The sequence below is a fragment of the Anoxybacillus sp. PDR2 genome (genome assembly GCF_009834045.1).
GTDB lineage: Bacteria > Bacillota > Bacilli > Bacillales > Anoxybacillaceae > Anoxybacteroides > Anoxybacteroides rupiense.
In genome coordinates this window covers 1,982,887-2,213,572 of the sequence record NZ_CP047158.1, presented here as the reverse complement: position 1 = coordinate 2,213,572, position 230,686 = coordinate 1,982,887, and the positions used below count along the sequence as shown (strand labels likewise).

Genomic DNA, 230,686 nt, shown 5'->3' with positions numbered 1-230,686 from the left:
GTGGGCACAATCGGTTCAAGAAGAAGTGGGCCGGGAAGTCGAGCAAGCAATAACAGAAATGGAAAACTACCCAGAAGCCAAATCGGACGATATGTTTGATTACGTATTCGCTCAGCCAACGTGGACGATTGAACAACAAAAGAATGAATATAATGCATGGAAACGGGGGAGTATCCGATGACAATGGCGGTTAAAACAAATACGTTGACGCTTGTTCAGGCAGTGACAGATGCGATGCGGACCATGTTGCGTGAACGGGATGATGTCCTTGTGCTTGGAGAAGATGTCGGCAAAAACGGCGGAGTATTCCGCGCCACTGACGGGCTGCAAGCGGAATTTGGAGAAGATCGGGTGATCGACACGCCATTAAGTGAAGCGGGATTTACGGGCGCGGCCATCGGCATGGCGGTTAACGGATTCCGACCGATTGTTGAAATTCAATTTTTAGGATTTATTTATCCAGCCTATGAACAAATTATGACACATGCATCTCGAATCCGTTCGCGGACAATGGGACATTTTACGGTGCCAATAGTCATTCGTGCGCCGTATGGGGCGGGAGTGCGCGCACCCGAAATCCACTGTGATAGCACCGAAGCCCTATTTACCCATATGCCGGGAATCAAAGTCGTTTGCCCATCGACTCCGTATGATGCAAAAGGGTTGCTGATCGCGGCTATCGAGGATCCGGATCCCGTTTTATTTTTAGAACCGATGAGATGCTATCGTTCATCTCGCGAGGAAGTGCCGGAAGGAAAATATACGATTGAGATTGGCAAAGGAAAAAAGTTGCGTGAAGGGGACGATGTGACGGTTATCGCTTGGGGAGCGATGGTGCCGGTAGCCATGAAAGCAGCGGAGGAAGCGGCGAAAAAAGGTATTCAAGCCGATGTCATTGATTTACGCACCCTTTATCCGCTTGATCGGGATCTCATCGCCGAATCAGTACAAAAAACAGGGCGCACGGTCATCGTTCAGGAAGCGCACGCGACAGGCGGAGTGGCCAACGATATCGTCTCAATTATCAACGATACATCATTCTTATATCAAAAAGCGCCCGTTGAGCGAGTGACGGGTTTTGATGTCCCTGTGCCGTTTTTTGCGCTTGAGGATTACTATTTGCCGACACCAGAACGGGTATTGCACGCAATTGAGAAAGCAGTGAAGTTTTAGTTGGAGGGGGTATAGGAAATGTTGGAAGTCAAGCTTCACGATATTGGTGAAGGAATGACCGAAGCGGTTGTCATCCATTATTTTGTCAAAAAAGGCGATGATGTAAAAGCCGATCAGCCGCTTGTCGAGGTGCAAACGGATAAAATGGTGGCCGAAATTCCTTCGCCAGCGGCGGGGACCGTCCTTGACATTTTCGTTCCAGAAGGTCAAACAATCGCGGTCGGAACGACATTGTTGTCTTTGCAGACGGAAGCGGTTGGACATGAGCAAGCGAAGGAGCAGGCCGCTGTGACGGTCGAAGCGGAAGTCGAAATTGAAAGCGAACCAGTCATAGGCGAGCCTGCCAGAACAAATGAAAGCAAAACAAAACCACAACGAATTCTTGCTTCGCCATACACAAGAAAAATCGCGCGTGAGCATGGCATAGATTTATCTCTTATTCAAGGAACAGGACCAGCAGGACGCATTACTGATGAAGATGTGTATCGCTATCTTCAAGGGCAACAAGCACCAACACAACAAGAACAAGCAACACAGCTAGTTGCTCCAGCGGCCGAACGCGAGCCTGCGTCCGTTACGGTGACAAAAGAAGAAACGAAAGAGGAAATGATCATTCCGTTCCGTGGCCGCCGCAAGCAAATCGCGAAAAAAATGACGCAATCGCTCTTTACCATTCCGCATTGCACGCATTTTGAAGAAATCGATGTAACGGAGCTTATTGCGTTGCGCGAGGAATTAAAGGAACATAATGTGAACATTTCGGCAACAGCGTTTTTCATTAAAGCGCTCTCGTTGGCGCTGAAACAGTTCCCGATTTTCAATGCAAAGCTTGATGAGGAAAACGAATGCATCCGCCTTGAGAAAGAACATCACTTTGGCATTGCGGTTGACACAGAAGAAGGATTGATTGTTCCGGTCATTAAAAATATCGAAAAGAAATCGTTGCGCCAAATTCATGAAGAAGCGAAAGCGTTGACAAAGAAGGCGATGGAAAATCAATTGTCATTAGCTGAAATGACAGGCGGAACGTTTACGATCAGCAATGTCGGCCCGCTTGGAGGAAGCATTGGGGCAACGCCAATCATTAACTATCCGGAAGTGGCGCTTGTCGCGTTCCATAAAACGAAAAAACGCCCTGTCGTACTGGAAAATGATGAAATTGCTGTGCGCTCGATGATGAATCTTTCGATGTCGTTCGACCATCGCGTTGCCGACGGAGCGACAGCGGTCGCATTTACGAATTATTTTGCCAAACGAATCGAAAATCCGAAATTGATGTTGATGGAGTTGATCTAAATGGTCGTAGGAGAGCTTGCTCACGAACGTGATGTCGTTATCATCGGCGCGGGTCCCGGGGGATATCATGCGGCGATTCGCGCCGCACAGCTTGGACTCACCGTCACATTAGTCGAAAAAGAGGAGCTTGGTGGCGTTTGTCTAAATAAAGGATGTATTCCATCGAAAGTGTTTGCTCACGCGGCGCAAAGCATGACCAGCGTTCAGCACATGAATGACATGGGGATCGAATGGGCTCATGTGGCTTTCCATCCTGGAAAGCTTCAACAATATAAAACAAAAGTGATGAGTCAGTTGCGTCAAGGTGTGGAGGCGCTCTGCAAAGCAAACAAAATTGAAGTCATGAAAGGAACGGCTTTCTTTTTAGCGGAGAATCGGATCGGGGTGGAAAAGGGGGATGCGTTTGATGTGTACCGATTCCGATATGCGATGATCGCCACTGGCGCTTCGCTCGTTTCGCCAGCTTCGATCCATGTGGACCACAAGCGTGTGTTGAACGCCTACTCTATTTATGGATTAGAAGAGCTTCCAGAGCATCTTGTCGTCTATGGCAGTGATTATATAGCGCTTGAAGTGGCAACAAGCTTTCGTGCCTTTGGTGTCAATGTGTCGCTTATTTTAGAAGCCGATGATTTCGCTTTCGATTCTTCGATTAACCGCGAATTGCAGCGTTTGCTTAAAAAAATGAAAGTAAAAGTCTATAAGAATAGCCGATTGATCAAAGCAGCGAACGATGGCGAACAAGTGACGGTTTCCTTGTCTGTGAAGGAGCAGGAAACAGTGACGATTGAGGGGTCTCATCTGTTTGTTTCGTGCCGTTTGCAAGCGAATATCGAAGAATTGGGCATTGAACGTCTTGATCTAGAGCGGACAGAAGAGGGATTTATTCGCGTGGATGCCCAGTCTCGAACAACGTTGCCGCATATTTTTGCCGTGGGGGATGTGACAGGCGGACCAGCGCTTGCTGTCAAAGCGATTAAGCAAGGGAAAGTAGCGGCGGAAACGATGGCAGGAAAACAATCAGAAGCAGATACGACGTTTTTGCCGACGATCGTTCATTCGATTCCGCCGATTGCCAGCGTCGGGCTGACGGAAGAAGAAGCCAAAGAGCAATATAAAGACGTTCGCATTGGACAGTTTCCGCTCACTGGAAACGGCTATGCAAGCATCATCGGACAAAAAGATGGCTTTATTAAAGTGATCAGCGATGCCGACAGTGAAATGGTACTCGGTGTCCATATGATGGGGGCTGGGACGATTGAACTCATTTCAAGCGGAGTGATCGGACTTGAAATGGTAGGCCGCGAGGAAGATTGGAAGTTTCCACTTTATCCGCATCCAAGTATCAATGAAGGTTTATTGGAAGCAGTTGAAGCGCTAGGTGCTGAAGCGATTCACCTTCCACCGCTGAAACAAAAAGGAGCGGTCTCAAGCTGAGACGGCTCCTTCAAAAATATCACGATGATGTTTTAAAAGAGTTTGTTGCACTTTAGCGAGAGAAGGTGCTCCGTTTTCAAATGTATATGAACCAAGACGAACCAAAGAGTATTCATTGCCAGGATCGAAAACAACTTCGACAACCTCTTCACTTCCGTCCTTCATTTCTTGAATAAAACCGATATCCGATACCTTTATATCTACTTTTTTATATTTTTGCAATAATACATGATACCCTTTTTTTAGCTCTTCCGTAAAAATAGCTTCCGTGCTGATCAATTCATGAACAACCATTGTTCAATTCCCCCGATTTTCTAAAAATGATCCATAGAGAATATACGACTAATCTATGAAAACATGAATCCTGTTTCGCTAACGTTCACAAAATCGTCATATCTATTTGAACGTTATGTGACAGACTGTTTTTGTCTTTATATTCAAGCGATGTGGAACTGGATAGATTCAGATTGAAAAAATGGACGTCAATAAAAAAGCGAAAATATTTCAAGGGATGGAAAGCATGACGGAAAAGTGACCAGATGATCAGCTGATTTTGCCGATCGTTTTCGTTATACGGATCCGTGATGACAACGACTTTCGAAAACGGCCTAAAGTTTTATCATACAAGAACATGTTAATCTACATTAACAGGCGAGTGATGAAGCAAAAAATTAAATGTATTTACAAATAAGGAAAATTTTTATATGATCACAAAAAGATAGAGAATGATCGTTTTGGCTAGAAGGAGAGAATGCAATCGTAAGAAAGAATGTGAGAAGGAAAGGAGAAGCTCATAGATGTAGCGGGCAACGCTCATGTATTGGAGCGGGACGCGGGGGAGGTTCATTGGCTGAAAAATGGGCTCCTGCATCGATGATTTCTCATGTTTGATTGAATACGGGCAAGAAAACGTTCAGAGAGGAGGAGAAGAATGGAGATTACGCTCATTCGTCACGGAAAATCTGTGTGGCAGGAAAAGAAGCGATGGATAAATTCCGCGCAGTTTTCTCAATGGATTGCCGCGTATGACGCCGCAGGCATATGTCAAGATCATCTGCCTCCCAGCGAGACACTGAAGAAAGCTCGGAAGGCCAGCGTTTTCATTACAAGCGCATTGCCGCGTGCTGTTCAATCAGCTGAACATCTTTCTCCTTTGTGTGCGGTGGAAAAAAACGAACTATTTCGCGAGGCAGAATTGCCTGTTCCATTTTCTTCTATCAGTTTTTTGCGGCTTCCTGTATCTTTATGGTTGGTGCTGGCGAGAATTTGTTGGTTTTGCGGGTATTCTCCCGGGGTGGAATCCTATTCACAAGCAGTGGTTCGTGCTGAGAGGGCTTCCCAGCTTCTCGTGGAGTATGCGAAACTTCACGAAACGGTAGTCGTTGTTGGACATAGCTGGTTTCACAAGCTAGTAGGAAGACAGTTGATAAAAAAGGGATGGAAATGTTGTACAAGCAAGAGCACTTCTTATTGGCATGCTTGTACATATATTGCAGAATAAATGCTTTGATCCTTTATCTTTCATTCACATATTTTCCCTAATTCTGTCATAAAAATGAATCAGAAATGCAGAACGGGAGAGGGGAAAGTGCGTGAGGGAGAACGAAAGCCATCATGAAGAGACAAGCGGACAAGAACAAGTGAGTCAAGAAGAAGTAGTGCCATCGCGCCAAAGGATGCGAAAGCAGATTGTGTGGCACAAACGCTATCGAGCGTTTTTATGGGCTGCGATTTTGGGGGTTGTTTTTTGTTTTTTTATTGGTGTGATGATGAAAGGGTATGCTGCACTAAAAAATGAAATGAGCAAGGAAGCGGCCGTTCATCAATTTGAACAAGCGCTTAAAAAGAAAGATGTGCGCACATTGAAAAACTATATTCGGAGCGAGGAAATCACGGTGAACGAAAAAACGTTGGCCCCCTTGTTCACATATGTCGATCAGCATCCAAAGGCATATGAGATGCTTGAACGTGATTGGGAGCGGCAATGGAACGAAAAGCATGTCTATATAAAAGGGCTGACATCCATACCGCCCATTTTTACGATGAAGGTGTATGAAAAACAATTTTTTTTGTTTCACCAATACGTGTTTGAGCCGACTCTTTATTCGTTTGTTATTCGTCAAGAAGAGGAGGCTACGGTGCTTGTGGATGGTAAAGCCGTTCAAGGCCAACCGACAAAAGAACCGTTTATGAAGAAGTACGGTCCTTATTTTCCTGGCCTGTACACAGTAACGATAACGACTAAAAAGGAAACGAAAACAAAAAAAGTGGTTTTATTTGGCGGCAAGCGAGTACATGAGATCCAATTTTGAGAGAGGGAGATCCATCAAAAGGGATCTCCCTCAATACGTAAAAACAGCATGAACAATAGCGGTAATCGTCACATCCTGTGTTTGAATCGGCGGGGCGGCAGACGCGGCGAGAACAGTCGTTCGCGGCTGTGGGGAAGGATGAATCGAAGAGATGGTTTGCTCTTTTAATTCGATGGGGGTGTCGTGTAAAGGAAGGCTGAGCGTGCGGGCAAGAACGATCGCTTTTTCTTGAGCATTTTTGACAGCGAGAGCGAGAGCTTGCTGATAATAGGGCTGTTCATGCGCGAGTTTAAATTGCAGTTCGCGGGCGATATTGGCTCCGTTCGTTACAGCCGCTTCGTAAATCATGCCGACCGTTTTTACATCTTTCACTGTAATTTCAAAAAGATGTTCGACCTCATATCCTGCTAACACCGCGATATTGTTTGTATACGTATATTTTGGATAAATTGAAAACGAGATCGTATCGATTTCTTCCTTATGAATGCCGATCGCTTCGAGCGCTTGAATCATGGCGTTTACCCGCTTCGAGTTGCTGGACAGCGCTTCAAGTGCGTTTGTATGTTCTGTGCGAATACCAAGTGTGATCGTTACAGTATCCGGCTTCACATAAAGAATGCCTTGACCAGTGACGGTGATCGTTCGCGAGCGTGGGGCGGCTCCCGGTACGGAAGGTGTGGCGTAATACGAATACGGGTGAGCATCATGCATAAGAACACCTTCTTTCCTCTATGCTGCGTTGCGATGGTCGTCATCTTCAAGCGCATACCAATAATAGATGCGCGGCAATCTAAAATAACACCAATATTCTTGTAACAACGTCAAGCCAACAAATGCACACATTTGCCAATCAATATATTTCATTTTCAATTCTTCATCTCCTTCATTGGCAATCCTTGCTATAGTCAGCATATTCAGGCTTGAAGTTGTCTTATGACTTTCGAAAATGAAACAAAAATCGCAGTTGCTTCGTATCAAAGGAGAGGACATGGTATAATATCAATAATCCATTTATTTAAGGAAGGGATAAAAATGAAACGATTGTTGATGACCCTTTGGCGGTGGTTTGTTTCGTGGAACGTCGGTTTTATAACAGCCACGATCGTTTTCTTTCTTCTTGATTATCAATTTTTTCTTTCATTTATATCAGGAACAGCTGCTATGGTGCTTACCTCTTTCTGTATGAAATGGAGATCGCAGCGAATTCATGCCGGCGATCTCTTAAAAGAAGAAAAAGACTATATACGCACACAACTTGCAGAAGCGCGAAAAAAATGGCGAAGAATGCGGCGGGCGCGTTTAAAGATTCGATCAATGGTAATGTGGCAGCGGATATCACACATTAGTGCTACCGTGGATAAAATGATTCAAGCGGTTGAACGGCAGCCGCAAAAGTTTCGCGTCGCTCAGTCATTTTTCATCCAAGAGCTGGATTCGGCAGTGACGATGATTGAAAAGTATGCCTATCTTATTCACCAACCTGTTCGCAGTGAAGAAATGAAGGAAGCGCTGCGCAAGACGGAAAAGCTTTTAGAAGAACTGGAGAGCTCAGCTGAACAGCAGCTTTTGGCGATCCTTTCGGATGATGTGTTCGATTTAAAAATTGAAACCAGGCTGCTAGAGCAATCGCTTCTTGAAGAACAAAACAAACCAAAAAACACAGAGTGGAGAGAGGAGAAAAAGTATGAAACCGTCCGATAACGAAGCAAAGAACGAACTTCGCGAGCAAGATTGGACAAGCTCGCTTGATTCGCTCCTCGAAAATCCTTTCTCTTTGCCTGCGGAACAAAAGGCAGGATCTGTTGAAGAAGAGCGACCAAACAAGCTGATTGATTCACTTAAGCAGGAACATCGTGAAAAAGCGCTTCAGCTTGCCAAGCAAATTGATCCTAGCAATCAGCAGGCGATCGTTCAGTACGGAGTAGCTGCGCAAGCAGAGCTGTCAAAGTTTTCGCATACCATTTTAAATCATGTTCAGGCAAAAGATGCAGGACCTGTTGGAGAAGTGATCAGCTCGCTGATGACCAAAATTAAAGAAGTTCGCCCAGATGATTTGTTACCGGAGAAAAAAGGCTTCTTGTCGCGGATTTTTGGCTCTGTATCTAAATCGCTTCAAGGGATGGTAGCGAAATATCAAAAAATCGGTGTGGAGATTGATAAAATTGCGGATCAGCTGGAAAGGCATCGTCAGTTGCTATTTCGCGACATTATGATGCTGGAAACGTTATATGAGAAGAACAAAGAATATTTTGATGCGCTCAACATTTATATTGCGGCAGCCGAATGGAGGCTTGAGGAATTGCGAACCGTGCTCATTCCAGAAAAAAAGGCGAAAGCTCAACAATCAGGAAATCAAATGGAAATGCAGGAAGTCAATGATTTATTGCAGTTTGCTGACCGTTTAGAAAAGCGGATTCATGATTTAAAGTTAAGCAGACAAGTCACCATTCAAACGGCGCCACAAATCCGGATGATTCAGCATATGAACCAAACGTTGGTCGAACGAATCCAATCTTCCATTCTCACCGCCATCCCATTATGGAAAAATCAAGTCGTGATCGCATTGACGCTCTTTCGCCAGCAAAAAGCTGTACAAGCGCAAAAGCAAGTAGCGGAAACGACCAACCATCTATTGCTCCGGAATTCAGAAATGCTGAAAACGAACAGCATTGAAGTGGCGAAAGAAAATGAACGCGGCTTGATTGATATTGAAACGCTAAAGAAGACACAGGAAAACCTCATTACCACATTGGAGGAGACGCTCAAAATTCAACAGGAAGGGCGAGTGAAGCGCCAGCAAGTAGAGCGCGAGCTTGTGAATATGGAGGAACAGCTCAAGCAAACATTGTTATCATTAAAACGAGAGGAATAATCAAAAAAGCTGACCGCATTTATAACGATGGTCAGCTTTTTGGGTTTTTATGATTTGGGTCCAATTCTTCTGCCGTTTCCATTTGTACAGAAGGAATCAAAGGCTTAGCCGGACGTTTTTCGGCGGCTTTGCCATCGCGCAATACGATTTGCTGCATATAGGCGTGAAAAGGCGCTTCACCAAGAGCAACAAGCAACGCTGTGAAAAATGAGGCATTCAATACCGCGGCAGAGGCGGTATAAAAGCTGCCAACTCCTATCCATAGTCCAAAAAAGACAAGGCCAAAATCGGCAATTGTTGCTGACAGATTCCCAAAACGCGTTAAAATCCATAAATCGCCAATTGCATAGGCAAAGCATGTCATCACAAGGCTCAGCCATAAAAGCTCCGCCGTGGATACTCTCAGAAATAAAGGAATAATCGAAAAAAATATGGTTGTAAGTAAAATGTACTTAATCACAAGAGAAAGAATATGCTTCATTGATAAACGCCATCCTTTTATATGAATTATTCCGCAGGACGATTCGGTCCGTTCAGCTTCTTATCCCCGTACCCTGTCTTTTTCGGTTGGGAATGGGATGGATTTGGTTGTTTGCAACTTTTATTGTGTGAAGAGTGTGTCATGTGCTCGCCACCTTTTTAACCATATTTCATGTCATCGTTAGTTTGGCCTATTTTCTCCAGTTTATTACAACCATAACGTTTCTTTTTTATTTTCTTTTACGTTTACATTTAAGAATGAATCGCGAGGAATGGCTCAAAATAGAAGGTGAGTAACGGTTGAGTACACTGTCCATCACGATGATGAAGGAGGAAGTTAGTATGGCTGAAAAGCAACAAGGTGATTTGAAAAGAACGGAAGAGATTCAGAATAAGGAAGTTAACGACCGAAGATCTTTAGGATTTTCAGAAACTCATGAACAAGTGAATGATGTATATATGGAAGGAACAATCGATGTGGTGTCAGAAGAAGAGTAAAGTGTTATCGTTAGGATAAGTTATGTCACATTTTATAACATTATTTGTTTTTTTATAAGGGAGACATAATGGATCATGAGTTGACACGTAATGAATATAAACACAACTGAAAGGTTGAATAGACGATAACTGTAAAAATACACGCCTTAGAAAATTCTCGTGACTTACTACACATCTCTACGGAGAAGGGGGGACAATGGGCCGTTATTCACGTTTCTGTGAGCGGCATTGTTCATGTAGGCCGACGCTCCAAGCCTGTTAGGTTTCCTCATCGATTATCATGTCAAAAGAACGCCTTGTTGGAGGCGTTCTTTTTTATGTAATAATAATTTACAAAAAATTTAAAGATGTAATCGTTTTCTTAAAAAATAATGGTTGCTACCGTGAAATATATGTAATATATTATAACATATATATGTTATGTATAATAACAAAGGAGAAGGGGAGATGAAGATGAGTCCAAAAGAAATATCGTTAGCGCTTGACTCATTATGGGTCATGATGGGGGCTGTATTAGTGATTGGAATGCAAGCGGGATTTGCCCTATTAGAAGCAGGATCGACGAGAATGAAAAATTCGGGCCATGTTGCCGGAAAACAAATTTTAAGCTTTTCTATTGCTTCTTTGGCGTTTTGGGCGTTTGGTTTTGCGATTACATTTGGAACTGGTAACAGCTTTATTGGAACGGAAGGATGGTTTTTAAAAGAAGGAGATGGAACATTTGATGCGTTATCGTGGGCAAATGTACCTCTGGCATTGAAGTTTTTATTCCAGCTTGGATTTGCAGGAGTATCGCTGGCGATTGCTTGGGGAGGTTTTGCGGAACGGGCGAAACTGGCAGTGTACTTTACATTCGGAACGATTTTTACCGTATTGATTTATCCGGTGATTGGCCACTGGGTATGGGGAGGCGGCTGGCTTGGAGAAATGGGAATGCAGGATTTTGCAGGTTCGACTGTCGTTCATTTGCAGGGAGCCGTTGCTGCGCTGATTGCCACCATTTTGCTTGGGCCTCGTATCGGAAAATTTAATAAGGATAAAACACCAAATGTGATTCCAGGACATAATCAAGTATATACCGTCATTGGCGGCTTTATCTTATGGGTGGGTTGGTTTGGATTTAATGCTGGAAGCACGATGGCTGTAGGAGACGGATTTTTCGGCTATGTTGCTTTGACAACCAATCTAGCAGCTGCAGCTGGAGCCGTAGCGGCGATTGTTACTTCGAAAATTATGATCGGAAAAGCGGATATTCCAGCGATGGTCAATGGTGTTTTAGCGGCTCTTGTTGCGATTACAGCAGCGTGTGCCTTCGTTGAACCATGGGCTGCGGTCGTCATTGGAGCCGTAGCAGGGGCGGTTACATTTTGGACATCTGTATATTTTGAACGAAAAGGAATTGATGATCCGATTTATGCGTTTTCCGTTCATGGCATCGCCGGAGCGATTGGAACGATTTCGACCGGATTTTTTGCTTCACCGCGCTTGGTAGAAATTACTGGAGTGGGGGAAGCGGGACTTGTTTATGGAGGAGGATTCCATCAATTAATCGTTCAGGTTGTCGGCGTGCTGGGGGCAGCTGTTTATGTCGCAGCGGTGTCATTTATTGTCCTGTTTCTTCTTAAGAAAACGATTGGGTTGCGTGTTACGGCAGAGCAAGAAATTTCTGGACTTGATATTAGCGAGCATGGATCATATGGTTATCCAGAGCAATTAGATCCTGTGTTTATCAACCCTTCCACAAAATCAGTGGTTCAACAGTAAAGATGAGGTTGCTAAAGGATCTTATTAAACAAATCAACCAAGCTAAAACGGTGGAGGAGTTAGGCCGTTTTCATCAGGAGCTAGCCTATCAGCTACGCGGTGTGACGGAAAGAGAGAGAATTCCCTCTCTTTCCTATGTTTTAAGTGATGTCCATGATGCCATCATGAAACAAGCGATCGCGCTTGCCGAGAAAGCGGCTAGGCGCGCGTCTGTAGGCAGACCGCCGGCTAGATGGTGCTGGTATGCAATGGGCAGTATTGGGAGGGGAGAGCCGACGGTATGGACAGATCAAGATCATGGCATTCTGTTTGAATGCGCTGCTGAAGCCGAGGAAGAGTGCTATATATTCATTCGTTATTTAGCTGAGATTGGCACAAAGTATTTATATGAGATGGGTTATCCGTATTGTACAGGAAATGTCATGGCGACAAACCGCAGATGGAGTCAATCGCTCCGTCATTGGCAGGAACAAATCGCTACTTATATCGACCACCATTTTCCAGATGATATCCGTTTTCTTCTGATTGCGATGGATATGCGTCCCATCTATGGGGCGAGTGAATTAGTGGTCGAAGGCAAGCGGTTTTTGATTGACCGGATTCATCACCATTCTCTTTTATTAAAACGAATAGGGGAGCATGTGATTTTTCCGCGGGTTCCGCTTGGGTGGTTCGGCAATTTTCAACTGGAGCGTTGGGGGCCATATAGCGGTTGCTTGCATTTGAAGTACAGCGGCTATGTCCAATTAGTGAATGCGCTGAAGTTTTTGGCTTGTCAAGGAAATATTGCGGCGATGCGGACGAGAGAAAGATTAGAGGAAATAAGTGCCCAATTGCTTTTGCCAGTTGAACTGGCGGAAGCGACGCGCGAAGCATTTTTCACATACGCATATTTTCGGTTGAAGTATTCGCTTGCGATAGACAACAATGAATATGTTTCCGTTCACATTCTTAATCGGCATGAACGAACGCAATTAAAACAAGCCATGAAGATTTCCCGGCGATTACAGCGTTTAGTGATGAGGCGGGCTGGTGATTGATCCGATGAATGAACAGCAACGTTTTTGGCAGCGAGCGCTTCGCCTGCTGTCCCTTGGAATTCCGCGCGAAAAAATATCGGCTGCATCAGAAACTGAAGGGCGAACATTTCAGCAAGAAGCATGGGATCGAGCGATGCTAAATGAACTGAAGAAAAAGCAGATCAGCATAAATACGCGTCTTGAGCAGATTCCTTTTATTATTGTTGACACAGAAACAACAGGATTTTATCCAAAGAATGGTGATGAAATTTTTGCGCTGGCCGCTGCCAAAACCATTAATGGAACCATGAAGGATTTTTATTTTACGCTTGTTTGTCCGGAAAAAGAGATTCCGGAGCATATTTCGCAATTAACAGGAATTACAATGGAAGATGTCCGGCATGCACCGCGTCTAAAGGAGGAAATGAATCATTTTTTAGCATTGATGGGAGAAGGCATTTCAATGGGCTATCATATTGCGCACGACCTTGCTTTTATTAACCATTTCCTTTGGACTAACTACAGAACAAAATGGACGATGCGCTTTCTAGAGCTGCAGCAGGTGATGGAAGCTGTTCACCGCAAGCCATTTTCTACGCTTGATTCGGCCTTGGAGCATTATCGCATTATCTGTGAAAAAAGGCATACGGCTGATGGCGATGTCCAAGCGATGGTGCTGCTTTGGACGAATTTATTGCAAGAGTTGAAACAAAAGCAAATTGAAACATTGCATGATCTATATACGCTACTAAGCATCTATTCATAAAAAAAGCTACCGTCCTCGGTAGCTTTTTTACGGTTTTATGAATGGGTTGGCGTTGGTTCAGCATAACCTTCTTTATATTTCGCATCAATCATGCTGCGAATTTCTGAGATAGATTTGCCTTGCTCGTATGCTGTAATGGACTCGGCCGCAATCTCTAAGCAAACTCCGCATTTCGTGGCGTGGTCATCCCATACAACGGTGCCGTCTTTTTTATTTTCGTAAACAAAGCAGTCATAGTTATTTTTATGGCCGGCAGATTGTCCGCACCCGCAGTAGCAGGGAATGCTTTCTAGCAGTTCGCGATGTTGCGCAGCTTGTTGATAAAGAACGGCCATATTTTCATCATAGGAGTTTAAAAAGCTAGGTAAATGATCAACGGATTTTGTTGTTTCTCGTATATCTCCGGAGCTGGTTGTATAGGTTTTGGCGTGCTGTTGATGGTCTTGATCTTTTGCTTTTTCTGTAGAACAAGCGCTGACAAGTAGGCTTAAGGAGAGGAAGCACGCTGCCAAAGATGTACGTTTCATTGCTTTTCATCCTTTCATTCATCATTACGTACTTTGAATCTAGCATAAGTTATGTGAAACAGCAACTTTTTGGCGACGATGATTTTTCGGCGCCGTCCGTCCTCCTATTCGATATCTGTTGCTTTAAGTCGAATGTGATGCGAAAAAAAGCTGCCCTGATATAAAACAGGCAGCTTTCTTAAAACCTCCTTATTTTTCTAAAAAGTATTTTTCGATGTCGTCTAGCATGAGGTTAGCAGCAAGCACACCGCCAGCTGTATTCCAAATTGTATCGCTGACCTTGTATACCTTTCCTTGTTTAGCAACATTTAAGTTTTTAAAGAGCGGATCGTTAATCCATTCTTTTTCTAGCTCGTTCGCTTTGCCATCCCCTGTTTCATAGGTGAAATAGAACAAAATGTCACCATCCATTGCTGGGATTCGCTCTTGTGTGACGCCAGTTTCAGCAAAATCATTTACGCTTTGTGATTCAGGGCGGGCAAAGCCGAGCTGATCTAAAATGATACCGGAAAAGGAATCTTTATGATAGATTCGGACATCGCCTGCCATAAAACGAACAATGGATACCTTCATATGTAGTTTATCGCCAAGTTTCGCTTTTAAGTCGGCAATACGTGAGTCGTATTGTGCAATGATTTCTTTTCCTTTTTCTTCTTTATTTACCGCTTTAGCGTACAACGTAAAATTTTCTTTCCAGCTGCCGCGAAGGGTTTCAGAAAATACAGTTGGCGCGATTGCTTTCAATTGTTCGTAAATTTTTTCTTGCCGTAATTTGTTGCCGATAATTAAGTCAGGCTTTAATGCTGCAATAGCTTCAACGTTTGGTTCACTTTCAGTGCCGACCTCTGTTACATCCTTCATTTGTGTTTGGATATGGTCGTACCAAGGATCTCCAGTCCATGATTTGACAGCCCCAACTGGCGTGATTCCTAAGGCCAAAAGCGCTTCGGTTCCTTCATTTGTCAAGATGACGATTCGTTTTGGTGTTCCCTTTATTTCCGTTTTGCCCATTGCGTGCTCTACTGTATAGCTTTGGGCTTTTTCCTTTTCATTTGTTTGTGCTGGCTGTGCTTCCTTTTTTCCTCCGCACGCAGTCAGGCTGAGAAGCAAAGCGAAAGCAGCGGCAATAATGGTAGTGAGTTTGAAATGTTTTAGCACAGTGAAAATTCCCCCTTTTCTCTTAAAAAATGATAATCATTTTCATTAACAGATTCAATAATAAAAGTATTGATAATGGTTGTCAATAAGAATATGATAAAACAAATAGGAATTGTATCAATTAATGATAAGGTAATTTTAAAAAATATTATTGACTATGAGATTCATTATCAAATAGACTTATTAATGGTGAGAAACTTTAGTATATTAAGGGAGCAAGTAGAATGTTAAAGACGAATTATGCAAAAGGCTTAGGACTCATGCTGGCGTGTTTGCTGCTTGGGGCGAGCATGTGGATGAGTATTATTTTAGGATACACTAACACGAGCTGGAAAATGGCCATAGACGCATTTTTACATAATGACGGTTCAAACGAACATATTGTCATTACAACTGTTCGTTTGCCGCGCGCATTAATTGGCGCTTCAGTTGGAGCGAGTTTAGCAATGGCGGGGGCGCTGATGCAGGCATTGACAAAAAATCCGCTCGCTTCCCCAAGTATTTTCGGAATTAATGCAGGTGCTGGATTTTTTATTGTGCTTGTTATTACTTTTTTTCATGTAAGCTCTTTTCAGGCTTTTACATGGTTCGCTTTTTTGGGGGCGGCAATAGCGGCTGTTAGCGTATTTGTTATAAGCGCTTCCGGAAAAGAAGGAATGACACCCATCAAACTCACATTAGCGGGGACTGCTGTCGCAGCGCTATTTTCTTCATTGACCCAAGGAATGCTGTCAGCTAATGAAAAAGCGTTAGAGGAAGTGCTGTTTTGGCTTGCTGGATCTGTTTCTGGAAGAAAGCTAGATATGCTGGCCGCTGTTTTTCCTTACTTGTCCATGGCGTGGATTGGCACTTTTTTGTTAGCTCCAAAGGTGAATGTATTAATGCTTGGGGATGATGTGGCGGCGGGACTTGGCCAGCGCATAAATATGGTGAAATTGGCAGCAGCCATTCTTGTCGTTTTGTTGGCGGGCGGTTCAGTGGCGGTTGCAGGTCCGATTGGATTCATTGGAATGATGGTGCCGCATATAGCAAGAGGGGTCGTCGGCACGGATCATCGTTGGTTGTTGCCATATTGTGCGCTTATGGGAGGAATTCTCTTAGTTTTGGCTGATATTAGCGCGCGCTATGTGTTAATGCCTCAGGAGGTGCCTGTCGGAATTATGACGGCGCTGATTGGTGTTCCATTCTTTATTTATATTGCCCGTAGGGGGATTTTGAAAAAATGAAGAAGAAATACCTATCGCTTCGCATGACTAATTATCTTTCTTTTCTTATCGACAAAAAAGCAGTCATTATCAGTCTAGTATTATTGATGTTTGGATTAATCGTGTTTTTAGTGAGCTTAGGAATGGGCAGTGCGTATATTTCTCCGTTGAATGTAGCAAAAACGCTTTTTGGAAGCGGAACAGATATGGAGAAAATCGTGATCCATACCTTTCGTTTGCCGCGCGTCATTGTAGCTTTGTTTGTTGGGATGTCGTTAGCAGTAGCAGGGGCCATTTTACAGGGAATGATTCGCAATCCGCTTGCTTCCCCGGATGTACTCGGTATGACTAGTGGTGCAGCAGCGGCTGTTGTTGCGTTTTTAGCGCTATTTAGTGATCAAAATCATTCATTGACCATTAGCATTCACTGGCTGCCCCTTGGGGCTTTTGTTGGTGCTACGGTATCGGTGTTTTTGGTTTATATGCTAGCTTGGAAAAATGGGATTTCCCCTTTTCGTCTTGTGTTGATCGGCATAGGCATTTCTGCGCTGATGCAGGCTGGAACCACTTTCTTAATGATAACAGGTCCGATTTATCGTGTGAGTCAGGCAAATGTATGGATTACGGGAAGTATATATGGAGCTTCTTGGAAGGATGTCGCTTTTCTTGTTCCATGGGCGCTGATTTTATTGATGATCAGCATTATATCAGCACGTAAGTTAAATATTCAGGAACTAGGAGATGAAATTGCGCTGGGAGTTGGCGTTTCTTTGCAAAGGCAAAGACTTTTTCTTCTGTTGTTAAGCACGGCATTAACAGGAGGGGCTGTAGCGTTTGCTGGAGGAATTGGATTTGTCGGGTTAATGGCACCGCATATAGCGCGAAGACTTGTTGGTTCATCGTTTGGGGCCTTACTTCCTGCGGCTGCGTTGCTTGGCGCGATTTTGGTCATGCTGGCTGATTTAGTGGGACGTACGATGTTTGCCCCTCTCGAAGTTCCTGCTGGTGTGTTTACGGCAGCACTTGGAGCCCCTTATTTTATTTATCTACTATATAAAAGCCGACAATAGTAGAGAGGGAGGAGTATCATGAATTCGTTGCAAACAAAAGAATTAACATTGGCATATGGGGATAGCGTGATTATTAAGGAGCTAGATTTGAGCATTCCAAAAGGCAACATTACGGTGCTGATTGGAAGCAACGGATGTGGCAAATCCACTCTCTTGCGTTCCATGGCCCGCCTTCTTAGGCCGGTTAGTGGCGCTGTGCTGCTTGAAGGAGAGGAGATTGCCAAGCTTCCCACAAAGGAGGTGGCTAAAAAATTAGCTATTTTGCCACAATCCCCCTCAGCTCCAGAAGGTCTAACGGTTCTTCAGCTTGTCAAACAAGGACGTTATCCGTATCAATCTTGGCTACAACAATGGACAAAAGAGGATGAAGCTGCGGTTAATAGAGCGCTTGAAGTAACAGGGATGGAGGCATTAGCTGAACGTTTAGTTGATTCTCTCTCCGGGGGACAGCGGCAAAGAGCATGGATTGCCATGACTTTGGCCCAAGAGGCGGACATTATTTTATTGGATGAACCAACTACATATTTAGATATGACCCATCAAATTGAGATTCTTGATTTATTATATGAATTAAATGTGCAGGAAAAGCGAACCATTGTGATGGTGCTCCATGATTTAAACTTAGCTTGTCGTTATGCTCAACATATAGTGGCCCTTCGTGATCAATCTGTATATAGACAGGGAAAACCAGAAGAAGTGATTTCACCAGAATTAGTAAAAGAAGTATTTCAAATGGATTGTATAGTGATCCGTGATCCATTGTTTGGGACACCGCTATGTATTCCGCACGGAAAAGGACGCCGCATTTCCCCACAAAAGAAGGAGGAGTGTAATGGAGCTTTCAGACTATGAGAGAAGTCAATTAGAACCATTTCGTTTTTCCATGAAGCAGACAGATTCACCTTTGTCTATTTGTGTTGCTCAGTTATTCGATGAAAAGGATTTACGTTACTATTTCGAAAAGCTACGGAAAAAAATAGGAGCACCGAATATGGCAGTGGCCGCTTCGATATTTATCAAGCGCTACAGTTTTGTTGCTGTGATTGCTTTGTATGCCATGTCAGTGTGGAATAAACGGCTGTTTCTTCCGTTTGAACGTATTTATTTAGAAACTGACGATACTGCGGAAATATGGCTGCCTACGTTTCGGATTGAACCTCTTCAATATACACAATCAGCACAAAAGCGAATTCAATGGAGCAAAGAAACAATAGAAGAATTGTTTGCAAATCATCTTTCTCCTTTAATTGGGCAAATCCATCCTATTGCCAAGATTCCTTCTCTTATTCTATGGGAAAATATAGCCATTTATCTTTTTTGGCTATATGAAACCGTATTGATGAAGGATGAAGCATTTTCTGACATTGCCGTCCAACTTAACGAAGATTTGCAAACGGTCATTCAAACGATGAACCTTGCACGTTTTTGGGAAAAAAGAAAGGAGGTTGGGCGTCGAGTAACCTGCTGTCTCTCTTATCAAACAACAATGGCGCATTCATATTGTAAAATATGTCCATTAAAAAAGGATCATTTCTAAACCTCTCCCGCTTGTGAAAACGGGAGAGTATTTTGTTTATGAATAAAAGGCCAGCTTATTTATCGTTTTGATTCATGTGTTCTTCGGTTCTCTGACGGTTGAAATCGGGTTATCACTTGCTTGCCCTAGAACGAATGTTTTGTATCCTAATATATGAAATACAACAAAAAAATGAAAGGAATGGCATCTGTAAAAAAAAACTGTAGTTGGAAGAGTGTTGTAACAAGTTTTTTCTTTGCTCAAAACGATCGTTTATCGTGTTATAAAACAGGTTTATAGAGAAAATAGCGGTCTATGATTGTATCTTTACAAGAGAAATACGTTTAGCCAGATTGGTGATAGGCGCTTTCATCCTGCGCCAATGGACCCGTTTGGCTTCGTTGTCCTTGTCTGCTAGGCGTTTTCAAGCTGAAGACATGACCGTGAATCGATAATATGCAGACAACGTCATCATGAACTTTATCTACAGCCTGAAGCTTAGGAAATTTTTCTTCGTTTTTCGAAAAAAATGGGTTCATTTTGTTGATTTTTGTTGTTATATTAGTAAAAATGAAAGTGTAAGAATCATAAAAAAATGATAAGCAAGAGGGCGACTTTCTGTTGGAAGAGCAAAAAATATACTGGAGAGGTCATTATTCATATGGAAGATAAATTTTCCACTTTTTTTCAACATTTTGTAGAGTCTATTGCCCTCATTGATCCAAATGGGCGTATTATACATATGAATCCGGCTTTTCAATCTCTAATAGGGAAAGAAGCAGGAAATATTCAAGCACTAGGCTTTTCGTTAGAAGATATGGAAAAAGTTCGTTGTGGCGAGGCTGTTCACTATGAAAAACGGGATGTTCAAAAAGCGGACGGAGGATGTGTCACAGTCAGCGCATCGTTTCTTCCGATCCAAAGTGAAACCGATTGCGCCATCTTGTGCGTGTTGCGCGATCGCATGGAGCTCTTGCGAATGGAAGCGGCATTGCAGGAAAGTAAACAGCAACTACGGATGATTGCGGAACATTCGTTTGATGATCTTTTGATTCTTTCCCTTGAAGGAAAAATATTATATTGTTCATGGTTTCATATATTTGAAGCTTCTGCGGAGTACATGGATATGGAAGCTGTTTTCTCCCGTCATGTACATCCAGAAGATGTAGCAGCGCTGCGTCAAAAATGGGAAAGATTATATGAAACGAAGGAAGAACAATCGGTAGAGTTTCGCAAGAGAAACAGGCATGGTGAATGGGTTTGGATGCAAGGTTATGGACGGTTTGTTGCGAATGAAAATCAACCTTTTCATTGGTTTATTATCTCTACCAAAAATATTAATGAGCGAAAACAATACGAGGATAAACTTTATCAGCTTACCTATTTCGATCCGCTGACAGGCATTGCCAATCGAAGATATTTTGAAAAATATATTTGGCAGTTGATCGAACAGCAGAAAACGTTCGCCTTATGCTATCTTGATTTTGACAAGTTAAAATGGATTAACGATCATTTTTCTCATCAAGCAGGAGATTACTTTTTAAAAGAAGCGGTTAAAAGAGTAAGAAACGCATTGCGCACCGCTGACTTTTTTGCTCGAATTGGCGGCGATGAGTTTGTCTTGCTATTACCTGACATGACGAAAGAAGCAGTGTCTCAATTCGTGGATCAGCTGATTTGCGCTTTCCATCAGCCGTTTCATTATGAAAAACAAATGATTCAGTCGACGCTTTCTGTCGGTATTTCTTTTTTTCCAACGGACGCGGTGGATGCCAACGAATTAATGAAATATGCCGATCAAGCCCTTAGCTACGTGAAAAAGCGTGGCAAGAACGGTTATTATTTTTACCAGCCTGTCCAAAATCGAGCGACTATCATTGAGCGGGATCTCCCGTTTGCCATTTTGCGGGAGCAGTTTTATTTATGCTATCAGCCGAAAATTGAGCTTGGGAGCGGGACGGCGATGGGGGTGGAAACGCTGCTCAGATGGCGGCATCCATCCTTGGGTGAAATCCCGCCGTTGGAGTTCATTCCGCTGGCAGAACAAAGTGGATTTATTTTCGAAATTACATTATGGGTTCTAGAGCAAGCATGCCGTCAAGTGAAGCAATGGCAGCAGCATTTTCATCATTTGAAGCTGGCTGTAAATTTATCTCCTTTTTTATTGAACCGTAAGGAACTGATCGGACATGTTACCTATATTTTAAAGGCAACAGATTTTGCGCCGGAGCATTTAATTTTAGAAGTGACAGAAAGCGGATTGATGGAAAATATTGAAACAGGAAAGCATATTTTGACTGAGTTAAAAAATATTGGCGTGCAAGTGGCGATCGATGATTTTGGAACAGGCTTTTCCTCACTTGCCTACATCCGTAACTTGCCAGTGTCGCTTTTAAAAATTGATCGCAGCTTTATCCAAGGGATCGCGGACAATTCTAAAGATGCCACCATTGTTGATACGATTATTCATTTGGCGAAAAGCCTTGATATTCAGGTGCTCGCAGAAGGTGTGGAAACAAATAACCAGCTTTTGCTTTTGCAACAAATGGATTGTGACTTTGCACAAGGGTTTTATTTCAGTAAATCATTGGAGGCGGAAAAACTGCAAAAATGGCTCGCGGACTATAACAAAACGGCCTTTCAAACCAATCGCCCCCTCTAAGCGAAGAGAGGGGTTTTTTGTTGTAACCTATCCAAGGGGAAGCCGCTCGCTTGGAAATGACATGTAGGCGGGAATGGCCACCAATACTCTACTCATGTATTTATGAAGGTGAATCGATCGATTCGAGCAAGGAGAATGTTCATCCTTCCGGTGGTGATCAACTTCATTCAGCCAAGGGCGCCTGTAAAGAAAAAGGAATATTTACGTGGATCAAGAAGTAAAAAAGATAGCGCTAGAGAACGGATACCCGAGCCGTGGTTGGCTAGGGGATTTTCGAGAGACGGAGGAGAAGGAGCATGTTGACATTATACATCACAAGACATGGAGAAACGGAATGGAACATGGAAAAACGATTGCAAGGCTGGAATGATTCGCCATTGACGAAGAAAGGGAGAGAGGATGCGCTTCGTCTTGGAAAAAGAATGGAGAAGATTGATTTAACAGCGATTTATACAAGTACAAGCGGACGGGCTCTTGAAACAGCCAAACTCATTCGCGGCGAACGTTTGATTCCTATGTATGAAGATGAAAGATGGCGAGAAATCCATCTAGGTGATTGGGAAGGAAAGACACATGAAGAGATTCAGCAATTTGATGCTGTGCGGTTTCACCATTTTTGGAATGAGCCTCATGTATATCAGCCGGCGCGCGGTGAGGAGTTTAGCGATGTGCAGCAACGCGCCTTTGCGGCGTTAGAAAGCATTATTGAACGCCACGCGTCAGGCGATATTTTAATTGTCACCCATGCGGTGGTTTTAAAAGCGTTGACGACTCTTTTAAAAAATGCGCCGCTTGAGCGGCTTTGGGATCCACCGTACATTTATGGTACGAGTGTAACAACGATTCAAGTGGAGAATGGAGCGATGATATTGCTTAGTGAAGGTGATGCGTCGCATATCGAGGAAGTCAAGCATGTATAATGAAATGTCCCGCCTATTATCGAAAGAAGGCGGGACATTTTTTCTTATAGAAGATCAAACCATTGCACGATGTGAGTGGTTAAAAAGGTAACGGCAATCGCGATACTCGTTGGAATCAAAAAGGCGAGCAGCGTCCATTTTTTGCTTTTTGTTTCTTTATAAATATTAATCAATGTTGTGCCGCATGGATAGTGAAGTAAAGAAAATAACATCATATTTAATGCGGTCAGCCATGTCCAGCCGTGATCAAGGAAAATTTGCTTTAACGAATGAAGATCATCGACTTCTGTTAATGCCCCTGTTGATAAATATCCCATGAGCAAAATAGGCATCACAATTTCGTTAGCTGGAAGACCCAAAATGAAAGCCATTAAAATATAGCCATCAAGCCCAAGTTCACGTGCAAATGGATCAAGCCAATCCGTAATGTAAGTCAGAATGGTCGTGTCACCAATGTGAATGTTCGCCAATATCCATGTTAACACACCGGCTGGAGCAGCGACAGCAACCGCACGTTTTAGCACATACACGGACTTATCTAATGTAGCACGAATAATGGTATCCCATATTTTAGGCCGACGATAAGGCGGAAGCTCAAGTGTATAATGAGTCGGCACGCCGCGCAATGCGGTTTTAGATAAAATCCATGAGACGGTGAGCGTGACAATAATTCCAAACAGAACCATGGCGACGACGACTCCTGCGGTAACAAATGTTTTCCATCCGCCTGTATAGCCTGCCGCCATAAATAGAGAAGCGAGTAAAATGAGCGTTGGCCATCGTCCGTTACAAGGGACAAAATTGTTGGTTAAGATAGCCAGCATACGTTCACGCGGCGATTCAATAATGCGTGTCGACATAATGGCAGCGGCGTTGCAGCCAAAGCCCATCGCCATAGTGAGAGATTGTTTTCCGTGCGCTCCTGATTTTTTAAAGAGACGATCCATATTAAAGGCTACTCGCGGAAGGTACCCATAGTTTTCTAACAAAGCAAAAATCGGAAAGAATATCGCCATTGGCGGCAGCATAACACTCACCACCCAAGCGGTTCCGCGGTATAGACCTAATACGAGAATTCCATAAAGCCAGTCTGGAGCGTGCAGCTGTTTAAAAACAAGACCAATATAGCCTTCAAGCCAATTAAAAAAGTTTGCCAGCATACTTGAAGGAACATTGGCGCCGGCTACCGTAATATAAATGACGATCGCAAGCATGGCCAGCATGATGGGAAATCCCCATATTTTCGAGGTGAGCACACGATCTAGTTTCTCGGTCTCATCATGCTTCTTTTGTTTAGTATAGTGAACGGATTCTCGGCAGATCGCCTGTGACGTTTGAAAAAGGGCGGAAACGATCTGCTCACGCGTATCGCTATCTGTCAAGCTTTGTGCCCGGCTCATTAACTCCTCAAATGGATTTAGTGGAGCAGTTGCACGCATAGTGGGGCACCTCCTTTAGAAATTGCCGTGGTTCCTTTTGTAGCGATTGAAGGAGAGACATATCCCCATCTAACAGGCGAAGCGCGATCCAACGGGCAGGATAGTGGTCACCGATCACCTGTTTGACAAAAGGGACCAGCTTTTCAATTTTTTCTTCAATTGCGCGATTGTACGAAATTTGTAGCGGATTGGTTTGAATATCCCCACGAACCATTTGATCGATGGTATCTAGGAGTTGATCAATTCCTTCTTCATTGCGTGCAGAAATAGGAACAACAGGAACGCCTAGCTTTTGTGAAAGCTTGTGGATGTCTATTTGTATTCCTTTCTTTTTGGCTTCATCCATTAAATTCACGCAAACGATCACTTGACTTGTCATCTCTAATACTTGAAGCGCGAGATTCAGATTTCGCTCCAGAGCTGTGGCATCTAAAACAACGAGTGTAACATCGGGTTTAGCGAAAATGATAAAGTCCCGCGCTACTTCCTCATCAGCCGAATTGGAATATAATGAGTACGTTCCGGGAAGATCCGTAATCTGGTAGCTTTGACCTTTATAATCGAAAAAGCCTTCCGCATGTGCAACGGTTTTTCCTGTCCAATTGCCTGTATGCTGCCGCAATCCAGTTAATAAATTAAATAATGTGCTTTTTCCGGTGTTCGGATTTCCTGCCAAGGCGATTGTATATTGATTATGATTGTTGCTCATTGCGCATCCTCTCCCCATAAATGTTTGAGCTTTCTTCATTTCGTAACGCGATGGTTGTATGGCTGACCCGATAAGCGGTTGGATCGCCAAGTGGACTTTTCTGCAGTACGAGCACTTCGTTTCCTGGTACGAATCCTAAGTCAAGCAATCTTCGCTTCATCGTTCCCTCTATTGCGATTTTTATAATTCGAAACCGTTCTCCTGGCTTGGCATCAGATAATCGTTCAAGTTTTGCTTGGGTCACAACAGTTGCCCCCTCATTAATAATTTGTACTAGTATTATAATTTTTCCCTAGACCAACTTTTATTTTTATATTATTCAGCGATGGTCATTTTGTCAATGATTTTGTTTGTTATTCTTTTATAAAGGTGAGGCAGAAAGCGATACAGCGTTTGTTTTTTCTTTGGATGAAACGAATAACGCTTAGGTCTTTATAGGGTGTTATGGATATCTAAAAATGGAAGGAAAAAGAAAAAACGGTTTGTTGGTTTCTGAACATGGTCTTTTCAGGGATGCTTCGTTTTATTTGAAGTTGCTTTTGTTGTTCGGCAGCTAAGAGCCTGTGATGATGGGCAGTTCTTGTTTGTCGAAAAAGACAGAAAATCGTTGGGTGAATCGGGGAAAAGTCGAATCTTCGAGTTACACTTCTATTAGAAAAAATGTTATTATAAAAATAATCTGAATTTTAAATAAAGAGATGCTTGGGAAACAAAGGGGAAAGGTGGTGAATTCTGCGCAAAACAGCACGTTTTGACGCGGACGAAAATGAAAACGGTTACGGATGGGACCATACTATGGACGCCAACAGAAGAACAGATTCAACAGTCGAGTATCTATCGCTATATGAATTGGCTGCAAGAAAAAAAGGGAATGAAACTGCAAACGCATCAACAGTTATGGACATGGTCGGTGGAGCATTTAGAAAAGTTTTGGGAGACAGTATGGGAGTATTGTGGGGTGCAATCCTCGCATCCGTATCAATGCGTGTTGGAAAAGCGGGCTATGCCGGGAGCACAGTGGTTTCCAGGAGCGCGCCTCAATTATGTTGAGCACGTTTTTCGTCATGCACAAGACGAAAAAACGGCGCTGATTTTCCGCTCAGAGAACATCGCACAACGCGAGATCACATGGAAAGAGTTAAAGGAGCAAACAGCGGCAGTTGCCAGCGCTCTCAAAAAATTAGGCGTCAAACGCGGCGATCGTGTGGCTGCTTATATGCCGAATATTCCGGAAACCGTGATCGCCTTTTTGGCGTGTGCCAGCATTGGCGCCATTTGGTCAAGCTGCTCCACTGATTTTGGCGCCGGCAGCGTTATCGACCGTTTCCAGCAAATTGATCCCGTCGTGTTCATCACGGTGGATGGGTGCCAATATAATGGGAAATCATTTGACAAACGCGATGTGATGAACGAACTTCGCCAAAAGCTCCCATCGCTCAAGAAGACGATTCTTGTATCATATTTAAATGAACAAACAAAAGCGCCAGATGATTCTGTTTGGCTATGGAGCGATTTGATTCAGGAACAGAGCCAGCTTTCATACGAGCATGTTCCGTTCGATCATCCGCTATGGATTTTATATTCGTCAGGGACGACAGGACTGCCAAAGCCGATCGTTCAAGGCCATGGAGGAATTTTGCTGGAGCATTTGAAAATATTGATGATTGAACAAAACATGACGGCTGACAGCACCTTTTTCTGGTTTACCACAACAGGATGGATGATGTGGAATTTTTTAATTGGCGGTTTACTGGTAGGAGCCAAGGTTGTGCTTTATGACGGAAGCCCTACGTTCCGTGATGGCCACATTTTATGGGAGCTGGCCGAACAAGCTCAGATCACTCATTTTGGAACAAGTGCCGCATTTATTAATATTTGTATGAAGCTAGGAATCAGCCCAAAAGAGCAGTACGATCTTTCTTATTTACAAGCGGTTCTCTCGACGGGATCCCCGTTGACGACCGAAGGATTTGCTTGGGTGTATGAGCATGTTAAAAAAGATGTTTGGTTAGTGTCGTGCAGCGGCGGAACCGATGTGTGCACCGCGTTTGTCGGCGGCTCCCCGATTTTGCCTGTGCGGGCAGGGATGCTGCAATGCCGAGCGCTCGGTGCCAGCGTTCAGTCGTTTGATGAAAATGGTCAGCCGCTTATCAATGAGGTGGGTGAGCTGGTCATTACCGCTCCAATGCCTTCCATGCCGCTGTTTTTCTGGAATGATGAAAATTACAAGCGTTATAAGGAAAGCTATTTTGACACATATCCGGGAGTTTGGAAGCATGGGGACTGGATTAAAATTGATGAACAGGGAAGCTGCGTCATTTACGGACGTTCCGATTCCACGATCAACCGCGCTGGCGTCCGCATGGGAACAAGTGAAATTTATCGGGCGGTTGAAACGGTTGACGGAGTGATCGAAAGCTTAGTGATTGACTTGGAGATCATGGGGAGACAATCCTTTATGCCGCTATTCGTTGTGCTTCAGCCTGGAAGAAAATTAGATGAGGAATTGAAGCATAAAGTGAAGGAGGCTATTAAAACAAAAGTGTCACCGCGATTTATTCCAGATGAAATTTATCAAGTGGAACAAATTCCGAAAACGCTGAACGGAAAGAAAATGGAAATTCCGATCCGCAAGGTGCTATTAGGCTTTCCGCTTGAAAAGGCGGTGAACGTCGGTTCGATGGCGAATCCGGAGTCGCTTGCGTTCTTTGTCGAGCTGGCGAAAAAGTTGGAGAGCCCGATGTTGAACGGATAACGGGGATTATTCGCTATGAAGCAAACGAGGCCGTTGCTTTGCGGCAGCGGCCTCGTTTTTTATTTCATTTCTGTTAAAAGCTCATGTTGATAATGTCAAAATGCTGAAGGAAACCTATTATTGTAGTTTTTCGATTGTTCTTGCACTAACCCGTCAATTGTTGAATAAATGACCATTACTATTTATGGCAATTTATCATTGGAATGAATCATATTATTAATTACCATTCCAATGATAAATTAGTTGCACAACGCCAGAGGAGAACGTTCTTGTATTAACTAGTTTTAAATTCAATCTTTGCTTTATATCAATAAATAAGGGTTTTCCTTCTCCCAAAATAACAGGGTGGACAGATAATCTAAATTCATTAATAAGCCCTAAATTGATAAAAGTAGTAATAAGATTTGCTCCGCCATATAGCCAGATGTCTTTACCAGGTTCATTCTTTAGTTTTAATACTTCTTCCAAAATATTATCATTTATGAATATCGCTTTGTCATCAGCCTCTTTTTGCGTTCTGGAAAACACATATTTTTTTTTGCTATGAATTAATTCCCAAATTTCTTTTTCAGCATCATCAGTAGTTTCTGGGGTAAATTGTCCCCATAAATCGTAGCTTTTTCTTCCATATAAAATAGTATCAATTTGGTTTAAGAAATTAATAAACTCCATCTCAGAGTCCATGATGCACCAATCAACTTCTCCATTTTTCCCTTCAACAAAACCATCTAAAGTAACTGCTAAATCTAAAATGATTCTTCTCTGTCTTACGTTATTTGACATAACTCATCCTCCTTTTTATCATTTGGGTACTGTTTCTTCTTCCTTAATAATTCCATATTTCATTATTGACAGCATTTATTGCTGAAAAAGTGACTGAAGTTACTAAAAAGTCTCTCTCGTTTCATTAGTTAGACGCCCATCAACAGAACATAAAGGTTTGACATGTTTAATTTATTGATATACTTGCTCTTTCTTTGTATGTGATAATTAGTCGATGTGTTTTAAGAAGTTGCTAAGCGCTTTGCTCAACTTAAGTTCTTTATACGAATATTTGTCGCTATCGGATTATATCAAAAGTTCAGAGAAGGTTCAAATATCAACAGTTACCTTTAACAGAGTCTTTATTATCTTTAAATTCCATTTTTTGTTTACATATTTTTTAGCATCTCCTATAATGAACCGTGAAATGGAAGTGGATGGTGCGAAGAAACGGCAATGTGTCCTTGTCATTTTGGCGCGCTCGAGGGAGGGAACAAAGACTTTATGTTGAAACATTGTAACGATTCAAATGTTGCTGTAGTCTTAATCCATGAAATCTACGGAATCAATGATCATATGAAATATGCAACGCAAATGATTACTGCTCAAGGGTATGACGTCTATTGCCCTAATTTGCTCAATAGGGAAGCTTTCCATTACAATGGTGAGAAAGAAACTTATCAATATTGTCGAAATGAAATTGGATTTGAACAGGCGAAACAATTTAGCGCAACCCTTAAAAAGAAGTACGAAACTGTCGTGTTTTGGGGATACAGCGTCGGCGCCACTGTGGCATGGTTATGTTCTGAATATGATGGGATAGGGGCTGCAGCAATCGGCTACTACGGTTCCCGAATTCGAGACTATACCGATTTGCGTCCAAAAATGTCTGTACGTTTATTGTTTGCCGAACAAGAGGCGTCGGTTGATGTCCATCAGCTGACAGAACGATTATCGTGCACATCAGGCGTGAACATCGAGAGGGGGGAAGGCGCACACAGGTTTGCCAATCCTTTCTCGCGTTTTTATCACCCTGAATCGGAAAAAAGAGCGCTTGATTGGTCGTTCAAATTCATTGAAACGATTTGGACAGGCGAAAAATAAACAGAAGGATTTTTAACGATTTACCGTTTCAGTGGAGTACATGATTAAAATAAGAAGGGGGATTCAAAGCATGTACCAAGGAAAAGTCGTCGTCATTACCGGAGCGTCAGGTGGCATTGGACGAGCGCTTTTGCAAGCATACGCGGAGCAAGGTGCAACGGTTGTTGCTGTCGATAAAGCGAAAGAAGTGGAAGTGGTCACAAGCAGACTGCAAGCGCAAAAGTATGATGTTCATCCATACGTGTGCAATTTAAGTGTTCCGGATGAGATTGTGAAGATGTTTGAGCAAATCAGGGAATCGTTTGGCCGAATGGATGTGCTCATCAATAATGCCGGATTTGGCATTTTCGTTTCGCCGTATGATTTAACCGTCGAACAGTGGGATGATGTTATCCACACGAATTTGCGCGGCACGTTCCTTTGTTCGCGTGAAGCAGCAAAAATGATGCGAACGCATGGCGGCGGGGCGATCGTGAACATTTCTTCGACGCGGGCGCTCATGTCGGAAGCGAACTCGGAGGCGTACGCGGCTTCCAAAGGCGGTATTTTATCATTGACGCACGCTTTGGCCGTTTCGCTTGGACCGGATCGTATCACGGTTAATGCGATTTGTCCTGGATGGATCGAAACGGGTGATTATGAACAGCTGCGCGATGAAGACCACGCCCAGCATCCATCCGGCCGAGTCGGGAAACCGGACGATATCGCCCGCGCTTGCTTATATTTGACAAATCCAGACAACCATTTTGTCACGGGGATTCAATTGGTCGTCGATGGCGGGATGACGCGGAAAATGATATATGTGGAGTAGCAGAATGTTGTCGGCATGGTTACAATCCTTTTATTTGTAGGAAATAATAAAAAGGGCATTACATTTTCTCTGTAATGTCCTTTTCTTACTAAGCGTTAAAATTTCCATTTAGAAAATAGCCGTTTTGAATATCGATTATGGGCAAAGCGGTATTCATATACAATTCCCCCAATCTTTTTGAGTGGCAAAGCATCGAACCCATTTTGTCATCGTTTATGTAAAAATCAGGTTCAAATTGAAAAGAGGAGAAAGTTGCCCGATTTTTTGTAGGCAAAACATAGCATGAGATATTTTTAGTAGGCGGCAAGTCCTTGCCCATTTGAAACAATGGATCCATGAAATCGATGCCGCAAAACTTATTTGCGAAGATATGCCCCCTTCTCTTGTTCAACGATGATGCCATTGTGCGTCATTTAGATCGTCTGTATGAAGTCGACGATATTCATGAAACAGCGTTTCTCCTTCAAACATGCGAACGTGAAAACATTCCACTCAAGGTGTTGTTTCATGGAGGCACTACGAGTATGTCGCTATATGGCGCTTGTACGGAATCAAGTGAAGTATTCGATAGCCGTGACCGAATCGGAGCGAAGCAAATTCAATTCCGTTTAATCGGTAACGGGGACTACCTTCTGATTTATGAAGCTATCCATGATGGAAACCAATCTGATCGTGAGTGGAATCCAGACGTATTGGCACAGCTTCATGAGTCGTTCCAACGGACCAAACTCGAGTAAGAGAGATTCTATGTCACAGATTCGGCATCGATGACGTAGGACACACTTATCCTAATAGAATATTATGCGATAGTAACGTTTTATGAATGTCTCTCACCAACACGCTGTTTAGAGGTGGATAGGTGAAAAAGGGACAGCACCGCCAGCTCTTTTTCACGTTATTTTTAGCAGCGGCGAGGTGTTAGAACTGATACTGTCCTTATTCAGTTCGTATTGCATAAAAATGTCGCTCGCCATCGTTTTCATTGAAGAATAAAATTACGGGAATAATAATTTGCCTCTTTGCTGTATATCAAGGTCCTTAACATTTTGCCGAATATACGAAATCCATTCCTTTTCAAGTTCTTCTAAACTTTTGTTATAAATTTGATTGACTTTGCTTATAAAATCAGGGGTGTTATAAACTTGGAGAAATTTATTTTTGCCGTATCGCTCAATCAAATATTTCACAAAGGAGCCCGAATGAATATAGCTTTTCCACAGAAGTTGATCAGCGTTTCCTTGATTCGGAGAGTTAAAATATTTATAACAAGTGCTATTTGAAGCAAGTTCTTTTAAAGGGATATTTTGTTTTTCGGCAATGATATATTTCATAATACTGTGAATTTCTAAACCATTAGTAGGAAAAACGATTTTTTCTGGACTGAATTTTTCCTGCAAATATACGGCCAAGCCTTCCTGCGTGAGATATCCATATTGTGCATTGAACTCGTTTTGCTTGAAGTCGCCAAATCCTAATAAAGTATGGGTTAGTTCGTGGGGTAAAAGATAATGATCACCTAAAGTGTTATATAAAACCATCTCGTTTTTCTTTGCAAAACTAATATCATTTTCACTTCTTAATACTATTTTGATCGTTTTTTCCCAATCGTAATGAGGGTTTTTATAATGGTGAGTAATTTCATAATAAAACGTTTGAATTTCATGGTCGATCTGATCTAAGCGGTGATCATTCAATTGAGCTTTATTGTCAATAATAAACTTTGTTTTTCCGTCATTCGTGTAAAATTCTCTAGTTATAATAGTATTTTCATGATTTCTTTTATCCAAAGGTTTTGTTATGGTGGGCTTTTCATTTGAACAAGCTGTGGCAAAGAGAATGATGAAAAATAAGAAGAATCGATAAATTAACCTCATATTATTTCACCTCATGTAATATATTAATCAATTTTAATTATAGAAAATTTGTTGGATTTTTTCTTCATAATTGTAAAAAATCTAATTATTTCTAAAAAGTCGGCCTCTCAGTCGTTGCAATGGTGAAAAGACTTTTCTGAAAGAGAAAATGGCATTCAAGTCATTGCCAATCATGATCCAAACATCATGCTCGAAATGATGGAATAGACGATACAACAAGCCCACCCAAAAACCTTTCACCTTAAAACGATGTGAAGACGGGAGAAATGCATTGGATGGGCTATTTATTACGTTCGCATTGGCTGTGTAAAAACCACGCTAAAGCTAATGTATCATTACTAATCTCAGCAAAAGTATCGCTGATCTATGAAGCACCTCTTCCTAACAAGAGTATAGGACCATATGCGCTTGAACATGTATTCTACCAAAAGTGAATTGACTTTTACGTTAACGTAAATTAAAATAAAATTCAGAAAAATAAAAAATATAGGTGAACTCGATGAATTTCTATACCATCTCCCAGCTGTCGCAGGAATTTGACATCAGCACGCGGACGATTCGTTATTATGAAGAGCGCGGGCTCATTGTACCGATCCGCACCGAGTCGGGCCAGCGCTTGTACACGAAAAAGGATCGGGCTGTGTTAAAGCTTATTTTGCGCGGCAAGCGGTTTGGCTTCTCGCTTGAGGAAATTCATGAAATGATTTCGCTTTTTGACAAAGATCGCACCGGACGGAAGCAGCTTGAAAAAACGATTGAATATGGTGAGCAGAAGCTGAAGGAGGTGAAAGAGCGGATCGATGATTGGCTGCAGCTGAAACATGAAATGGAAACGATTTTAGAAGACTTTAAAACAAGATTAGAAGAATTGGAGGGAAGTGAATGAACATTTCTGAACTCTTGGCGCGAAATGCGCGCAAATTTCCGGAAAAAATCGCGATCATTGATGGAGACGCGGTTCTTTCATACAGGCAAGTGGATGAGACGGTCAATCGCCTCGCTTCGTCGCTGCAAAGGCTCGGGCTGAAGCGGGGGGATAAAGTCGTTTTGTATATGCCAAACACGAAAGAATTTGTGTATGCCTACTTTGCGGTTTTGCGCCTCGGCGCGATTGCCGTTCCGGTCAACGCCCGGCTGACGGCTGAAGAAGTGCGCTATATTGTCGAGCATAGCGAAGCGAAAGCGGTCATCGCTCATGATTGGATTTATGAAGCGCTGGCGCCGCTTGCTGGCGATTTCGATCTTCTATGGATCAAAACCGGCGAGGCGAAAGACGGCTGGCGGTCGCTCGCGCAGCTCATTCATGATGGCAGCGCGAATTCGATTGCCTGCCCGCTTCAAGAAGACGATGAAGCGACGATTTTATATACATCCGGCACGACAGGGAGGCCCAAAGGCGTCTTATTTACGTACCGCAATATTTTATCTGTCGCTGTCATGATGGCGCTGGAAACGAAAATGGATAAAGACAGCCGCTTGTTGCATATGATGCCGCTCAGTCACTCCGCTCCGCTTCATTTATTTTTTATTGGCGGCATGTATGTTGGGGCCACCCATATATTATCACCTTCGTTTTCCCCAGAAGCATTGTTTCAGCTTGTCGAACAGCACCGCATTACCCACTTTTTCGGAGCCCCTGTCGCTTATCTGCTTGCGGCTAAGCACCCGCTCCTTCATCAGCATGATCTCTCTTCCGTTCAATATTGGACATATGGCGGAGCGCCGCTGTCAGCTGAAGAAGTGCGATTGGTCGCCAAACAGTTTCGCACCGACCGCCTCATGTGCTTATACGGCTTAACAGAAGCCGGTCCGAACGGCACGTACTTGTCGCCGGAGGAACATGCTCACAAAGCGGGCAGCGTCGGTAAATTCGCTGCGCTCAACTGCGAAGTGAAAATTGTCGATGAGCAGGGACGTGAAGTGCCAGCGGGTGAAATTGGAGAAATTGTGCTCGCCGGCGAAGGAACGATGAAAAGATACTATAAAGACGAAGAAAAAACAGGAGAAACATTAAAAAACGGCTGGCTTTATACGGGAGATTTGGCTCGTCGTGATGAGGACGGTTATATTTGGATTGTGGACCGTAAAAAAGATATGATTATTTCCGGCGGTGTCAACGTCTATCCGAAGGAAGTGGAAGACGTGTTGCGAACCCATCCCGACATTATAGATGTCGCTGTTGTTGGAGTGCCGCATCCGGAATGGGGGGAAACGGTAAAGGCTTTTATTGTTGGGGCAAAACCGATCGATTCACTCGCAGATCGTTGTAAGCGTTTTCTATCAGGGAAGCTTGCTGATTATAAAATTCCGCGCTTATATGAACAGATTGATGAACTGCCGCGCAATGCGACGGGAAAAATATTAAAGCAAGTCTTAAGGGGGATGGGCGATGAAGCAGCTGCACGAAGCTGATCCAAATTTACTGGCGAATTTAAAAAAATATTTAGATCCAGAATTATATGGCTATGCAGAGAAAGAGCTGGAGAAGTTTTGGCAGCTTTGTATGACGGAATTTGATAAAAGGGCCGTCCATACCGATCGTGAAGGGCAGCCGAGGTTGATCAAATATGATCGCTTTGGAAATGATGTATCGGAGGTGTGGGTCAACGAAGGCTACCGTCAGACGGTAAAGCAAACATATGAATCTGGAATCGTCGGCTATGTTCATAAAACTATTCCAGAGCTTGGCCGAAAAGGCAACTATATTTACTCTTACGCGCAAGGTTATTTGTTATCACAGGTAGAACCGGGTTTTTATTGCCCGGTCACGTTGACAATGGCAACGGCCTATTTATTGGAGCATTTTGCGGATCAAGAGCTGAAAAATAAATATTTGCCACATGTCATTTCAACAGGAGAAGTCGAACGATATGAGGGAGCCACCTTTTTGACAGAGCGGCAAGGAGGATCGGATGTTGGAGCGAATGAGGTGAAGGCGGTTCCTTGCGGCGATCATTATAAAATTTATGGTGAAAAATACTTTGCGAGCAATGCTGGCATGTGCGGCGTAGCCATGGTATTAGCGCGCATCGAGGGCAGCGGACCGGGAACAAAAGGACTTAGCTTGTTTCTTGTGCCGTGGCGCACGGACGATGGAGCGCTCAACGGCATTCAAATTCGCCGATTGAAAGATAAGCTTGGAGTGCGGGCCGTTCCATCAGCGGAAGTGGTGTTTGACGGTGCGAAAGCTTATGTTGTGGGCGATCCGACAAAAGGCTTTTATTATATGATGGAAGCGCTCAATTTATCGCGTGTCTGCAATGCGGTTGCTTCCATCGGCATTATGAAGCGGGCGCTTGATGAAGCGGTACAGTATGCAGAGGAACGATCGGCTTTTGGGCAAACATTGACCTCGTACCCGATGGTGAGAGAAACGTTGGCTCACTTGACGGCGCGCCAAGAAGTACAGACAAGTGCTTGTTTTGAGCTGATTGCATTATTTGATCGCATTATGCAAGCGCCAGAGCAGGCAACGGAAGCAGAAAAAGCGTGGAATCGGCTATTGATTGCCATTTTGAAAATGCGCACCGCTGAAGAGGCGATCGCTTTTGCGCACGAAGCGATTGAGATGCACGGCGGCAATGGTTATATCGAAGATTTTGTCACTCCAAGGCTTCTTCGTGACGCACAAGTGCTGACGGTTTGGGAAGGCACCGCTAATATTTTGAGCTTGGAAGTATTGCGGCTCATCCGAAAGCATCGCATTGAGGAACGCTTTAACGACAAGATGCGCGAGCAGTTGGCGGCGCTTCCCGGACATCTTCGCCCGTTGGCGAAGCCGGTGGAAAGCGGATTGGATGAGCTGATGGAGTCATTGCCAAGGCTGCAAGAGATGCCGGAACATGCGCAAACATACCACGCGAAAAAAATAGCCAATCGTTTGTGCGATCTTTATTTAAGCGTGACGGCATTGAAAAACGCTTCGGAAAGCGAACGAAGCGAAATGATTGCCCGCCTCTTTTTGCAGCACATTTGGCCTCAGCATTTACTGGATTATGAGATGATTGCGGTCCATTGTTTCGATTTGCTGGTAAATAGAAATAAGAAGATGAGAGTATAAGAGGATCAAAAGAAGCTGGCGTATGCCAGCTTTTATTTTTTTATGGAAAGATTGAAGAGAGCGCTTTTTTGCTAATTTTATCGACATCGATCGATGGAGACAGGGGGCATATGATTCGGAGATTGACCAAAAGAGATCATTCCGCTGTTTTTCTTTTTAGCGCAAGAAGCTTCTATCAATCTTTTTATCATTGATGATATCGTGGCTTTTGGTTATTAGCAGGATTTCCAAGAATTATAGGGAGACTTTGACGAACAAGGTGCGCTTCGGGCCGTTTTATGGCGTTTTTATGATATTCTGTATGCTCCAGCCGCGTTTGATGCAGATGGATTGGCTGAGATCATTCGCCGAGATCCTGCTTCGATCCGACTTTCCGGAAAATCAGAGATTATGGAGCAATTTGAAAAGCATGAATAGGAATGGACTGCGGTGGGATTCTTTCAATAGCTTGCAGTTACATAGAATCTATTATATAGTAGAAGTGAGACACAAAAAAAGCCCCTTACTCCAAAAGGGGGACAAGCAACAAATCAATCTAGAATCAACCTCTAAGTTTTGCCATGCTATTCCAAAAAGGAGGTGATCAGACATGGCCAAAGACGTGCTCTGTGAAGTGAACACTTGCCGCCATTGGGGTGACGGCAATCAATGCCAAGCTGACAAAATCTACATCATTTCTCATAGTTCCCATGAAAAAGCACAAAGCTCTGCAGAAACAGATTGCAAAACATTCGAAGCTAAGTAATGGAGACAGGGAGGTAAGGAAGTCTGTCATTCCTTCCTCCCGCATTTATTCTAACATGAATGATAATCATTATCAAGCGTTTCTTTTATCATTTATTGGAGATTTTTACTCGCTATCTGTGCTTTCAAGGAAGTGGGATTTTTTGTACTCGGCATATGTTTTGCTGCTACATATTCATTGATAAAAAACTTTGATCCGCTGATGAATAACAGAAAATGATGGATAGAGTCGGACACAATAATATAGCTCAACAGGGGAAATCATAAATGACCGAATTCCGATTTGTTGAATTTTTTTATTGAAGCGAAGAAATAGACGTATGCCGCTGAAGGAAATGCGACAGCCGTGCCTTCGCTATTGAATGGAGCAAAGCAGCTCGAATATCGCAAAGGCAGCTTTCTATACCGCGGATCTTTATTTCAGTTTTGCTTAGCTTGCCGGACAAGAAGTCGTAGGACAGGATGAGCAGTTGCTTTGATCAATGGTGCGGTTGGGAGGAGTGCTTATTTCTGATATGCCGTGCGAGCTAAAATTGCTTTGATTTATGCTTTTTTGCGTCAAACGCTCTGATTTGTCGAGAGCAATGACCCATATCGGCCAATATATTGAAATTGGCCGATATGTTTACCTAAACGAGTGGGTGGGAACCATTTACTCGGAAAGAGAATATTTTTCACAACGGCGAAAAAGTGCACGAGCTTTGCTATAGTGGAGGATTCATTTGATAAGGGAATTTAGCGGCGATGGTTTGGGGAATATTTATGCTGGTTAAATCGTCATGGCTAATGAATGTGGTCGTTAGGGAGATGAGCTTAACCTGCTATTTTTTCTCTTAAACATTGGGGACGTGTTAGAAAAATGATAAGGCAGTTACAATGGCATTTATCCCGACGTAATTGGTCATCTTTGTCCAATGGGCAAGACGGGATTGTAGAAAAGAAAATAAGAAATTAGGATGGGATTGGGGTAAATGAAAAAAGAACAGGAGCTATTGAGCCGATTGCTTCATTGGGGAGAGGCTAACAGCGAGGTTCGAGCGATGATATTAACAAGCTCGAGGTCCAATCCTTATGTTAAAAAAGATATCTTTAGTGATTATGATGTTGAATTATATGTTAAAAATTTAACTCCTTTTCTAGATAGTGACCAATGGTTAAAAAGTTTTGGTGACATGATTACTTGCGTTCCGTTAAAACCGTCGGTAAATCAAAACAGGATCACCCGCCTTGTTCTCTACGAGGATGGGACAAAAATTGATTTTCAACTATTTACTGTGAAATCGCTAATAGCGCTTGTTCAGAAACCGCAGCTTCCTCCGGAATATGATAACGGTTATCAAATTTTACTTGATAAAGATCAGTTGACTCAGAAGCTAAAAACTCCAACTTATTCAGCATTTTTGACACAAAAGCCGACAGAAGAAGAGTATCTGGAGCTTATCAATGATTTTTGGTGGGATACGACTTATGTTGCTAAAGGACTATGGCGCGATGAATTATACTTTGCTAAGTTTATGCTTGATTTTGTGATCCGATTTCATTATTTGCAGAAAATGGTGGAATGGTATATAGGTGTTCAGTATGATTGGAAGGTGAATCCGAACAAGCATGGCCGATGGTTTAAAAGATATCTAGATGAAGAAACGTGGATCGAGCTTGAGTCGACCTTTGTCGGAAGCAACATAGAGGATAACTGGACGGCTCTTTTTGGCATGGCCGATTTGTTTACAAAGTTAAGCGCGAAAGTTGGCCAGTCATTAGGCTATACATATCCTAGCAAAGTGGAAGAAAAGATCAGAGAGTATTTGTTACAAGTAAGGCGGTTAGATAGATGTTAACCTGTTGGACTGTTTTTCCACGGTCGGGGGCCAGGTCTAAAGACTGACCTTCTGGCCGTGGTTTTTACTGGACATTCCATTTCTGAGCCTATTCCCCTGCTCTGTTAAGAGGCGGAAGCTGTTATGAACGTCTTTTCATGTGTATAAGCTTATATTTGTCCATAGCATTCGTTGCTTTTTAGTAAAATAATGGACCACGAACACTGGTCACCAGACATTCTTTTGGAATATTGGCTGAATGGAGGCAACGGTTGTGTTTTTATAAAAAAAGAGCGGCTTGAAAATTTTCTTTATGGAAACAGGAGATTTCGATATAATGGGAAAAAGAGGATAAGGCAAGAAGAGCGGGTCATGACGATGCGAGCCGCTTGCATTAAGCAGCCAAGTGTTCTTGACTGCGAATATGGACAATTCATAGTGCAGAGCACGTTTCTTATTGTCTGTCAATAAGTCTGAATATTCAGTTTATTATTGAACGAATAGGAGCTTCCGTGCAAATATCAAAGGTTTCATCAACCGGTTTCGCGATAAAAGAGACAGATGCTGCTTTGCTTCCCTCTCTTTCGTTTCGAAATATAGATAAAGAGGTGACAACGATGAATTTGCCAATGCAGCTTGAGAGAAAGGCAAGGACAAAAAAGAGAATTGCGATCTCGCTCGCTAGTGTATTGCTTGTTGCGATCGTCGCATGTGTGGCGATTTCCGTCTATGTTGGATGGAATTTAACGCATAAAGAACGAAAACCGATTTTAGAAACACCAAAAGATTATGGACTTGCCTATCAAGATGCTACCTTTATCAGCAAAGACGACGGGCTTAAGTTGAAAGGATGGATTATAGAACCGACCAAACAGGCTCGGATGACGATTATTTTTTCGCATGGCTACGGCGGCAACCGCTACGAGCCCAATGTTCCTTTTTTGCCGTTGGCTCAATCGCTAGCGGCGGAAGGATACCGCGTTATGATGTTTGATTTTCGAGCAAGCGGTGAATCAGAAGGCGATATGACTACGATTGGCGCAAAGGAAAAATACGACTTGCTTGGTGTGATTGATTATGCAAAACATCATTATTCTGAGCCGGTCGCGCTTTATGGTGTGTCGATGGGAGCTGCCACCTCCATTTTAGCTGCGGGAATGGATAAAGATGTAAAAGCGGTGATTGCTGACAGTCCATTTAGTGATTTAGAAGGCTATTTGCGCACTTATATGCCTGTATGGACCCATTTGCCCAACGTCCCATTTACTTACTTAATTATAACGCTTATTCCTATGTTGACAGATTTAAATCCGGCGGAATCAATCCCTATAAAAGCAGTGGATCAGATAGCACCGCGTCCCGTCTTATTTATCCACAGTAAAGATGATCCGTCGATTCCATACAAGGAAAGTGTAAGCATGTATAATAAACATCGCGATGTTTTTGAAATTTGGCTCACTGAAAAGGCCAAGCATGTGAAAAGCTTTGCGATGTACAAAGACGATTATATTCAAAAGGTGCTTCAGTTCTTAGAAAAAGTACAAAAGGCAGAATGATGACGTTGAACGAAGGATTTATGGAACGGGATTCTAGTTGCAAAGCGATCTCAAGCATTTTTCGATGTCCTGGCATGTCGACAGCCCTCCATTGTAAATATTCGAAAACTGGTCGTTTTTATTTGGCAAAAATTCTTGGATCAGTATCTTTTTTAAAGGAATAATTTACCTTTATGTAGTATTAACATCTACGTAGCCATTTGTATGAGGAGGGGATGTTTGTGAGCAATCGAAGAAAATGGTTTACTAGTCAGGATGTTGAAGGAATGATCGAGGAATTGGAAGAGTTTGCGACAGAGATAGGAAATCAGGCCGGCAACAGCAAAGATATAGAGAATCGAAGATTTTATGAAGGAATGGCTGTTGCTTGCAAGCTGATGGCGATGAAGCTAAAGAGGGGATTGGAGTATATTGATGAAACATTTTTAAACTGCGTGTATGAAAATATAAAAGCGCTAAGCGAAGAAAAAAGCCAGCATGTATTTGCGCGAGAAATAAAACAACGATGCTCCTTCTGCCTTCAGCACAAAGAGCCGCTCGTACAGGGGCCCTTTGCGTTGATTTGTCGGGATTGTCTGCGATTTGGCATAAAGGTCATGAGGAGCCGAAATGTCTAAAAGAAAAAAGGTGATGATGGATGGCGCGAAAAGTCGAAGTCGTTCCATTTTCCGAACAATGGGCGGAGCAGTTTCGTTGTGAAGCAGACAAAATGAAAGACGTCTTTCAAAACGGGTGCGTTGAAATCTACCATATCGGAAGCACCTCGGTCCCTGGAATGCGCGCCAAGCCCATCATTGATATCATGGTCGAGGTCCACAATCTTGACGAAGTCGATCGTTTTAATAAGCAAATGGCTGAGCTTGGTTATGAAGCATTGGGGGAACACGGGATTGCGAAGCGGAGATTTTTTCGCAAAGGAGGAGAAGAGCGGACGCATCACGTTCATGTGTTTCAAAAGGGGAGCGAACATATCGAGCGGCATTTGGCGTTTAAAGAATATATGGTCGCTCACTCCGATCAAGCTAAGGAATATAGCAAGCTGAAACAAATGCTAGCGCAACAATTCCCTTTGGATATTGGATCGTACATAGAAGGAAAGGATCCGTTTATCAAAAAAGCGGAACAAGAAGCGCTAGCATGGTATCGCAAGCGAAGAAAGGGGAAATCGAGTGCTGCTGAAATGGATTAAATGCGGTGTCTTTCCGGAGCAAAAGCGGAGGTTTTCGTTCGCACAAGAGCAATGGCAGGAATTAAAGGCGATTTCCGGCTTTCTCCAGCAAATAGGTGGTTGGAATGTAAACGATGCGAACGAGGCCTATATTTTTTCGTTCTGGGAAAATCATTCCGCCTACGAGGCATTTATGAAGCGGGATCACGATGAAATCATGGCGAAAAACAACCAGCGTGGCACCTATCATCGTCTTGCGGTTGACTTATATATGAAAGCATCACCCAATGACGATACTTTCTCTATTATGGAAATGCTGCGTAAAAGCAATGTGCTGCATGTATGGGAGCGCTGCGAACCATTGTCCGGTTCGTGTAGTGCAGAAGAATTTATTTGGTTTCAACATCTGCATGATCATCGTCGCTTGCTTATCGTCCCTGCTATGCCGCTGACGGATAGTGATGGGACGACCGTGGCAATTGAAGAGTCATGGACTACGTTTCGTTTTATGGAGGGGGAAGAAACATGAAGTGAAGAAGAGGGCTTTTGGTTTTTGGGTTGTGCCTGCTGCTTTTTCCGGCGCGCATTTGTGCTTCTCCTGCACCTAGTGAAATAACGAAAGCGAAGGAAAAAGCTCCGGTACACCTGATCGGCGTCGTCATCTCGGATCGGTTATATCAAGATCAAACAAACGAGGCCGATCATCCGTCACAAATTCGCCGCATGGCACTGTCAGTCAAGCAGCTGATCAAAGCTCCCCAAGAGCAATCCTTTTCCGAAGTGATCGTATATTATGTTTATAGGCCCTCGTGGATACAGGATGAACTGGGGAGCGTTCCATTAAGTGTCGCGGTTGGTGATGTGGTTGAAGTATGGCTGAAGCAAGGGAAAAGAGGATGGGAGCCTGCTTTAGGGGGATGGACGGTTCAGCATTTATCATATGCGGAAAAGCGCAGCGAACCGATTCCTGAACCGTTCTTGCATATGGCGGAACGCTATATAAAAACCTCTTGGCGTTACCATTCCGGTAGGATGGTATGGGGCGGAGTCATTTTTTTTCTTTTTGTCTTTGTTTTGTTTGTTAAATTGTTTAATCTGGATCGTGCCTCAACAGAAGATCGATGAAAATGCTGCCTTTTAGGGGAATCTATATGCTGGTGCATCAAGCATTGGAGAGGGGATGAAATGAAAATCATTCTGTTTGATGGCGCTTGCAGCTTTTGCCATGCAAGCGTTCGATTGATTATTGAAAGAGACCCGCACGCTTATTTTCGGTTTGACTCATTGCAGAGCGAAGCGGGACAAGCGCTATTGGAAGACGATCGAGTGCCTAGCCAGATTGATAGCTTGATATTGATTGACGGAAACACTTATTATACGAAGTCAAGCGCGGCGTTAAAGATATGCAAGCATTTGCGCGGATGGTGGAAGTGTCTATATGTATTCGTTCTTATTCCACGTCCGCTTCGCGATCTTCTCTATGATTGGATCGCCAAAAACCGTTATCAATGGTTTGGGACGACCGATCAGTGTTTGATTCCAACAGAGGACGTGCGAAGGCGATTTTTGCCATAAGGATACATGGATAAGGAGGAATCAATGAAATTTTATATTGCCTCAAGCTTCGCTAATAAAGAAGTGGTTCGCCTCTGCGCCCGGAGATTGATCGTAAACGGTTTTACACAGACATATGACAAAAAACGAGCGTCCGACAGCCATTGAACAGCTTTAACAAATAGGGCAAAAAGAGGTGCGAGAGGTGATGGCGGCCGATTTTTTTATTATGTCGCTTCCGGCCAGGAAGGGGAGCCATGTTGAATTAGGCATTGCGCTTGCATCAGGCAAGCGCGTTTATATGTATTCAACTGATGAAGACATCTATCATTCGGAAACAACAGCAACATTTTATCATCTTCCCGAAGTCAAAAAATTGGTTGGTGCATTTGATTGTTTTTGGGAGCGGCTCATTTTTCATGAAGAAACGAATGAAGGTGGAGCATTCTGACGGCTAGCATTTCATGAAAAATTGGAGCGTGATTCACGAGCGAATGACGGCCGGCGCTTCCCGAAGTTTCGTTTTATTATAGAAACGATCACGATCGAAATCGCCAGTCCATCCATTACTTTTCTCGAACGGAGGGTCGACATTTTTCTGTTTGTTTTGCATCAAGTGTTCCAGCGATCGCCGTATGAAAATAGAGTTTTCGGCGATATTCCGGCAAAGGAGATAGGCGATTGATAGAATTAGGGAGAATCAAAGACAAAAGGCTTGTAATGGAATCGTAATAGATTTGTAACTGCTTTTTATTCTTTTTGTCATTGATTCGCCATTTTCTTTTAATATAATGATCCATGTTCGTAGAAACGGAGACTATCAATACATCGGGAGGAGCAACATGAAAAAAACGGCGATTTTTACAGGGACACTGATCATGTCTTTATTAGCAGGACAAACAGCTTTTGCTAGCAGTTACACAGTTCAAAAAGGCGATACGCTTTGGAACATATCGAACCAGTATCATACGACGGTTGAAACATTAATGCAAATGAACGGTTTAACTTCTGATCTTATTTTTCCTGGCCAAACATTAAAAGTGAGTGAGAAAGAAGATACATATGTAGTGAAAAAAGGCGATACATTGAGCGAGATTGCTAATCAATTTCATATAACGGTAGATTCATTATTGCAAATGAATCCAGGAATTTCTGATCCGAATTTTATTAAGGAGGGTCAAATTGTTTATTTAGTAAAACAGGTATCATCATCTACCCAATCTACTGTGCCGTCCTCTGCGAATGGCTATTATATTGTAAAGGAAGGAGACACACTTTCTGGCATTGCGGCAAAGTTTCAAACTACCATTCGCTCGTTGCTTGCGTTAAATCCGCAGATTGCTAATCCTAATCTGATTCGAGCTGGCCAGTCCATTAAGGTGGCAGGACAGCCAGTCAGTGTTGCCGAACAAAACCAAGCAGTGTCTTCCAGCACAGCGAAAAATGAACAGCCGCAAAAGGTCTCTTATTCAGACGAAAAAGTTTCTGCTGATCCGGTGCAAAACAACACAAAACCAACGACTCTCTCTTTAGCTGATAAAATTATTCAAATCGGCGAAAAGTATTTAGGAGCCAAATATTTATATGGTGCTAGTCCATCCCGCACCGATGCGTTTGATTGCTCTTCTTTTACCATGAGAGTATTTAGTGAAGCAGGAATTGCTCTGCCACGCAGTTCATCGGCGCAGGCGCAAGTAGGGACTCCGATCTCGATCAGCCAGCTTCAAAAAGGAGATCTGTTGTTCTTTGATACAGACTTCAATGGAACGATCAACCATGTCGGCATTTATGCAGGCGGCGGGCAAATGCTCAATGCCACCACTTCAAAAGGTGTCACGTATGTATCAATCAATATGGCCTATTGGCAAGAGCGTTTTGTAAAGGCTGTACGCGTTCTCAACTAATCTATTTAAACATTTATTAGTTGAAACGGCTTTGTTTCATCTTCAAGTTTCCTCCTAATTAATGAATGGAAAAGTGATAAAAGAGAAAAGTCAAACGCTTTGAAATGCATTTACTAGTATCAGAATCTCAGCTCAGAACCTCATATAAAAAGAAGAAGCTTCAAGGGTTGGCCCTTGAAGCTTTTTTAATTTCAAACCGAAAAACCCGTCTGCTTTACAAAAGGGTTTTTCGGTTAAACGGAGAATCATTTAACATGTTTATTGAGGAGATTTTCACAACGTATGGGGAAGAGGAATTTCATAGTGAATCGTTGGAGAAGGAGGACGAACGATCATGCGTGTGGTAACAGCAGCTGAAATGTATGCCATTGACCGCTATACGATCGAGCATATAGGAATCAGTGAAGAAGCATTGATGGAAAATGCCGGACAAGCCGCTGCTAGAGTACTGCTTGAGCGCATTTCTCCGTTTCAGCGTATTGCTGTGTTAGCAGGTGCGGGCAATAACGGAGGGGATGGCTTTATTATGGCAAGAGTGTTGAAAAGCTGGGGCTATACCGTTGATTTATGGCTTATTCCCCCAAAAGAAAGAATAAAAGGAGCAGCCAAAAAAGCGCTTGAAATCTATGAAAATTGCGGTTATGAGGTGAAAAGCTTTATCGGAAATGAGCCGTTATTTTTTCAGCAAATGCTGAGCTATCACGTTTTGATTGATGCGCTGCTCGGAATCGGTGTGAAAGGGCCAGTCCAATCGCCTTATAAAGAAATCATCGATGCGATGAACCATCATCATGACGCAGTTGTATATGCTATTGATGTTCCAAGCGGTGTTCCGGCTGACGGTGGAGAGATAGGAGCGGCTGTTTATGCAGATATGACGATTACGATACAATATCCAAAACTGAGCGCTTATACATTTCCAATCGCTGATTATTACGGTGAATTAGTAGTGGTTGATATCGGGATCCCTCCGCGTTCATCGGAGCACCATGCGGCTTTCCGTAAAGTATGGATGAAAGAGGACGTCATCCGCACGCTCCCAGAAAGAAAGCGCGCCTCACATAAAGGAGTGCATGGTAAGGGATTGATTATTGGAGGCTCTCAAAGGATGACCGGCGCCGTTATGATGGCAGCAAAGGCGGCTTTACGGAGCGGGGCGGGACTTTTGACGCTGGCCATTCCTGAAACGATTTATCCTGTGGTGGCTAGCGGCGTGCTTGAAGCGATGTATCATCCTTGTTCAGCGAAAAATGGCGGCTTTGCTGGAGAGATCGATTTGATCCATTTGGATATGGATGCCATCGCTATAGGGCCGGGGATGGGAAGGCTGGAAGGAACGAAACCGATCGTTCAAGCGGCTCTTGCCCAAGAAGTGCCGGTTGTTCTTGATGCCGATGCCTTATTTTTTTGGAGCGACTACGCTCGTTTTTTGAAAAAACGAACAAGCCCCACGATCGTGACCCCACATCCAGGAGAAATGGCGCGCATGCTTGGCCTATCGATTCGCGAGGTGGAAAATGACCGCTTTCAAGTAAGCAGACAAATGGCCATTGACTATGGGATCTACGTCGTCTTAAAAGGGCCTTATACGATTGTCGCTACCCCTGATGGAAAGCAGTATATCAATACGACGGGGAATCCGGCTCTGGCCAAAGGGGGAAGCGGCGATGCGCTTACAGGAATGATTCTTGCGTTTTTGATGCAGCATCGTTCGCTTGAAGCGGCGATCAGCAATGCGGTTTGGGTGCATGGAAAAGCAGCTGATTTTTTAGTGAAAACGAAGCATTCGCCATTCGATGTGCTGGCGACCGATGTAATCAGCGCCATTCCAAACGTCCTATCTTCGTTATGTAAAGGGAAAAAATGATGAGATATACGATGTTTCCATTAAGCGAGAATGCATTGACGATTCGCTTTTCGAATGAGATCAGCGACGAAGCACATGAGCGCGTTCAAAAACTAACTCGTTTGCTCCGTTGTGAAGCGATGGAAGGGATCATAGATATCGTCCCTGCCTTTTCATCGGTTACGGTCTATTACAACCCGCTTGTGCTTGGGACATATGAACAAGCAAGCCGAGACATCAGCGAGAAAGTGGAAGGAATGGAGAGAGCGGCTTCAGCTTTAGCAGGACGCACGGTGGTAATCCCGGTTTGTTATGGGGGAGAGTTCGGACCTGATTTGCCAGAAGTAGCGCAGTATCATGGCATAACGGAGGAAGAGGTGATTCGTCTTCATTCGGCAGGAACATATAAAGTATATATGATTGGGTTTGCTCCAGGATTTGCGTATTTGGGAGGGCTGCCATCGCAGCTTGCCACCCCGCGCCGCGCTGTTCCACGCTTGCTTGTCCCAGAGGGATCTGTCGGTATTGCCGACCGCCAGACGGGAGTATATCCGCTTGCTACACCGGGGGGATGGCAAATTATCGGGAAAACTCCACTGTCTTTATTCTGTGCAGAGCGGCAGCCTCCTAGCTTGTTGCAAGCTGGAGATGTTGTGCAGTTTCATCCGATGACGGAGAAAGAATATAGGATGTGGAAAAATAATGGGGATTTTTGTTCTTGATGGAGGCTTTTTCACAACTGTACAAGATTTGGGGAGATGGGGGGTTCAAAAAGACGGTGTGCCGGTCAGCGGCGTTATGGATGATTTTGCGAGCCGCCTTGCTAATTTTTTAGTCGGAAACGAAGCAAATGAAGCCGTGTTAGAAATAACCATGCTGGGTCCGACCCTGCGTTTTGAAATAGGAACGGTTGTCGCTATTTGCGGCGGCGAATTTTCTGGCAAACTGAACGATCAGTCCGTACCGCTGTGGCAGCCGTTTATGGTACAACCGGGCGATATACTTGCCATTGGCGCCTGTCGGATAGGCTATCGGGGATATGTCGCTGTTTCTGGAGGATTGCATGTTCCGCCGCTGATGAATAGCCGTTCAACCTACACGAAAGCCGCTATTGGCGGCTTTTATGGCCGCCCTTTGCAAAAAGATGATGAGCTTTCGCTGCGGCCAGCTCCTTGTTTGCCAGAATGGCCGCCTTCATGGGGAATCGCTTTTTCTATACGTCAATATATCAACAGTCAAGAAAAAGTGATTCGTGCCGTAGAAGGACCAGACTTCCACACGTTTACAAAAGAAAGCATTGAACATTTTTTTACCGAAGTATATGAAGTCACGACACAGTCTGATCGGATGGGCTACCGGCTGCGAGGTCAAAAGTTGCAGAGAAGTGTGGACCAAGAGATCGTTTCAGAAGCGGTGACGTTTGGAACCGTACAAGTGCCCACGTCCGGCGATCCAATTGTGTTAATGGCGGATCGGCAAACAACCGGCGGCTACCCGCGTATCGCTCAAGTATTAGCTGTCGATTTGCCAATTTTAGCACAAGCGCGCCCTGGCGATCGCATTCGCTTTCAACCATCATCTTGGCAGGAAGCGCAGCGATTATACATCCAGCGCGAGCGTGAGATGATGTACTCAAGAGCGATCATCCGCCAAAAATGGAGGGAGATAAATGGCGCAAATCGATTTAAATTGTGATTTTGGTGAAGGCTTTGGTATATATGAGCTTGGCGAAAACGAAATATTGCACTATGTCACATCCGTTAATATAGCATGCGGATTTCATGCCGGCGATCCGGTTGTCATGAGGAAAACCGTGCAGATGGCGCTTGAAAAGGGAGTGGCGATCGGTGCACATCCTGGTTTTCCTGATTTGCTTGGCTTTGGACGCCGCCATATGCATGTCACTTTTGAGGAGGCGTATGCCTACGTTGTTTATCAAATTGGAGCGCTGTCGGCATTTGTCAAGGCGGAAGGAGGCCGGCTTTCTCATGTCAAGCCGCACGGCGCCTTGTATAATATGGCGGCGAAAGATGCAGAATTGGCGGAAGCGATCGCTCAAGCGGTGCGGGATGTGGATTCGTCGCTCGTTTTATATGGGCTTAGCGGAAGCGAACTGATTCGTGCCGGCAAACGGTTTGGTTTGAGAACGGCAAATGAAGTGTTTGCCGACCGGACCTATCAAGAAGATGGCTCACTCACTCCAAGAAGTCATCCACGGGCCTTGATTACGAACGAAGAGGATGCGGTGCGTCAAGTGGTGAAAATGGTGCGCGAACGCTGTGTTCGTTCGCTTGCAGGTACTGATGTGGAAATTGTGGCAGAAACGGTGTGTGTTCACGGTGACGGGAGTCAAGCCGTTTCGTTTGCGAAGCGGTTAGTTCAAGCGTTGCATGGTGCAATGATTGAAATCCAAGCGATTGGATAACGAAAACGTGATATATTCCGGCGTCATTCACGGTAAATGTATTTTTCTGTCTGTCCGTTCGTCCGGATTCTCGCGGCAAAGGAAGCGCAAAAGCGATGTGGCAAGGCCGCTAGCGAATGGCGGAGGATATAGAAACCATTCCTTTACTTATAAGCTTTGAGCAACGTTTGGATTCAGAAAGAGGTGGGACAATGCATCATAGAACATGATGGAAGTCACCTTTCATCAATCGTAGTTTCATCATTTCGTTACACCATTTTTTCACACCGTTCTTATGGCTGCTAGTATTTGGCTTTCATTTGTTTGTTACAAAGAAAAAGCTCGGTCGTAACAGCCGAACTTTTTCTTTAGATTCGTTTCAAACGAACAGAAGCCGGTTGTTATACAATAATCCGTTCCGGATGGGTGTATATATTGAGGGTTGTTCCGCGAATAAAGCCGACAACGGTCATGTGCAAGTCATCGGCAAGCTGTAACGCTAAATCGGTCGGGGCCGATTTTGAAAGTACGATTCCTGCCCCCATTTTCGATGCCTTCAGCAATATTTCCGAAGATACGCGGCCGCTGAAAGCGACGAGCTTGTCACGCATCGGAATCGCATGGCGCAAACAATAGCCATAAATTTTATCAAGAGCATTGTGACGACCGATATCAGAGCGGGCGATGATCATCCCTTCTTCATTGCATAAGGCTGCATTATGCACTCCTCCTGTATGGCGAAAAACCGTGCTTTCATTTTGCAATGTATTCATAAGAGCGAAGCATTGCTCAACGCGGATGCGTGTGGAGGTTGTAATCGTTTTTGCTGTTTTTACATCATTTAATAAATAAAACTGTCGGCTTTTTCCACAGCATGAGCCGATGAACCGTTTGGAAAAAGAAGAAGCTGGGGCTAGAGGTACGGACAGATCAACATAGGCAAACCCTCGCTCTTCGTCAATGGATAGTTGGTGAATATCATCGTGGAAACGAATCACTCCTTCAGAAGCAAGGAAGCCGAGAACAAGCTCATCAAGGTGCTCTGGCGAACAAACGAGCGTGGCAAACTCCTCTCCATTCACGATAATGGTCAATGGCTGTTCAAGAACAATGGCGTCCTCTTGCTCGTGAAGTTCTCCCTCCATATATTTATAGATTTGCTTGGCAGTCGTTATATTCGATTTCACCCTTTTCACCTTCTTTTCATATATAACCCCGAAGCTATTAGGCGTATATAAAGCCGGGTGAATCTTTCACCCTTTTCCTTTTAGAGATGTCCTCTTGTGTGGTGATAGAACTCCAATGGAATGTGCCCATCTTTCTTCCTTCCGTGGGCAGGCATGAGAAACAAGTCAAGAACTTGCCTGCGACTGTCGAAACCATCGAATTCTCCTTTGATTTACTCTATTCAATGAAGTGATGTTTTTCTTGTTTGACTGGTCGGATCAGGATCGCTGATTTATACCATTCATCCTCTCCTTTTTATTGATCATGCTCAAAGGATCAGCTGCATATTGATTGAGGAAATAAGAAGGGATGATATAATATAATAATACCATAAAAATGTAGGAATGTTTCGAAAATAGGATGACCAATAAAAAGGAGGAGCGAAGATGGGCAAAACGAAACACACCGGCCCAATCAAACTGAATCAGCGTCCCCAACCCTCGCTTTGGGCGAGCCTTTTGCCGATGGGAGTTGGAAAGATAAAGCCTCATCATCTCCGTGATACTTTAAAAGTGATGCTGGAAAACAAAGACCAGCTTGCTTATGCCTACCGCATTTTAACGCAGGGAGTATGCGATGGTTGTGCGCTCGGTGTATCCGGACTTCATGATCAAACATTGACAGGTCCGCATCTTTGTACGACTCGTTTAAACGTACTTCGTCTAAATACGATGCCAGCAATGGACCCAAAATGGCTGGAAGATGTGGAGGAGCTGCGCAAAATGGACAGTACAGAGCTGCGCAAGCTTGGCCGCATTCCCTATCCACTGTCACGAAAACCAGGAGAAAAAAAGTTTACAAGAATTAGTTGGAATGAAGCGCTTGAACGGATTGCCCGAAAAATCCGCTCACTTGATCCGAAACAGATCGCTTTTTATTTGACAGCGCGCGGCATTACGAATGAAGTGTATTACACTGCCGCCAAGGTAGCGCGCTTTTTAGGAACAAACAACATCGATAATGCTTCACGCATTTGTCATTCACCAAGCAAAACAGCGTTAAAGCGTTCACTTGGAATCGGTGCATCAAGCTGCAGCTATAAAGATTGGATCGGCACAGATGTTCTTGTCTTTTGGGGATCTGTGGCTGCCAACAACCAGCCGGTATCGACGAAATATATGTACGCTGCGAAAAAAGCAGGCACGAAAATCATCGTTGTGAATCCGTACCGTGAGCCGGCTATGGAAAACTACTGGATTCCGTCCATTTGGGAAAGCGCTTTATTCGGAACAAAAATCGCAGATGATTTTTATCAAGTCCATATTGGCGGAGATATCGCCTTTATAAATGGAGTTATCAAGCATTGGTTTGAGATGGAGGATGCAATTAATTGGGAGTTTGTCTCCAAACACACGAACGGTGTTGACGAGCTGCGTTCGCATGTCGCGAAATATGATTGGCAGACGCTTGAGCAGTCATCGGGGCTTTCAAAGGAACGAATGTATGAGTTTGCTAGATTACTGGCTAATGCCAAGTCAGCTGTATTTGTTTGGAGCATGGGATTGACTCAGCACCGGTTCGGTACGGATAATGTGTCACAAGTCGTTAACCTTGCCTTGCTTCGCGGGTTTATCGGACGTGAGCATTGCGGCGTCATGCCGATTCGCGGCCATAGCGGTGTGCAAGGTTCGGGGGAAATGGGGGCTGACCCATTTGTTCTTCCGGGCGGCGAATTTGATGAGGAAAATATTACCCGTCTTGAACAAATATGGGGATTTCCGATTCCTCGCTGGCAAGGGGACACAATCGGACAAACGATTGAAAACATCTTGCTTCCAGATGGTCATGAACGAAAAATGAAGCTGATGTATACGAGCGGCGGCAATTTTCTTGAGACGATGCCGAATCCTGATTTCGTTCGCCAGGCGCTTGAACAGTTGGAGCTGCGCGTGCATCAAGATATTATTTTCAATACTTCAACACTCTTAGATGCGAAGGAAGAGGTGATTATTTTACCGGCGATGACGCGATACGAGCAGCCGGGTGGCGGTACCTCGACCAGCACAGAGCGGATGGTCTATTTCAGCCCGGAAATTGACGGCCCACGCATTGAGGAAGCGCGCGCGGAATGGGAAATTTATGTTGATCTCGCCTCTAGAGTCAAGCCGGAACAAAAGCATCTCATCGAGTTTCAAAACGCCCAGCAAATTCGCGACGAAATTGCGGTGGCCAACCGAAACTACGACGGCATTCAACATTTGCGGAAAAAAGGCGATGTGTTTCAATGGGGCGGCGCGTGGCTTTGTGAAGGCGGCATATGCCCGACCCCAGACGGCCGCGGAAACCTTATTCCGATCGAATTGCCAGAGCTGCGCAAGACGGAAGGCAGCTTTTTTGTCACAACAAGGCGGGGCAAGCAGTTCAACTCGATGGTCTATAGCGAGAAAGACCCGTTTAATAACGCCGACCGTTATGATATTTTGCTGAACGAAGAAGACGCCAAATCGCTCCATATTCGCGACGGTGAACCGATCGTTGTGTACAACCGGCATGGCATGATGCAGGGGAGCGCCAAATACGCGGACGTCAAACGCGGCAACATCGCCGTCTATTGGCCGGAGGGAAATGTGCTCATTCCAAAAGGAGTGTATGAAACGTACGCGCACATTCCGGAATACAATACGGTGGCCATCGTTGAAAAAGCGGAGCATTATCATGCGCAAAAGGATCAAAACTATGCAGAAAAACGGATTGAAGAGCTCGAATTAAATGTAGAATAACGTTTGCGAAAGCGCCATTCCAAATAAGAGGGAATGGCGCTGTTTTTTTATGGGGGCATCAAGCGCCGAAATGTTAGGGGTTCAGCAAAAGAGAGGCAGGACGCAACGATGAAAGGGGTTGTATCGACTTAGACCACACTTGATATGCATGGTGCTTCTTGAGAACAAAGGCGGCTCATAGAGTTGTGTCCATAGTATAGAGACGATCGAGCCGCACGTTTTTGCTATACATGCAATTTTTTTCTGTATAATTTCCTCTTTTTGTTAAAAGATAAAAATAACATGATCAGACAAGAGGAGGAGAAGAAATGACGATAACAGAAAAGCGACTTTTGCTCTTCTCATTCCTTGTGATCGCTTTGTTTGTATCGCCTTATTTTATTTTAGGCGAGAATGCGCATATGCGAGTACATGATAATTTAGATTCCAACATCGCTTGGTACAAGGTGCTCGCCAACAGCGGTCAGCTGTTTGGGCCGGTGGGGGCGGTCATTCCGCAAATCATTAACGGTCTGCCGCGAAATGCCTTTGGAACAGAATTTAGTGGAATCGTATGGCTCCATGCGTTATTTCCATCGATTTATGCTTATGGACTCAGCCAGCTGATTACAAGGGTATTTGCTTTTATCGGAATGTACTTATTGCTGAAAACGCATGTTATGAGGGAGAAAGAATGGGCATGGATTCGCATTGGTGTAGCACTTGCTTTTGCATTAACACCATTTTGGCCGTCCGGAATGTTAAGCACTCTTGGTATGCCGCTGGCACTTTGGGCGTTTTTAAATATTCGCGCTGGCAGGCGGTCGTGGGTGGATTATCTCGTGCTTACACTATTGCCGCTATACTCTGGTCTTGTACTTGGTTTCTTCTTTTTCCTCAGTGCTCTGGGCATTTGGTGGCTTGTGGATGCATTGAGGTATAAAAGATGGAATCTGCGCTTTTTGGCCGCCATCATCTATATGACTGTGTTATATTTAGCCGTTGATTATCGGCTTGTTCATTCACTTCTATTTTCCGAAGAGCCAACAAGCCGCGATGAATATTTTCATGCTGATCTTTCTTTTTGGCGTGCGGTTCGTTTGACATTTAAAAATTATATTCTTGGTCATACGCATGTCATGACCGTGCACGGACTCGTGATTTTACCAATCACGCTTTTCGCCTTGTATTTTGTGGGAAAAAGGAAGAAATGGCGGCAAGAAAAGCTGTTTTTATTTCTCCATGTGCTTAACTTTGCCCTTTCCCTGTGGTATGCGTTTTGGTTTTATCGAGGGTGGCTGCCACTTACAGAACGGTTTGATCTTCTTAATAAGTTTAATTTTGCCCGCTATCACTTCTTGCGACCTATGGTGATTTACGTATTGTTTGCTCTTTCATTGCGAATCATATGGCAGCATGCTAAAGCATGGAAAAATGTTGTGTGGCTGGCGCTTGCGCTGCAGCTTTTTATTTTAGCTATATTTAACGAAGAAATTATGTATCAAAATAAGCCGTCGTTTCGCCAGTTCTACGCTGAAAAACAATTCGCGGAAATTAAACGTTATATCGCGCGGCCCGTTGATACATACCGCGTTGCCAGCATCGGCATTCATCCGGCCATTGCTCAATATAACGGCTTTTATACGCTGGATACGTACAACAATTTTTATCCGCTTGAATATAAACATCAATTTCGGCAAATCATTGCTCCTGAGCTAGCAAAAAACCAGACGCTGCGCAAGTATTTCGATAAGTGGGGCGGCCGTTGCTATTTATTTGTCGATGAGCTTGGCAAGCACTACATGTTTAAAAAGAATTCAAAGAAGAAAATTCAACATTTAGAGCTGAATACCGATGTATTCCGCAAGATGGGCGGCCGTTATATTTTTTCGGCGCTTCCGATCGAAAACGCAGCCCAAAATCAGCTACGGCTTGAGAAAGTGTTTCATTCCAAGGAATCCGCATGGACGATTTATTTATACAAACTAGCATCATAGGGAGGAGAGCATCATGAGCGAACCTGTATTAACGATTGTTGTACCTTGCTACAACGAAGAAGAAGTGCTTCCGGAAACGATTCGGCAGCTGCGCGAACTGCGCGAGCAGCTTGTCAGGGAGCGGCTTATTTCCGAATATAGTGCTTTACTATTTGTCGATGATGGAAGCCGAGATGCAACATGGACGATCATTTACAAAGCGAGTTTGCATTATCCGGAGGTCAAAGGGGTCAAGCTTGCCCATAATGCCGGCCATCAAAATGCGTTATTAGCTGGTTTGTTTTCCGCAAAAACTCGCTCAGATTGTATCATTTCCATTGACGCCGATCTACAGGATGATGTGTCGGTCATCCGCCAGTTTGTACAAAAATTTCATGAAGGGTATGAGATTGTATACGGGGTTCGCAACCGCCGCGATACAGATACGTTTTTCAAGCGTCATACAGCACAGGGATTTTATAGAATGATGAAGGCGATGGGCGTTCACCTTATATATAATCATGCCGATTACCGCTTGATGAGCAGGCGGGCGGTTGAAGAGCTGGAACGATTTGAAGAAGCCAATTTATTTTTGCGAGGAATTGTTCCATTGCTTGGATTTCGTTCAACTGTTGTTTATTATGATCGAAAGGAACGACTTGCCGGTGAAACAAAATATCCGCTAAAAAAAATGATTTCCTTTGCTCTTGACGGTATTACGTCATTTAGTGTGACACCTATTCGTTTTATTTCCATGATCGGGTTGGTTTCTTTTTTTGTCAGCCTGTTATTTGGTGCTTACTTCCTGTTTTTAAAATGGACCGGTCACACACAAACGGGATGGACATCGTTGATTACATCGATTTGGCTGCTTGGAGGATTGCAGCTGATTGCTTTTGGGCTAATCGGTGAATACATCGGAAAGATTTATAAAGAAACGAAACGGCGCCCTCGTTATATTGTGGATTTAGATTTATTTAATTTGCCATTGCCGCGATCTTCCTCGTTTCATGAAGAGCCAAGAAGAACGGAATCATTGCCGGGAGGGAGCACATAATTTTTTGCTTGCATTCTCGGGCGAGAAGGGGTAGACTGTGCTTGTAAACAGTGAAAAGGATACGGGAGTCTGTGGAATCAGGCTGAGAGTACGGCTATCATCCGCCGTTGACCGTTTGAACCTGTTGGGTAATGCCAGCGTAGGGAAAGTGATAGAGGCGATATAGATGCACTTTGCTTACGCGCAAAGTGCATTTTTATTTGCAAATCCAGCTGGACAAACGAATAAGGGAGAGGATGGAAAAGATGAATTTGCAACATGTGGCAGAAGTACTCGATCAAGTGCGCAAGGCTAATCCACTTGTGCATAACATCACAAATGTAGTTGTGACCAATTTTACAGCAAATGGTCTGCTTGCGCTTGGCGCTTCACCAGTGATGGCCTATGCCAAGCAAGAAGTAGCGGATATGGCGCGAATTGCCGGAGCGCTTGTTTTAAATATCGGCACGCTAAATGAACAGGAAATTGAAGCGATGCTGATTGCCGGCAAGGCAGCAAATGAACAGAGAGTTCCTGTGATTTTCGATCCGGTTGGAGCGGGAGCGACGCCATATCGCACGGAAACCGCCCGAAAAATAGTCCGTCAATTAAATATTGCCGTCATCCGCGGCAATGCAGCAGAAATCGCGAATGTTATCGGCGAGCGGTGGGAGATTAAAGGAGTGGATGCCGCCGAAGGAAGCGGCGATGTGGTGGCACTAGCGAAAAAAGCAGCACAGCAGTTAAAAATGACAGTCGCTATTACCGGAAAGGACGATGTTGTCACAGACGGAGCGACGGTTTATGTGGTTCATAACGGTCATTCGCTGTTAACAAAAGTCACTGGGACAGGCTGCCTTGTCACATCTGTAATCGGAGCGTTTGCGGCTGTTGAAAAGGACTATGCAGCAGCGGCAACAGCGGCGCTTGTCAGCTATGGCGTGGCGGCGCAACTAGCTGCTGATGAAGCGGCAGAGTATGGGCCTGGAAGCTTTCAAATCGCCTTTTTAAATCAGTTGGCCAAAGTTGGCGCGGAGGCCATTAGTCAATATGGCTCCTTTACCAAAGTTGAATGAAGGGGAGAGACATGGTGAATCAAGTTTATAAAGCATTAACGATTGCTGGGTCAGACAGTGGAGGTGGAGCCGGCATTCAGGCGGATTTAAAAACATTTCAAGAGTTACGCGTCTTTGGAATGTCTGCATTAACGGCGGTAACGGCGCAAAATACGCTTGGCGTGCAGGGAGTGTATCCGCTTTCTGTAGAAGCCGTTGAGCAGCAGATTGAATCCATTGGTACGGACTTAGGAGCAGACGCCGTCAAAACGGGCATGTTGTTTAATGCAGATATCATCCAAGCCGTAGCGAAAAAGGTGAAGCAATTTGGCTGGCGTCGGCTTGTCGTTGACCCGGTTATGATCGCTAAAGGCGGGGCACCACTTTTACAGGAAGCAGCGGTGTCAGCGTTAAAAACACATTTGTTGCCGCTGGCGATGGTAGCCACTCCTAACATTCCAGAGGCAGAAGTATTGACGGGGATGAAGATCCGCACATTAGAGGAACGCCAAGAAGCGGCAAAACAGCTTCACAAAATCGGAGTCACGTACGTGGTCATTAAAGGAGGCCACGATGATGTTGAAAATGCAGCGGTTGATTTGCTATATGATGGCCGTGAATTTTCCTATTTCAAGGGCGCCCGAATTGAAACGAGACATACGCATGGAACAGGCTGCACGTTTGCCGCTGCAGTAACAGCGGAGCTTGCTAAGGGGCGCAGCGTCCATGAAGCGATCGAAACAGCGAAAGCATTTATTCAAGCCGCGATTGAAAACGAACTGGGGATCGGCAATGGGCATGGCCCAACCAACCATTGGGCGTATCGGCAAAAATGGATGTCGTAGGTGATGAAAATGGCGCAAACTTCAATGGATAGTCTGAAAGAGCAATTACGTGTTTATTTTATTATGGGAAGCAACAATTGTGAACGAAGTCCGTTAGAGGTGCTGACAGAAGCGATTGAAGGCGGAATTACGATGTTTCAATTTCGCGAAAAGGGCAAAGGGGCTCTTTCGAAAAAGGAGCAGTATGCATTAGCCAAAGAGTTGCAAGCGCTTTGCCGGAAGCACCATATTCCGTTTATTGTGAATGATGATGTGGAGCTAGCATTAGAGCTTGATGCTGATGGGGTCCATATTGGACAAGACGATGAACGGGCAGATGTCGTACGAAAAAAAATAGGAAATAAAATTCTCGGCGTTTCAGCTCATAATTTGGCAGAAGCGAAACGCGCCATTGAGCAAGGCGCTGACTATCTTGGAGTCGGTCCTATTTTTCCAACCAGCACAAAAGAAGATGCAAAAGAGGCACAAGGAACGGCCGTTCTTCGTCTTATGCGTGAGCATGGTCTGTCGATACCGATCGTGGGCATTGGCGGAATTACCGCGAACAACGCAAAGAAGGTTATTGCCGCTGGAGCAGACGGGGTGTCTGTCATTAGCGCGATCAGTTTAGCTCCTTCTCCTAAAAAAAGTGCGGAATGGCTGGCAAGAGCGGTTTCTGAAGCACTGAACGAATAAGGATGTCGATCATTGGACTACTCCATATCCCGACAGAAGACTATCGCCTCAAGGAACATGACGGGCATCGCTTCATGAGTTAGAGAGAGAAATGTCGGTTGGCATTGGCCAAAGTAGTGGAATCACAAGAATCTATGTGCTATTCTATACTTGTAAGTGGTTCTTGGAAAAACTGAAGATAGAGGATTGTGACAAGGAACACCGTCCGTTACGTAAAAGCTTCAACGTTCCCTTGTCTGTGCACGGTTCGAAGCAACGAAAACCGAGCCCAGTCGAACGTGTGAAGCGGACGAATGTACAAGCTTTCTTGTCGTTTCCCGTTGGAACAACGGGGAAGGTCTGCTAGCTGAAAAATCGAAGGATGTTTCCATGTTCGCAGGAATCTCCCACTTTGAAGCGAAAGTGGTAGTAATTCAAAGATGATATGATATAATGGAAAAGGAAAAGACGAAAATGAAGCGCATGGAGTGAATGATATGAACATAGGATTTGGCGAGATTGCCTTGATCGTATTTTTTGCCCTGTTACTTTTCGGCCCGAAAAAGCTGCCAGAGCTTGGACAAGCAGCTGGAAAAACGCTCCGCGAATTTAAAAATGCTACAAAAGGCATCATGGATGACGAAGAACAGAAAACGAAAAAGCACGACTGAAAAAACCGCTTGGCATAGCCGAGCGGTTTTTTAGTCTAATTCACATTCTTTGAGGGGAACGACCTTTGTCTTTTTCACGATTTTATAGCCAAGCCAAACCGCTAAAAACAATGGCAGTCCAATGTAGGAAACGAGAATGCCGTACCAATCGATTGACTTCCCCATAAAGGCCCCATAGTTCTGTCCCAAAATGACAATCGTGCAAAGCACTAGAGCGAACAATGGTCCAAATGGAAACCATTTGGCTTTATAAGGAAGATCATTGAGATCGCGCCCTTGCGCGGCATATGCTTTGCGGAAACGGTAGTGACTGACCGCGATGCCTAGCCACGCAATGAATCCCGACATACCCGAGGCATTTAATAACCATACATAAACGGTGCCATCGCCAAAGAACGAAGCCAAAAAAGCAAGCGTTCCTAGTGAAGCTGTGACTAGTAATGCATTAACAGGAACACCGCGGTGATTTAGCTTGGCCAGAAATTTTGGCGCTTTTCCTTCTTTTGCTAGATCCCAAAGCATTCGAGTAGACGCATACATACCGGAATTTCCGGCTGATAAAACCGCTGTTAAAATGACGGCGTTCATAACGGATGCAGCCAACGCAATGCCAGCTTTATCAAAGACGAGAGTAAATGGGCTGACCGTAACGTCGCTATTCGCTAGATTTTCATTTGTATACGGAATAAGCAGCCCGATTGCTAAAATAGCCAGTATATAAAATAGCAAAATACGCCAAAATACTTGACGAATGGCGCGAGGAATGTTTCGTTTCGGATCCTCGCTTTCACCGGCTGCAACCCCAAGCAGCTCTGTTCCTTGGAAAGAAAATCCTGCGGCCATAAAAATGCCGAGAGTCGCCATGAACCCACCATGGAACGGAGCGTCGTCGATGGTGAAGTTTCTAAATCCAACCGCTTCACCACCCATAATACCTATAATCATGAAAAAGCTGACAATAAGAAAAATAATAACCGTTACTACTTTAATAAGGGAAAACCAATATTCGGCTTCACCAAATCCTTTTACAGATAAATAGTTAAGTAAAAACATAATCACTAAGCATAATGCGCTCCATAAAAGTGAAGGGCTATTCGGAAACCAAAATTTCATGATCATAGTCACAGCCGAGAGTTCTGCGGCAATTGTAATGGCCCAGTTATACCAGTAGTTCCATCCTAAAGCAAATCCGAGAGCAGGATCGACAAATTTCGTTGCATACGTACTAAACGTTCCGGTAACGGGCATATAAGCGGCCATTTCCGCAAGGCTGGTCATCAAAAAATATACCATCACTCCAATCGCGATATACGCTATGAGCGCTCCACCCGGTCCAGCGGTATGAATCGCTCCGCCGCTTGCTAAAAACAACCCAGTACCAATCGTTCCCCCAAGAGAAATCATTGTTAGATGCCTTGTTTTTAGCTTTCGTTGCAGCTGGTTAGGCGAAGCCGGTGTGGCGGCTTCCTGTTTTTGCATGACGCTTTCCATGTTTTCATCGCTCCTTTTTTTCATGTTGTCATGGAAAGGAGCCGGGCAATAAAAAAAGCCGCCGAAGGAGATTCGGCGGCAATGCAATCATTACCCGTATCAACCCTTCCGTGAAGATAGCGCCCCACGGTTGCTTTACGCAAACCGTGACAGTGCTGCACCTATTCGGTGACAGCCCCAGTTCGCACATCCAGAGAAATGTGCCAACTTCGGCGGCTTTTCCCTTCGAGCGAAGTCTTCAATGTTCTCTGCATCTCGTTCGCTGTACTCATAAAAGCCGCAACCTCTACCTCATCGGGTGAATGAGGATGCTATTCATTTTGTTCCATGATGATTATAAAACAATTTTTGTACAAAAACAATATTTATTTATGCTTCAATCGCAAAAAAGCCAAACCCTTCTATGTTTACTATATACGTGGAATAGAGCGAGAGGCATGGAACGATAGAAATCCTGTTTCGTGAACTACTCACCACTTAGCTAAAGCTTGAAGTGGGAGCTTCTCAGTTCCACGACGAAAGCCGCCTTTCGTCTCCCTGAGCGTGACTTCGGGTCGTTCCAACCCTAGATGTCCGACAATTCGGAGTTCTTTTGTACCTTGGATATTTTACGCATGGAAGGATCCGCTTGGTTTTCGCATTTTATTTTCTCCATGCAACCTCCTATATCCAGTTATGAAAGAACGACATAGGTTTATTTTACCACAGGGTCAGACAATTGAACAGGCAAAAGCCTGTCCTTGTCCGAAGTCGATTCATCTCCCACTTTCATCAAGCTTCGCAAGATTTAGAAGTGGGAGACTTCTCGACTGAAGAATGTTAAAACGACCAATGGTAAATAAGCAAAGAAAAAAGGATTCACGATATAAGTGAATCCTTTTTTCTTTATTATTCTGACATTTCTACAAGTTTTTTCGATAATAATAACAGAACAAAGCCAAGAACAATGGTAATGCCGCCAATTAAGCTGAAAATTTCTAGATAGCCTAATGACTCCGTAAAAGCTGCTAATTGACCTGCTAAAATATTCGCGATACCAGTTGCTGATAACCAAACTCCCATTAGCAGGGAAGCGAGACGAATCGGTGCGATGCGGCTTGTAAGTGATAGCCCAACCGGTGATAGGCAAAGCTCACCAAGCGTATGCAAAAAGTATGTTAAAACAATAAATAATGCATTTGCTTTTACCGTAATGTGTTGCTCGTCGCTTCCGGTTTGCAGCAGAGCAGGAACCAAAACAGCAAATCCGAGACCAAGCAAAATCATACCTAATCCCATCTTTGTCGGAGCTGATAAATCACCGCGTTTAGAGTTAGCCAATTTTACCCATAATGCAGATAAAACGGGTGTTAATAGAACGATAAATAATGGATTTAATGATTGAAACCAAGAGGTTGGCATGGTCCAGCTGCCGATGGATTTATCGACGAACTTATCGGTATACAATGTAAGCGAGCTTCCTGCTTGTTCGAAGCCAGCCCAGAAAAAGACAACAAAGCACATTAAAATTAAGATCACACGAATGCGCTGTTTTTCTTTTTTTGTTAACGGCTCTTTTGGCGCAGTTGAAGCTGTTTTCTGTTTGCCAATCGGCTTTTTGCCGATTTCTCCTAGATAACGATTTCCTAATAGATTAAAAAATACTTGACCAATTATCATACCGATGGATGCGGCAAGGAAACCATATTTAAATCCATACTGCACGACGCCATTGACAGTCGTTTTAAAATAATCTTCAGCTAAAAATCCACAGATCAGCGGAGCAAAAAAGGCGCCGATGTTAATTCCCATATAGAAAATGGTAAAGGCTGCATCGCGGCGCTTGTCATTTGGTCCGTACAATTCACCGACAAGCGTCGAAATATTAGGTTTAAAGAAACCGTTTCCGATAATTAATAGTAAAAGCCCCGTATATAACCCTATTTTTGTATTGACCGCAAACAGTATAAGATTGCCGACGGCCATAATAATTCCGCCGATGGTAATAGCTAAGCGACGACCTAAAAAGCGGTCAGAAAGGTATCCACCGATAATAGGGGTAAAATAAACAATCCCTGTAAAGAACCCATAAATACTTACGGCGATTCTTTGATCAAATCCTAAACCGCCACTAATGGTTGCTGTCGTTAAATAAAGAACTAGGATCGCCCGCATTCCATAGTAGCTAAAACGCTCCCAAATCTCGGTGAAGAATAAAAGATAAAGCCCGGGAGGATGTTTTTTGCTTTGTTCCTGTTGCATCGGTTGAACCTCAGGTAATGCTCCCATTTTTCTTCCTCCTAAATTGATGATCGTGCAAAGAACATTTTATTTTATAAAATATCTATAAGTCAATAAAATTATATAGAAATAGAAAAATATAAACTTTTAAACTTATCTTTATCGATTTAATAGTGTTATTAATCTAAATATTATATTATTTGTATAATGAATCTTTCCATCATACTCTATATACTAGCTATTTCGTTCAATGGAAACAGGGCATTCATGGTGCTTGTTCAATTCATACTCGTTTGAGGAAGAAATGTTGACCCATTCCATTGGATGGCATCGCTTAAATGAAAAGATCGAAAGGTTCGTTCCATTTTCTCTATAGTTTCTCCATATAAACGGAATAATAGTTCTATTTTTAGGCGATCCATGCGCCTTGGAAAATGTTTTGTATGGTCTTGAAAGCTTAGGATTATGGATAAAAAAGTGAACAAATAGTGGTCAAGTTTTCTGAGATGCGCTACGATAAGATACGGAAGGAGGAGAAAGATTGAAGAAATACCTCATCGTGCTTTTGACTGCTTTTGCGGTTCTCGTGTTAACGGGATGCCAATCATCTTCAGAAAAAATTCCAGCTATTGTTCAACGGGTCATTGATGGGGATACGTTAAAAGTTGCAGTCGGAAGCAAAGAAGAAACCGTCCGTTTGTTGTTGGTTGACACACCTGAATCTGTACATCCGACCAAGCCCGTGCAGCCGTTTGGCGTGGAGTCAAGTCAATATGTGAAGCAATTACTGCCATCAGGGACAAAGGTGGAGCTGGAATTGGATGTGAGAGAGCGAGACAAATACGGCCGGCTGCTAGCCTATGTATGGATCGGAAACAAAATGCTTAATGAGCTGCTGCTGGAGCAGGGCTATGCTCGGGTGGCTTACGTATTTGAGCCTAATACGAAATATGTCGATGAATTCCGGCAAATTCAGGAGAAAGCCAGGGAGAAGCAACTGGGGACTTGGTCAATAGAAAATTATGCAACAGATCAAGGATTTAACGATCAAGCTTCTTCTTCATCATCGTGCTCTAAGCCAATGATTAAAGGCAATATTTCAAAAAGCGGAGAAAAAATTTATCATGTTCCTGGAAGTCCGCAATATAAGGTAACAAAGGCAGAAAGAATGTTTTGTACTGAGAAAGAGGCACAAGATGCAGGATTTCGCAAACCGCTACGCTAAATCCCTCTCTCCATATTAAGGGGAGAGGGATTTAGTTTGAACTGGGAAGGGAAATCATAAAGGAAGTAACATGCTGATTGGAAGAGCAGGTGATTTGGCCGCCATGATCTTCAATAATTTTTTTACATACATACAGGCCGATTCCTGTGCCAAGCTTTTTCGTTGTGAAAAATGGCTCAAAGATGGCGTGAATGGCTTCCGAAGGAATCATTGGACCGTTATTAGAAATCATGATGGCAATCTTTCCGTCCATCAATGACACATCGATATTGATCCGCCGCGGCTTTTCCTTTTCTTTGACCGCCTCGATGGAATTGAGAAGAATATTCATGATGACCTGTTTGAGCTGATTCCTATAGACAAATACAGTCAATGTTGAATCGATATTGGTAGACACATCGACATCTTCATCCACAAAGCTTGGGTACAGAAAGGATAGGATCTCTTCGAAAAACTCGGAAAGAGATACAGTCTCCTTTTTCTCTTCAACCGCTTCTTTTCTTGAAGCATGAAGAAATTGAGAAATGCGAAATTTCAATTGTTGGAGCTCATGTTCAATAATATCCAAATATTTTAAGGTTGGATGTTCAAATTTTAGCAGCTGAATAAACCCGATAATAGCCGTCAATGGATTGCGAAATTCATGAACGAAACTCGAAGACATTTGGCCAAGCAATGTGAGCCGATCTTTATGAGACTGAGAAATAAACAAGTTTCTTTTTTGAATTTCCGCATCTTTTAGTTCGGTGTATTTTGTAACCGCATAAAACGAAAAACGATCAAATAAAGCGTTAATATCGTCAATTAATGGTTGAAGCTCGTCAATTGGAAGACCAGACTGCAACGCATACCGGATTAATAGACTTCGGCCGAGGTTTGTATTATAGACAAATTCACCGATATTCACATTTGCTTCTGCTCTTTCTTTTGCGATTTTTTCCGCCAGTGCTTGAATGTGTTCTGACGGAAGGGGATGGCTGAGCATTTCTTTCACAAGTTGAAAGAAAGATAGCCCGTTATGCTCTACTTGATCAATATATTTATCATTATCGGCGATACGCACATGGTTTCGCCAATGCGTTAGAAAATCAGATACATGCTCTTCTAGAAACGCAATTAGTTTTTCTTTTGAAGACTCCAAATCCACTCACCTCATTTATCCGCTCGCCATCGCATGTTATTATTATAAAAGGAAATAGCTAAAATGATAAAGAGAAATATTGCTAAATTTGCAGTTTTTACAATGCTCTATTGCTGAATGATATCATACAAAATTTTTTCGTCATTTTTCACAAGTTTCTCACAATATTTGTTTATAATATGTCAAGTGTTTCGCCTGAAAAGGAGGAGAACAATGAGACTTGCCCTTGTGCTTGCCTTTATGTTTGTCAGCTTGTTAATGGGGTGCGAACGACAGGAAGAGTTTACGCCGATTCCTAAACGGATGAAAGTGTTGATTAGTATAAATATTAAGGATGGAAGTGTCACATTTTTCGATTTAAAACGTGAAAAAAAATACGCCCAATGGGAGCTTGGTCAGCCTATTCAAGGAGGAGTGCTGCTGAATAACGGGAGCACGCTGCTGTTATACGGACATGAGCTGGACCGGGCATATGAGTATAATTTGGCAACTGGGAAAATGGAGAAGGAATGGAAAACAGGCAAGGGGATTATTAGTGCACTTGTTTCCAATGATCAACAGCATCTATTATTAGCTGACCAAAATCAAAAGGCGATCCGCATTTTTCACATGAACGGCAAAGAAAATGGATCCATCAAAATAGGAAGCCAGCCCCTTACTCTACTGCAAAACAGCACAGGGACACGTGTGTATGCGATTGATTTCCAAGATGAAAAAGCCGCTGTGATCGATATGGAGAAACATCAAGTGACCCATACGTTTTCGGTTCCGAAATTTGCGCTCGGCGGTTTGCTTCGCGAGCGGGAGCAAGAGCTTTGGGTTGGCGGCCATGGAAGCGGAAGTTCGGTAGAAACCGTGATTCATATCTATTCATTACCTAGTGGAACACTCATGAAGACGATTCCTGCTCCAGAGATGCCTGTTAGTTTTGCCGAGACAAATGAAGGAATTTTTGCATTAAGTCACGGCTCAAATACTGTGCGCAAATGGGATCATGCAGGAGAGGAAAAAGCGTCGATTACAGTAGGGGCGAATCCGTTTGTGATGATTGGCGAAAGCCATTACTTATATGTCGCAAGCTATGACAGCAATGAAGTGACGGTCATTGATGGCCGTACACTCCAAGTGGTTCAACGATTGACAACGGGAAAAGGTCCGTTTCAACTAATGATAAGAGAGGAAGGGTGAGAATGGAGACGAAGCAAACGATTCTGGTTGTTGATGATGAGGAGGATATGCGTTTTTTAGTATGTATGTATCTTGAAAACTCCGGATTTACCTGTTTGCAAGCACAAGATGGACGAGAGGCGCTGGCGCTTATCCAGAAACAAACCATCGACTTGATTTTGCTTGATATCATGATGCCGAATATGGACGGGTTTTCATTATGTGAGCATATTCGCGGCTATTCGAATGTGCCGATTATCTTTTTGACAGCAAAAGGAGATGAATGGGATAAAGTTCGTGGATTTAAGCTTGGCGGTGACGATTACATCGTAAAGCCATTTAGCCCCGGAGAGTTAATTGCGCGCATTGAGGCGATCATGAGACGCACATATCAAGCCAAAAAGCAAGATGACCTTTCTTTTGGCGGGCTTTTGATTGATGAAAAAGGACGGAAAGTGACGGTAAAAGGAGAAAATGTTATTTTAACATTAAAAGAATTTGACTTGCTTCTTTTTCTTGCTAAGCATCACGGACAAGTATTTAGCAGGGAAGATTTGCTTATTCGGATATGGGGATATGATTATGCAGGAAACGCTCGAACGGTGGATACACACATTAAAACATTAAGGTTAAAGCTAAAGGAAAGTGGAGCATTCATTAAAACGGTGTGGGGGATTGGCTATAAATTTGAGGTGTGACAGATGCGGCGAAAATCCATGACTTTAGTACAAAAGATTTGGCTGGCTATGAGCCTTGTTGTGATTATTACTGTACTTTTTTCTTATTTTCTTTTAAATTATTTTTACCAAAATTTATATGTAAATAAAGTAGAACAAACATTGATTGAAGAAGGCAGAAATTTAGCAAGCGATTATCAAGGAGGACCAATAACTGAAGAATATCGGAAGAGGGTAGAATGGTATAACGAAAAGACGACATCGGAAGTGCTGCTCGTCAGCAACCCGCGGGAATTAAGCGCTTGTTTGCCGTTTCAAATCGATTACGATTCGTTGATTAGCGAAGCAGATCGGCAAAAGCTGCTTGAAGGAAAAGTAGTGACGAAAACAGGCTATGAAAAGCGATTTGGGCGCAAAATCATGGGTGTGATCGTGCCGCTATTGGACGAGCATCGCTTACAAGGAGTGTTTTATCTTTATATTCCGCTTGCGACCATTCAGGAAATGACCAAGGAGGCTGCGTCCATTTGGATTCCGCTTGCTATTTTATTTGTGGCGGCTTTGCTGCTGTTCGGAAAAAAAATGGCGGACCGCTTGGCTGGACCGCTCAAGGAGATGGAAAGAGTTGCTTACAGCATGTCGCAGGGGGATTATGAAGCAAGGATTCCGACTCAAGCGAATGACGAAATAGGAAGGCTCGCTCGGGCGTTTAATGTAATGGCAAAAGCCATTCACGAGGAGGATATGCGCAAGAGGGAATTCCTCGCCAATGTGTCGCACGAATTGCGAACGCCGCTCAGTTATGTCAAAGGATACAGTGAAGCCATTTTAGCAGGAATGGTGAAAACAAAAGAAGAAGAAACAAAATACATGAAGCTCATTCATCGAGAAGCAGGAAGAATGGAACGGCTTGTCCGCGACTTACTTGATTTAGCGCAATTGGAAGGAAAAAGCGTCCCACTGCAAAAGGTGCCGCTCGTATTTTCACAAGTTATTGAAGATACGTTAGCCAAATATGAGCCATTTTTGCATGAAAAGGAAATACAAGTTGTCGCGGATTTAAGTCCAGAAGTGATTGTTGAAGGGGATGGCGATCGCATGGAGCAAGTCATCCATAATTTGCTCGACAATGCGATCCGCTATACGCCAAAAGGAGGCACGATCACACTGCAGCTTTTTGAAGCGGAGACTCATTCTTGCTGCTTTGTCATCCGAGATTCCGGAAAAGGCATTCCAAAGGAGAAGCTCCCGCTGTTGGGACAGCGTTTTTTCCGTGTCGATCAAGCGCGCACAAGAGCAGAAGGCGGCACGGGGCTTGGATTAGCGATTGTCAAACAGATCGTCCATCTTCATGGTGGTACGATAGCGTTTGCCAGCGAAGAGGGAAAAGGAACAGAGGTGTTCATTTGTTTGCCAATGTGGGATGACCAGCAACATGAGGTCGAGTGAACGGAATACAGAATCATGAAAAACTCCAGCCACTCTCGGTGCGACAGATCCAATCCATTCACTCGGTTCTTGCGCTCTGTGATCTTATGAATGAGCAGTATCAGTAAAACTTACAAACCGGGATTCTAGAATAAAAGCTTGTTTGATCTTTCAGCTTCCCTCTTCCTCACATAAATGGCCAAGCGTTGAAAGAGGAAAGGTGAAGCAATATAATCGTTAAAGAAAAATGATAAACAAAGGTTGGCGATATTGATGAAGCGGTATCAGTCTATTTTAGATGTGATCGGCAATACACCAGTAGTCAAACTAAACCGAATTCCCGATCCGAAGGGAGCAGAGGTATATATCAAGCTTGAATCATTTAATCCGGGTGGAAGCGTGAAAGATCGGGCTGCATTTCAAATGATTCAGCGCGCGGAGGAAGAAGGGAAAATCGTGCCAGGAAAAAGTACGATTATTGAGCCGACCTCTGGAAATACAGGGATCGGACTAGCCATGGTATGCGCTGCGAAAGGTTATCGCTGCATGATTACCATGCCGGATAATGCCACAATGGAGCGTGTCAAGCTTTTAAAGGCGTACGGCGCTGAGGTGCATCTAACTCCTTCTTCGCTTCGCATGCAGGGGGCGATTGATGAAGCGCATCGTCTTGCGGCTGTTATTGAAGATAGTTTTATTCCAATGCAATTTGAAAATCCCGCTAATCCAGATGCCCATAGACAGAGCACGGCTTTAGAAATTTTAGCGGCCTTTGAAGGAAGGCTTGATGCTTTTGTGCTAACCGCTGGAACAGGAGGAACCGTGACGGGTACGGGCGAGGAGCTAAAAAAGCATCTTCCTCGTTTGCGGATTTATGTCGTAGAACCGTACGGCTCGCCTGTACTGTCTGGAGGAGAACCGGGGCCGCATAAAATCCCGGGAACTGGGCCTGGATTTGTTCCAAAGATATTAAATCGCGACATTTTTGATGAAATTTTATTAATTAAAGATGAAGATGCCCAAACGATGGCGCGCCGTTTAGCAGCAGAAGAAGGGATTTTGGTGGGGGCTTCAGCTGGCGCGGCTGCACATTATGCGATAGAAATAGCAAAGCGATTGCCGTCTGATGCCCGTGTTCTTTGCATGGCGCCCGATTCTGGAGAACGGTATTTATCATGGGATTTGTTCAATTTTTAGAAAGGCTCGCTGACTGGCGCGCCTTTTATAGCTATTTATTGTGACGTAACTTGGCAGCTCAACATTGGCATTGATATGGAAGCGACGCATCATCAAAATAGATACATTCCATTTTCTAATTTCTATATGCACAACAAACTCTCGTTTGGTTATGGATGAGATCGGTGAATGGCAGGAGAGATAAAGAGGAAGCCGCTCTTCCTTCCTTTGGATTGTTTGGTATTTTGCTCGCTACAAAACTGTTTCAAAGCAAACCGTTTGCATGGATGAAAGTGAATAAAATAGCTGCTAAAATAAACGCACGACATTTTCGTGCTTTTTTTATTGAAAACGAACCTCTATTCTCTAAAATAGAAATAGGTAGGTGAGAAACATGCTGAACCAGCGCAAAACGTTGCAACAAGTCATTGAAGACTGGAAAGAGAATGAATGCGTTGCCTATTGGCATACCATTCCGGAAAAAGAAGCACAAAGCACACCGTTTCCTGAATCGCTTCATCCTGCTTTGCGGCATGCTTTAGAGAAACGAGGCATTTCATCGTTATATATCCATCAAAAAAAAGCATATGAAGCGGTAGAAGCCGGACGAAATATCGTGGCTGTTACACCGACGGCGTCAGGAAAAACATTGTGTTATAACTTGCCTGTGCTGCAGAAGATATTGCAGCAAAAGGAAGCAAGAGCGCTTTATTTATTCCCGACGAAGGCGCTGGCTCAAGATCAAAAAAGCGCCTTAAATGAGCTTATTGGGGAAATGGAAACAACGATTTATTGTGATACGTATGATGGAGATACATCGCCAACCATTCGGCAAAGGGTGAGAAAAGCGGGCCATATTGTCATAACAAATCCCGATATGTTGCATTCAGGAATTTTGCCGCATCATACGAAATGGGTGTCATTGTTTGAGAATTTGCAATTTGTTGTGATTGACGAGCTTCACACATATCGGGGAGTATTTGGCAGCCATGTTGCCAACGTCATCCGTCGTTTAAAACGAATTTGTGAATTTTATGGAAGTCATCCGCGTTTTATTTGCACATCGGCCACGATTGCGAACCCAAAAGAGCATGCAGAAGTGCTAACAGGGGAAGCGATGGAGCTCATTGATCAAAATGGAGCGCCGTCGGGAAGAAAGCATTTTGTCTTTTATAATCCTCCGGTTGTCAACCGAGCATTAAACATTCGCAGAAGTGCTACATTGGAAGCGAAAGCGATCGCGAGCGAACTGTTAAAGCATCGCATTCAAACCATCGTATTTGCAAAAAGTCGTGTTCGTGTCGAAATTTTGCTTACTTATTTGCAACAGCTCATCAAGCACGAATTGGGGAGCAAAGCTATTCGTGCTTATCGGGGAGGCTATTTGCCGAACGAGCGCAGAGAGATTGAACGAGGGTTGCGAAACGGAGAAATTTATGGAGTAGTCAGTACGAATGCGCTTGAGTTAGGAGTGGACATCGGCCAGCTGCAGGCATGCGTGCTAACAGGATATCCTGGTACGATTGCAAGCACTTGGCAGCAGGCGGGGCGGGCTGGTCGACGTCAAGAGGAAGCAATGGTAGTCATGGTGGCCAGCTCCAGCCCGCTCGATCAGTATATTATTCAACATCCTGCATATGTATTGGAGAGGAGTCCGGAAAGCGCACGCTTAAATCCGAACAATCTTGTGATTCTCGTCGATCACGTGAAATGTGCGGCTTTTGAATTGCCTTTTCGCCAAGGGGAAACATTTGCTGGTGTCGAGATCGAGGAAATTCTTGAATATTTGGCAGACGAGCGAGTGCTTTATCAACGAGGAAATAAATGGCATTGGATGAGTGACTCGTTTCCAGCTCATGGCATCAGTTTGCGTTCCGCCTCTCAGGAAAATGTGGTCATTATCGATGTGTCAAATAGAGGAGACCATCGGGTAATCGGAGAAATGGACCGCTTTAGTGCGATGACATTGCTTCATGAGGAAGCGATCTATTTGCATCAAGGGGTTCAGTATCAGGTGGAGAAGCTGGATTGGGAAGAGAAAAAAGCGTATGTTCGCGAAGTGGATGTCGACTATTTTACTGATGCGAATGTAGCAGTCGAATTGAAAGTGCTCGAGGAGGATCGGAAGAGGGAAGCGGACTTATCAATTATCGGATTTGGCGATGTGATGGTGCTCGCGAAAGCGACAATTTTTAAAAAAATCAAACTAGAAACACACGAGAATATCGGCTCAGGACCGATTTATTTGCCGGAGGCGGAGCTGCACACGAACGCCGCATGGATCAGCATCAAACGAGAAGCGTTGCCGCATTGGAACGATGAACGCATGGAGCAAGGGTTGCTTGGAATCACCCATGTCCTCCAGTATGTGGCTTCTTTGTTTTTGATGTGCGACCGCACTGACTTGCATGTCGTACCGCAAGTAAAATCGCTCCATAATGAACAACCGACCATTTTCGTTTATGATCGGTATCCGGGAGGAATTGGACTGAGTGATGCGTTGTATCATGAGATGGAGCAGGTGCTTAGGGAAGCCAAACAAATGATTGAGCGCTGTCCATGTGAATCTGGTTGCCCGTCCTGCATTGGGACTCATATATCATCCGAACGAGCGAAACGCGATGCGCTTAAGCTTTTGGCCATCCTTAACGAAGAAAAGGAGGAGGAGCATGTCGATTAAAGAAAAGCTGGCAAAATTAAAAGGAACGAGTATCGCCGCGGCTTCGCCAGCTTGCAGAGATGATGAAACAGAGACGGACGTGCCTTATTTGGCACAATGGCGTACCATGAATGCTGAGCCGTTTTTTTTCGATGGAGAGTATTGCTTGATTCGCGAAGTCACTTATTCACTCGATCAACAGCATGGAATCTATCGGCTTGGCGAATTGCATGAGATCCATGAAAAATGGCAGCAGGCTTTATTCTCTCATCCGCTTTCTAGCAAAGGCCATGATATAAGCGATTTATTTTTTTTTGATACGGAAACGACAGGACTTGGAAGCGGAACAGGAAATACAATTTTTTTGCTTGGACATGCACGTGTATATGCTGATCGCATTGTGGTGCGTCAGCATTTTTTGCCGCATCCGGGGGCGGAAGTAGCCCTTTATCAAAGCTTTTTATCAGAGGTAGACTATACAACGCTTGTGACCTATAACGGAAAAGCCTTTGATTGGCCGGTGTTAAAGACGCGTCATACCCTCCTCCGTGACACCGTACCGAAATTGCCGGCATTTGGGCATTTCGATTTATACCATGCTTCACGAAGAATATGGAAGCATCGGTTGGAATCTGTCAAGCTAGCCCATGTAGAGAAAGAAATTCTTGGGGTGGAGCGAACAGAGGATATTCCCGGGTTTTTAGCACCTATGATGTATTTTGAATTTCTCTCATCAAAGCAACCAGACGGAATGACCGGGGTGCTGAAGCATAACGAAATGGATGTGCTGTCTCTTATTGTTCTATACATTCATTTATCGAAGCAAATTTTGCAAGCGTACGATATCGAACATGTGACAGAAAAGTTAGAGATGGGCCGATGGTTTGATTCTGTTGGCGAAGCTGGGGAAGCGAGAAAAATATATGAGCAAGTAGCCGAAAAGGAAGGGAAGGAATCCGCAAGAGCGAAATGGCAGCTTTCGCTTATTTATAAAAAAGAAAAGCAGTATGAAAAGGCCGTCAAACTTTGGAGAGAGCTGTTGCAGGCTGATTTTGATCCGCGGAGCATCAAAGCTGCAGTGGAGCTGGCCAAACTATATGAACATGTTTATAAAAAGCCAGAAGAGGCTTATGAATATGCGCAAACAGCTTATCACATGTGGAAAAAGATCGCTCGTACCCATCGCTTCAGCGAGCCCTCCGACGAGTTGCTCAAGCGATTGAAGAGGCTTGAACGGAAAATCAGGAAATGATGATTTCCCCGGAAAGCGCAAAAAACGACAGAACATACAGAAAATTTATTTTTTATTGCGAATATTGTAGAAAAATCGCAAAGGGTGTACAATTATGTGTTGTGAATAGTGCGAAAAAACAAGTAGTAATGGGGAGACGAGCCTTGAAAAGGATGTATAAAAAAATTTTGTATTTATTTTTTGTCGTGGTTGGCTTAACGGTCGTTGTATTTACCAATTTAACATGATATAACGGAGAAAATGGGTATCTATACTAGTACGTGTCCGCTCCTTTCATCATAGGCTAGTATTGTAAAACAGCTTATGATAAATCAAAAGGAGAGATGTATTTATGCATTGCAGACCAAATGTAACGGCGCCAATTGTTCATCCGCCAAAATGTTGTGTACAGCATCACTTCCAAGCAACCATCGTACCACATATTCACCCGTCTCATACGACGCATGTCAATCATCATCTTTACCAGCATCAACACTATTTCCCGCACACGGAGTCGGCGGTAAATGAGACGGCAAATCAACAATTCTTTTGCGGTGGAGGCCCTGCGCCAATGCCACTTGGACCAGGACCAGTAGGACCAGGCCCAGCAGGACCGATGCCTTGGGGTTTCTAAGCCGCAAAGAAACAGGAACTGAAAAATTCAGTTCCTGTTTTATTTCTCCGAAAAGGAGGGAGAAAAAAGTGCTCAAGGTCCTTGCATTAAGCGGATACAAGCCGCATGAGCTTCATATTTTTTCCCATCATCACCCAGCTGTTGCTTATATCAAAAAAGCGATTAAAAAGCGTCTAACGGAGCTGGCGGATGAAGGTCTGGAATGGGTCATGATTAGCGGACAGCTTGGCGTCGAATTATGGGCAGCAGAAGCGGTATATGAATTGCAGGAATCCTATCCGCATCTGCGTTTAGCCGTCATTGCTCCATTTTTAAATCAAGAAGAACGATGGAAGGGAGAAAACCGCGAGTATTACGAATCGATTGTCTCACAAGCGGACTTTTTTGACTGTGTAACTAAACGCCCTTACGAAAGTCCTATGCAATTTCGCTTAAAAAACGAATTTATTGTTGCTAAAAGTGAGGGGCTGCTGCTTGTTTATGACGAAGAGCAAGAAGGAACGCCAAAGTTTTTACTAAACGTCGCCAAAAGAAGAAAAAACTATCCTATTTTTTTTATTTCATTTTCTGATTTACAGGCTATCATAGAAGAAGAACAAATGAATCAATGGTAAATTGACAATCGATCGACTTTCTGAAAAAATAAAGAAAAGAAAAGCGGAATGTGGAATTAAGGGGGCGAATTTTTATGTTAGCAGGTCGCGTGAAACTGACAGCGAAGGATATTCTAGAAAAAGAATTTAAAGTAAGCATGCGGGGCTATAATCAAGATGAGGTAGATCAGTTTTTAGATGCGATTATTAAGGATTATGAAGCGTTTCATCAAGAAATTGAGGAGCTTCAGCAAGAAAACCTACGTTTAAAGCATCAAATAGAGCAACTGCAAAAACGGCCAGCTACTCCTGTTGGCACGACCAATTTTGATATTTTACAGCGGTTGTCAAATTTAGAAAAGCACGTATTTGGCAACAAATTATATGAGTAGGCTACATAAAACACAAAATTTCCATTGAAGTGAAGGAAAAAATGGACTATACTACATTATGCAGATATTGCGCCATTGATAATGTTCGGGTAATCGCTGCGGCAGTTTTGCCGTAGAGGAAAGTCCATGCTCGCACGGTGCTGAGATGCCCGTAGTGTTCGTGCCTAGCGAATCCATAAGCTAGGGCAGTCTGGCTTCGGCTGGGCTGACGGCGGGGAAAGAGCCTAAGTCAAGTTCTGATATGGCTCAATTACCCTGAAAGTGCCACAGTGACGTAGCTCTAAGGGAAACCTTAGAGGTGGAACGCGGTAAACCCCTCGAGCGAGAAACCCAAATGATGGTAGGGGCATCTTCCCGAAGGAAATGAACGGAGGGAAGGACAGATGGCATGTTCCATCTGTAGATAGATGATTACCGCCGGAGTACGAGGCGAAAAGCCGCTTGCAGTACGAAGGAACAAAACATGGCTTACAGAGCATTATTAATGGCTAAACATGGTGGCAAAAGCTCTCCTGCATATAGGAGGGCTTTTCTTGCTTCTGTCGAACGGTGCTGTGTATCGTTAAAGATCCTTTTTTCTCTCGAATGCTTTTGATGCTCCTAGGGTGGGAAGGCTGCCAAAAAGCTTTGGGATTTTAGAGCCGATCATTGCTTTGTTTTTTACGGTGCATACATAAAATATCTCTTCGGCTAAATCGAGCCATCTTTTCCATGTATTTATACAGTATAAGGACAACAGGTTCTCATGGCACAAGTACATAAAATATTTATCATTTTTGAACGTTCAAACACATATTCCATCATTCTAAAATGATACAATGAAATTAAAGCGGTTGAAGCTAGAGAAAATCATATGCAGTCGGTCTTTTTCTTTTGTTTCGTTCACGCATATGAGAGTACAGAGAGATCACCCTTTTCTACCTGCAATCATTCATATCGTGGCGATGTATGTTTTTTCATGCCAATCTGCGCATAAGTCAAAGGCAAGTCATCGACTTGCCTTTGTTACGCACCCGTTCTCCTAGAAGCGCTCCTGAGCTTATGTGGTAAGTGAAGCGAAGAGTGTTGTGAATGACCAGACAAGACGTTCTTTTACTGACTATAAAGGGGGATGTTGGTCATGCTAAAACAAAATATACTCTCTAAAATTGCCCAAAACGTCATTAACCATATTCATGAGGGGCTTATTATCACCGATGAAAAAGGAAAGATTGTATTTGTCAATCCGGCTTTTGAAATGGTCACAGGATACGTCGCAGAAGAAGTGATTGGAGAAAACCCAAACATTTTGCAATCAGGGGTACACAACAAAGAATTTTATGAAAGCATGTGGAATGAGATTATTCATCGCGGTTTTTGGGAAGGGGAAATTTGGAATAAACGAAAGAACGGAGAGCTATTTGTTGAGTGGCTGAAAATCCATTCCATTAAAGACAGCGAAGGAGCGATTACAAATTATGTTGCGATTTTCTCCGATATTACGGAGCGGAAAAAAAATATTGAGCAGCTAAAAAAGATGGCACATTATGATATTTTGACAGGTGTGCCCAATCGTTATTTATTAACGAAACGGATCGAAAGCTTAATTCAAACGTCTAGGAAATATAATCAGCAATTTGCTGTTTTGTTTTTAGACTTGGACCGATTTAAGTACGTCAATGATACGCTGGGCCATCTGGCGGGAGATTTGCTGCTGAAAAAGGTGGCCCAGAGATTGAAAGGGATTTTGCAAAGAAAGGATACGATCGCCAGAATCGGCGGAGACGAGTTTATTATAGTTCTCCCTAACTTGAGGCATATTAGAGAAGCGATTCAAATAGCAGAAGCCATCCATGAAGCCTTGAAGGCTGCTTTTCGCTTAAATGGCCATGAAGCTTATATTTCAGTGAGCATCGGAATCAGCTTTTACCCGCACGACGGGGAGGACATCGAAACATTGATTCGCAATGCAGACCGGGCGATGTATCAGGCAAAAGTAAGCGGCCGAAATCATTTTGAAGTGTATCATAGTGAATCACATGATCAGGACCAGCAAGGCTTTTTTCTTGAAAATCTGCTCCGAAAAGCAGTCATACACAAAGAATTTGAATTGCATTATCAGCCGCAAATTCACATTGAAACAAAACAAATTTATGGTGTGGAGGCCTTGCTCAGATGGAAGCGTCCGGATATCGGCTTTGTATCTCCAGGCCAGTTTATTCCGATTGCCGAAGAATCGGGGATGATCATCCCCATTAGCGAGTGGGTGCTTTTGCAAGCCTGTGAAGATTTAAAAAGGCTAAGTTTAACCTATCCGCATTTAAAAATGTCCGTTAATATTTCAGCTATTCATTTTCAGCAAGCCGATTTTGTGAAAAAGCTTGAACAAATGATCGAACAGTCGAACGTAAATCCAAGGTTTTTAGAATTAGAGCTGACAGAAAGTACGATTATGCCTCGTGCGGAAAAATCCATTGAACAGCTAGTGAAGCTGAAGCAGCTCGGTCTGAAAATTGCGGTCGATGATTTTGGCACCGGTTTTTCTTCTCTAAGCTATTTGCGCCGTTTTCCTATCGATATTTTAAAAATTGATCAAAGCTTTATTAAAAGCTTGTCGTCTTCCTATGATGACGCATCCATTGTTACAGCGATTATTAAAATGGGGCAAAATTTACGGCTTTCGATTATTGCCGAGGGAGTAGAAACGGAAAAGCAGTTTAAGTTTTTGCGGCAGCAAGGATGTGATTACGCACAAGGGTATTATATATCGAAGCCTCTGCCGTTCGCGGAACTGCAAGAATTTTTAAAGGAATGGACAGCGATTATAGGAGGGAATACAGATGGATAAACTGACGATTATTGCGACTGCAGCCATGGGACTTGAATCAATTGTAGCAGAAGAAGTGCGGCGCCTTGGCTATGAATGCACGGTTGAGAACGGCAAAATTACATTTGCTGCCGATGAATTGGCTATTTGCCGCTCCAATTTATGGCTGCGAACAGCGGATCGAATCAAATTAAAAATGGGTGAATTTCGAGCAACAACCTTTGAAGAATTGTTTGAGCAAACGAAAGCGCTCCCGTGGGCAGATTATATCCCTGTTCATGCGGAGTTCCCGGTCATCGGAAAATCAGTGAAGTCCCAATTGTTCAGCGTTTCTGATTGTCAAGCTATTGTAAAAAAAGCCGTTGTTGAAAGTTTAAAGCAGCATTATCGGGTATCGTGGTTTGAAGAGACGGGACCGCTCTATCGCATTGAAGTGGCGCTGCATAAAGATATCGCTACCTTAACGATTGATACAAGCGGAGCCGGTCTTCACAAACGCGGCTATCGCGTTGCTCAAGGGGAAGCGCCATTAAAGGAAACATTGGCGGCCGCGCTCATTCAATTAACAAATTGGACACCAGATCGTCCATTCGTCGATCCTTTTTGCGGATCGGGAACCATTCCCATTGAAGCGGCACTGATCGGGCAAAACATTGCTCCTGGGTTTAATCGCGACTTTGTGTCGGAACAATGGGACTGGATTGGCGAGCGCCATTGGGAGCGGGCGCGTGAAGAGGCAGAGGATTTGGCGAAATATGATCAGCCGCTTGATATTTCCGGATTCGATATTGATCACCGCATGGTTCAAGTAGCCAAAGATAACGCGCTAGAAGCGGGATTAGGCGATATCATTGCATTTAAGCAGATGCAAGTAAAGGATTTTACAACTAACAAACTATACGGAGTGATCCTCGGCAATCCGCCATACGGCGAGCGGCTTGGCGAGCGGAAGCAGGTAGAGGAAATGTATAAAGAAATGGGACAAACCTTCGCTAAGCTTGATACATGGTCCATCTATATGTTAACTGCGCACAAACAATTTGAAACATATTATGGGAAACCGGCAACCAAGCGCCGCAAGCTTTTCAATGGCTTTATTGAAACACAATATTATCAATATTGGGGGCCACGTCCTCCAAAAGAGCGATGAGTGAAGGAGCAAGTGAAAAGTTTTTACCTCGCAGACGAACAACCAATATTCCATTTTTATTGTTGCACCGCATCTCTTTTATTTTAAACGAGGTGCGGTTGTTTTTTGTCGATTATTGATGTTTTATGTGATGAAGGGTTTTTCGAGAAATCAGATATTTACTGAATCGATTCGCTGCAAAGTAAAAATTTATATATAAGATTAGGCGTATGGACGATCCAATGAGCAGCCCTGAATCCCTCATTTTTTTGCTGAAGTCAGCAAACAGAAAAGCGGACGTTAAGCCATATTACTCTGTTTTTATTAATGAATCATCAACACTAGTGATATAACGATAAAAACAAATACTTCCTTTCTCCTTTTTGTTGAAACATCATGACGAATAGGTAAAGAAATATAGCATGATTTGTTTCTTTTGGGCATATAAATAATATCGGCACCTATTGTGCACAAAAATGCATCATTCTTCCATTCGCAAGGAAATGGCTGGTTCAACGGCTTGCATATTTCTGGATATTTTGGAGATAAAGGAAGACAAGACTCTTGATTGCGCGTTTATTCGCTTGAAATAAACGTTTATATCTGCTTTGATGCGAGTCTTGCAGAAATAACAAAATGGATGAAGGAGAGAATGAAATGGCTTTATTATGTAAGGATTTGTTAAAAATTTCTCAAGCGCTCGACAAAACCTATGCTCTGTTAGAGAAGCATCAGGAGGAAACAACAGGGCTTGAAAGCATTGAAATAGCCAAACACGAATGGAAACAAGCATTTACATATGCAATGTCTGATGTGTTTCGTGCGTAATGGCGGCCAGTGTTCCGACTCTTACATTGACATCCTCCGACAGATAAGGGATAATAATTGATTGTTACTCTTATTATGTTGGAGGGGGTCGAAGGATGAGCCGCGAGCGCTATCCTTTTTCGTTAGAAAAAAACGAGAACTTTTTTGATAAATTAAATGAATGGATCGGCGATGTATTTTATGATATTTTGCCGGACGCTGGCTTTGAATTGCGCGATGAGCAAGTTTATATGGCGTTTCAGCTGGAAAGAGCGTTTAAAGAAAAGAAAGTGATGTTTGCTGAAGCAGGGGTGGGAACAGGAAAAACGATCGTTTATTTGCTTTATGCGATCTGTTATGCGCGTTATACCGGGAAACCAGCGATCATTGCTTGTGCCGATGAAACGCTCATTGAGCAGTTAGTGAAAAAAGAGGGGGATATCGCCAAAATTTCCCATGTGCTCGACTTGCATATTGATGTGCGTCTTGCTAAATCACAAGATCAGTATTTATGTTTAAATAAGCTTGATCGAGTGTTAATGACGGAAGATGATGTCGAGCTTTACGAGCAAATTTTTGATGATCTTCCTGATTTTGTACATGATTACAAAGCGCTGCAGTCGTTCTATCATTACGGAGACCGCAAAGAATATGCACATTTAAGCGACGAGCAATGGCGAAAAATTGCCTGGGATTCATTTCAAGATTGCTTTGCCTGTGATAAGCGGCATCGCTGTGGACAAACATTGTCGCGTGAGCATTATCGGAAAGCAGCTGATTTAATTGTTTGTTCACACGATTTTTATATGGAGCACGTATGGACATATGAGGCACGCAAACGGGAGGGACAGCTTCCGCTTTTGCCTGAGGCGTGCTGTGTGGTCTTTGACGAAGGGCATTTATTGGAATTTGCCGCTCAAAAGGCCTTAACATATCGAATGAAGGAAACAACATTAGAAACACTATTGACTCGCTTATTAGAAAACGACATTCGTGAGGAGCTCGCTTATCTTATTGAAGAAGCACTGCAACTGAATGCTCGCTTTTTTGCTGAGCTGACGGCTTGCGCGGTAGAAATTGCAGGTTCGAATCGCCAAGAAATTTCTTTCTCTGACCAGTTGATGAAACGAGGCAAACAACTGCTTGCAGCGATTGAGAAGATCGGCAATGAACTTGTTTTTGAAAGTGAAACATTTACCATCGATCACTATCAATTAAATATTGTTGATGAATATTTAGATCAGATTAGCCATTCACTTCACTTATTGATCCATAATCGTGATGCGATTACGTGGCTGGAAGTACTGAACGAAGGAAAAACACTAGTCATCATGCCGCGGACGGTGCAGGAAGTATTGCAGGAGAAAGTGTTTAGCAAAAATATTCCTTTTATCTTCTCATCTGCTACGCTGTCGAATCACCAATCGTTTGAGTATATCGCTATGAGCTTAGGAATTAAGGATTATTTATCTTTTAGCGTGGAATCACCGTTTAATTACGATGAGCAGATGACGATTTATATGCCGTTTTTTGCAAATGATGAAACGTTATTTGAACAAAAATATCGCTATGCGCTGCAAAAAATTCGCGAAACAAATGGACGGGCTTTACTTTTGTTCCCTTCACGGCAAGAGCTGCAAAGATTTAAGAAAAAGGCCGTACATGAGGACGGGCTTTCCTTTTTATTTGAAGGAGACCAAGAAATAAGTGAGCTTGTAGCGACTTTCCAAAGACAAGAAGAAACGATTTTATGCTCTGAACATTTATGGGAAGGATTAGATATTCCGGGACCGTCGTTGGCAAACGTCATCATCTGGTCGCTTCCATATCCGCCAAACGACCCTGTGTTTCAAGCGAAACGGAAGGCATACGAAAATCCATTTTGGGAAGTCGATGTTCCGTATATGTTATTGCGGTTGCGCCAAGGAATAGGGCGACTGATCCGCACACATGAGGATCAAGGAATCGTGTCCATTTTTGTAACGAATGAGGAAAGCGAGAAAGTAATTGAAGCAGTTAAAAGAGTGCTGCCGACGAATGTAAGGGAAGAATAATTTCTTCCCTTTTTTTTCGTGGCATGGTTATTTTCATAAAGAAAGAGGAAAAGGAAGATGAAGAGGGAATTATAATAATTTGGGCGAACCAAGAAAGGGGGATAAAGATGCTGAAGGAAATGGAGCAGCAATTTTTGCGCTATATAAAAAAAATGATGAGCTACAATGAAGCGATCCAACTAATGTATTGGGACATGCGGACTGGCGCTCCGAAAAAAGGCTTAGAGCAGCGTGCAGAAGTAGTCGGCATTCTATCTCAAGAAATGTTTAAAATGTCGATATCAGAGGAAATGGCCGCTTATATCGCCAAGCTTTCACCAAGCCATGTGCAAACGGAGCTATCTGCAGTGGTGCAATGTGCCTTAGCGGAATGCAGAAAAGAATATGAACGAAATAAAAAAATTCCGGTTGAGGAATATAAGGAATATGTTGTGTTGCAGTCGAAAGCGGAAAGCGTTTGGGAAGAAGCGAAAGAAAAATCCGATTTTGCGATGTTTCGTCCTTATTTAGAAAGATTAGTGGAGTTTAATCAAAAATTTATCGAATATTGGGGCTATCAAGGACATCCGTACAATACGTTGCTTGATTTGTATGAACCGGGCATAACGGTTGAACTGCTCGACCAAGTATTTGCCAAACTGCGAGAGCGTATGGTTCCGCTTGTTCAAGCAGTGGCCGCTGCCGAGCATAAACCCGATACCTCATTTTTATTTCAGAAATTTCCGAAGGAGAAACAGCGCGCTTTTAGCCTCGAATTGTTGCGCGAGCTTGGCTACGATTTTTCCGCCGGCCGTTTAGACGAGACGGTTCATCCGTTTGCGATTGGGTTAAATCCAGGAGATGTCCGGATTACCACTCGATACGATGAGCACGATTTTCGCACGGCTCTATTTGGTACGATTCATGAGTGCGGCCATGCGATATATGAGCAAAATATTGCTAAAGAGCTGGTCGGTACGCCCCTATGTACAGGAACGTCAATGGGAATTCATGAGTCGCAGTCGCTGTTTTACGAAAATTTCATCGGCCGTCATTATTCATATTGGAAGCGCCATTATCCGCTTCTCCAGAAATACGCGCCAGAGCAATTTGCCAGCATCACATTAGATGAGTTTTATCGGGCGGTGAATGAAGCGAAGCCATCTCTTATTCGCATTGAAGCGGATGAGCTCACCTATTCTTTACATATTATGATTCGCTATGAAATCGAGAAAGAACTGTTCAATGGAAGCGTTGCTGTGGACGACTTGCCAGAGCTTTGGAACGATAAATACGAGGAATATCTAGGCATTCGACCGGATTCCGATGCGTCTGGCATATTGCAGGATGTGCATTGGTCAGGAGGCAGCTTTGGCTACTTTCCTTCTTATGCGCTTGGCTATATGTATGCCGCCCAATTCAAGCATGCGATGCTGAAGGATCTGCCTCATTTTGACGATTTGCTGGAAAAGGGAGACATGCTCCCGATCCGCAGCTGGCTGACAGAAAAAGTCCATTGCTTCGGAAAAACGAAAAAGCCGCTTGACATTTTGCAAGAAGCGACAGGTGAAGAGCTAAATGTGGATTATTTAATTCAATACCTAGAAGATAAATATCGAGCGATTTATCAGCTATAAACCTATTGGAACCACCTTTTGCCCGCTTGGATAGGCGGAGAAAAGGTGGCTTTTTATACCATCACCGCAGGCTGAAGCCGTTGATTTATTCAGAATGAGAGAGACGAAGTAAAGCACAAGAGGAGGCAGAGCAAAGAACGTGGTTGTTTCTGTGTCGGACAGCAGTAGCATTCAAGTATTTAATAGCCAAACAGCTAAATGAGGATATCAAAATGAGCCGTGCTTCCATCGGGAATTGCTGGGACTAACAGGCTGCATGGGAAAAGAGATTGCAATTTATGGTTAGAATTAGACACAGTTATTGAAAGAAATAAAAAATATAGTTCAGTGATGACAATAAGGTATATAAGGGAATTAGCTGTGGATCCGTCTCCTGTCTATCGCCATTCAGGAGGAAGCTATCCGAATAGTAAGAACTATTGGTTCCGTGTCAGCGCGATCTTCCCTCAAGGGGAAAGCGCGGTATCAGAGGCCTATATGCCCGCCATTCCGAATTTAGCGAAGCCATCCGCTCCGACAGGAAAAAGCTATACCAATGGAGATGGAACCGGCTATATAGATGTTCAATGGAACCCGGTGAGTGGCGCGACGGGATATAAAATTTGGATTTTTAATGGAGCCTCCTATGAATCGCTCAACGTCGGAAATGTGACGTCGTGGACCACCAAAGGGAAAAAATATTGGCCGACTCCGGCAGAGGTGGACGCTGGTCGCTATCAGCTGCATTTAAATGATAGCCGCGGGGCCGAACTGCCTGTGGATCCTTCTTGGACCTACGCCAACGCAGGAACGCGATATGAGAATTCAACGAACTACTGGATTCGGGTCAGTGCCTATAATTCACAAGGGGAAACGGTCTTTTCGGAGGCGTATATGCCGAGAATATCACCTTTGCCTAAACCTGCTGCACCATTAGGTGTCGCTTTTGGATATGACGATAAAAAAGGGACAGTTGAGTTATCTTGGGGGAGATTGGAAGGTGCAACAGGTTATAAGGTTTGGATATTCAATGGAAAAGAATATGAGAGCATTGATGTTGGAAATGTAAATACTTGGACTACTGCTGAAAAAGGAATTTGGCCTAGGGATGAAGACATAGCTAATGGTAGGTACAAATTATGTTTAGATGGATCGGGTACGGAATTAGATATTAATCCTTCTACGCTTTATACTAATGCCGATGTCAAATATGCGAATAGCAATAATTATTATTTTAGGATTAGTGCATATGATCAATATGGGGAAACAGTTGTTTCTGAGGCCTTTGTTTCATCAATTAGTCCGGTTACTGAAAAGGAAGCTATGATTGATAATACACCTGTAGACGAGGAAGGATGGATCGAGGAAGAGTATGAAGATATTGACATAACTACAGATAGTGAGAAGGTATTAAAGGACTTAAAAGAAAACATCTCAGAGACTAGTGATCAAATTAAAGAATTGAGGGATTTCCCTGAAACTACTGAAATATATAATGAGCTTTCAAACGTCGATATTGAAGAAGAGGTAGTGAAAGGGGAAATTAACAATTTAACCTATCAAATTGAAAATGAAAAAATTATATACAGTGAATCTAGTATAACAGAATCAGTTCAATCGAATAGTGTTGCAACAAATAATTTATCTTTCACTAGTAGTGAACCAGATGATACAAGTGAAGAAATCGAGGAAGTCTTTTATGATTATCCGGAGGATATGTTTCTACCGGAAACAATTGTGAATGTTGATACTAATTTAGTACTTGTTGATAGCAATACTGGCGAGACTTACTCTACTGAAGAATATATTTCGCAGTCAGTAGCAAAAGAACAGAGGGATACTGTCCATACTGCTTCTTATCTACCACAACTTGGTTATTTTCTCACTAAAGAAGTTACTTATGTAAAGAATGCAGGGACTACTAATGCTACAATTGTGCATTGTAGTACAGTGGTACAAGCAGGGGGTAATTTAAGGCCGAATTATTTTACAGTTAAAGCTTCGTTTTTAAGCTCAAATGATGTGAACGGCCCATTTGATGTAGCTGCGTCAACTACAAAGTATAATGTAAAATTACTCCAAGACGTTTGTGTTGAGAAAAGAATAACATCGACTAAATTCTGGATTGGCAAAACTCACATTACTGCTCATTACAAAGGAGGATATACTTCTCAAAAAGTAAAAATGAGTGAAAAGTTTCTACTGAATAAAAAGGGAGTAATATATCCTTATTATCGTGACCCAAGAATGAGAAAAGTAATGAAAAAACCATCGTCAACAACATGGGATAGGGTACCTAAAGAGCAGCGAGTAAAATGGAGTACTAGTCAAAGAGACAAATATTTAGATTGGTATATAGAAAACTATGGATTTATAATTAAGAGTTTTTACGAAGTTCACCATATTAGACCGAGAGAATATGGTGGTAACAATGATTATTCGAACTTAATTCCCCTTCTAAGCTCCTTTCATCGAAAGGTGGTAAATCCTTGGTGGACGAACTACAAGTAATATTTATGATATGTTGGGAGGTATCATAATGAGTTCTTTACTTACGCTTACACTTACATCATTAAAAAAACGGCTCACAGATCAACCATCTATCCAAATTCAGCAGGATTTAGGGTATGTTACAGAAGTCCGTTTTTTATTTAATGCCCCAGCGTCAGAAAGTGAACTATTGAAATTTGAAGAAACCAACCAATTATTCTTGCCAAAAGACTATAAGGAATTTTTATTAATGCATAATGGGGCAAGATTATTTATAGATGAAAAAAGCGGTGCTTCCTTTGATGTACTAAGTATAAGTGAGGTACAAGAGAACCACCAATCTTTAGATTATCCAGAAGGTTGGTATCCTATAGCGTATGGTTTAGAGAGTAGTATCCTAGTGATGAATCTTAACGAAATCACCCCTCATAAAAGAAGTAATGAGTATTTGTTTTGGCTAGAACCTGGAGAAAGTATTGAGCATGCCACTCCTCTTTATATGAATTTTGAGATCTTTTTAGAGAGGCTCATTATCTCACAAGGAGTGGAGTATTGGAATTGGCCCATTTATAAAGCAAGACATTTCTATAAAGCGAATGATTTAGAAGATTAGAAATTTCTTTAATAGGGTGAACCTGCGATAACTTATATCAGCGCAGAGATTCATCCTTTTTATAATATGGTCCGTTTTTAAACAGCAGCTTCGAAGGAAACGTTGCGAATTGGAGCGGAACGGGCGGAAGCGTAGACAATATGGAATCATTCGATGGGTCTTACTCCCTCAAAGTATCGAGAACGAGCACCACGCAGTCCGCGAGTGAATATAAGCAGACCGTGATCGTAGGGCAAACTTCGAGTGATACGCCGCTTCGTCTGACACTCACCGGTCTTTCCAAAGCGCAGGATGTCAAAGCCAACGGAACCGTGAGCCCAAGCGATTATTCGATTACCGCGAAAGCGTATTTTGTCGACGGAACGACCCAAACGTATACGGCAGATTTTCCGATCGGCACGCAAGAGTGGAACCGTGCCGCCGTTTCGATTCAGCCTTCCAAGCCAATGGATAAAATCGACCTATCCGCTGTCTTCCGCGGCAATTACACCGGAACGGTCTGGTTTGACGCCATTCGCTTAGTGGAAGGAAACGTTGTCACGAAAAACAAGTATGACGCCAAAGGCAACTATGTGGAGGAAGAAACAGATGAAGCCGGGTATGTCACGAAAAAGAGCTATGATGCCGTAGGAAATCTGTTAAGTGAATATGATGAGAAGGGACATCAAAAACAGTACAAGTATGACCCATCCAATCGTTTAAAACAACTCCTATTGGCGAACGGAACGTCCGTCCACTATGATTATGACTTGAACGGCAATATGACTTCGAAAGTCATTCAAACGAGCAGCGGTCCGTCACAAGGATTTACCTATTCGTATGATAAGACGGGAAAACTCCTGAAAACGGTTGGTCCATTAAATGACGTAACAACCAATGAATATGATGCCAACGGCAATAAAATCAAAACCGTCTTGCCGAAAGGCAACACGATTCAATGGACGTATGACGGAACGGAACGAGTCAAAACCATTTCCTACAACAACGTCCCGTATTACGAATTTAGTTATGATAAAAATGGGAATGAACTTTCGGTTCAATACTTAAAAGACAGCACGACGAAGACCAGAAAGTTTGATGAGAAGAACCGTGTGACGGAGCAATCCGACCGCGGCGGAGTCCAAAAATGGACGTATCCGACCACCTCGGATAAATTGCAACAGTTCCTGTTCTCGCACGGATCATTCAGCCAAACCGTCACTTACCAATACAACGCGTTGGATCAAAATACGGTTGTTCAAGATGGAACGTATACGTACCGTTTGGATTATGACGAAAGAGGCCATGTCCGCACGTTTACCACCGGAAATGAAGCGGGTGCCACCTTTACGTATGACGACCGCGGCTTGGTGAAAAGTCTGTCAGTGGGGACGGCAGATGGAACCGAGTTATTGGCGGAAATGTACCGTTACGACGAAAACGGCAATCGGACGAAAATCGAGTCCTCAACAGGAGAAGCGATCGTTTACCGTTATGATGCGCTCGATCAACTAGTGGAAGAGCAATGGCCGGATGGAACGACGATCGAGTACACGTACGATGGATTCGGGAACCGGACGAAAGTCGTGAAAACGAAAGACGGATCATCGACGACGACGACGGCCGATTATAATGCGGCGAATCAATTGGTTCGTTTCGGCGATGAAACGATCACGTATGACGCGAACGGCAACCGGGTCGAAGACAGCCAGTATCGATATGAATGGAACGAAGCCGATCAATTGGTTTCCGTTACAAGAAAAGGCGAAAGCACGCCGTTTGTGACCTACCAATATGATGAAGACGGCCGTCGCATTCAAAAGAACGTCAATGGCGTGATAACGAACTACCACTACCAAGGCGACAGCCTCAACGTCTTATATGAAACCGACGCGAGCGGAACTGTGGTACAATCGTATGTATACGGAGAAAACGGTCAGCTGTTGGCGATGAAAAAAGGCGGGGCGACGTACTTCTACCACTACAACGCCCATGGTGATGTCATCGCGTTAACCGATGCGCAAGGAAACGTGGTGGCTCGTTACGAGTACGACACATGGGGCCAAATTCGTTCTCAAACGGGTGCCCTAGCAACCGAAAACCCGTATCGCTATGCGGGATACCAATATGATGAAGAGACGGGATTGTACTACCTCATGGCCCGTTACTACCACCCAACCCATGGTGTGTTCTTGTCCATGGACCCTGATCCGGGAGATTCGGATGATATCTTGACGCAGAACGGCTACACATATGCGAACAACAACCCGGTGATGTTGGTCGATCCGGATGGGCATTGGGTGTGGATGGCAGTAGGAGCGTTAATCGGAGGAGTATCGTCGTATAAGTCTGCAAAAAGTAGAGGTCTCACAGGTTGGAAGTTGTGGGGTTCTGTTGCAATAGGAGCTGGTTTAGGTGCTATCGGTGGAATAGGCTCAGGTGCTTACCGTGCAGTTAAGGTTGCAAGAAATATTTACAATATTACTAAAGGTCCTGCATATGTTAGAGGGAGAGCCGCGCACCAAGCATGGACCAAAGTGATGAAAAGAGTTGTTCCTGGAGGCAAATATGATAAACCATTAAGAGGTACTAAAAAACGTCCAGACCTTCAATTTTTTAGAGGAAGGGTTGTCGTTGAATTAAAACCAAAAGGTTCTTGGAAAAGAAGCTATGTAAAAAGGCAACTCAAGAATTATAAGAAAGCCGGCGCATGGATTATAATTAAGGCAAGTTATTAAAGATATTTTGGGACACACACTGAGTGTGTCCCTCTTTGATAGTTTTAGGGGTGAAAAATATGAATCAATATGAGGAGACGGTTAGAAATTTAGTTAATAATTTTAATGAGCATAATATAGATATAGTTGCTCAAGATTTAGCTAAGATGGGAAGGGACATAATTACTATCTTACAAAAATACTTTTATCAAGTAGATCCTAATGGTAAGATTGGGATATTAGAAACATTGAAATTATTAAATGACAGTAGTGTAATCCCTTTTCTGAAAGCTATTCTTGAAGATGAGACAGAGATATTTTTTGTTAAAGCTTATGCAGAAAGTGTATTGGATTTTTTAGAGGGTAAAGAAACTCAATTAAAAAGAAAAATTCACAATTTATCTAAAAAAAGTGGCACGGATTTAATCGCAGATATAGCCATGATCGGAACAATGGGTGATGACAATGCTATAAGAAAATTAGACCAAATCAAGACGAATAACAAAGAGGTACTGGAACAAATTAAGGTAGCAAAATTACAAATCATATGTGGACTAGAAGAAATAATTAAGGAATACAGAAAACCAGATTCTCGTTATTCTCATAAAGCATTAGCAGAGGCTATTTATCATTCGTTTGGTCATCCAGAAGCATCAAAAGTTATAATAGAAGATCTCTTTAGTGAGGAATTTGGGCGTGTTTTTAGTGCCGTTACTCTACTTGCTTTCGCGGAAAAATTTCCTAAGGACAAAGTTACTAGAGATGTAGTAAATAAGTTCTTTGAAATTTTGACGGGTGATTTTAATACAACACTAAAGAATCATGCCATACTTGCAATAGGGAGATATGGAAATACTGATGATGCATCAAGGCTTGAAAGAATTGTTGAGGAAAAAAAGTATTTAACAAAAAGTAAATTTTGGAAATGGCTAAGTGAAAGCGCACTGTTAGACGATATCAACATCACAATAAAGAAATTGAAACGAAAGAAATAGACGATTCACACTCTAAATGAGCAACAAGAAAACATCGAGGCCCGTTACCAATACGATGAGTGGGGAAATATTCTTTCTCAATCCAGCGCCTTGGTGGACAAAAACCCATACCGCTATGCGGGATACCAATATGACGAAGAGACGGGATTGTACTACCTCATGGCCCGTTACTACCACCCAACCCATGGCGTGTTCTTGTCCATGGACCCTGATCCGGGAGATTCGGATGATATCTTGACGCAGAACGGCTATACGTATGCGAACAACAACCCGGTGATGTTGGTCGATCCGGATGGGCATTTCTTCTGGTTTGTAGTTAACGCTGGATTTGCGGCGTATGATGGGTATAAGGCCTTTAAAAAAGGCGGTTGGAAAGCGGCGGCGATTGCCGTTGGCGTGGGACTGGTTGGCGGTGCGGCGTTTAAAGGTGCCAAAATTGCGTATAGGGTGTATAAAGTTAGACGGGCTCTAAATTTTGCTAAAGTTACTAGAAAGGCTGTAGCTGGAAAAATAACAGGATATACTAAACATGGTTTAGCACAGGCTATGCAAAGAGATGGTGGTAGAGGAGTGGCTCCTAAAGCTATTCTAGATGCAACTAGAACCCCAAAGAAAGTAGTTCAACAGTCAGGAGGAAGAACGAAATATGTGGGTAAGAATGCGGTTGTAGTTCTAAATAAAAACGGAAAAATAATTACTACTTACGCAAAGGGGTCAAAAGGTATAAGGAGGAAGTAAATGTTAAAGCTAAGCGCAGATATGTTACTTTTATTAAGAGAATGCTTGGAATCCCGTAGACCCGACCTTCTGTGGGTTTTAAATAATGAAATTAATATAAATGAAACCTTAGGTAACGAATTGAGAGATATTGTAAATGAAGAGTTTTTGGAAAAAGGATTAAATAATGATGATGAACCAAATGAGCTGGGGATAAAATTAGAGAGATTAATAGACGAAATTGGAAGGTGTTTTATGTAAGTATGTCTGCTTAAAAGGTGAGATTTCCCAGATTTACGATTTATAATCGTGAATTAATCCTTGGAAGACAAATTCTCTTGAAGTTTTTCGATTAGAGTAATAGGTATGTGTCGAAAGAGAATGTGGCATGGGACTTTGAATCATAATGGTAGAATTATACAGATTAGACCTGATACTAAATTTACTGGTGGTGCCAAGGTTCACTATCGTTTTGATAGGAATGGGAACTATATTGGAAAGTGGTGAAAAAATGAGACAACCAACAAAAGAGGAAGTGGTTGATAAACTAAAAATGATTTTACAAGGAAAGCTAACAAGAGAAGAAGCAGCAGATTGGGCTTCAGAATATGTCATGCAGGATGAGCCAAATATATCAGATGAAACTGTTTGGGAACTTTTACAAATTGTTTCCGGAGTTGATTTAAAAGATGGTCCGGATGAATACCTACATGTAGAACAAGACGTTATGGATTGGATAACCAAGTATAGCGATTAAAAATATTAAAAAAACCTTGATTGGTTATGTGCCTTTCAAGGTTTTTCAATTTCAAGCCTAACAGATCTATCAAAGAGAAGAAGGTGTTTATAATCGAGGAACTGATGAGGGGAACTACATTTTATTAGAAATTTAAGAAAGAATGGTTGGAGTTTTGAGAGAAAGGGAAGTATATTTAGGTTAACTAAAAATGGTGCTGTATACATTGTGCGTGCCAAGGACAAAAACTGGCATGGATGGACGGCAGAGTATTTTCCAAAAGGACATAAAGGCGCCGCACCTTTAAAAATTCGGTTAGGTGATAAAGAATGAACTTGAAAGAGCTATTTATTAAAGACGAAAAAGAGTATTTAGAGATAAAAGAAATTTTAAGTACAACATTTCAGCTTCAACGTGAATTGCCAGACCAAGTATTCCAAAGGGGGGATGGTAGTTTTCTTTTTGGAGAATATAACCATCTATTTAAAGAAGAGTTTTGGAATAGCATTCAAGAGTTATCTAAAGTATCAGGCGATTCATATGTCTTATTAGCAGAACTGGAAAATTACTATAACGAAAAAATGGGATGGTATGAATGTGTTAAAATTCCGATTGAACTCACTTATGAAAATTATTTGGACATTTTCAACATGGAAGAAAGCGATAACGGAAAATTTGGTTTGGTTCATTATGGTTTTTATTTCGTTTTTACTTCGCCGTCTTTGCAATGGGGAATTTGGGCGGAAAGAGATATTGAAACTTATGTGTTTTCGTGCAAAGAAAATTTTAAATCTAAACTTGCTGAAATTCGATTGCCAGGCGCTTTTCAGTTAAAAGAGGTTACCAATCATATTAATTCAGTCTATTATGACGAGGAGGAGGCTAAAAAGTTTTGCGAGAAGTTATTAAGGAACTACAAAAATTAGGAATTTGTAGATAATACCATTTCAAAAATTAAAGGGTGAAGACAATTTTTGAAAAGCAGGAGAAATTCTATTCTCTTGCTTTTCTATTTTAATTATGGTGCCAGGCATGTGTCGGGAAAAGGAGAAAGCACGCCGTTTGTGACCTACCAATACGATGAAGACGGCCGCCGCATTCAAAAGAATGTCAATGGCGTCGTGACGAACTACCATTACCAAGGCGACAGCCTCAACGTCTTGTATGAAACCGACGCAAACGGAAATGTGGTACAATCGTATATATACGGAGAAAATGGCCAGCTGTTGGCGATGAAAAAAGGCGGGGCGACGTACTTCTACCACTACAACGCGCATGGCGATGTCATCGCGTTGACCGATGCGCAAGGAAACGTGGTCGCTCGTTACGAGTACGACACATGGGGCCAAATTCGTTCTCAAACGGGTGCCCTAGCAACCGAAAACCCGTATCGCTATGCGGGATACCAATATGATGAAGAGACGGGACTCTACTACTTGATCGCCCGTTATTACCACCCAACCCATGGCGTGTTCTTGTCCATGGACCCTGATCCGGGAGATTCGGACGATATCCTCACACAAAACGGCTATACGTACGCGAACAACAATCCGGTGATGATGGTCGATCCGGATGGGCATTTTGTGTGGATGGCGATTAATGCGGGATTTGCGGCGTATGATGGGTATAAAGCCTTTAAAAAAGGCGGTTGGAAAGCAGCGGCGATTGCCGTTGGCGTGGGACTGGTTGGTGGTGCGGCGTTTAAAGGAGCCAAAATTGCGTATAGAGCATATAAAGCAGGTAAATTTTCAAAAACTTATAGGCTAGCGAAAAAAGTATCAAAAACATTTGGCGGAACTTTAGGAAGAACTAAAGGCGATGGATGGAAGGTAACTATTCCGGATGGTAGAAAACCTCTAGTTGTAAGAGTTATGAATAAAGGTGGAGTACGTAATAAACCGTACTTTAGAATAAGTAAAGATGGTCGAGGTTCTTTGACGTTAAATGGTGAGTGGTCTAGTCGTAGGGAACTCACACATATTACCGTATCGAGAAGATCCTATAAACAAATTGTGAGAGCGATTAATAAATACAGAGGATAGATGGGGTGAGTAATTAGTATGAGCTCGGAAAAATTAGTTACTTTACTAAATGAAATGTGGGCTAGCATAGTCGAAAGTTTTCATATTGATATTTTATACCATACGATTAGTCTAAAAGTTAAAGTAAGTGATACTAAGGGACATTATCAGATTATATTTAAGGGTGTTTCTTCTTTTTATTTCATAGAAAACTCTGGAGAATTCCGCCTAAATCCTATCGATCCAGAAGATGGGGATTACACTGAACTAACTTCAATTGATTATTATCAAAATGGAATAGGTAAAATTCATATTAGTTCAGCAAAAGAAATTTGGGTTGGTGAATATTTTTCTTCAGCTAATTTTGTACTTGAGTTTTGGGAGGCGTTATTATTTATCGAAGCAAAAAGTATAGTGATTAACGAGGAGGAGTTTCTAGTAGATTATCCACTTAAAGAGCAAAGTTAAAAACTTCTAAATTAATATTACAGAAATGGCTGTCCCATGTAGTATGAGGCAGCCATTTATTAATTAATATACGACAGACGGATCCCTATTACTTGATCGCCCGTTACTACCACCCAACCCATGGCGTGTTCTTATCCATGGACCCTGATCCAGGAGATTCGGATGATATCTTGACGCAGAACGGCTATACGTACGCGAACAACAATCCGGTGATGCTGGTCGATCCGGATGGGCATTTTGTGTGGATGGCGATTAATGCGGGATTTGCGGCGTATGATGGGTATAAAGCCTTTAAAAAAGGCGGTTGGAAAGCAGCAGCGATTGCGGTAGGTGTAGGGCTTGTTGGTGGCGCGGCGTTTAAAGGTGCCAAAATTGCGTATAGGGTGTATAAAGCTAGGCGGGCTCAAAGGTTTTTAAAAGGATTAGGTAACCCATTTAAAGGGAAAACTTTCAAAGAGATAGAAGACATGTTTATGAAAAAAGGTTTTGAAAAACGAGGTTCAGACCCATTAAATGGTAAGGGCGGATATGTAAATCCTAAAACAGGACGTTCCTACTATCTAGATAAAGGGGGACACTATAAAAAAGGTTATGAGCCTCCACACGTTGATGTCAATAGGTTAAAGGGGAGTAAAAGAAAAAAGAAAAAATACTTTTTAAAATAGCTTTGGAGGTATATAAATTGCAAAAACATCTATTATCCTTTGAATATGACAGTGATGGAGAAAAACTTGAAATCCATGCAAATGAAAAAGGCTTGAGATACTTAAAAGAACAAATTGAAATCCTTTTAGAGCATAAGCAAGAACTTCATTTAATGACACCAAGTTGGGGAGGAGAGGAGCTAACAGAAGAGCAGCAAGGCAAGGATAATATTTTAATACATCATGTGAAAATCTTTCACTGGGGCGATTAATCGCATCATAGGGGCTGTCCAAAAAGTCAGGGTAACTGACTTTTTGAAGCCCCTCTCATTTTTTTCATTTTTTAAAAAAGTACACAAAAAAATCGTCCTATCCTGTAAAATGAAGGTACCAGCACAACATTCCAGAAAGGACGATTTTTATGAGCAATCAAATGATTACTACTGAAAATTATAACACGCAAATGACACTTTTTCCAGAGACAGAGGAAAAAAAGCCCTCTAAAAGACCATTAGCCCCTACTTTTAAACCCTATGACAATCGTCAAACTCAAGTGATTTTTGATATTGAAGCCCTTATACCAGAACATCACGTCGCACGAGTAGTGGACGAAATGGTGGAATCTGTACCAGATGAGCTATTGTTTTCTCATTATAAAGGTGGTGGCAGAAGTTCCTATCATCCCAAAATGATGCTGAAAATCATTCTGTATAGTTATTCCCAAAAGGTTTATTCCTGCCGTGGAATCGAAAAACTAATAAAAGAAAATCTTCCTGCCATATGGTTAGCTGCGATGCAACAACCCGATTTCCGCACGATCAATGAGTTCCGCGGAGAACGGATGAAAGCCTTGATGGATGAGTTATTTGAAGCCATGATTCTAAAATTGATTGAAGAAAAGTACATCACAATGGAAAACTACTTTTTGGATGGCACCAAGATGGAAGCCAACGCCAATAAGTATTCTTTCGTGTGGAAAAAATCAACAGAGAAATGGGAAGCAACATTAAAAGAAAAAATTCAAGAAACACTTCAGTACATTCAAGAATTAACCCAATTAGAAGCAGGAACAGCACAAAAAGAGGCGAACGAAGATCCAGAAATCACGGAACAGAACTTGGAAGCCATCGCTCAAAAATTAGAAGAAAAAGTCGAAATCCTAACAGAGGAAATCGAACAGGAATCCGATACAAAAGTTCGGAAGGAAAAACGAGCAGAACGCAAGAAATGGAAAAAACCTTTAAAACTGATTCGAGAAAATTTTTTACCTCGACTAGCCAAATACAAGGAGCAGAACGAAATCTTTGGCGATCGTAACAGCTATTCAAAAACGGATAAAGACGCAACTTTTATGCGAATGAAAGAAGATCATATGAAAAATGGTCAACTGAAGCCAGGGTATAATGTGCAAATCGGGACAGAGAATCAGTTTATCTTGTTTTATACCATTCATCAACGACCAACCGATACACGTTGCTTTATCCCACATTTGGAGAAACTGGCGGCTACTTCTTTACCGATGCCCAAAACCATCATCGCGGATGCAGGATATGGCAGTGAAGAAAACTATGTATATGCGATTGGTGATGAGAAAGAGCCTCGATTGGATTTTCTCATTCCTTATGGATCCTATGTACGAGAACAGACACGCAAAGACAAAAAGGATATCAAAAACGCGAAAAACTGGACCTATTGTGAAGAGGATGATTGTTTTATTTGCCCGAATGGAAGGAAAGTAACATTTAAAAAATATCAAAACCAAAAGAATCCATCTGGTTATGAACAAAGCTTCAAAATATACGAATGTGAAGATTGTACAGATTGCCCATTAAAAGCGAAATGCACGAAGGCGAAGGGCAATCGTCAAGTTCACTGGAATACCGTCTTCGAAGAAATGAAAGCGAAGGCAAAAACAGCCCTTGAATGTGAAGAGAAAGCCGCCATCTACGCTCGGCGCAAAGTCGAAGTAGAAAGTGTGTTCGGTCACATCAAGGGCAATCGGTCGTTCCGCAGATTTTCTTTGCGGGGCCTCGACAAAGTACATGTCGAGTTTGGGATTGTGGCGTTAGCCCACAACATACTGAAAGTAGCAGGCATCCGCCAGCTACTTTCGAAGAAAAATCGAAAAAATACAAAAGCAAGTGGAGAAAAACGGCTCGTTTTTCTCCACTTGTTTCATTTTAGGGACTTATCAGACAGCCCCTTCTTTTTTATAAAGTGTAGTACCGAATTAATTGATACCGTCAAGAATTTTGTGTAATGCAAGAATAGATGGAGTATCTCTGAAATGGATTTGGAATCAATAGGGGGATGTGTCCCATACCCGTCAAGTTTAGCGTTGTAAATTTTTAAGACCATACTTGTAAATTAGCACATGATTTCAGAATCCTTTTTTAAATTATTTCAGACAGCTTCGGAAATCATGTGCAAATTTTTTGCGGAGTATTTCGGATTTTGTACAGTGTTTCTAAACGTTTTGTACATTTTTTCGGATAATTATTTCTAGTATGCCCGATGAACGGATAAAAAAGGAGAAACACCGAAGGAGCGGATTCAGCCTCTTCGGTGTTAATACCCCATTTCCCTCGCCGCCATGTGCACCGATTTTTTGATTCAGGTGCTAGGCACGTCGAATGATGAGCTCGATCAGTTGAAGACCGAACAACGTCCGGATGGAACGACGATCGAGTATACGTACGATGGATTCGGGAACCGGACGAAAATCGTGAAAACGAAAGACGGATCATCGATGACGACGACGGCCGATTATAATGCGGAGAATCAATTGGTTCGTTTCGGCGATGAAACGATCACGTATGACGCGAACGGCAACCGATTAGAAGACGGCCAGTATCGATATGAATGGAACGAAGCCGATCAATTGGTTTCCGTTACAAGAAAAGGCGAAAGCACGCCGTTTGTGACCTACCAATACGATGAAGACGGCCGCCGCATTCAAAAGACCGTGAATGGCGTGGTGACGAACTACCACTACCAAGGCGACAGCCTCAACGTCTTATATGAAACCGACGCGAGCGGAACTGTGGTACAATCGTATATATACGGAGAAAACGGCCAGCTGTTGGCGATGAAAAAAGGCGGGGCGACGTACTTCTACCACTACAACGCCCATGGCGATGTCATCGCCTTAACCGATGCGCAAGGAAATGTGGTGGCTCGTTACGAGTACGACACATGGGGCCAACTTCTTTCCCAATCGGGTGAGATGGCAGACGAAAACCCATACCGATATGCGGGATACCAATATGACCAAGAAACGGGTCTCTATTACCTAATTGCCCGGTACTATCATCCAACGCATGGCGTGTTCTTGTCCATGGACCCTGATCCAGGAGATTCGGATGATATTCTAACCCAAAACGGCTACACATATGCGAACAACAACCCGGTGATGTTGGTCGATCCCGATGGGCATTTTGTGTGGATGGCGATTAATGCGGGATTTGCGGCGTATGATGGGTATAAGGCGTATAAAACTGGCCGGGGATGGAAATACGTAGCTAAAAAAACAGCCCTTGGTGCGATTGGTGGAGGAAAGTTTAAACTTGTTAGAGGCGCAGGGAAGTATATTGTTAAGGTTGGAAGGCAGTACACAAAATCTAATTTCAAACTTGGTCGACAGATGCATAAAAAATATATGGCTCATTTGCATGATCCAAAGAAAGGACGGATTAAAGAATATAATAGGATACAAGGAGTTCGTCCAGATTTTGTGGACTTCAATACGAGAACGATCTATGAATTAAAACCGTATAATCCTAGAGCCATCGCTCAAGGAAAGCGGCAGTTAAAAAAATATAAGCGAATATTTGAACAAAAACGTGGAGGAAAATGGAAAACAGTCTTGCATGTTTATTAAGGGGTGATAGAATGGATAAATCCGAATTTGTAAAATATTTAGATGAGTTGTTTAAAGCCCATTCTTTTAAAAAGAAAGGGAATCGGTGGAGTTTTAGTAATGATGAGATTATAAAAGTAATAGAATTATTAAAATCAAGATATGGTAATTTTTACTATATTTATTATGGATTTATTATAAAAAACCTTGAGCTTGATGGTTGTAAGGAGCATGTTTCCCATGGGCTTGGTTCCTTGGATGAGAAAGAAAATGCAAGAATCAAGGAATTATTAGATTTTGAGATTTCTATCCCTGACGAAGATCGAAAGAACGAACTGAAAAAGTTTATTGAAAGGGAAATATTTGGAATGTTCGACAAGATTCATACGGAAAAAGATCTGTTAATGGAACTAAAGAAACGCGATCATTTAAATGATATTCCATTAATCGTGAAAAAATATTTTGGATTAGAAGATGTTGATGAATGTTAAGAGTTTTGAATTTCGAATGAGAATGAAGTAACAGGTATATGTAAGTATGCCAACCTTAGGAGAGTCTGTATTTCTCTTAAGGTTTTTCTCTTTTTCAAGAAAAGTTTGACCCAATTGGGCTTATGGAAGGAAATCTACGAGTGGCAACCAATCGTATTTTGATTGAAAATGAAATTTAGAAAAAGACGAAAAGCATTTATCCGATAACCTCGGATAAATGGAAGAAATTCCAATTCTCACATAGTTCCTTTAGCCAAACCGACACCTATCAATACAACGCGTTGGATCAAAATACGGTTGTTCAAGATGGAACGTATACGTACCGTTTGGATTATGACGAAAGAGGCCATGTTCGCACGTTTACCACCGGAAATGAAGCGGGTGCCACCTTTACGTATGACGACCGCGGCTTGGTGAACAGTCTGGTGGTGGGAACGGCGAACGGAACCGAGTTATTGGCGGAAACGTACCGTTACGACGAAAACGGCAACCGAACCCGCATCGAAACGTCGAACGGGGACGTCACGGTGTACAGCTATGATGAGCTCGATCAGTTGAAGACCGAACAACGTCCGGATGGAACGACGATCGAGTATACGTACGATGGATTCGGGAACCGGACGAAAGTCGTGAAAACGAAAGACGGATCATCGACGACGACGACGGCCGATTATAATGCGGCGAATCAATTGGTTCGTTTCGGCGATGAAACGATCACGTATGACGCGAACGGCAACCGGGTCGAAGACAGCCAGTATCGATATGAATGGAACGAAGCCGATCAATTGGTTTCCGTTACAAGAAAAGGCGAAAGCACGCCGTTTGTGACCTACCAATATGATGAAGACGGCCGCCGCATTCAAAAGAACGTCAATGGCGTGGTAACGAACTACCACTACCAAGGCGACAGCCTCAACGTCTTGTATGAAACCGACGCGAGCGGAAATGTGGTACAATCGTATATATACGGAGAAAACGGCCAGCTGTTGGCGATGAAAAAAGGCGGGGCGACGTATTTCTACCACTACAACGCCCATGGCGATGTCATCGCCTTAACCGATGCGCAAGGAAATGTGGTCGCTCGTTACGAGTACGACACATGGGGCCAGCTTCTTTCCCAATCGGGTGAGATGGCAGACGAAAACCCATATCGTTATGCCGGATACCAGTATGACCAAGAAACAGGTTTATATTACCTGATCGCCCGATACTACCACCCAACTCATGGCGTGTTCTTGTCCATGGACCCTGATCCGGGAGATTCGGACGATATCCTAACCCAAAACGGCTACACATATGCGAACAACAATCCGGTGATGTTGGTCGATCCGGATGGGCATTTTGTGTGGATGGCCATCAATGCAGGATTTGCGGCGTATGATGGGTATAAGGCGTATAAATCAGGAAAAGGATGGATGTATGTCGCCAAAAAAACGGCTCTTGGCGCGGTTGGTGGGAGAAAGCTTAAACTTGTTAGAGGTGCAGGGAAGTATATTGTTAAGGTTGGAAGGCAGTACACAAAATCTAATTTCCAACTTGGTCGACAGATGCATAAAAAATATATGGCTCATTTGCATGATGAATTAAAAGGGAGAATTAAAGAATATAAAGGGATAAAAGGTATTCGTCCAGATTTTGTGGATTTCAATACGAGAACGATCTATGAATTAAAACCGTATAATCCTAGAGCCATTGCTCGAGGGAAGCGACAGTTAAAAAAATACAAGCGAATGTTTGAACAAGAACGTGGAGGAAAATGGAAAACAATTTTGCATGTTTATTAAGGGGTGATAGAATGGATAAATCCGAATTTGTAAAATATTTAGATGAGTTGTTTAAAGCCCACTCTTTTAAAAAGAAGGGAACCCAGTGGAGCTTTAGCAATGACGAGATTATAAAAATAATTAAATTATCAAAATCAAATTATGGTAATTATTATCATATTGATTATGGGTTTATTATAAAAAACCTTGAGCTAGGCCGCCTTGTGATGCATATTTATCATAGACTAAGTTCCTTGGATCAGGGAGAAAGTATAAGAATTAAGGAGCTATTAGATTTTGAGATTTCTATCCCTGACGAAGATCGAAAGAACGAACTGAAAAAGTTTATTGAAAGAGAAATATTTGGAATGTTCGACAAGATTCATACGGAAAAAGATCTGTTAATGGAACTAAAGAAACGTGATTATTTAAATGATATTCCATTACGAGTGAAAAAATATTTTGGATTAGAAGATGCCGATGAATGTTAAGATTTTTGAGTTTTGAATTAGAATGAAGTAATAGGTATCTATTAAGTATGCCAACCTTAGGAGAGTCTATATCTCTCTTAAGGTTTTTCTCTTTTTCAAGAAAAGTTTGACCCAATTGGGCTTATGGAAGGAAATCTACGAGTGGCAACCAATCGTATTTTGATTGAAAATGAAATTTAGAAAAAGACGAAAAGCATTTATCCGATAACCTCGGATAAATGGAAGAAATTCCAATTCTCACATAGTTCCTTTAGCCAAACCGACACCTACCAATACAACGCGTTGGATCAAAATACGGTTGTTCAAGATGGAACGTATACGTACCGTTTGGATTATGACGAAAGAGGCCATGTTCGCACGTTTACCACCGGAAATGAAGCGGGTGCCACCTTTACGTATGACGACCGCGGCTTGGTGAACAGTCTGGTGGTGGGAACGGCGAACGGAACTGAGTTATTGGCGGAAACGTACCGTTACGACGAAAACGGCAACCGAATCCGCATCGAAACGTCGAACGGGGACGTCACGGTGTACAGCTATGATGAGCTCGATCAGTTGAAGATCGAACAATGGCCGGATGGAACGACGATCGAGTATACGTACGATGGATTCGGGAACCGGACGAAAATCGTGAAAACGAAAGACGGATCATCGATGACGACGACGGCCGATTATAATGCGGCGAATCAATTGGTTCGTTTCGGCGATGAAACGATCACGTATGACGCGAACGGCAACCGATTAGAAGACGGCCAGTATCGATATGAATGGAACGAAGCCGATCAATTGGTTTCCGTTACAAGAAAAGGCGAAAGCACGCCGTTTGTCACCTACCAATATGACGACGACGGCCGCCGCATTCAAAAGAACGTGAATGGCGTGGTGACGAACTACTACTACCAAGGCGACAGCCTCAACGTTCTCTACGAAACCGATGCAAGCAGAAATGTGGTACAATCATATGTATACGGAGAAAACGGTCAGCTGTTGGCGATGAAAAAAGGCGGGGCGACGTACTTCTACCACTACAACGCGCATGGCGATGTCATCGCCTTAACCGATGCGCAAGGAAATGTGGTGGCCCGTTACCAGTACGACACATGGGGCCAACTTCTTTCCCAATCGGGTGAGATGGCAGACGAAAACCCATATCGTTATGCCGGATACCAGTATGACCAAGAAACAGGTTTATATTACCTGATCGCCCGATACTACCACCCAACTCATGGCGTGTTCTTGTCCATGGACCCTGATCCAGGAGATTCGGACGATATCTTGACGCAGAACGGCTATACGTATGCGAACAACAACCCGGTGATGTTGGTCGATCCGGATGGGCATTTTGTGTGGATGGCGATTAATGCGGGATTTGCGGCGTATGATGGGTATAAGGCGTATAAAACCGGTCGGGGATGGAAATACGTAGCTAAGAAAACCGCCCTTGGTGCGATTGGTGGAGGAAAGTTTAAACTTGTTAGAAGTACAGCTAGGTATATTATTAGGAGTAGAGCATATACAAAATCTAGTTTAAAACTTGGTCGACAGATGCATAAAGCATATATGGCTAATCAAGTACGTGAAGGGGTAAGACGTAAGGAATATCGTTTACCAAGTGGAAAAAGAATTGACTTTATTGATTTGGAGAAGAAAATCATATATGAACTTAAACCATATAATCCACGAGCAATAAAACAAGGTCGAAAACAGTTAAAAGCTTATAAAAAAGAAGTTGAAAAAATATTCGGTAAAGGATGGAAAACGAGATTACATGTTTATTGAGTCCTGCGGTAATATGTCAAGCACTGAAATCTATGGAATTGGAAATTCTAAATCGCAAAAGTCCTAAAAAAGGCAATACTTAAGAAGCCCCGTAAAATAAAATACATTTACTGTAATTAATAGAAGGGTTTAGGTTGACTAATATTCCTATTTATCCACCTTCCTTCTAGGCGTGTAGATTTGGTCGTTACGTAACAGCGCATCGACCAAACGCACAAGTTTTCTTGCGGTTAAGACGAGTGCTCTTTTATGTTGGTGCTTTGGAACCTCATGATACTTTTTCAGGTAGTAGGCTCTAAATTCAGGTTTATTTCGTTGTACCGAGTTGGCAGCTTCAACAAGGTAGTAACGAAGATAACGATTTCCTGATCGTATCATGTTGGTTTCCTCCGCTTCAAACTTTCTGGATTGATGTTTGGATCATGTTAAGCCAGCATATTTCGCGAGAGCCGCCTGATTATCAAAGCGCTCAATTTGTCCAATTTCGGCTAAGATGCCAGCACAATAGACAGGTTCAATACCTGGAATGGTTTGTAACGTGTTGGGAATGCCGTCCAATAGTTTTTGAATCGCCTTATCCAATTCCTTGATTTGCTTGGTGATACTGCGAATGGACTCGATAGAAGTCCCCAACAAAAGGTCAATCGAGACTTCTACACATTTTGATAAACGATAGGAAGACCGAGCCGCCTTTTGGATGGACTTCGCTAGACATTCAGCGTCTGTCAAGCGATTTTTGCCCTTTTCCTGAAGGTAACGAGCCAATTCTTGAAGATCATGGAACTAATTTCATCCAGGGTGTATTTCTCCAACAGTAGTTCCATTAGGGTATTTCCATATACAGAACTCTTTACTTCTGTCGTAAAGGAACTGCATTTGTGAAAAAAGGTGTTGAAGAAAGTACTGTTTTTCTCTCATTAAATTGTGAACAAGATGATATCTCATTCTCGTCAACCTCTGAAGGGCGATAAATTGTTCCTGCATGACAGCTGAAAGTCGAAGGCGACCAAAACGGAGTCGATCCGCAATCACCCGGGCATCGATATGGTCCGTTTTATCGAGATCCACATAGGACTCCTTAAACTTTTTAATGAGCTTTGGATTTATCGTAAACACTTTTGTTTTCAAATTCTTAAGAGATTCATCTTCGTGAAAGAACATGGCAGGATGCCAACTGTAAACGGAAGTGGCTTCCATTCCAATTTGAATCTCTTGAATCATATGTTTTTGGGCGATCTCGACGATTTGATCTCGTCGATACGATGCCCCGGTTAAATGATTATCGACGGTGAGAGAAGCCAATGTCTCTCCGTCCAGATTCATGACACAAGCTTTCATACCTTGAGAGCTAACGTCGATTCCGACAAATAACTTTAAGGGGATAACCTCCTTTCATTTTAGGATCAGGGGAAGGACTCTTCTTCGGGACGTCCCCAGTGAACTTGTTGCTCAATCACCCTCGCGTATGAGAACTCGCTCTGATCCATGAGCTGCCTGGAAGCTGCCACTTCCAGCATGGGTTGCCTGAGGGAACAGCCTGCGGGTTAGTAGTTCGAACAAGAACTGGGGAAACAGACTTAAAAAGTAGTCAAAGCTACAGGAGGGAGAAGAAATTCCCCAAATGATCCTTAAGACCATTATCTAGGGGCATCACGAAAAGTCCACCCCTAGTTTATATAGGGGCTAGTCCCCCGCTAACTAAACTAGCCTCTTTGAAGTTATCAAAGAACAAAAAATGAATTGGAAATTACCTCGAAAGAGGATTCTAAACTTACTATACGAGGAGGTAGAGGCGATGGAAAAGAAAGAGTTTAAAAAGATTGTTAATGACTGTTTATTAGCAAACGGTTTCTTGAAAAAAGGAAAATATTATTATAAGGAGAGTCCTGAGGTAATATGTGTTCTTGGATTACAAAAATCAAATTACTCTAATTGTTATTATGTAAATGTGGGTATAGTAATTAAGGAAATATATAATGGTTTAGAACTTCCAAGGGATGTTGACGGTCATATTAGATCTAGATTTTATTTCACAGTTGGAGATAAGGAAGTAGAATGCCTTGATCTAGATAAAATAAATGAAAGTAGTGTTATTGTTTCTTCATTAGAAGGGGGGATTTCAGAAATAATAAACCCATCATTAGAACCTGGAGGTCTTAAAGAACTATTAAAGAAAAAACCTGTTCTCTTATATGAAACAACAATTATTGCAAAACAATATTTAGGAATAAATGAATGAATAAAGGTTTAGCCATAGGGTAGATTTGCTCTATGGTGTTTTTTTGCAAAATAATAAAAGTGCAGAGATGTGCAACATTTTTATGCAATCGGCTATGCAGAGGGGCTTTACATAGAGGGACAGCCATGATAATCTATTAGGTTTTGCCAAATCCGCTACGACTGGTCTCTTGGGAAAAGAATCATAGCCGTAGAGGCTCCATGTCAAGCCCTTAATAGTTAGGAATTGGTACGAATTTTAATGTAAATAAATTCATTTATATACTGTAGATGAGCAAATCCACAAACAGAAATTGACAACCAAACAAAAAAGGAGACATGAACCGGACTCCTTGGTTAGAATAGATGTGCTACCAACTACCCACAAGGAGGTTCATGTCTCATGAATAGATTAGCACATCATCAAGGAATCCACAAGTTTTTCCTAGCGTTAGGGTTGGTCTTGCATATCTCCAACCCAGTTTGGAAGCATCTCGTTCACCTTGTCGATGCCTTGACCACCAAGGGATTTTCAGGAACATTGACGGATGTCCAGCACTGGAGTTTTCATCCGAATCATCGAACTACCTTGAGCCACTTTTTCACGAAAAGCCCTTGGAACGAGGAACGGCTGCTTGAGAAGATTCAAGAATGGATCCTTCGCCGGGTCGAACGCCTAACCAAACGGACGAATCAGCCCCTTTTTGTCTCGATTGATGATACGATTTGCCAAAAAACGAAACCTTCGTCACGGACAACGCACGCCATCCAAGGGTGCGACTGGCACTACTCGCATAAAGATCATCAATCGGTTTGGGGGCATTCGCTCGTTTGGCTGATGGTGCACACCTTCACACAGTCGTTCCCGTTCGCTTTCCGCCTGTATGACAAGAATGCGGGGAAAAGCAAGATCGACCTGGCCATCGAGATGCTTTCTTCGCTCAAATTTGAAGCGGGCTCAGCCGGTGTATGTGCTCATGGATTCGTGGTATCCGTCTAAAACGCTCATCGAAGCTTGTCTGAAAAAAGGATTCTATGTCATCGCCATGCTCAAGACGAACCGGATTCTCTACCCGAACGGCATCGCGGTCCAAGCGAAGCCGTTTGCGCGCAGCCTCGAACCGAACGATCCCCACCTCGTCACGATGGGACAGGAGCGTTACCGCGTGTATCGTTACGAAAGCATCCTAAACGGTCTTGAGAATGCGGTGGTGCTCTTGGCCTGCGTGTACACATCGCCGAATCCCGACAAAACCTCTCCGCCGGACTGGAGCTTCTTCGATCGCGGAAAGGCCACCGCGTCGTAGAGTTCATCTATGACGCCGCGAAGCAAGATATTCCCATTGATGTGATCAAAAAATAGCTCCGTATCGCGTAAGGGGTACCCTGTTTGCCTCTCTAACCATGGAAATTATTGTGATTAAAAATGCTCATCTACAGTATATACTACAACACTCTGCATTTTTTCTTGCAGAAAACACTATGGCTATTTTTGTTCAGGGGCGCAGTGGACAAATAAACCGCTTGTGTTATAGCCTATACACGTAACTCTCGAAACCCCTGCATAATAATTTTTTGAGTTATCCTGTACGCACAAAGCGTTTGTAAAAGATGCTCTATTTTATTATTTTTATCAACTATATCTAACTAAAAAATCATTAGCTACCACCGTTTTTATCTCCAAAAAATCTTACTTTATTTTCTTGATATTTTAAAAATTTTTGTAATTTTATCTTCACTACTACCGATTACCATAGTAAGAGGAACATGATTATTCCATTAGGGTCAAGGTATATTTTGTCTACGGAACGACCCAAACGTATACGGCAGATTTTCCGATCGGCACGCAAGAGTGGAACCGTGCCGCCGTTTCGATTCAGCCTTCCAAGCCAATGGATAAAATCGACCTATCCGCTGTCTTCCGCGGCAATTACACCGGAACGGTCTGGTTTGACGCCATTCGCTTAATGGAAGGAAACGTTGTCACGAAAAACAAGTATGACGCCAAAGGCAACTATGTGGAGGAAGAAACAGATGAAGCCGGGTATGTCACGAAAAAGAGCTATGATGCCGTAGGAAATCTGTTAAGTGAATATGATGAGAAGGGACATCAAAAACAGTACAAGTATGACCCATCCAATCGTTTAAAACAACTCCTATTGGCGAATGGAACGTCCGTCCACTATGATTATGACTTGAACGGCAATATGACTTCGAAAGTCATTCAAACGAGCAGCGGTCCGTCACAAAGATTTACCTATTCGTATGATAAGACGGGAAAACTCCTGAAAACGGTTGGTCCATTAAATGACGTAACAACCAATGAATATGATGCCAACGGCAATAAAATCAAAACCGTCTTGCCGAAAGGCAACACGATTCAATGGACGTATGACGGAACGGAACGAGTCAAAACCATTTCCTACAACAACGTCCCGTATTACGAATTTAGTTATGATAAAAATGGGAATGAACTTTCGGTTCAATACTTAAAAGACAGCACGACGAAGACCAGAAAGTTTGATGAGAAGAACCGTGTGACGGAGCAATCCGACCGCGGCGGAGTTCAAAAATGGACGTATCCGACCACCTCGGATAAATTGCAACAGTTCCTGTTCTCGCATGGATCGTTTAGCCAAACCGTCACCTACCAATACAACGCGTTGGATCAAAATACGGTTGTTCAAGATGGAACGTATACGTACCGTTTGGATTATGACGAAAGAGGCCATGTCCGCACGTTTACCACCGGAAATGAAGCGGGTGCCACCTTTACGTATGACGACCGCGGCTTGGTGAACAGTCTGGTGGTGGGAACGGCGAACGGAACCGAGTTATTGGCGGAAACGTACCGTTACGACGAAAACGGCAACCGAACCCGCATCGAAACGTCGAACGGGGACGTCACGGTGTACAGCTATGATGAGTTCGATCAGTTGAAGACCGAACAACGTCCAGATGGAACGACGATCGAGTATACGTACGATGGATTCGGGAACCGGACGAAAATCGTGAAAACGAAAGACGGATCATCGATGACGACGACGGCCGATTATAATGCGGAGAATCAATTGGTTCGTTTCGGCGATGAAACGATCACGTATGACGCGAACGGCAACCGATTAGAAGACGGCCAGTATCGATATGAATGGAACGAAGCCGATCAATTGGTTTCCGTTACAAGAAAAGGCGAAAGCACGCCGTTTGTGACCTACCAATACGATGAAGACGGCCGCCGCATTCAAAAGAACGTCAATGGCGTGGTAACGAACTATCATTACCAAGGCGACAGCCTGAACGTCTTGTATGAAACCGACGCGAGCGGAACTGTGGTACAATCGTATATATACGGAGAAAACGGCCAGCTGTTGGCGATGAAAAAAGGCGGGGCGACGTACTTCTACCACTACAACGCCCATGGCGATGTCATTGCGTTAACGGATGCGCAAGGAAATGTGGTGGCCCGTTACGAGTACGACACATGGGGCCAACTTCTTTCCCAATCGGGTGAGATGGCAGACGAAAACCCATATCGTTATGCCGGATACCAGTATGACCAAGAAACAGGTTTATATTACCTGATCGCCCGTTACTACCACCCAACCCATGGCGTGTTCTTGTCCATGGACCCAGACCCAGGCGATGCGGATGACATTCTGACGCAGAACGGCTATACGTATGCGAACAACAATCCGGTGATGCTGGTCGATCCGGATGGGCATTTCTTCTGGTTTGTAGTTAACGCTGGATTTGCGGCGTACGATGGGTATAAGGCGTATAAATCAGGAAAAGGATGGAAAGGTGTCGCAGTCGCGGCGGCGTTTGGTTTTGTTGGTGGAGGAAGATTCAAAGCGGCAAAACAATCTGTTTATGTCTTAAAGAAAGGAAATGTAGTAAAATATGTCGGAAGAACTAAAAATATTAAGAAGAGAAGATATGTCCATAGTAAAAACCATCCTGATTTAGATTTTGAAGAAGTTGCTAGCAATCTGTCCTGGGGACAAGCGCGTGGATTAGAACACCGTCTATATTTGAAACACGGTGGAAAAAGTAAGCTTAGAAACAAGATAAGACCTATTAGTAAAAGAAATAAAACGTATAGAAAATATATGAGTGAATCTAGAAGGGTTTATAAAGAAGTAGTAAGAAGATATGGATGGTGATTGTATGTCATTCTGGGAAAGCATAAAAAACAAGCAAACAATTATTTTAAGTGATGATGCAATCGATTTGTTAGGTGACACACTATTAGAAATCAAAAAAATTTATGAAGAAAATTTCAAAAGAAAACCAACGGTGGCTGAATTAGAAGCATTGATTATGGAGGCTATGCAACTTGATTCAAATATCGTTGAACAATTGGAGGAAATGGAAATCTCCGATGTAAAATTTAAGTTAAAAAAGAGAAAAAAGATTCCTAATATTGAACCAGGCATTGTGTTTGCAATCCCACTTAGAGAAATTGAAAAATATGCCTATGGTTTAGTAGTAAAAGGAGAAGGTTTAAAGGATGACATTTATATACAATATTTTGATATCTTCACGAATGAAATATTAGATATAAAAAACTTTAGTAATCAATTTGAGGAACTTTCTGTTCTATATACTATTAACAGTGGAATATATGGGATTGTCAATAAAGAATGGATAAATATTGGAAAATTATCTAAAGGGAAATTCAATACGGAAGAATACAAGTTACCTGACTTTGTATTTTATAATGGTAAGCAGTATTTTGTGAGTAGGGGAGATGCAAATACACCAATCGTAGAATTACAACCTATTTCTAAAGAAGAAGGGGAGAAAATCAAAAATCCAATTGGTCTGATTGGAAGTAATAATATTACGGAAATGCTTGTTAAAGCTTACTATGAGAAACAAGGTCAAAAATAAGATATTTAGCTTTTTTAGGGTTATCCCTTTGACTCTAGGGATAGCCTTTTATTATGTAAATTACACAGTAAAGACGGCCGCCGCATTCAAAAGAACGTCAATGGCGTGGTAACGAACTACCACTACCAAGGCGACAGCCTCAACGTCTTATATGAAACCGACGCAAGCGGAAATGTGGTACAATCATATGTATACGGAGAAAACGGCCAGCTGTTGGCGATGAAAAAAGGCGGGGCGACGTACTTCTACCACTACAACGCCCATGGCGATGTCATCGCGTTAACGGATGCGCAAGGAAATGTGGTGGCCCGTTACGAGTACGACACATGGGGCCAACTTCTTTCAAAATCCGGTGAGATGGCAACCGAAAACCCGTATCGCTACGCGGGATACCAATATGATGAAGAGACGGGACTCTACTATCTGATCGCCCGATACTACCACCCGACCCATGGCGTGTTCTTGTCTATGGACCCTGATCCAGGAGATTCGGACGATATCTTGACGCAGAACGGCTACACATATGCGAACAACAACCCGGTGATGCTGGTCGATCCGGATGGGCATTTTGTGTGGATGGCGATTAATGCGGGATTTGCGGCGTATGATGGGTATAAGGCATATAAATCGGGAAAAGGATGGAAAGGTGTCGCGGTCGCGGCGGCGTTTGGTTTTGTTGGTGGAGGGCGAATTAAAGCTGCTAAGCAAGCGTCACATAGTGTTTATTTATTGACTAAGAATAGCAAGGTTGTGTATGTAGGAGAACTAAAAATGTTGTTAGTCGGAGAAGTGCCCATAAACTAGGGAAACATCGAGATGCAACGTTTAGTGTTGTAAAATCGAATCTGACTTATGCAGAAGCTAGAGGATTAGAACATAGATTATATCTGAAATATGGTGGGAAAAAGAAATTGAGAAATGTTATTAGGCCAATAAGCCGTAAGAATAAAAAGTATAAATATTACATGAGTGTATCTAGAAATGCGTACAGATCATTAAAGTAGTTGGGGGGGATTAAAATGAAGGAAAAAAAACTGAAGTTACATGAGTTACTTACTTCTAATCTTAACGAAATTAACGATGTTACATTAAAAGAAATTGAGAATAGAATAATGGAGGCTATCAATTTTGACAATAGAAAAATACGTGATCTAACAATAACAGAAGTAAAAATAAAGTTTAAAAAAAACAGGAGCAAATATTTTAAAGAAATCAATCAAGGAGATATTTTTGAAATTTATTTGCGGGACATTAGTAAATATGTGTACGGTATTGTTGTATCGGGGGAAATAAACAAAAATAAGGATGAAGAGATTTTAATTGGTTATTTGAACAAATTCTCTCCCACAGCGCTTCTAATAGATGAAATTTTTCAGTTAGTCAAGCAAAGGAAATTTTTATTCATTGCAAATACAGGAATTAGCGGTATTAGGGAACGTAGGTGGAGATTTGTTACTAATTACTCCGATAAAGTATTTAGTGATGAAGAACTAAGAAAGATACCATATAAAGTCTATTTTTTGGATAAGTATCGTAAGAGCGTCGGGGATAGTGTAAAAGAAATCGCGGAATGTGAAGTGATTTCGAAAGAGGAAGCCGATCAGATTCCTAATCCTCTTGGAATCGCTGGTGAGAAAGCGATTGAAAATTTATTAATTCAAAAATTCCAAGATACTATTTGAACGAGGAAGCAATCTTTTTGCTAAACTCGATGATCCAATTGCAAGGACAGCTTCCAAATATTTCTTAGTGAGAGGTTATCCGAGAATTTCGAGGATAACCTCTTTTTGTTATATCAAAATACGACGAAGACGGCCGCCGCATTTAAAAGAACGTCAATGGCGTGGTGACAAACTACCACTACCAAGGCGACAGCTATAAAGGATTTTTTATGGACTTTTTTCAATTCGGAATTTTCGAATTAAATTAATGCAACGCTAGTGATTAGACTTCTAAGTAGCAAAGAAAATTGTTATATAAAGATTTTTTTGCTTTGTATCCCCATTACGAACCGTTAAGGAACTATTTAAATGAATTCTCCCATTTTTTTGAAGAATTAAAAGTGCTAAAGCTGATGATAAAATTGGTCTTGACATAGCTATTTTTTATTTAAGAATTTAAAGAAATGATACCACCAATAAATACTTATTAAACACAAAAGTAAAACTACTACTGCCCACCAAGATCCTTTAAATAATTCAGATATAAAAAATTCTAATTCGTTTCCCCGAGTTCTATACAGTGGGAAAATGGATAGAAAAACGGATATCAATATCAATGATACTATGTTTAATATTGAAAACCTGACTTTCTTAAAAATCCCATATATAGAAACAAGTATACTTAGAATAATGATACCTACAATTAAAACAAGTAACCAAAATGGTATAGTTGTAAATCCGCTCAAAAAAATCCTCTCCTCTACATATTCAATAATTATATTATAACATATAAAGAAATTTTTGTATTTTATGTTGGATTTTTTAAATTCATTCATTGAAAAAACAGAAAATTTTGATATATTTTGTTATGGTTACCTAATAATTATAAATAAAGGAAGATTAATATTGAAATTGAAGTTAAAGGTATTAATTGCTACTGCAGTGTTATGCTCTAGTCTTTCCACGGTAACCAGCAATACTTTAGCTAATAATAAGGTTACTACAGAACAGCAATTGCAAGCTGAATGGGAAAAGGAAGAAAGAGAAACTCAACAAGCTATCAAAAACTTTCAACCGACTACTGCTGAAAAAAGTAGAAAAAACCTTGAAGCATTGAAAAAAATGGCACCTGAAAAATATGAAGAAGCAACAAAAGTTAACATTCTAGCGAATTCAGGAAAAATGGGAACTGTAGGAGATATTTTAATTACTTATGATAATAAAACATCTGTTTGGGCACATGGACACGCTGCTATTGTTAGAGATAATAATGACTATATTGTAGAAGCGTGGCCGGATGTAGGTGTCCGTGTTTACCAAAATAACTGGGCAAATAGATTCTCTACCAAAAAGAAGTTTTATGTAAAAGACGCATCTTATTCGAAATATGACTCTGCTCAAAAATGGGCTTATTATCAAGTAAGAGATCCTTATAGCCTCACAGCAACAAAAGATAGTGTAGACAAGTTTTATTGCTCACAACTAGTCTGGAAAGCTTGGAACAATACAGGTTATGATTTAGATGCTGATGGTGGCCGAATTGTGACTCCCTGCTGATTTAGAAGAGCATAATTTAACAATAGCATATTAACCATTTTTCAAAAGCAGAACCATTTTTGTTGTTCTGCTTTTGAAAATATAATCATAGAGGAGATAAATTTATTATGAGTCAAAAAGAAAAAAGGACGATAAAAATACTATTAATAATAGTAGCATCAGCTGCATTCATTTGGTTTTTAGGTAATTTACTCTTAGACTTTTTATCTTATAAAAAAAGTAATATTGTAATGAATGAAAGAAGGTGTTGCAAAACTAGAGTAAAAACTCAAAATTGTGCATAAGAATGCATAATTGTACATGCAGTAAATAGCGATGAAACCCATACCAACGCGGCTGTTCTAATCCGTCATTCTTTAACTGATTAAATGTCTGCTCAATCGAGTTGCGAAAACCAAACAACCACTTTCCGAATTCTGTTTTCAAAAACGAACGAATCATCCGACCATAGGCATCTTTTCGTTCATCGCTATTTCGAGGATTAATAGGTGAAACGAAAAAAATTCCTGTCTGTTCGGCTATTTGACGGACTTTTTCGCTGTCATAGGCGGCATCTCCAAGGGCAAATTCAATCTTCCATTCCTTTAAAGATGGAAATAATTCGAGCGCAACGGCTGCATCATTTCGATTCGCAGTCGTGAAGACATGGGATAGGACGATTCCTTCTGTGGTTGTACAAAGGTGCAACTTATATCCTTTGAACCAGTTATACCGAGTCGAAATCCCCCATCTCGCTTGAGAATCATAAAAACTGCTTCGGAGTGCCGTACTGTCGATGATGACAATTTTGGGATACCGAACACCTAAATCTTTTAGAAGTCGAGCATTAAATGTGGAAAATCCTTGTTCTCGAAACCACTTACCTGCACGTGAAAACGTAGAAAGATGTGGAACCTCTTTGAGTCCACAAATACGCCGGAAGTAGCCAAATCGATCGAGTGTTTCCACTAACTGACGTAAAGAATCAATGGAAAAATAGGTTTTTAAAAAGAAACATTTTAACAATGATTTTTTCGAAATCGGTGGTCGCCCGGTTATATAAGGTGTTTCTGGTAAAGAAAGTTGGTCGATGTATTGAAATAAAGCCTGTAAAAGAGGATCCATTTCGCTATTCAGTGCATGTTCGATAACAAAATTGGAAATCATGATAGTGTCCACCCCTTGGAAATGTGTTTTTGGTCACTGTATATGATTTCCAAGACGGTGGATTTTTTGCGTCCTTTTATGCACCCGTTATGCGTTTTGCAACACGTTCAATGAAAATATAGAACTTAAATTAAATGATGGAGAATTGCATTTTATATACTCTCATCCATTCGATGATGGAAGTTATTATTTAAAAACGAAAGACGGCCTTAACTTTGAAAAAGTAAAATTTGACCTAAATGATATATCATATCTTTATAATGACTTTGACAATAATGTTTATTTATTATCGCAACATGCCTTTTCTTATTATAAAATTACAAAAAAAGGAGATGATATCGTTGAAAATAAAATTCCATTTCCTTTAACTTTTATGTTTAAGGATCAAAATCTAGAAGTGTTTGGAATTAATAAAGACATTCAATCTAATACGCTAGATGTTCGTGATTTAAAATATCATAAGAAATACCAAATAGAATATCCCACTTATTTATCTTTAATGAATTATGATGATAAATACATATATTTATCTAATGATGTTATAGATCAGGAAAAATCTGTGATACGAATCATCAGTAGAGAAAATGGAGAAGAAGTTAAAACAATTGAAATATCAAGCACAGCAACTGATTTAGTATTTTATAAAGATAAAGTGGTTGCTGTAACGGATCATTTTCTACATTTCATAGATAAGAATACTTTTGACGTTATGGACATTTCTTATCCATTAAGTTCAGCAGTAGGAGAAGGCGATAAAGCAATAAGTATAAATAATAAACTCTATGTTAGCTACAACAATAAAGGGAAAGTTTCAATTCTTACTCTTGATGAAAAATACAAATGGGAAAATACTATTAACTTGGATATTAATTATGGTTCAGGTAAATTTATCGATCATCAATTTTTTGTATTAGAACAATACGAGCTATCAGAAGATGCTGGTGGCAAATTAAGTGTTTACGACATCACTGAAGATAAAGTTACATCCATTTTTTTACCGAAACAAGATCGTAAAGTTCAAGATTTTGTCCTGACTAAAAATAATTAAATAGACAGGAATGAATCCATTCTTTGCAGGGCAATATCATACCCGACACTCCATGTGAAGCGGTGAATATGCAATAAATGGTGTCTATCCTTAATTCCCACTAACAATTTTTTCTTTCAAGTCCCCGAAAACCTTTCTAATAGGAATGCTCCCCCACCTACATTTCGCTTAGAGGTGGGAGACTCCTTTAAGAGATTATGGCAGATGGTTTACTTCAAGTGCCACGCGGATTCCTGATTTAATCGCTGTTTGGATCCATCCGTGCGGGACATCCGTGTGCTCGCCGGCAAAATGCATTCTTCCTTCTGGAGAAGCGATATGTGGCGAAAGCTCTGTTTCTTGCCATGGTTTATATAATGTAAAACATCCGCTGGAATAAGGATATTTCCCCCAATTATGCGAGATCCCTATCACAAAATGATCGAAAATAGACTGATCATAAATAATCGATAAGGTGTCCAAAGCCTTTCTAATTTGCTCATCTTCGGTCAGGCTTTCCCATGGTAACGCATCATCTTCCCATGTATAGCTAGCTAGCATGACTCCATGTCCTTCTGAGTCGAAATCATGACTTGGAAAATAGGAAAAGCGAGTAGGAAGATCAGTAATGACTCTTCCGCCGTACATTCCTTCCTTTTCCCAAAAACGTTGGCTGAATTGTAAGCCTATTTTGGCCGAAGTAACATAATGAAGCTCGCGAATCGCCTTTCGTTTTTCGTGAGAAACAGAATCGTATGGTTCCATCTGAACAAACTGTAAGGTGGAGAAGGGAATAGTAATGATTGCAATATCACCAGTGTAGTGGTAAAGAGATTTTGTTTGCGGATGAATACAAGAAATGGTCACATCGTGCTGCGTCTGATGAATTTTGACGACTTGACGATTAAAATGAATGTTCGGATATAGTTCAGACAAAAAAGCGTTCGGCAATAAATCGTTGCCGCCTTTAATTTCATAAAAATGCACATCGTCGTTGAAAAGAAGGGACATTTCTCGTAAAACTTCAACCAAAGAAAATTCTGGGAATCCTTCGATCATATGCATAATTTTGATTAATTCAATGGCTGCGTTTGATAAGAAAAGACCATAAGGGTTTGAACGAAGATAGTCGTCCACTGAAAACTTTTCGAAATACTCAATCACAATAGGCCAATGTTTCTTCGGATTTTGAGAGACAAAACGGAAAATCGGTTCGACCATTTTGGTAATGAGTTGATTGACATTTTTTCCTTTTTCCGAAGGGGAGACAGGATAGTTCAAAATGTCAGGATTGCGTAAATATTGACCGTATGTCGTTTTAATTCCATTTAAGTAAAGGATGTCATGAGGGGATGAATTAATGAATGGCTGCAAAGACAAATTGAATTTTTTTACATATTCCATCACTAAACGGTGAGTGTTCGGAATTCTCATTGCGCCAACATCTAAATAGAGCCCTTCTGTAAATGGAGCCCTTTTTGTGAAAACTCTTCCGCCCACACGGGTCGATGCTTCGATGATTTGCACATTATGTCCGGCGTGGTTTAGCAGGGAAGCTGCCACAAGTCCGGACATTCCTGCTCCTACAATTAAAATTCTTTTGGGATAACTTGATTTTTCTATTCCGCTTTGGATAATTTGGATCATTTTTTTTTCTGATACCATGCTCGTACGATTCCTCCCGCTCTGTGTTCATCACTACATTTTATTTTGCTAGTGAAGGGATTTATGCTATTTTTAACATGTTTTAACATATTTGCTAAAGAGCTTTCGCTTTTTTAAAAAAATATAGCGGGAGAGTTGAAAAGCAGATGCCATATAAAAAGCCATCCATTCCAGAGCGCTTTGGAATGGACGGCTGAAACGATGTCTTGTCTATCTTAATCGGATCGATGTTACCAAAGTTTATAGCCTTTTGAGCCAGGAGGAGCATTTTGGATCATATCAATGAACGGAATCGTATAAGCGATCAAAATCAAGATGATGGCGATGCCGATCCAAAGCTTCCAGTTTTCGAAAACAAGCGGTGTACGTTCTGCCTGTTCGGCTACTTCGGCGACAGGGAACTCTGTTTCTCCTTTTGGAGCAAAGAAAGCTAAATTGGTGACGATAACAAGCACTAAAATAATACCGATGAACAGAATAGTCCCACCGACGGCTTGGGCAATTTGATACGGAATCCATTCAAGGGCCTGCGGTGAATTCGCATATGTTGAAAATGCCGAACGACGCGGAGCGCCAAGCAATCCAGCAAAATGCATCGCACCGGACATAAAGGACATGCCGACAACCCATACAATTGTTTGGATAATGGCCAAGCGATTCATCGCTCTTGTCATGATGCGGCCGCTTAAATGAGGAATAAGCCAATAGGCTGCTCCAAAAAATGTAAGAACAACGGTAGTAGCCAATGTTAAATGAAAGTGTCCTGTTACCCAAATGGTATTGTGGACAACCTGATCGAGCTGATGCGAAGCATTGACCAATCCGCCAGCTCCTGCAGGAATGAAAAATAACATCCCGACAAACGGAGCGAAAAAGCGGGCGTCCCCCCAAGGAAGCTTGCGCAGCCATCCAAATAAGCCTGCTGCTCCTTTCGAACGGCCGTACATTTCAAAAGTGGCGAACATCGCAAAAGCTGTCATTAATGATGGAATCACGACCATAAATGTTAAGACAACCTGAACGTATTTCCAGAACGGATCAATCCCCGGCTCCATTAATTGGTGGTGGAAGCCGACAGGAATGGAGAAAAGCAAAAATAAGATAAACGATAGCCGAGCCAATGAATCAGAAAACATTTTGCCGCCGATTACTTTCGGAATAATGGCATACCAAACCATATAGGCTGGCAACAGCCAGAAGTAAACGAGAGGGTGACCAAAATACCAAAACAAGGTTCGGCTGACAAGTACGTTGATTTGATCGACGAGTCCAAGAGACCATGGTAATAGTTGAATTAAAACAGTGGCTGCTACTCCAAGCGAACAAATCAACCATAGCACCATGTTGACAACAGCCATAAACGAGAGAAGCGGTCCGACCTGGCCTGGATTCGCTTTTTTCCAGCGAGCATATTGAGCAAATAAGACGAATCCGCTGATCCAGCTGCCGACGACGACAAGGGTTAAGCCGAGATAGAAGCCAGGATGCGCCTGCAGCGGAGCATAAAATGTATATAAAACGGAGGCTTCCCCAATTAAGATAAAAAAGGCTGTTACAGCTGTACCGATGGTCATCAGCCAAAAGCCAATCCATCCCCAAAAGCGGTTGCGGTCGGAAAAGGCTCCAGTCGTCCGACTGACAGCGGCGAATTGAAATCCAATAATAAAGAATGTGGTTAAAACAAGACCAAGCAATACGCCGTGAGTGGTTAAAATGGTATAATAGCTAATATTTGCAGGTAAATTAAACTTTCCGGAACGAACTAGCGTCTGTAACAGACCCGCTAAGCCGCCGAGAGCTAGTGCGATAAATGCTATATAAATATGGGCCAGCGCCAATTTAGCATCGCGGCGATCGACCTTTAGCACATCGTTCATTATTTATCCACCACCTTGATTCGGGCTGTCATCATATGGTGACCAGCTCCGCAATATTCATTGCACAAAATGGTATATTCGCCGGTTTTGTCAAATGTTTTTGTGAATGAGTTCACATATCCGGGTTCTACCATCATATTTATATTTGTTCCCACTACCTCAAAACCGTGAATGACATCTTTTGTTGTAATATTAATCGTCACTTTTGCCCCTTTTGGAATTTCAACCTGAGCCGGCGTGTAAGCGAATGCTGATGCCACCATGTTGAGCTGATATTCGTTATTTCCTGTTTTGACTAATCCCGGTTTATTAAACGGGGGCGTTTGATCCACTTTCTCTGGATCGATGGTGGTCAAACAGCTTGGCGGCTGGTTTCCTTTAGCGAATGCGCTTACGCCAAGGACGGTTAAAAACACGAATAAGCAGCCAATACCAAAAATCAGCCAAATTTTTTCATATTTGTGTATGTGCATGCCGTCCATTCTCCCCTTTCCCTTAAAGACGTTCTAAAAATAGAAAATAAACACTGACCCATGTGAAGATAAGGAAAAAACCTAGCAAAAACACAGCAGCCAGCGTTCCTTTTAAATGGCTGTCTTCTGTCGCTTTTCCTTTTGTCATCCTCCCATACCTCCTTTCCGCTGTATCCCCCAACAAGTGATTACACCTTCATAATACAAAACAAATGGTCATTTGGTAGGGGGTTTTTGTCATTTCACAAATTGTTCATTCCTTACTTTAGCACTATTGAAATAGTAAGAAATTAATAGATCACCCTTTTTGAGCAAAATCGTTCATAGGAAATATGGCGATATTGTGAACATAGGTTTTCCAGCTGACCTATCATAGATGAACAGTGTTTGTAAAAAATGCACAGTCCGAAGAGTCTTGTGCCTTGCTTTTTCATTACACAGCTATGAGGCAAAAGTCGCGACGATGGAGCTTGCAGATCCTGTAAAGCAGCTCGACTGCCTTCCTTTGTTTTAGGGAAATGGACCGGGTTTTCTCTTGTTCATATGTCAAGTTAAAAGATAAAACGAATGATCTCTGAAAAATCAATGAACGGAGGCGAATCTGTCCCTTGTTTTGGCGCGTTTTTGTATAGGAAAGGAGAGGAATGAATGATAGAAAAGGCCGAGGCAGTGAATGGAATTAGACGAATAATTCATCTTGTTTTTGTTAAAATGTTCGCTTCTCTCTTGCGATCTCTTTTCAAACAAGGGAAATCATGCTATACTGCTAATAACTTGATATCGCTGACTCACTCATATAATAGCAGGGATATGGCCTGCTAGTTTCTACCGATCAACCGTAAATTGATCGACTATGAGTGGCAATGTCAGAAACGGACGGATGGAATAAATGAAGGCCTTCATTTTGCCGCATGACCCCATCCTTTGTTTTCTATTGGCTTAAAAGACATTGCCTTACTCATACAAAGAGTGGGGGCGATGTTTTTTAAGCTTTTTATTTTCAAAGGAGGAACAGCATGCGAGAATTAATGGAAAAAATCAGAGAAGAAGGAGAAGCGATTTCCGATCATGTGCTGAAGGTGGACCGCTTTTTAAACCACCAGGTTGACCCTGAACTGATGATGCAAATTGGCGAAAATTTTGCGGACGCGTTTCGGAATGAGGGGATCACTAAAGTGCTGACATTGGAATCATCCGGGATCAGTCCCGCTCTAATGACCGCATATATATTGAAGGTGCCGCTTTTATTTGCAAGAAAACGCAAATCTTTAACGCTGCAAAACGATTTGTATACAGCCAATGTCTATTCATTTACGAAGCAGGAATATACCGAAATTTCCGTATCCCGTTCGTTTCTTCAGAAAGACGATCGTGTTTTGATTATTGATGATTTTTTGGCAAACGGTCAAGCGGCATTAGGACTAACAGGAATTGTGCAGCAAGCGGAGGCAGAAGTAGCAGGAATTGGCATTGTGATTGAAAAAGCATTTCAAGATGGCGGAGAGCAGTTGCGCCGCTTAGGTTTTCGGGTGGTGTCTCTTGCCCGCATTACCTCTTTAAAAGAAGGCGTACAATTCGCAGAAGAGGTGATGTGCCAATGAATCCAATCAAATTAGGTTCTTTAGGCCTGCAGCATGTTTTGGCGATGTATGCCGGGGCCATTATTGTTCCTTTAACAGTCGGAGGAGCCTTGAAGCTGACATCAGAGCAGCTGACCTATCTTGTGGCGATTGATTTGTTAATGTGCGGGATTGCTACTTTATTGCAAGTATGGCGTACGGGGTTTTTCGGGATCGGCTTGCCGGTTGTATTAGGCTGTACCTTTACGGCCGTTGGCCCGATGATTGCGATCGGACAGCGGTACGGATTGTCAGCGGTATACGGCGCTATTATCGCTTCTGGAATTTTTGTTATCTTCATTGCCAAGTATTTTAGTAAACTGCGTGTTCTTTTTCCGCCGATTGTGACAGGTTCGGTTGTTACAGTCATCGGTTTGACTCTGATTCCGGCGGCCATGAACAACATGGCAGGCGGACAAGGGGCGAAAGACTTTGGTCATATTGATAATATTGCCCTTTCATTCGGTGTTCTGTTATTGATTATCGTGTTGTATCGGTTTTCTACTGGATTTATTCGTTCGATTGCGATTTTGCTCGGCATGATTGCTGGAACCATTGTGGCGGCATGGATGGGGAAGGTTGATATGAGCGCTGTTCAAGAGGCTTCGTGGCTTCATCTCCCTCATTTATTTTATTTTGGGATGCCTACTTTTAATCTAACAGCTGTCTTAACAATGATTTTAGTCGCAATTGTGAGTTTGGTCGAATCGACAGGCGTCTACTTTGCTTTGAGCGATATTTGCAAACAGCCGTTGACGGACAAAGACTTAGCAAATGGCTATCGCGCGGAAGGCTTGGCCATTTTGCTGGGCGGATTGTTCCAAGCGTTTCCTTACACCACTTACTCGCAAAATGTGGGCCTTGTCCAGCTTTCTGGAGTGAAGAAGCGCCGAGTCATTTATGTAGTGGGAACGATTCTGGTTGTGCTCGGATTGATTCCAAAAGTCGCCGCGCTGACCACGATTATTCCGGCTCCTGTGTTAGGCGGAGCGATGGTGGCGATGTTTGGGATGGTCATTGCTTATGGCATTAAAATGCTCAGCCAAGTGGAGTTTGCTTCACAAGAGAATTTATTTATTATTGCTTGTTCAGTTGGCGTAGGGCTTGGGGTCACAGCGGTGCCGAATTTATTTGCGGAGCTGCCGTCAAGCATTCGAATTTTAACCGATAGCGGCATTGTCGCTGGCAGCCTGACAGCCATTGTTTTAAATATCATTTTCCATGTCTGGCCGGCGAAAAAACGCAGCCATTCCGCTTCTCCCCTTCAAGAGCAGCAAGTATCATAAAGAATAACGAACAGCGCCGTCTCGTATTTAGCAAAAGCGAGATGGCGCTGTTTTGTATTTTTCTATGCTTTTAAACACTGGACAGAAGGGAGTAAAACTAGCTAAAGATGGCTAACTTCATATATAATATAATGTTGTGGCTAGATAAAATGCCTTATGTGGTTTCAAAAGCGTCACAGATGGATCGATATGGCTTTGACAGATTCAAAATATAGAAAGAGAGTGAAGCAGAATGGGACGTAAATGGAACAACATCAAAGAAAAGAAAGCGTCGAAGGATGCGAATACAAGCCGTATTTATGCCAAATTCGGGCGGCAAATTTACGTGGCTGCTAAGCAGGGAGAACCAGATCCAGAGTCAAACCGGGCTTTAAAAATGGTGCTTGAGCGAGCCAAAACATATAGTGTGCCAAAAGCGATTATTGACCGAGCGATTGAAAAAGCGAAGGGAAGCTCGGATGAAAGCTATGATGAATTGCGTTATGAAGGCTTTGGACCAAATGGATCAATGGTCATTGTCGATGCGCTTACGAATAATGTGAATCGGACAGCATCAGAGGTGCGCGCAGCCTTCGGTAAAAACGGCGGCAATATGGGAGTAAGCGGATCGGTATCATATATGTTTGATGCCACGGCTGTCATTGGTGTCGAAGGGAAGACGGTGGATGAAGTGCTTGAACTATTAATGGAAGCAGATATTGATGTGCGCGATATTTTGGAAGAGGATGAAACGGTGATCGTTTACGCCGAACCCGATCAATTCCATGCGATGCAGGAGGTGTTTCAGCGCGCAGGAATCACGGAATTTACCGTCGCTGAGCTGACCATGCTCCCACAAAATTATGTCACGCTTTCTGATGAAGCGCTGGCTCAATTTAAAAAAATGATCGACGCATTGGAAGATTTAGAGGATGTTCAGCGCGTGTACCATAATGTCGATATGGATGAATAATGGCTTAAGCTCCGAAGTGTGTTGAAATAGGAAAAATAATGAACGATCCGTGCTGTGAACGGGAAAGATGGCCGATGTGCCAATCATTTTATCTTTGAGCGGTAGACATGTTGAATAGATTTGATCTGTATGACAGACAGAAGAGGCTGTTTCTATGAGCAGCCTCTTTTTTATATAGAATCGCTTTTCTGTTTCATACGATTTTTCGATGATTTCCATGAATGATGTTCCAACAGCGATGGACGGTACGCTTTCCTGACCAGGTGGAAGAAGAAAAGGAAAGAATGGAATCATTTGCATTTTTTTTTAACACAAAGGGAATAGTACAGGTAGCTGATGAAAAAAGAGGTGGTTGTATGCCTGCGATTATTTCCGCTGGTCTTGCTTCATTGCCATTTACGGTTACGCAAGACGAGATACGTCAATATGTGAAACGGCTTTTTGCGTCCTCTGTTCCACATATCGAGCGGCTGCTGCCGGTCTTTGCGAACGGCGGCATTCAATCGCGATCGTTCGTTCAGCCGCTTGAGTGGTATGAAAAACGGCACGGCTTTTCAGAAAAAAACGAGCTATATATAGACCGCGCTGTCCATTATGGATGTGAGGCGATTGAAAAATGCTTAAGCAATGAGACCTTTTTGTCTAAACCGATCAACTATGAAGAAGTAGAAGCGATTTTTTATATTTCCACTACTGGCCTTGCCACGCCAAGTATCGAAGCAAGAATCATGAACCAACTGCCGTTTTCTCCTCATACGAAGCGTGTGCCGATTTGGGGATTGGGCTGCGCGGGTGGAGCGGCCGGACTAGCGCGCGCTTATGAATATTGCTTAGCGTTTCCGAAAGCAAAGGTGCTGGTCGTCGCCGCTGAATTTTGCAGTCTCACCTTTCAGCCACATGATACCGGAAAAAGCAATTTGATTGGCACATCGTTATTTGCTGACGGGGTTGCCTGTCTTTGTGTGGCAGGGGATGAAGCTGTCGATAACGTGCCTCGTCCGCATATTGTTGATGTGCAGTCGGTGCTTATGCCGCATTCTGAAGAGGTAATGGGGTGGAACATTCAGGATGATGGTTGGTTTGTCGTCTTTTCTAAAGATATTCCATCGCTCGTTCGTTCATGGCTGAAGCCGAATGTAGAAGCATTTTTGCAAAGAAACGGCCTGGCGACGCAGGACCTGCGCCATTTGATTGCCCACCCAGGAGGAAAAAAAGTCATTGAAGCCTATCAAGAAGCGCTTATGATGGATGAGTCAAAAACAAATGTATCATTTGAGATTTTGCGTCGATTTGGTAATATGTCTTCTGCTACGGTCTATTTTGTTCTCGAACAATTTATGCAGCAGCCCATTCCAAAAGGTGATTATGGTTTAATGATGGCCCTTGGCCCAGGATTTAGCGCGGAGCTCATTTTATTGTGCTGGGAGTGAATAACGTATGCTCATTTATGCCTTCTTTTGTCTTATTGTGTCCATGCGGGTGCTTGAATTATGGGTCGCTAAACGGAATGAGCGGAGATTAAAGGCGATAGGGGCAAAGGAGTTTGGCCGTGCGCACTATCGTTGGATGGTCATTATGCATACGTTTTTTTTACTTTCTTTTTTGTTTGAGTCACTATACAAAGGAGGGCATCTTTCGCCATGGTGGCCATTCTTTTTTGGCGTGTTTCTTATTGTTCAATGGTTGCGCATTTGGTCCATTGTTTCATTAGGCCCGTTTTGGAATACTAAAATTTTGATCTTGCCTAACGCTCATGTCGTGGTAAAAGGGCCCTATCGCTTTTTGCGCCACCCCAATTATCTGGTTGTTGTTCTTGAATTTTTGCTTATTCCTTTGTTGTTTCAAGCGTACATAACGGCGGTTGTGTTTTCTTTTTTGAACGTTTGCGTCTTATTTGTCCGAATTTCGACTGAAGAAAAAGCGCTTGCCGCCATGACAGATTATGAATCTCGTTTTCGAAATCGCTCTCGTTTTTTTCCATTTCTCCCTGCCAAATAACGGAGGGAGATTTTTTTGCAATTTTTTATGTTGGGAAATGTGCGCAAATACAGTAAAATAGGTATATATGTTGCAAACGTAAGGGGTTTTGATACATGGTTCAGATAACACAACGTTCATCATTGCGTCCTTGGCTTGCCAAACTAGCTTATCTTCATGACGAATGGGTGAACAAGGGAGATCAAGAAAATGCCAAAAAAGCACAGCAGCTGCTGCGGAAAATAGCAGATGAGGAATTTTCCATTGCCTTTTGCGGCCATTTTTCTGCTGGAAAATCAAGCATCATCAATGAATTAATCGGTGAACCGCTGCTGCCGTCCAGTCCGATTCCGACAAGCGCTAACCTTGTCAAAGTGAAGGCTGGACGGGAATATGCCCGCATTTTTTATAAGAACGGACAGTCGGTCGAATATGCGTCTCCCTATGAATATGAACAAATTCGTGCATATTGCAAAAACGGAGAGGAAATTGAAGCGATCGAGATCAGCCGGAAAACGACGCACATCCCCGAAGGTGTGGCGATTTTGGATACTCCAGGCATTGACTCGACGGACGATGCGCATCGGCTTGCTACTGAATCAGCGCTTCATTTGGCAGATGTCGTCTTTTATATGATGGATTATAACCATGTTCAATCGGAATTAAATTTTCAATTTACAAAGGAATTGACAAGTGACGGAAAGGCATTGTATTTAATTGTCAATCAGATTGATAAGCACCGTGATGGAGAGCTTTCGTTTTCAGAGTTTCAGCAATCGGTGCGTGAGGCGTTTCGCCAATGGAATGTTCAGGTGGAGCGTATCTTTTTTACCTCTCTGAAAGAACGAGAACATCCATTCAATGAATTGAATGAGCTTGTCCATTTTTTCCAGCTGCTATTTGCCGAAAAAGAGGCGCGGCTTCTCTCCGGAGTCGAGGTGGCAGCTAAGCGGCTTGTCAGCGATCACCTTGCTTTTATAGAAAACCAGGATGCCAAAGAGGAAGAGGCCATTTATGCTCGTATGGAGCATTTAACGAAATCCAAGGAAGAAAGTGATATCGATGATCTTGAGAGCCGACTGCATGAGATTGATGCGCTTTGCGCGGAGGTGGAGACGAAGTTTCAGCAGGAGCTTGACAGCATTTTAGAGCATGCGTATGTCATGCCGTTTGAAACGAGAGAATTGGCGAAAGCTTATTTGCAATCGGTTCAGCCGGATTTTAAAATCGGGTTCCTGTTTAGTAAAGCAAAAACAGAGCAGGAACGGAAAGCAAGGCTCACGGCATTTTACGAAAATGTGAAAGAAAAAGCGACATCACAAATCGAATGGCATGTACGCGACCATCTTGTTCGATTTTTAAAAGAGCATGACATTGGCGATGCCCAGTTAATGAGCCAATGCCAGCAGTTGTCTGCTACATGGAATGAGCAGCTGCTAGAGTCGCTTGTTAAAAAAGGAGCGGGGGTTACAGGAGAATCTGTATTAAATTATACAAATGATGTGGCGACGGAATTGAAAAAGCGGTATCGAAGCGAAGCGATGCACATCTTTGCCCCTGTTTTTTCCTTCTGGAAAAATACGGTGCAAGCAGAGCGAAATGAGCTTGTCGAGCAATTAAAAATAGAAAAGGAAAAGCAGCAGCTGCTTGATGAATTAGCGAAACGAAAGCAGCAGCGTGACGACCATTACGCCCAATTGCTAGCGCTGTTGGAATCCGCGGCTCCTAGCCATATACAGGAAGCGCGGGTTCAGGAGCTTGTCAGCGAATTAACGCCAATTCAAGTTGAGCAGGCTGTGCCTTCTGTCGGCAAAGAACAGCATTCGAATGCTGCGCGTCAAGCAGAAAAAAGTGAGGCGATTCACAGCGAATCGGTGTCATTAAGCAGTGATAAAACAAAAGAAAAAACAGCGAAAGCGATTGCCGACTTACGCCAAGCTGCCGAGCTTGTGTCTGGCATTCCAGGCATGACACGCTTTATTCATGGATTGACGGAAAAAGCGCGCCGCCTTGAAAACCGAACATTTACCGTGGCGCTGTTTGGGGCGTTCAGCGCCGGAAAATCATCGTTCGCCAACGCGTTAATGGGAGAGCAGTTATTGCCATCGTCACCGAATCCAACGACGGCAACCATTAATAAAATTGTGCCGCCGACTTCTAGCTATCCACATGGCACAGTGGTCGTTCAGATGAAAACAGCCTCACAGCTGTTAAAGGATTTGCAAAACTCGTTGCGCTATTTTCATTTGAAGGCGGAAACGATGGAAGAGGCGCTGGGAGCGTGCGAAAAAGCGCTGTTGATCGAAACGGTCGAAGCGAAGGAAAAGCCGCATTATACGTTCCTGCAGTCGGTCGTCCACGGATACGCAGACGTAAAGGACGTGCTGGGAACCTCTTTGCAAATCGGTCTTGATGAATTCCAGCAATATGTAGCTGATGAGACGAAAGCCTGCTTTGTGGAGTGGATGGAGCTGTATTATGACTGTGCGCTCACTCGGCAGGGCATTGCGCTGGTCGATACGCCAGGGGCGGACTCCATTAATGCCCGTCATACAGGAGTAGCGTTTGAATACATTAAAAATGCCGATGCTGTTTTGTTTGTCACTTACTATAATCATGCCTTCTCGAAAGCAGACCGCGAGTTTTTAATCCAGCTTGGGCGCGTCAAAGACACATTCAGCATGGATAAAATGTTTTTTATCGTCAATGCTGCGGATCTGGCGAATTCACAAGAAGAGTTAGAAACGGTCACTTCCTATGTGAAAGAGCAGCTCGAGCATTTCGGCATCCGTTTTCCGCGCTTGTATGCCTTATCAAGCCGATTGGCTCTTGAGGAGAAAACAGAAAAAAAACAGCAGCACCATTACGGGATTTTGCGCGAATCTGGGATTCGCGCCTTCGAAGAAGATTTTATTCGCTTCATTATGGGAGAATTAACAAATGTAGCCGTAGCGGAGGCGTACGCTGAACTGAAGCGCCTGCGTGCGACTTTGCAAGACTATATGGTCCAAGCGAAACAAGGAAATGAAGAAAAGGCAGCGAAGCGGCAAAAGCTGGGCGACGAACAGGCTCGGATTCAGGCGCTGCTTCAATCCTCTGATCTTGCTATGGATAGGCAAGCATTAAAACAAGAAATTGCTGAATTAGCGTATTATATCAAGCAGCGTATTTCATTCCGCATGGGCGATTGGTTTAAAGAAGCGTTCAATCCGGCTGCATTGCGTGATGATGGCCGAGATATCCGTCAGGCGCTTTCTGGCTGCCTGCGCGAGCTGCTTCAATCTGTCGGTTTTGATTTGGCGCAAGAAATGCGGGCAACGAGCTTGCGCATTGAACGTTTTCTTACAAACAAGGCACAGGATCGCTTTCAACTGCTTGCAAATGAGATCGGCCGCATTCATCAGGGAATTACGCTATCGAAGGTCGAGCTTCCTGCATTTGCGACACTGGAGTTTTCTGAAGGGCTTGAGCAGCTGAATGAATCACACTTTAAAAAAGCGCTGTCGCTTTATAAAAATGCAAAAGCATTTTTTGAACGGGATGAAAAGCGGCTCATGAGAGAAGAAATTGAAAAGCAGCTGCAGCAGCCAATTCATGAATATGTGTCCGAAAATGAAGCGCGCCTCTTTGCATTTTATCAAGAAGAACACGAAAAGCGGATCCATCATTTGCTTTATGCGCTGCAGCAACAAATGGATGACTATTTTGCAGGCCTCATGACGGCACTTACCGAACAAGTGGATGTAGAACATCTCGGTAAAGTGGAGGAGCAGCTGTCGGCTCTCTTACCACAAAATGAGTAATTAGAAAAAACTGAAGCGGTGATTGAACGTGCGATTGAAGATAGGGGGGAAGCGAACGATGACGCGGTTTCATGCTTGTGCCACGTGCATTCATTATCGGATGAAAAAAACAGAGAACGGAATGTACCGCTATTGTCAACGGCTCGGCTATGAAACGAAGCCGCATTATCAATTTCGCTGCTGGACGCCAAAGCCGCACGTTCGATCACTAATGGAAAAAGAACGAGCAAGAGAGGAGAAAAAAGATGAGTGAAGTTCATCATGCGATCACAGCACATTCTCATAAGCAGCATAGACTGATCAAGCAGTTTTTACAGCTCGATGCACAACGCGAGCGCTATATTGAGGAAGCGGTGGAGCATTGCCGAAATGGACAGACATTTACTGTTGAAAAGATTAATGAGACGACCAAGCAAATCAATGAGCTAGCTAAACAAGGAGTGGTTCCGCAGCGAAAATACGTGACTGTCGACATGGTCGCGGAATACGTAGAACGTCTAAAAACGAAAGGGGAACGTAAATGAAATATATCGTTTCGCCACAATGGGTGTCTGAAAGGCTCTCTCGCGATGATGTGCGGGTCATTGACTGCCGCTTTTACATGGGCGATTCTTCCCGCGGCATAAATGAGTACATACAATCTCATATTCCAGGCGCGCTTTATTTTGACTTAGAAAGAGATTTGTCCGGTCCTGTCCGTGAACACGGGGGACGGCATCCACTTCCTGATTTTGATGAATTGATGGAGAAATTATCAGCGGCAGGAATTGACCGTCATACGACGATTGTTGCTTATGACGATCAAGATGGTGCAATGGCCGCTCGTTTTTGGTGGCTGCTGCGCTATTTAGGGCATGAACGTATCTATGTGTTGGATGGCGGCTATACGAGATGGAAAGGGGCTGGATATCCGATAACCGAAGAAGTGGTTGCATTTCCGAAGCGCACCTTTATTCCAGCCTATCAGCCATCTCTTTTGGCGACGACAGAAGATGTAAGACGCGCAAGTGAACAGGATTCCGCCATTTTGCTGGATTCACGTGAGCCGAAGCGTTATTTGGGCATTGAAGAGCCTATTGATCGAATGGCTGGCCATATTCCTGGAGCAAAAAATTGTTTTTGGAAAGATGCACTAACAAGCGAAGGATATTGGAAGAAGCCGCATGAGCAAGCCGCGCGTTTTGCTTCCATTTCGAAGGACGAGAAGATTATCGTGTATTGCGGTTCAGGTGTCACCGCTTGTCCGAATGTTCTCGCGCTATCGGAAGCGGGCTATACGAATGTGCAGCTATATGTAGGCAGCTTTAGCGATTGGATTTCTTATCCGGATCATCCGATTGCAACAGGAGAGAATTAACAGCATACTTTCCATGCGGCTGACGGAAACTACATATGCAGTTCCTGATTTTCAAAAGAGGTGAAGCAAGTGGGCCGCACAAAGCTCGGAAACGCAAATGCACAGCGCAACAATAACGCCAAGCAAAAAAACGGATTCAACAACGAGTTTGCTTCTTATGCTGAAATAGAAGCGAAAAAAATGCAAAACAACCATAAAAACAGTCGCTAGCACGTGTATGTCTAAGACGGGATCAAGTGGAGCTATTTTTTATCAAGCGTTTGTGAAAGGAAAGGGCTGGGAAAATATACAGCCCTTTCTCTTTTTTTTCTTTTATGCTTAAATGATGATAGGAGGGAAAAGCATGAAAAAAATCGTTGCTATTGTTTTGCTGCTCGGTTTGACTGGATATGGGATTTGGCAGGCTTTGGCAGCCGAACAGCAAAATCGGAAAGCGGGGCTGGCCGTTGGTGATATCGCATATGATTTTGCATTAAAAACCCCAGAGGGTCAACAAATTCGTTTATCGGATTTGCGCGGCAAGCCAGTGATCATCAATTTCTGGGCAACTTGGTGCCCGCCTTGTCAGAAGGAAATGCCGGATATTGAGAAGTTTTACAAGCAGTACAAAGATGATGTGGAGCTTTTATCTGTTCATTTAACATCACAGGACCGCCGCGAAAACTTAAGCCCATTTATGAAAAAATATGGCTTAACCTTTCCGATTGTGATGGATGAAAAAGGAGAGGTATTAAAGCTGTATAACATTCAAACCATTCCGACGACCTATATTATTGATCGTCAAGGCGTCATTCGCAAAAAGGTAATCGGGCCGATGACATATAAACAAATGCAAGATATCATAAGCCGTCTTCCGTAAGAAGCATCCTTCAACATGAAGGAGCTTCTTTTTATTTTTTTTGAAAATTTGTAATAAATTTTGCTTATTTGGGAAATTATTAAAATTATAATAAAAATGAGAGGGATTGGATCAAATGAGAAAGAACCGAAAGCTGACATTTGAACAATTAGTGTTGGAAAATAAACGGCAATTGTTAAATGATGAGAAAGCGATGGAGGAAATCGAGAAAAAATTAGAGGAACGGATGCTGAAAAAGGCAGAGTAAAATGATGCATAAGCCGATTTAAACCGAGCACACTAGATGGTGAGGAGGCGAGAGTCATGAGCAATCCAAAAGGAAGCAGAAAACACTTCGTTCCAAACCATCTAGGCACTCAGCCGCGTGCTGCGGGCGGAAATAAAGGAAAAAAAATGCAGGATCAATCAGGGCAGCACGCTCAAGTCATCCAGACAAAGGGTGAGTAATTTTTTTGTTAACATAATAAAATTATTATAAAATTAAATCGACATCAAGGAGGAATTGAAGATGGCTTATCAACGTCCAAACCCAGATGATCGCAGTGATAATGTTGAGAAATTACAAAATATGGTGCAAAATACCATTGAAAATATAGAAGAAGCCCACGAAGCCATCCCTTTTTCTTCATCAGAAGAACGAAAACAGATCGAAGCCAAAAATAAGCGGCGTGAAGAAGCCATTGCTGCGCTGCGTTCTGAAATTAAAGATGAAGCGGCAGCGCGCCAAAACGGTTATCAGTAACAATGAAAGAAGACGATCCGCAGCATCAGCGGATCGTCTTGTTTGCTATTTACAGGACAAAAGGTCATTCATATGGTAAGATAAAGAAAAAAGTAAGTGGGGGAATGCCATGAAAATTGCTGAGAAACAAATCGAAGTACGCTATGCTGAAACGGACCAAATGGGAGTTGTTTATCACGCCAATTATCTGATTTGGATGGAAATTGGGCGGACCGAATTTATCAAACAGCTCGGATTTCATTATGCTGATATGGAAAAGGAAGATATCCTCTCTCCTGTAACCGATTTGCAAATTTCATATAAAAAGCCGCTTCGCTATGGCGATATGGCAACCGTTAGAACATGGATTGATGCCTATGATGGAATCCGTGTGACGTATGGTTATGAAATCTTTACATCAGACGGCGAGCTGGCGGCAACTGGAAAAACACAGCATGTGTGCGTCAGACGCGATTCCTTTCGACCGATTTTAATTCGCAAATATTTTCCGGACTGGCATGAAGCTTACGAGCGTGCCAAAAAGTAAGGCGATACATATGGCATTCGGCATTCGAAGGAATGAGCTGGAATTATGGAAGAAAAAAGTGATAAACGGAGAAATCGCTTTTCTCACTCACTTTTGGTATGATCAGCGCTTTCCGCATCATACGACAGTCACAAAAGTGGGGTGCGGCGATTTAGACAAGCTGCTGGCCTGGGGCGAAAAATATCAACTTCGTCCTGAATGGGTTCATCAACGGGACTCTTTTCCGCATTTTGATTTATTAGGAGAGAAGCAGAAAGAAGTTTTGCGGCAGGAAGGATTGATGGATCATTTAGAACGATTTCATTTAGAAAAAGGGGATAAGTGCAATGAATGCAAATGAAATGGGGAAGGGAACGTTATTAGAAGCGCTTGGAATCGAAATTACGGAAATAGGGCACGGGCGTGTTGTCGCTACAATGCCGGTAGATCACCGGACGCATCAGCCGTTTGGTTTGCTTCATGGCGGAGCGTCGGTTGCCTTGGCGGAAACCGTTGCCAGTCTGGGCGCTTACGCATTGGTGGATCAAGATACAGAAAGTGTGGCCGGGCTGGAAATCAACGCTAATCACGTACGTCCAGTCCGAAGCGGAACAGTGACAGCGACTGGCACCGTCCTTCACCGCGGCAGAACAACGATGGTATGGGATATTCGCATCGTGGACGATCAACAGCGACTTGTTTGTGTCTCTCGCTGTACCATCGCTATTATAAAAAAAAGCTAGCTTTTTTAAGTCAGCTAGCTTTTTCGCTTTTTATTCAAGTGAAAAAACGGGTTCACTTGCTTGTTCATTAAAATCAACAATCAAATCATGCCCGTCAAAGTACCATATATCGTTGTCCTCAACAAAAAAGGTGATACCATCTATAGTCGTTTGCGCTTTTGGATCGGAAGGGACGCTTTTTTCCATACCGAGTGAAAAGCCTTTCTGCACGGTGCTGCATCCACCATATCGTGCAAAAAAGCGAATAGAATCTCCTTCGCGTAAATCAAGCTCCTCTTTATACCATGCTAACGCTTTTGGTTTGATAATAATTTCCATGATAAACCCTCCTTATTCACCATTATAAAGCATTTTTGGCAAAACGGGCGAATATTTGCTGCAGAAATCATTGACTAAACAGGGCGATGATTACATAAAGTAAAGATACATCATCCATCAAGGGGGAAAGGTTCATTGACAAAAAAACAAGCTGATTTTCCGTTAAGCTATGAGTCAGATGGGATCATGAAGAAAAAGCATCAGAAAAAGCCTTCGACACCTAAAAAAGAAAATAAGGATTTTTTCAATACGACGCAAGCAAGTGAATAAAGTAGCCATGCAGCAGGCTACTTTTTTATTGCAATAAACAAATTTTTACTATACAAATAGTTATTTCAACGCTATTATTAATAAGGACACATATTTTGGAGAAGGGGTGACGTTTTCGCATATGAGTAGTCGAAGTTCAAACGAACCTGAGCCGGAATACTGCGGGGAAGCATTGCCTTTTCCTTTGCGAATGAACGAGCTACTCGCCATCCGAAAACGGGCTCCATTCGAAAGGAAAAGATAGCAAGCCTTCCTCGCTTGGAAAAGGAGGAAGCGTGCATATGATGAAGATGTATTTGTCAAATGCTAATGGAAAAATTGAAGAAATTCATGAGCTTAAAAATGGTTGCTGGATTAAGCTAGTAGCTCCGACGGAAGAAGAGATTCGTTATATCGCTAATCATTTGGACATCCCGATTGATTCGATCAAAGATGCCCTCGATGATGAAGAACGTTCGCGTGTCGAAAAGGAAGATAATCATGTGTTAATTATCGTGGATATCCCGATCATTACTCATGATGAAGTGGATGGCCCTATTTATGAAACGATTCCGATCGGGATGATTATTACGAATACATGCTTTATTACGGTTTGCCTTCAAGAAAACCCGATATTTGAAGAATTTGCGAACCATAAAATTAAAAACTTTTACACCTTTATGAAAACGCGTTTTGCTTTGCAAATGCTTTATATGATTTCGACTTACTATTTGCGGTATTTAAAGCAAATCAATCGCCGCACAAGCGAAATTGAAAAAGAGCTGCATCAATCGATGAAAAATCAGGAGTTGTTCTCGCTGTTAAGTATGGAGAAAAGCTTAGTGTATTTCATGACCTCGCTAAAAGCGAATAACATTGTCATGGAACGGCTTATGCGCCTTAATTACTTGCGAATGTATGATGACGATCAAGAGCTGTTGGAGGATGTGATCATCGAGAATAAGCAAGCGATTGAGATGGCTGAAGTATACAGCAGTATTTTGAGCGGAATGATGGATGCTTTTGCTTCGGTCATTTCTAACAACTTGAATATTGTGATGAAATTTTTAACAGCTGTGACGATTGTGATTTCACTGCCAACCATGGTTGCCAGCTTCTATGGAATGAACGTCCCAATTCCGTATCAGCATTCCCCATATGCGTTTATGGTGGCAATGCTTCTGGCCGCTTTGCTATCGAGCATTACCGCCTTTGTTTTTTGGAAAAAGCGATATTTTTAGCAAAACAAAAACCGCCCTTGATAAAAGGGCGGTTTTTGTTCGGGATTAAAACGATCATTACGGCTATTCTACACGCTTTTCCTTGTTTTTGGACGCTGTCATCCCGCCAGAAAGGATGAATTTCATTGCTTCTTCCGGTTTGACGTTGATCACCTCAATCTGCGCTTTGGGCACGAGGACGGTGATTCCTGCTACTTGAAATGTCTGCGGAATGTAGACGGCTACGTACTCTTTAAGAGGATGAAAAAGCGATTCCACTTCTTCTGACGTAATAAAACCAATGCATTTTATTTCCGTGTGCGGCAGATCGATAAGGACGACCTTTGAAAACGACCGTTTTTCACCAATAAAGGAATAGATTGTATCTTTTAAAACCGAATAAACGGTTTTCATCAGTGGAATGCTTTCAAGCAGCCGATCGATCAGCTTAATGAGGCGGCCGCTAATATATTGGGTCGATAGCCATCCTAAAACGGTAATGAGAGCAATCGTGCATAAAATGCCGATGCCGGGTATGTATGTTTCATGAAGATACGGCTTGACATATTTTCCGAGCAGTCCATCGAAAAAAGTGAATATTTTAATAAACACATAGATGGCCAGCACAATTGGAACAACTGTCAATACGCCGTTCATAAAGTTTTTTGCAAGGGTCTTCATGCGTTTGCTCCTTTCGATGTGATCCTCTATCACCTTATCAAGTTTTCTCAGAAAAGACAAGGTTTATAAAAAACGAACATTTTTATATTTTTTTTATAAAAAGTTCGTATTTATAATTGACGATTCATCTTATCCTTGCTATAGTTACAAATGGAAAAAAATGATGCGTTGGAGGACAGGATCATGAAGTCACATTATGACGTTATTGTCGTTGGTGCTGGACCGGCCGGTATTTTTACTTGCTATGAATTGACGTTGAAGCGAAAAGAAGCGAAGATTTTGCTCATTGATAAAGGTCACGATATTTATAAGCGGCGCTGCCCGATTCTGGAAAAAAGGATCGAAAAATGTCCGCCGCCGATGGGAAAAAAAGATTATGCTGGCTGTGTGCCCGCCTGTTCGATCACGAACGGATTTGGCGGTGCAGGGGCGTACTCTGATGGAAAATTCAATATTACCAGCGAGTTTGGTGGTTGGATGACGGACTATTTACCCGCTTCGCTTGTGCTCGACTTGATTCATTACGTCGATGAAATTAATTTGCAGCACGGTGCCACGTCTACTATTACTGACCCGACGACAGAAAAGGTCAAGGAGATTGAACGGCGCGCGTATGCTGCTGGCTTAAAACTGCTAAGGGCGAACGTTCGGCATTTAGGAACGGAACAAAATCTCGAGATTTTAAAAAGCATTTATGAATATTTGCGTGAGCGCATTGACATGGCTTTTCAAATAGAAGTAGGGGATATCTTAACTGAGAAGCAAAACGAACGCCATACGGTCAAAGGAGTGGTTTTAAGGGACGGAACGTCCGTAATGGCTGAAAAGGTTGTGATTGCTCCGGGACGTGATGGCTCAGCATGGCTCACCAAAATATTGAAAAAACGCCGTTTGCGCATGCTGAATAATCAAGTGGATATCGGAGTGCGTGTGGAAACTGCCAATATTGTGATGGAGGAAATTAACGAACATTTATATGAAGGGAAATTTGTTTTCAACACATCGGTCGGTACACAAGTCCGTACATTTTGCAGCAATCCATCAGGTCATGTTGTCGTGGAAAACCATTCTGGAACGATGCTGGCGAACGGGCATGCGTATAAAGATCCAAAGTTGGGCAGCAATAATACGAATTTTGCCCTGCTTGTCTCACATAAATTTTCTGAGCCGTTTGATCAACCAAATGAATACGCTCATAAAATTTCTCGGCTGGCCAATGCTTTATCGAACGGTGGCATCATTGTACAAAAATACGGAGATCTTCTAAAAGGAAGACGGTCAACGGAAAAGCGCATCAAAGAAGGATTTATCGAACCGACATTAAAAGAAGCGGTTCCAGGCGATTTAGGTCTCGTGCTTCCTTACAATACAATGAAAAGCTTAATCGAAATGACGGAAGCGCTGAATCATGTGACACCTGGGCTTGCTTCTGAGCATACTTTGTTTTATGGAGTAGAAGCGAAATTTTATTCTGCGCGTCCGAAACTAACCGATCGTTTTGAAACAGAGATTACGGGTCTATATGTTGGAGGAGATGGCGCAGGAATTACCCGCGGTCTTGCTCAGGCAGGCGCATGCGGTGTTTGGATTGCCCGCGATATCGCGCAAAAGCTAGCAAAATAACAGGATAGGCGTACGCCTATCCTGTTTTTTATGGTGATTTAACGATATTTCTATTGAACTGGGAAAATGGAACCTCTGCAAAAAACTCACAGTCGCAAGCAAGCTGGTGGCTTACCTTGGTCACACCATAGTGCTCACGCGGGGATCTATGTCGACGCATCAAGCTATATTGATAAGCACTACGGGTATTTGTTTTCGTAAATGGAAAGAATACTCTCGATGAATGATTGTATTCTTATTGTCAACTTATTTATTAAAAAAGTTGACAATAAGAACCTTCTACCCTACGATAAATGTAATCGTATGGAAAGGGGAGATAAAATATGAAAAACTGGTTGGAGTTAGCCGATCAAGTGTTGGCTGGATATGAGCTGAACGATGAAGAGGCGCTGGCGCTGTTAGACTGTCCGGATGAACAGCTTCTTCTTTTATTGCAAGGGGCCTATCATATTCGCTGCGCGTATTTTGGAAATAAAGTGAAGTTAAATATGATTATTAATGCTAAATCTGGATTATGTCCAGAAAATTGCGGGTATTGCTCGCAATCCTCGATTTCGACGGCACGTGTCCAACCGTACAAAATGGTAGATAAAGAAACGCTGATTCGCGGAGCGGAGGAAGCTTATCGTTTACAGGTAGGTACATACTGCATCGTGGCAAGCGGTCGCGGGCCAAGCGAAAAAGAGATAGATACGGTTGTTTCTGCTGTCAAAGAAATAAAAGAGCGATTTGGTTTAAAAGTGTGCGCCTGTCTCGGTATTTTAAAACCTCAACAAGCCCTCCGCCTTAAAGAAACAGGAGTGGATCGCTATAATCATAATATTAATACATCGAAAGAGCATCATCCTAAAATTACAACCTCACATACATACGATGATCGTGTACAGACGGTACAAATCGTCAAGCAAGTTGGCATTTCCCCGTGCTCTGGCGTTATTATTGGCATGAAAGAAACGAAACAGGATGTCGTTGATATGGCCAGAAGTTTAAAGGTGCTAGATGCTGACTCCATTCCGGTGAATTTTCTGCATGCAATCGACGGCACGCCACTTGCGGGAACGGATGAGTTAGATCCGCGGTACTGTCTAAAGGTACTGGCTCTGTTCCGCTATATCAATCCATCAAAAGAAATTCGCATCTCCGGCGGACGAGAGGTGAATTTGCGATCACTCCAGCCGCTCGGGTTATATGCCGCCAACTCCATTTTTGTCGGGGATTATTTAACAACGGCCGGTCAAGAAAAATCGGAGGACTATCGCATGATAGAAGATCTTGGATTTGAAATTGATTTTACTAGTCCCGAGCTTGTTGGTTAGCCTGATGCCGCTGACTTCGATGATGAGGGCAGCTTAGACTGTTAACGAACGCTTTCATTCTGCGTCACTGGCCTCGCTTATCCGCTCATGAACGTCTTTTGCTCGATTCGTCGTCTTCACTCAGCCGCGTTCCTTGTTTGCTTCAGTCTCAGGGGAAATCAACACCATGAATGGAGGTTATAGACAGAGGCCCTTTTGACTTTGTCTATCACCTTCGTTGCCGTTTGATGAATCAAAACGGAAAAAGTGAACGACAATAAAAAAGAATGACATCCTAGGGAAGTGAAACGATGAAGGACTATGAATGCATTATTATTGGCGGAGGAATTGCTGGGCTGCAGGCTGCCATCCAATTAGGCCGTTATCATCATCGCGTTCTTGTTATAGATGCTCAGAATGGCCGTTCCACACTGTGCCGAGCTTATCACAACTTGCTTGGCTGGCCGGATGGAGTCAGCGGTGAACAGCTGCGATCAAGCGGAAGGCAGCAGGCAGAACGGCTGAACGTTCACTTCGTAGACGACGAAATTGTCACTGCTTCCAAGGAGGAGGAACAATTTCAGCTTATGGGCAAAAGTGGACGACGGTACGAAGCAAAACGGATTTTATTGGCGACGGGAATAAAGGATCGTATTCCTCCGATTCCTAATCTGATTCCTTGTTTAGGGACGAGCGTTTACGTGTGCCCGGATTGTGATGGATATGAGGTGACCGATAAGAGGGTGATTGTACTTGGTGCCGGAATGGCAGGGGCCAATATGGCGTTGACACTCCTCTATTGGACGAGAGAAATCACTTATATCAATCATGATGGTGAGGATGTGGCTCCAGAGCTAAAGAGAAAGCTGCAAGAACAAAATATTCGCTATGTACGCGAACCGATTGAAGCAGTGTTGGTGAAGGACGGTCCGCTTTTCGGCGGTGTCCGTCTGCAAAACGGCACTGTGATTGCAGGAGAGCGCGGATTTATTGCTTTTGGAAATAATCAGGTGAATACAAATTTAGCCAAACAGCTTGGAGTAGAAAGGTTGGAAAATCGGCACATTCCGACAGACGCGAGAACGAAACAGACAAATGTCCCCAATGTATGGGCTGCTGGCGATATCGGAGTTCATTCGGAGCAAGTAGCGATTGCTATGGGGGAGGGGGTTCAAGCGGCGATTTGGATTCATAAAAGCATTATGGCAGAAAAAAACGCGAGCCTTAGGTGAAAGGCTCGCGTTTTTACATGATGTAGCGCCGAGCATTTCTTTTCATGAAAAAGTTTTGATTCGCATAATATCTCAATACAGAGACAGAAAAGGGGGAAGCAGCTGTGGTGCCTACATATTTGATTAAACCGCATCTCCAGCGCCACTATCCGACCGTGCAGTACGCCAAAGGAATCTATGTGTATGATACGAATGGAAAAAAATATGTAGACGGCTGTTCCGGGGCCGTGACAGCCAATCTCGGGCATGGTGTTCCAGAAATTATTGAAGCGATGAAGGAACAGGCGAATAAAGTATCGTTTGTATACCGTTCCCAATTTACAAGCGAAGCGGCTGAAAAGCTTGCCGAAACGTTAAATGAGCGCATTGGCGGCGAAACTCGCTATTGGACGTTTCTTGTCAACAGCGGATCTGAAGCGACAGAAACGGCTATGAAAATCGCCATTCAATATTGGCAAGAGAAAGGAAAAAAGGGAAAAAATAAAATTTTATCACGTTGGCTTAGCTACCATGGCATTACGCTCGGAGCACTTTCCATGTCTGGGCATACAGCAAGAAGAGAGCGTTTTGTTCCTTTGCTCGAAGATTTTCCAAATGTGCCTCCTCCATATTGTTATCGTTGTCCCTATCAGTTAACTTGGCCATCGTGTCAATGGCGCTGTGCCGATGAATTGGAGGAAGCGATTATTCGCATCGGTGCCGAGCACATTGCTGCTTTTATTGCTGAACCGATTATCGGAGCAGCAGGCGCGGCGCTAACTCCGCCAGAAGGGTATTATGAACACATTCAAGCGATTTGCCGTCGCCATGAGATTTTATTTATTGCCGATGAAGTCATGACAGGGCTTGGCCGGACAGGAAAAATGATGGGGCTTGACCATTGGCAGGCAAAGGCGGACATTATTGCGCTTGGAAAAGGATTGGGGGCTGGATATACGCCAATTGCTGCTACGCTTGTCAGCGAGCACGTGATTGAGCCGATTAGAAATGGGTCAGGAGTGGTGATGAGCGGACATACGTTAAGCGCAAATCCGCTTTCAGCTGCTGTTGCTTTGGCTGTGCTTCAATATATTGATCAGCATCGTTTAGTTCAAAAAGCAGAGGAGATTGGGAGCGATTTATTTACGAAGCTATGCCGTTTGCAGCAGAAGTTTTCATGGATTGGCGACATCCGCGGCAAAGGATTAATGCTTGGAATCGAGTTCACCGTTCCCGATACCAAAACAATGATGCCCAATAAATGGGCATTTACGGATATTGTTGTGACGAAGGCCCAAGAAAATGGCTTGCTTGTGTATCCGTCTGCTGCGGGAAATGGAAAAGATGGAGCAGCGATCATCATTGCTCCACCGCTCACGATTGAGCGCGCACAACTCGATGAATTAGTAAGTTTGCTAGAGGAAGCCTTTCATCATATTGAAAAGCATTTTCCAATGAAAGGGAATGGTCGCAATGATGGTAGCCGGAAATGAGTATGGCAAAATCGTTTCTATTGAATATGCGATTGACAAAGTAATGGACGGCTGCACCTTGATGGTTGGCGGGTTTGGCGGTGTTGGTTCGCCTCCCACGCTGCTTCAGGAGGTGTTTGACAAAGGAGTGGAGCAGCTGACGCTCATCTGTAACGATACAGCCTTTCCTCATATCGGGGTTGGTCCACTTGTGAAAGAAGGAAGAGTAAAAAAAGCAATTGTTTCGCATATCGGCTCCAATCCGATTGCGGGTTCCTTATTTCAAGAAGGGAAGATGGAGGTAGAGTTTTCTCCGCAAGGAATTCTGATCGAACGAATTCGCGCCGGAGGAGCTGGATTAGGAGGAATCCTTGTGGATATTGGCATGGATCATGAATGGTTGTCAAAAGGGAAGCCAATCGTTGAAGTAGATGGAAAGCGCTTTCTTTTGGAGCGTCCGTTGACAGCGGATGTATCGCTTGTATATGCGAAAAAAGCAGATCCTTTCGGCAATCTAGTATATGGCAAAAGTGCACGCAATACAAATCCGCTTGTCGCGATGGCCGGAAATATAACCATTGCTGAAGTTGAAGAGATTGTGCCGCTTGGCGAACTGAATCCGGAGGAAATTGTAACGCCAGGGATTTTTGTTCACTATATTGTGAAAAGCAGAGGAGTGAATTGGAAGTGGGCATGGGAATAAGGGAGCGTATCGCCAAACGGGCTGCGAAAGAACTCAAGGATGGAATGATCGTCAATCTTGGCATCGGTATTCCGTCACTTATTCCTAATTTTTTGCCGAAAGGGATGCGCATTATGTTTCAGGCGGAAAACGGCATTTTGGGCATGGGGGAAAGTCCGGACAAAGGCAAAGAGGATGCAAACCTTTGCAACGCTGCCGGCTATCCGGTCACGATTGTCGATGGAGCTTCTTATTTTGACAGTGCTACCGCTTTTGCCATGATTCGAAAGGGATTGATTGATGTTACAGTTCTCGGAGGATTGCAGGTAAGTGAACAAGGAGATTTAGCGAATTGGATGGTTCCGGGGAAACGTGTTCCGGGAGTTGGCGGAGGAATGGAACTGGCTCAAAAAACGAAAAAAGTGATTGTGGTGATGAGCCATGTTAGTAAAGATGGCGAGCCCAAAATTGTGACGGAATGCTCTTTACCGCTGACAGCTAGGCAATGCGTCCATTTGATTATTACGGATCAAGCGGTTATTGAAGTGACAAAAGAAGGGCTATTGTTAACAGAAGTGATGGCTCCGTATAATGTGGAAGATGTAGTGGCCAATACGGGAGCGTTTCTTCAGATTGCTCCGTCTCTTAAACGAATCGAATAAAAAAGAGGTGAAAGAATGAAAGATATACAGAATCAGCTTCATCAATGGATTTTAAAAAATCAGGATCAAGCCATCCAATTATTAAGGCGGCTTGTTCAAGAGGCGAGCACACAAAAAAATGAAGCAAACGCACAAGCGCTCATTATCGAAAAATGTCGGCAGCTGCAGTTAGAGCTTGATATATGGGAGCCGGATATCGAAAAGCTGCGACAGCATCCATATTTTGTATCAGCACGCACTAGCTTTAGAAATAGCCCGAATGTTGTAGCTATATGGAAAGGAGCAGGCGGAGGGCGGTCTCTTATTTTGAATAGCCATATTGACGTTGTTCCTGAGGGAGATACGCAGCAATGGAAAGATGATCCATACAGCGGACAGATAAAGGAAGGAAAAGTATATGGACGAGGCGCCTCTGATATGAAAGGAGGAACCGCATCGCTCTTATTGGCGATCGAGGCACTGCAATCCCTTGGTATCAAGTTAAAAGGAAACGTGATTTTTCAAAGTGTGATTGAAGAAGAAAGCGGTGGAGCAGGCACTTTAGCTGCTGTTTTGCGCGGATACCAAGCGGACGGGGCCATCATTCCTGAACCGACAAATATGAAACTATTTCCAAAGCAGCAAGGTTCTCTCTGGTTCCGTTTGATCGTCTCAGGCAAATCGGCACACGGCGGCACACGTTATGAAGGAGTGAGTGCGATTGAGAAGGCATCGCTTATTTTAGCAAGGATTCAGCAGTTAGAAACAGAAAGAAATCAACGCATGGTCGATCCGCTGTACGAAAATATCCCGATTCCAATTCCAATTAATGTCGGTACGATCCATGGAGGAACATGGCCTTCATCTGTGCCTGATTGTGTGGTTTTAGAAGGGAGAATGGGGGTAGCGCCAAATGAAACGATTGAGCAGGCGAAGCAGGAGATGGCGCGCGCCATTCATGAATGCAATGAGCAAGATGAATGGCTTCGAGAGCATCCTGTTCAGTTAAAATGGTTTGGCGCGCAATGGCTGCCAAGCGAGATTGAACCAACGCATCCGCTCATGCAAGCATTGAGCCGTTCGTATCGTCATGTGAAGCGGGAGGAACCGGTGATTGAGGCGGCACCATGGGGAACAGATGGAGGGCTTCTTACACAAGTCGGAAAGATCCCTACCGTTGTGTTTGGTCCGGGAACGACAGCAGTGGCCCATTATCCGAATGAATATATTGAAATATCGCAGATGCTGGAAGCGGCAGAAATGATTGCATTAACGATGATCGATTGGTGTGAAATGGACACATCAGTCTAAAATCTTTTGGCCATTTGTGAGGAAAGGGGAAGTGATATGAACGACTGGATTGAAGAAACGCAGTTTGCCGCTTCTGTCGTCTTTGATGATTTTAATGAACGGTTGCGCGTCGAAGATTATCGCGGGAGCGTTTTACCGCTTATTCATTCTATCAAAACCGCCGCTCAACAAAAGAAATATAGCAAATTAATTGTTAAAGCGAGAAACGAGCATGTGCCATTGTTCATTGAAAAAGGATTTCGCTATGAAGGATGGATTCAAGGATACTTTCATGGGAGTGACGCTCATATTCTTACCTACTATTTTCAGCAAGAGAGGCGCATGAGCGGGCATGAATGGGCAGAGGATCAAATGGTGGCAGACATTCAGACAAAATCGCCGCTCTCTTCCTTGTCGCCGCTTCCTGACCTTTATAAGCTGCGGAACGCGCAAGAAGCGGACGCTGTGGCGCTTGTCGAGCTATATCGAACAGTCTTTAAAATTTATCCCTCTCCATTGCACGAGCTTGGATATATGGAGAGCATTTTGAAAAAAGGCGCGCTCTTTTGCCTGATCGAGCATGACAAGCAAATTGTCAGTGCCGCATCTGCAGAAGTGAATCGGATGTATTACAACGCAGAGCTTACGGATTGTGCTACGCTTCCTGAGCATCGCGAGCATGGACTTATGAAGCATTTGCTTCGCTTTTTAGAAATGGAACTGAAAAAACAAGGCATTTTTTGCGCTTACTCGCTGGCCCGTGCGCAATCGTATGGAATGAACGCTGCCTTCCATCAGCTAGGCTATCGTTATAGCGGCCGGCTGATTAATAATTGCTATATTTTTAATGATTTAGAAGATATGAATATATGGGTAAAAGATTTGTCGGCGACATGATGCCTTTTTAGTAAAAACGCATAAATATGGTAGCAAGCCAAAAAAGGCAGCACGACGATCAAATAAAGGAGGGTTTACTACCTATGAGTCTATATCGGCCGAAACGCCATTGGAAGGAAATCGAGCTTTGGAAGGATGTCACAGAAGAGCAGTGGAATAATTGGCTTTGGCAATTAACGAATACGATTCGTACGCTTGATGATTTGAAAAAGGTCATTCATTTAACACCAGAGGAAGAAGAAGGGGTGAAAATTTCTGCTAAAACCATCCCGTTGAACATTACTCCTTATTACGCCTCATTGATGAATCCAGATGATCCTCGCTGCCCGATTCGCATGCAGTCTGTGCCAATTGGAAAAGAACAGTATAAAACAAAATACGACCTTGAAGATCCGCTGCATGAGGACGAAGATTCTCCCGTTCCGGGACTGACTCATCGCTATCCGGACCGTGTTCTCTTTTTAATTACGAACCAATGCTCGATGTACTGCCGCTACTGTACGCGAAGACGTTTTTCCGGCCAGGTCGGTATGGGGGTGCCAAAAAAGCAGCTGGATGTTGCCATTGATTATATCGCACAAACTCCACAAGTGCGCGATGTTTTATTGTCAGGTGGCGATGCTTTATTAGTCAATGATCAAATTTTAGAGTACATTTTAAAAAAACTGCGAGCCATTCCCCATGTTGAAATTATTCGCATCGGCACAAGAGCTCCAGTGGTATTTCCGCAGCGGATTACCGAAAATTTATGCAACATCTTAAAAAAATATCATCCAGTATGGCTGAATACCCACTTCAATACTTCCATTGAGATTACGGAAGAATCAAAACGTGCCTGTGAAATGCTGGTTGATGCCGGCGTTCCTGTGGGGAATCAAGCCGTCATTTTAGCGGGAATTAACGACAGCGTTCCAATCATGAAAAAACTAATGCATGATTTAGTGAAAATTCGTGTGCGTCCGTATTACATTTATCAGTGTGATTTATCAGAAGGAATTAGCCATTTTCGCGCTCCTGTATCAAAAGGGTTAGAAATCATTGAAGGATTGCGGGGACACACCTCGGGATATGCCGTGCCGGTTTTTGTGGTTGACGCTCCTGGCGGCGGCGGGAAAATTGCCTTGCAACCGAACTACCTCATTTCACAAACGCCAGAAAAAGTGATTTTGCGCAATTATGAAGGCGTGATTACGTCCTATCCGGAACCGAAGGGTTATGTTCCCAATCGAGCGGAGGCCTATTTTCAAGAAATTTTTCCGGATATGGATCAGAAGCAATCAACGGCGGGTATTTCCGGCATCGCCAATGACACACGATTTTCGATTGTTCCTGAAAAATTAGAGCGCATTGAACGGCGAAAAATGTATGAATCAGATCCTGCTCATAAATCATTAAAGGATTTGCGGGAAAAAAGAGATGAACTGAAAGAGAAAAAATATCAAGCGATGTTGAAAAAAACAAATGAAACGGAGATGAAGAAGGAATGACTACATGCCTTTGGTGCGGGTTTTCACAAGCTCAAGAAACGAAACAAACCGTTTATTGGGAGCTGCCAGACGGGCTTCGGGCTATTGAAATTACCCATACTCCAAGCATTTCCTGTCCGGACTGCCAAATGGTGTATCAAGAAGATGATGTGGTTGAAGAGATTGAGGATCAGCTCTTTTTAATTGATACGAGCCGTTTGTCCAGTACCGTCACTTATGAAGAGCTAATGAGCCAGCCGCGCCGTTTAAAAAGAAATTATTTTAAATAACATCAGATGTGTGGATGATTCACTAAAAACCTATGGATGTCGCTTGATTCCTCGCTTTTCTGCCTTAGACGCAAGCCCTTCTCGAACAACAAACGTTGGCGAAACGGATATGTCTGCTGCCGTTCTTATTCGAAGGAAGAGGAAGAGAAGCCAATGTTTAACCAGATCGTTCTCTGTTTTTGTAAAATAATGGATCATTCACACTTATGAAATGAAAATATCTCTTCACAAATATCATGAAACCCATTAAAATGACAAGCAGCAGAAGAATGAATAAAAAAGAGGATGAGAGAAATGGAGCGTTCATTTTATCGATATTTGCTGAGATTTCGCGATGGAAAAAAAGATGACCCATTTGTTCGCTTGGCGAATGGGGTTTATCATGATCACGGTTTTCCAAAAGCTTCAGCTGATTACGATGAAATCAGCCGTTATTTAGAAATGAATGGGGATTATGTAGAAAGCATGACGGTGTTTGATGAAGTATGGGAGCGTTTTTTGCAAGAAGCGTAAGCGCGTTCAAGCAAGAACGCTCTTTTTTCATTCGATCGCTTACGAAATTGGATTTCTGCATATTCCTTGGATAATGAGTGTCCGCTTGTTTCTATCTGCATATAATTTACTATAGCACTTGATCGAAGGGAGGGAAACTTGATGAAGACGCCAAAATTTGCGCTTGGCGATATTGTTGTCAATACGTTGTATGGAACGGTAGGGATGGTGACTGACATTCAGCATGTTGATGATATGTTTTTGTATGAAGTAAATCATAGTCAAAGCTTATTTATGGAACAATCGCTTGTATTGCTATCAGAATTTTCCGGTGATGTGCTCATTGCGGAAGAAATTGAAATTGAACTTCCTTTCTTTCTTGGTGAGCTTGTGCATGTCCACAATTATGATCACGATTTATTTAAAATTATTGGTGTACGGACGGAGATCTATCGTTATCAAGAAGAAAGCTGGGAGGAAATTGTATATGAGCTAAAGCGCTTAGAGGACGGTTTAGAAATCGAGGCGAATATTGAGGATGTCATTTCCATCGCGTCTTCAGAAGAAACATCGGTAACGGTTTTACAAGATATCACACTCCTTGGGTATCTTGGTGAGCATCAATTGCTTTCTTCGTATTTACCGCTTCCAGAACGCCCGACAGAGGATGGATCAATCGATCAACTGTTAGATGCTTATAACGATTATCAACGGCTATATGAATGGTTTGGCGACGAACAGTATAAGAGCATGATGGAAATGACAGTCACTCGTTTACAAAAGCTTGTCCAAAAGAAAGATTTACCATCATAAAAATTGGATAAGTATATAGAAAAAATAAGGGATACCTAAGCAAACAATCGCTAAAAATAGGCTGTTTGTGACGGTTTCCATGACATGATCAATGATTTCGTCCATTTTATTCAAAGCAACCCCTCCCTTGTTTTGCTATTTCTAATGTATGAGCGACTCTTTTTTTGCATACATACGGATGAAAAAATCTTTTGACATAAATCGGAGTTTTGCCACATACAACAATACAAAGGGGGCGATAGGATGAAAGAAATCGAGGTCGTCATTGATACGGAAGAAATTGCGGAATTTTTTTTTAAAGAACTGATTCGCCGCGGTTTTGTTCCATCGCGGATGGAGCTTGAGGAGATGGCGGATATTACGTTTGACTACTTAATTGAGAAATGCATTATTGATGAAGAAATGGATGATGATGAATAAGAAAAGAAAAAACGACGAGATGACCTCGTCGTTTTTAGTTTGTTAACTTTGTGGCAGCAAGTAGCTTTTTGAGATTTTGCTTATAATGACTGGTGATTTCTGGCGCTTTGACGAATGGAAGTTGTTTGATTTCTTGTAGGATTGCGAGATCGTGAAACCAATCGCGGCGATCAGAAAAACGATGCGTCACATCAGCCCACGCTTCTTGTAAGTGCGGGCTGTAGATATGAGCGGCTTTTGTATGGTTGATCGCCGAAAAAATATGCGGCCAAAAATCAGCGCGCGATCCTGTATGCTTGGTTTGGCTAACAAAACGGCCCACGCCTCTTAAAATACGCTTTCGGTAAAACAGCATGCCATAAAGAGCTTTTCCTATCTGAATGCGGTGATATACATCAGCGAAGTCACGAGCCGTGATCCCAGCAAGATGGATTCGCTCGTTATGCACATAAGGAATCAATAAATCATTCAATCCGAGCCATTGCTGAATGAGAAATGGAAAAGAATCAAGAACGTGCCGTTGATAGAACGGATGGTCAACGACCCGCTGTTGAATATATTGCTGCTCGTTAATAATGAGTGCTACGGTCAATAGTGGAGAATCCTTTGTTTGATAAAAATACTCCCAAAACGGGCGCATAAATGAAGAAACAGAGAAGGCGGGAAGCAGATGAAACAGCGCTTTGTTATGTTGCCTGCTTGCTTCATATAGCAAAAGCTGAGGATAAGCATCGTGGAAGATTAAGGCATTGGCTCGTTCTAAAAATAAAAAAAGCGGCTGAATTTGCTCATGGCCAATAATCGATGGGATTAACCCGCCTTTGAGATCAGTCATATTCCAGCCTCCATTACGCGAAACGAGATGTGCTACAAGCGCCCAATGAATCTCGGGAAAGCGTGTGAAAAAAGAAAGATACGCTTGTGTACGTGTAACGTTATTGCGGTTATGATGTTTTGTTTGTTGGCGAATCCAGGAGATAAGACGCTTTTCTTCGTCCGTGAACGGCTGGCTTTTTTCTGGCTTCTCCCACTGTCGGCATAAGTATTCACATATAGAAGATGAGGCAATCGGAATGGACTCCCGATATAAAAGATGTCGATATAGTGATTGGAATGGGTGAGAAATCTTGGCGATCCAATTGTGAAAACTGTCCATTGCAAGTATCTCCTTAAAACTTTTTGAAACTTCCTTTGCCTTTTGACGTATATATAAGGGACTATGGATCAAAGGGAGCGATGGCAGTGTTAAGAAAAATCATGAAGTCGATTCTGAAAGAAAACCTTTCGCGCCGCCACCATAAGCCACATTATTCGAGCAGCGATCATTATTCAAAATATCGTAAGCATATTCATCCATCTCATTACGGTCATGGGCATTATAAAAAGAAGCATCGCAGCGGAAGCTTTTTTTCCAGCTTCTTTAGCAGCTAACCATGAATCTTTCTTATTTTTTCACGAACATTCAGCGAATATTCGAACGGCGCTATAAAAAAGGAGCTGTTTTGTATGGCCGCTACGAAATCATACAGGAGCTAGGGATGGGAAGCTATGGCATCACGTATTTGGCGAACGATTTGCACACAAATAAACAAGTCGTGATCAAGCAAATGCGAAAGCGGAAGCGGAAAACAAGAGAAGATTCTTTTAGAAGAGAGGCCGCTATTTTAAGGCAACTCAATCACTCGCAAATTCCTGCTTTATACGACACGTTTACTGTGCGTCATACTCCCCATCTCGTAATGGAGTATATGGAGGGGGACACGGTAGAATCGCTTATCTTCGCAAAGGGAAAAGTATTTACGGAAGAAGAAGCCTTTCAATTATTAAAACAAGTATTAACGATTGTTGAGTATATTCATGCAAAAGGAATTGTTCATCGTGATTTGCGAATCCCGAATATCTTGCTGCGCGATGAGGATGTTTGCATTATCGACTTTGGTCTGGCGCGCTTTTTATCCGAACAGGATCCTCATATAGAAACATATATTCTGGAAAAAAAGCTACGCCGGCAGATTGATGTGAAAAGCGACATTTATGCATTGGGACACTTTTTATTGTTTTTGCTCTATTCTTCCTATGAGCCGACGACGAAAGAGGAAAGAAGCTGGGAAGAAGAATTGGAAATATCGAATTTCGCTCGCACCATTTTGCGAAGGATGCTGCAAATTACGGAGCCTTATGACGAGATCGCGTCATTAAAGGAGGATATTGATTGCATGCTCAAACGGAAGGAGAGGAACAAGCATGTCATTGTTTCATAAAATGTTGGCAAGCATCGGAATAGGAGCGGCTAAAGTAGATGCCAAGCTGATATCTGAAAGGCTTATGATCGGCGACGATGTTCAGGGAGTGGTCGATATCATAGGAGGCAGCAGCGCGCAAGAAATTGATCATATTTATATTTCTCTCTATACTACGTATACAGTGGAGATTGATGATCGAAAAAGCACGCGCCATGCGTTGATTGGCAAATGGCGCATCACTGACAAGTTTACGATCGGAGCTCATGAGAGGCGGCAAATCCCTTTTCGTTTTACTCTCCCGATTGAGACACCGATTTCTGTTGGAAGGACAAAGGTATGGATTCATACAGGATTGGATATCAAGCAAGCGCTTGACCCAACAGATGAAGATTATATTCGCGTTGAACCGTCTCCGGTCATGACCGCTGTATTAGCGGCTGTGGAACAGCTTGGATTTCGATTGCGTGAGGCGGAATGTAAAAAAGCGCGAGGTGCGAACGGTCTTCCTTTTGTTCAAGAATTTGAGTATGTTCCGAAAGCCGGATCATTCCGTAGTAAATTGGATGAGATTAAACTTGTATTTTCGCCGATTTCGAAAGATGAAGTCGAAATATACATGCAGATTGATCGTCGGGCGCGTGGATTGGGCAGCTTGCTGGCAGAAGCGATGGATTTAGATGAATCGCATGTTCGGTTTCGCGTCACCACTGCTGAAATTGCCCAGCTTCCTCAAAAGCTTTCCCGTTTGCTACAATCGTATTGCTAAAAATGGAGCGACAAGCAGACGATGAACAAACGCTTTCATACTGTGCCACTTGCCTCGTTGATGAACGTCTTGATTCGATTCGCATCTTTGCTCAGCCGCGTTTCTTATCTGAAAAGCGTCAAGACAGTTGAAGATGGAACATTCGAAATGAGTGGATGTCGGAGAGATAGGGAAAGTCAAAATGAATTTTGTCTGAAATCTGAAAGATTGGGCTACAAGCCCGATCTTTTTTTAGTTCGACAAAACAACTGTTATTTTGCTAAAGGAATCGACAGTCAACATGACTAATAAATTGATAAAAGAAAAGAAAGGGAGATGTTATATGGTTCGGCTTTTAGTGAAAAAAATGTTGAAATCACGGCAAATCTACGATGCGACACTGCTGCAGACGCCAAGATACGGACAGGTGAAGGGATATGAGCCTGTTTATCGTTTAACGGTCAATGCTACTACGCATGATGAAGCACTGGCGATGATTTATCGCATGTTTAACGTAGCGGATTTGCTTCCAAAAGACTATAAGGCGCGGTATGTTAGTACAGGAGATGTTGTCCTCATTGATGAAGGAACGTACGGAAAAACGTATTACAAGCTTTGCGCAGAAGGATGGAAAAAAATCAATCGTGTCCACATTCGATAATGATTAATTTTTGAAAATTCTAAAAAATTATTTTGTTTGTTGAGAAAGTATGCTACAATGAAAAAAATCGAATAGTTTCGTGGACACAAGGGAATGGATAAAAATAAAAAAGGAGGCGAGGATTTGAAACGGCAACAAGAGCCACCGACTGTGGCGCCGGGAATAGACGATGATGAAGAATTGAGACAAAAAGCTTCAAAAGAGGAAATTGCGCGCGGAGACTATACGAAGGTTGTGACGCTCGCGCTGGATGAAGTAGATTCATCGTCGTAAAAACAAACCCTTGTGTTCAGCAAGGGTTTGTTTCGTTTTACCGTTAAATTTTGTAAGACGTATTAGCTGTCAGGATTGTCGTGATGGCCGGGACCGTTTTTTCGTCCGGTTGCTGAATACTCCTTAGCATGTGCTGCGTTTTCTGACTGTAGCGCCTCTTTTGGAATATGATTATTCTTCTTCTGTCCGTTTATTCGGTTTCGATGTTTTTTCCCCATTGTTTCGCCTCCTTTGTGTTGTTTGCCTATTAGTATGTGCTGCTTCTATTAGGATTATCGTTGGAGATTTTTTGCAGGGTTTTGACTTTAAATGCTAAATAAAGGAAGGAGATTGAAGAATGATGACGGCATTAATCGCTTCTGCTTTTCTTTCGGTAATATTGACAATGGTTTTATTGTCTATAAAAGCAGTCATAGAGAGAAAGTTTAACCGGCGCAGAAAAATTTCGAGTTTGCATGTTGCCAATGTGCTGTTGCTTGGCATAATCATTGCTGGCTTGTATTATATATTAAGCGAAGCGAATAGTCGGCCCTCGTTTCCGTCATTCTTTTATGTATATTTTGGAGCCATTCAACTGCTGTTGCCAATCTATGCCCTTGTTTGCATCGGATTTTCAAAATACGAAAGAAAAAGGAAAAAATATATAATAAGTCCTGATAAAAAGGTATTGTATATTAAAGAGGAGTATTTAGCTCGGGGGCGGCATGATAACTATCAATCGAAGACTTCCTAGCTTTTTGGCTATCGTTGCTTTTTCTTCTATATGAATGTGGTCAGTAGAGAAAATAGGGAGGACACTCCCTACCTTTTTTGTGCTTCTGATCTTTTCCTACGAAATCTTCTTCTAACTGTACCTACTAATAAAATTTTTTAATCATGAATTAAATAAAAAGATGTTCATAATATAAAAAAAAGGGCCGCTCGTTGCACGGATTGGGACAGATGTAACTGGAAATGTTTATATTTGTATCAATATGGATTTATAGTTGGGCTTTTATGGCATCAATAGCATAGACAGGTCCATAGAATGGTCTCTTGCCGTCGATTTTTCAAAGATGATTCATTCCGTCTTCCGTGTGTGGAACGATCCATCATTCTTACCATTGTGCATATTCAGTAAAGAGTGTACAATGGTTGAGTAAAACGATATTTTTGAAGGAGGACATGGAATGAGTATCCATATCGAAGCGAAAGAACATGAAATTGCTGAGAAAGTTTTGCTGCCAGGAGATCCGCTTCGAGCACAATATATCGCAGAAACATTTTTAGAAGGAGCAACGTGCTACAACCGCGTACGCGGCATGTTTGGTTTTACAGGTACATATAAAGGACACCGAATTTCTGTTCAAGGAACGGGAATGGGGGTACCGTCTATTTCGATTTATATAAATGAACTGATGCAAAGCTATAACGTCCAAACGCTGATTCGTGTAGGCACATGCGGAGCGATTCAAAAAGATGTAAAGGTGCGCGACGTGATTTTGGCCATGAGCGCATCAACTGATTCACAAATGAACCGTGCCACGTTTGGGGCTGTGGACTATGCGCCAACAGCGAACTTTGATTTGCTGCGAACAGCATATGATATTGGCGGTGAAAAGGGCCTGCAGCTAAAAGTAGGGAACGTATTCACAGCCGATATGTTCTATAACGAAAATGCAGAGTTTGAAAAATGGGCGCGTTACGGAGTGTTGGCGGTTGAGATGGAAACAGCTGCACTTTATACATTAGCCGCTAAATTTGGCCGTAAAGCCCTTTCGATTCTAACGGTGAGCGACCATATTTTAACTGGCGAAGAAACAACAGCGCAAGAGCGTCAAACAACGTTTAATGATATGATCGAAGTCGCTTTAGAAGCGGTGATCCGTTCTTAATCCGTACAATTCGAAGTGAGCCAAGAATGCTCAAAAGCAAGGTGAAAAACATGCAAAAAGTAATCATCACAGCCATAGCGGCAGCGTGTCTGCTCGGTGGTTGCGCAACGCAAAAAGAACATATGCAGCATCAGTCGCAAGAACAAACGGAGCCGACAGATCAGCATCCGGAAAAAGTGAATACAAAGGAACAAGGCAATGAGACGAAAGCGCCAGTGACCGAGCAAGAAACAAAGCCGCCAACAGATCCGGATCTAGTGCTTGAATCGCAATATTGGAATGTAGTTGAAGTAAAAAGCGGCATGAAGGTCATTATGAACCCTGCTAATATATTGGCGATGGTGAACAAGGAACAGAGTTTGCCATCTACCTATAAACCAAGTGACTTAGTCATTCCAAATGTACCGTTTTCTTTTTCTGAAACGAATGTCGAAAAGCGGCATATGCGCAAAGAAGCGGCAAACGCTCTCGAACAATTATTTACAGCTGCCCGTCAAGCGGGTATCCAGCTTGTAGCCGTATCGGGATATCGATCTTATGATCGGCAAAAGGTTTTATTTGATGAAGAAGTGCGAAAGAACGGAAAAGCGAAAGCGGTTCAAGCTGTGGCGATCCCAGGACAAAGCGAACATCAAACAGGGCTGGCTATAGACATTTCAAGCCCGAGCGTCCGCAATGGCTTGACGGAAGCTTTTGGCCAAACGAAAGAAGGGAAATGGGTAGCAGCCCATGCTCATGAATACGGATTTATTGTTCGCTATCCAAAGGGCAAGGAAGCGATTACCGGATATGAGTATGAGCCATGGCATTTGCGCTATGTCGGAACAAAAGCCGCTAAAGTCATTTTTGAAAAAGGAATTACGCTAGAAGAATATTTCCGGATTGTAAAAAAAGTATAGCGTTTTCTTATGCTTTCATCATGCAAAACAAAAGCAGCGGATCTACCATGGATCCGCTGCTTGCTCATTTAGGGAGTTCTGGAACTCACGAGAATCGCTAGGAATGAATCACATTTAGCAGATGGCGATCTTCTCCATGCGTTTGAACGCTAAAACGGAAGCGAAGTTGCGTTTTTATCCTTCTAACCGTACAGGCAACTAAACTGAAGCGCAGATGTTTTCGACTCATTAGTGAATAGGGAAATCTGCGGAGCAGATGGAGAAGATTCATGAGCAAGGATACTGTACGGTTTTTTAGGAAGGAAAAAGAGAAAGCCTACCAGAATAATCCGACTAATGCGATTCCTGCAATTGCACCGAGTGCAATTCCATAGCCAAATCCCCAACCCCAGCCCCAACCCCAGCCTGGATATCCGTATCCAAATCCGCCTAAATTTCGTTGGTTATTAGGGCTGATATAGACACGATTGGGCGTGACGCGAGTAATTCGGCCAACATGAACATTGCCGGATCGATCATGAATTCGCACCACTTGACCGCGATAACGGCAGCAGACATCGTACCATTGTTGTGACATGTATAGTCCTCCTTTTTATTGATATATTTATAGGGTATGTGTCGAAAAAAAAGAGGTTTGTACCAATGTCTACTTTTGGCACGAAAATATGCAATAACCAAGCTGAGTTCCATATCGTTTTTTCATATATTCATGTGTGTTTAAGATCGCCATTGTCTCAGCAGATAAACGAGTCTCCAGTGTAAAGATCGTTTGGTCGGCAGGATATTGGGTGGCGGAATAGGCAGCCATTTGAATTGCACGAAATCCGTATTGGCGTAAAAGAAGATGCCACTCTTTTTTTGTAAGAAGCTGTCGAAATTGATAAAACGAACAAATTTCCTTTTTGTCGCTTTCGGACAACTGCGCATGAGCCGCTTCAATACCAATGAGCTTCCCATGTGGTTTTAACGCTCGATAGATTTCTTGTAACGCTTTTGGCAGTTTGACGAAAGAAAGAACAGATTCGCATAATACAATATCAAATTGCTCAGGTTGAAATGGTAAAGATTCAACGGAAGCTTGATATAGATGAACCGGCTGCGGAAGGGAAGAAAAGCGGCTTTTGGCTTTTTCAAGCATTTTAGGATGAATATCAATAGCGGTTACGTGAGCGCCGTATGTTTCGGAAATGTAAGCAGCCGTTTGTCCGGTTCCGCATCCGACATCGAGAATTCGGGTTGTTGGTTGTATATTAAGTTTACGTAATATTTCTTTGGTTAACAAAGGCCCGCCGGGATGTGCACTATCGATTCCTAACTCTGCTAAAACATCAAGATATGTTTTCAATTTTTCGTCCTCCAATGATTCTTTTTTATAATTTATGCGCAATGAGTGAATTTTGCCTTTATGCAATAAAGTTCCCTCAATAGGAAAAAGTTTGTCTTACTCTATAGTCCTTCTGTACGCCAATTTTGTTGTTGTAGACCCACATGGTGTTATGCTGATAAACTATTACATGCAAATAGAAAAAGAAAGGTGAAATGCATGAAAGCAGAAGTTGGGGCTTGGGTGAGTATAGGGAGCTATCTGATCTTAGCGGCAGCGAAGCTTGCTATTGGTTATATTGCTCATTCGGATGGAGTGACGGCCGATGGATGGAACAATTTTACGGATATTGTTGCTTCTGTTGCCGTTTTAGCGGGAATAAAAATTGCGCAGAAACCGAGAGATCACAATCATCCATATGGACATTCGCGGGCAGAAAACATTTCATCGCTGATTGCCGCCTTTATTATGATGTCTATTGGAATCGATGTTGCTCTGAAGGGGGCTTTGTCGCTTTTTCATCAAGAACAAAATGAACCGCCGCAATGGCTGGCTGCATGGGTAGGAATCGTTTCAACTTTGGTGATGATGCTAGTGTATCGATTTAATTATCGTCTTTCTCAGCGTGTCAATAGCCCAGCATTGGCGGCAGCAGCAAAGGATCATTTATCGGATGCGCTCGTCAGCATCGGGACGGTCGTTGGGATTATTGGTGCGCAGTTTCATCTTTTTTGGCTTGATCCATTAGCGGCCTTTATGATTGGGATCATGATTTGTAAAACGGCTTGGCACATTTTTGCTGAAACCTCGCATTTGTTGACGGACGGATTTGATGAACAGATTTTAGCTGTGTATGAGCAAGAAATTGCTGAGATTGAAGGGGTTAAGCATGTTTCAGATGTGAAAGCGCGAATGGTGGGCAATCAAATCATTTTGGATGTGACCATTCATGTTGATGCAGCGCTGACAGTGGCGAAAAGCCATGAAATCGCTGATGAAGTGGAACGGATGATGCGGAACAAGCATCAAATTGAAATGACTCATGTTCATATTGAGCCAGCCTTCAACCTTAATCGTTCATAAATGATTAAGGTTTTTTTCATACTATAGAATAAATGCCGTAATGAAGAAAGGATTGTATCGATGCGACACGATGGAATAGCAGAGAAATGCTGGATTCATTTTACCGAGAGAACAAAACACGAGTTGAAATTGCTGGCGGAACAATTGAAGCTTCATCCACTCGCAACGCAATCTCTTTTGAGCGAGAGCCATTTACCGAAAATTGACGTATATGATGATAGTCTTTTTATTTCGCTGGCTTGGATCCAGGAGGAATGGCGTGTAAGCCGCTTACAGCTTATTATCACCAAGCAATATGTGATTAGCTATACAAAGAATGATGAGCCAATGATTGAGCAAGTAGAGAAAAAGCTGCTTCATCATCCCGAAGAAGCGGTTGATCCGTGCTTTGTTTTTTATCGGATGTTAGATGTAGCTACGTTTCATTTTTTACATGTGATTGATGAAATAGCCAATAAAATTCAAGCGCTTGAAAAACAAGTATTTAAAACCCCTTTTGAAAATGAGATTGGCCATAGCGTATATCGCTGGAAAGTAAAAATTCACGAGCTCCGCCAAACGATTGAAGCTCAAGAAGAAATGATGAAAACGTTAAACCATCCAGAAATTCCGCATATAAACGAAAAAATCCGTCCTTACCTTCAGGATGTGTCAAGCCGATTCTCAAGGAGTACAGCCGCACTTGATGCGTTTAAGGAAACGTTATCAGATATTTTTAATTTACAGCTTTCATTGAAATCAGACCATATGAATACGATTATGAAGACGTTAACATTAGTTAGTGTGATTTTTATGCCAATGACCTTTGTTGCTGGTGTGTATGGGATGAATTTTAAATGGATGCCAGAGTTAACATGGACATATGGGTACATTTATGCATTGGGATTAATGGGCGGATTAGGAATAGCGATTGCATTTTATTTTAAGAAAAAAGGCTGGTGGGGAAAAAAGAAGGACGGCTCTATATAAGCAAAAGGACCATTAGTGTAAAAAGAAAAGGAAGGACGGGTGCTGCATCGATAGATGATATAACTGGATAGTTGTATGAATATGGAGCTATGCTGGTTCCATGACGAAGGCAAATCTGCCGATGACCGTGGTGATTTTGATCCAATAACAGTCTCCGCCCTAAGAGAAGAAGAGAGAGAAATTTTCTGTAAAAGATCTTTTGCTTGGAAAGCTATGTAAAACGATTTATAATAGTAGCATTATGATAGCTGTTTGGTCTGGAAGCTGTCAGGCAAGACAAAGGGGGTATTGTTTTTTGAAGGGAGGTCAGATTTGCCTGCTCTTCGGTGGTTCTTAGTAGATACTTTGAAACAGACAGAGAGTGGATAGCTGATTCTGAGCCTACGAAAGCGGAAGCATAAAAAGGGGATAAGCAAAATGAAGCAACACAATGAAAAAGTAGGTATCCTGTATACGGCTGCAGCCTATTTGATGTGGGGAGTTTTACCTCTTTATTGGAAATTGCTCGATGAGCGTCAAGCGAGTGAAATTTTAGCGCATCGCATTGTTTGGTCATTCGTTTTTATGATTGCGTTGTTGACGTTAACAAAACAAATGCGTTCATGCTGGAAGCAATTTTTTGAGATGGTAAAGCAGCCAAAACAAGCATGGGGGATCATTGCGTCTTCATGCTTAATTAGCGGCAACTGGTTTATCTACATATGGGCGGTGAATCACGGACATATTGTGGAAGCAAGTCTTGGCTACTATATCAATCCGCTCATTAGCGTTGTTTTAGGCATGATTGTGCTGAAAGAGCGTTTAAACACATGGCAGTGGCTCTCTTTTTTACTCGCGTCTATCGGTGTTGGTCTCATTACTCTTCAATATGGAAAGTTTCCTTGGGTTGCGTTATCGCTTGCGTTGTCGTTTGGATTTTATGGATTGGCGAAAAAGTTGACATCGTTTGATTCTGCCATCGGTTTGACGATTGAAACGATGATGGTGACACCGTTGTCCTTTATTTATCTCATTTTTTTATATGCCCAGTCTCAAGATTTGCCTTCCTTTTCATGGTGGCAAACGCTTTTGTTAATCGGTGCAGGTCCAGTTACAGCGTTGCCGCTGTTGTATTTTGCGAAAGGTGCCAAACGCATTTCATTGACAATGCTCGGTTTTCTTCAATATATCTCGCCAACGTTAAGCTTATTATTTGGGGTTTTTCTGTTTCACGAAGCATTCACTAAGACGCATGTCTATGCATTTAGTTGTATTTGGTGTGCCCTGCTTATTTTTTCGTTTGCAAATGTGAAGCAGCTGCAACTGCCAAAGCGAAATTCAATGAAAATATAAACGAAATAAAAAATAGTCTTCGCCATGCGAGGACTATTTTTTTATTTATGAAAGCTCATAATACTCAGATCCAATCGATTCACTGATGATCCTCGATACATATGATGAATGAACAGTATATGTAAAAAATGACGGACGGTCGCCTAACCGTCAAAGGCGGATCATCCCCCACTCACATAGAAAGTGATATCGATCAGCGTTGCATGTAAGGATGAACGAGCGTTACGGGTTCATGGAATGATATACAAATACCCATTTTTATAAAAAAGTCTAACCATTTTCACCTAAAGTGAATAGTCTACTAGTACAAAAGCGAAGGAGGTGCTCAAAGATGGGTGCAGCTTATGGCGGCGGTTTTGCGTTAATCGTTGTATTGTTTATTCTGTTGATTATTGTAGGTGCAGCATTTGTTGGTGGCTGGGTGTACTAATTCACCCTGCCATCATAACATGGCAATAAAAGGAGGGGTGTAGCATGTCATTTGGATACGGATGGGGCTATGGCGGCTTCGGTGGTTGCGGCGGCTATGGTGGCTACGGCGGCTTCGGTGGCTACGGATATGGACGTGGCTTTGTGCTTATCGTCGTCTTGTTTATCCTGTTAATTATCGTTGGTGCAGCTTGGTGCTAACGAAAGCCAGTTAAAAATAAAAAATAAAAAAAGATAAAACGGAAGAAGCCGACTAAGCTTCTTCCGTTGCTTTTTTATGATGATTGTATTTTTTTTGGATCAGTACGAGCCGGCATGAAAGAAAGATTGCGCCAGCAGCCAATCCAGTAATTAATCCGATCCAGTATCCGAACGCTCGGGCAGCGGTAAAATTGGCGAGAATATATCCGACTGGCAATCCGATAGCCCAGTATGATAAGAAAGCAGCAATAAACGTGGCATTTACATCCTTATATCCCCGTAGTGCTCCTTGGATAGGGGCAGCTACTGCATCAGAAAACTGGAAAAAGATTGCATAAAGTAAAAATTGTTTGGTTAACAGCAGCACTTCTTGTTCACTTGTATATAAAGCGGCCACTTCGCCGCGGAAGAAATAAAGCAGCAAAGAAGTAATGACAGCAATGGCGACCGCCATTCCAACACCAAGTGCGCTATATTGCTTAGCATCGCGCTGCCGCTTTGCCCCGACTTCAAAACCCACGGCAATGGTTAAAGCCATAGAAACGCTTAGGGGAATCATATAAAGGAGCGATGCAAAATTGATGGCACTTTGGTGCGCAGCAATGGTCATTGTACCGAATTCGCTCATTAGTAAAGTTACAGCGGAAAAGATACTGGTTTCAAAAAAAATCGAAAATCCGATGGGAATTCCTATTTTCAGTAGTTCCTTCCATGCCAAAAGGGATAGCCGATATAATCTCTGAAAAATGTGATATCGCGAAAAGCGTTTTAATTTGTAAACCATAAAAAAAGAAAGAAAACAGCAAAACCAATATGTAATGGCTGTAGCGTATCCCGCTCCGACACCACCTAATTTTGGAAAACCTAAGCGTCCGTAGATCAGCAAATAGTTAAACACAATATTAACGGGCAAAGCGGATAACGTAATCAACATGGTGATTTTCGTTTGACCGAGCGCGTCCATAAAGCAGCGAAGAACATAATAAATGAACAGCGGCACAATTCCCCAAGCAAGAGCGAATAAATAGCGGGAAGCAATGGCTTGCACGCTGCTTTCTAGTTTCATGCTTGTCAAGAGTCTCTCCACTCCTAGTGCGCCGATCAAAAGTACGAAGACAGCGATGGTAGCAGCTAAATAAACCGCTTGAATGACATAATAGGGAATTTGCTCATGCCGTTGGGCGCCAAGATGTTGAGAGATAATGGGGGTTAGGGCTAATAGGATTCCACTAATTCCAGTAAAGACAGGGACCCAAATATTTGAACCGATGGCTACTCCAGCTAAATCTTGGGCGCTGGCATGCCCCGACATGGTCACATCAGCAAAATTCATGGCATAAAGGCCGATTTGAGTGACGAAAACTGGAAAGAGAAGATGAAAAAATTGAATCATTTTTTGCTTGAGAGTAAAAGTTTGTTCCATAAAAGTCCCTCCCTCTTAGTGACGAAGCGGTATCAATCGCACAAGGGCCTTTACTTGATGGGCTGCTTCGTTAGTGTGATGGTTGCAATATCAATGCTTCAATGAAATTGCTGGAAATAGACCTTGCAGATTAAAGGATTTTTGAGAAAGTCAACGGGCGAACAACATCGCTTTCCGACAGATTCGCGAATCTATGGAGTAGCGGTTGTTTCATTGGCCGATAAAAAGCGGCCGAAAAATCATGAAAAATAAACAAAATAAGAAACTATCCCCCATGTTAAGAGGCAGCTTCCCGTTGATTGATCGGCAATTCAATGATAAAGCATGTTCCGTCTTCGTCGCTTTGCACTTTCATTGTGCCTTTATGCAATTCCACAATTTTTCTTGAGAGAGAAAGACCAAGTCCTGTTCCCGCTTCTTTTGTTGAGAAAAATGGATCAAAAATATGCTCAATAATCGTCGGCGGAATTCCTGGACCGTTATCTTGAAAATAAATTTGCACAATATTATTGTGCAGCTTGCTCGAAATAGCAATGCATAATGTTCTTTCTGTCTTTGCTTCAATCGCGTTGCGAAATAAATTGAGAAATACCTGCAGCAATTGATTTTTATCGGCTTCGACATCGTACATACCCAATCGTTCATCTAAATCAAAATGAACCTTAATATTGTGAAGCAGCGCTTCGCTTTGCAGGAGAATGCCTAAATCTTCAGTGATAAACTGATTAATGTTGATGTGATTTGTTTTTACTTCCGCTGGTTTAGCGATATTTAGAAAGTCGGTGATAATGCCGTTTGCCCGATCCAGTTCGGGAATCAGCAGCTTATCAATCAGCGCAATAATTTTATCTGGAAGATCGTTTTTAAAAAATTGCAAATATCCCCGTACAGTCGTAAGCGGGTTGCGAATCTCATGAGCAATTCCAGCTGCAATGCGTCCTGCTACGGCCAGTTTTTCTGTTTCCTTCATCAAGTTAAGCGACTGAAACATGCTGATAACCCGTTTAATCGATCCATCGGCGTTATGAATCAAACGCGTATTTATAATGCCGTAATAGCGGTCAAGCACTTCCTGATTATAAATAGGTTCATTTTTTTCGATGGATTTAAGCGTCACAATGAGTTCATCAGGCAATTGCAGCAATTCGCGTATATGTTTGCCGATGACTGAGTCGCGGTTCACTCCTGTATCGTTGGCCGCCTGTAAATTACAAAGTGTGATCATACCGTTACCGTCCACAAAAACGATATGATGCGGAACAAGATCAAGGATCGGCGACAAAAACGCCTCAATTTGCTCAAATGGCAAGTCATTGCTTAAATCAACATCCAACTGCAGATGAGCGCCATTTTCATGTTGAACAGGGAGGAAGCCGATGATGGGCTCTTTTTGACCCCGTTTTTTTTCCATCGTCATCCCTAATGTATAGTCAGTAAATTCAAAAGGAAACGTTAATTCTTTGATAAAATTTTTATAGAATTGCAATTCTTTTTCTAATTGAGCAATCCGTTTATTTAATTGTTGATGAGATGTATTTAGCATAATTAGCCACTACTCCTTAATGAAAACAGCCTTCGTTAAGTAGTGTACAGAAAATTTTTTGTTTTCGCCAGAGGAAATCATAAATTTTGTAACAATTTTGTAATATAATATTTAGTTGTACGACAAAAAGATCTGGCCCAATGAATGATGGTGATCATGTATGGGTCGATAACCCATTTTGCAGCTGCTGGATAAAGGAAATTAACTCATCGTTAGTCGGAAAGACAGCCTGCGCTTGTCGGTCATTGCCGCCTCCTTTGCCATTTGTGGCTTCAAGCTGTTGTTTTAGCACATTTCCAGCATGAAAAGAATGGCTAGGGGATTTGACAATAATCAAACGAGATTCGGCTTTTGTTGCTAAGATGGCCGTTTTTTGATAATGAGTAACCACTTCGCTGGCAATGATTTGCAAGTCTTTGCTTGGAAGATCCTCATAGATGCGAAAAACAATGGAAGAATCATTCGCTTCTTGAACGATTCCTTCTGCTTCTATGCGGGCCATCATTTGTTTCATGTGCTGCAGCTGCTTTTGGTATTCCTTATTTTCTGCTTCTAGCTTGTATAGAACATTGGCAAGCATCTCTCGATGAGCGCCGAAATGCTGGCTTAATGATGTTAAGAGGCGATGGGATGTTTGATAATCGTCAAGCGCTCGCCTTCCACATTTAAAGAATAGGCGCGTCATCCCGCGATGCTTTTCCGTTTTAAGCAGTTTAATGATGCCAATTTCTCCTGTTCTTGAGACATGGGTGCCGCAGCAAGCGGAAATGTCAATTCCTTGAATTTCTACGACCCGAATATCTCCGTCCAGCTCTGGCAGCTTGCGGAATGGCAGCTTTTTTGCTTCTTCCTGTGATACGTAATAGGTTTTAATAGGGATGTTGTTATAAATCAACATATTGGCCTGATCTTCAATAGCGAGTAGTTGCTGCTCTGATAAAGCAGGGGTATCTAAATCAATCGATACGATATCACGGCCAAGATGAAAGCTTTTGGTATGCGCATCTAGTAGCTCTATGCAGACGGCCGAAAGTAGATGCTGGCCGCTATGCTGTTGCGTGTGATCCCACCGGCGCTGTGCATCTATTTCACAGTGAACAGATGATGAGGCCGGGAGCGACGATAAGCGATGATATACTTCACCGTTTTCCTCAAACACATCCATGACAGGAATCGCTTCAATGGTTCCACAATCAGAAGGCTGTCCGCCTCCTTCAGGATAAAAAGCTGTTTCTGCTAGAGTCACAATGTATGTATCTCCGTCCTTTTGGCTGCTTGTAATCGTTGTTTTCCAGCTTGTTATAGAAGGGGAAGTATAATAGAGCTTGATTGTCATATAGATCACCCTTTCTCTCTTATTTCTTTCTCATCTTAACCATATAAGATGGGAGTTTCAACAAAGATATTTCCAATTCTAACATATTCATCGAGAAGTTTCCTGCCTTTAACCTAAAAATCAATTCAAAAAAGAGCAGCGGATAGAAAAAAGCCCGTTGCTAAACACGACTTAAAGATTGAGAGAACAGAATCCGTAAAAAATCACGGTCAGAAGGCAGCTCCTCAAGCTTGCCTTTTCGTTACATATCGGCTGACAAAGGTAGGAACCCGTTGTTTTCAGGCCTATTCTTAGTTCTATGAAGCAGCGTTGTTCGCTTCCGACTGTCAACGGTGAAAAAAAGTGTAAATTCCAGATCGATGCAAGTGCTAGCAAGATAAGTTCTAAAGGCGGCTGGGCCTTTTATATGGTTCGCTTCAACTCTTATCCATAACAATCTTTCTATTCTACCATATCACAAACAATAATACAGAAGTTTATTTAATTTAATTAAACTATGTTCTAAATAATCAATATAAATTTATGAAAAAAGGATCATTAAGAAGTAGTTTGCTAGTTGAGAAAATTATGATAAAATGTCAATGGAAAAGAAAGGGAGATATGGACATGTGGAGAAACAGAAATGTATGGATCATTTTGTCAGGAGAATTCATAGCAGGGCTTGGGCTATGGGTCGGCATTATCGGAAATTTAGAGTTTTTACAGAGGCACGTTTCTTCTGATTTTTTCAAATCGCTTATTTTATTTATAGGGCTGTTAGCCGGTGTTTTAGTCAGCCCGATGGCCGGGAAAGTGTGTGACCGTTTTCCTAAAAAAACCGTTTTATTATATTCAGGGTTATTGCGGATGATTAGCGTTATTTTTATGATGCTCGCCCTTCATTTTTCTTCCATTGGCTGGATGATTATGTTTACCATTGTCATTCAAATCGCCGCCGCTTTTTATTTTCCAGCGCTTCAATCAACCATACCGCTCGTGGTGGAGGAGAGACAGCTTCTATCTATGAATGGCGTTCATATGAATGTATCGACCATTTCTCGTATTCTCGGTACAGCTTTAGGCGGCCTGCTGTTAGCGGTCGTTAGTCTTTATTTTTTATATATTGCCAGTTTTATCGCATATGGCTTGCTTCTTGTAGCGACCTGCTTTTTACAAGTGAGCGAAGAAAAAAGCCTCACTGGCCGTCAGCAAGGCAAAAAGGCCAATTTTAGCGAGATGATCCCTATATTAAAGCAATATCCGCTCGTCAAAATTTCCTTATTGCTGACGATTATCCCGACCTTATTCCTAGGAGGATTTAATTTAACGGTCATTAATATAAGTGAATTGCAAAATGATAGCACGATCAAAGGCTTGCTATATACAGTAGAAGGAATTTCGTTCATGGTAGGGACGTTCGTTTTAAAACGGATTGCCGCAAAGTATGATATGCAAAAAATGCTATACGCCTTCTCTTTATTGATTGCTTTTGCGCATGTGTCCTTATATTTTGCCGATATCAAAATAACATCGCTTCTTTCTTTTGCTTTGTTTGGATTTAGTGTCGGCTGCTTTTTTCCAACAGTCGCTACCATTTTTCAAAAAACGATTCCGAAAGAATATCATGGCCGTTTTTTCTCATTAAAAAATATGCTGGATCGTATCATGTTTCAAATTGTTCTTCTTGGAACAGGATTTTTGCTTGATATGATCGGATTGAAAAATATGATGGTTGTATTCGGTGCGGTTTCTTTCATATTAGTCATTTATTTTTTTGCAAAAGAATCGCGACAATCGGTCACTGTTCAAGGCCACGATTCATCTCTGTAAAGCTTGTTCTTTTTAGATCTAGAGGCGAGTTTTGCTGACAAATGGCTATGTTGGAATAGCCATCTCTTATTAATAAAGAAAGATGTCCCAAAACCAAATGTTTTGGGACGTTTTTTTATGAAGCGGTTTGGTGCTTCTCTTTTTGCTTATACACAAATAAATAGTAGCAAGAGAGGGCCAAAACAGACAGGATCACTCCAGATATATAAGGAAGGGTGATGGTAATTGTAAATAACCATCCTGCCACTGGAGGACCGATAATGCGTCCTAACGAGTCGAAAGAGGAGAGAAATCCTGTTGCGCTCCCTTGACCTCCGTTTGTCTGTTTCGTAATAAGGGAGGAAAGACAAGGGCGAATCATGCCATTTCCGACACCAAAAATGGATAAATATAGAGCGGCTGTCCAAAAGTCATGAATCAGTAAAATCAGGGCAAAGCCAGCTGCCGAAATCACAATGCCTGCTTGAATGACTCTTCCCTCTCCAAAGGCGCGAATCAGCTTGCCGATGAGTCCTCCTTGAATAAGAGCGCTGGCAAGTCCCATGATCATAAAAATATATCCAAGCTCCGTCGAGTGAAGATGGGCCCGTTTTGCTGCGAAGTAAGCAAAAGTGGCTTCAAGACCTGATAATGAAAAAGAAATAAACCATTGTAGAATATATAAGAGTAGGATCGGACGGTTAAGATCTTGCCAAATGGAAGCCGATGGGGCCGCTCGATTTGCTTGTGCTTGCTCCTTCGTAAGCGATTCTTTTAAAAACAAAAACACGAATAATGAAGTAAGCAAAGACAGGGTTCCAGCTATGAAAAACGGCGTATGTAAGCTTATTTTTGAAAAAATTCCCCCGATGGCTGGTCCAAAAATAAATCCAAGTCCAATGGCTGCACCGATCATTCCCATTCCTTTCCCTCTCTCCTCAGGGGAAGTAATATCAGCCACATAAGCCATTGCAGTTGGCATCGTAGCGGAAGAAAGAATCCCGCCGACGATGCGGGCTATAAACAGCAGGGAAAGAGTTTTCGCCACAGCGAATAAAAAAAAGGAAAGAGATAAACCTATAATTCCTACAAGTAAAATCGGTTTGCGGCCATATTGGTCCGAAATGCGTCCCCAGATGGGAGCGAACAGAAATTGCATCAAAGAATAGATAGACATAAGCAGTCCAAGTTCCGTTGGGGTGGCACCAATGCTTTCGGCAAAAAACGGAAGAACCGGGATGATAATGCCAAACCCGCACATGACTAAAAACATAACAGAAAATAAAAGTGCTAATGATGTTTTCAATAAGCTTCCGTTACGCAAAACTTACAAAACTCGACAAAAACCTTGTGAAAGTTTCTGTTTGCTTCCTCATTCATCGCGCCCGATTTCGCCAAGGCTGCTCTCGTTTGGTGTAACGCTCCAGAGGCTTCACTTCCCGCGTAACTCGCGGTACGAAACAAATGCAGTATATTTCGATAAATTTATGCTCGCATTCAAATCTCTGTCGATACTTATTCCGCAAGCATCACATCTAAATGTTCGTTCAGATCATTTCAATGATTTCTTTAAATATCCGCATGAACTACACATTTTTGAGGATGGATACCATTGGCTTGCTTCGATAAACTCAATGCCATATGCCTCGCACTTATGTTTTAGCTTTTGCTTAAAAAAGCATACAGGCGTTGTTGTTGTATCGCTTTTGATCAATGGCGGTTTTTCTTATCCCTTTAATGTTTAGATCTTCCATTATGATTCGAGTGGGCTTGGTTCTCACCAGCTCATTTGAACCTTTTATTTTCATAATCCTCGCGGATATTTTTCATCTGAATGCGCAATTTCTGCATTTCAAGTTTTGTCATGTTGCGTGTTTTGACGTAACGGATTACACCTCCTTCTTCTTGGATTTTGTTCCTTTCATACTTTCTCGAACATTTCCGTTGCAACCGACGGAAACGCTTCTCTAACCGCTTTAATCGTTTTGATTGGGTTACATGGGGGTATATTGTACCATTTGAACAAACAATGATTGAACAGGAATTTTTCCTTTTTCTGACAGAAGGGGATCCATCCGACTTTTTCAATATACACATGTGTATCGCTGAATTTAATTTTGGCTGTATCTTGATAGAACGATGGTTTGTTTTGTTTCTTGCTTTTAAACTTTGGCTTATTTGCTTTTCTATTAAAAAACTTCTTATATGCATATGCATCACATAAATCTTTAATCGCTTGCTTGGCAATATTGTTGCTATAATCATACAACTATTTGTAATCAGGATTTGTCTGTTTTAATGCCGTTAGCTGTTTGCGCACATCTCCATCTTTGATGAAATTCCCGCCGTTTTTATCGTTATTTTCTTGCTGTTCTAATGCCCAATTGTACGCCCATCGAGCAACACCAGCGCAACCAAACAGCTTGGTGCGCTGTTTATTATTTGGTTCTAATCTAAATTTTCCTAGTTCGTATCATCATGAAGCAACTCTTTTATTATTTTCTTGGCTCTGTTTGCTCGTTTCCCTTGAAGCTTACAACTAAAAACGGTGATCATTTGTACTAAATCCTCTACTAACTCTTGTTCTTCTGTCTTTTCGGTGCTGTCAATAATTTCAATCTCTACGCTATAGCAAGCACATATATGCTCCATCAATTCAAAACCAAATCGAACCAACCTGTCTTTATAAAGAACAACGATTTTTTCCACCCTATTGCTACATATTAAATCAATTCATTTCTTTAACCCTTGTTTCGAATAGTTCATCCCGCTACCGATGTCCTCGATGATTTCAAAAGAATAACCTTTTGCCATCATATATGTTCGAACAGCTTCAACTTGACGCTCTAGGTCGTCTTTTTGCTTTTTGCTAGGGACTCTGCAATACCCAATTCCTTTTTTCTGCACTTTTTGTTTCCTAATACTTGATTCAATTGCTCGTCGGAATAGTATCTAAATCCAGACGGAGCAATATATGCAGGTTTTAATACTCTTTTTTTATCCCAATTCCTTAATGTCCGTTCGCTTTTTTCGATTAACTCCGCAAATTTTCCTATGCTATAATACGCGCCATAAAAATCACCTCTATATACAACTTACCAAAAGTGAATAAAATGTATATAGTTTTATAAAAAATTATAGAAATATTTTAATTGTTTACGCCCTCCTTATCATCATCGAGCTATTTGTAAAAACGAAGAGCCAGCTCTTGGCATGTCTCATGTCGCAGCAAGATCACGGATGTTGACATCAACCTGTCGTCTCCAATGATGAAATGCCGCAGAGGTTAGTCTCTTTTCTTAAAGCATGAGGGCTTGATTTTTTCTCAGCGAACAACAACGAAAGGACGAGTCATGATTGATTTGCCTCTTTCATCATAAAGGAATGAATGGTTATTTGCCAAGTAAAGGCGAAAGAAGAAAAGCAGATGCAAACAGGTAAAAGTACGGGCTTTTCATCACTCATGATAGCATATCGCTTAGAGATTCGATATAATGACAATGCGTGGATTAAACGATAAATAGTTAGGTGATGAAAGGATGCTAACACTTCAAGATGTTTTACAGGCAAGGGAAAAAATGAAAGGGACTGTTCATCACACTCCGTTGGAGCATTCCCAAACATTCAGTCAATTTTCTCAAAACGAAGTGTATATGAAATTGGAGAATTTGCAAAAAACGGGATCTTTTAAAGTGCGGGGGTCATTCAACAAGATTATGACATTAAGTGAAGAGGAACGGAAACGAGGAGTGGTGGCGGCATCGGCGGGAAATCATGCTCAAGGAGTCGCCTATTCAAGTGCGATGATTGGCATTCCTTGCACGATTGTCATGCCGAAAGGGGCGCCTTTAAGCAAAGTACAGGCGACACAAGGATATGGAGCCGAAGTCGTTTTGCATGGCGATGTGTTTGATGAGTCGCTGGAATATGCTTTACAATTGCAAAAAGAACGTGAAGCGACATTTGTCCATCCCTTTGATGATTTAGCGGTCATTGCTGGTCAAGGCACGATTGGTTTGGAAATTATCGAGCAGCTGCCTGATGTGGATGTGGTGCTGTGTCCAGTAGGAGGAGGGGGGTTGCTCGCTGGATTAGCCTTTACATTGAAGCAACTAAAACCATCGATTCAAGTATACGGAGTGGAATCATCGGCATGTCCCGGCATGACGGAAGCGCTTCGCCAAAAAAAACCGGTGACGATCGTCTCTGCTGACACGATTGCTGATGGGATTGCCGTCAAAAAGCCAGGTGGCATCACATACCAATACATTGAAAAATATGTCGACGGAGTGGTTTGTGTAGAAGAAACAGAAATTTCAAGAACGATGCTTTATTTACTTGAACGGAACAAGCTGCTTGTAGAGGGATCGGGCGCTTGTCCGCTTGCGGCGTTATTATATCATAAAGTCCCATTCAAAGGAAAAAAAGTTGTCGCGGTATTAAGCGGAGGAAATGTGGATGTTACATTAATTTCCCGGATCATTGAACGCGGTTTAGTGGAGTCAGGACGGTTTGTCACATTCACCACGATCATTTCCGATAAACCTGGACAGCTCAATAAACTGCTTCGCATTATTGCGGAATTGGAAGCTAATGTCATGTCCATTCATCATCAGCGCATTGGAGCAAAGGTATTGCCGGGTCAAGCAGAGATTCACTTTTCACTTGAAACGAAAAATCAAGACCACATTCATCGCGTCCATCAAGTGTTGATCAATGAAGGATATGATGTAGAGTTTTTTCAATAAAAATAAAAGGGTGGCGGCCAGCCATCCTTTTTAATGAATAATAGAGGAGGAAGACCACTTTGTTTGTCCGGCTCCTTCATTGGCCATTTTTGCTTTCAGACATTCAAGAATGTAAAGGCCGACCATGCCGACTAATTCGGTTTCGTCCATATCTTCAATCAGTTGCAGCAAATCTTTTCGACTCAACTCTTCTAAAATAGACATGGTCATGATTTCTGCGTCTTCTTCGTCTCCAGTCAGCCGATCTTTATAATATTCATACAATTCATCAACAAATTTCATCAATAAGTCCTCCACAAGGCTAATGGCCCTTCATTTATTGCGCCCCTCCTCCCCATGATCCTATCAGGAATTGTCTATTTCTTGCTTATTTCGTTATGGTTGATCAGTGTTTTTTAGTGATTTCTGATCAAGAGGAGGGCTCTTCTTTTTACTTCATGTCAGAAAAATGCTGTGCATGCTTAATGAACATTTCCTGATTTTCAATGAGTCCGCATGCGGCACATTGAACACGATAGCTCGGTCCGCGGTAAGGCAGATGGAAAGGATCAAGGGAATCATTGGTATATTCTTGTTCAATTTCACCTGTTTGCGGATGGAGCTTGACTGCCACGGGACGCTGTTCAATTAAGTTAAAGCGTGTTCGATTCGTTTTGCAATTTGGACATAACATTGGTTCCAAATGGCTCACCTCCGTTTATTATCTTTTAAAATAAAAGCATATATTATACATAAAATCACTCATTTTTCCTATCTACATAAAAAATTGACAAGGAACGAATATAAAGATAAAGGGGAAGAGAAGATGCAAAAGGCCATTACGTTAGTGCATCGCGGAATGACACTTCGCGGAATGGAACATATTCCTCCACGAAAGGAAGGTGAAAAAGTTCCGGCGGTCATTTTATTTCATGGTTTTACAGGGACGAAGCTTGAGCCGCATCGATTGTTTCTTAAGTTGTCGCGGGCGCTAGAGAAGCAAGGAATAGCGAGCTTTCGTTTTGATTTTCTCGGAAGCGGGGAAAGCGACGGGAATTTTGAAGATATGACTGTATCAAGCGAAATAGCAGAAGCGCACGCCATTCTTGATTTTGTAAAAAAAGATGAGCGCATTGATGCGACGAAGATTTGTTTGCTTGGTCTTAGTATGGGAGGGCTCGTAGCGAGTGTTTTAGCTGGAGAAAGAGCGGCTGAAATTCATAAGCTTATTTTACTAGCGCCGGCAGGAAACATGTATGAGCTAATGATGTATATGGTTAAGCAAAACAAGATTGATATCACTGCTCCTTATTATGACCATGCGGGTAATTTAGTCGGTCGCTCATTTTTAGAAGATTTGAAAACGATCAATGTATTCGAACGAGCGAAGCCGTATAGAGGTCCAGTCTTACTGATTCATGGCACGAATGATGATGTTGTCCCTTATCAAGTAAGCAGCCAGTATCAGCAGAGATGTTATGGAGAGCAAGCAACCATTCACTGGATTAACGGTGCAAATCATACGTTTGATCGGCATGAATGGGAATGTGAAGTGCTTGATAAGGTTCTGCAATTTGCCTCGATTTATTAAACTTATTGTTTATTTTGTCAGGATGGTCTAGCTTCCCACAAAAACAGTGGGTACTTATTGAATGTTTCGTCGCCTGCTCCTACCGTAGAAAAAGCCTTGATGTTCATCATCGATGCCGAATGGTATCACAAATTGTATCTTCATACTCGTGGTGCTAGTTGGGTAGATGATCCTGATCCCTTCCATATTTGCTCTCATGTGAACCGCCGAGAGGTCGGCACGCGGTCACGCTTTGATGTGACCAAGGTAAGCCACCGACTTGCTCTCCGGCGGATGTGTGAAAAAGTTTATTTTTAGAAAACAACGGAACTAAAGCGAACGAAAAATCTTATTCCAATATTTTGCTTCACTTAGGGCTCGCTGGTCGGAAAGAATTTCATCAGGTGCGTTTCCTTGACCGATTACGTAACCGATATACGTCAAGCCAACAAATTGGAAAATGTACTGGAATTGCTGGATAAGCGGCAGTCCTTTTATATACGGATCATCTCCGCCAACAGCCACAACAAACGCTTTTTTTGATTTCATTTCCTCCTTGAAGGAAAAATGAGGGTCTCGCAAGCTTTGTGACCACCGATCAATAAACAGCTTCATTTGTCCACTCATTCCATACCAATAAATCGGTGTGGCAAAAATCAAAATATCATGTTCGCGAACAAGACGAATGATTTTTTCATAGTCATCTGCCACAGGAGTAAATCCTTCTGGATCATGCCGTTTATCAATAATCGGTGTAATCGAAAAATCTTTCATATAGATCTGTTGATGAGCGATCCCCTCTAGCACAATTTGCGCTAATCGTGCTGTATTCCCGTTTTCGCGTGAACTGCCATTCATGAGAAGAATATTAGCCATTGAACTTACCTCTTTCTTTTTTTTTATCAACGCTTATTATAAACAATTATTGACATCTGGGTCATTTATTACGTATTTTATAGATAGCAACTACAAAATATTTAACTTTTCTAAAAATTATGTTAATATAAACGATAAAGGAGATTTTCAATGGCAAATAAAACGTTAAAAGAAAGAATTATCGATACGGCTCTACATCTTTTTGAACAATATGGCTATCATGGAGTTACCGTCGATCGGATTGTCACAGAAATTAACGCATCAAAAGGCGGTTTTTATCATAATTTTAAATCAAAAGATGAACTTCTTTATCACATTCACGATGTGTTTATTACTTACGTGCTCAACAAGGCGCAGGCGGCCTATGAAAACTATAAAACGCCTACAGAGCGTTTATGTGCCATTATTCAATCATTTGTAAAAGTATTTCATTTATACAAGCCGCATATCACGGTGTTTTACCAAGAAAGCACTTATTTAAAACCGGAGTATTCACAAAAAATCAATGAAAAACGTGATGAGTTTAAGCAGGTGATTTTCCGGGTCATTCGCGAAGGCATTGCCGCAGGCGAGTTTCGTCCAGAGCTTTCTGTAGAAATTACAGGCATGACGATTATTGGTATGGTGAACTGGACGTATAAATGGTATAAACCGGAAGGACCGATGACAATCGAACAAATTGCCGACTATTTTATTGATTTTATTTTGCATGCTGTCCTTACAGAAGAAGCTAAGCAAAAATCGGAAAATATCATTTATTTCATCAAAAACAAGCAAGCTTCACTCCGATCGTTTTAAAAAATGATGCTTACTGAATGTAAGTGTTGCTCGTGAAACAAACCAACTAGTCGGTCTTAAAACCATTCAAAACCGACTAGTCGGTTTTAGAATAATATGTTATAAATGGGGGAGAGAGAATGAATTTTGAACTGACAAAAGAGCAACAGATGATTAAAGAAATGGTAAGGGAGTTTGCCGAGAAGGAAATTGCACCAAACGCGGCGAAATGGGATGAAGAAGCCTATTTTTCTGTCGGAATATTCAAAAAGATGGGGGAATTAGGGCTATTGGGAATTCCATTTCCAGAAGAATATGGCGGAGCTGGTGGCGATACGATTTCATATGCCGTCGCTGTTGAGGAAATTGGCCGTGCTTGTGGCGGGACAGGTCTTAGCTATGCTGCTGCTGTCTCACTAGGTGCAAGCCCTATTTACTATTTCGGCACAGAAGAGCAAAAGCAAAAATGGCTTGTTCCGATGGCGAGAGGAGAGGCGTTGGGAGCGTTCGGATTAACCGAACCGAATGCTGGTTCCGATGCTGGGGGAACCCGGACGAGAGCGGTGCTGGACGGGGATGAATATATCATCAATGGAGAAAAATGCTGGATTACGAATGCGGGGCATGCAAGGCAAGTGATTGTGACTGCAGTCACCGGAAAGGATGAGAGAGGAAAAAATATCATCTCTGCTATTATTGTTCCAACAGATACCCCGGGATTTACGATTCGATGCAATTACGACAAAATGGGTGTCCGTGCTTCCAATACGTGCGAGCTTGTGCTAGAAAATGTGCGTGTGCCGAAAGAGAACGTATTAGGGGATCCAGCAAAGGGCTTTAAGCAATTTTTATATACTCTCGATGGCGGCCGCATTTCAATTGCTGCTCTTGCCGTTGGAATCGCTCAAGCTGCGTTTGAGAAAGCGCTTCAATATGCGAAAGAACGCACACAATTTGGCCAATCCATTTCTAAATTTCAAGCGATTCAGTTTAAGCTTGCCGATATGGCGATGGAAATCGAATTAGCCCGCAATATGGTGTATAAAGCGGCTTGGCTAAAAGACCAAGGGAAACCGTTTACAAAAGAAGCCTCTTTTGCTAAACTGTTCGCTTCTGAAGCTGGCTTCCGCATATGTAATCAAGCCATTCAGATCCATGGCGGATACGGGTACATGAAAGAATATGGAGTCGAGCGCCATTTGCGCGATATTAAGCTTATGGAAATTGGTGAAGGCACATCTGAAATTCAGCGGCTCGTCATTGCCCGTCAGCTTGGATGTTAAAGGCAGAAAAATGGCGCGGATGAAAATTTCATTCAACCAAAGGAGGCGCATGTTATGGCGGAGATGTTAGGGGTTACAGTTGGCAAGCTATTAGAAGAAAAAGCGAACGCTTACCCAGAGCATGAGGCTGTTGTATATGCAGATCGCGGACTTAGAATGACATACAGGCAGTTTGATGAATATTGCCGTCTTGTTGCTCGGGGATTCATGAAGCTGGGCATTGAGACAGGGGAGAATGTTGCCATTTGGGCAACGAACACTCCTGAATGGCTGGCATGCCAGTTTGCTACAGGTAAAATGGGGGCTGTGCTTGTAACGGTCAATACGAACTACCGCACAGCTGAATTAGAATACTTATTGAAGCAATCAGATTCTACCACGCTGATTTTAATAGAACGATATCGCGATTCCTCTTACATTGACACTATTTATGAGATTGCTCCCGAACTGTACGAATGTCAGCCAGGACAGTTGAAGTCGAAACGTCTTCCGCATCTAAAAAATGTGATTGTTCTGGGGGACCGACGTTACCCAGGCACATACACGTGGAATGATATTTTGGCGATGGCCCATGACATCACCGAAGAGGAACTTGATCAACGAATGAACGCTCTTGACCCGCATGATGTCATCAACATGCAATATACCTCAGGAACGACGGGCTTTCCAAAAGGAGTGATGCTCAGTCATTACAACATTGTCAACAATGCCTACAACATCGCTCAATGCATGAAGCTTACAAAAGAAGATCGTTTATGTATTCCTGTGCCATTTTTCCATTGCTTTGGCTGCGTGCTTGGCGTCTTAGCATGCGTCTCTGTCGGCGCCACGATCGTACCAATTCAAGAATTCAACGCGAAACAAGTACTTCAAACGGTTCAAGATGAAAAATGTACAGCTTTACATGGCGTGCCAACCATGTTTATTGCTGAGTTAAACGACCCTGATTTTGAAAAATATGACTTGTCTTCCTTGCGAACAGGAATTATGGCAGGATCAAACTGTCCAATCGAAGTGATGAAGGCGGTCATTGAAAAAATGGGAGCCAAGGAAATTACGATTGCTTATGGACAAACCGAATCTTCGCCTGTCATTACTCAGACGAGAACGGATGACCCTATTCATTTGCGTGTCGAGACAGTGGGGCGTGCACTTCCGAATGTTGAAGTCAAAATTGTCGAACCGGGCACAAACAGGGAAGTGCCCCGCGGGGTGCAAGGAGAGTTATGTACAAGAGGCTATCATGTCATGAAAGGATATTATAACAATCCGGAAGCAACGAGAGAAGCGATTGATGACGAAGGATGGCTTCATACAGGCGACTTAGCAATAATGGATGAAAATGGATATTGCCGTATTACTGGAAGGTTAAAGGATATGATTATTCGCGGTGGAGAAAACATTTATCCGCGAGAAATTGAAGAATTTTTATATCGGCATCCGAAAATTCTAGATGTTCAAGTGGTTGGAGTGCCTGATGAGAAGTATGGGGAAGAAGTGATGGCGTGGATTATTTTAAAACCAGGGCAAGCGGCAACAGCTGAGGAAATTCGTGAATTTTGCCGCGGAAAAATATCGCGTCATAAAATTCCTCGTTATATTGAATTTACGGATTCATATCCGATGACAGCGTCTGGAAAAATCCAAAAGTTTAAGTTGCGTGAACAGGCTAAACAAATTCTTCGTGCCAAGACAACCAATGAATAGGAGGAGTTGCATGTTTAAAAAAGTATTAGTGGCGAATCGGGGAGAAATTGCAGCACGAGTCATTCGAACATGCCAGCGGTTAGGAATTCAGACGGTAGCGATATACTCAGAAGCAGATGCTGCTTCTCTCCATGTCAAATGGGCAGACGAAGCTTATTTAATCGGAAAGCCGCGTGTCAGCGAAAGTTATTTGAATATTGAAAAAATTATTGAAATCGCCAAAACGACGAAAGCGGAAGCGATTCATCCAGGATATGGTCTATTGTCGGAAAATCCGGCGTTTGCGCGTCGTTGTGAAGAGGAAGGAATCGTATTTATCGGGCCGAATGCGGATGTAATTGCGAAAATGGGAAGCAAGATTGAGTCGCGGAAAACGATGGCAGAGGCAGGTGTGCCGATCGTTCCAGGCATTTCGTTTCCGCTGCAAAATGTTGAAGAAGCAATGAGCACGGCAGCGACAATCGGTTATCCCATTATGTTAAAGGCATCTGCCGGTGGTGGCGGCATCGGCATGCAAATCGTCCATAATGAGGAGGAATTGCGCAAAGCGTTTGAAGGCAACCAAAAGCGGGCGACTTCTTTCTTTGGCGATGGGGCGATGTATTTGGAAAAGTATATTCAGAACCCTCGCCATATTGAAGTTCAGCTTCTTGCGGACCGCCACGGGAATTATGTGTATTTATGGGAGCGTGAATGTTCGATTCAGCGGCGCCATCAAAAGGTGATTGAAGAAGCTCCTTCCTTGTTTTTAGATGAGCAAACAAGAAAAAAAATGGGAGAGACAGCGATTCAAGCTGCCAAATATATCGGTTATACAAATGCAGGAACGATTGAATTTCTTGTTGACGAACAGAAAAATTTCTATTTTCTTGAAATGAATACGCGGCTTCAGGTAGAGCATCCAGTAACGGAGGAAATCACCGGTTTGGATCTTGTCGAAGAGCAGCTGCGCGTCGCTGCCGGAGAAAAGCTTGGCTATAGCCAAGAGCATATCCAGCGCCGAGGGCATGCCATTGAGGTGCGGATTTACGCGGAAGATCCAAAAACCTTTTTTCCATCCCCAGGAGCCATTACGGCCTTTCAATTACCGGAAGGAGAGCATATTCGCAATGAAACAGCTGTTCAAAGCGGAATGGTGGTAACGCCGTTTTATGATCCTATGATTGCGAAATTAATTGTGAAAGGCAAAAACCGAAAGGAAGCAATTGATCGCATGTTGCAAGCGCTCGACAGCTATCAAATTGAAGGAATTAAAACAAACATTCCAATGCTAAAAGAAGTATTAACGCACCCGGCATTTCAAGCGGGGCATACGACAACAGATTTTGTCAATCGTCATTTAAGCAATATTTCGATCAAAAAATAAGAGGCTCATGAAGTCTTCCACTTTTCTTCATTAAGAAAGTGGAAGACATTCGATCATCAAGATTAGGAAATGGAGGAATAAAAAGATGAATCAAATTGTGGCAACAATGGCGGGAAATGTATGGAAAATTGTTGTTTCTGTTGGCGAAAAAATTGAGGAAGGGCAAGATGTCGTAATTTTAGAATCAATGAAAATGGAAATTCCCATTGCTGCAGAAGCAAGCGGAATCGTTAAAGAAATTCATGTGCAAGAAGGCGATTTTGTCAATGAAGGCGACATTTTGCTTGAATTGGAATAAGAGGTGAGGAGCGTGGGAAACTGGCCGAAACACGTAACAATTAAAGAGGTAGGGCCTCGTGATGGGCTGCAAAACGAAAAGACAGCCATTGCGACTGAAGATAAAATTGCTTGGATTAATCAGCTTTCCAAAACAGGGTTGACGTACATTGAAATCACATCATTTGTTCATCCAAAATGGATTCCGCAGCTCGCTGATGCCTTCGATGTTGCAACAGGAATTGAGAGAGTTCCTAGTGTTACATACGCTGCACTTGTTCCGAATCAAAAAGGGCTTGAAAAAGCTTTGGCGGCTCAAGTGGACGAAATCTCAGTATTTATGTCGGCAAGTGAGACACACAATCAAAGAAATATTAATAAATCCATCTCCGACACCTTTCCTGTTCTAACCGCTGTTGTTCAGGAAGCAAAGCGTGCTCAAAAAACCGTTCGCGGCTATCTTTCAACGGCTTTTGGTTGCCCTTATGAGGGGGAAGTTTCCGTTGAACAGGTAGCCGCTATATCAGAGCGGTTGTTTGAAATGGGAGTGGATGAGCTTTCGTTAGGCGATACGATCGGTGTTGCTACCCCGCGCCAAGTGGAAGCTGTACTCAACTCACTTTTGAAGAGATTTCCAAAAGAAAAACTAGCCATGCATTTTCACGATACGAGAGGAACCGCTTTAGCCAATGTACTGATTTCATTAGAAATGGGCATTACAACCTTTGACAGCTCACTCGGCGGATTGGGTGGCTGCCCATATGCTCCGGGAGCTTCCGGAAATGTCGCAACCGATGATTTATTATATATGCTTCATGGCATGGATATTGCTACAGGCATTGACGCCACGCGACTAACGGAAGCGGCCCTATTCATTCAAAACAAAATCGGTCGAGTGCTCAGTAGCCATCAGTTACAAACCATCGATTCGTGTTTGTCCTAATGAAGGAGAGTGATTGAATGGAACCGTCTATTCTCTATGAGGCAGCGAATGGAGTGGGGATGCTGACCTTGCATCGCCCGCAAGCGGCCAACGCTTTGTCCACTGCGATGTTAAACGAGCTGAAGCAAAAGCTTGAGCAATTAAAATTTGATCGCTCGATCCGATGTGTAATTGTAACAGGAAGTGGAAAAAAAGCGTTTTGCGCTGGTGCCGACTTAAAAGAACGCGCCAGTATGACTGAAACAGAGGTGAGAAAAACGGTCGCACTGATTCGCGATACGATCAATGAAGTTGAACAGCTGCCAACACCGACGATTTGTGCCATGAATGGCGTTGCTTTTGGCGGTGGCCTGGAATTGGCGTTAGCCTGTGACATCCGCATTGCCTCTGATCATGCTCAGCTTGGATTAACCGAGACATCGCTTGGCATTATTCCGGGAGCCGGTGGAACTCAGCGGCTTCCGCGTTTAATTGGAAAAGGAAAAGCAAAAGAGCTCATTTTTACGGCCAAGCGGCTAACAGCGGCGGAAGCGGCCCAGCTTGGAATAGTAGAGTATGTTGTTCCTGATGAGCAGTTAATGGAAAAGGCGAATGAACTTGCCGAACAAATTATCCAAAATGCGCCGATCGCTGTTTCCCAAGCTAAAATAGCCATTAATCGAGGTCTGGAAGTCGATTTATATACAGGCTTGAAGCTGGAACAGATGGCTTACGAGATGACCATTCCAACAAAGGACCGTTTAGAAGGGCTGCAGGCCTTTAAAGAAAAACGGAAGCCTGTTTATAAAGGAGAGTAAAGGAGGAAGTGCGAGTGATCAACGAGCAAGCAAAAACGTTAACTGAGAAATTGGCGGAACAAATTGAAAAAATTGAACAAGGTGGTGCCATAAAGTACCATCAAAAAAATGCGGAGCAAGGCAAGCTATTTGTACGGGATCGTCTAAAGCTGTTATTTGATGATGGGATGCAATTTGAGGATGCTTTATTTGCCAATTGTCTTGCTGACGGCCTGCCGGCTGACGGGGTGGTAACGGGGATCGGCAAAATCAATGGGCAAACCGTATGTGTAATGGCCAATGATTCAACGGTAAAGGCCGGGTCTTGGGGATCACGCACCGTAGAAAAAATCATTCGCATCCAAGAAACCGCTGAAAAGCTTCGATGCCCGATGCTGTATTTAGTAGACTCTGCCGGAGCGCGCATTACCGACCAGGTGGAAATGTTTCCTGGCCGCCGCGGGGCAGGGCGCATTTTTTACAATCAGGTGAAGCTGTCTGGAAAAGTGCCGCAAATCTGTTTATTATTTGGTCCATCGGCAGCCGGTGGCGCTTATATTCCTGCTTTTTGTGATATCGTCATTATGGTTGAAGGGAATGCTTCGATGTATTTAGGATCGCCGCGAATGGCCGAAATGGTCATTGGCGAAAAAGTGACGCTCGAAGAAATGGGCGGAGCGCGTATGCACTGCAGTGTTTCAGGATGCGGAGATGTGCTTGTAAAAACAGAAGAAGAAGCGATCCAATTTGCACGCAAGTACTTATCTTATTTTCCGGCCAACTTCGCTGAAAAACCGCCGGTTGCCGAAGCAAAGCCAGCGAAGAGCTTTGAAAAAAACATCGAGGATATTTTGCCGTTGAATCAAAATGCGCCGTTTAATATGTATGATTTGATTGAGCGTTTTGTGGATGAAGACTCTTTTTGCGAAATCAAAAAGCTATTTGCACCTGAATTGATTACAGGACTTGCTCGCTTGAATGGACAGCCAATTGGCATCCTTGCTAACCAACCGCGCGTCAAGGGCGGTGTCTTATTCCATGATTCGGCTGATAAAGCAGCCAAATTTATTACTTTATGTGATGCTTTCAATATTCCGCTTTTATTTTTAGCCGATATTCCTGGATTTATGATCGGCACAAAAGTGGAAAGAGCAGGAATTATCCGCCATGGAGCGAAAATGATTTCAGCGATGTCAGAAGCAACGGTTCCAAAAATTTCTGTTATCGTGCGGAAAGCGTATGGGGCCGGTCTTTATGCGATGGCTGGCCCAGCCTTTGAACCGGATTGCTGCTTAGCATTTCCTAATGCGCAAATTGCTGTGATGGGACCGGAAGCAGCCGTTAATGCGGTATATGCCAATAAAATTGCTGAACTTCCTAAAGAAGAACAAGCAGCCTTTATTGAACAAAAACGGGAGGAATATCGCCGCGATATTGATATTTATCGCTTAGCGTCAGAGATGGTCATCGATGGCATTATCGCGCCAAATCAGCTGCGGGAAGAATTGACTCGCCGCTTTGATGCCTATATGTCGAAATACATCGTCTTTTCGGAAAGAAAGCATGGAGTGTATCCAGTGTAATAAAAAATCAGGAATAGATACTTGCAAAGTTGCAAAAGATTATGTATGATAATAATCACCTGCTGCGTTGTACGTGACAGAATGAAGTTTCAACCGATGACTGTAAAGAGGGAGTTCCATATCGAAACGGGAATGTCATGCCTCGATAATCGGATGCGGAGGACGACAAGAACGTTTCTGCGGACACCCACCTAGTGGAGTGTGGTTGAGAAACTCCATTCAGAAAACGGCAAATCGCGGCATCTTTATTCGATCATACAAAAGCCGATCTCTTTCAGAGGTCGGCTTTTTGTTATATTGATATAGGTAAATTTTTATCTTTTTTGACAAAATTTTTATTTAATTGAATGAGACCTTATTACCATAACAGTAGTTTTACTTAGTTTGATAAAGGACATACTAATCTCTGGAATGATAAAGACAAGATAGTTGATTTTTAATAAAAATATGCTATAATCAATTTTCGTATGAGAATAATTCGTATTGAAATTATTTAAATTGAAATGAAAGGAGGGAATCAATGAATCCATTAGGGCGTGACTTGATGTATTCCGTTTTTCGGATTCAAAAAGCGTTGTATCGTCTGGTTCGCGAGGATGCAACGCGAGTGGGGATCACAGAGCTGCAGCTCATTATTCTTTACACGCTGTTTAAACAAGAGAACGTCCGTTTAAATGATCTGGCGGAGAAGTTAAACATGAGCAATAGCACGGTCAGTGGGACCGTGGACCGATTAGTCAGTGCGGATTTGGTAATGCGCGAAACATCCAAAGAAGACAGGCGCGCTGTAACCCTATCTTTAACCGATAAAGGACGAAAAAAGCTTAAAGAAGCGTTCAATGACGAGGATTCGGCACTGTTTCGACAGTTAAAACGCTTGACAGATGTAATCAGTAAGGAAGAGTTAGAACATCTCATATCGCTTCATGGTACCATTCGAGACATTTTGCTAGGGGAGGAATAAACGAGTGAATACAAGACGTCTCATTACATTGAATATCATTGTTCTTATTTTACTTGTAGCCGGCGGCTTTGCGGCTTATTATTATGTAAACGAAGCGACGAACTATATTAAAACAGATAACGCCCATGTTGACGGGCAGCAAATTGTGATTGCATCTCCCGTTTCAGGAAAGCTGACAAATTGGTCTGCCGATATCGGAAAAAACTTTCGCAAAGATGATAAAGTTGGGGAAGTATCGGACGGAGAGCATACAATTCCTGTGACAGCGCCACAAAATGTTACGATCGTTCAGCAAAATGCTGTAGCGAATTCTTTTGTGGCTGCCGGGACAGCGTTGGCACGCGGATATGATTTAGATGACTTATGGGTTACTGCGAACATCAATGAAACCGATATAGAGGATGTAAAGGTTGGTCAAGACGTTGACATTTATGTTGATGCTTATCCAGATCGGAAATTTACAGGAACGGTTCAAAAGCTTGGCTATGCGACAGCAAACACATTCAGCTTGCTCCCAAGCTCCAATAATACAGGAAACTATACAAAAGTGACACAAGTTGTCCCTGTTACGATTTCCATTGATAACTACAGCGGAGCGGGACTAGTGCCGGGCATGAATGTCACCGTTCGCATTCATAAGTAGGTGATCAAGCATGTCTAGCTTTTTCGTAGCCTATATTGTTTTTTCTGTTTTCGTACTTGCTGCATTGAATTATGCAGTAAAGAGAAAACGGAACGTCGCTACCCGTGCACTTAGCGATGAAACGGACGTTGCTGTAGCTCCGGCGATGGGGGCAGAAGAACAGCGGCAGCCTCCTTCTGTTTCAGCTCATCAAGAAGAGTTAGGCAGCCGCGGGAAAGTAGTCGTCACCATCATGCTTGGCGCGTTCGTTGCCATTTTAAATCAAACATTAATCAATGTGGCATTGCCGCACATGATGAATGATTTTAATGTAGAAACATCGACAATCCAATGGCTTGTTACCGGATATATGCTAGTTAACGGCGTCCTGATTCCGATCAGCCCATTTCTAATCGCGAAATTTCCAACTAAAAAGCTGTTTCTCTCAGGAATGGCGTTTTTTGCGATTGGCGCCTTCGTTTGCTCCTTGGCGCCTTCCTTTGGCGTGATTTTAACTGGACGCTTAATTCAAGCGGTTGGCGCGGGAATCATTATGCAGCTCATGATGGTCATTATGCTGAATATTTTCCCTCCTGAAAAACGGGGAATGGCAATGGGAACCGTGGGAATTGCAATGATGTTTGCCCCAGCGGTCGGCCCGACGTTATCAGGATGGATTGTCGAGCATTATTCATGGCGTCTGTTGTTCGATATTGTTCTGCCAATTGCTATAGTGGATATTATTTTAGCGTTTATGTGGCTGAAAAATACGCCGAAAACAGCCAATCCAACGTTGGATGTTCGAGGAGCTATTTATTCCACTCTCGGCTTTGGGGGAGTGCTGTACGGTTTTAGCGAAGCAGGAAGCAATGGCTGGGGGAATACAGAGGTAGCCGTTTCCATTGTCATTGGTGCTATCTTCTTGGTTCTGTTTATATGGCGCTGCTTTACAGTGGAGCATCCTATTTTGAATTTACGGGTATTTAAATATAATATTTTCACCTTAACAACTGTCATTGGCTGTGTCATTAATATGGCTTTATTTGCCGCAATGGTGCTGCTTCCGGTTTATTTGCAAAATCTTCGCGGTTTTACTCCGTTGGACTCCGGTTTGCTTTTACTGCCGGGAGCCATTGTCATGGCGATTATGTCGCCGATTTCCGGAGCCATCTTTGACCGAATTGGCGCTAGATGGCTAGCCATTGTTGGGCTTGTTATTACAGTTGTTACAACATGGGAATTTAGCCGATTGACGATGGACACACCCTATTCGCATATTTTATGGCTGTACATTTTCCGGATGTTTGGCATGTCCATGCTATCGATGCCAATTATGACGGCAGGATTGAATGTGCTGCCGCGTCATTTGTATAGCCATGGAACGGCAACAGCGAATACGCTGCGCCAAGTCGCTTCTTCCTTGGGAACTGCTTTTCTTGTGACGGTTATGTCGAATCGCTCCAAGTTTCACGCTGAAAGCTATCGAAATGAAATGACACTAAATAATCCGACGATAGCAGACCTAGTTGCTCAATTGAAGCATTTCATCCCAAGTGATGAAGCCGTCACTCAACTGTTGTACGGAATGGTGCAGCAACGTTCAGCTGTTGAAGGAATTAACGATGCATTCATAGTAGCAACAGGACTTGCTTTTTTAGCGTTGATTTTATCGTTTTTCTTAAAAGGGAAAAGCAAAGATCGCGCTTCATCGGTTTAACAAAAAGGGGAGTGCAGCCGATCTTTGCTTCGGAAAACCACTTCTGTTGCCTTGCTGTGAACAACAAAAAATGCGGAGAAGCGTAAACAGCTTCTCCGCATTTTTTTGTTCTATCCTATGTGCGGTGAACATATAGTATAGGAAAAGTTGCGGAAAAAGAAAGGAGAAGTTTTTATGGCCCATTTTGGTTCAAAAGGCTGGCTTGTTCAACAATTAAAGGATATCGGCATTCGCCGCCACCCGATCGGACAGAAGAAGGTAGAAGCGTACAAGGCTTCCGTTTTATATGGTCTGTATCAAAAATATGCTGCCAAACGTGTTGATTCACAAGAAAAAAATGCTTAAAATAGAACTAACAATGACCCTATAATAAAGGAGAGCAATACGAAATGATTCATCAGACATGGCTAAATCGCCCAACGATCAAAAAAGTAACATGTGTACATACAAATGCAGAAAAATATGTTGTGAATCATGTGTTAACTGAGGGAAAGACGTATGACGTAAAAAATGAAACGGAAGAATTTTACTTTATTGTTGATAACACAGGCCAAGTAGGAGGATTTTATAAAGATTATTTTAAAGAGGCGAATTAATCGCCTCTTTATTTATTAGCAAAATATATCTCATGTTGAGCTTGATGGGAACGATCTGTATAAACGCATTTCACAGATGGAATGAATGATTCTAAAGAGCAGTGGCCAGAAACGAGAATATATGTTTGATTTAGCCGTCATTCATGCGGCAAAGGCGGCCCATTGTTTAAGAGATGTTCAAGAGGAAGAGGGATTCAAAAATGCTATTTCAGGCTATTTGGTAAACTTCCGTTCTCCTGAGGTACTGATGGATAGCTTGACTTTAACATCTTTTAATGTATCTTTCTTTAACGGCAAGGCTTTGTCTACCGTTATTCTTTTCCATGCAGCAGGGTTTTCCCGATACAATATCTCGGACAAATTTAACATGTCAATATCATATTTTCGTCCGAGCTCGTATAAATCTTTGATCTCTTTTTCAATCGTTTTTTGAGCAAGGTCAATAAGCTCTTTTTCGGTTAATGGCTGTAATACTTCAATAATGCTTCCTTGTACTTTGAGTTCAACGGTAAATTCCGGTGTGCCTTTGTTCATTTTGTAAGCGATTTTTGCTTTTGGCCCAAGTACAACAACAGAGGCGACGACTTTTTTGCCTTTTTTTATATAAATGGGCGTTCGAGAGATCTTTTCTTCTACCCAGCGGATTCCCATAATTTTAGACCGGTTAAAGCATTTTTGCACCTCGTGCTGGCGCATAAAGCAGATGCCGGATAAGGTAAGCATCGGCTTTTTTTGATGATTTTCTTCCCATGTTTTTTCCGAAATTCCCAAATAAGGAACTCTTGCGGTTTTTCCCGGTTCGTTTAGATCGGATTCGAAGCGGTTTAAACGAATGGGCCGGATAAAAGAGCTTTGCTGGAAAATATCCTCCGGATTGCCGAGCAAGGAGAAATAAACAGATGTTTGCAATAATGGAACGGTAGAAAAAAGCTTGTCTAATGGTTCTTTTGTTGCATACACCCATAATGTATGGCGAATTTCATTATATCGATCAATCAAATCTAAAACATCCTTAACAGGCTTTGCCTTTAAAGCACGCTCCGTAAAGACAATTCCTTTGATTTGTCCCCATGATACCATTTGCTGAATGGAAGGATAAATATTATCCGTGACAATATTAAAGGTTTCTCCTGTTGCTTTTCCTACTGCTGTATCTACTCTTTGCTGTCCGCCGCCAGCATTCGTTTTAGCCAGTCCGGTAAAATTGATGAATTGCACATAGACGATAAATTTATGGTCTTTATAATCCACTCCCATCGCATGCACATAGACAATGTGGTCAATGTCCTTTGTTCCCCAGCATCCGGTTAATAATGTGAGAGAAAGCAGCAAGGGGATGGCACGTTTTAGCATTAGTTGTTCTCTCCTTTTGATGTATTATCCCTTGGATACACTACTTCCGCTCTATTTCTAAATCTTTTCCAAACAATGGTCGTCAATACTTTTAAAATATCGCGTGTAGGAGGCGAGAGCGGTGTTAAATAAGGGATTCCAAATGTTGTAATATTGGCTACATAGGTTAATAACAAAAAGAGAGAAACGATAAATCCGAATAAGCCGAAGAACGCCGAAAAAACAAGAACGATAAACCGCAATAACGTGACGACACCGGATAAGTTTTGATTGACAAGCGTAAATGTAGCGACGACGGAAATCGCTGTTACGACAAGTGTAGGGGGAGCGGCCAGTCCAGCGTCGATCGCCGCTTGCCCGATAATGAGCCCGCCAACGACAGATAAGGTTTGCCCGATCGCGATCGGCAGCCGCATCCCGGCTTCCTTAAAAATTTCGAACAACCCAAGCATGAGAAACATTTCCAATGTGACTGGAAGAGGGACGCCCTGACGGGAAAGAACGACTGTAGCAAGCATGGTAAACGGCAGCTCATAAGGATGGAATGCCGTTAAGCAAACCCAAAATCCCGGCAGATAAATCGCTAAAGAAATCCCTAGCAGCCGTAATATTCGTTGGAAGAAAACAAAGATAAAAGAGGTGTTGTTATCCTCTGATGTATTTAATAAAAAGGTTAAATTCGCCGGACCGATCGCTGCTGTGGGCGCACCGTCGACAAGGAGGACAAAGCGACCGTTTAATAAACAGCTGACAGCAAAATCGGCTCTGCCGGTGTAACTGAATGTTGGAAATAAAGAAAAGCGGCGATCTCCAAGCAGTTCTTCAAGCTGATTCGTGCCTGTCATAATATCAATATTGAGATTCAATATTCGTCTTCTTGCTTCATCAATGATTTGCGTATTGGCGATATCTTTAATATATAATAACCCGACTTTTGTTTGACTTCTTGTCCCGACAATAAACAATTCATAAGATAGTTGATGGGATTTGACGCGTTTGCGAATCAGCGCGACGTTTTTAGAAATTTCTTCGATAAATCCATCCTTTGCCCCTCTGATCGATACTTCTGTATTCGGTTCTTCCGGGTTTCGGTTCGGCGGATTGGCCAGGGTTAACGAATATAAAACGTCCGCTTCTTGAAAATATACGAGCAAATCACCGTTAAATAAAATATAGTTCATATCATCAATCGTTACTTCTTTTCCAAGAAGCTCCATAGGCATCAATTTGTTAGCCTCGATTTCCTCTACCGTTTGACAAGGATAGTCGCGGCACATTTCACGAAACATCGGAAAAATCACTTGCCTAAGCTGCCGTGTATCGCATAATTCCTCGCAATATACAAAAACAAGCGTCAACGATCCGCTGCTGCTTTTGGCTGGTTGAATTTTAGATGTCAGAATGGCCACATCTTTACAGTTAGAGTAAAAATAGCGAAGCGATTCTTCGGTAACCAACATTGTTTCTTTACCGCTATGATCATTATTCTTTTGCGCGGATTGTGCGGCTCGTAACGGAATTTGCATTATGATCCTCTCCTTGTTTTTATGTATGAAATGAATGCTAATATCCCGAGCAAGCCAGATAGGCTTAACATGAAATATAAAGAGAATGGTAAAATAAAGTGATTTAATACATATAAAAATTGTGGATCACTTACAGGCAGAAGTGAAAGAGTACAAATGACCACATAGACAAAAATCAAAATCCAGCGCCGTGTTTGTTTGTTTGATACCGCGAACAACTCAGGGATTAAGGCTGTGGCAAATGAAATGCGAATAAATGCCCCTGAGAGCCATTGATAAACGGAAAGGAAATCAATATGTTCAATATAGGTTCCTAACTTCACTAACCGCCATTGCTCAAAGGCGGGATAACGTAATACTCTTGCATTTCTTGGACCAAATTCAATGATGGCGCCGATTGTCGGGCCAATGCTTAAGCTGGCTGCGAAAATGCCAATAAAAAGAAGTCCAAGAAACGGAAATTTTGGCTGCAAACGGTGCTGCATAAACAAGATCATGATAATTTCCGCATAGCCTGCCCCTGTATAAATCATTCCCTTTAATACCGGATCCCATCCGTTTTCCATAATAGGCTTTAGCAAGGAATAGTCTTTGTGCGGTACCGTAGAAAGCATGACTAAAACTCCAAAAATCACGACGAACGGCAAAACAATGCCGGATGTTTTCGCGATGGAATCAATGCCTAGATAGGCGTTGTAAAAGCAAAGTCCTACTAATAAAAGGATAATGATCCAGCTTGGTGTTGAAGTTAAATACGTTGTTGTTGTGAATGTAACCGTGTCTTTTAACGTGACATAACTGATGATGACTAATAATAACGTGCCGGAAAATGACACAATATATGCGATCACGCTAGAGAATTCGTTTTTAAGCCAGATGAATAAATTGGTTTGTTTGGACTGTTTCATAATGAAATACAAGAGGACCATCCATACAGGCAACAGTCCAAGTGTTAAGATGGCTGAAATCCACGCATCGCGATGGGCGGCATCCAATAAAAGTGGGATGACGATCACGTGGTCCATCAATCCGACGGATAACAGAAAAATAAATAACACCTGTACGATGCTTAACGGATAATGGTTCACAATCGGCCACCTTCTTTCGGAAATCAGAGAATTTAGGATACTAGTTTTTCCCGGTAAAGGAGAATATATTCTTTGCGAAAAATAGGTGTGGAAAAGAAAGAAAAATTTGATACAATGAAACAAAATATAAATTTGGCAGAGGAGGAAGAGGAATGAAAAGAACATTGTTTGAAAACGATCAGCCAGCCGCTTGCTTCTAAGACGGGGCAAGCTGGCGTATAGGTATGCTCCGTCTTGCGTGCAGAGAATGATCTTTAACGAAAGACGGAGGTTGATAAACGATGAAAAAAACATTGATGGGGGCTTTGTATTTATCGGTTGCATCAAGCATTTGGGGAGGAATGTATGTCGTCAGTAAATATGTGCTCGACTATGTTCCGCCGTTTACACTGGTGTGGTTGCGCTATGTGATCGCTTTTACCGTTTTGTTTGGCGTCTTACAGCTGCAAAAAAAGCGAGTTTCTGTGAAAGCAAATGATTGGAAGTGGATTGGCTGGATCGGCGTCATCGGCTATTTTATTTCTATCTCCCTGCAATTTATTGGAACAAAACTGTCGGATGCGCATACGGGAGCGCTCATTACATCCGCTACCCCGGCTTTTATTGTTTTATTTGCTCGCTGGCTGCTGCATGAAGCGATCACTGTAAGAAAAATCGCAGCTCTTGTGTTAGCGACAGCTGGGGTCATTGTTGTCATTGGCCTCAGCGGTGGAAAAGAATCATCGATTTGGGGCAGTGTGATATTGGTCGGAGCAGCGCTTACTTGGGCGCTGCTGTCAGTGTTAGTAAAGATCGCTTCCGCTCGACTTTCAACGTTAGTTATCACAACTTACGCGATTTTTGTGGCACTTATTTGCACCACTCCAATGATGGTATGGGAGCTTGTGAGACAATCTGTTTTTTTGCTTCATCCGCCTATCGTTTTTGGTGTTCTGTATCTTGGTGTGGTGTCTACAGCAGGAGCCTTTTTCCTTTGGAATAAGGGAATGGAAATGATGGATGCGGGAGTCGGTTCCTTATTTTTCTTTTTCCAGCCGCTTGTCGGTTCCCTATTTGGCTGGTTATTTTTACATGAACGGCTGAGTGAAGCATTTTGGTATGGCGGTGCTTTGATCATTGCCGGAGTAGTGATTGCTGTGCTCGACGAAAAGAAGTAGTTCTGGGCGACATGGGAGGAGAGAAATGGTGTCGAGTCGTGCCAAAGGATTAATAATGGTTATATCAGGTGCGGCGCTTTGGGGATTGTCTGGAACGGCGGCGCAAGTATTGTTTCAAGAAAAGCAAGTAACGGCGGAATGGCTTGTTGCGGTAAGGATGCTGCTGTCAGGGATCGCTTTGCTTGCTATAAGTGCATATAAAAAGTTGCATCCTTTGTCGATTTGGAAAGAAAGAAGCAGCGCCAAGCCATTATTATGGTTTGGCCTAATCGGAATGCTTGGCGTGCAGTATACGTATTTTGCTTCGATTGCTACAGGTAATGCCGCTACCGCGACATTGTTGCAATATTTGGCGCCGATTTATATTGTGCTATATTCCATCATAAAAGAACGACAAAAGCCGTCTAAAACAACGAGCGGAGCCATTTTGCTTGCAATTGCTGGCACATTTTTGCTAATGACGAATGGAGCGGCCAATGAGCTAACCGTCTCATTGGTTTCCGTGATTTGGGGAGTGCTTTCTGGCGTAGCTCTAGCATTTTATACATTGTCATCTGCGCTGCTATTGAAAAAATGGAATTCGCTGATCGTTGTGGGCTGGGGCATGATGATTGGAGGAGCGGCGATGTGCCTTATTCTCCCGTCTGTTTTTTCGACGAATATCATTTTTGGAATGGATACATGGCTTTTAATTCTATTTGTTGTTGTTTTTGGCACATTGCTTGCTTTTTTGTTATTTGTGGAAAGCATTCGTCATTTATCGCCTACAGAATCAAGCTTGTTATCAAGCGTAGAGCCGCTGTCTGCTGTGGCAGCCTCGTTTGTATTTTTGCATGTTTCTTTTGGAGAATGGCAAATGGTAGGGGCGTTATGCATTATTGGCACGGTAGGGATGCTTTCAGTTAAAAGGGTGCAAAAAAGCATTTCATAGCATCTGTGTGCTTAAGGACGGAAACAAGAGTAAGGAAGCCGCGCGCATGTATTCGGCTGCTTCGTATAACTGTGTATATGGAGAAAGATGAAGCATAGGGAGTTTAGTTGCTCCCTATGTTTCTTTTTTTGTTCAAGATGTTTTTTCGATATAAATTCTATATGAAGCAGCAAGAGAATTGGTGATGATGCTTGAAGTTGGTATCGTTTTTTGGCTTTGACCTTATCAGAACATGGATTTTTACACATACCGTTCGATCTTTAAGTTGTTAAATCAGGAGCAAAAGGCTATTGACGTGATCTATCCATTCACGCGGATCAAGCTTTAGGAAACATGATGGTGGTCAATGTTCCGTGGCCGACTTCACTTTGAATCTGCCACGTTCCGTTCATCGTCTCAATTAATTTGACTGCAACCATGGATCCTAATCCCGTTCCTTTTTCCTTTGTACTAAAATAAGGTTCACCAAAACGGCTGATTTGTTCTTTGGTCATGCCGATCCCTGTATCCTGGACGGTAATAATAATCCCATTCTCTTGAACCGTTGATGAAACAGTGAGTATACCGCCGTTTGGCATCGCTTCAATACTATTTTTCATTAGGTTAAGAAAACATTGTCGAAAGTGCTGGGCATTACCGATGATCGACCCCGGCTGCAGCTTTTCTTCAATTTTGATTCCATTCATTTGTGCGATCGGCTGAAGCATATGAATGACATAGCATAGCTCCTGGTCGACCATTAATGGTTCTGTTTTATTGGTCGATGGCTTAGCAAATGTTAAATAATCATTAATAATCGTCTCCGCCCGATGAATCTCCTCAAGAGCAATATGCATGTATTCGTCTTGAGTCTCCTTTGGAACAGACTGTGATTTCATTAATTGAATAAAGCCTTTCACGACAGTCAATGGATTGCGCACCTCGTGGGAAATGCTTGCAGCAAGCTGGCTGACGATTTCCATTTTTTCTACTTTAATGAGCTTCGACCGCATGATAATTGCTTCCTTCAATGTTTCCATAATGTAAACAACAAACAACATTCCGAACGGAGGGATGAGAATAAAATCGACAATATAAGATTGAGTCACTTGAAAATCAGAGATGGCTATCGCAATTCCTGTTGTCAAAACAGCGAGAAAAAAGGTCAGGCAGACCGAAGTATATAGCTTGCTCGTCCGGTTTAATCGCTGAAAAGCGGGAGAGACAAGGGCTGCCACGATAAACATCGTTACATAAACGACGACAGTTAAAAATTGAAATCCATAAAAAACAGACCGAACAATCAGCAAAATAAAAAGCAATGCGCTGCCAGCTATTCCTCCTCCATACAGTGTACCAATTAAGAAAGGAATTTGCCGTAAATCGTGGATGCAATTATCTGCGATGTAAATGGGAAATTTCATACATAACAATAGGGAAAAGCCTGTACAAGCTATAAAAAGCCATTGGTTTTGGCGAGAATTTTCTTTCCAAAGCTTACCGTGATCATAGATGAAATAATAGATAAAAATGCTAGATAAAATGTAGAATAAGTTGTTTAAAAGGTTTTGGTTGATATATGCCCCCATTATTAGATCCCCTAACTAATGAACTCTAACAATAATAATTATACGAAAAGAAGAAGGAATGAAAATAGCCTTTCCTAATAAGCAAAGAAATTGTTTAAAGAATTTTTGAATCTCTTATTTACAAATGAGCGGTTTGGCTTCTCTTGCATTTTCCCGAATTCCACCAGTAGCCTATTCGTTTTTTAAATAAACGGCAGACAAAGCACTCATCATTGTCTTTGATATAAAAGGCAGGTCTGGGAAATCATCCCAGAAGAGGGATGAGAAAGCCAAAACTTTGCTTCATTTGCTGTATGTATATAAATACAGACGGATGCTTCCATGTAGAAGCCCACCCCTTTCATCTTTTTCAGTCGACTTATATGCTTATGTATATCGGGTTATAGATACCATGAGAAGATGAGACATCAAAAGTAGAATCCTATTTTTTACGGACAGAGGCAAGTCACGGTTCTATCCAGCTAATTTTTCAACATCCGTAAATCCTTCTTTGCTGTTCTTTCTGCTCGTTTTGTGCCGCATGTCGATTATTTAAGTGTTCCTATATGACCGTACGAGGGTCATATGGAGGAGTGAATGATGAAACATCTTTCTTATATCACAGGAAATATCCTCCTGATGATAGGAGAGAAAGGTAGAAGAAGCAAGCCGCTTTTATGAAGTGAAGCAGGCTCGATTTATAATTTGTTAACATTCTATTACATCCGTTGATTTTGGGATATGAGTTGATGAATAAAGTTTTTTATTAAGAAAAGTTGCTTTTTTAGCTCAACTGTACTATGATATATATTACAGTTAGTACAGACGTGAGAAAGGAGGAGGGGAGATGTTTGAACTTGATATTCGCAGTCGTCAGCCAATTTATGAACAATTAGTTGAAAAAATAAAGGAATTCATTATTCATGAAGTGTGGGGCCCAAACGAACAGCTGCCGTCTGTCAGATTATTAGCGAAGGAGCTAACGATTAATCCGAACACGATTCAAAAAGCGTATCGTGAACTTGAGCATCAAGGCTATATTTACTCCATTCCCGGAAAAGGCCATTTTGTCGCTACACAGCCGGAAGAAGTCAGTCGTGAAAAATTAGAGACAGCTAAGCAGCAGTTGCTGAAGCTTTTATGTGAGGCGTTCTATATTGGAATGAAGAAAGATGCCATTTTATCTCTAGTAGATGAAGCGGAACAAATAGCAGGAGGAGGAGATCCGCGATGATTGAAATTCATCATGTCCGCAAAGGATTTGAACAGGTAGAAGCGGTCAAAGATGTAAGTCTGCATGTTCAAAAAGGCTCGATTTATGGACTTCTCGGTTCAAATGGTGCCGGAAAAACAACGTTGTTAAAGATGCTTGCCGGCATTTATAAACCGGACGACGGCGATATTTTTATTGAGGGAGAACCGATTTTTGAAAATGTTAAGCTAAAGAAGAAACTGCTTTTTTTACCTGATAACCCCTATTTTTTTCCACATGCTACAATCCAGCAAATGGCACAATTTTATAGAGACGTTTATCCTGGCTGGAATGAAGAACGATTTTGGCAGCTACAGGAATGGTTTTCGATCGATGTACAGCAAAAAATTCAACGCATGTCGAAAGGAATGCAGCGCCAAGCAGCATTTTGGCTCGCCTTTTCCGTTATGCCGGATGTATTGATTCTTGACGAACCTTTTGACGGGTTGGATGCCGTGATGAGAAAAAAGATGAAAAACTTACTTGTACAGGATGTGGCGGAGCGGAATATGACGGTTTTCATTTCATCGCATAACTTGAGAGAGGTTGAAGATCTTTGTGATCATGTCGGTATTTTGCACAATGGTGAAATGATTATGGAGAGGGAGATTGATGATTTAAAAGCAGATGTTCATAAAATTCAAGTTGCTTTTCGCGACGGTATTCCTTCTTCTTTTCTTACCGGTTTGCAAGTCGTTTATCAAGAGCAGCGAGGCAGTGTCCTTTTATGCATTGTTCGAGGCAATCGTGAAGAAGTGGATGCGTATATTCAGCGATTTGCGCCAGTCATTTTTGATGTACTACCGCTTACTTTAGAAGAAATTTTTGTTTATGAAATGGGGAGGGTCGGGTATGCTATCGAAAGCGTTATGGTTTAACCGTTCTATCTGGCTGCAGCACTTTCGGAATATTGGCTGGATTGCGATTGTCCATTTGCTTCTATTATTAGCAATGGTTCCACTTCCGATTATGATGGCCTATACAAATGGCAAAAATCAATTAAATTATCTCAGAGGTCTTAAAAATGTATTTGATATTTCCGCGCCGTTTCAAGGAATGCTCGTTTTTACGATTCCGGTTTTGCTAGGGATTTTTTTGTTTCGCTATATGCAAGTAAAACAGTCGGCTGACTATATGCATAGTTTACCGTTTCGTCGTGAATCATTATTTACACAACATATGATGCTCGGCGGGATGATCCTGCTTGTTCCACTTGTTTTTACCGCTTTAGTAGTGGCTGTTTTATGTTATTGGCTGCCACTTGATCACATTGCGTCGACTGAAATTGTACTATGGGTAGCGGAAGTATTTTTGATGGAAATGTTTGTGTTTGCTGTTAGTGTTTTTGTCGGAATGCTGACAGGAATTTCGGTGCTTCAAGGTATATTTGCCTACATTTTATTTTTATTTCCAGCAGGAATTTTTGTTCTCGTATTAACGAATATGAGATATGTATTAGCCGGTTTTGCTGCTGATTATTATTTAAATGCTAATATAGAGAAAATCGTTCCATTTATTCGATTTATAGAGCTGAGCATGCGAGATTTTAGCTTACAAGAAGCGATAGGCTACCTCTTTTTAACAGGATTATGCATCGTCATGGCGTTATGGATGTATAAGAAGCGTCCTAGTGAAGCAGCCAATCAGGCGCTTGCTTTTCCGATATTGCGCCCGGTGTTTTTATTTGGGGTCCCTTTCTGCTTCATGCTTGTTGGGGGGATATACTTTAGAGAAGTAATGAATGGCAGCTTCGGCTGGATTCTATTTGGTTATATGGTCTTCTCCATTATCGGATTTTTGGTTGCGGAGATGGTGATCGAGAAAACATGGCGCGTCTTTCATAAATGGAAAGGATATGTCTACTTTTTGCTGCCTATGCTGCTTGTTGGCACTGTTCTTTATTTTGATCTGACAGGATATGAAAAACGAATGCCAAAGCTCGCCGATATTGAAAAGGTATACTTTGGTGATTCTGTGTCTCGATTTGACATAGATACGCAGCAAAGGGAAAATCATTCATTGATAGAGCAACCCAATCAATTTTTAAGTAGTAAAGAAAATATTCAAAATGTCTATATTTTTCATGAACAACTCATTGCCAATAAGCCGACACTGCCTTCACCGTTTGCCGATACTAAACGTGTCGTCATCGGATATGTTTTGAAAAATGGGGATCGCCTCATTCGGGTATACGATGTGCCTACCGATCCATACATGCCTTTTTATAAACAGATCATTGAATCAAATGAATATAAGCAAAATTACTATTTTATTTTGCGAGAAAAAGAAGTGGCGCCAATCCGTCAAGTAACTATTATGATGGGAGATGAAAGATTCAAAGAAATCGTGCTCAGCGATCCAAAGGAGATAAGCGGATTTATGGAAGGATTAAAAAACGATCTGAGACAGGAAAGTGCGGAATCCATACTGAAAAACTATGAATCATGGGGAACGATTGAGTTACTCCAAAGCGATGGAGATATTATTTATGTTACGTGGAAAAAAACATATGCCAATATCGAGAAGTGGCTGTCCCGGCAAAAATTACTTCCCAATCACAGGTAGCAACAAAAACGATTGGCTAAACTGAGAAGAGCAAAGAAATAAGGATCGACGGGTGCGAGTTTATGAAAGGATCTGGAAGCGGCATGGCTCAAACTTCCGTCACACGTTTTATTTTCTTCAAATGGGCGGATTGGCTTGTTATCCGCATAGTCGCTTAGGCAAGCAGAACAATGATTTTCAGCGATCAGCGCGTCATCTAGCTATGAATGCGCTTGATCTTTGTTCAATGAGCCAAAAACAAACAAGGCCATAGCGCCTTGTTTTTTATTGATTTTTGTTTAAGCTTTCCACTTTGAAACGCCATGTAAGCGGGAGAGAAATAAAAAGCAAAATGAATGGACCGATTGTTTGCCTATTATATATACTATATTCAAATGAACATTTGAATGAGAGGATAAAATGGTTCGCGACATATGTGAAGTGTTTTGCTTTGATGAGAAAAAAGTAGCAGCTGTAAAGGGACAAGATTGAAGGAGTCGAACAGCTGTTTAAAGCTTTATCGGATGCCACTCGTTTAAAAATTGCTTATGCGCTTACATTGGAGAAAGAATTATGTGTTTGCGATGTTGTTCCTATAATTGACGCGACCGTAGCAACAGCCTCGCATCATTTGCGCGTTCTTCGTGATATGGGGATTGCTAAGCACCGAAAAGAAGGAAAGCTTGTGTTTTATTCGTTAGGCTATGTTTAAACCACATTAGTTACCACAGCCGCTTGAAGAAATGGATGGACCGCTTTAATGGGTGTTGCAACTTAAGTATTTGCAGCATTACCTGGCTTGGTTTCGTTATTTAGACAGTAAGGAAAATGAAAACACAACGTCAAACAGGAAGAACATGTTGGTCAATTCTTGCCTGTTTACTGTAAAAGAAACAAATTCCAAACTAAGACAGAGATCATTTTCTTCGTGAAAAACGACTACATTGCTGATAGGGAGCGAATACGTTGATAAAACTGTTTTATTATAACTGGATGGTAAGAGATGAATGGTTTGAACTATGCAAGCAAGTCCCAAATGAAGAATTGTTGCGTAATCGAATTGGTGGAGTAGGCAGCATTCTTTATACACTTTTCCATATTTCAGACGTAGAATATAGCTGGATTCGTGGAATACAAGGTAAACCAGATATCCAAGTCCAATATGAGAACTATAAAACACTGGAACAAGTAAAGAAACTTTCAGATTCTTGGGTGCAAGAGACAAAGTCGTTCCTTGATGCTTGGTCAAATGATTTAGAAAACGAAATTGTGACTGTTCCATGGACTGAAGGGCGTTATACAAAAGGTGAAATATTACGCCATGTAATTGCACATGAAATTCATCATATGGGTCAGCTATCCATATGGGCAAGAGAGATTGGGATTCAACCAATATCAGCAAATGTAATTGGTAGAGGGTTGTTTACAATGTGAATCAAGGGCAAGTAATCGGTTTGAATTAGCCGCTTTTTTAGTGAGCAGTTTTATTCTGGTCAAAAATCAACATTAAAAGAAAACAGAGCCATTCGTTAAAGGTGAGCACCTTTATCAATTGGTATCGATGGCTCTTATGCATGTAGGAGAGGAGGAAGGAGATGGGAAATAGACATGTATATCGTCTTCAAGGACTTTCCTGTGTGAATTGTGCAGCAAAATTTGAACAAAACGTCAAAGCAATTGCGACGGTAAAAGAGGCACATGTGAATTTTGGAGCCGCCAAACTGACCGTTATTGGCGAGGCCTCGATTGGAGAGTTGGAGAAAGCGGGAGCCTTTGACGGAATTCGTCTCATTCCAGAGCACGCCCAAACGCAGTTATCGGCGCCAAAATTTTGGCAAACACGGGCTACTGTGTTGGCTTTGATTTCTGCATGCTTTCTTATGGTGGGATATGCAGCTTCTTTATGGATGAAAGAAAGCGAATGGCTTGCGGTTGGAGCATTTGCCTTAGCAATTGCTGTGGGCGGTTATGATTTGCTTCGAGTGGGATTGCTAAATTTATGGCATTTCCGCTTTGATATGAAAACACTGATGACAATTGCGATCATCGGGGCAGCTTTTATCGGAGAGTGGAAAGAAGGAGCCGTTGTTGTACTTTTGTTTGCTATCAGTGAAGCGCTGGAGCGCTATGCAATGGATCGGTCTCGTCGTTCAATTCAGTACTTGATTGATGCTGCACCAAAAAAGGCGATGGTTCGCAAAGGGAATCAGGAATATGAAGTCGATGTTGATGAATTGGAGATTGATGATATTATGATTGTCAAGCCAGGACAAAAGATTGCGGCAGACGGCATTGTTGTGCACGGGGCCTCAGCCGTTAATGAAGCGACCATTACAGGAGAATCAATGCCTGTTTATAAAAGTGTGAATGACGAGGTGTATGCTGGAACTATTAATGAGGAAGGGGCATTAGAGGTCAAAGTTACGAAAAAACGCAGCGAATCTATGCTGGCGAAAATGATTGATCTTGTCGAAGAAGCTCAAGCCGAGCGGGCTCCTGCTCAACAATTGGTCGATCGCTTCGCCCGCTATTATACTCCGCTGATTATGCTGATCGCTTTTATTGTTGCTGTGATGCCGCCTCTTCTGTTCGAAGAAAGTTGGGAAGCATGGGTTTATCGTGGATTAGCTGTATTGGTGGTCGGTTGTCCATGTGCGCTTGTCATCAGTACTCCTGTCGCTATTGTCACAGCTATCGGTCATGCCGCACGGCGCGGGATTCTTATTAAAGGCGGAATTTATTTGGAAGAAATGGGAAAAATCGCAGCTATCGCTTTTGATAAAACGGGAACTTTGACAAAAGGAACGCCAGAAGTCGCAGCTATTCGTTTATTTTCTAATCATGTCACGGAAGAAGAATGGCTTCAGATTGCGGCTGCGATTGAAAAATATTCTCAGCACCCTATTGCTTCAGCCATTGTGCGAAAAGCACAAGAGCGAGGTGTTGTATTCACTGAGCGTCAAGTGACGAATTTTTATTCGATTACAGGAAAGGGAGCTTCTGCATCCGTCGACGGAATCACCTATTATATTGGAAGCCCAGCTTTGTTTTCAGAATACCTGTTATCGAAGGAAGTTCACGCTACCATTCAGCAGCTTCAACAGGCAGGAAATACGGTGGTCGTGCTGGGAAGTGAGCATCAGTTGCTAGGGGTGGCGGCTGTTTCTGACCAAGTTCGTGAATATGCAGCCGATACCATTCAAGAGCTTTGCAAAGAAAAAATAAAACAGCTGACAGTAGTCACAGGAGATCATCGGGTGACGGCTGAATATGTTGGCCGCTCAATTGGCCTCACAGAAATACAAGCAGAATTGCTTCCTGAAGATAAGCTTCGCGTGATGAAAGAAATGAGAGAGAAATATGGTCGAGTGGCGATGATCGGTGATGGAGTTAATGATGCCCCAGCATTAGCAGCAGCCAATGTTGGAGTGGCGATGGGAACAGGGGGAACCGATGTGGCTCTGGAAACGGCGGATATTGTGTTAATGGGAGATGATCTTCGCCAACTACCTTATGTCATTCGCCTAAGCCGTAAAGCGCTGCGAATGATTAAAGAAAATATTGTTTTAGCTTTATCTTTAAAGCTTTTAGCCTTAATTTTGATCGTTCCTGGATGGCTTACATTGTGGATGGCGATTTTTGCAGATATGGGAGCAACATTCATCGTGCTTTTCAATTCAATGCGCTTAATGCGAATATAGCGTGCAATCTCTCTGGACCTCATAGGGACAGAGGGTTTTTATTGATTTGGTGTTCAAAGGCAAGTCCTTAGACTTGCCTTTTGAGATGTCCATTTTTTCCGCCCGAATTCTATAGATCATATTGGGTGATCCTCTTATCATTTTGATTTTATATATTTTTTAGAAGGAAACAACAAGAAATTTGTAGAATGAATAAAATAACGCTTTATCTAAAAATTATAGAAAAGGGCGGATTTTAAATGAAAAAAGAACATGTATATGTGTCGAAAAGTGAAGAAATTTTTCATAGGCAGGAAGGAATCATCATTACCAATCGTGATGCTAGAATTGTTGCTGTGAATGAAATACTGCTAGCCTCCATTGGCTACCGCCAGCAGCAATTGATTGGCCAGCCTGTTCATCTATTGTTTACGCAAAGTTATAGTATTTCCACCTATCATCTCATTTGGGAAAATGTTTTAAAGGAGGGCTATTGGGACGGAAATGTTCATTCGCATCAATTGCAAGACGGGCTCCTTTTAAGACGTTTAACCGTCTATGGTTTAGCAGATCATCATGGCCAAAACAATTTATTCATATGGAAGTTTTCTGACATATTGGAAATCGAGAACGTACTGAACGCTATTTATAAAATACCAATGATGGCTGTTGTTACATTGTATAAGGATATGACGATCAAGCACTGGAGCGAAGCAGCAGAATTATTATTCGGATGGAAAAAAGAAGAGATCATTGGCCGGCCTTTACTTTCATTATTTTCATACCATTTGTTTGATCTGGCTAAAATGATTCGTCAGACAGGGGGTGAGGGGCTTTTAGATTTGGAATGCGAAGCAAGAAAAAGAGATACAACGATGATGAATGTTGTTTTTTCAGTCGTTCCAGTCACGGACTCAGTTGGAGCAACGACAGGATATGTTATGACGATCAGGGATGTAACAAAGGTCAAACAAAAAGAACGAGAGCAGCAAAAGAATTCAGAGCTGATCAAAAACATTCAGCAAAGCATATTCACTTCTCCGATTCAAACGAAGGATATAACGATGGATGCGGTTTATATTCCATCGGAGGAATTATCTGGGGATATGTATGCTTGCTATCGAATTGATGAGGTTCGCTTTGGGGTTATAATAATCGACATTATGTGCCGCGGACTTTCCTCTTCTCTAATCATTATGTTATTGCGCTCACAATTAAGAGAGCTCATTCTTCGTGTTACTGATCCCGCTTGTGTAGCGACGGAGCTTGAAAAATATGTACAAACCCTATTCCCCGAGAGCTCTAGAGAAATGTCCTCACTGTTTTCAATGATTTATGCTGTAATCGATACAAAAAAGCAACAAATTGAATATATAAATGCAGGCCATCCTTCCGGGTTTTTATTAACCAATAATGAAATTATTGAGATGGATCAAGGAGGATGGGCGATCGGCAGTCCATTTTCTGTTCCGTTTAAAAAAGAAGTGATTCATTATAATCAACAGGTAAGGCTTTTTTTATATACAGATGGAATTTTAGGGGAAATTGACCAGTCCCCATTATCCAGTATGATTCACATTCTTCATGATTTGAAAGAACATCGTTCTTTATCTGATCAACAATTTTTGCGACTGCTTGTTGATAAGCATATATGCGAGAACCGCCCGGCAAATGACGTGTGTATGCTTTCCATGACGATTGGCGAAGCCTCGACGGATTGATTAATAGATGTTGCTGCACACGGCGAAATCACTGAAAAGCAAGGATAAAAAAAGATTGCATAAATGATAAGTTTGTCCTGTTTTTTGTTGTCATTCCTTATTTTTGAATAGCTGCCGCTGCTTTTTTAATTGTTGTGGCGCTGTTAGATAAGCGTTGCATGAGTTTCATACTTTTTGTTGAAACTTTTTTTTTGTCTAAATTATATTTACTGGATGATGATTGTTGTACGTCTCACTGCTGGAACATTGCCTCATAAATCGTTTACTGCCGCTATTTCTCTCTGCTTCTTTTCACTTCTCTTCTGATATGTTCATCATAAGATTATTAATGAGGGACATGTATTCGTAAAAATGGTTTTATGGTTAGTAATTTCTAAAAAGTGAAGAATGCTATGGATCAAGATCAGCCCATAATGTTAGATACAATGTTTTATATACTGGATAAATATAGAAGAAAGATGAAACGCATGGGAGCTGTAAGAACTACGGTCGAAGACTATTGATTGACCTCGTACACGTCAAAGCGCGACCGAGCGCCGAACAACAAATTGAAAACCTATTTATAAGACTAGTTGTGGCGACCTTCAGAATTTCACATTCACTCCCATCACGAAGAGAAACCATTTTTTTATGTCATAGGAATTTTTCCTCCATGTCTGAGATTCGTCTTATATATATTTTTTATAAAGAGGTCGCGGATCTGGAAGTTTTTTAGTTTGGGGGGATAAGTGGTGAAATGCTTACTCTTGAATGGATAGTCAGTCGGTTGGCACACCGATGTATCAAAAAAATTGTAAAACCTCCACCATGCAAGTTAAAATAAAAGACACAACGAAGGGTGGGGAAAAACAATGCGCTATGTATTATCCTATTTAAAATCATACAGAAAATGGATGATAATAGCCTGGATGCTCATGTTGATTGAATTGTTTGTGGAACTGTGGCATCCGTTATTAATGGAAAAAATTATTGATAATGGAGTGATGAAAAATGACTTGCATGTCATTTGGAAATGGGGCGCTGTGATGGTTGCGACCTCTCTTCTTGCTTTTCTGTCTGGTATTGCCAATTCGTTTGCTGCCGCTTACGTTGGACAACAGTACGGATTTGCGTTGCGAAATGCGCTCTTTCAAAAGGTTCAGTCGTTTTCGTTATTTCATTTTTCCCAATTTCCAACGGCTTCTTTAATTACGAGGATGACGAATGATGTATCTCAAATGCAAAATATGGTATTTATGAGCTTGCGAGTGATGCTTAGGGCGCCACTCTTGATTATTTTTGGTGTAGTCATGGCGCTGTTTGTCCATGTGAAGCTTGCTCTTATTTTGCTCATTGTCGTACCGGCGTCGCTCGCTTTTTTACTTTTTATGATGAACAAAGCCGCTCAATTTTTTACAAAGGTGCAGCACATATTGGACCGCGTCAACAGCATTATGAGCGAAAATATCGCCGGTATAAGACTGATTAAGGCATGGGGGCGCAGCCTTTATGAGAAAACAAGATTTACCGAAACGAATCAAGCGCTTATGACGCGGACCATGACCGTTTTGCGACTTATAGAAACCATTACTCCTGTTTTGCTGTTGGTGATGAATGTGGCAATCGTTATCATTTTACTCATCGGACGAGTGGAAATTCATACAGGCAGTGCAACAGCAGGGGAAGTCGTAGCGGTGATTAATTACACGACACGTATGACGGCTGCTTTATCGATCTTTACTTTTGTAACGACAGCGTTTTCTCGTGCCAAGGCATCAGGGCAGCGTATTGCCAATATACTGACAGCGCCGGTTGATATGCTCGATAAGGACAAACGAGACGAACAGCCTGTTGAAACAGGAAGCATTCAATTCGAGAACGTTTCGTTTCGATATCCGGAAACCGATGTCGATGTATTGCGCGACATTTCGTTTTCTATCGGTGCACATGAAACGGTAGCGATTTTGGGAGAGACTGGTTCTGGCAAGTCTTCGTTGCTTCAGCTGATTCCTCGGCTATATGATGCTACGGACGGAACCATTAAAATGGACGGAATCGACATTCGGCAAATAAGACAAGAACGCTTGCGCACAGCTATCGGCTTTGTACCGCAGGATATTTTGTTATTTTCGGGAACGATTCGCGATAACATTTGCTTTGGAATGGACAATGTGACAGAAGAAGAGATGATACAAGCCGCGAAAAACGCCCAAATTCATGATACTATTATGAGTTTTCCCGAAGGGTATGATACAATGGTCGGACAAAAAGGGGTGACTCTGTCGGGAGGACAAAAACAGCGTATTTCTATCGCTCGAGCACTTGTACGCCATCCCAAAATTCTTTTGTTAGATGACAGTACAAGCGCATTGGATGTTCAAACAGAAGCTCAGTTGTTACAGGCATTAAAATCCTATTCATGCACAACTCTCATTGTCACTCAAAAAATATCAACCGCCATGGAGGCAGATACGATTATCTTGCTTAAAGACGGAAAATTGCTGGCGCATGGAACGCATGAATATTTGTTACGAACGAATGGGTTATACTCTAAGCTTGTTGAATCACAGCTTGGAAAGAAGGGAATTAGCGATGTTAAGAGCACCACATAGAATGATGGGAGTCAAAGAAAATAAACGGAGCGTGAAAGAAAATGCTCAAACGCTGCGGCGCATATGGGGCTTTCTTGAGCATCAAAAGGGACGCCTAGCAGTTGTCATCGTAATGGTGATGATTAGCTCTGGTCTCAGTCTTCTTGGCCCATATATCGTGGGGAGAGCTGTCGATACATATATTATCGCCAAGCGTACAGATGGCTTTTGGATGGTTGTTGTTGCTCTTTTGCTTATTTATCTCGCTTTGTCGTTATCAAGCTTTTTACAAAGCTACTGGATGATTGGGATTGCGCAAAAGACGATTTACGCAATTCGCACTGAATTATTTGGACAATTTCATCAGCTTCCTATCTCTTTTTTCAATCAAAGGCAATCGGGGGAGCTAATGAGCCGATTGACGAACGATATTGACAATATGAGCCAAACGTTCAACAGTACGGTTATCCAAGTGATTTCAAGTACTCTTACGCTTATCGGAGCGGTGGTGGTGATGCTCCTGTTAAGTCCTCTCTTGACAGCGGTAACGCTGTTGATTGTGCCGATTATGTATGGATCTATGAAATGGATTACGAATCGAACACAAAAGAGGTTTAAAGAGCAGCAGAGAAATTTAGGAGAGTTGAACGGATTTATTGAAGAAGTGATTTCTGGACAAAAAGTCGTTAAGTTATTTTCCCAAGAAAAAAAGATGATTGCTCAGTTTTTAGAAAAAAGTGAACAGCTCAAGCAATCGGGATTTTGGGCGCAAACCTATTCAGGTTTTATTCCCAAACTTATGAACGTGCTAAATAATATGAGTTTTGCCTTAATTGCGGGTGTCGGAGGAATTTTCGCATTTAAAGGAATGATTTCAATCGGAACGATTGTGATTTTTTCAGAATATGCCAGACAATTTACACGTCCGCTCAATGATCTTGCCAATCAATGGAATACATTTCTATCTGCATTGGCTGGTGCTGAGCGGGTGTTTGAAATTATTGACCAAGACAAGGAAGAGGATGATGAAGCAGAAGCGATTGATTTGCCTGCTGTGCGCGGAAATGTTGAATTTCGCAATGTGTCTTTTTCATATGATCAAAAACGAAAAGCGATTCAAAATGTCAATTTTTCAGTAACAGAAGGCGAGACGGTAGCGCTTGTTGGACCGACGGGTGTCGGAAAAACCACGATTATTCAGCTTCTTATGCGATTTTATGATCCGGATCATGGACAAATTTTGATTGATGGGATAGATACTCGGCGAGTGAAACGGTCCAGTCTTCGCAGCCAGATGGCGTTTGTATTGCAAGACCCTTTTTTGTTTCAAGGAACGATTCGCGAGAATATTCGTTATGGCAGACTGGAGGCAACAGATGAAGAAGTGGTGGAAGCGGCTAAGTGGGCGAATGCGCATTCGTTTATTACAAAATTGCCAAAAGGCTATGATACCGTTTTACAGCCGGACGGCAGCGGTATTAGTCAAGGACAAAAGCAATTGCTGGCAATTGCTAGGGCAATGATCGCGAAACCGTCTATTTTAATTTTGGATGAAGCGACAAGCAATATTGACACAATGACGGAACTGATGATTCAAGAGGCGCTTGAGCGTTTGATGGAGAAGCGAACCTGCTTTGTTATCGCCCATCGGCTCAATACGATTCAACAAGCTGATCGCATTCTTGTTTTGCGTGAAGGAACCGTGGTGGAACAAGGAACGCATGATTCCCTTCTGAAGGAAAAAGGATTTTACAGTGAGCTGTATTATCGACAATTTAAAAAGGACGCCATATAAAAGTCTTGCACGGCATATCCGCGCAAGACTTTTATCACCTCTCCATTCGTTTGATGAATGATTGGCGCCAATCTTCCGATAAGGCAGGCTCGGCAACAATGGTTTTCATAGCCGCTACATTCCTTTTATCAATATAATAAATAGTATTCACATCATGAATAGAGAGAGCAAGCGGGCTCCGATCGATTAATGTGAGAGGATCACCTTTCTGTATGGAACCTTCTTGAAGCACGCGAAAATAAAAGCCTGTGTAGCCGGTTTCTTGAACTTTGAGCGGCAGATCCTTTAACCCGTGGCGTTTAGCTAATTTAAAACACGGCTGACGCGGCTGTGAAACTTGGATGACCGCTGTACCGACCTCATACACATCGCCGATGCAGACTTGGTTTTCCGTCAATCCAAAGAGAGTCAAATTTTCCCCAAATGCACCTGGGGTGAATGAGCGATGATAGACTTGCTCCCAAAACGAAAAATGTTCAGACGCATAAGCACAAATCGCTTTATCTGGCCCCCCATGGTGAATAAGATCCGCTTGTCCATCGCCAATGCAATGGGTTTTTGTGACAGTGATGGGCCCATTCACTGGCTGTTTATAAATTCCGGTAGTCAGAGGCTTTTCGTCAATTGTCACCGTTTGCGGCATCCCGATATTAATTGAAACAATGTGCATCATTTTTTCCTCCTTGTCTGTCAAGCTATGATATAGACGTCCATGACAAAAAATGAGATCATCATCGGAAGGGCGAAAACCCCTTTTGTTGAAATGGCTTTCTTTACTTGCGCTGACGAAAGGAATTTTTTCAGGATAGATGAAACGGAGTCTTGTTCATTGTTTGTGCCTTTCGGTAGAGTTCGTGCTATCTTTTGAGTTTTGTCTGGACGGCACTGCTTTCCGATCAACAAACCAATTTGTAAAGCAACTCGCTATTCTTCTGTCGCGTGAGCGCGTGAATCGCTACCTTTCTCAATTGGAAATATTTTGTATCTGCTCCGTTCTTTGTTCTGTATGTATATCAACAACTTCTATGTTTAACCGCGTTTGTTTCAGTTTTCTGCATTTTCTATTATGCTTGTTTGCTGATAGAAAGTCTACTTGTTTTGATGACAAACGCATGGTGTTTTTCTATGAAAAAAGATCCTTTGCTGAATGCAAAGGATCACATGTGCATGAGCTCTTTTTCGGAGGTCTCGGTTTGGCTTGGCTGTTGAGAATTTCTCGTGAATATGGATGAAATCGTCTGCTTAATGGTTTCCACGATATGTGTGCATCGCTCAAAAATAATCTCTTTGATAGTATCGAGCTGTCTCATTATTTTATATTGCGATGCTTCTTGGGCTTCTAATCGTTTGATGACCGTGTCATGAAACACACCTTGAAGCTCCAGCTTTTCTGCTAACTTTTGATATAGCTTTTCTTGTCCCTCCAAGCGTGCGCTCAATCCTTGATACAGCTCGTCTTGAAAGGCGATTTGTTGAGCCAGTCTTTTCATTGTGTTTTCCTGAACAGAAAGGGAATCAAGAATCGCTTTCTTTACGGTTTGATCGTTTTCGCTCATTTCTTGCCATTGGGCATATAAATGTTCATACTGTTGCTGTTGCAAGGAAAAAGAGTGCTGAAGCTGCTCCATGGAAGCGGACAAATGCTCATGAAATTGCTGCTGTTCATTCAACAACTCTTCGGTTTGAGGACGCCGATGATGAAAAACAGGAAAGGTAGCAGAGCTGCTTGGATCAGCAGGCGGCGTGGCTTTTTTATGCAAATAAATAAACGACATGCTTCTCCTCCTTTCTAATAAAAATGAAGTGCATCCATAGTATATGCATGTGCTTGTTTATGCGTTTATAGAGATTTCGCTTGACATGTTAGCATTTGTTGGTGCTGTTTATAGGGGGGACAATGTTGCTGCACAGAATCGGGAATGGGTCTGAAAGGGGTGTGTTCCTTTTTTGTTTCGCATCCGTATGGCCGAAAGGCAAATCACATGGTTCTTCCAACTGTGGATGTTTTTATAGGCACAGGATTTGTAAGGAAAAAAGAAGTCTGTTATAATCGAAGAAAAATACGACATTGCAGAGAGGATGTGGAAATATGCCTGCGGTTGAATCAGCAATGTTTCCATTAGGAAAGCAAGCGCCGTCTTTTGCTCTTGTCAATGCGATTGATGGCAAGATCGTGCGGTTGGAGGATGTGAAATCTGATGTGGCGACTGTCATCATGTTTATTTGCAACCATTGCCCGTTTGTTAAGCATGTGCAGCATGAATTGATCCGTCTCGCTCACGATTATCAGCCAAAAGGGGTGTCGTTTGTTGCCATCAACTCGAATGACGCCGAGAAATATCCGGATGATTCTCCGGAAAATATGAAAAAAGTCGCTGAAGAGTTAGGATATCCGTTCCCTTACTTGTTTGATGAAACGCAAGAGGTAGCGAAAGCATATCAAGCGGCATGCACGCCAGATTTTTATATTTTTGATAAAGAACTAAAATGTGTGTATCGCGGCCAATTGGATGACTCAAGACCGAATAATGGCATTCCTGTTACCGGTGCTTCTATTCGGGCGGCCTTGGATGCCCTCCTAGCTAATCAGCCCGTGTCTGAACAGCAAAAGCCAAGCATCGGCTGCAGCATAAAATGGAAGGAGTAAAGCTGGCTCGAGCGGCCAGCTCTTTTTTATTTTAGCCGTTTACTTTGATAATAAGGCAGGGAGAGAGGAATGACGGAACAAACGTCTCGAGTGTTTGTATACGGAACGTTATTAACAGGTGAAGTGAATCATGAAATTGCGGCTCCTTATTTGCAAAACGTGAAGCCTGGAAAAGTAAAGGGAAAATTGTATGATGTCGGATCATATCCGGCCCTTGTACTGGATCAGGAGGGGGAAGTAGTTGGTGAATGGCTGACTATAACGATAGATGGAATTCGAAGGATGGATGAGCTGGAGGATTACGAGGAAGGAAGAAATGATAACGAATACGAGCGCGTATGGATTAGAGACTGTACTCAGGAGATAGAGGGATATGTGTATGTCTACCATCCTGACAAGGCCCTCCACCTTCCTTTGATTGAATCGGGTTCATGGCGCCAACATCGTCCAAAAAAGAGGAATGCGTAAAGGGAAAAGTGGCTCTTGCTACATCAACGGGTGATTAAAACATTCGTAAGCTCATGAAACGAGGCCATCCATTTAAGAATAATGTGGAAAACGTAGGAGCAGTGCCGTATAAACGATATAGATACAACTGGATGTATCAACAGTTGTTTAGACTATAACTGATTTCAACAGTAAGGTGATCGAACAACTCCGCTTCCTGATAACTAAAATCATCTGAAAATGGCTGGTTGTTCGTTTTTTGTCGTGCAAATGTGTGGTGAAAGCCAATCCATAGATTGTCCCCTGATCTGTCCACTCCTCAAAAGGTGGCCGCTCCATCTTTAAGGTGTATTTCATTAGATGCAAGTGATTAAGCGAGCATATCGAATGAAGCGGAAGACGAAATCGTATGGAGAAGATAAAAAATGAATGATAAAACACACTTGACAAGTAGGAATACTTGGTATTAATGTATTAAATAATGAAAAAATTCAAATAGGTAAATGCTGATCAGACAAACTGAAGGCACTTTATGGTTGGGGAATGCATATCCGACAATAAAGTGTCTTTTTTTGTCTATCAAAGGGAGGGATGCAGGAAAACTTAAGAACGCTTTTCTGAGCAAAAGATAGACATCGACACATGAAATAAATGATTTTGCAAAGATTAGGGGGAGGTTGAAGATCATGAAAAAGCTGATTGTATTTATCATTGTTGGGTTTATCGCCCAACTGATTGATGGCTCACTTGGGATGGCTTATGGGGTGACTTCGACAACACTGCTTCTTGCTTTTGGAATTGCGCCGGCTGTTGCTTCGGCATCTGTACATTTAGCTGAGGTGGTGACAACTGCCGCTTCTGGAGCTTCTCATTTAAAATTTGGAAACGTAGACCGCGATATGGTGTTAAAACTGATTATTCCGGGATCGATTGGTGCATTTGTTGGCGCCTGCTTTTTAAGTAATCTGCCTGGAGATTTAATTAAACCGTACATTTCTACTTTTTTATTAATTCTTGGACTTTATATTATCTATCGCTTTTTATTTCTTCAGTCGTCTCAAGAAACGGAACGAGTACAAAAGATGTCAAATAAACAGCTGGTTCCGCTCGGACTGTTAGCTGGTTTTTTTGACGCAACCGGCGGCGGAGGATGGGGTCCGATCGCAACACCTGTCCTTTTAGCGAAAAAAGGAGTAGAAGCCCGCAAAGTCGTGGGAACTGTTGATACATCAGAGTTTGCGGTAGCCGTGTCTGCTACGCTTGGATTTTTCATTTCTTTAGGATGGGAGGAAGTGAACTGGTTTTGGGTCGGTACGCTCATGCTAGGAGGAATTATCGCAGCACCGATTGCTGCTTGGATTGTTAGAATCATGCCTTCCCATTTGCTTGGCGTGCTTGTCGGAGGATTAATTGTGTTAACGAATGCACGCACATTGCTTCACTCTTGGAATGTAGCGGAAAATTTGTATATGGTAGTTTATAGCATCATTATTGCCGGCTGGGTGTTTTCGGTTTGGTGGGCCATCCGCAATCATAAAAAGAGACTAATATCGGATCATTTGGCTTCGTAGCCTGTGATGGATAAATGTTGGAGATAAATTCATCCCTTTGTTTGGGGAAAGCCTATGTATATCGAAGGGAGTGCCTTCCCATTTTAGCGGCGTCACTCAATGTAACGATCTTAATCCAATGGAATGTGTCAATATTTCCCCGCATATGAGCGGACAAGGAACTCCCTGCAACAGTCGTCTTTCAGACCAAGTGATGTGTCTGAAAACGGTTGATTGTTTGATTCTCGGTCATGCTTGGGTGTGACCGAGACATCTGATCGTCGAAAAAAGGAGATCTTCTGTTTATCTTCAAAGCCAACCTTTTACTCAAAAGGTTGGCTTTTATAATAGGAAGAATGAATGAATATACAAAAAAATGAAAGGTTATTGCACTTGGCTACAATCTTTCAAGCATATAAAAACAGCTGATCAAGAAAACGCTTTCTTAAAAAATTATAAAAATACAGAAAGATTTATAAAAAAAGTGATTGTCAAAACGGGAATGTTTCAATATAATAAAATCATGTTAGAAAACTATACGCACGAATGTGAGGTTATGTAACATGTATAAGGTATTAGTTTCGCAAGTGAACAATGATACGGCAGTTCTTGAACAAATTAAAGAGACGATTCAACAAAAACATGTAGAGCTTTTACATTTGCAATTTGTAGATATTGAAGGAATTTTAAAGCATGTGACGGTTACGGTTGAGCAATTGGATGATGTGGTCAATGGAAAAATCATGTTTGACGGCTCCTCCATTAAAGGATTTTCGCCTATAAACAAATCAGATTTGTATCTTCTTCCAGATCTTAACACATTTGCTGTTTTGCCTTGGACGGTAGAAGAGGGATATTCGGAGGCACGTTTTCTTTGCTCTGTAATGAACCCAGATGCAACGCGATTTGAAGGAGATCCTCGTAACGTATTAAAGAAAACAGTCGAACGTGCGGCGCAGCAAGGGTATACGATTTCTGTCGGTCCGGAATTAGAATTTTTCTTATTCAAAACGGATGAACACGGAAATCCAACGACACAAACACAAGATAATGGCGGTTATTTTGAACCATCGCCAAAAGATCTTGGGGAACGCGTTCGTCTTGAGATTTATCGAGCATTAAAAGCGATGGGCTTCAAAATCGAAGCCTCACATCATGAGGTGGCCGAAGGACAGCATGAAATTAACTTTAAATACGCGGATGCATTAGGCTCTGCTGACAATGCTACAACTTATAAATGGGTAGTGAAAACGATTGCAAGCAAATATGGATTGCATGCTACTTTCATGCCAAAGCCTGTCTTCGGCATTAACGGATCAGGAATGCACGTCAATATGTCATTATTTAAAGATGGAGAAAATGCATTCTTTGACCCGAGTGATGAAAATCAGCTTTCAGAAACAGCATATCAATTTATCGCTGGTTTATTAAAAAATGTGAAAAGTTTTGCAGCGGTCACAAACCCACTTGTCAATTCCTATAAACGTCTTGTTCCGGGATATGAGGCACCATGCTATATTGCGTGGTCAGCATCCAACCGTTCGGCGCTTATCCGGATCCCGGCTAAACGCGGTGTAGCGACACGTGTAGAGCTTCGCTGTCCAGATCCAGCGGCCAACCCTTATTTAGCGTTTGCTGTGATTGCGGCAGCTGGACTTGATGGTATTGAAAAAGCGCTGAAAGCGCCAGCTCCGATTGATGAGGACATTTTCCATATGACAGAAGAGCGTCGGGAAGAGCTTGGTATTGAAAATCTTCCAGCAAGCTTAGGAGACGCTGTGTCTGAATTTGTAAATGGTACGATTGGACGCCAAACGCTAGGTAATCACGTATTTGATGAATATGTAGCCATGAAAAATGAGGAATGGAATAGCTACCGCACAGCTGTGCATGCATGGGAACTTGAACAATATCAAGGAAAGTTTTAATAAATTTCCAAAAGAAGTCTCCCATCTTTAAGGAACGTGAAGGGCGATAGCCCAGTGAGTAGGGGGGAGAATGAATTTCGGTTGGCGATGGCCAACGGATAGGATACTTTATCGTTCAAACGGACCCCTTTAGAACGAAGGGAAGCGTAAAGGGTCCTTGTGTGGGGCTTATCGTTCAGCGAACATGAAGCCCTCCTCTAAGCGAAGTGTAGATAGTGGGTAGTTCACGGGTGCATAAATTATGGAGAAAAGCAGGCGATTTTTGCCTGCTTTTTTATTTTTAAAAAGGAATAAGAGAGAGCAGGGAAATGGCTGAAATCTTAGCTTGTCTTTCATAAAAAGTCTAAAAATTTTAAAAATTACTTGAGAAAACGCTTACGTAAATGTTATAATTCTTGTAAACCGATTTACAAAACCGATTTACAAGCCTTAAACGAAGAGGAGACGTTTGAAAGCGAGAAAAGTTTCAATTTTTTCGGGGGGGTGGCTCTCTTTCATGATAACACACGAGCTATAAATATAAGGGATGGATATGGAATTCAATGGCCCGCGTTCAAACAACAGCAGTATTTGGACTCTTATCACATGTCTGCATGATGAAAGCAAACTTATAAGATTTGTCTCTGACTGATCATCGATTTTTCAGCGATCTTTTCTTCGATTTTCAAGCTGCCTTTATATGGCTTGGACGGATCTTTAACAAAAATACGAAAATCGCAGAATCAAGAGGATGAGAAAGGGGAGAGAGGATGGATGTTGTCACGTTTGGAGAAGCGATGGTGATGTTTGTTGCGGAGGAGCCTGGATCGCTTCAGCAGGTGAGCCGCTTTCAGCGAGCGCTTGCCGGGGCGGAGGTCAATACGGCCATCGGGTTTGCTCGATTAGGACTAAAAAGCGGGTGGGTCAGCAAAGTCGGAAATGATGTGTTTGGGAACTATATTCTCGAGCAGCTACGTCAGGAACAGGTGAACATTGAGCAGGTCCACATCTCTGCTTCTTTTGCGACAGGCTTTCAGCTAAAAGCAAAAGTAAGTGAGGGAGATCCAGAAGTACAATATTTTCGAAAACATTCAGCCGCCAGTCATTTAAGCGTGGCTGATTTTGACGAAGCCTATTTCCGTTCCGCTAAACATCTGCATATGACAGGGATTCCTTTAGCCCTTTCCAGCTCCATGCGAGAATTTGCCAAGCACGCGCAATCATTTATGAGAAAAGAAGGAAAAACGATATCGTTCGATCCTAATCTAAGACCTGCATTATGGACAACAAAAGGCGAGATGATTCGAGTGGTTAATGAATATGCTTTTAAAAGTGATTACGTTCTTCCGGGAATCGAAGAGGGAAAATTGCTAACGGGCTATACAAAGCCGAGCGATATCGCTGATTTTTATTTAAAAAGAGGAGTGAAGCTGGTTGTTATAAAATTAGGAAGCAAAGGGGCGTTTTATAAATCTTGCGATGAGGAGGGATATGTTCCGGGATATCGAGTATCGAAAGTAGTAGATACTGTTGGGGCCGGAGATGGTTTTGCTGTAGGACTTATCAGCGGGATTTTAGAAGGAATGCCCGTTTTCCAAGCGGTGATGCGAGGAAACGCGATCGGAGCTTTAGCTGTTCAATCAATAGGTGACAGCGACGGCTATCCTAATCGAAAAGAGTTAGACAGCTTCATGCAAAAATATCATGGGGAGGATGCGGCATGCAGCGTACAATAGCGAAATCGCGCTGGTATCGTTTAATTCCGATTGTTTTTATTACGTACAGTCTAGCTTATTTGGATCGTGCCAACTATGGATTTGGCGCGGCGGGAGGATTGGCCGAGGATTTGCATATTTCCGCAGCGACATCTTCACTGCTCGGCTCGCTATTTTTTCTTGGTTATTTTTTCTTTCAGGTTCCCGGTGCCCATTATGCCGAAAATAAAAGCGCGAAAAAGCTGATTTTTTGGTCGCTCATTCTTTGGGGAGGACTTGCGAGTGCCACTGGCATCGTCAGTAATATCCAGTGGCTTATGATCATTCGCTTTTTATTAGGAGTGGTAGAAAGCGCTGTCATGCCTTCCATGCTTGTATTTTTAAGCCACTGGTTTACGAAGGAGGAGCGTTCGCGAGCAAACACCTTTTTGATTTTAGGGAATCCTGCAACAGTGCTATGGATGTCTATCTTATCAGGGTATTTAATTGAAGCAGTAGGCTGGCGCTGGATGTTTATTGCTGAAGGCGTCCCGGCCATCATATGGGCTTTTATTTGGTGGAAGCTTGTCAATGATGAACCAAAAGAGGCCAAATGGTTGACGGATGAAGAAAAACAGCAGCTGCAAGCTCAATTGGAGCGCGAACAGCAAGAATTAACGCCTGTAAAAAATTACAGTCAGGCATTCCGTTCAAAAACGGTCATATTATTGAGTTTGCAATATGCGCTTTGGAGCATTGGGGTATACGGATTTGTCATGTGGCTTCCATCTATTATCCATGCCGCGCCTAATATGGATATTGTCAAAACGGGCTGGTTATCATCTGTTCCTTATGTGTTGGCGATTATTTTCATGTTCGCCGCTTCCTACTACTCTGACAAACTGTTAAATCGAACCATATTTGTATGGCCGTTTCTACTTGTTGGAGCGATTACCTTTTATGCTTCCTATATGATTGGCACAAGCCACTTTTGGATCTCCTTTTTTTTACTGGTAGTAGCAGGAGCAGCCATGTATGCCCCGTACGGACCGTTTTTTGCGATTATTCCTGAAATCTTGCCTCGCAATGTTGCTGGAGGAGCGATGGCCTTAATCAATAGTATGGGAGCGCTCGGATCGTTCGTCGGCTCTTATATTGTCGGCTATTTGAATGGGGCCACGGGAGGATTTGGAGCCTCGTATATTTTTATGGCAGGATCTTTGTTCTTCGCCGCGATCTTCACGATGATGGCGGTGAAAGGACAACAATCCCTAAAAAAGAAACGTGTGCCTGAGCAATGGGAGGTCCATCAAGCACACAAATGAAAGCCTATCATTATTATACGATAAAAATTGCATATTTGCACGATGACGGCACAATAACCAGAAATAGACGGTTGAAAGGCTAGCGAGGAAAAGAGAATTTGCTTTTCTTCCCATGTGCTGGATAGGCCAGTTTATTCTTGTTAAAATGGAAATAATCGAAATTTACCGAAGTTTATAAAAAGGAAGAGGGGTTATGAAAAGAATAACAATGGCAGATGTAGCCAAAGCGGCAGGGGTATCAAAAAGCACGGTATCGCAATTTTTAAATAAACGATATGAGCATATGGGAGAAGAGACAAAAGAAAAGATTCGTGAGGCCATTGAACGGCTTGGCTATCATCCGAATTATATTGCCAGAAGTTTAAAGCAAAAACGGACAGCCATGATCGGAATTATTGTTGCTAATATTATGCATAGCTTTTCGACGGAAATTAGCAGAGCCATCGAAGATTTTTGTCATGAGCATGATATGCATGCCATTGTTTGTAATGCAGACGACGATCCGGTTAAAGAACGGAAATATATTGAGATGCTGCGAGCAAGACAAGTGGATGGGTTAATCCTTTTTCCGACTGGCGGCAATCTTGAGTTGTACAAACAAATGGAGCAGGAACGTTATCCAGTCGTATTTGTAGACCGCAAGATTTCAGAAGTCAATATCCGTACCATTGTTGTGAATAATAAGGAGGCAACCTATCAGGCGGTGGCCCATTTGATTGAAAAGGGGCATCGAGACATTGCCATAATTACGCCACCGCTAACGATTTATCCGCGCATTGAGAGAATGAACGGTTATAAGCAGGCGCTAAACGACTATCGCATTCCCATCAAACAAGAATATATGATTTCAACAGAAATCCAGCGAATGATTTCCGAATTAAGCCGTTTATTTGCATTGCCGGACAAACCAACTGCATTAGTAGCGGGGAATGATTTATCCTTTTTTGAAGTCATGAAATTTTTAAAAGAAAACGGTCTTCGCGTTCCAAATAATGTGGCCGTCGTTGTATTTGACAATATTCCTTTTGCTAGTTTTTCTGAACCGACAATGACCACGATTGCTCAACCGGCATATGCGATGGGGAAAAAAGCGGCCGAGTTGTTGCTGCAGCAAATTCATCATCACGAGGAATTACCCGATTCAAACTTATACACTTTCCCGTGTACATTGATGATTCGTGAATCTTCTAGCAGAGCGCTTATATAGGATACAACTTGGCATATATTGTCTGGGAGAAAAAGCCGCCTTGATGGGGAAAGGAGAAGGAGGATGTACATTCAGCTTGCGCTTGATCGAATGACGATGGATGAAGCGATTCATGTAACAGAGGAGGTGTATCATGAAATTGATTGGATTGAAGTTGGCACCTCTTTAATTAAAGAATACGGTGTTCAAAGTATTGAAAGGCTGAAAAAAGAATTTCCAAATAAACTGCTTGTGGCGGATATGAAAACAATGGATAACGCGGCATATGAATGCCAGATGTGCTTTGAAGCGGGAGCTGACATAATGACAGCGATGGGAGTCGCGCCGAATATTACCGTGAAGACATGCTTGGATGAAGCAAAAAAGAGAAAGAAAAGAGTCATGATTGATTTATTGAATGTCCATGAAACGCTTCTGCCGTCATTGCTAGAATATAAGGAAGCGATTTTTTGCCTTCATGTAAGCAAGGATGAACAAGAGCTTTTTGGTTTCAACGCAGCACGGTTCCCTATGTTTTTGGAGGAGATGCAAGGACGGACATGGGCGATTGCTGGAGGAATTTCCCTTGATTCTCTTGATATGGTGAAGCAGCTGCAGCCCTATGTCGTGATTATCGGTTCTGCCATCACAAAGGCAGAGAATAAACAGAAGGCGGCCCAAACACTGAAACAAGCGATTTTTGCAAGGAGGAGTCATGGATGAACGATCCCCTTCAATTAATCATGAAAGAGATCGAACAGGTGCTTTGTGATTTTCAAACGACTAGCATGGAACGGGTGGTAACGATTCTTTCCTCTGCGACACGAGTTTTTGTGGCAGGAGAAGGACGTTCTGGATTGATGGCCAAAGCGTTTGCGATGCGCCTTATGCATCTTGGCGCCGATGTTTATGTAGTTGGGGAGACGATCACGCCGTCGATACAGAATGGAGATGTATTAATCGCAGTGTCTGGTTCAGGTGTAACTAAAAGTACCGTTTGGATGGCGGAAAAAGCGAGGCAGCTTGGCTGTCCAGTGATGGCTTTTACGACTGATGTAGCCTCCCCGCTTGCTCAAAAGGCTTCCTGCATAGTTTATGTTCCTGCAGCGACTAAATATCGCCGCGATCATGAAAAAGCAAGCATACAGCCGTTAAGCTCTCTATTTGACCAGTGCATCCATATTATTTTAGATGCCATTTGCCTGCAATATGCAGAAGTGAAACAGGTTGAACACAAACAAGCCTTTAGCCAGCATAGCAATCTAGATTGAACACTCCCCCCACCTCTGATTCGCTTAGAGGTGGGGATTTCTTGATCAGAGAATGATGAATGTGCCATTGAATGCCGTTTTATATCTTTTTATAGAGATTCTTCACTTATTTTGATAAAATATTTAGAAAGCTTCAATAGGGAATGGGAGATGAATGTATGCAGACGATCATGGATTTAGGAAATGGAATTTCGCTAATTGATGTATTCGATGTCGGCTGGGCTGAGCGTACCGGTACATATGTGCTTCATGAAGAAGAGCTGACGATTATCGAAACGAGCGCCAGCCCATCGATTCCGCATTTATTAAAAGGTCTAGAAGCTTTAGGATTGCATACCGCTGATGTGCGCAATATTATTGTGACGCATATTCATTTGGATCATGCTGGCGGTGCGGGACTGTTGCTAGAAAAATGCCCCCATGCAAACATTATCGTTCATCCGAAAGGAAAGCGCCATTTGGCCGATCCTACGCGATTAATTCAAGGGGCAAGAGCGGTGTATGGAGAAAAATTTGCCGAATTGTTTGAGCCGATCATCCCGATTCCGGAAGAGCGCATTGTAGTAAAAGAAGACGGGGACACACTTCAGCTGAGCGAGCATCGCACTTTAACGTTTTTCAACACTCCTGGACATGCGAACCACCATTTTTCCATCTATGATTCTCGGAGCAAGGGAATTTTTACAGGGGATACGTTAGGGGTATTTTACCACCAGCTGCTGGAATACGGACTGGAGTTGTATTTGCCTTCCACTTCACCAAACCAGTTTGATCCCCATGCGATGCTTGCCTCGGCAGAACGGCTCGAAGCCTTAGAACTCGATTATGTTTATTTTGGTCATTTTGGCATGTCTAAAAATCCGAAGGCTGTATTTGAGCAGCTGCGCTATTGGCTGCCAAAATTTATTGAAATAGGAGAACACGTGATGGAGAAACAGTCCACCCGTGATTTTGAAGAAAAAGCGAAGGCGGTGACTCAAGGTCTGTTGGGGCTTGTACAGCCGCTTTTATCCGAACATCATGTGCCGCGGCAGGCTCATGTACACTCTGTGCTGGAGCTGGATGCTAGTGTTTGTGCGATGGGAATTATTGATTATTTGCAAAAACGATTGGGTCAATAAAAGCGGCTGCTTGATGCGCCGCTTTTTTTCCATTCTGCAGCATTCTATTTTATAATGAATGATAGTACAGTGTGCTGCGAAAGGATGATCGTGGGAAAATGAATATGGTAAAAGTGATTGCGGTTCTTTCTATCATTGCAGGAGGCTGCTGGCTTTTTGGGCTTGGCTTGACCGTTTACGACCAATTTTTTCAGCCAACTGCTTCGCTGTCGACCCATTATCGTGCAGAAGAAACGACTGATGAGGACCACCGTTTGCAGATTGTGGCGATTGGTGACTCATTAACCCGGGGAACAGGTGATGAAACAGGAAAGGGGTATGTTGGCTACGTTTTGGACGAGCTGCGGACGAAAACGAAGCAACCGATTCAGCTGACAAATTTGGCGATCAAAGGACAGGTGTCGGAGCAACTGCTGCAACAACTCCAGCAAAATGAAGTACAGCGCCAATTGAAGCAAGCGGACTTTGTATTTATGACGATCGGCGGCAATGATTTGTTTCAAGGAGGAGAGACGCTACAGAATCTCTCGGCTGAGTACATCAACCGAATAAAAAGCGTTTATTTGCGTCATTTAGATGCCATTTTCCGAACGATTCGATCGGTGAATCCAAACGCGGTTGTTTTTTATATTGGGCTTTACAATCCATTTAACCAGCTAGATCATGCGGAAACTACTTCAGCGATTGTGCGCCAGTGGAATTATGATTCAGCCGAAGTAGCGGCGCGTTATCCTCATATTATTGCTGTTCCAACGTACGATTTATTTGAATTGCATGTCAATGATTATCTTTATAGCGATCAATTCCATCCAAATAAGGAAGGGTACAAGCTGATCGGCGAACGGCTGTCTTCGCTGATTACATTTACAAAGGAGGGGAAAAAATGACGCAGACGCTCGTTGTTGAAGATTTGCAAAAAAAAATCGGAAGAAAAACGATTATTAAAGGTCTCTCATTTTCGTTAAAAAAAGGGGAAGTATTTGGTTTTTTAGGCCCTAATGGAGCGGGAAAAACGACGACGATTCGTATGCTTGTCGGCTTGATTAAACCGTCAGCAGGCCGAATTACGATTTGTGGATATGATCTTCAGCGTCAATTTACGAAGGCCATCCGTCATATTGGCTGTATTGTAGAAAACCCTGAACTTTACCCTTATTTAACTGGATGGGAAAATTTAGAACATTTTGCTCGCATGCTACCGGATATTTCGAAAGAACGAATAACGGAAGTAGTCAAGCTTGTAGGATTGCAGAACCGTATTCATGACCGCGTTCGCACCTATTCATTAGGGATGAGACAGCGTTTAGGTATTGCTCAAGCGTTGTTAGGAAAGCCATCTGTGCTGATTTTAGATGAACCGACAAATGGACTGGATCCGATCGGCATTCGCGAGATGAGGGAGTTTATTCGTTTTTTAGCCGAAAAAGAAGGGTTAAGTGTGCTTGTTTCTTCTCATTTATTGAGTGAAATTCAGCTGATGTGTGATCGGGTAGCGATTCTGTCAAAAGGAAGCATCATTCGCATCGATACAGTAGACCGTTTATTAAAGGAACAAGCGCGGGTCGTTTGGAAGGTAGAGCCGCTGGAACAAGCAAAAAAACAATTGGAAAGCGAAACGGTGATTTTATCAGCACAGGCTGATACATTGATTACATATTATGAAAAAGAGAAATTGGCAGCATGGAATGAAAGATTAGTGCAAGCAGGTGTTAAGGTGAGCCAAATGGAACCGAAGTTGCCGACACTAGAGGATTTATTCATTGAGCTGACAGGAGGAGAGACGATTGACTGATCTTGTCTATAATGAAATGTTAAAAATTATCCGTAAAAAGCGGTTATTTATTATTGCTGCCATTACCGCTGTTCTTGTGGCTTTATTTACATATGCGCAATTTAAGCATGTACAGGATGTGCAAAAACGGCTCGGCACGGCCGATTGGCGAACACAGCTTCAGCAGCAAATTATTGATACGCAAAATCGCTTGAATTCAAGCGGCATTGATGAAGAATGGCGTAAGTTTTTACAAATTCGCCTTCAGCAGCAACAATATTATTTAGACCACAACATTAATCCGTCGGCGCCAGGGGCTCCGACTTTTATGCGCACCTTTGTTGAAAACGCTATTGATCTGTTTCTTCCATTGATGGTAATGGTCGTAGTGGCTGATTTAGTTTCTTCAGAAGCAAGCGGAGGAACGATCAAATTATTGCTCACAAGGCCAATAAAGAGATGGAAAATCCTATTAAGCAAATATATCGCGATGCTATTGTCGATCTCCTTTATTGTCCTATCACTTGTATGTCTCTCATGGCTGATTTCCGGCGCTGTATTCGGATATGGCGGATGGAATTTGCCGCTGTTGACAGGGTTTACAATTCAAGGAGAAGAATTGAATACAGCCAATGTCCACTTAATTTCTCAATGGAAATATTTGTTGATGGAGCTAGGACTTGCTTGGTTTGTAGCTGTTGTTGTAGGAACATTGACATTTATGTTATCGGTATTAATAAGAAGCACGGCAGCCGTGATGGGAGTCATGCTGGCAGCCTTGATTTCTGGCGCTATTTTAGCGAACATGGTTTCTTCTTGGGAATCCGCCAAATACTTTTTTATGGTCAATTTGCGTCTGACAGACTATATTAGTGGAACAGCGCCGCCGATTAATGGAATGACGCTCGGATTTTCGATGAGTGTTCTAGCTGTATGGGGAATCGCTGCCTTGCTTATCGCTTTTTTCGTTTTTGTTAAGCGTGATGTTTATTAATCCATTTTTTTCATAAATACAGCTTGAAATGGAACGAATCTTCTTAAACAAGCCGGCTGTCAAAATAAAAGAAAGTTCCAAACATTTTTTATCTATAATAGGATAAAAGGGAGGGATGAGAATGGATGGAAAGATCAAAAAGCTGCAGCAGCGAACTCCGTCACTGCTCGGCATCGAGCAGTTCGCCAAATTTGCCATTCTGCTGCCGTTGATAAAAAAAGAGAAAGACACTCATCTGTTATTTGAGGTTCGCTCACTTCAGCTTCGGCGACAGCCTGGGGAAATTTGTTTTCCAGGGGGCAAGGTCGATCATGACGATGAGAATGAACAAGCGGCCGCTATCCGTGAAACGTGCGAGGAGCTGGGAATCGAAAAAGATGCTATTCATGATGTATTTCCGCTTGATTATATGGTTTCCCCATTTGGGATGGTCCTTTATCCGTTTGTCGCTACTCTTGCTTCTCCTCATTTAATAAAGCCGAATGAATCGGAAGTGGACGAAATCTTCACAGTGCCGTTGTCGTTTTTTTATGAGATGCAGCCAGAGATTTATCATGTGCAGCTTCAAGCGTGTCCCGATGCCAATTTTCCTTTTGATAAAATTCCAGGAGGAAAAAACTATCGTTGGCGTCCGCGGCAAATCGATGAATACTTTTATTATTATGAAGATAAGGTCATTTGGGGACTGACGGCAAAAATTGTTCATCATTTTATTGAGCTTCTTCGGTCAACGGAATAGCCATAGAAACGTTTGGGCAGCAAAAACCCAAACGTTTTTTGTTTACATCTCCATCGCTTTTCTTGCCGCTATGCTTTGTCGCTTTTGCTTTCCGCTTTGAACTTGAGCATAAATAACACCAAACAGGACGAGTGCAGCTCCAAAGTATCCTTTAAGCGGCAAAACCTCTTCTAAAAAGAGGTAGCCGAATAAAGCAGCAAAAACAGGTTCAAGTGAAAAAATCAAGCCGGTATAAGTGGCTGTCGTATATTTTTGAGCAACTGTTTGTACGACAAATCCAATTGCGCTGCAAAATATGCTTAAGGAGAAAATGGCGATCCATGATTCTATTTGAGTTGGAATACTTGGCGATTCAAACAAAAGCGAGCATAAGGCTCCAAGACCTCCGCAAAAGCCAAGCTGCAGGACGCCAAGGGCAATGGAGTCAACGTTTTTGGTCAGCTGCCCGGTCAACATAATATGAGCCGCATACGATACCGCTGTCATTAGGCAAAATATATCCCCTTGGCTTATCGCGAAGCCGTGGTTTAATGTTAACAGTCCGATTCCGCACATGGCAGCGCCTGCGCCGATGATGACTCGTTTTTCTGGTTTTTTCTTTAAAAAGATAGCAGAAAACAGCGGAACTAATACAACGGTGAATCCTACTAAAAAGCCCGCATGTGAAGTAGAGGTGGATTTTACGCCTACTGTAACGAACGCAAATACGAAAAATAAGATGGTTCCTAGAAGCGCTGCTCTTTTTACAATTTTTCGGTCAAGCTGAAGCAGCCGTCGATAAAAAATAAGGGACGATAAGCAAAAAGCAATGCCGAATCTCCAAGCAATCAAGCTAAATGGTTGAATGGAATTTAGTCCCATCTTCATAAATAAGTAAGAAGAACCCCAAAATATCGTAATTAAAAATAGCATGACATTTGCTTTCGTTTGACTCATTGGTTGACCCTCTCCCTAAATTGTTGAATGGATTGTTTGGTAAATAGTATACATGTACAATGAATATAAGAAAATTGAATCTTTATCATATTTTTTATGAAAAAAATTCATGAAAAAGGAGCAAAATGGATGTCGTTGACTAAGTTTGAAATATTCCATGCAGTGGTAGAGTTTGGCAGTCTTTCGAAAGCAGCGGAGGCTCTTCGTTTAACTCAATCGGCCATAAGCCATGCCATCGCGAGCTTGGAAGCGGAGTGGGGATTTTTGCTTTTACAGCGAGACCGATCGGGTGTGCGTTTAACAAGCAATGGAGAGCAAGTATTGAAATTAGTGCGAGAAATACTAAATTGGAATGAAAAATTAAAACAGCAGGTCGCTGCTATTAACGGATTAGAGGTTGGTATGGTGCGAATCGGCACTTTTACTAGTGTTTCAGCGCGATGGCTTCCCGGGGTCATTCGCATGTTTCATATGCACCATCCTTTGATCGAGATTAAACTGTTAGAAGGGGATTATGACGAGATTCGCCATTGGATTTCCAGTGGAGAGGTAGATTTTGGTTTTTTATCTTTAACAGCTGCGAAATCTTTAGAAACGATCCCTTTAAAGAAGGATCGAATGGTGTGCATGGTTCCACGGCAACACCATTTATCTGGAAAAACATCGATTCCACTCGAGCAGCTCGAAGAAGAGGAGTTTATTATGCCAAAATGGGGATACGACCATGATGTGAGAACTATATTAAAGGAAAATCGCGTGTTTCCGAAAGTGAAGTATGAGGTGGTAGAGGATCAAGCGATTATAGCTATGGTACAGCATGGGCTTGGCATCAGTATTTTGCCAGAAATGGCGCTTTTTCGAATGCCAGATGATCTTTGTACCATCCATTTAGAGGGAGATTATTACCGGACGATTGGCATCGCAGCGTCATCTTTCTATCACCTTTCTCCTGCCGCCAAAACATTCATTCATTGCGTTCAATCATGGCTTCGTTCACAAAGCTTGCTAGATTTTTAGAAAAATTGACATGAAACTAAATGGTTTCGTATAATCAAAATGAAACTATTTGGTTTCGAAAAATAAAGCTGGAGGACATGAAAATGAACATTGGAAATCGTTCTTCGTCAACGGATATTCGTCGAACAGTGAGATTAAATGCCCCTATTGATCAAGCATGGAAAGCGGTAGCTACCTCCGAAGGTCTTGCAGCTTGGTTTATGCCGAATGATTTTCAACCGATTGTCGGCCATCGATTTCATCTCAACGCTGGTCCGTTTGGAATGTCACCGTGCGAAGTAACCGAAATAAATCCGTCGCACCGACTTTCATTTTGCTGGGGAAAGGACTGGGTTTTGACGTTTGAATTAAAGGAGATAGCCAACCAGACAGACCTTACATTGATCCATTCTGGATGGGATATGGACAAGGAGACAGAATTTGGAGAACGTCACACCATCGTACGCGACCGAATGGATCAGGGCTGGGGGAAGCTGCTTGCATCATTAAAGGACTATTTAGAGGTATAAAATGTCAGCTTTATCAAAAAAGCATGATGTGTTCCAAGCCATCGCTGATCCTACTCGGCGAAAGCTATTAAACTTGCTGGCGGATGAGGAATTATCTGTTACCCTTATCAGCAAACATTTTCCGATTAGCCGTACCGCTGTTTCGAAGCATTTGCGTATTTTGGCGGAAGCAGGTCTTGTTCAAAAGAGGAAAGTCGGGCGGGAAACGCGGTATCGTTTAGAACCGACTCCGCTTCTTGAACTGAAGAACTGGCTTGCTTTTTACGAACGATTTTGGGATAACAAACTTGTAATGCTTCAACATTATATAGAACACGATCGAAAAACAGATGTATAATAGTAGAAAAAGAGCGAAAATAGAGCCAAGTCGAACCACACTGGCTCTATTTTCAGGAAAGCAAAAAACTCGCAATGGCGACTTTTTCCTGACCGCTACCTTTTAGCCGCACATTTAGTGTACTAATTGGTGGACATCCATCCGGTGTCGTGACGTTTGTGGTTTTTGAATTTACTGCTGCTGGTTTAAGTCGCGTCTGATGTGCATATGTTTAATCATTTTTTACATGGAAAAATGACAGGACGTGGGTTCGATGAATCAGAAAAAAGGAAGGATCATTTTTCACGTTGACTGTAACTCGTTTTTTGCCAGTTGTGAAATCGCTCGCCAACCCGAATTAAAAGAAAAAGCAGTCGTGGTGGCTGGAGATCCGAAAGAACGGAAAGGAATTGTTCTGGCTGCTAATTATGTTGCTAAGCAGCGTTATGGCATTTATACGACAATGACGCTTTGGGAAGCGAGAAAAAAGTGTCCGGAGCTGGTTGTCTTGTCCCCTGATTTTAGTTTCTATCGCAAAATGAGCCAGGAAGTATTTCGCTTTTTAGCCTCTTTTTCTTCCGTTCTAGAACTTGCTTCGATCGATGAAGGCTATTTGGATATGACAGCATGTGAATGGCCTAGGCCGCCGCTCGAAATAGCGGAACGGATTCAAAAAGGATTGCTGCAGACGCTGCAAATTCCTGTCAGCATTGGGATTGCGCCTAATAAATTTTTAGCTAAAATGGCGAGTGAAATGAAAAAGCCACTGGGAATTACTGTGCTGCGGAAGCGGGAAGTCCCAGTGAGGCTTTGGCCTCTTCCGGTCCAAGCGATGCATGGAATCGGTGAACGAACGGCGCAAAGACTGAATCACATGGGCATTTTTACAATTGGCGAGCTGGCAAAAGCAGAGATGCCTCTCCTTCAGCAGTCCTTCGGAGTAAACGGTATTCGCCTTAAGGAGCGGGCGAACGGAATCGATGATCGTCCGGTGGATCCCGAAGCCCGGACGAAAGGGAAATCAGTTGGAAATTCTACCACTCTTTCGCAAGATGTGACGGAGGAACGAGTCCTTTTCGATGTTCTGCGCCGTTTAGCACAATTGGTTAGTCAGCGGATGAAGCAAAAAGGTGTGGTTTCTGCGACTGTTCAAATTATGGTCCGTTACCGTGATTTTCAGACGATTACACGCAGCAAAACATGGGAATGTCCGTTTCAAGAGGCAGATGAAATTTTTCAATATGCCGCATATCTGTTCAAAAAGCATTGGAATGGAAGCGCTGTAAGACTTCTTAGAGTTACGGCGTTGGATGTATTTGATCAAAAAGAGGCGGTTAAGCAGCTGGATTTATTCCATTTTGAAGAGGATGCGAGGGACGAAGCGTTGTTGAATACAGTGAAGCATCTTCAGAAGAAGTTTGGTCAAAACATTATTCTTCGTGGCTCTGAACTGCTTCATAAGCCTGACAAATAGAAACGGGTTAGAGAAGAGGAGATGCGTCTCTTTTCACATCGTAGGCAAAGTCCATTTTGGCTTTGTCTACCATCATTTTCAGCATCTTTCATGCAGGGCGAAGGCATTGATCAAAGTAAGTATGAGAGGAGCAGAGATGCATCTTCTTTCATTTTGGGTCAAGCCATAATCATTTATTTCGTTAATGAATAACAAGTAGACACATGGGATGAGTCTCTCTCACCTACCCTCCGTATAAGAGGGGAAGGCTTTTCGGTAGATGATGTTAAAAGGAGCGAGCAAAGGAAGCGGGGGTCATCACATTTTCACCTTGGAGAAAAAATAGAACTCTTCTTTTGCATCTTATACCCATTACGGGTATAATGTAATTGAAGAAGTTGCTGAATATGAAAGAAGGGATGACAATGGAGCATCATGATCATAAAAAGACGATGCGCACCGAGCAGGAAATAGACGATTTGCTAAAGCGGCTCAGGCGCATCGAAGGACAAGTGCGCGGGGTACAAAAAATGATTGAAGACCATCGCTATTGCGTGGATATTTTAGTGCAAATTTCCGCTATTACGGCTGCGCTAAACAAAGTGGGATTGAACCTGTTAGAAAGACATGTCAGCCATTGCGTGGCCAAAGCGATTCGCGATGGCAACGGAGAAGAATCAATCCGAGAGCTCATGGATGTTTTTAAGCAATTTGCGAAATAAGGGAGGAAGGGCCATGAGTCAACAAAAGCATGTAACAATGAAAATTACAGGGATGACATGTGCCGCTTGCTCTAATCGAATTGAGAAAAGGCTAAATAAGATGGATGGGGTACAAGCTACGGTGAATTTGGCGATGGAAACGGCAGCGGTTCAATATGATTCCTCCAAGCAAACCCTTGCAGATATTTCCGGCCAAATTCAGAAGCTTGGATACGGTATTGCTTCCAAAAAAGCGACATTCGATATGGAAGGAATGACATGTGCCGCTTGTGCAGCAAGAATTGAAAAAGGATTGCAGCGAATGGATGGCATCGCTGATGTCGCGGTCAACTTGGCGACGAATCGTGCTGTTGTCGAGTATTATGAAGGAATGGTGACAATCGAACATATCGTAGAGAAGATGAACAAGCTTGGCTATAAAGCGCAAATTCAAGATAGCAAGCACAAGTCTAAGCAAAAGCAGCACCAAAAACAACCGCTGCTTTTTGTCTCTGTTGCCTTATCGTTGCCGCTTCTTTATACGATGATGGCGCATCTGCCGATCAGCACAGGCTTGCCGATGCCATCATTATTGATGAACCCATGGTTTCAACTTTTTTTAGCTACTCCAGTGCAATTTTATATCGGAGCTCCTTTCTATATGGGGGCGTATCGGGCGCTGCGCAACAAGAGTGCGAATATGGATGTACTGGTCGCTCTCGGCACGTCAGCGGCCTACTTTTATAGCTTGTATGAAGCGGTACAAGCCTTTATACATCCTGGGTACGTGCCAAGTCTCTATTTTGAAACAAGCGCGGTATTAATTACGCTTGTACTTGTCGGCAAATACTTTGAAGCGTTGGCAAAAGGAAGAACGACAGAAGCGATTACTAAACTATTGAGCTTGCAGGCAAAGGAAGCAATTGTGCTCCAAGATGGTCAAGAAAAGAGAGTGCCGATTGAGAAGGTGCAGGTTGGTGATCTTCTCCTTGTCAAGCCTGGAGAGAAAATTCCCGTGGATGGACTTGTCGTTTCTGGATCATCGTCTGTCGATGAGTCAATGATTACCGGAGAATCGAT

At 42.5% G+C, this 230,686-nt stretch carries 217 protein-coding genes, 2 other RNA genes, 12 pseudogenes and 3 riboswitches (2 of these 234 running past the window's edge); of the genes and pseudogenes, 187 read left to right on the top strand and 44 right to left on the bottom strand.

Annotated features, from left to right (window positions below; all coding sequences use genetic code 11):
• The 4 genes in view from pdhA to lpdA are tightly spaced (at most 21 nt apart) and all read left to right on the top strand, a layout consistent with a single transcriptional unit that may run on beyond the window.
• A protein-coding gene (gene pdhA, locus GRQ40_RS10585; protein ID WP_159719949.1) for a pyruvate dehydrogenase (acetyl-transferring) E1 component subunit alpha crosses the window boundary here: on the top strand, positions 1-181 show its end. It extends 890 nt beyond the left edge of the window; the window shows 181 of its 1,071 coding nt (coding positions 891-1,071); the start codon falls outside the window, past its left edge; the stop codon is at positions 179-181.
• Positions 178-1,173, top strand: a complete 996-nt coding sequence (locus GRQ40_RS10580; protein ID WP_044746420.1) for an alpha-ketoacid dehydrogenase subunit beta — start codon at positions 178-180, stop codon at positions 1,171-1,173. The genes pdhA and GRQ40_RS10580 overlap by 4 nt, the downstream gene beginning before the upstream one ends.
• 21 nt (positions 1,174-1,194) lie before the next feature.
• Positions 1,195-2,469 carry a dihydrolipoamide acetyltransferase family protein gene (locus GRQ40_RS10575; RefSeq protein ID WP_159720853.1) on the top strand — a complete coding sequence of 425 codons (1,275 nt, stop codon included), beginning with the start codon at positions 1,195-1,197 and terminating at the stop codon, positions 2,467-2,469.
• Complete coding sequence (gene lpdA, locus GRQ40_RS10570; RefSeq protein WP_159719948.1) at positions 2,470-3,906, top strand: dihydrolipoyl dehydrogenase; 1,437 nt, start codon at positions 2,470-2,472, stop codon at positions 3,904-3,906.
• Here lpdA and GRQ40_RS10565 read toward each other — a convergent pair.
• Entirely contained in the window at positions 3,898-4,200 is a 303-nt protein-coding gene (locus GRQ40_RS10565; protein WP_159719947.1) for a hypothetical protein, read from the bottom strand. The genes lpdA and GRQ40_RS10565 overlap by 9 nt on opposite strands.
• A 637-nt stretch (positions 4,201-4,837) precedes the next feature.
• Between GRQ40_RS10565 and GRQ40_RS10560 the strand changes: the two genes are divergently transcribed.
• Together GRQ40_RS10560 and GRQ40_RS10555 are read left to right on the top strand one after the other, a co-directional pair.
• Positions 4,838-5,407: a histidine phosphatase family protein gene (locus GRQ40_RS10560; protein ID WP_159719946.1), complete on the top strand. Its 570-nt coding sequence runs from the start codon at positions 4,838-4,840 to the stop codon at positions 5,405-5,407.
• 91 nt (positions 5,408-5,498) lie between these two features.
• Complete coding sequence (locus GRQ40_RS10555; RefSeq protein ID WP_159719945.1) at positions 5,499-6,218, top strand: TcaA second domain-containing protein; 720 nt, start codon at positions 5,499-5,501, stop codon at positions 6,216-6,218.
• Between the two features lie 30 nt (positions 6,219-6,248).
• Here the strand turns inward: GRQ40_RS10555 and GRQ40_RS10550 are convergent, their stop codons facing one another.
• Together GRQ40_RS10550 and GRQ40_RS10545 are read right to left on the bottom strand one after the other, a co-directional pair.
• On the bottom strand, positions 6,249-6,929 hold the full coding sequence (locus tag GRQ40_RS10550) for an SIMPL domain-containing protein (RefSeq protein ID WP_082741666.1): 681 nt from the start codon (positions 6,927-6,929) through the stop codon (positions 6,249-6,251).
• An 18-nt stretch (positions 6,930-6,947) separates the two neighbouring features.
• The gene (locus tag GRQ40_RS10545) at positions 6,948-7,088 is read right to left on the bottom strand and encodes a hypothetical protein (protein ID WP_156450522.1); all 141 of its coding nucleotides are present in this window, start codon (positions 7,086-7,088) and stop codon (positions 6,948-6,950) included.
• A gap of 162 nt (positions 7,089-7,250) precedes the next feature.
• Between GRQ40_RS10545 and GRQ40_RS10540 the strand changes: the two genes are divergently transcribed.
• Together GRQ40_RS10540 and GRQ40_RS10535 are read left to right on the top strand one after the other, a co-directional pair.
• Positions 7,251-7,919, top strand: a complete 669-nt coding sequence (locus tag GRQ40_RS10540; protein WP_066148593.1) for a 5-bromo-4-chloroindolyl phosphate hydrolysis family protein — start codon at positions 7,251-7,253, stop codon at positions 7,917-7,919.
• A complete protein-coding gene (locus tag GRQ40_RS10535; protein WP_066148595.1) occupies positions 7,903-9,090 on the top strand; it encodes a toxic anion resistance protein in 1,188 nt (395 codons plus the stop codon). The genes GRQ40_RS10540 and GRQ40_RS10535 overlap by 17 nt, the downstream gene beginning before the upstream one ends.
• 31 nt (positions 9,091-9,121) lie before the next feature.
• On the opposite strand, the gene GRQ40_RS10530 is transcribed toward GRQ40_RS10535, so the two are convergent.
• Positions 9,122-9,571, bottom strand: coding sequence for a YndM family protein (locus tag GRQ40_RS10530; RefSeq protein ID WP_159719944.1), 450 nt, complete (start codon positions 9,569-9,571; stop codon positions 9,122-9,124).
• Between the two features lie 341 nt (positions 9,572-9,912).
• Between GRQ40_RS10530 and GRQ40_RS10525 the strand changes: the two genes are divergently transcribed.
• The 4 genes from GRQ40_RS10525 to GRQ40_RS10510 all read left to right on the top strand — a co-directional run bounded on the left by GRQ40_RS10525 (position 9,913) and on the right by GRQ40_RS10510 (position 13,617).
• A complete protein-coding gene (locus GRQ40_RS10525; RefSeq protein WP_159719943.1) occupies positions 9,913-10,068 on the top strand; it encodes a YozQ family protein in 156 nt (51 codons plus the stop codon).
• Positions 10,069-10,521: 453 nt separating this feature from the next.
• Positions 10,522-11,832, top strand: a complete 1,311-nt coding sequence (locus GRQ40_RS10520) for an ammonium transporter (protein WP_159720851.1) — start codon at positions 10,522-10,524, stop codon at positions 11,830-11,832.
• 2 nt (positions 11,833-11,834) lie between these two features.
• Positions 11,835-12,872 carry a DUF294 nucleotidyltransferase-like domain-containing protein gene (locus tag GRQ40_RS10515; protein WP_159719942.1) on the top strand — a complete coding sequence of 346 codons (1,038 nt, stop codon included), beginning with the start codon at positions 11,835-11,837 and terminating at the stop codon, positions 12,870-12,872.
• Complete coding sequence (locus GRQ40_RS10510) at positions 12,865-13,617, top strand: exonuclease domain-containing protein (protein ID WP_236546249.1); 753 nt, start codon at positions 12,865-12,867, stop codon at positions 13,615-13,617. Before GRQ40_RS10515 ends, GRQ40_RS10510 begins: the two co-directional genes overlap by 8 nt.
• A 35-nt stretch (positions 13,618-13,652) precedes the next feature.
• Here the strand turns inward: GRQ40_RS10510 and GRQ40_RS10505 are convergent, their stop codons facing one another.
• Positions 13,653-14,144: a PCYCGC motif-containing (lipo)protein gene (locus GRQ40_RS10505; RefSeq protein WP_066148604.1), complete on the bottom strand. Its 492-nt coding sequence runs from the start codon at positions 14,142-14,144 to the stop codon at positions 13,653-13,655.
• A gap of 189 nt (positions 14,145-14,333) precedes the next feature.
• Positions 14,334-15,311: an ABC transporter substrate-binding protein gene (locus GRQ40_RS10500; protein WP_370514206.1), complete on the bottom strand. Its 978-nt coding sequence runs from the start codon at positions 15,309-15,311 to the stop codon at positions 14,334-14,336.
• Positions 15,312-15,526: 215 nt separating this feature from the next.
• Between GRQ40_RS10500 and GRQ40_RS10495 the strand changes: the two genes are divergently transcribed.
• From GRQ40_RS10495 to GRQ40_RS10470, 6 genes are all read left to right on the top strand, one after another.
• The gene (locus tag GRQ40_RS10495; protein ID WP_066148610.1) at positions 15,527-16,528 is read left to right on the top strand and encodes a FecCD family ABC transporter permease; all 1,002 of its coding nucleotides are present in this window, start codon (positions 15,527-15,529) and stop codon (positions 16,526-16,528) included.
• Complete coding sequence (locus tag GRQ40_RS10490; RefSeq protein WP_159719940.1) at positions 16,525-17,577, top strand: FecCD family ABC transporter permease; 1,053 nt, start codon at positions 16,525-16,527, stop codon at positions 17,575-17,577. The genes GRQ40_RS10495 and GRQ40_RS10490 overlap by 4 nt, the downstream gene beginning before the upstream one ends.
• Before the next feature lie 18 nt (positions 17,578-17,595).
• Positions 17,596-18,429 carry an ABC transporter ATP-binding protein gene (locus GRQ40_RS10485; RefSeq protein WP_159719939.1) on the top strand — a complete coding sequence of 278 codons (834 nt, stop codon included), beginning with the start codon at positions 17,596-17,598 and terminating at the stop codon, positions 18,427-18,429.
• On the top strand, positions 18,410-19,114 hold the full coding sequence (locus GRQ40_RS10480; protein WP_066148618.1) for an IucA/IucC family C-terminal-domain containing protein: 705 nt from the start codon (positions 18,410-18,412) through the stop codon (positions 19,112-19,114). Before GRQ40_RS10485 ends, GRQ40_RS10480 begins: the two co-directional genes overlap by 20 nt.
• Positions 19,115-19,754: 640 nt before the next feature.
• On the top strand, positions 19,755-21,755 hold the full coding sequence (locus GRQ40_RS10475; protein WP_159719938.1) for a putative bifunctional diguanylate cyclase/phosphodiesterase: 2,001 nt from the start codon (positions 19,755-19,757) through the stop codon (positions 21,753-21,755).
• A 296-nt stretch (positions 21,756-22,051) separates the two neighbouring features.
• Positions 22,052-22,675 (top strand): histidine phosphatase family protein, encoded by a 624-nt coding sequence (locus GRQ40_RS10470; RefSeq protein WP_159719937.1) that lies wholly within the window; start codon positions 22,052-22,054, stop codon positions 22,673-22,675.
• 44 nt (positions 22,676-22,719) lie between these two features.
• On the opposite strand, the gene GRQ40_RS10465 is transcribed toward GRQ40_RS10470, so the two are convergent.
• From GRQ40_RS10465 to GRQ40_RS10455, 3 genes are read right to left on the bottom strand one after another with little or no spacing between them, the layout of a single operon-like run.
• The gene (locus tag GRQ40_RS10465) at positions 22,720-24,114 is read right to left on the bottom strand and encodes a nucleoside recognition domain-containing protein (protein WP_066148626.1); all 1,395 of its coding nucleotides are present in this window, start codon (positions 24,112-24,114) and stop codon (positions 22,720-22,722) included.
• Positions 24,083-24,823, bottom strand: coding sequence for a FeoB small GTPase domain-containing protein (locus GRQ40_RS10460; RefSeq protein WP_066148628.1), 741 nt, complete (start codon positions 24,821-24,823; stop codon positions 24,083-24,085). Before GRQ40_RS10460 ends, GRQ40_RS10465 begins: the two co-directional genes overlap by 32 nt.
• Positions 24,807-25,067, bottom strand: a complete 261-nt coding sequence (locus GRQ40_RS10455; protein ID WP_044746441.1) for a FeoA family protein — start codon at positions 25,065-25,067, stop codon at positions 24,807-24,809. The genes GRQ40_RS10460 and GRQ40_RS10455 overlap by 17 nt, the downstream gene beginning before the upstream one ends.
• 522 nt (positions 25,068-25,589) lie before the next feature.
• On the opposite strand from GRQ40_RS10455, the gene GRQ40_RS10450 reads away from it, so the two are divergent.
• Positions 25,590-27,578, top strand: a complete 1,989-nt coding sequence (locus tag GRQ40_RS10450) for an acetoacetate--CoA ligase (protein WP_066148732.1) — start codon at positions 25,590-25,592, stop codon at positions 27,576-27,578.
• 216 nt (positions 27,579-27,794) lie between these two features.
• Here the strand turns inward: GRQ40_RS10450 and GRQ40_RS10445 are convergent, their stop codons facing one another.
• Complete coding sequence (locus GRQ40_RS10445; protein WP_066148630.1) at positions 27,795-28,361, bottom strand: dihydrofolate reductase family protein; 567 nt, start codon at positions 28,359-28,361, stop codon at positions 27,795-27,797.
• 483 nt (positions 28,362-28,844) lie between these two features.
• On the opposite strand from GRQ40_RS10445, the gene GRQ40_RS10440 reads away from it, so the two are divergent.
• The 3 genes from GRQ40_RS10440 to GRQ40_RS10430 all read left to right on the top strand — a co-directional run bounded on the left by GRQ40_RS10440 (position 28,845) and on the right by GRQ40_RS10430 (position 30,992).
• Positions 28,845-29,444 carry a dienelactone hydrolase family protein gene (locus GRQ40_RS10440; RefSeq protein WP_066148633.1) on the top strand — a complete coding sequence of 200 codons (600 nt, stop codon included), beginning with the start codon at positions 28,845-28,847 and terminating at the stop codon, positions 29,442-29,444.
• A gap of 70 nt (positions 29,445-29,514) precedes the next feature.
• Positions 29,515-30,255: an SDR family NAD(P)-dependent oxidoreductase gene (locus GRQ40_RS10435; RefSeq protein ID WP_066148638.1), complete on the top strand. Its 741-nt coding sequence runs from the start codon at positions 29,515-29,517 to the stop codon at positions 30,253-30,255.
• Between the two features lie 344 nt (positions 30,256-30,599).
• Complete coding sequence (locus GRQ40_RS10430) at positions 30,600-30,992, top strand: hypothetical protein (RefSeq protein ID WP_159719936.1); 393 nt, start codon at positions 30,600-30,602, stop codon at positions 30,990-30,992.
• A gap of 258 nt (positions 30,993-31,250) precedes the next feature.
• On the opposite strand, the gene GRQ40_RS10425 is transcribed toward GRQ40_RS10430, so the two are convergent.
• Positions 31,251-32,129: a gluzincin family metallopeptidase gene (locus GRQ40_RS10425; protein WP_159719935.1), complete on the bottom strand. Its 879-nt coding sequence runs from the start codon at positions 32,127-32,129 to the stop codon at positions 31,251-31,253.
• Between the two features lie 499 nt (positions 32,130-32,628).
• Between GRQ40_RS10425 and GRQ40_RS10420 the strand changes: the two genes are divergently transcribed.
• From GRQ40_RS10420 to GRQ40_RS10335, 19 genes are all read left to right on the top strand, one after another.
• A complete protein-coding gene (locus tag GRQ40_RS10420) occupies positions 32,629-33,015 on the top strand; it encodes a MerR family transcriptional regulator (RefSeq protein ID WP_066148640.1) in 387 nt (128 codons plus the stop codon).
• Positions 33,012-34,541: a class I adenylate-forming enzyme family protein gene (locus tag GRQ40_RS10415; RefSeq protein WP_159719934.1), complete on the top strand. Its 1,530-nt coding sequence runs from the start codon at positions 33,012-33,014 to the stop codon at positions 34,539-34,541. The genes GRQ40_RS10420 and GRQ40_RS10415 overlap by 4 nt, the downstream gene beginning before the upstream one ends.
• Complete coding sequence (locus tag GRQ40_RS10410; RefSeq protein ID WP_159719933.1) at positions 34,519-36,189, top strand: acyl-CoA dehydrogenase family protein; 1,671 nt, start codon at positions 34,519-34,521, stop codon at positions 36,187-36,189. Before GRQ40_RS10415 ends, GRQ40_RS10410 begins: the two co-directional genes overlap by 23 nt.
• 589 nt (positions 36,190-36,778) lie before the next feature.
• Complete coding sequence (locus GRQ40_RS10405; protein ID WP_080862730.1) at positions 36,779-36,934, top strand: DUF1540 domain-containing protein; 156 nt, start codon at positions 36,779-36,781, stop codon at positions 36,932-36,934.
• 970 nt (positions 36,935-37,904) lie between these two features.
• Positions 37,905-38,771: an aminoglycoside 6-adenylyltransferase gene (locus tag GRQ40_RS10400; protein WP_159719932.1), complete on the top strand. Its 867-nt coding sequence runs from the start codon at positions 37,905-37,907 to the stop codon at positions 38,769-38,771.
• A 596-nt stretch (positions 38,772-39,367) separates the two neighbouring features.
• Positions 39,368-40,306, top strand: coding sequence for an alpha/beta hydrolase (locus GRQ40_RS10395; protein WP_159719931.1), 939 nt, complete (start codon positions 39,368-39,370; stop codon positions 40,304-40,306).
• Between the two features lie 221 nt (positions 40,307-40,527).
• Positions 40,528-40,923 carry a hypothetical protein gene (locus GRQ40_RS10390; RefSeq protein WP_231734626.1) on the top strand — a complete coding sequence of 132 codons (396 nt, stop codon included), beginning with the start codon at positions 40,528-40,530 and terminating at the stop codon, positions 40,921-40,923.
• Between the two features lie 20 nt (positions 40,924-40,943).
• Entirely contained in the window at positions 40,944-41,495 is a 552-nt protein-coding gene (locus GRQ40_RS10385; RefSeq protein WP_080862732.1) for a GrpB family protein, read from the top strand.
• Entirely contained in the window at positions 41,476-42,003 is a 528-nt protein-coding gene (locus GRQ40_RS10380) for a YdbC family protein (RefSeq protein ID WP_159719930.1), read from the top strand. The genes GRQ40_RS10385 and GRQ40_RS10380 overlap by 20 nt, the downstream gene beginning before the upstream one ends.
• A 17-nt stretch (positions 42,004-42,020) precedes the next feature.
• Entirely contained in the window at positions 42,021-42,599 is a 579-nt protein-coding gene (locus tag GRQ40_RS10375; protein WP_159719929.1) for a hypothetical protein, read from the top strand.
• Positions 42,600-42,659: 60 nt separating this feature from the next.
• Positions 42,660-43,049, top strand: coding sequence for a thiol-disulfide oxidoreductase DCC family protein (locus tag GRQ40_RS10370; protein ID WP_159719928.1), 390 nt, complete (start codon positions 42,660-42,662; stop codon positions 43,047-43,049).
• Positions 43,050-43,073: 24 nt separating this feature from the next.
• Positions 43,074-43,196: a hypothetical protein gene (locus GRQ40_RS18770; RefSeq protein WP_255458133.1), complete on the top strand. Its 123-nt coding sequence runs from the start codon at positions 43,074-43,076 to the stop codon at positions 43,194-43,196.
• Between the two features lie 37 nt (positions 43,197-43,233).
• The gene (locus GRQ40_RS10365; protein WP_159719927.1) at positions 43,234-43,479 is read left to right on the top strand and encodes a hypothetical protein; all 246 of its coding nucleotides are present in this window, start codon (positions 43,234-43,236) and stop codon (positions 43,477-43,479) included.
• A gap of 21 nt (positions 43,480-43,500) precedes the next feature.
• Positions 43,501-43,713 carry a hypothetical protein gene (locus GRQ40_RS10360; RefSeq protein WP_066148663.1) on the top strand — a complete coding sequence of 71 codons (213 nt, stop codon included), beginning with the start codon at positions 43,501-43,503 and terminating at the stop codon, positions 43,711-43,713.
• A 157-nt stretch (positions 43,714-43,870) separates the two neighbouring features.
• On the top strand, positions 43,871-44,932 hold the full coding sequence (locus GRQ40_RS10355; protein ID WP_159719926.1) for a C40 family peptidase: 1,062 nt from the start codon (positions 43,871-43,873) through the stop codon (positions 44,930-44,932).
• A 334-nt stretch (positions 44,933-45,266) separates the two neighbouring features.
• Entirely contained in the window at positions 45,267-46,799 is a 1,533-nt protein-coding gene (locus tag GRQ40_RS10350; RefSeq protein WP_159719925.1) for an NAD(P)H-hydrate dehydratase, read from the top strand.
• Complete coding sequence (gene pxpB / locus GRQ40_RS10345; protein ID WP_066148671.1) at positions 46,799-47,500, top strand: 5-oxoprolinase subunit PxpB; 702 nt, start codon at positions 46,799-46,801, stop codon at positions 47,498-47,500. Before GRQ40_RS10350 ends, pxpB begins: the two co-directional genes overlap by 1 nt.
• Positions 47,481-48,473 carry a 5-oxoprolinase subunit C family protein gene (locus tag GRQ40_RS10340; protein ID WP_159719924.1) on the top strand — a complete coding sequence of 331 codons (993 nt, stop codon included), beginning with the start codon at positions 47,481-47,483 and terminating at the stop codon, positions 48,471-48,473. The genes pxpB and GRQ40_RS10340 overlap by 20 nt, the downstream gene beginning before the upstream one ends.
• Positions 48,448-49,203, top strand: coding sequence for a LamB/YcsF family protein (locus tag GRQ40_RS10335; RefSeq protein ID WP_044746457.1), 756 nt, complete (start codon positions 48,448-48,450; stop codon positions 49,201-49,203). The genes GRQ40_RS10340 and GRQ40_RS10335 overlap by 26 nt, the downstream gene beginning before the upstream one ends.
• Before the next feature lie 380 nt (positions 49,204-49,583).
• Here GRQ40_RS10335 and fdhD read toward each other — a convergent pair whose 3' ends face one another.
• Positions 49,584-50,327 carry a formate dehydrogenase accessory sulfurtransferase FdhD gene (gene fdhD / locus GRQ40_RS10330; protein WP_221212109.1) on the bottom strand — a complete coding sequence of 248 codons (744 nt, stop codon included), beginning with the start codon at positions 50,325-50,327 and terminating at the stop codon, positions 49,584-49,586.
• Between the two features lie 468 nt (positions 50,328-50,795).
• Here fdhD and GRQ40_RS10325 point away from each other — a divergent pair, with 468 nt between their 5' ends.
• The 7 genes from GRQ40_RS10325 to GRQ40_RS10295 all read left to right on the top strand — a co-directional run bounded on the left by GRQ40_RS10325 (position 50,796) and on the right by GRQ40_RS10295 (position 59,345).
• Positions 50,796-53,129, top strand: a complete 2,334-nt coding sequence (locus tag GRQ40_RS10325) for an FdhF/YdeP family oxidoreductase (RefSeq protein ID WP_066148676.1) — start codon at positions 50,796-50,798, stop codon at positions 53,127-53,129.
• A 308-nt stretch (positions 53,130-53,437) separates the two neighbouring features.
• Positions 53,438-55,105 (top strand): DUF6044 family protein, encoded by a 1,668-nt coding sequence (locus GRQ40_RS10320; protein WP_066148678.1) that lies wholly within the window; start codon positions 53,438-53,440, stop codon positions 55,103-55,105.
• A gap of 13 nt (positions 55,106-55,118) precedes the next feature.
• Entirely contained in the window at positions 55,119-56,141 is a 1,023-nt protein-coding gene (locus tag GRQ40_RS10315; RefSeq protein WP_159719922.1) for a glycosyltransferase family 2 protein, read from the top strand.
• Between the two features lie 51 nt (positions 56,142-56,192).
• Positions 56,193-56,304, top strand: a riboswitch (TPP riboswitch).
• Positions 56,305-56,386: 82 nt separating this feature from the next.
• Positions 56,387-57,196, top strand: a complete 810-nt coding sequence (gene thiM / locus GRQ40_RS10310) for a hydroxyethylthiazole kinase (RefSeq protein WP_159719921.1) — start codon at positions 56,387-56,389, stop codon at positions 57,194-57,196.
• An 11-nt stretch (positions 57,197-57,207) separates the two neighbouring features.
• A complete protein-coding gene (thiD, locus tag GRQ40_RS10305; protein WP_066148683.1) occupies positions 57,208-58,020 on the top strand; it encodes a bifunctional hydroxymethylpyrimidine kinase/phosphomethylpyrimidine kinase in 813 nt (270 codons plus the stop codon).
• A 9-nt stretch (positions 58,021-58,029) separates the two neighbouring features.
• Positions 58,030-58,695, top strand: a complete 666-nt coding sequence (gene thiE, locus GRQ40_RS10300; RefSeq protein WP_066148685.1) for a thiamine phosphate synthase — start codon at positions 58,030-58,032, stop codon at positions 58,693-58,695.
• A gap of 476 nt (positions 58,696-59,171) precedes the next feature.
• Entirely contained in the window at positions 59,172-59,345 is a 174-nt protein-coding gene (locus GRQ40_RS10295) for a twin-arginine translocase TatA/TatE family subunit (protein WP_044746464.1), read from the top strand.
• Positions 59,346-59,375: 30 nt separating this feature from the next.
• Here GRQ40_RS10295 and GRQ40_RS10290 read toward each other — a convergent pair whose 3' ends face one another.
• Both GRQ40_RS10290 and GRQ40_RS10285 read right to left on the bottom strand, forming a co-directional pair.
• Positions 59,376-60,836 carry an amino acid permease gene (locus tag GRQ40_RS10290; RefSeq protein ID WP_159719920.1) on the bottom strand — a complete coding sequence of 487 codons (1,461 nt, stop codon included), beginning with the start codon at positions 60,834-60,836 and terminating at the stop codon, positions 59,376-59,378.
• 109 nt (positions 60,837-60,945) lie between these two features.
• Positions 60,946-61,133, bottom strand: a riboswitch (Lysine riboswitch).
• Between the two features lie 591 nt (positions 61,134-61,724).
• Positions 61,725-63,104: a peptide MFS transporter gene (locus tag GRQ40_RS10285; protein WP_066148689.1), complete on the bottom strand. Its 1,380-nt coding sequence runs from the start codon at positions 63,102-63,104 to the stop codon at positions 61,725-61,727.
• 493 nt (positions 63,105-63,597) lie between these two features.
• Between GRQ40_RS10285 and GRQ40_RS10280 the strand changes: the two genes are divergently transcribed.
• Positions 63,598-64,281, top strand: coding sequence for a thermonuclease family protein (locus GRQ40_RS10280; protein ID WP_159719919.1), 684 nt, complete (start codon positions 63,598-63,600; stop codon positions 64,279-64,281).
• A 31-nt stretch (positions 64,282-64,312) separates the two neighbouring features.
• On the opposite strand, the gene GRQ40_RS10275 is transcribed toward GRQ40_RS10280, so the two are convergent.
• Positions 64,313-65,422 (bottom strand): histidine kinase N-terminal domain-containing protein, encoded by a 1,110-nt coding sequence (locus tag GRQ40_RS10275; protein WP_066148691.1) that lies wholly within the window; start codon positions 65,420-65,422, stop codon positions 64,313-64,315.
• Positions 65,423-65,635: 213 nt separating this feature from the next.
• Between GRQ40_RS10275 and GRQ40_RS10270 the strand changes: the two genes are divergently transcribed.
• The 34 genes and pseudogenes from GRQ40_RS10270 to GRQ40_RS10115 all read left to right on the top strand — a co-directional run bounded on the left by GRQ40_RS10270 (position 65,636) and on the right by GRQ40_RS10115 (position 103,533).
• Positions 65,636-66,610 carry a YncE family protein gene (locus tag GRQ40_RS10270; RefSeq protein ID WP_159719918.1) on the top strand — a complete coding sequence of 325 codons (975 nt, stop codon included), beginning with the start codon at positions 65,636-65,638 and terminating at the stop codon, positions 66,608-66,610.
• Between the two features lie 2 nt (positions 66,611-66,612).
• The gene (locus tag GRQ40_RS10265; protein ID WP_044742549.1) at positions 66,613-67,287 is read left to right on the top strand and encodes a response regulator transcription factor; all 675 of its coding nucleotides are present in this window, start codon (positions 66,613-66,615) and stop codon (positions 67,285-67,287) included.
• A 3-nt stretch (positions 67,288-67,290) separates the two neighbouring features.
• Positions 67,291-68,715 carry a sensor histidine kinase gene (locus GRQ40_RS10260; RefSeq protein ID WP_159719917.1) on the top strand — a complete coding sequence of 475 codons (1,425 nt, stop codon included), beginning with the start codon at positions 67,291-67,293 and terminating at the stop codon, positions 68,713-68,715.
• A gap of 252 nt (positions 68,716-68,967) precedes the next feature.
• On the top strand, positions 68,968-69,891 hold the full coding sequence (gene cysK, locus GRQ40_RS10255; protein WP_044742551.1) for a cysteine synthase A: 924 nt from the start codon (positions 68,968-68,970) through the stop codon (positions 69,889-69,891).
• 376 nt (positions 69,892-70,267) lie between these two features.
• A complete protein-coding gene (locus GRQ40_RS10250; RefSeq protein ID WP_156450526.1) occupies positions 70,268-72,550 on the top strand; it encodes a DEAD/DEAH box helicase in 2,283 nt (760 codons plus the stop codon).
• Positions 72,540-73,781, top strand: a complete 1,242-nt coding sequence (locus GRQ40_RS10245) for a ribonuclease H-like domain-containing protein (RefSeq protein ID WP_159719916.1) — start codon at positions 72,540-72,542, stop codon at positions 73,779-73,781. The genes GRQ40_RS10250 and GRQ40_RS10245 overlap by 11 nt, the downstream gene beginning before the upstream one ends.
• A gap of 331 nt (positions 73,782-74,112) precedes the next feature.
• Positions 74,113-74,394 carry a spore coat protein gene (locus GRQ40_RS10240; protein ID WP_159719915.1) on the top strand — a complete coding sequence of 94 codons (282 nt, stop codon included), beginning with the start codon at positions 74,113-74,115 and terminating at the stop codon, positions 74,392-74,394.
• A gap of 68 nt (positions 74,395-74,462) precedes the next feature.
• On the top strand, positions 74,463-75,008 hold the full coding sequence (locus tag GRQ40_RS10235) for an SLOG family protein (protein WP_159719914.1): 546 nt from the start codon (positions 74,463-74,465) through the stop codon (positions 75,006-75,008).
• A 74-nt stretch (positions 75,009-75,082) separates the two neighbouring features.
• Complete coding sequence (gene gpsB, locus GRQ40_RS10230) at positions 75,083-75,379, top strand: cell division regulator GpsB (RefSeq protein WP_044742380.1); 297 nt, start codon at positions 75,083-75,085, stop codon at positions 75,377-75,379.
• Between the two features lie 81 nt (positions 75,380-75,460).
• Positions 75,461-75,855: RNase P RNA component class B (gene rnpB, locus GRQ40_RS10225), an RNA gene on the top strand.
• Between the two features lie 644 nt (positions 75,856-76,499).
• On the top strand, positions 76,500-78,206 hold the full coding sequence (locus GRQ40_RS10220) for a putative bifunctional diguanylate cyclase/phosphodiesterase (protein ID WP_236546247.1): 1,707 nt from the start codon (positions 76,500-76,502) through the stop codon (positions 78,204-78,206).
• Entirely contained in the window at positions 78,199-79,335 is a 1,137-nt protein-coding gene (locus GRQ40_RS10215) for a THUMP domain-containing class I SAM-dependent RNA methyltransferase (protein WP_159719912.1), read from the top strand. Before GRQ40_RS10220 ends, GRQ40_RS10215 begins: the two co-directional genes overlap by 8 nt.
• Positions 79,336-79,971: 636 nt before the next feature.
• Positions 79,972-80,142 (top strand): hypothetical protein, encoded by a 171-nt coding sequence (locus tag GRQ40_RS18325; RefSeq protein ID WP_172798631.1) that lies wholly within the window; start codon positions 79,972-79,974, stop codon positions 80,140-80,142.
• 95 nt (positions 80,143-80,237) lie between these two features.
• Positions 80,238-82,175: an ATP-dependent DNA helicase gene (locus GRQ40_RS10210; RefSeq protein WP_080862828.1), complete on the top strand. Its 1,938-nt coding sequence runs from the start codon at positions 80,238-80,240 to the stop codon at positions 82,173-82,175.
• A gap of 107 nt (positions 82,176-82,282) precedes the next feature.
• Positions 82,283-83,791 carry a carboxypeptidase M32 gene (locus tag GRQ40_RS10205; RefSeq protein WP_080862829.1) on the top strand — a complete coding sequence of 503 codons (1,509 nt, stop codon included), beginning with the start codon at positions 82,283-82,285 and terminating at the stop codon, positions 83,789-83,791.
• Positions 83,792-84,010: 219 nt separating this feature from the next.
• Positions 84,011-86,281 (top strand): HNH endonuclease signature motif containing protein, encoded by a 2,271-nt coding sequence (locus tag GRQ40_RS18545; protein WP_236546237.1) that lies wholly within the window; start codon positions 84,011-84,013, stop codon positions 86,279-86,281.
• A 28-nt stretch (positions 86,282-86,309) separates the two neighbouring features.
• A complete protein-coding gene (locus GRQ40_RS10195) occupies positions 86,310-86,873 on the top strand; it encodes an SMI1/KNR4 family protein (protein WP_044742373.1) in 564 nt (187 codons plus the stop codon).
• A 140-nt stretch (positions 86,874-87,013) separates the two neighbouring features.
• The gene (locus GRQ40_RS10190) at positions 87,014-89,590 is read left to right on the top strand and encodes an RHS repeat-associated core domain-containing protein (RefSeq protein WP_236546232.1); all 2,577 of its coding nucleotides are present in this window, start codon (positions 87,014-87,016) and stop codon (positions 89,588-89,590) included.
• A 59-nt stretch (positions 89,591-89,649) separates the two neighbouring features.
• Positions 89,650-90,564, top strand: coding sequence for a hypothetical protein (locus GRQ40_RS10185; RefSeq protein ID WP_159719911.1), 915 nt, complete (start codon positions 89,650-89,652; stop codon positions 90,562-90,564).
• Between the two features lie 39 nt (positions 90,565-90,603).
• A pseudogene (locus GRQ40_RS10180) lies at positions 90,604-91,302 on the top strand (RHS repeat-associated core domain-containing protein); the annotation flags it as partial.
• On the top strand, positions 91,303-91,542 hold the full coding sequence (locus tag GRQ40_RS10175) for a hypothetical protein (protein WP_044743717.1): 240 nt from the start codon (positions 91,303-91,305) through the stop codon (positions 91,540-91,542).
• A gap of 145 nt (positions 91,543-91,687) precedes the next feature.
• Positions 91,688-92,038 carry a DNA-binding protein gene (locus GRQ40_RS10170; protein ID WP_236546230.1) on the top strand — a complete coding sequence of 117 codons (351 nt, stop codon included), beginning with the start codon at positions 91,688-91,690 and terminating at the stop codon, positions 92,036-92,038.
• 308 nt (positions 92,039-92,346) lie between these two features.
• The gene (locus GRQ40_RS10165; protein WP_159719910.1) at positions 92,347-92,943 is read left to right on the top strand and encodes a hypothetical protein; all 597 of its coding nucleotides are present in this window, start codon (positions 92,347-92,349) and stop codon (positions 92,941-92,943) included.
• 108 nt (positions 92,944-93,051) lie between these two features.
• A pseudogene (locus tag GRQ40_RS18540) lies at positions 93,052-94,059 on the top strand (RHS repeat-associated core domain-containing protein); the annotation flags it as partial.
• Positions 94,060-94,077: 18 nt separating this feature from the next.
• Positions 94,078-94,506: a YxiG family protein gene (locus tag GRQ40_RS10155; protein ID WP_044744209.1), complete on the top strand. Its 429-nt coding sequence runs from the start codon at positions 94,078-94,080 to the stop codon at positions 94,504-94,506.
• Between the two features lie 74 nt (positions 94,507-94,580).
• Positions 94,581-94,883: pseudogene (locus GRQ40_RS19025) on the top strand (RHS repeat-associated core domain-containing protein); the annotation flags it as partial.
• A 90-nt stretch (positions 94,884-94,973) separates the two neighbouring features.
• Positions 94,974-95,171: a polymorphic toxin type 37 domain-containing protein gene (locus GRQ40_RS19020; RefSeq protein WP_370514205.1), complete on the top strand. Its 198-nt coding sequence runs from the start codon at positions 94,974-94,976 to the stop codon at positions 95,169-95,171.
• 17 nt (positions 95,172-95,188) lie between these two features.
• On the top strand, positions 95,189-95,422 hold the full coding sequence (locus GRQ40_RS10145; protein WP_159719909.1) for an Imm32 family immunity protein: 234 nt from the start codon (positions 95,189-95,191) through the stop codon (positions 95,420-95,422).
• A gap of 191 nt (positions 95,423-95,613) precedes the next feature.
• Complete coding sequence (locus tag GRQ40_RS10140) at positions 95,614-97,410, top strand: IS1182 family transposase (protein WP_370514204.1); 1,797 nt, start codon at positions 95,614-95,616, stop codon at positions 97,408-97,410.
• A 375-nt stretch (positions 97,411-97,785) separates the two neighbouring features.
• Positions 97,786-99,030: pseudogene (locus GRQ40_RS10135) on the top strand (RHS repeat-associated core domain-containing protein); the annotation flags it as partial.
• 11 nt (positions 99,031-99,041) lie between these two features.
• Positions 99,042-99,500: a DUF4304 domain-containing protein gene (locus GRQ40_RS10130; protein ID WP_159719908.1), complete on the top strand. Its 459-nt coding sequence runs from the start codon at positions 99,042-99,044 to the stop codon at positions 99,498-99,500.
• A gap of 281 nt (positions 99,501-99,781) precedes the next feature.
• Positions 99,782-101,284, top strand: coding sequence for an RHS repeat-associated core domain-containing protein (locus GRQ40_RS10125; protein ID WP_159719907.1), 1,503 nt, complete (start codon positions 99,782-99,784; stop codon positions 101,282-101,284).
• Between the two features lie 11 nt (positions 101,285-101,295).
• Positions 101,296-101,754, top strand: a complete 459-nt coding sequence (locus GRQ40_RS10120) for a DUF4304 domain-containing protein (protein ID WP_159719906.1) — start codon at positions 101,296-101,298, stop codon at positions 101,752-101,754.
• Positions 101,755-102,036: 282 nt separating this feature from the next.
• On the top strand, positions 102,037-103,533 hold the full coding sequence (locus GRQ40_RS10115; protein WP_159719905.1) for an RHS repeat-associated core domain-containing protein: 1,497 nt from the start codon (positions 102,037-102,039) through the stop codon (positions 103,531-103,533).
• Positions 103,534-103,680: 147 nt separating this feature from the next.
• On the opposite strand, the pseudogene GRQ40_RS10110 reads toward GRQ40_RS10115, so the two are convergent.
• A pseudogene (locus GRQ40_RS10110) lies at positions 103,681-104,916 on the bottom strand (IS110 family transposase).
• Between the two features lie 412 nt (positions 104,917-105,328).
• On the opposite strand from GRQ40_RS10110, the gene GRQ40_RS10105 reads away from it, so the two are divergent.
• The 9 genes and pseudogenes from GRQ40_RS10105 to GRQ40_RS10070 all read left to right on the top strand — a co-directional run bounded on the left by GRQ40_RS10105 (position 105,329) and on the right by GRQ40_RS10070 (position 113,861).
• Entirely contained in the window at positions 105,329-105,772 is a 444-nt protein-coding gene (locus GRQ40_RS10105) for a DUF4304 domain-containing protein (RefSeq protein ID WP_159719904.1), read from the top strand.
• A gap of 381 nt (positions 105,773-106,153) precedes the next feature.
• Positions 106,154-107,113, top strand: a pseudogene (locus GRQ40_RS10100) (transposase).
• A 529-nt stretch (positions 107,114-107,642) separates the two neighbouring features.
• Positions 107,643-109,913, top strand: a complete 2,271-nt coding sequence (locus GRQ40_RS10095; protein WP_236546219.1) for an RHS repeat domain-containing protein — start codon at positions 107,643-107,645, stop codon at positions 109,911-109,913.
• A 4-nt stretch (positions 109,914-109,917) separates the two neighbouring features.
• Positions 109,918-110,643 (top strand): Imm26 family immunity protein, encoded by a 726-nt coding sequence (locus GRQ40_RS10090; RefSeq protein WP_159719903.1) that lies wholly within the window; start codon positions 109,918-109,920, stop codon positions 110,641-110,643.
• A gap of 63 nt (positions 110,644-110,706) precedes the next feature.
• Positions 110,707-111,447, top strand: a pseudogene (locus GRQ40_RS10085) (RHS repeat-associated core domain-containing protein); the annotation flags it as partial.
• Positions 111,448-111,662: 215 nt separating this feature from the next.
• Positions 111,663-112,325 (top strand): Imm26 family immunity protein, encoded by a 663-nt coding sequence (locus GRQ40_RS10080; protein ID WP_066148744.1) that lies wholly within the window; start codon positions 111,663-111,665, stop codon positions 112,323-112,325.
• 104 nt (positions 112,326-112,429) lie between these two features.
• Positions 112,430-112,519: pseudogene (locus tag GRQ40_RS19015) on the top strand (Rhs family protein); the annotation flags it as partial.
• 93 nt (positions 112,520-112,612) lie between these two features.
• Positions 112,613-112,741: a YxiJ family protein gene (locus GRQ40_RS19010; protein WP_159719902.1), complete on the top strand. Its 129-nt coding sequence runs from the start codon at positions 112,613-112,615 to the stop codon at positions 112,739-112,741.
• Positions 112,742-113,210: 469 nt separating this feature from the next.
• Positions 113,211-113,861, top strand: coding sequence for a YiiX/YebB-like N1pC/P60 family cysteine hydrolase (locus GRQ40_RS10070; protein ID WP_159719901.1), 651 nt, complete (start codon positions 113,211-113,213; stop codon positions 113,859-113,861).
• A gap of 255 nt (positions 113,862-114,116) precedes the next feature.
• Here the strand turns inward: GRQ40_RS10070 and GRQ40_RS10065 are convergent, their stop codons facing one another.
• On the bottom strand, positions 114,117-115,007 hold the full coding sequence (locus tag GRQ40_RS10065; protein WP_080862805.1) for a transposase: 891 nt from the start codon (positions 115,005-115,007) through the stop codon (positions 114,117-114,119).
• A gap of 145 nt (positions 115,008-115,152) precedes the next feature.
• Here GRQ40_RS10065 and GRQ40_RS10060 point away from each other — a divergent pair, with 145 nt between their 5' ends.
• On the top strand, positions 115,153-116,055 hold the full coding sequence (locus tag GRQ40_RS10060) for a hypothetical protein (protein WP_159719900.1): 903 nt from the start codon (positions 115,153-115,155) through the stop codon (positions 116,053-116,055).
• Positions 116,056-116,250: 195 nt separating this feature from the next.
• On the opposite strand, the gene GRQ40_RS10055 is transcribed toward GRQ40_RS10060, so the two are convergent.
• From GRQ40_RS10055 to GRQ40_RS10040, 4 genes are all read right to left on the bottom strand, one after another.
• Positions 116,251-117,699 (bottom strand): flavin monoamine oxidase family protein, encoded by a 1,449-nt coding sequence (locus GRQ40_RS10055; RefSeq protein WP_159719899.1) that lies wholly within the window; start codon positions 117,697-117,699, stop codon positions 116,251-116,253.
• A 230-nt stretch (positions 117,700-117,929) separates the two neighbouring features.
• Positions 117,930-119,576 (bottom strand): b(o/a)3-type cytochrome-c oxidase subunit 1, encoded by a 1,647-nt coding sequence (locus GRQ40_RS10050; protein ID WP_201295953.1) that lies wholly within the window; start codon positions 119,574-119,576, stop codon positions 117,930-117,932.
• Entirely contained in the window at positions 119,576-120,049 is a 474-nt protein-coding gene (locus tag GRQ40_RS10045) for a cytochrome c oxidase subunit II (protein WP_080861031.1), read from the bottom strand. The genes GRQ40_RS10050 and GRQ40_RS10045 overlap by 1 nt, the downstream gene beginning before the upstream one ends.
• 22 nt (positions 120,050-120,071) lie before the next feature.
• On the bottom strand, positions 120,072-120,197 hold the full coding sequence (locus GRQ40_RS10040; protein ID WP_159719898.1) for a cytochrome c oxidase subunit 2A: 126 nt from the start codon (positions 120,195-120,197) through the stop codon (positions 120,072-120,074).
• A 624-nt stretch (positions 120,198-120,821) separates the two neighbouring features.
• Positions 120,822-120,923: riboswitch (purine riboswitch) on the top strand.
• A gap of 142 nt (positions 120,924-121,065) precedes the next feature.
• Between GRQ40_RS10040 and GRQ40_RS10035 the strand changes: the two genes are divergently transcribed.
• From GRQ40_RS10035 to GRQ40_RS09960, 17 genes are all read left to right on the top strand, one after another.
• Entirely contained in the window at positions 121,066-121,650 is a 585-nt protein-coding gene (locus GRQ40_RS10035) for a xanthine phosphoribosyltransferase (protein WP_159719897.1), read from the top strand.
• Positions 121,647-122,954 carry a nucleobase:cation symporter-2 family protein gene (locus GRQ40_RS10030; protein WP_044746037.1) on the top strand — a complete coding sequence of 436 codons (1,308 nt, stop codon included), beginning with the start codon at positions 121,647-121,649 and terminating at the stop codon, positions 122,952-122,954. Before GRQ40_RS10035 ends, GRQ40_RS10030 begins: the two co-directional genes overlap by 4 nt.
• Positions 122,955-123,186: 232 nt before the next feature.
• A complete protein-coding gene (locus GRQ40_RS10025) occupies positions 123,187-123,906 on the top strand; it encodes a YebC/PmpR family DNA-binding transcriptional regulator (RefSeq protein ID WP_159719896.1) in 720 nt (239 codons plus the stop codon).
• 356 nt (positions 123,907-124,262) lie between these two features.
• Positions 124,263-125,336 (top strand): type III polyketide synthase, encoded by a 1,074-nt coding sequence (locus GRQ40_RS10020; RefSeq protein ID WP_159719895.1) that lies wholly within the window; start codon positions 124,263-124,265, stop codon positions 125,334-125,336.
• A 7-nt stretch (positions 125,337-125,343) separates the two neighbouring features.
• The gene (locus GRQ40_RS10015; protein WP_159719894.1) at positions 125,344-125,904 is read left to right on the top strand and encodes an isoprenylcysteine carboxyl methyltransferase family protein; all 561 of its coding nucleotides are present in this window, start codon (positions 125,344-125,346) and stop codon (positions 125,902-125,904) included.
• A 95-nt stretch (positions 125,905-125,999) separates the two neighbouring features.
• On the top strand, positions 126,000-129,686 hold the full coding sequence (locus GRQ40_RS10010) for a dynamin family protein (protein ID WP_159719893.1): 3,687 nt from the start codon (positions 126,000-126,002) through the stop codon (positions 129,684-129,686).
• Between the two features lie 58 nt (positions 129,687-129,744).
• On the top strand, positions 129,745-129,939 hold the full coding sequence (locus GRQ40_RS10005; protein ID WP_044746032.1) for a hypothetical protein: 195 nt from the start codon (positions 129,745-129,747) through the stop codon (positions 129,937-129,939).
• A complete protein-coding gene (locus GRQ40_RS10000) occupies positions 129,932-130,210 on the top strand; it encodes a YpbS family protein (protein WP_080861040.1) in 279 nt (92 codons plus the stop codon). Before GRQ40_RS10005 ends, GRQ40_RS10000 begins: the two co-directional genes overlap by 8 nt.
• Positions 130,207-131,043, top strand: a complete 837-nt coding sequence (locus tag GRQ40_RS09995; protein ID WP_159719892.1) for a sulfurtransferase — start codon at positions 130,207-130,209, stop codon at positions 131,041-131,043. Before GRQ40_RS10000 ends, GRQ40_RS09995 begins: the two co-directional genes overlap by 4 nt.
• Positions 131,044-131,112: 69 nt before the next feature.
• Positions 131,113-131,253, top strand: a complete 141-nt coding sequence (locus GRQ40_RS18320) for a hypothetical protein (RefSeq protein ID WP_183186774.1) — start codon at positions 131,113-131,115, stop codon at positions 131,251-131,253.
• Between the two features lie 133 nt (positions 131,254-131,386).
• On the top strand, positions 131,387-131,902 hold the full coding sequence (locus GRQ40_RS09990; protein ID WP_066149088.1) for a TlpA disulfide reductase family protein: 516 nt from the start codon (positions 131,387-131,389) through the stop codon (positions 131,900-131,902).
• Between the two features lie 115 nt (positions 131,903-132,017).
• Positions 132,018-132,149, top strand: coding sequence for an FbpB family small basic protein (locus GRQ40_RS09985; protein WP_080861042.1), 132 nt, complete (start codon positions 132,018-132,020; stop codon positions 132,147-132,149).
• Positions 132,150-132,205: 56 nt separating this feature from the next.
• A complete protein-coding gene (locus GRQ40_RS09980; protein WP_044746028.1) occupies positions 132,206-132,349 on the top strand; it encodes an acid-soluble spore protein N in 144 nt (47 codons plus the stop codon).
• Positions 132,350-132,410: 61 nt separating this feature from the next.
• The gene (tlp, locus tag GRQ40_RS09975) at positions 132,411-132,644 is read left to right on the top strand and encodes a small acid-soluble spore protein Tlp (protein ID WP_044746027.1); all 234 of its coding nucleotides are present in this window, start codon (positions 132,411-132,413) and stop codon (positions 132,642-132,644) included.
• A gap of 109 nt (positions 132,645-132,753) precedes the next feature.
• Entirely contained in the window at positions 132,754-133,170 is a 417-nt protein-coding gene (locus tag GRQ40_RS09970; protein ID WP_044746026.1) for an acyl-CoA thioesterase, read from the top strand.
• Positions 133,171-133,180: 10 nt separating this feature from the next.
• The gene (locus GRQ40_RS09965) at positions 133,181-133,510 is read left to right on the top strand and encodes a hypothetical protein (protein WP_159719891.1); all 330 of its coding nucleotides are present in this window, start codon (positions 133,181-133,183) and stop codon (positions 133,508-133,510) included.
• On the top strand, positions 133,497-133,892 hold the full coding sequence (locus GRQ40_RS09960; protein WP_159719890.1) for a hotdog fold thioesterase: 396 nt from the start codon (positions 133,497-133,499) through the stop codon (positions 133,890-133,892). Before GRQ40_RS09965 ends, GRQ40_RS09960 begins: the two co-directional genes overlap by 14 nt.
• Before the next feature lie 30 nt (positions 133,893-133,922).
• Here GRQ40_RS09960 and GRQ40_RS09955 read toward each other — a convergent pair whose 3' ends face one another.
• Positions 133,923-134,210, bottom strand: a complete 288-nt coding sequence (locus GRQ40_RS09955; RefSeq protein WP_044746023.1) for a HesB/YadR/YfhF family protein — start codon at positions 134,208-134,210, stop codon at positions 133,923-133,925.
• Positions 134,211-134,345: 135 nt separating this feature from the next.
• Here GRQ40_RS09955 and GRQ40_RS18760 point away from each other — a divergent pair, with 135 nt between their 5' ends.
• On the top strand, positions 134,346-134,480 hold the full coding sequence (locus GRQ40_RS18760; protein ID WP_255357507.1) for a hypothetical protein: 135 nt from the start codon (positions 134,346-134,348) through the stop codon (positions 134,478-134,480).
• Between the two features lie 281 nt (positions 134,481-134,761).
• On the top strand, positions 134,762-135,700 hold the full coding sequence (locus tag GRQ40_RS09950; RefSeq protein WP_044746022.1) for a magnesium transporter CorA family protein: 939 nt from the start codon (positions 134,762-134,764) through the stop codon (positions 135,698-135,700).
• Between the two features lie 63 nt (positions 135,701-135,763).
• Here GRQ40_RS09950 and GRQ40_RS09945 read toward each other — a convergent pair whose 3' ends face one another.
• Positions 135,764-136,360 carry a DUF502 domain-containing protein gene (locus GRQ40_RS09945; protein ID WP_066149083.1) on the bottom strand — a complete coding sequence of 199 codons (597 nt, stop codon included), beginning with the start codon at positions 136,358-136,360 and terminating at the stop codon, positions 135,764-135,766.
• Between the two features lie 183 nt (positions 136,361-136,543).
• On the opposite strand from GRQ40_RS09945, the gene GRQ40_RS09940 reads away from it, so the two are divergent.
• The 13 genes from GRQ40_RS09940 (at position 136,544) to GRQ40_RS09880 (ending at position 148,952) form a co-directional block, all read left to right on the top strand.
• Positions 136,544-137,983 (top strand): NAD(P)/FAD-dependent oxidoreductase, encoded by a 1,440-nt coding sequence (locus tag GRQ40_RS09940; protein WP_159719889.1) that lies wholly within the window; start codon positions 136,544-136,546, stop codon positions 137,981-137,983.
• 323 nt (positions 137,984-138,306) lie between these two features.
• Entirely contained in the window at positions 138,307-139,299 is a 993-nt protein-coding gene (gene bioB, locus GRQ40_RS09935) for a biotin synthase BioB (RefSeq protein ID WP_080861045.1), read from the top strand.
• A gap of 290 nt (positions 139,300-139,589) precedes the next feature.
• Positions 139,590-140,510, top strand: coding sequence for an NAD(P)/FAD-dependent oxidoreductase (locus GRQ40_RS09930; protein ID WP_044746018.1), 921 nt, complete (start codon positions 139,590-139,592; stop codon positions 140,508-140,510).
• Between the two features lie 104 nt (positions 140,511-140,614).
• On the top strand, positions 140,615-141,982 hold the full coding sequence (locus tag GRQ40_RS09925) for an aspartate aminotransferase family protein (RefSeq protein WP_159719888.1): 1,368 nt from the start codon (positions 140,615-140,617) through the stop codon (positions 141,980-141,982).
• Complete coding sequence (locus tag GRQ40_RS09920; protein ID WP_080861050.1) at positions 141,963-142,664, top strand: CoA transferase subunit A; 702 nt, start codon at positions 141,963-141,965, stop codon at positions 142,662-142,664. Before GRQ40_RS09925 ends, GRQ40_RS09920 begins: the two co-directional genes overlap by 20 nt.
• Positions 142,643-143,305: a 3-oxoacid CoA-transferase subunit B gene (locus GRQ40_RS09915; RefSeq protein ID WP_066149075.1), complete on the top strand. Its 663-nt coding sequence runs from the start codon at positions 142,643-142,645 to the stop codon at positions 143,303-143,305. Before GRQ40_RS09920 ends, GRQ40_RS09915 begins: the two co-directional genes overlap by 22 nt.
• Before the next feature lie 15 nt (positions 143,306-143,320).
• The gene (locus GRQ40_RS09910; RefSeq protein WP_159719887.1) at positions 143,321-144,595 is read left to right on the top strand and encodes a peptidase; all 1,275 of its coding nucleotides are present in this window, start codon (positions 143,321-143,323) and stop codon (positions 144,593-144,595) included.
• A gap of 36 nt (positions 144,596-144,631) precedes the next feature.
• Entirely contained in the window at positions 144,632-145,471 is an 840-nt protein-coding gene (gene ablB / locus GRQ40_RS09905) for a putative beta-lysine N-acetyltransferase (RefSeq protein WP_159719886.1), read from the top strand.
• Positions 145,472-145,554: 83 nt separating this feature from the next.
• Positions 145,555-146,958, top strand: coding sequence for a lysine 2,3-aminomutase (gene ablA, locus GRQ40_RS09900; protein WP_044746012.1), 1,404 nt, complete (start codon positions 145,555-145,557; stop codon positions 146,956-146,958).
• On the top strand, positions 146,955-147,227 hold the full coding sequence (locus tag GRQ40_RS09895; protein WP_066149071.1) for a YokU family protein: 273 nt from the start codon (positions 146,955-146,957) through the stop codon (positions 147,225-147,227). Before ablA ends, GRQ40_RS09895 begins: the two co-directional genes overlap by 4 nt.
• 294 nt (positions 147,228-147,521) lie before the next feature.
• Positions 147,522-147,740 carry a YozE family protein gene (locus GRQ40_RS09890; protein ID WP_044746010.1) on the top strand — a complete coding sequence of 73 codons (219 nt, stop codon included), beginning with the start codon at positions 147,522-147,524 and terminating at the stop codon, positions 147,738-147,740.
• A gap of 141 nt (positions 147,741-147,881) precedes the next feature.
• Complete coding sequence (locus GRQ40_RS09885) at positions 147,882-148,532, top strand: hypothetical protein (protein ID WP_044746009.1); 651 nt, start codon at positions 147,882-147,884, stop codon at positions 148,530-148,532.
• A 243-nt stretch (positions 148,533-148,775) separates the two neighbouring features.
• A complete protein-coding gene (locus GRQ40_RS09880) occupies positions 148,776-148,952 on the top strand; it encodes a YozD family protein (protein WP_080861053.1) in 177 nt (58 codons plus the stop codon).
• A 34-nt stretch (positions 148,953-148,986) separates the two neighbouring features.
• Here the strand turns inward: GRQ40_RS09880 and GRQ40_RS09875 are convergent, their stop codons facing one another.
• The gene (locus GRQ40_RS09875) at positions 148,987-150,108 is read right to left on the bottom strand and encodes a DUF2515 family protein (protein WP_066149066.1); all 1,122 of its coding nucleotides are present in this window, start codon (positions 150,106-150,108) and stop codon (positions 148,987-148,989) included.
• 80 nt (positions 150,109-150,188) lie between these two features.
• Between GRQ40_RS09875 and GRQ40_RS09870 the strand changes: the two genes are divergently transcribed.
• From GRQ40_RS09870 to GRQ40_RS09850, 5 genes are all read left to right on the top strand, one after another.
• Positions 150,189-150,383, top strand: coding sequence for a hypothetical protein (locus GRQ40_RS09870; RefSeq protein WP_221212083.1), 195 nt, complete (start codon positions 150,189-150,191; stop codon positions 150,381-150,383).
• 2 nt (positions 150,384-150,385) lie between these two features.
• Positions 150,386-151,213 carry a serine/threonine protein kinase gene (locus GRQ40_RS09865; protein ID WP_044746006.1) on the top strand — a complete coding sequence of 276 codons (828 nt, stop codon included), beginning with the start codon at positions 150,386-150,388 and terminating at the stop codon, positions 151,211-151,213.
• The gene (locus tag GRQ40_RS09860) at positions 151,197-151,961 is read left to right on the top strand and encodes a sporulation protein (RefSeq protein WP_159719885.1); all 765 of its coding nucleotides are present in this window, start codon (positions 151,197-151,199) and stop codon (positions 151,959-151,961) included. Before GRQ40_RS09865 ends, GRQ40_RS09860 begins: the two co-directional genes overlap by 17 nt.
• Positions 151,962-152,283: 322 nt before the next feature.
• Entirely contained in the window at positions 152,284-152,601 is a 318-nt protein-coding gene (locus tag GRQ40_RS09855; RefSeq protein WP_066149063.1) for a YodL domain-containing protein, read from the top strand.
• A gap of 93 nt (positions 152,602-152,694) precedes the next feature.
• Entirely contained in the window at positions 152,695-152,874 is a 180-nt protein-coding gene (locus GRQ40_RS09850) for a hypothetical protein (protein ID WP_044746003.1), read from the top strand.
• Positions 152,875-152,936: 62 nt separating this feature from the next.
• Here the strand turns inward: GRQ40_RS09850 and GRQ40_RS18315 are convergent, their stop codons facing one another.
• Positions 152,937-153,092, bottom strand: a complete 156-nt coding sequence (locus GRQ40_RS18315; RefSeq protein WP_172798633.1) for a hypothetical protein — start codon at positions 153,090-153,092, stop codon at positions 152,937-152,939.
• A gap of 119 nt (positions 153,093-153,211) precedes the next feature.
• On the opposite strand from GRQ40_RS18315, the gene GRQ40_RS09845 reads away from it, so the two are divergent.
• The 3 genes from GRQ40_RS09845 (at position 153,212) to GRQ40_RS09835 (ending at position 155,647) form a co-directional block, all read left to right on the top strand.
• Entirely contained in the window at positions 153,212-153,607 is a 396-nt protein-coding gene (locus tag GRQ40_RS09845; RefSeq protein WP_080861063.1) for a hypothetical protein, read from the top strand.
• 436 nt (positions 153,608-154,043) lie between these two features.
• Entirely contained in the window at positions 154,044-154,748 is a 705-nt protein-coding gene (gene deoD / locus GRQ40_RS09840; protein WP_066149061.1) for a purine-nucleoside phosphorylase, read from the top strand.
• 50 nt (positions 154,749-154,798) lie between these two features.
• Positions 154,799-155,647: a M15 family metallopeptidase gene (locus GRQ40_RS09835; protein ID WP_236546217.1), complete on the top strand. Its 849-nt coding sequence runs from the start codon at positions 154,799-154,801 to the stop codon at positions 155,645-155,647.
• Between the two features lie 316 nt (positions 155,648-155,963).
• Here GRQ40_RS09835 and GRQ40_RS09830 read toward each other — a convergent pair whose 3' ends face one another.
• Both GRQ40_RS09830 and GRQ40_RS09825 read right to left on the bottom strand, forming a co-directional pair.
• A complete protein-coding gene (locus tag GRQ40_RS09830) occupies positions 155,964-156,224 on the bottom strand; it encodes a hypothetical protein (protein ID WP_066149060.1) in 261 nt (86 codons plus the stop codon).
• A gap of 69 nt (positions 156,225-156,293) precedes the next feature.
• Complete coding sequence (locus GRQ40_RS09825; RefSeq protein WP_066149126.1) at positions 156,294-156,992, bottom strand: class I SAM-dependent methyltransferase; 699 nt, start codon at positions 156,990-156,992, stop codon at positions 156,294-156,296.
• A 198-nt stretch (positions 156,993-157,190) separates the two neighbouring features.
• Here GRQ40_RS09825 and GRQ40_RS09820 point away from each other — a divergent pair, with 198 nt between their 5' ends.
• The 5 genes from GRQ40_RS09820 (at position 157,191) to GRQ40_RS18755 (ending at position 160,985) form a co-directional block, all read left to right on the top strand.
• The gene (locus tag GRQ40_RS09820; RefSeq protein WP_159719884.1) at positions 157,191-158,054 is read left to right on the top strand and encodes a cation diffusion facilitator family transporter; all 864 of its coding nucleotides are present in this window, start codon (positions 157,191-157,193) and stop codon (positions 158,052-158,054) included.
• A 60-nt stretch (positions 158,055-158,114) separates the two neighbouring features.
• A complete protein-coding gene (gene corA / locus GRQ40_RS09815) occupies positions 158,115-159,023 on the top strand; it encodes a magnesium/cobalt transporter CorA (RefSeq protein WP_044746000.1) in 909 nt (302 codons plus the stop codon).
• 417 nt (positions 159,024-159,440) lie between these two features.
• On the top strand, positions 159,441-160,355 hold the full coding sequence (gene rarD, locus GRQ40_RS09810) for an EamA family transporter RarD (protein ID WP_066149057.1): 915 nt from the start codon (positions 159,441-159,443) through the stop codon (positions 160,353-160,355).
• A gap of 331 nt (positions 160,356-160,686) precedes the next feature.
• Positions 160,687-160,785: a YjcZ family sporulation protein gene (locus GRQ40_RS09805; RefSeq protein ID WP_080861071.1), complete on the top strand. Its 99-nt coding sequence runs from the start codon at positions 160,687-160,689 to the stop codon at positions 160,783-160,785.
• Between the two features lie 44 nt (positions 160,786-160,829).
• Positions 160,830-160,985: a YjcZ family sporulation protein gene (locus GRQ40_RS18755; protein WP_082741685.1), complete on the top strand. Its 156-nt coding sequence runs from the start codon at positions 160,830-160,832 to the stop codon at positions 160,983-160,985.
• Between the two features lie 52 nt (positions 160,986-161,037).
• On the opposite strand, the gene GRQ40_RS09795 is transcribed toward GRQ40_RS18755, so the two are convergent.
• The 3 genes from GRQ40_RS09795 to GRQ40_RS09785 form a co-directional block, all read right to left on the bottom strand.
• Positions 161,038-162,408, bottom strand: a complete 1,371-nt coding sequence (locus tag GRQ40_RS09795; protein ID WP_066149056.1) for an MATE family efflux transporter — start codon at positions 162,406-162,408, stop codon at positions 161,038-161,040.
• Positions 162,409-162,685: 277 nt separating this feature from the next.
• Positions 162,686-163,951, bottom strand: a complete 1,266-nt coding sequence (locus GRQ40_RS09790) for a two-component system sensor histidine kinase NtrB (protein ID WP_159719883.1) — start codon at positions 163,949-163,951, stop codon at positions 162,686-162,688.
• A gap of 154 nt (positions 163,952-164,105) precedes the next feature.
• Positions 164,106-165,287, bottom strand: a complete 1,182-nt coding sequence (locus GRQ40_RS09785) for an alanyl-tRNA editing protein (protein ID WP_159719882.1) — start codon at positions 165,285-165,287, stop codon at positions 164,106-164,108.
• 606 nt (positions 165,288-165,893) lie between these two features.
• On the opposite strand from GRQ40_RS09785, the gene GRQ40_RS09780 reads away from it, so the two are divergent.
• The gene (locus GRQ40_RS09780; protein WP_066149053.1) at positions 165,894-167,096 is read left to right on the top strand and encodes an MFS transporter; all 1,203 of its coding nucleotides are present in this window, start codon (positions 165,894-165,896) and stop codon (positions 167,094-167,096) included.
• Positions 167,097-167,211: 115 nt separating this feature from the next.
• On the opposite strand, the gene GRQ40_RS09775 is transcribed toward GRQ40_RS09780, so the two are convergent.
• The 4 genes and pseudogenes from GRQ40_RS09775 to GRQ40_RS09765 form a co-directional block, all read right to left on the bottom strand.
• On the bottom strand, positions 167,212-168,348 hold the full coding sequence (locus GRQ40_RS09775) for an MFS transporter (RefSeq protein ID WP_066149124.1): 1,137 nt from the start codon (positions 168,346-168,348) through the stop codon (positions 167,212-167,214).
• Positions 168,349-168,507: 159 nt separating this feature from the next.
• Positions 168,508-168,789 (bottom strand): annotated as a pseudogene (locus tag GRQ40_RS19005) (zinc ribbon domain-containing protein).
• 555 nt (positions 168,790-169,344) lie between these two features.
• A complete protein-coding gene (locus GRQ40_RS19000) occupies positions 169,345-169,497 on the bottom strand; it encodes a helix-turn-helix domain-containing protein (RefSeq protein WP_369815545.1) in 153 nt (50 codons plus the stop codon).
• 41 nt (positions 169,498-169,538) lie between these two features.
• Positions 169,539-170,131 (bottom strand): annotated as a pseudogene (locus GRQ40_RS09765) (IS607 family transposase).
• A gap of 483 nt (positions 170,132-170,614) precedes the next feature.
• On the opposite strand from GRQ40_RS09765, the gene ilvA reads away from it, so the two are divergent.
• Entirely contained in the window at positions 170,615-171,823 is a 1,209-nt protein-coding gene (gene ilvA, locus GRQ40_RS09760) for a threonine ammonia-lyase (RefSeq protein WP_066149051.1), read from the top strand.
• A gap of 30 nt (positions 171,824-171,853) precedes the next feature.
• Here the strand turns inward: ilvA and GRQ40_RS09755 are convergent, their stop codons facing one another.
• Positions 171,854-172,105, bottom strand: a complete 252-nt coding sequence (locus tag GRQ40_RS09755) for a DUF6154 family protein (RefSeq protein ID WP_159719881.1) — start codon at positions 172,103-172,105, stop codon at positions 171,854-171,856.
• A 148-nt stretch (positions 172,106-172,253) separates the two neighbouring features.
• Positions 172,254-172,505, bottom strand: a complete 252-nt coding sequence (locus GRQ40_RS09750; protein ID WP_044745992.1) for a hypothetical protein — start codon at positions 172,503-172,505, stop codon at positions 172,254-172,256.
• 123 nt (positions 172,506-172,628) lie between these two features.
• On the opposite strand from GRQ40_RS09750, the gene GRQ40_RS09745 reads away from it, so the two are divergent.
• Positions 172,629-173,393 carry an alpha/beta hydrolase family protein gene (locus GRQ40_RS09745; protein ID WP_159719880.1) on the top strand — a complete coding sequence of 255 codons (765 nt, stop codon included), beginning with the start codon at positions 172,629-172,631 and terminating at the stop codon, positions 173,391-173,393.
• Positions 173,394-173,702: 309 nt separating this feature from the next.
• Here the strand turns inward: GRQ40_RS09745 and GRQ40_RS09740 are convergent, their stop codons facing one another.
• Positions 173,703-174,239, bottom strand: a complete 537-nt coding sequence (locus GRQ40_RS09740) for a flavodoxin family protein (protein ID WP_197431018.1) — start codon at positions 174,237-174,239, stop codon at positions 173,703-173,705.
• Positions 174,240-174,398: 159 nt separating this feature from the next.
• On the opposite strand from GRQ40_RS09740, the gene GRQ40_RS09735 reads away from it, so the two are divergent.
• From GRQ40_RS09735 to GRQ40_RS09670, 14 genes are all read left to right on the top strand, one after another.
• Entirely contained in the window at positions 174,399-175,046 is a 648-nt protein-coding gene (locus GRQ40_RS09735; RefSeq protein ID WP_066149047.1) for a TetR/AcrR family transcriptional regulator, read from the top strand.
• A 119-nt stretch (positions 175,047-175,165) separates the two neighbouring features.
• Complete coding sequence (locus tag GRQ40_RS09730) at positions 175,166-176,308, top strand: acyl-CoA dehydrogenase (protein WP_044741650.1); 1,143 nt, start codon at positions 175,166-175,168, stop codon at positions 176,306-176,308.
• 63 nt (positions 176,309-176,371) lie between these two features.
• Positions 176,372-178,015 carry an AMP-binding protein gene (locus GRQ40_RS09725; protein WP_159720839.1) on the top strand — a complete coding sequence of 548 codons (1,644 nt, stop codon included), beginning with the start codon at positions 176,372-176,374 and terminating at the stop codon, positions 178,013-178,015.
• Between the two features lie 10 nt (positions 178,016-178,025).
• Entirely contained in the window at positions 178,026-179,381 is a 1,356-nt protein-coding gene (locus tag GRQ40_RS09720) for an acetyl-CoA carboxylase biotin carboxylase subunit (protein ID WP_159719879.1), read from the top strand.
• A gap of 85 nt (positions 179,382-179,466) precedes the next feature.
• Entirely contained in the window at positions 179,467-179,679 is a 213-nt protein-coding gene (locus GRQ40_RS09715; RefSeq protein ID WP_159719878.1) for an acetyl-CoA carboxylase biotin carboxyl carrier protein subunit, read from the top strand.
• Positions 179,680-179,691: 12 nt separating this feature from the next.
• The gene (locus tag GRQ40_RS09710; RefSeq protein ID WP_159719877.1) at positions 179,692-180,600 is read left to right on the top strand and encodes a hydroxymethylglutaryl-CoA lyase; all 909 of its coding nucleotides are present in this window, start codon (positions 179,692-179,694) and stop codon (positions 180,598-180,600) included.
• Positions 180,601-180,617: 17 nt separating this feature from the next.
• Complete coding sequence (locus GRQ40_RS09705) at positions 180,618-181,397, top strand: enoyl-CoA hydratase (RefSeq protein WP_159719876.1); 780 nt, start codon at positions 180,618-180,620, stop codon at positions 181,395-181,397.
• A 14-nt stretch (positions 181,398-181,411) separates the two neighbouring features.
• A complete protein-coding gene (locus tag GRQ40_RS09700; RefSeq protein WP_159719875.1) occupies positions 181,412-182,959 on the top strand; it encodes an acyl-CoA carboxylase subunit beta in 1,548 nt (515 codons plus the stop codon).
• Between the two features lie 56 nt (positions 182,960-183,015).
• Positions 183,016-183,206: non-coding RNA, 6S RNA (ssrS, locus tag GRQ40_RS09695), on the top strand.
• Between the two features lie 273 nt (positions 183,207-183,479).
• Positions 183,480-183,923 (top strand): MarR family winged helix-turn-helix transcriptional regulator, encoded by a 444-nt coding sequence (locus GRQ40_RS09690; RefSeq protein ID WP_159719874.1) that lies wholly within the window; start codon positions 183,480-183,482, stop codon positions 183,921-183,923.
• Positions 183,924-183,927: 4 nt separating this feature from the next.
• On the top strand, positions 183,928-184,566 hold the full coding sequence (locus GRQ40_RS09685) for an HlyD family secretion protein (RefSeq protein ID WP_159719873.1): 639 nt from the start codon (positions 183,928-183,930) through the stop codon (positions 184,564-184,566).
• Between the two features lie 145 nt (positions 184,567-184,711).
• Complete coding sequence (locus tag GRQ40_RS09680) at positions 184,712-186,262, top strand: DHA2 family efflux MFS transporter permease subunit (RefSeq protein WP_370514203.1); 1,551 nt, start codon at positions 184,712-184,714, stop codon at positions 186,260-186,262.
• Between the two features lie 174 nt (positions 186,263-186,436).
• Positions 186,437-186,607 carry a DUF2639 domain-containing protein gene (locus tag GRQ40_RS09675; protein WP_082741684.1) on the top strand — a complete coding sequence of 57 codons (171 nt, stop codon included), beginning with the start codon at positions 186,437-186,439 and terminating at the stop codon, positions 186,605-186,607.
• Positions 186,608-186,651: 44 nt separating this feature from the next.
• A complete protein-coding gene (locus tag GRQ40_RS09670; RefSeq protein WP_159719871.1) occupies positions 186,652-186,858 on the top strand; it encodes a DUF6501 family protein in 207 nt (68 codons plus the stop codon).
• A gap of 213 nt (positions 186,859-187,071) precedes the next feature.
• Here the strand turns inward: GRQ40_RS09670 and GRQ40_RS09665 are convergent, their stop codons facing one another.
• From GRQ40_RS09665 to GRQ40_RS09655, 3 genes are read right to left on the bottom strand one after another with little or no spacing between them, the layout of a single operon-like run.
• Positions 187,072-188,211: a Ger(x)C family spore germination protein gene (locus GRQ40_RS09665; RefSeq protein WP_159719870.1), complete on the bottom strand. Its 1,140-nt coding sequence runs from the start codon at positions 188,209-188,211 to the stop codon at positions 187,072-187,074.
• Positions 188,211-189,737 carry a spore germination protein gene (locus tag GRQ40_RS09660; RefSeq protein ID WP_159719869.1) on the bottom strand — a complete coding sequence of 509 codons (1,527 nt, stop codon included), beginning with the start codon at positions 189,735-189,737 and terminating at the stop codon, positions 188,211-188,213. Before GRQ40_RS09660 ends, GRQ40_RS09665 begins: the two co-directional genes overlap by 1 nt.
• Positions 189,737-190,825, bottom strand: coding sequence for an endospore germination permease (locus tag GRQ40_RS09655; RefSeq protein WP_159719868.1), 1,089 nt, complete (start codon positions 190,823-190,825; stop codon positions 189,737-189,739). Before GRQ40_RS09655 ends, GRQ40_RS09660 begins: the two co-directional genes overlap by 1 nt.
• A gap of 281 nt (positions 190,826-191,106) precedes the next feature.
• On the opposite strand from GRQ40_RS09655, the gene GRQ40_RS09650 reads away from it, so the two are divergent.
• Both GRQ40_RS09650 and GRQ40_RS09645 read left to right on the top strand, forming a co-directional pair.
• Positions 191,107-191,982, top strand: a complete 876-nt coding sequence (locus GRQ40_RS09650) for a DMT family transporter (RefSeq protein WP_066149034.1) — start codon at positions 191,107-191,109, stop codon at positions 191,980-191,982.
• A 25-nt stretch (positions 191,983-192,007) separates the two neighbouring features.
• Positions 192,008-192,913: a DMT family transporter gene (locus tag GRQ40_RS09645; RefSeq protein ID WP_159719867.1), complete on the top strand. Its 906-nt coding sequence runs from the start codon at positions 192,008-192,010 to the stop codon at positions 192,911-192,913.
• Positions 192,914-193,230: 317 nt separating this feature from the next.
• Here the strand turns inward: GRQ40_RS09645 and GRQ40_RS09640 are convergent, their stop codons facing one another.
• Positions 193,231-194,481: a sensor histidine kinase gene (locus GRQ40_RS09640; protein ID WP_159719866.1), complete on the bottom strand. Its 1,251-nt coding sequence runs from the start codon at positions 194,479-194,481 to the stop codon at positions 193,231-193,233.
• Positions 194,482-195,307: 826 nt separating this feature from the next.
• On the opposite strand from GRQ40_RS09640, the gene GRQ40_RS09635 reads away from it, so the two are divergent.
• The 10 genes and pseudogenes from GRQ40_RS09635 to GRQ40_RS09595 all read left to right on the top strand — a co-directional run bounded on the left by GRQ40_RS09635 (position 195,308) and on the right by GRQ40_RS09595 (position 208,022).
• Positions 195,308-195,694, top strand: a complete 387-nt coding sequence (locus GRQ40_RS09635) for a GntR family transcriptional regulator (RefSeq protein WP_044741631.1) — start codon at positions 195,308-195,310, stop codon at positions 195,692-195,694.
• Positions 195,691-196,590, top strand: a complete 900-nt coding sequence (locus tag GRQ40_RS09630; protein WP_044741630.1) for an ABC transporter ATP-binding protein — start codon at positions 195,691-195,693, stop codon at positions 196,588-196,590. Before GRQ40_RS09635 ends, GRQ40_RS09630 begins: the two co-directional genes overlap by 4 nt.
• The gene (locus tag GRQ40_RS09625; protein WP_159719865.1) at positions 196,565-198,277 is read left to right on the top strand and encodes a DUF6449 domain-containing protein; all 1,713 of its coding nucleotides are present in this window, start codon (positions 196,565-196,567) and stop codon (positions 198,275-198,277) included. The genes GRQ40_RS09630 and GRQ40_RS09625 overlap by 26 nt, the downstream gene beginning before the upstream one ends.
• A gap of 399 nt (positions 198,278-198,676) precedes the next feature.
• Positions 198,677-198,968: pseudogene (locus GRQ40_RS09620) on the top strand (ArsR/SmtB family transcription factor).
• 8 nt (positions 198,969-198,976) lie between these two features.
• Positions 198,977-199,188: pseudogene (locus tag GRQ40_RS18995) on the top strand (IS1595 family transposase); the annotation flags it as partial.
• Between the two features lie 34 nt (positions 199,189-199,222).
• Positions 199,223-199,690: a DinB family protein gene (locus tag GRQ40_RS09615; protein WP_044741627.1), complete on the top strand. Its 468-nt coding sequence runs from the start codon at positions 199,223-199,225 to the stop codon at positions 199,688-199,690.
• A 161-nt stretch (positions 199,691-199,851) separates the two neighbouring features.
• Positions 199,852-201,957, top strand: coding sequence for a heavy metal translocating P-type ATPase (locus GRQ40_RS09610; protein WP_159719864.1), 2,106 nt, complete (start codon positions 199,852-199,854; stop codon positions 201,955-201,957).
• Positions 201,958-202,196: 239 nt separating this feature from the next.
• On the top strand, positions 202,197-203,657 hold the full coding sequence (locus tag GRQ40_RS09605) for a SpoIIE family protein phosphatase (RefSeq protein WP_159719863.1): 1,461 nt from the start codon (positions 202,197-202,199) through the stop codon (positions 203,655-203,657).
• An 851-nt stretch (positions 203,658-204,508) separates the two neighbouring features.
• Positions 204,509-206,248 (top strand): ABC transporter ATP-binding protein, encoded by a 1,740-nt coding sequence (locus GRQ40_RS09600; RefSeq protein ID WP_159719862.1) that lies wholly within the window; start codon positions 204,509-204,511, stop codon positions 206,246-206,248.
• Position 206,249: 1 nt separating this feature from the next.
• A complete protein-coding gene (locus GRQ40_RS09595) occupies positions 206,250-208,022 on the top strand; it encodes an ABC transporter ATP-binding protein (RefSeq protein ID WP_236546451.1) in 1,773 nt (590 codons plus the stop codon).
• A 34-nt stretch (positions 208,023-208,056) separates the two neighbouring features.
• Here GRQ40_RS09595 and GRQ40_RS09590 read toward each other — a convergent pair whose 3' ends face one another.
• Together GRQ40_RS09590 and GRQ40_RS09585 are read right to left on the bottom strand one after the other, a co-directional pair.
• Positions 208,057-208,692, bottom strand: coding sequence for an MOSC domain-containing protein (locus tag GRQ40_RS09590; RefSeq protein ID WP_159719860.1), 636 nt, complete (start codon positions 208,690-208,692; stop codon positions 208,057-208,059).
• Positions 208,693-209,179: 487 nt separating this feature from the next.
• Positions 209,180-209,797, bottom strand: a complete 618-nt coding sequence (locus tag GRQ40_RS09585; protein ID WP_066149026.1) for a hypothetical protein — start codon at positions 209,795-209,797, stop codon at positions 209,180-209,182.
• Positions 209,798-210,111: 314 nt separating this feature from the next.
• On the opposite strand from GRQ40_RS09585, the gene GRQ40_RS09580 reads away from it, so the two are divergent.
• The 14 genes from GRQ40_RS09580 to GRQ40_RS09515 all read left to right on the top strand — a co-directional run bounded on the left by GRQ40_RS09580 (position 210,112) and on the right by GRQ40_RS09515 (position 224,674).
• Complete coding sequence (locus tag GRQ40_RS09580) at positions 210,112-210,669, top strand: thioredoxin family protein (RefSeq protein WP_066149025.1); 558 nt, start codon at positions 210,112-210,114, stop codon at positions 210,667-210,669.
• A gap of 69 nt (positions 210,670-210,738) precedes the next feature.
• Positions 210,739-211,137: a gamma-glutamylcyclotransferase family protein gene (locus GRQ40_RS09575; protein ID WP_159719859.1), complete on the top strand. Its 399-nt coding sequence runs from the start codon at positions 210,739-210,741 to the stop codon at positions 211,135-211,137.
• A gap of 665 nt (positions 211,138-211,802) precedes the next feature.
• On the top strand, positions 211,803-212,687 hold the full coding sequence (locus GRQ40_RS09570; RefSeq protein ID WP_066149023.1) for a sulfite exporter TauE/SafE family protein: 885 nt from the start codon (positions 211,803-211,805) through the stop codon (positions 212,685-212,687).
• A gap of 542 nt (positions 212,688-213,229) precedes the next feature.
• A complete protein-coding gene (gene glnA / locus GRQ40_RS09565; protein ID WP_159719858.1) occupies positions 213,230-214,594 on the top strand; it encodes a type I glutamate--ammonia ligase in 1,365 nt (454 codons plus the stop codon).
• Between the two features lie 749 nt (positions 214,595-215,343).
• Positions 215,344-216,309, top strand: a complete 966-nt coding sequence (locus GRQ40_RS09560; protein ID WP_159719857.1) for a sugar kinase — start codon at positions 215,344-215,346, stop codon at positions 216,307-216,309.
• Positions 216,294-217,592 (top strand): MFS transporter, encoded by a 1,299-nt coding sequence (locus GRQ40_RS09555; protein ID WP_044741615.1) that lies wholly within the window; start codon positions 216,294-216,296, stop codon positions 217,590-217,592. The genes GRQ40_RS09560 and GRQ40_RS09555 overlap by 16 nt, the downstream gene beginning before the upstream one ends.
• Before the next feature lie 193 nt (positions 217,593-217,785).
• A complete protein-coding gene (locus GRQ40_RS09550; RefSeq protein WP_159719856.1) occupies positions 217,786-218,799 on the top strand; it encodes a LacI family DNA-binding transcriptional regulator in 1,014 nt (337 codons plus the stop codon).
• Positions 218,800-218,862: 63 nt separating this feature from the next.
• Positions 218,863-219,501, top strand: coding sequence for a 3-hexulose-6-phosphate synthase (gene hxlA, locus GRQ40_RS09545; protein WP_066149017.1), 639 nt, complete (start codon positions 218,863-218,865; stop codon positions 219,499-219,501).
• Positions 219,498-220,049: a 6-phospho-3-hexuloisomerase gene (gene hxlB / locus GRQ40_RS09540; protein ID WP_066149016.1), complete on the top strand. Its 552-nt coding sequence runs from the start codon at positions 219,498-219,500 to the stop codon at positions 220,047-220,049. The genes hxlA and hxlB overlap by 4 nt, the downstream gene beginning before the upstream one ends.
• Before the next feature lie 158 nt (positions 220,050-220,207).
• Positions 220,208-221,170, top strand: a complete 963-nt coding sequence (locus GRQ40_RS09535) for an MBL fold metallo-hydrolase (protein ID WP_159719855.1) — start codon at positions 220,208-220,210, stop codon at positions 221,168-221,170.
• Positions 221,171-221,268: 98 nt separating this feature from the next.
• On the top strand, positions 221,269-222,057 hold the full coding sequence (locus tag GRQ40_RS09530; RefSeq protein WP_159719854.1) for an SGNH/GDSL hydrolase family protein: 789 nt from the start codon (positions 221,269-221,271) through the stop codon (positions 222,055-222,057).
• On the top strand, positions 222,054-222,962 hold the full coding sequence (locus GRQ40_RS09525; RefSeq protein ID WP_044741610.1) for an ABC transporter ATP-binding protein: 909 nt from the start codon (positions 222,054-222,056) through the stop codon (positions 222,960-222,962). The genes GRQ40_RS09530 and GRQ40_RS09525 overlap by 4 nt, the downstream gene beginning before the upstream one ends.
• Complete coding sequence (locus GRQ40_RS09520) at positions 222,955-223,935, top strand: ABC transporter permease (RefSeq protein ID WP_044741609.1); 981 nt, start codon at positions 222,955-222,957, stop codon at positions 223,933-223,935. The genes GRQ40_RS09525 and GRQ40_RS09520 overlap by 8 nt, the downstream gene beginning before the upstream one ends.
• A gap of 115 nt (positions 223,936-224,050) precedes the next feature.
• Entirely contained in the window at positions 224,051-224,674 is a 624-nt protein-coding gene (locus GRQ40_RS09515) for an NUDIX hydrolase (RefSeq protein WP_370514156.1), read from the top strand.
• 42 nt (positions 224,675-224,716) lie between these two features.
• On the opposite strand, the gene GRQ40_RS09510 is transcribed toward GRQ40_RS09515, so the two are convergent.
• Positions 224,717-225,610: a DMT family transporter gene (locus GRQ40_RS09510; RefSeq protein ID WP_159719852.1), complete on the bottom strand. Its 894-nt coding sequence runs from the start codon at positions 225,608-225,610 to the stop codon at positions 224,717-224,719.
• A 129-nt stretch (positions 225,611-225,739) separates the two neighbouring features.
• On the opposite strand from GRQ40_RS09510, the gene GRQ40_RS09505 reads away from it, so the two are divergent.
• The 6 genes from GRQ40_RS09505 to GRQ40_RS09480 form a co-directional block, all read left to right on the top strand.
• Positions 225,740-226,627 (top strand): LysR family transcriptional regulator, encoded by an 888-nt coding sequence (locus GRQ40_RS09505; RefSeq protein ID WP_159719851.1) that lies wholly within the window; start codon positions 225,740-225,742, stop codon positions 226,625-226,627.
• An 83-nt stretch (positions 226,628-226,710) separates the two neighbouring features.
• Positions 226,711-227,136 (top strand): SRPBCC family protein, encoded by a 426-nt coding sequence (locus GRQ40_RS09500; protein ID WP_159719850.1) that lies wholly within the window; start codon positions 226,711-226,713, stop codon positions 227,134-227,136.
• Between the two features lies 1 nt (position 227,137).
• Positions 227,138-227,473 (top strand): ArsR/SmtB family transcription factor, encoded by a 336-nt coding sequence (locus tag GRQ40_RS09495; protein WP_066149007.1) that lies wholly within the window; start codon positions 227,138-227,140, stop codon positions 227,471-227,473.
• 253 nt (positions 227,474-227,726) lie between these two features.
• On the top strand, positions 227,727-228,926 hold the full coding sequence (locus GRQ40_RS09490; protein ID WP_201295952.1) for a DNA polymerase IV: 1,200 nt from the start codon (positions 227,727-227,729) through the stop codon (positions 228,924-228,926).
• A 398-nt stretch (positions 228,927-229,324) separates the two neighbouring features.
• Complete coding sequence (locus tag GRQ40_RS09485; protein WP_066149121.1) at positions 229,325-229,627, top strand: metal-sensing transcriptional repressor; 303 nt, start codon at positions 229,325-229,327, stop codon at positions 229,625-229,627.
• A 13-nt stretch (positions 229,628-229,640) separates the two neighbouring features.
• Positions 229,641-230,686, top strand: partial view of a heavy metal translocating P-type ATPase gene (locus GRQ40_RS09480; RefSeq protein WP_159719848.1) — the 5' portion only. 1,339 nt of this gene lie beyond the right edge of the window; the window shows 1,046 of its 2,385 coding nt (coding positions 1-1,046); it begins with the start codon at positions 229,641-229,643; the stop codon falls past the right edge of the window.

Excerpts from the sequence above, each read along its gene's own strand:
- GRQ40_RS10580 (WP_044746420.1), top strand. The coding sequence starts at position 178 with ATGACAATGGCGGTTAAAACAAATACGTTGACGCTTGTTCAGGCAGTG.
- lpdA (WP_159719948.1), top strand. The coding sequence starts at position 2,470 with ATGGTCGTAGGAGAGCTTGCTCACGAACGTGATGTCGTTATCATCGGC.
- GRQ40_RS10565 (WP_159719947.1), bottom strand. The coding sequence starts at position 4,200 with ATGGTTGTTCATGAATTGATCAGCACGGAAGCTATTTTTACGGAAGAG.
- GRQ40_RS10560 (WP_159719946.1), top strand. The coding sequence starts at position 4,838 with ATGGAGATTACGCTCATTCGTCACGGAAAATCTGTGTGGCAGGAAAAG.
- GRQ40_RS10550 (WP_082741666.1), bottom strand. The coding sequence starts at position 6,929 with ATGCATGATGCTCACCCGTATTCGTATTACGCCACACCTTCCGTACCG.
- GRQ40_RS10540 (WP_066148593.1), top strand. The coding sequence starts at position 7,251 with ATGAAACGATTGTTGATGACCCTTTGGCGGTGGTTTGTTTCGTGGAAC.
- GRQ40_RS10535 (WP_066148595.1), top strand. The coding sequence starts at position 7,903 with ATGAAACCGTCCGATAACGAAGCAAAGAACGAACTTCGCGAGCAAGAT.
- GRQ40_RS10530 (WP_159719944.1), bottom strand. The coding sequence starts at position 9,571 with ATGAAGCATATTCTTTCTCTTGTGATTAAGTACATTTTACTTACAACC.
- GRQ40_RS10525 (WP_159719943.1), top strand. The coding sequence starts at position 9,913 with ATGGCTGAAAAGCAACAAGGTGATTTGAAAAGAACGGAAGAGATTCAG.
- GRQ40_RS10520 (WP_159720851.1), top strand. The coding sequence starts at position 10,522 with ATGAGTCCAAAAGAAATATCGTTAGCGCTTGACTCATTATGGGTCATG.
- GRQ40_RS10515 (WP_159719942.1), top strand. The coding sequence starts at position 11,835 with ATGAGGTTGCTAAAGGATCTTATTAAACAAATCAACCAAGCTAAAACG.
- GRQ40_RS10505 (WP_066148604.1), bottom strand. The coding sequence starts at position 14,144 with ATGAAACGTACATCTTTGGCAGCGTGCTTCCTCTCCTTAAGCCTACTT.
- GRQ40_RS10495 (WP_066148610.1), top strand. The coding sequence starts at position 15,527 with ATGTTAAAGACGAATTATGCAAAAGGCTTAGGACTCATGCTGGCGTGT.
- GRQ40_RS10490 (WP_159719940.1), top strand. The coding sequence starts at position 16,525 with ATGAAGAAGAAATACCTATCGCTTCGCATGACTAATTATCTTTCTTTT.
- GRQ40_RS10485 (WP_159719939.1), top strand. The coding sequence starts at position 17,596 with ATGAATTCGTTGCAAACAAAAGAATTAACATTGGCATATGGGGATAGC.
- GRQ40_RS10480 (WP_066148618.1), top strand. The coding sequence starts at position 18,410 with ATGGAGCTTTCAGACTATGAGAGAAGTCAATTAGAACCATTTCGTTTT.
- GRQ40_RS10475 (WP_159719938.1), top strand. The coding sequence starts at position 19,755 with ATGGAAGATAAATTTTCCACTTTTTTTCAACATTTTGTAGAGTCTATT.
- GRQ40_RS10470 (WP_159719937.1), top strand. The coding sequence starts at position 22,052 with ATGTTGACATTATACATCACAAGACATGGAGAAACGGAATGGAACATG.
- GRQ40_RS10465 (WP_066148626.1), bottom strand. The coding sequence starts at position 24,114 with ATGCGTGCAACTGCTCCACTAAATCCATTTGAGGAGTTAATGAGCCGG.
- GRQ40_RS10460 (WP_066148628.1), bottom strand. The coding sequence starts at position 24,823 with ATGAGCAACAATCATAATCAATATACAATCGCCTTGGCAGGAAATCCG.
- GRQ40_RS10450 (WP_066148732.1), top strand. The coding sequence starts at position 25,590 with ATGAAAACGGTTACGGATGGGACCATACTATGGACGCCAACAGAAGAA.
- GRQ40_RS10445 (WP_066148630.1), bottom strand. The coding sequence starts at position 28,361 with ATGTCAAATAACGTAAGACAGAGAAGAATCATTTTAGATTTAGCAGTT.
- GRQ40_RS10440 (WP_066148633.1), top strand. The coding sequence starts at position 28,845 with ATGTTGAAACATTGTAACGATTCAAATGTTGCTGTAGTCTTAATCCAT.
- GRQ40_RS10435 (WP_066148638.1), top strand. The coding sequence starts at position 29,515 with ATGTACCAAGGAAAAGTCGTCGTCATTACCGGAGCGTCAGGTGGCATT.
- GRQ40_RS10430 (WP_159719936.1), top strand. The coding sequence starts at position 30,600 with ATGCCGCAAAACTTATTTGCGAAGATATGCCCCCTTCTCTTGTTCAAC.
- GRQ40_RS10425 (WP_159719935.1), bottom strand. The coding sequence starts at position 32,129 with ATGAGGTTAATTTATCGATTCTTCTTATTTTTCATCATTCTCTTTGCC.
- GRQ40_RS10420 (WP_066148640.1), top strand. The coding sequence starts at position 32,629 with ATGAATTTCTATACCATCTCCCAGCTGTCGCAGGAATTTGACATCAGC.
- GRQ40_RS10415 (WP_159719934.1), top strand. The coding sequence starts at position 33,012 with ATGAACATTTCTGAACTCTTGGCGCGAAATGCGCGCAAATTTCCGGAA.
- GRQ40_RS10410 (WP_159719933.1), top strand. The coding sequence starts at position 34,519 with ATGAAGCAGCTGCACGAAGCTGATCCAAATTTACTGGCGAATTTAAAA.
- GRQ40_RS10405 (WP_080862730.1), top strand. The coding sequence starts at position 36,779 with ATGGCCAAAGACGTGCTCTGTGAAGTGAACACTTGCCGCCATTGGGGT.
- GRQ40_RS10400 (WP_159719932.1), top strand. The coding sequence starts at position 37,905 with ATGAAAAAAGAACAGGAGCTATTGAGCCGATTGCTTCATTGGGGAGAG.
- GRQ40_RS10395 (WP_159719931.1), top strand. The coding sequence starts at position 39,368 with ATGAATTTGCCAATGCAGCTTGAGAGAAAGGCAAGGACAAAAAAGAGA.
- GRQ40_RS10385 (WP_080862732.1), top strand. The coding sequence starts at position 40,944 with ATGGCGCGAAAAGTCGAAGTCGTTCCATTTTCCGAACAATGGGCGGAG.
- GRQ40_RS10370 (WP_159719928.1), top strand. The coding sequence starts at position 42,660 with ATGAAAATCATTCTGTTTGATGGCGCTTGCAGCTTTTGCCATGCAAGC.
- GRQ40_RS18770 (WP_255458133.1), top strand. The coding sequence starts at position 43,074 with ATGAAATTTTATATTGCCTCAAGCTTCGCTAATAAAGAAGTGGTTCGC.
- GRQ40_RS10355 (WP_159719926.1), top strand. The coding sequence starts at position 43,871 with ATGAAAAAAACGGCGATTTTTACAGGGACACTGATCATGTCTTTATTA.
- GRQ40_RS10350 (WP_159719925.1), top strand. The coding sequence starts at position 45,267 with ATGCGTGTGGTAACAGCAGCTGAAATGTATGCCATTGACCGCTATACG.
- pxpB (WP_066148671.1), top strand. The coding sequence starts at position 46,799 with ATGAGATATACGATGTTTCCATTAAGCGAGAATGCATTGACGATTCGC.
- GRQ40_RS10340 (WP_159719924.1), top strand. The coding sequence starts at position 47,481 with ATGGGGATTTTTGTTCTTGATGGAGGCTTTTTCACAACTGTACAAGAT.
- GRQ40_RS10335 (WP_044746457.1), top strand. The coding sequence starts at position 48,448 with ATGGCGCAAATCGATTTAAATTGTGATTTTGGTGAAGGCTTTGGTATA.
- fdhD (WP_221212109.1), bottom strand. The coding sequence starts at position 50,327 with ATGGAGGGAGAACTTCACGAGCAAGAGGACGCCATTGTTCTTGAACAG.
- GRQ40_RS10325 (WP_066148676.1), top strand. The coding sequence starts at position 50,796 with ATGGGCAAAACGAAACACACCGGCCCAATCAAACTGAATCAGCGTCCC.
- GRQ40_RS10320 (WP_066148678.1), top strand. The coding sequence starts at position 53,438 with ATGACGATAACAGAAAAGCGACTTTTGCTCTTCTCATTCCTTGTGATC.
- GRQ40_RS10315 (WP_159719922.1), top strand. The coding sequence starts at position 55,119 with ATGAGCGAACCTGTATTAACGATTGTTGTACCTTGCTACAACGAAGAA.
- thiM (WP_159719921.1), top strand. The coding sequence starts at position 56,387 with ATGAATTTGCAACATGTGGCAGAAGTACTCGATCAAGTGCGCAAGGCT.
- thiD (WP_066148683.1), top strand. The coding sequence starts at position 57,208 with ATGGTGAATCAAGTTTATAAAGCATTAACGATTGCTGGGTCAGACAGT.
- thiE (WP_066148685.1), top strand. The coding sequence starts at position 58,030 with ATGGCGCAAACTTCAATGGATAGTCTGAAAGAGCAATTACGTGTTTAT.
- GRQ40_RS10295 (WP_044746464.1), top strand. The coding sequence starts at position 59,172 with ATGAACATAGGATTTGGCGAGATTGCCTTGATCGTATTTTTTGCCCTG.
- GRQ40_RS10290 (WP_159719920.1), bottom strand. The coding sequence starts at position 60,836 with ATGGAAAGCGTCATGCAAAAACAGGAAGCCGCCACACCGGCTTCGCCT.
- GRQ40_RS10285 (WP_066148689.1), bottom strand. The coding sequence starts at position 63,104 with ATGGGAGCATTACCTGAGGTTCAACCGATGCAACAGGAACAAAGCAAA.
- GRQ40_RS10270 (WP_159719918.1), top strand. The coding sequence starts at position 65,636 with ATGAGACTTGCCCTTGTGCTTGCCTTTATGTTTGTCAGCTTGTTAATG.
- GRQ40_RS10265 (WP_044742549.1), top strand. The coding sequence starts at position 66,613 with ATGGAGACGAAGCAAACGATTCTGGTTGTTGATGATGAGGAGGATATG.
- GRQ40_RS10260 (WP_159719917.1), top strand. The coding sequence starts at position 67,291 with ATGCGGCGAAAATCCATGACTTTAGTACAAAAGATTTGGCTGGCTATG.
- cysK (WP_044742551.1), top strand. The coding sequence starts at position 68,968 with ATGAAGCGGTATCAGTCTATTTTAGATGTGATCGGCAATACACCAGTA.
- GRQ40_RS10245 (WP_159719916.1), top strand. The coding sequence starts at position 72,540 with ATGTCGATTAAAGAAAAGCTGGCAAAATTAAAAGGAACGAGTATCGCC.
- GRQ40_RS10240 (WP_159719915.1), top strand. The coding sequence starts at position 74,113 with ATGCATTGCAGACCAAATGTAACGGCGCCAATTGTTCATCCGCCAAAA.
- gpsB (WP_044742380.1), top strand. The coding sequence starts at position 75,083 with ATGTTAGCAGGTCGCGTGAAACTGACAGCGAAGGATATTCTAGAAAAA.
- GRQ40_RS10220 (WP_236546247.1), top strand. The coding sequence starts at position 76,500 with ATGCTAAAACAAAATATACTCTCTAAAATTGCCCAAAACGTCATTAAC.
- GRQ40_RS10215 (WP_159719912.1), top strand. The coding sequence starts at position 78,199 with ATGGATAAACTGACGATTATTGCGACTGCAGCCATGGGACTTGAATCA.
- GRQ40_RS18325 (WP_172798631.1), top strand. The coding sequence starts at position 79,972 with ATGGCTTTATTATGTAAGGATTTGTTAAAAATTTCTCAAGCGCTCGAC.
- GRQ40_RS10210 (WP_080862828.1), top strand. The coding sequence starts at position 80,238 with ATGAGCCGCGAGCGCTATCCTTTTTCGTTAGAAAAAAACGAGAACTTT.
- GRQ40_RS10205 (WP_080862829.1), top strand. The coding sequence starts at position 82,283 with ATGCTGAAGGAAATGGAGCAGCAATTTTTGCGCTATATAAAAAAAATG.
- GRQ40_RS10195 (WP_044742373.1), top strand. The coding sequence starts at position 86,310 with ATGAGTTCTTTACTTACGCTTACACTTACATCATTAAAAAAACGGCTC.
- GRQ40_RS10190 (WP_236546232.1), top strand. The coding sequence starts at position 87,014 with ATGGAATCATTCGATGGGTCTTACTCCCTCAAAGTATCGAGAACGAGC.
- GRQ40_RS10185 (WP_159719911.1), top strand. The coding sequence starts at position 89,650 with ATGAATCAATATGAGGAGACGGTTAGAAATTTAGTTAATAATTTTAAT.
- GRQ40_RS10175 (WP_044743717.1), top strand. The coding sequence starts at position 91,303 with ATGTTAAAGCTAAGCGCAGATATGTTACTTTTATTAAGAGAATGCTTG.
- GRQ40_RS10170 (WP_236546230.1), top strand. The coding sequence starts at position 91,688 with ATGGTAGAATTATACAGATTAGACCTGATACTAAATTTACTGGTGGTG.
- GRQ40_RS10165 (WP_159719910.1), top strand. The coding sequence starts at position 92,347 with ATGAACTTGAAAGAGCTATTTATTAAAGACGAAAAAGAGTATTTAGAG.
- GRQ40_RS10155 (WP_044744209.1), top strand. The coding sequence starts at position 94,078 with ATGAGCTCGGAAAAATTAGTTACTTTACTAAATGAAATGTGGGCTAGC.
- GRQ40_RS19020 (WP_370514205.1), top strand. The coding sequence starts at position 94,974 with ATGTTTATGAAAAAAGGTTTTGAAAAACGAGGTTCAGACCCATTAAAT.
- GRQ40_RS10140 (WP_370514204.1), top strand. The coding sequence starts at position 95,614 with ATGACACTTTTTCCAGAGACAGAGGAAAAAAAGCCCTCTAAAAGACCA.
- GRQ40_RS10130 (WP_159719908.1), top strand. The coding sequence starts at position 99,042 with ATGGATAAATCCGAATTTGTAAAATATTTAGATGAGTTGTTTAAAGCC.
- GRQ40_RS10120 (WP_159719906.1), top strand. The coding sequence starts at position 101,296 with ATGGATAAATCCGAATTTGTAAAATATTTAGATGAGTTGTTTAAAGCC.
- GRQ40_RS10105 (WP_159719904.1), top strand. The coding sequence starts at position 105,329 with ATGGAAAAGAAAGAGTTTAAAAAGATTGTTAATGACTGTTTATTAGCA.
- GRQ40_RS10095 (WP_236546219.1), top strand. The coding sequence starts at position 107,643 with ATGGATAAAATCGACCTATCCGCTGTCTTCCGCGGCAATTACACCGGA.
- GRQ40_RS10090 (WP_159719903.1), top strand. The coding sequence starts at position 109,918 with ATGTCATTCTGGGAAAGCATAAAAAACAAGCAAACAATTATTTTAAGT.
- GRQ40_RS10080 (WP_066148744.1), top strand. The coding sequence starts at position 111,663 with ATGAAGGAAAAAAAACTGAAGTTACATGAGTTACTTACTTCTAATCTT.
- GRQ40_RS10065 (WP_080862805.1), bottom strand. The coding sequence starts at position 115,007 with ATGATTTCCAATTTTGTTATCGAACATGCACTGAATAGCGAAATGGAT.
- GRQ40_RS10055 (WP_159719899.1), bottom strand. The coding sequence starts at position 117,699 with ATGGTATCAGAAAAAAAAATGATCCAAATTATCCAAAGCGGAATAGAA.
- GRQ40_RS10050 (WP_201295953.1), bottom strand. The coding sequence starts at position 119,576 with ATGAACGATGTGCTAAAGGTCGATCGCCGCGATGCTAAATTGGCGCTG.
- GRQ40_RS10045 (WP_080861031.1), bottom strand. The coding sequence starts at position 120,049 with ATGCACATACACAAATATGAAAAAATTTGGCTGATTTTTGGTATTGGC.
- GRQ40_RS10040 (WP_159719898.1), bottom strand. The coding sequence starts at position 120,197 with ATGACAAAAGGAAAAGCGACAGAAGACAGCCATTTAAAAGGAACGCTG.
- GRQ40_RS10035 (WP_159719897.1), top strand. The coding sequence starts at position 121,066 with ATGCGAGAATTAATGGAAAAAATCAGAGAAGAAGGAGAAGCGATTTCC.
- GRQ40_RS10030 (WP_044746037.1), top strand. The coding sequence starts at position 121,647 with ATGAATCCAATCAAATTAGGTTCTTTAGGCCTGCAGCATGTTTTGGCG.
- GRQ40_RS10025 (WP_159719896.1), top strand. The coding sequence starts at position 123,187 with ATGGGACGTAAATGGAACAACATCAAAGAAAAGAAAGCGTCGAAGGAT.
- GRQ40_RS10020 (WP_159719895.1), top strand. The coding sequence starts at position 124,263 with ATGCCTGCGATTATTTCCGCTGGTCTTGCTTCATTGCCATTTACGGTT.
- GRQ40_RS10015 (WP_159719894.1), top strand. The coding sequence starts at position 125,344 with ATGCTCATTTATGCCTTCTTTTGTCTTATTGTGTCCATGCGGGTGCTT.
- GRQ40_RS10010 (WP_159719893.1), top strand. The coding sequence starts at position 126,000 with ATGGTTCAGATAACACAACGTTCATCATTGCGTCCTTGGCTTGCCAAA.
- GRQ40_RS10005 (WP_044746032.1), top strand. The coding sequence starts at position 129,745 with ATGACGCGGTTTCATGCTTGTGCCACGTGCATTCATTATCGGATGAAA.
- GRQ40_RS10000 (WP_080861040.1), top strand. The coding sequence starts at position 129,932 with ATGAGTGAAGTTCATCATGCGATCACAGCACATTCTCATAAGCAGCAT.
- GRQ40_RS09995 (WP_159719892.1), top strand. The coding sequence starts at position 130,207 with ATGAAATATATCGTTTCGCCACAATGGGTGTCTGAAAGGCTCTCTCGC.
- GRQ40_RS09990 (WP_066149088.1), top strand. The coding sequence starts at position 131,387 with ATGAAAAAAATCGTTGCTATTGTTTTGCTGCTCGGTTTGACTGGATAT.
- GRQ40_RS09985 (WP_080861042.1), top strand. The coding sequence starts at position 132,018 with ATGAGAAAGAACCGAAAGCTGACATTTGAACAATTAGTGTTGGAAAAT.
- GRQ40_RS09980 (WP_044746028.1), top strand. The coding sequence starts at position 132,206 with ATGAGCAATCCAAAAGGAAGCAGAAAACACTTCGTTCCAAACCATCTA.
- tlp (WP_044746027.1), top strand. The coding sequence starts at position 132,411 with ATGGCTTATCAACGTCCAAACCCAGATGATCGCAGTGATAATGTTGAG.
- GRQ40_RS09970 (WP_044746026.1), top strand. The coding sequence starts at position 132,754 with ATGAAAATTGCTGAGAAACAAATCGAAGTACGCTATGCTGAAACGGAC.
- GRQ40_RS09965 (WP_159719891.1), top strand. The coding sequence starts at position 133,181 with ATGGCATTCGGCATTCGAAGGAATGAGCTGGAATTATGGAAGAAAAAA.
- GRQ40_RS09960 (WP_159719890.1), top strand. The coding sequence starts at position 133,497 with ATGAATGCAAATGAAATGGGGAAGGGAACGTTATTAGAAGCGCTTGGA.
- GRQ40_RS09955 (WP_044746023.1), bottom strand. The coding sequence starts at position 134,210 with ATGGAAATTATTATCAAACCAAAAGCGTTAGCATGGTATAAAGAGGAG.
- GRQ40_RS09950 (WP_044746022.1), top strand. The coding sequence starts at position 134,762 with ATGATGAAGATGTATTTGTCAAATGCTAATGGAAAAATTGAAGAAATT.
- GRQ40_RS09945 (WP_066149083.1), bottom strand. The coding sequence starts at position 136,360 with ATGAAGACCCTTGCAAAAAACTTTATGAACGGCGTATTGACAGTTGTT.
- GRQ40_RS09940 (WP_159719889.1), top strand. The coding sequence starts at position 136,544 with ATGAAGTCACATTATGACGTTATTGTCGTTGGTGCTGGACCGGCCGGT.
- bioB (WP_080861045.1), top strand. The coding sequence starts at position 138,307 with ATGAAAAACTGGTTGGAGTTAGCCGATCAAGTGTTGGCTGGATATGAG.
- GRQ40_RS09930 (WP_044746018.1), top strand. The coding sequence starts at position 139,590 with ATGAAGGACTATGAATGCATTATTATTGGCGGAGGAATTGCTGGGCTG.
- GRQ40_RS09920 (WP_080861050.1), top strand. The coding sequence starts at position 141,963 with ATGATGGTAGCCGGAAATGAGTATGGCAAAATCGTTTCTATTGAATAT.
- GRQ40_RS09910 (WP_159719887.1), top strand. The coding sequence starts at position 143,321 with ATGAAAGATATACAGAATCAGCTTCATCAATGGATTTTAAAAAATCAG.
- ablB (WP_159719886.1), top strand. The coding sequence starts at position 144,632 with ATGAACGACTGGATTGAAGAAACGCAGTTTGCCGCTTCTGTCGTCTTT.
- ablA (WP_044746012.1), top strand. The coding sequence starts at position 145,555 with ATGAGTCTATATCGGCCGAAACGCCATTGGAAGGAAATCGAGCTTTGG.
- GRQ40_RS09895 (WP_066149071.1), top strand. The coding sequence starts at position 146,955 with ATGACTACATGCCTTTGGTGCGGGTTTTCACAAGCTCAAGAAACGAAA.
- GRQ40_RS09890 (WP_044746010.1), top strand. The coding sequence starts at position 147,522 with ATGGAGCGTTCATTTTATCGATATTTGCTGAGATTTCGCGATGGAAAA.
- GRQ40_RS09885 (WP_044746009.1), top strand. The coding sequence starts at position 147,882 with ATGAAGACGCCAAAATTTGCGCTTGGCGATATTGTTGTCAATACGTTG.
- GRQ40_RS09880 (WP_080861053.1), top strand. The coding sequence starts at position 148,776 with ATGAAAGAAATCGAGGTCGTCATTGATACGGAAGAAATTGCGGAATTT.
- GRQ40_RS09875 (WP_066149066.1), bottom strand. The coding sequence starts at position 150,108 with ATGGACAGTTTTCACAATTGGATCGCCAAGATTTCTCACCCATTCCAA.
- GRQ40_RS09870 (WP_221212083.1), top strand. The coding sequence starts at position 150,189 with ATGGCAGTGTTAAGAAAAATCATGAAGTCGATTCTGAAAGAAAACCTT.
- GRQ40_RS09865 (WP_044746006.1), top strand. The coding sequence starts at position 150,386 with ATGAATCTTTCTTATTTTTTCACGAACATTCAGCGAATATTCGAACGG.
- GRQ40_RS09860 (WP_159719885.1), top strand. The coding sequence starts at position 151,197 with ATGTCATTGTTTCATAAAATGTTGGCAAGCATCGGAATAGGAGCGGCT.
- GRQ40_RS09855 (WP_066149063.1), top strand. The coding sequence starts at position 152,284 with ATGGTTCGGCTTTTAGTGAAAAAAATGTTGAAATCACGGCAAATCTAC.
- GRQ40_RS09850 (WP_044746003.1), top strand. The coding sequence starts at position 152,695 with ATGGATAAAAATAAAAAAGGAGGCGAGGATTTGAAACGGCAACAAGAG.
- GRQ40_RS18315 (WP_172798633.1), bottom strand. The coding sequence starts at position 153,092 with ATGGGGAAAAAACATCGAAACCGAATAAACGGACAGAAGAAGAATAAT.
- GRQ40_RS09845 (WP_080861063.1), top strand. The coding sequence starts at position 153,212 with ATGATGACGGCATTAATCGCTTCTGCTTTTCTTTCGGTAATATTGACA.
- deoD (WP_066149061.1), top strand. The coding sequence starts at position 154,044 with ATGAGTATCCATATCGAAGCGAAAGAACATGAAATTGCTGAGAAAGTT.
- GRQ40_RS09835 (WP_236546217.1), top strand. The coding sequence starts at position 154,799 with ATGCAAAAAGTAATCATCACAGCCATAGCGGCAGCGTGTCTGCTCGGT.
- GRQ40_RS09830 (WP_066149060.1), bottom strand. The coding sequence starts at position 156,224 with ATGTCACAACAATGGTACGATGTCTGCTGCCGTTATCGCGGTCAAGTG.
- GRQ40_RS09820 (WP_159719884.1), top strand. The coding sequence starts at position 157,191 with ATGAAAGCAGAAGTTGGGGCTTGGGTGAGTATAGGGAGCTATCTGATC.
- corA (WP_044746000.1), top strand. The coding sequence starts at position 158,115 with ATGCGACACGATGGAATAGCAGAGAAATGCTGGATTCATTTTACCGAG.
- rarD (WP_066149057.1), top strand. The coding sequence starts at position 159,441 with ATGAAGCAACACAATGAAAAAGTAGGTATCCTGTATACGGCTGCAGCC.
- GRQ40_RS09805 (WP_080861071.1), top strand. The coding sequence starts at position 160,687 with ATGGGTGCAGCTTATGGCGGCGGTTTTGCGTTAATCGTTGTATTGTTT.
- GRQ40_RS18755 (WP_082741685.1), top strand. The coding sequence starts at position 160,830 with ATGTCATTTGGATACGGATGGGGCTATGGCGGCTTCGGTGGTTGCGGC.
- GRQ40_RS09795 (WP_066149056.1), bottom strand. The coding sequence starts at position 162,408 with ATGGAACAAACTTTTACTCTCAAGCAAAAAATGATTCAATTTTTTCAT.
- GRQ40_RS09790 (WP_159719883.1), bottom strand. The coding sequence starts at position 163,951 with ATGCTAAATACATCTCATCAACAATTAAATAAACGGATTGCTCAATTA.
- GRQ40_RS09785 (WP_159719882.1), bottom strand. The coding sequence starts at position 165,287 with ATGACAATCAAGCTCTATTATACTTCCCCTTCTATAACAAGCTGGAAA.
- GRQ40_RS09780 (WP_066149053.1), top strand. The coding sequence starts at position 165,894 with ATGTGGAGAAACAGAAATGTATGGATCATTTTGTCAGGAGAATTCATA.
- GRQ40_RS09775 (WP_066149124.1), bottom strand. The coding sequence starts at position 168,348 with ATGTTTTTAGTCATGTGCGGGTTTGGCATTATCATCCCGGTTCTTCCG.
- ilvA (WP_066149051.1), top strand. The coding sequence starts at position 170,615 with ATGCTAACACTTCAAGATGTTTTACAGGCAAGGGAAAAAATGAAAGGG.
- GRQ40_RS09755 (WP_159719881.1), bottom strand. The coding sequence starts at position 172,105 with ATGAAATTTGTTGATGAATTGTATGAATATTATAAAGATCGGCTGACT.
- GRQ40_RS09745 (WP_159719880.1), top strand. The coding sequence starts at position 172,629 with ATGCAAAAGGCCATTACGTTAGTGCATCGCGGAATGACACTTCGCGGA.
- GRQ40_RS09735 (WP_066149047.1), top strand. The coding sequence starts at position 174,399 with ATGGCAAATAAAACGTTAAAAGAAAGAATTATCGATACGGCTCTACAT.
- GRQ40_RS09730 (WP_044741650.1), top strand. The coding sequence starts at position 175,166 with ATGAATTTTGAACTGACAAAAGAGCAACAGATGATTAAAGAAATGGTA.
- GRQ40_RS09725 (WP_159720839.1), top strand. The coding sequence starts at position 176,372 with ATGTTAGGGGTTACAGTTGGCAAGCTATTAGAAGAAAAAGCGAACGCT.
- GRQ40_RS09720 (WP_159719879.1), top strand. The coding sequence starts at position 178,026 with ATGTTTAAAAAAGTATTAGTGGCGAATCGGGGAGAAATTGCAGCACGA.
- GRQ40_RS09715 (WP_159719878.1), top strand. The coding sequence starts at position 179,467 with ATGAATCAAATTGTGGCAACAATGGCGGGAAATGTATGGAAAATTGTT.
- GRQ40_RS09705 (WP_159719876.1), top strand. The coding sequence starts at position 180,618 with ATGGAACCGTCTATTCTCTATGAGGCAGCGAATGGAGTGGGGATGCTG.
- GRQ40_RS09690 (WP_159719874.1), top strand. The coding sequence starts at position 183,480 with ATGAATCCATTAGGGCGTGACTTGATGTATTCCGTTTTTCGGATTCAA.
- GRQ40_RS09680 (WP_370514203.1), top strand. The coding sequence starts at position 184,712 with ATGGGGGCAGAAGAACAGCGGCAGCCTCCTTCTGTTTCAGCTCATCAA.
- GRQ40_RS09675 (WP_082741684.1), top strand. The coding sequence starts at position 186,437 with ATGGCCCATTTTGGTTCAAAAGGCTGGCTTGTTCAACAATTAAAGGAT.
- GRQ40_RS09670 (WP_159719871.1), top strand. The coding sequence starts at position 186,652 with ATGATTCATCAGACATGGCTAAATCGCCCAACGATCAAAAAAGTAACA.
- GRQ40_RS09665 (WP_159719870.1), bottom strand. The coding sequence starts at position 188,211 with ATGCTAAAACGTGCCATCCCCTTGCTGCTTTCTCTCACATTATTAACC.
- GRQ40_RS09660 (WP_159719869.1), bottom strand. The coding sequence starts at position 189,737 with ATGCAAATTCCGTTACGAGCCGCACAATCCGCGCAAAAGAATAATGAT.
- GRQ40_RS09650 (WP_066149034.1), top strand. The coding sequence starts at position 191,107 with ATGAAAAAAACATTGATGGGGGCTTTGTATTTATCGGTTGCATCAAGC.
- GRQ40_RS09645 (WP_159719867.1), top strand. The coding sequence starts at position 192,008 with ATGGTGTCGAGTCGTGCCAAAGGATTAATAATGGTTATATCAGGTGCG.
- GRQ40_RS09640 (WP_159719866.1), bottom strand. The coding sequence starts at position 194,481 with ATGGGGGCATATATCAACCAAAACCTTTTAAACAACTTATTCTACATT.
- GRQ40_RS09635 (WP_044741631.1), top strand. The coding sequence starts at position 195,308 with ATGTTTGAACTTGATATTCGCAGTCGTCAGCCAATTTATGAACAATTA.
- GRQ40_RS09630 (WP_044741630.1), top strand. The coding sequence starts at position 195,691 with ATGATTGAAATTCATCATGTCCGCAAAGGATTTGAACAGGTAGAAGCG.
- GRQ40_RS09625 (WP_159719865.1), top strand. The coding sequence starts at position 196,565 with ATGCTATCGAAAGCGTTATGGTTTAACCGTTCTATCTGGCTGCAGCAC.
- GRQ40_RS09610 (WP_159719864.1), top strand. The coding sequence starts at position 199,852 with ATGGGAAATAGACATGTATATCGTCTTCAAGGACTTTCCTGTGTGAAT.
- GRQ40_RS09605 (WP_159719863.1), top strand. The coding sequence starts at position 202,197 with ATGAAAAAAGAACATGTATATGTGTCGAAAAGTGAAGAAATTTTTCAT.
- GRQ40_RS09600 (WP_159719862.1), top strand. The coding sequence starts at position 204,509 with ATGCGCTATGTATTATCCTATTTAAAATCATACAGAAAATGGATGATA.
- GRQ40_RS09595 (WP_236546451.1), top strand. The coding sequence starts at position 206,250 with ATGATGGGAGTCAAAGAAAATAAACGGAGCGTGAAAGAAAATGCTCAA.
- GRQ40_RS09590 (WP_159719860.1), bottom strand. The coding sequence starts at position 208,692 with ATGCACATTGTTTCAATTAATATCGGGATGCCGCAAACGGTGACAATT.
- GRQ40_RS09585 (WP_066149026.1), bottom strand. The coding sequence starts at position 209,797 with ATGTCGTTTATTTATTTGCATAAAAAAGCCACGCCGCCTGCTGATCCA.
- GRQ40_RS09580 (WP_066149025.1), top strand. The coding sequence starts at position 210,112 with ATGCCTGCGGTTGAATCAGCAATGTTTCCATTAGGAAAGCAAGCGCCG.
- GRQ40_RS09575 (WP_159719859.1), top strand. The coding sequence starts at position 210,739 with ATGACGGAACAAACGTCTCGAGTGTTTGTATACGGAACGTTATTAACA.
- GRQ40_RS09570 (WP_066149023.1), top strand. The coding sequence starts at position 211,803 with ATGAAAAAGCTGATTGTATTTATCATTGTTGGGTTTATCGCCCAACTG.
- glnA (WP_159719858.1), top strand. The coding sequence starts at position 213,230 with ATGTATAAGGTATTAGTTTCGCAAGTGAACAATGATACGGCAGTTCTT.
- GRQ40_RS09560 (WP_159719857.1), top strand. The coding sequence starts at position 215,344 with ATGGATGTTGTCACGTTTGGAGAAGCGATGGTGATGTTTGTTGCGGAG.
- GRQ40_RS09555 (WP_044741615.1), top strand. The coding sequence starts at position 216,294 with ATGCAGCGTACAATAGCGAAATCGCGCTGGTATCGTTTAATTCCGATT.
- GRQ40_RS09550 (WP_159719856.1), top strand. The coding sequence starts at position 217,786 with ATGAAAAGAATAACAATGGCAGATGTAGCCAAAGCGGCAGGGGTATCA.
- hxlA (WP_066149017.1), top strand. The coding sequence starts at position 218,863 with ATGTACATTCAGCTTGCGCTTGATCGAATGACGATGGATGAAGCGATT.
- hxlB (WP_066149016.1), top strand. The coding sequence starts at position 219,498 with ATGAACGATCCCCTTCAATTAATCATGAAAGAGATCGAACAGGTGCTT.
- GRQ40_RS09535 (WP_159719855.1), top strand. The coding sequence starts at position 220,208 with ATGCAGACGATCATGGATTTAGGAAATGGAATTTCGCTAATTGATGTA.
- GRQ40_RS09530 (WP_159719854.1), top strand. The coding sequence starts at position 221,269 with ATGAATATGGTAAAAGTGATTGCGGTTCTTTCTATCATTGCAGGAGGC.
- GRQ40_RS09525 (WP_044741610.1), top strand. The coding sequence starts at position 222,054 with ATGACGCAGACGCTCGTTGTTGAAGATTTGCAAAAAAAAATCGGAAGA.
- GRQ40_RS09515 (WP_370514156.1), top strand. The coding sequence starts at position 224,051 with ATGAGAATGGATGGAAAGATCAAAAAGCTGCAGCAGCGAACTCCGTCA.
- GRQ40_RS09510 (WP_159719852.1), bottom strand. The coding sequence starts at position 225,610 with ATGAGTCAAACGAAAGCAAATGTCATGCTATTTTTAATTACGATATTT.
- GRQ40_RS09505 (WP_159719851.1), top strand. The coding sequence starts at position 225,740 with ATGTCGTTGACTAAGTTTGAAATATTCCATGCAGTGGTAGAGTTTGGC.
- GRQ40_RS09500 (WP_159719850.1), top strand. The coding sequence starts at position 226,711 with ATGAACATTGGAAATCGTTCTTCGTCAACGGATATTCGTCGAACAGTG.
- GRQ40_RS09495 (WP_066149007.1), top strand. The coding sequence starts at position 227,138 with ATGTCAGCTTTATCAAAAAAGCATGATGTGTTCCAAGCCATCGCTGAT.
- GRQ40_RS09490 (WP_201295952.1), top strand. The coding sequence starts at position 227,727 with ATGAATCAGAAAAAAGGAAGGATCATTTTTCACGTTGACTGTAACTCG.
- GRQ40_RS09485 (WP_066149121.1), top strand. The coding sequence starts at position 229,325 with ATGACAATGGAGCATCATGATCATAAAAAGACGATGCGCACCGAGCAG.